The organism is Actinomycetospora straminea (assembly GCF_028737255.1).
Taxonomy (GTDB): Bacteria; Actinomycetota; Actinomycetes; order Mycobacteriales; family Pseudonocardiaceae; genus Actinomycetospora; species Actinomycetospora straminea.
In genome coordinates, this window is the sequence record NZ_JAQZAN010000003.1 from 227,677 (window position 1) to 420,017 (window position 192,341).

Genomic DNA, 192,341 nt, shown 5'->3' on the forward strand with positions numbered 1-192,341 from the left:
CGATCTCCGTGGCCGCGCCGCGCGAGCCCACGTTGTCGATCAGCCAGGCCGTCTTGAGCACGAGCAGGCGGGCCTGCTCGATGGCGATGCGGCTCTCGGCGATCTGCTCGCGGACGACGCCCTGCTCGCCGAGCGTCTTGCCGAAGGCGACGCGGTCGTTGGCGCGGCGCACCATCGCGTCCACGGCGCGCTCGGCCATGCCGATGAGGCGCATGCAGTGGTGGATGCGACCCGGGCCCAGGCGCGCCTGGGCGATGGCGAAGCCGCCGCCCTCCTCGCCGAGCAGGTTGGACGCGGGCACCCGGACCTGGTTGAGCTCGATCTCGCAGTGCCCGTGCTGGTCCTGGTAGCCGAAGACCGGCAGCGGGCGGGTGATCGTCAGGCCGGGGGCGTCGCGGGGGACGAGCACCATCGACTGCTGGCGGTGCGTCGCCGCGTCCGGGTCGGTCTTGCCCATGACGATGAAGACCTGGCAGCGCGGGTCGGCCGCGCCGGAGATCCACCACTTCTTACCGGTGATGACGTACTCGTCACCCTCGCGCCGGATCGAGGTGGTGATGTTGGTGGCGTCCGACGACGCGACGGCCGGCTCGGTCATCGCGAACGCCGAGCGAATCTCACCGGCGAGCAGGGGCTCGAGCCACTGCTGCTTCTGCTCGGTGGTGCCGAACAGGTGCAGGGTCTCCATGTTGCCGGTGTCGGGCGCCTGGCAGTTGATCGCCTCGGGCGCGATCACCGGCGACCAGCCCGACACCTCGGCGACCGGCGCGTACTCGAGGTTCGACAGCCCGGAGACGTCCGGGAGGAACAGGTTCCACAGCCCGCGCCGGCGCGCCTCGCTCTTGAGCTCCTCCATCACCGGCGGCAGGTCGTGCTCGGCGGGCGTCCCGCGCCGCTCCTCGCGCCAGGCGTCGTAGACCTTCTCGGCGGGCAGGACCGCTTCGTCGAGGAAAGCTCGCATGCGGTCGGTGTAGTCCTGGGCCGCGGCGCTGGGTGCGAAGTCCACGCCCGCACCTTCCCACCGCGTCGCCGCCCCGGCGAGCCCTGACCGCCGTGACCGATCTCCGGACCTGCGGAGCAGCTGGGGCTGTACTGGCGCAGGCTCGGGCCTAGACTGCCCGCCGTGACGCACTTCCGGATCGCCGAGGCCGCACGGCTGCTCGGGGTCAGCGACGACACGGTGCGCCGGTGGACCGACGGCGGCTCGCTGCCGGTGTCCACCGACGCCAGCGGACGCAAGGTCATCGCCGGCGCCGACCTCGCCGCCTTCGCGCGCGCCCAGGCCCACGCCACCCCCGACCCGTCCGGGGTGGGCCGCTCCGCGCGCAACCGCTTCGTCGGCCTCGTGACCTCGATCAGCAGCGACAAGGTGATGTCGCAGGTCGAGATGCAGTGCGGGCCGCACCGCGTGGTGTCGCTGATGAGCACCGAGGCCGTCGAGGAGCTCGGGCTCGAGGTCGGCTCGCTGGCGGTCTCGATCGTCAAGGCGTCGCAGATCATCGTCGAGACCCCCGGCGGCATGGCGTGAGCGGCGCCCGCAGGCTCGTCGTGACGGCCCTGGCCGCCGCGCTCGCGCTGACCGTCACCGGGTGCGGATCGTCCGATGGGGAACAACAGCCCACCCGCACGCTCACCGTCTCCGCGGCCGCGTCGCTGACCGACGTCTACGACGGGCTCAAGCCGCGGTTCGAGCAGGCCAACCCGGGCACCACCGTGGTGTTCAACTTCGGCGGCTCGGACACGCTCTCCCAGCAGGTCGTGCAGGGGGCACCCGCCGACGTGCTGGCCACCGCCAGCACCCGCACGATGCAGACCGCGCAGCAGGCCGGGCGCATCGCCGGCGAGCCGGTCACCTACGCCACCAACAGGCTCCAGATCGCCGTGCAGCCCGGCAACCCGAAGCAGGTCACCGGCCTGCCGTCCCTGGTCGGGCCGCAGGTCACCGAGTCGGTGTGCGCGCCCGCCGTCCCGTGCGGCGCCGCGACCGAGGCCGCCGAGCGCGCCGCGGGCGTCACGCTCGACCCGGTCAGCGAGGAGCAGGACGTCCGCTCGGTGCTCCAGCGCGTGCAGACCCGCAACGTCGACGCCGGCCTCGTCTACGTCACCGACGTGCGGGCCGCGGGCGGTCAGGTCCAGGGCGTCGACTTCCCGGAGGCCACGGCGCCGGGCGCGGCGCAGAACTACCTCGTCGGCGCGGTCGTCGGCGGTCAGGCCGACCTCGCGGACGCGTGGATCCGCTTCGTCACGGGCCCCCAGGGCGACGCGGCCCTGCAGCAGGCCGGGTTCACGCTCCGGTGATGCGCACCCGCCGGGGCGGCGCGACCACGCTCGCGCTGCCCTGGCCGGTGTGGGTGCCGGCGGTGGTGGGGTTCGGGCTCATCGCGGTGCCCGTGGCCGGGCTCGTGCTGCGGACGAACTGGGCCGACTTCGGCGCGCTGATCACCACCCCCGCCGCGCTCGACGCCCTGTGGCTCTCGCTGCAGACGGGGCTGGTGTCGACGGCGCTGTGCCTGCTGCTCGGGACGCCGCTCGCGCTCGTGCTGGCGCGCTCGGACCTGCCGGGGCTGGCGGTGCTGCGCTCGATCGTGCTGCTGCCGCTGGTCCTGCCGCCGGTGGTCGGCGGGCTCACGCTGCTGTTCCTGCTCGGGCGGACGGGGCCGATCGGGCAGCTGCTCGACGCGTGGTTCGGGATCACGGTGCCGTTCTCCACCGAGGCCGTCGTCCTCGCGCAGACCTTCGTCGCCATGCCCTTCCTCGTCGTCAGCCTGGAGGGCGCGCTGCGGACGGCCGGCGAGCGCTACGAGGTCGTCGCCGCGACCCTCGGCGCGCCGCCGCTGACCGCGCTGCGGCGGGTGACGCTGCCGGTCGTGCTGCCGGGGCTGGTGTCGGGGTCGGTGCTGGCGTTCGCCCGCGCGCTCGGCGAGTTCGGCGCGACGATCGCCTTCGCCGGCAACCTCCAGGGCACCACCCAGACCCTGCCGTTGCTGATCTACATCCAGTCGCAGAACGACCTCGACGGCGCGGTGGCCATGTCGCTGGTGCTCGTGGTCGTCGCCGTCCTCGTCATCGTCGCCACCCGCACCCGCGACGTCTCGGGCGTGCGGTGACCGCGCTCGAGGCCCGGGTGACGACCCGGCGCGGCGGGTTCACCCTCGACGTCGCGGTCGAGGTCGCGCCCGGCGAGGTGGTCGCGGTGCTCGGGGCGAACGGGTCGGGCAAGTCGACGCTGCTCGGGACGCTCGCGGGCCTCCACGCCCCCGAGCACGCGCGGATCACGCTCGGCGGGCGGGTGCTCACCGACACCGCGGCGCGGTTCGCGGTGCCCGCCCACCGGCGCCGGGTGGGGCTGCTCAGCCAGCAGGCGCTGCTCTTCCCGCACCTGACCGCCCGCGACAACGTCGCCTTCGGCCCCCGCTGCGCCGGCCGGGGACGACGGGCGGCGCGCGCGGCGGCAGAGGAGCGGCTCGCCGACGTCGGCCTCGGTGAGCTCGCCGAACGCCGCCCCTCGGAGCTCTCGGGCGGGCAGGCGCAGCGGGTGGCGATCGCCCGCGCGCTCGCCGTCGAGCCCGAGCTGCTGCTGCTCGACGAGCCCTTCGCCGCGCTCGACGTCGACGCCGCGCCGGCCGTGCGCTCGGTGCTGCGCCGGGTCGTGCGGCAGACGGGGCAGACGACGCTGCTGGTCACACACGACGTGGTCGACGCCGTGGTGCTCGCCGACCGCCTCGTGGTGCTGGCCGACGGCGCGGTGGTCGAGGAGGGCCCGACGGCGGAGGTGCTGGCGCGCCCGCGCTCGGCGTTCGCGGCGCGGGTCGCGGGGCTGGACCTCGTCGGGGGCGCGGCGTCGGCCGCCGGGCTGACGACGCCCGAGGGCGCCACGGTGCACGGGCGCGCCTCCGAGGAGCTCGCGGACGGCGAGCCGGCGGTCGCGGTGTTCCCGCCGAGCGCGGTCGCGGTGCACCGCAAGCACCCCGAGGGCAGCCCCCGCAACGTGCTGCCGGTGCGCCTCGCGGCCCTCGAGCCGCGCGGCGAGGTGGTGCGCCTGCGCGCGGCGGCGGCGCCGGGCGGTCCGGGGTGGGTCGAGGGCCTCGCCGCCGACGTCACCCCGGCCGCCGTCGCCGAGCTGGGCGTGGAGCCGGGCGACGAGCTGTGGTTCGCGGTCAAGGCCACCGAGGTCGCCGTGCACCCCCGCCGCCGCTAGGTGCGCTCCGCGCTCGTGAGCAGAAAGAAGTGCTCCGGCACTCTTTTCTGCTCACCTGCGCGCAGCGCACCTCACAGGTCCGGCGGGATCAGGCCGCTGCGTGAGCACACGCGACCGGGGACAGCAACCGACCAGTGACGCCGCCGTGCCCGCAGGGTGTCGGTCGACCGAGGACCGTGACGGCACGGACCGGCCGGGCGGGTCCGCCCGGCGTCGGACGGAGAGCAGCCATGCGTGTGCCACTGACGGTCAACGACTTCCTCTACCGGGCCGAAGCCGTCAACGCAGACGCCGTCGCCGTGGTCGACGAGCCCGTCCAGCCCGCTGTCCCGCTGCGGACGATGACCTACCGCGAGCTCCTCGTCCGCGTCCGCGCCTGGCAGGCCGGGTTCGACGCCCTCGGGATCGGCGAGGGGGAGCGGGTGGCCGTGGTGAGCCAGAACGCGGCCAGGCTGCTGGAGCTGATGTACGCGGTTCCCGCTGCCGGACGCATCTGTGTGCCGGTGAACTTCCGGCTCCGCGCCGAGGAGGTCGAGTACATCGTCCGGCATTCCGGCGCGTCGATGCTGTTCGTCGATCCCGAGCTCGATGAGCCGCTCAAGACGGTCCAGGCAGCGCACCGTTTCGTGCTGGGAGGGGAGACCGACGAGCACGTGATGCGGTTCGGCGCCACGCCTCGACCGTGGTCGGAGCCGTGGGAGGACGCGACCGCCACGATCAACTACACCTCGGGGACGACGGCTCGGCCCAAGGGCGTCCGGATCACGCACCGGAACCTCTGGGTCAACGCCATGAGCTTCGGGATGCACCTGCGCCTGTGGGAGGGCGACACCTACCTGCACACACTGCCCATGTTCCACGCCAACGGCTGGGGGTTGCCCTACCCGCTGGCCGGCCTCGGCGCGAAACAGGTCGTGCTGCGCAAGGTGGACGGCGCCGAGGTCCTCCGACGCGTCGACGAGCACGGCGTCACGGTGATGTGCGGGGCCCCGGCCGTGTGGAACGCGGTGCTGGACGCCGCCGCCTCGTGGGACGGGGACGTCCCGGGCCGGGGCCGCGTCCGGATCGTGTGTGCGGGCGCCCCGCCACCGACGCGGATGATCCAGCGCATCGACGAGGAGCTCGGCTGGGAGTTCATCCAGATCTACGGGCTGACCGAGACCTCACCGATCGTCACCTTCAACCGGACGCGGCCGGCCGACACCACGCTGCCCGCCGAAGAACGCGCACGCCGATCGGGACGCGCCGGGGCCCCGGCGCTCGGCGTACAGCTGACGACCTCCGACGTCGGAGAGGTGCTCGTCCGGTCGAACGTCGTCCTCGACGGTTACTGGGAGGACCCCGGAGCCACCGCCGAAGCACTGGCCGACGGGTGGTTCCACACCGGCGACGGCGGCTCGATCGACGACGAGGGGTACCTGACGATCTCGGACCGGAAGAAGGACGTGATCATCTCCGGCGGAGAGAACGTCTCGTCGATCGAGGTCGAGGACTGCATCTCCCACCTGACCGAGGTCGCCGAGGTCGCGGTGATCGGCGTGCCCGACGACACGTGGGGCGAGACGGTCAAGGCACTCGTCGTCCGGGCGCCCGGTACGGAGATCGGCGAGGAGGACGTCATCTCCCACTGCAAGCAACGTCTGGCCGGCTTCAAGGCCCCGACGACAGTGGAGTTCCGCGAGTCCATCCCTCGCACGGCGACCGGGAAGGTCCAGAAGTACAAGCTCCGCGAGCCCTACTGGGCGGGACACCGACACGGCGTGCACTAGCGCGGCACCCCTACAGGTCCGGCGGGCCCCCGAACAGCGGCTCGTCGACCGCGCGGATCTCCTGACCGGGCAGGCCCTCGGGGTGCTCGCGGCGCACCGACCCCAGCGCGGTCAGCGCCAGGTCGAGGTGGTGGCGCTTGGACGCCTCGTAGAACTCCTGCGCGCCGGCGGCGAGCTTCGGCGAGCCGTGCAGCGGCTTGTCCGAGACGCACAGCAGCGTCGCGTGCGGCACGCGGTAGCGGAAGCCGTTGGCCGCGATCGTCGCCGACTCCATGTCGACCGCGACGCTGCGGCTCAGGCGCATCGCGCGCAGCGTCGCCTGCTGGTTGAACTCCCAGTCGCGGTTGTCGGTGGTGTGCACGATGCCCAGGCGGTAGGTCATGCCGGCGCGCTGCAGCGCGTCGAGCAGGTAGGAGTTCAGGCGGTGGTTGGGCACGACGGGCACGTCGAGCGGCAGCACCTCGTCGAGGACGTGGTCGGCGCGCTGGTAGCCCGTGGCCAGCACGAAGTCGCCCTTCTGCTGGTGGTTCCGCAGCCCGCCGCAGTGCCCGATCATGATCATGGTGTCGGGGCGCAGGACGGCGACGTGGTCGGTCGCGGTCTTCGCGTTCGCCGGCCCCACGCCGATGTTCACGAGGCTGACGCCGTCGCCCGCCTCGGTGACGTGGTGGTAGGCGGGCATCTGGGCGCCCGGCCGGTCGGGGCGCACGGCGTCGGGAAAGCGCTCGAGGAACGACTGGACGTGCATCGCGTAGTTCGTGAACAGCACGTGGCGCTGGAACGCGACCGCGGGCGTGCCCGTGTAGTGGCCGATCCGGTCGATCGACAGCGCCATCCGCTCGGGGGAGAAGAGGAAGAGCTTCTTCGACCGGGTGTCGACGCGGTCCTCGTCGAGGGCGACGAAGAAGTCGGGGTCGTCGAACGGCGGCTGCACGCGCGACCGGCTCGCCGTGATCCGCGCGCCCATGGCGAGCAACGAGGCGAGCTCCCGGCACAGGTAGCGCCGGATCGCTCCGGCACGGGCGAACTCGCCGTCGAGGTGCGGGTTGTGCTGCGACCACGGTCGGACGACCTCGAGGCGCCCGTACCAGCCGTCCTCGTCGGCGGCGACGAGCACGTCGACGAGCCGGTCGGTCGCCTTCTCGACGTCGCCGGCGTCGCTGCCCTGCAGGTCGGTGCCGTCGACCTCGACCACGTCGCCCATGGTCCGCATGGTCCCAGGCCCGTCCGATCATCCGGTGACGGCGGGGCGACCGGCGTGACATCGTGGCCGCGACCACAGAGCATCCGCACAGTGGTCGCACACGTGCTCGTGCCCGGAGGTCTCCTGTGACGGCGCCCGCCCAGCCCCTCGTCCCCAGCTACACCTCGGGGATCTCGGACATCCCCCTGCTCGGGGACACCATCGGCGACAACCTCGACCGGACCGCCGGGGCGCGGCCGGACGCCGAGGCGCTGGTCGACCGGGCGCGGGGCGAGCGCTACACGTGGGCGCAGTTCGTCGCCGAGGTCGACGCGCTCGCGCTCGGGCTGCTCGAGGCCGGGGTGGCCGTGGGCGACCGCGTGGGCATCTGGGCGCCGAACTGCTCGCCGTGGACGCTGCTGCAGTACGCGACCGCGAAGATCGGCGCGATCCTCGTCAACATCAACCCGGCCTACCGGACCCACGAGCTCGCGTTCGTGCTCGACCAGGCGGGCATCTCGCTGCTGGTCGCCGCGCGCAGCTTCAAGACCTCCGACTACGTCGCGATGATCGACGAGGTCCGGCCCGAGCGGCAGGCGCTGCAGCGGGTCGTGATCATCGACTCCGACGAGTGGGACGGCCTGTTCGACCGCTCCGGCGACACGTCCCGCGTCCGCGAGGTGCAGGCGACGCTGACGCCGGACGACCCGATCAACATCCAGTACACGTCGGGCACGACGGGCTTCCCCAAGGGCGCGACGCTCTCGCACCACAACATCCTCAACAACGGCTTCTTCGTCGGGCAGCTCATCGGCTACGACGACACGGACCGCGTCTGCATCCCGGTGCCCTTCTACCACTGCTTCGGCATGGTCATGGGCAACCTCGCGTGCACCAGCTCCGGCGCGACGATGGTCATCCCCGCGCCCGGGTTCGACCCGACGCTGACCCTCGAGGCCGTCGCCGCCGAGCGGTGCACCTCGCTCTACGGCGTGCCGACGATGTTCATCGCCGAGCTGGGGCTGGAGGACTTCGAGTCCTACGACCTGACGAGCCTGCGCACCGGGATCATGGCCGGCTCGCCGTGCCCGATCGAGGTGATGAAGCAGGTCGTCGAGCGGATGGGCATGACCGAGGTCGCCATCTCCTACGGCATGACCGAGACCAGCCCGGTGTCCACGCAGACCCGTGTCGACGACTCGCTGGACCGCCGCGTGTCCACCGTCGGGCGCACGATGCCCCACCTCGAGTCGAAGATCGTCGACCCGGAGACCGGGCGCACCGTGCCGCGCGGCACCCCCGGCGAGCTGTGCACCCGGGGCTACTCGGTGATGCTCGGGTACTGGGAGCAGCCCGACAAGACCGCGGAGGTCATCGACCGCGCCCGCTGGATGCACAGCGGCGACCTCGGCGTCATGGACGACGAGGGCTACATCAACATCACCGGCCGCATCAAGGACATGGTCATCCGGGGTGGGGAGAACATCTACCCGCGCGAGATCGAGGAGTTCCTCTACACCCACCCCGACATCGTCGACGCCCAGGTCATCGGGGTCCCCGACGAGCGGTTCGGCGAGGAGATCATGGCCTGGGTGCGCCAGAAGCCGGGCACCGAGCCGCTGACCGCCGAGGCGCTGCGCGAGTTCGCGCAGGGTCGGCTGGCGCACTACAAGATCCCGCGCTACGTGCACGTCGTCGAGGAGTTCCCGATGACCGTGACCGGCAAGGTCCGCAAGGTCCAGATGCGCGAGGAGGCCCTCGAGCTGCTGGGCCTGTCCCAGAGCCCGACGGCCTGAATCCGGCACGACGGCGTCCTGACAGCGGATTCGTGGTGGCCGCGCGGGGATAAACTGGACGTCTGCGCTCCGGCACGGTCGCCGGGGCGCTTTGTCGTGGATGACGCAGGACGGGAGACGACGGTGCCGACCGGCAGGGTCAAGTGGTACGACGCCGAGAAGGGGTTCGGCTTCCTCTCGCAGGAGGGCGGGGCGGACGTCTACGTGCCCAAGGGGGCGTTGCCCCGCGAGGTGGAGACGCTGAAGTCCGGGCAGCGCGTCGAGTTCGGGATCGCCGAGGGCCGGCGGGGGCCCCAGGCGCTGCAGGTCCGGCTCGTCGACCCCGTGCCGTCGGTGGCCGAGGCCGCCCGCCGCTCGCCCGACGAGCTCCACGGCCTCATCGACGACATGATCAAGATCCTGGAGGCCCGCGTGCAGCCCGAGCTGCGCCGCGGCCGCTACCCGGACCGGCGCCACACCAAGCAGCTCGCCGAGGTCGTCCGCGCCGTGGCGCGCGAGCTCGAGGGCTGACCTCGAGAACGGGTCGCGCCGCACGCGGGAGCGCCCGCCCGTGCCGGGGCACGGACGGGCGCTCACGCCCCGGGGATCAGCTGCCCGGCACCGGCGCGGTGGTCGTCGGCGGGACGGGGCCACTGGTCGCGGTCGTCTGCGGGGCCGTGGGCACGGTCGGCGGGACCGTCACCATCGGCTGCACGAGCTCGGGCAGCAGCGGCTGGCGGGGCGTCCCGCCACCGCCGATGCTCGAGGGCCCGTTGTTGTCGACGACGGCGAGCGCGGTGCGGAGCTTCTGGAGGTCGCGGCTCCAGGCGTTCGCGTTGCTCGCGTAGATCTCGAAGTCGTAGCCCCAGTCGCCGCGGAACTGCGTCCGCATGTTGCCGCCCGGCCCGTTCTCGGCGTTGAGGGCGAACGACGGGCCGCTGGTGTCGTCGACGACGTAGGCGCCGTAGTTCTGCAGCGTCCAGGCGATCTGGCGGGCGGGCTCGGTCTGCAGGTTCAGCGAGGTGATGCTCGTGTTCGCCGGCAGCGCGAGCAGGGCGCCCATGCGCATGGCGGTGTTCTGGTTGTTGGTGGCCTGGCCGTACCAGGTGACCGCGCGCGAGTCCGACTTCACCGCCGGCCAGCGGAAGCACTCGGCCCGCGTGGGACCGCAGACGCCGAGCTCGCCGCGGGCGTACAGGTTGACCTTCAGCGCGTGCCGCGGGCCCTGCTGGCCGGGGCGCAGCTCGCCGATGCGGATCGACCCGCCCAGCGCGCTCATGCCCGACCCGCCGTGCGAGCCCTCGATGCCCGGGCCGTAGATGTCCTGGTCGGGGTAGCGGACGTAGCTGGTCGCGGGCCCGCCCGCCCGGCACCGCGCGAGCGGCTGCGGCGAGATGATCGTGCGGCCGTCGGCGGCGAGGATCGCGGCGCTCTGGTTCTTGTTGTCGCTGGGCAGGACGTAGCCCGACGGGATCGGCGCCCGCGCGAGCACGCGCGAGGAGTCGTACTGGCAGCGGTCGCCGCCCCAGCCGCCCGAGCTGAACAGGATGTCGGTCAGGGGCGCGGTCGGCGTGAGGATCAGCGGCTCGTCGTCGACCTGCGGGACGCGGGCGCCGGTGCTGCCGCCGGGCAGGGCGGGCAGGCCCGCGGGCACGTACACCGCGCCGCTGCCGATCGGCATGTTCCAGATCGACGTCGACGAGAACGGCTGGCGCAGCGGGTCGCGGCCGGCCGGCGGCGGCGGCGTCGTGGTGGTGGTGGTCGTCGGCGGGACGGTCGTCGTGGTCGTCGTCGGCGGCACCGTGGTGGTGGTCGTGGTCGTCGGCGGGACCGGGGTGGTGGTCGTGGTCGGCGTCGTGGTCGGTGTGGAGGCCGCCGGGACGGTCCAGCGCATCGCGGCCGCGGTGGTGCAGTTCGCGAGGACCGTGCGCGTGCCGTTGGTCGTCGAGTTGTTCAGCGGCGCGAGGCAGCGGACCGCCTGCCGGTTGACCACGAGCCCGTCGGTGCGGACCACCCAGTGCTGGGTGTTGTTCGCCGGGTTGCAGGCGACGAGCACGACGTAGGTGCCGGCCGCGGTGCCGTTGTTCAGCGTCCCGAGGCAGCGGCCCGCGGGCGTCTTGATGGCCTCGTCGTTCGACCACCGGCTGAACTGCTGGGCCTGGGTGGTCGTCGGGCCGCAGGCGTTGATCCGGATGGTGTTGTTCGTCGTCGTGGCGTTGTTGAGGTTCTCCAGGCACTTCCCGGAGCCGTTGCGGAACTGGCCGAGGACGGTGGCCGCCTCGGCATGCGGCGCGACGGCGACCGTCGAGAACGTGAGCGCGGCGGCGACGAGCACCCCGAGCACGGCGAACCACCGCGAGGCGCGGCGACGGACGGTGACAGCACGCGACGTGACCATGTAGAGATTCCCCCCGAGAGTCCCCGATGCAGTCGCGCACGATGTCGATCTGCGTTACCGGATACCCAGGGCCATCCGAGTGAAAGTGGACGGCGCCACTCGATCGGGCGTCACTCGACGGGCGGGGTCGCGCCCGGTCAGCGGTCGTCGACGCTGAGCACCCACGTCGCGCGCGTCGCGAACTCCAGGCCGTTGGGGCCCTGACTGATGCGCGCGCCGTACTGCTGGACCTCGGCGCTGGTCAGCTGATCCGGCGCGGCCGGCAGGACGAGCGTGAAGCTCGGGGTCGTGCCCGGCGCGAACACAGGGCTGCGGCCCTGCTGCGTCGCGCCCGCGGGGTCACGGAACGTGAACGCCAGCTGCCACGGGGTGCTCGCGACCTCCTCGGGCACGGTGACCGTCAACGGCGTGTTCGGGGGGACGCGCAGGACGGCAGTCGCCTCCGGGTCGTCACCGCACTCGGTGACCTGGACGTCGCAGAACTGGCTCGCGCCCACGGTGGCGGTGGCCCCGCCCGCGGCGAAGGTGACGTCGCCCGGCGACGAGGGCCCGGCGGTCGCGCGCACGACGAGCACGACCACCACGGCCACGACGGCGACCAGCACGACACCGCCGATCACGAGCGTGCGGCGGGGGAGCGAGCGCAGCGATCTCACAGTGACCTCACGGGACCTCACCGCCGTCTCCACGGGATCATCGACGACCCACGGCTGATCAGCACGGTCTGCACGGTACCGAGCGCCACGACGACGCCGATCACCGTGAACCCGATCCACCACGTCGGCGGCAGGAGCACGCCCAGCGCGCCACCGAACACCCACGAGAGCTGCAGGATCGTCTCGGAGCGCCCGAAGGCCGAGGCGCGGTTGGCCTCGGGCAGGTCGCGCTGGACGACGGCGTCGAGGCAGACCTTGAGCAGGGCGCTCGTGGTGGCGGCCACGAGCGCGCACACCGCGGCGCTCGCCAGCCCGGTGACCACCGCCGCGACGACCACCGCCGCCAGCGCCAGCACGAGGCACACGACGAGGAGCACGCGCGGCCGGCCGAAGCGCTGGCGGGCGCCGACGAAGTTGCCGAGGAACCCGCCCGCCCCGGCCGTGGCGCCGACGATGCCCAGCAGCACGAGCTGGTCGCCGGGCGCGCCCTCGGTCTCGTTCTTGACGACGAAGGCGGCGAACAGCATGAGGAAACCGGTGAGGCTGCGGATCGTGCCGTTGGCCCACAGCGCGGTGACGACGTCGCGGGACAGGGGGCTGCGCCGCGGCGCGCCGGACGCGTCGGGCACCGGGAGGATGCGGGTCGGCTCCTCGCCCTCGGTGACCTCGACCCACGCCGGGATGCGCAGGCACAGCCACACCGCGGCGAGGCAGATGGCGGCCGTGAGCCACGCGGCACCGGGGGAGCCGACGAGCCAGGCGACGCCGGCCGCGACCGCCCCGGCGACCCCGGACGCGATCAGCCCGAAGACGGTGAGCCGGGAGTTCGTCGTCACCAGCGTGATGCCCGGCGGGAGCACGCGCGGGGTCACCGCGGCCTTGAGCACGCCGAACGACTTGGACAGCACCATGATCCCCAGCGCCGCCGGGTAGAGCGCCCAGGTGTCCATGTACAGGGCGAGCACGACCGCCAGCGCGCCCTGGCCCGCGGTCGAGGCCGCCATCGCCGCGCGCCGACCCTGCTGCAGCCGGTCGAGCGCCGGCCCGATCACCGGCGCGACCAGCGCGAACGGTGCCACGGTGATGAGCAGGTAGAGCGCCACCCGGCCCTTGCTCTCGGCGCTCGCCGCGGAGAAGAAGAGGGTGTTGGCCAGCGCGACGGCGAGCGTCGCGTCGGAGGCGTAGTTGGCCATCCACGCGTAGGTCAGCGCCGTGAGCCCGGAGCGGTCGGCGCCGTCGGCCGACGCGGCGCGGTGGAAGGCGCGCGCGCCCCGACGGGTCAGGTGCCGGGCCCGCCACGCGGCCACGCGGGTGACGGTGATCTTGCGAGGGCCCGGTTCGTCCTCGTCGTGCGGGCGGGCGTCCTCGGCGCGGGCGTCGTGGCGGGTCTCGGCGCGCGGGTCCCAGCGGGTGGAGTGCCGGGTGTCCTGGTCACTGGTGGGCTCGGCCGGCTCCCCGTCGGGGAAGGGCCGCGTCGATCGGGCCGTCGGCGGCAGGCGCTCGGGCCGACGGCGCGGCGGCGGGCCGTACGGTCCGGTCACGGGTCCATGATGACCGACGGCCACCCCGATCGGGACACCCTCGGTGACCGGCCGCCGACCGGGAGTGGCCGGTGCCCGCCCGGCTCCGCCGTCCGGCGGTGTGGCGGGCACAATCGTGGCGTGGTCCCCGAGCTCGCCGACCCCGCGGTCCCGTCCGACAGCCGGTCCGACAGCCCGCCCGACGTCGCCGCCCACCTCCGCGGAGCGGCCGACCTCGCGCGCGCCGCCGCCGTGGAGACCGCCGACGGCGACGCCGGCCAGGTCGGCGAGGCCGTCGCGATCCGCGCCGAGGACGTGCCCGACGCCGCGACCCACTACTTCGCGGCCGCAAAGCCCGGCTACCGCGGCTGGTACTGGGCGGTCACGGTCGCGGGCCCGGAGTTCGACGTCAACGTTAGCGAGGTCGTGCTGCTGCCCGGCCCGGAGTCGGTCGTGGCGCCGACCTGGGTGCCGTGGAGCGAGCGGCTGCGCGCCGAGGACCTCGGCCCCGGCGACCTGCTGCCCGTCGAGGACGGCGACGAGCGCCTCGTCCCCGCGCACGCCGCCCTCGACCCCGAGGACGACGACGAGGGCGAGGCCGTCGAGCCCGGTCCGGGCGTCCGCGAGGTCGGCGACGAGCTGGGCATGGGCCGCCCGCGGGTGATGAGCCGCGAGGGACGTCTGGACGCGGCCGTGCGCTGGTCGGACGGCGACTTCGGGCCCGGTGCCGACATGGCCCGCGCGGCCTCGGCGCACTGCGGCACGTGCGGCTTCTACCTGCCGGTGTCCGGCTCGCTGCGGGCGGCCTTCGGGGTGTGCGGCAACGGCAACGTCCCCGCCGACGGGCACGTGGTGCACGCCGAGTACGGCTGCGGCGGCCACTCCGAGATGCAGGTCGACAGCGGCTCGATCATCGCGGTCGCGGACCTCGTCTACGACGACGGCGTCGAGATGGAGCCCGAGACCACCGGTTCGGGCGGCTGAGGACGCGACCGAGCGGGGACAGGGGAGCCGTGACCCCCGATCCCTTCGGCACCGCCGCGCTGCGGCAGGCCGTCCTCGACGCGTGGTCGGCCTCGCCGGCGCGCTTCCGCGAGGACGCCAACGCCGAGGAGGACCTGCTCCGCGGCGGGTACCGCGACCGCTGGTTCGTCGAGCTCGCCCAGAACGCCGCCGACGCCGCCGAGCGGGCGGGGATCACGACGACGCTGCGGGTCCGGGTGGTCGACGGGGTCCTGCACGTCGCCGGGGCCGGCGCGCCCCTGGACGCCGACGGCGTCGCCGCGCTCGCGTCCCTGCGCGCGTCGGCGAAGCGCGGCGAGGGCGGGGTGGGGCGGTTCGGGGTCGGGTTCGCGGCGGTGACCGCGGTCAGCGACGCCCCGCGCGTCGTCACCCGGCGCCCCGACGGAACCGTCGCCGGCGTCGCCTTCGACCGCGCCCGCACCGCCCGCGCGGTCGCCGGGACGGGGGTGCCGGCGCTGGCCGACGAGCTCGCCCGCCGCGACGGCGCGGCGCCCGCGCTGCGGCTGGCCTGGCCCCCCGACGCCGACGAGCCGGCTCCGCCCGCGGGCACCGACACCGAGGTCCGCCTCCCGCTGCTCCCGGGCCTCGACGCGGCGGACCTCCTCGCCGCCGCCGCGGCCCAGGCGCCCGACCTCCTGCTCGCCCTGCCCCCGCTGCACGCCGTGGACCTGCCCGACGGCGTCCTGGCGCGCACCGAGGACGGGGACGTCGTGCGGGTCGGCGACCGCGCCTGGCACGTGCTGCGCGTCGCCGGCACGGTCCCCGCCGACCTCCTCGCCGGGCTCGCCGTCGAGGACCGCGCACGGACGGGGTGGCGCGCGACGTGGGCGGTGCCGGCCGACGGGGTGTCTGCCGGTCCCGACGTGCTGCACGCGCCGACCCCCACCGACGAGCGCACCACGCTGCCGGCGCGCCTGCTCGCCACCGTCCCGCTCGACCCCGATCGCCGGCACGTGCGTCCCGGCCCGGTCACCGAGCACGTCCTGCGCGCCGCCGCCGCCCGCTACCCCGACCTCGTGCGCGCCCGGCCCGTCGACGAGCGCCCCGCCCTGGTGCCGCTGCCGGCGCTGCCCGCGTCGGCGGTCGACGCGACCCTGCGCGACGCCGTGCTCGAGGGGCTGCGGACGTCGGCCTGGCTCGCGTCGGCCGCGGGCGACGTGGACCCGGCCGCCGCGCAGGTCCTCGACCTCGACCCGACCGCCCCGCCCGACGCCCTCGCCGCGCTGGTCGAGCAGCTCGCCGACGTGCTGCCCGGCCTCGTCGACGCCCGGCTCGCCGCGCCCCGCCACGCCCCCGCGCTCGCCGCGGCCGGGGTCACGCGGGTCGGCCCGGCCGCGCTCGTCGACGCGCTCGCCGGGCTCGACCGGCCCCTCGCGTGGTGGCGCGCCCTGTTCGCGGGGCTGGCGGCGCTGCCCGCGCTGGTGGCGCCCGGCGCCCGCGAGGAGCTCGCCGGCCTGCCGGTGCCGCTGGCCGACGGCCGGGTCGTGCGCGGGGCCCGCGGGGTCCTGCTGGCGCACACCGACACCGGCACCGACACCGGCGGCGTCAGCGGCACCGACCTCGGCGCCCGGCTCGCCGCGGCCGCGGTCCCCGGGCTGCGGGTCGCCGCGCCGGGCCTCGACGACGACTCCGCCGACGGGCGGGCCGCCCGCGAGCTGCTGGTCGCCCTCGGCGCGCGCCCGGTCGAAGGCCCCGCGCTGCTCGCCGACCCCGCGCTGCGCGAGGCCGTCGAGCGGTCCGTCGACGACGCCGAGGCAGGCGGGGATCTCGACGCGGTCGACGCCCTCGGTGACCTGGTGCTGTCCCTCGTCGCCGCGGGGGGTGACGCCGACGCGGGACTCGGCGCGGTGGCGCTGCGCGACGCCGACGGCGGGTTCCGGCGCGCCGACGAGCTCGTCCTGCCCGACGGCGCGCTGCGCGGGCTCGTCGACCCGGACGGCCCGCTCGGGGTGCTCGACCCCGCCGTCGCCGCGGCCCACCCGCGCCACGCGCTCACCGCGGTCGGCGTGCTCGACGGCTTCGCGGTCCTGCGCGACGACGCCCCCGCGGGGCCCGACCACGACCTCGACGACGAGGAGACGTGGTGGGCCGAGGAGGTCGACCCGGCCGCCGAGCGCCTCGACGGTCCCGACGGCCTGGCGCCGGGCCCGATGGTCGCCGTGCGCGACCTCGAGCTCGTCGCCGACGACCGGTGGGACGCGGCGTGGACGGTGCTGGCGGGGGACCGGGAGGTGCGCGAGGCCCTCGGCGGCGCGCGTCCCGTGGGGGCGGCCGGCGACGACGGCCCCCGCCCCTACACCGCCTGGTGGCTCGGCCGGCACGGGCGCCTCGCCGGGCGCGCGCCGACGGCCTGGCGGCTGCCCGGTGCGAGCGCGGTGGCCGGGCTCTGGGACCCGGTGCCCGACGCCGTCGCCGCGCGCCTCGACCCGGCGTTCCTCGCCGCGGTCGGGGTGCGGACGCGGGCGCGCGTGGCGTGCGCCGACGACGCCACGGACCTGCTCGCCCGCCTCGCCGACCCCGAGCGCACCGTGCCCCCGGCGCGCGCTGCCGCCGCGCACGCCGCGCTCGCCGAGGCCGTCGCCGCCGGGCGCGTCAGCGTCGCCGACGTCGAGCCGCCCGACCGCGTGCGCACCGCCGACGGCCTGGTCCGCGACGCCGACCCCGCCCGCGACACCCCGCCCGCCGTGCTCGACCGCGCGCAGCTCGCCGGCGTGCTGCCGCCCGCCGTCCTCGTGCTGCCCGGCTCCGGCGACCCGGCGGTCCTCGCCGACCTCCTCGACCTCGCCCCGGCCTCCGAGCGGGTGCGCGTCACCGTCCGCGAGGGCGGGCGCACGGTGCCGTGGGAGGAGCTGCCCGCCGCGGTGGCCTGGACGGCCGCGCTCGGGCAGCCACTGCCCGACGGCGCGCTGGTCCTGCACGAGCGCCTGCGGGTACTGGTGGTCGACGGCGAGCGGGGCGGTGCGCCCGTCGAGTACACGCCCTCGGCGTGGGTCGACGACGACGGTGTCGTGCACGCCGACGACCCGGTCCGCGGACTGGTCGCCGCCCTGGCGCGAGCGCAGGAGGGATAGCCGCGCGTCGCCGCGTGACCTACAGCTTCTGGGCCCACTTCACGCCGCGGCGCACGGCCCGGCGCTGCAGCGCGAGGACCAGCAGCCCGATCCCGCCGAGCGCGACCCCGCACAGCGCCGCGGCGAACCACACGTCGAGGGGGCGGACGCCGGTCGCCGCCAGGACACCGAGCACCACGGCGACGACCGCCCAGACCGCCGAGCCGGTGAGGACGGCCGGCACAGGGTCGGTCAGCCGCTGCGGCAGCGGCGGCGGTTCGGCGTGCAGATCGAGGCGGCGGGCCACGGGCTCACCCTACGTCGGCGGAAACATCGTGTTGCGCCACGGAGATCATCTACATGAGATGTGTGTGAGACGGCTAGCCTGCCCGCCGTGTTGCAGCGCTTCTTCCGCCTGAGCGAGCGGGGGACCACGGTCGGCCAGGAGGTCCGCGGCGGAGTCGTCACCTTCGTGACGATGGCCTACATCGTGGTCCTCAACCCCCTGATCCTCGGGAGCATCGACCCGGCCTCGCCGTCGGCGAAGCGCGACATCCTCGGGGCGACGCTGACCGTGCCGCAGGTCGCGGCCGTGACGGCCCTGGTCGCGGGCGTCATGACGATCATCTTCGGCCTGGTCGCGAACTTCCCGTTCGCCATGGCGACGGGGCTGGGCATCAACACCCTGGTCGCGGTGACGATCGCGCCGCAGGTGAGCTGGCCCGAGGCGATGGGCCTCGTGGTCGTCAACGGCATCATCATCGTGATCCTGGGCCTCACCGGGTTCCGCACGGCGGTGTTCAACGCCATCCCCGACCCACTCAAGATCGCGATCGCGGCCGGCATCGGGGCGTTCATCGCGTTCATCGGCTTCGTCGACGCCGGCTTCGTGCGCCGCCTGCCCGACGCCGCGAACACCACGGTCCCGGTCGGCCTGGGCATCGAGGGCTCGATCGCGTCGTGGCCCACGGCCGTGTTCTGCTTCGGCCTGCTGCTCACCGGCGTGCTGGTCGCGCGCGGCGTGCGCGCCGGCATCCTCGTCGGCGTCCTCGTGACGACGGTGCTCGCGATCGTCGTCGAGGCGATCGTGCAGGTCGGGCCGTCGAACGGCACCGACCCGAAGGGCTGGAACCTCGGCTACCCGGGGCTGCCGGACTCGATCGTCTCGCTGCCCGACCTCTCGCTGGTCGGCGACGTCTCGTTCGGCGCGTTCGCGCGGCTGCCCGCGCTCGCGGTCACGCTGCTCGTCTTCACGCTCGTGCTCGCGAACTTCTTCGACGCCATGGGCACCATGACCGGTCTCGGTCGCCAGGCCGGCCTGCTCGACCAGAACGGCCAGCTGCCGCGCGTGGGGCGCGCGCTGGTCGTCGAGGGCGCCGGCGCGATCGCCGGTGGCGTGGCGTCGTCGAGCTCGAACACCGTGTTCGTCGAGTCCGCGTCGGGCATCGCCGAGGGCGCACGCACCGGCCTCGCGAACGTCGTCACCGGCCTGCTCTTCCTCGTCGCCATGTTCTTCACGCCGCTCTACGAGGTCGTGCCGGTCGAGGCGGCCGCCCCGGCGCTCGTCATCGTCGGTGCGCTGATGATCGGCGGGGTCCGCGACGTCGAGTGGTCGGACTTCTCGGTGGCGCTGCCGGTGTTCCTGACGATCGTCGTCATGCCGTTCACCTACTCGATCGCCAACGGCATCGGCGCCGGCTTCATCAGCTGGGTGCTGCTGCGCACCGCCACCGGCCGCGTCCGGGAGATCCACCCGCTGATGTGGGTCGTCGCCGTCGCGTTCGTCCTGTACTTCGCCGTCACACCGTTGCGGGTGCTGTTCGGACTGTGAGGTACTCGGGCCCGTGATCGAGCCCTACCAGGTGGTCGGCCTCGTCCCGACCATGCGCGGCATCCGCCACCGCGACGAGATCAAGGTCAACATCGAGCACCTCGAGCACCTGGCCAAGGCCGCCTCGTGGCTCTCGGCGATGGCCCTGCCCGTCCGGCTCATCACCATCCCCGAGGGCGCGCTGCAGGGCTTCAACGACGAGGTCCTCGACCACGACCACGAGTGGTTCGCCCGCGAGTGCGCGATCGACGTCCCCGGGCCCGAGACCGACGCGCTGGGGCGGCTCGCGGCGACCTACGACGCCTACGTCATGGCCACCGCGAAGGCCCGGCACCCCGAGTTCCCGGGCCGGTTCTTCAACGTCGGGTTCGCGATCTCGCCGCAGCAGGAGATCGTGCTGACCCACTACAAGGTCACGCCCCTGCAGCCGGTGGAGCACTCGGTGACTCCGCACAACGTCTGGGACCGCTGGGTCGAGCTCTACGGCGACGGGCTCGACGCGTTCTACCCCGTCGCGGACACCGAGATCGGTCGGCTCGGCATCATGATGGCGAACGAGGCGTCGTACCCGGAGAACGCCCGCGGCCTCGCGATGAACGGCTGCGAGGTCGCCTACCGCGGGCCCTACCCGCACCCGCACGCCGGCAACGGCTTCTACGAGATCCAGAACCGGGCGCGGGCCCTGGACAACAACATGTACGTGGTGGCGAACCAGGTCGGCACCTACTACCTGCACACCGACTCCGACGTCCCGATCGACACCTTCGGCTCGCCGAGCATGATCTGCGACTACCGCGGGCAGATCGTCGGCGAGGTCGGGTACACCGGCCACTCCACCTACCTCGCCGGCACGATCGACATCCCGGCACTGCGCGACTTCCGCGCCCGCGCCCAGTTCGGCAACTGGCTCAAGGACCTCACGACCGAGCAGTACCGGGCCATCTACGCCGAGCCGATCTACCCGAAGAACCTGTACCTGGGCCGCAAGCCCTACGACCACGCGGAGTACCGCCGCGAGGTCACCGAGAAGCAGGTCGAGCTGCTCCACGAGCGCGACGTGTGGCGGCGCCCCTGAGCGTCCCTGAGCATCCCTGAACGGTCCCGGGTGTGACCGAGCCCGGGCTCCGGTTGACAGGGCCCGGCGGCACCGGAACCGTCGCGGGCCATGGATCGGGCACCGCTGACGCGCCGCCGGCACGTCGACCACGGGCTGCTCGCGGCCGCGCTCTGTCGCGTCTGTCGCTGAGCCCCGTCCCGCCTGCCCGATCCCTCCGCGCTCCCGCGCGCCCACACACCCCTCTGCGAGGAGGCACACCGTCGTGTCCGTCGGTACCCCCACCAAGCCCCTGAAGTTCGCGTACTGGGTCCCCAACGTCTCGGGCGGCCTGGTCACCAGCGGCATCGAGCAGCGCACCGACTGGAACTGGGACTACAACCGCGAGACCGCGATCGCCGCGGAGAACAGCGGGTTCGAGTACGCCCTGTCCCAGGTCCGGTACATGGCGAGCTACTCGGCCGAGTACCAGCACGAGTCGACGTCGCTGTCGCTCGCGATCATGATGGCCACCGAGCGGCTCAAGGTCATGGCCGCGGTGCACCCCGGCATGTGGCACCCGGGGGTGTTCGCCAACTTCGGCGCCACCGCCGACCACCTGACCGGCGGCCGCTTCGCCACCAACGTCGTCTCCGGCTGGTTCAAGGGCGAGTTCACCGCCTTCGGCGAGCCGTGGCTCGAGCACGACGAGCGCTACCGGCGCACCGAGGAGTTCATCGCCTGCCTCAAGGGCATCTGGGAGCAGGACGACTTCACCTTCCGCGGCGACTTCTACCGCTTCCACGACTACTCGCTGAAGCCCAAGCCGCTGAACACGCCCGAGCGCCCGCACCCGGAGATCTTCCAGGGCGGCAACTCGACGGCCGCCCGGAAGATGGCCGGCCGGGTGTCGGACTGGTACTTCTCGAACGGCAAGGACTTCGACGGGGTCGTCGAGCAGCTGACCGACGTCAACGCCTCGGCGGCGGAGAACGGCCGGTCGGTGAACTTCGGGCTCAACGGCTTCATGATCGTCCGGGACACCGAGAAGGAGGCCCGGGACACCCTGCGCGAGATCGTCGACAAGGCCAACGTCGAGCAGGTCCACGGCTTCCGTGACGCCGTGCAGCAGGCCGGCGCCTCGGCGTCGGACGGCAAGGGCATGTGGGCGGAGTCGTCGTTCGAGGACCTCGTGCAGTACAACGACGGCTTCAAGACCCAGCTGATCGGCACCGCCGAGCAGGTCGCCGACCGCGTCATCGCGTACAAGAAGCTGGGCGTCGACCTCAACCTCCTGTGCTTCCTGCACGTGAAGGAGGAGATCGAGCAGTTCGGCGAGAAGGTGCTGCCGATCATCCGCGAGAAGGAGGCCGAGCTCCCCGACGCCGAGCCCGCCCCGGCGCTGGCCCAGGCCTGACCTCTCGTGCGTGATCTCCTGAGCCATGGCTCAGGAGATCACGCACGAGGATCCTCGGGGTCGGGCCCCGACGCCGCGGACCGGTGGGGCGGCGCAGGGTCCGTCACCATGACGAGCACCCGGGCGGTCGACGCCCCACCGGACTTCCTCGCGTTCCTCGACCGCGTCGGCACCGCGCTCGACGCGATGTTCGCCGGCGACCCCGAGCCCTACACCGCCCTGTGGGCCGACCGTGACGACGTGACGCTCTACGGCGCGTGGGGGCCCATCGAGCAGGGCCTCCCGGCGCTCGCCCGGACCTTCCGGTGGGTCGCCTCGCGGTTCAGCGAGGGCAGTGTCGAGCAGGAGCTCGCCGTCGTCGCGGTGTCGGGCGACCTCGCGTGCACCGTGGGCTTCGAGCGCGGCGTCGTCCGGGTCGACGGCGGCCCGCTCGCCCCGATGGTCCTACGCGTGACCCACGGGTTCCGCCGCATCGACGGGGCCTGGTCCCTGACCCACCGCCACGCCGACTTCCCGCCGCGCGACCAGCGCGTGGGCTAGCCGAGCAGGGCTACTCGAGCAGGGCTGCGATCTCGTCACGTCCGGTCACGCCGAGCTTGCGGTACACGTGCCCGAGGTGGGTCTCGACGGTCTTCGTGGTGACGAACAGCGCCTGCGCCACCTCGCGGTTCGACAGGCCGTCGGCGGCGAGGTCGGCGACGCGCCGCTCGGCGGCGGTCAGGGACTCGGCGCCGGTCACGGCCACCCGCCGCGGGCGCGCCCCGGCCGCGCGCAGCTCCTGGCCGGCGCGCTCGACGAGCGGGTCGGCGCCGCACCGGCGCGCGAGGTCCTGCCCGGCGGCGAGCTCGCCGCGCGCCGCGACCCGCTGGTTGTCGCGGCGCAGCGCCGCCCCGAGGTCGACGCGCGCGCGGGCGAGCTCCAGGCGCGCGGGCGTGGGCTCGAGCAGCGTCACGGCCTCGCGGAGCGGGGCGAGGGTGCCGCCGACCAGCCCGCGCACCCGCAGCGCGTCGCCCAGCGGCCGGGGCGCGGCGAACCGGCGCCCGGCCGCGACCGCCTCGTCGGCCGCCCGCACCGCGCCCTCGGCGTCCCCGAGCCGGTGGAGGGCGGTCGCGAGCCCCGTGCGCCAGGGCAGCAGGCCGGGGTGCTCGATCCCGCGCAGCCGCAGCCGCTCCCCGCAGCCGGCGAAGTCGTCGCGCGCCTCGGCGGCCCGGCCCTGCGCGAGCCGCAACCGGCCCCGCGCGGCGAGGAGGTACGCCAGCCCCGTGGGGGCGTCGGCGGCGGCGAGGGTGTCCGCGGCCTCGTCCACGGCCCCGCGCTCGACGAGCACCACGACCAGCCAGGCCAGCGTGTAGCGCCGGGTGTGCAGGCCGTGCTCGACGGCGAGGGCGTCGGCGAGCCGCGCGTCGGCCTCGGCCTCGACGAGGCGTCCCTGCAGGTAGCGGGTCTGGGTGCGCAGCACGCTCGCGGCGACGAAGTCGTAGGTCGACCCCCGCCGCCGCGCGCCCGCGAGCATCGCCTCGGCGCACGCCCGGACCGGGTCGAGGTGGTCGATCGCGACCAGCACCATCGTCGCCGGCAGGACGACGCCCGGGTCCGGGGCGGGCTCGCGCAGGGTGGCGTCGAGCGCCTCGCGGGCGAGGTCCACCGCCGTCGAGTCCCGGGCGGTCTGCAGGGCGTCGAGCGCGGTGAACGCCAGCAGGGCGGGCCCGCCGCGCGCCGGGAGCGGGCCGTCGCGGCGCAGCGTCCGCGTCAGCTCGGCGGCGGCCGCCCGGCGGGCGGGGTCGCGGCGGGCGAGGCCCACGGTCGCCGCGGCGATCTCCGTGGCGAGCTCGCCGTGGTCCTCGCCGGTCAGCGCCGCCGCGGCCTCGTCGAGGACCTCCAGTGCGCGCCCGAACGCGAGCGTCACCGACAGCGCGCGGGCGAGCTCCAGGGCGATCAGCCCGCGCCGGTGGGGGTCCACGGCGGTCGCGAACGCCTCCTCGAGCAGCGCCACGCCCTCGCCGAAGGACACGTGGGCGGTCGCCGCGCCCAGCTCGTGCAGCACCGCGGGGCGCTCCGCGGGTGGTGGCGGCTCGGCGACGGCGCGCCGCAGGTAGGTCCGCGCGGTCTCCGGAGCGCCCTTGCCCAGCGCCACCCGCCCGGCCGCGCGCAGCCACGCGACGACGGTCGGGTCGCCGAGCGCCTCGGTGCGCAGGAGGTGCGCCGCCACGCGTTCCGCGCCGGCCCCCTCGGCGTCCAGCGCGGCGGCCGCCCGGCGGTGGGCGCGGTGGCGGGTGGCGGGGTCGAGCCGGTCGGCAACGGCCTGCTCGATCAGCGAGTGCCCGAACGCGAGCGGCCGCCCGGGGCGCAGCAGGCGCGCGGCGGCCAGGGTGTCCGCGGCCCGGGCCACCGCGTCGGCGTCGAGCCCGGACACCGCAGCCACGTGGCGCAGCTCGGCCGCGGCCCCCAGCACGGCGACCGCGCCGGCGACCGCGACGGCGTCCTCGCCCGCCTCCCGCAGCCGGCGGTCGACGAACGTCGCGACCACCCCGGGGGCGAGCCGCGCGACCGCGCCGGGTTCCGCGAGGTCGGTGCCCGTCTCGGCGCCCGCCACGAGCAGCGCGCGGACCAGCAGCGGGTTGCCGCCGGTGGCCTCGTGGCAGGCGTCGGCGACGGCCGGGGCCGCGTGCGGGAGGGCGCCGGCCACCAGCGTCGCGACCGCGTCCCGGCTGAGCGGCCCGGGACGCAGCACCGTCGTCACCTCGGCCTCGCGCAGCGCGTCGAGCACCGCGGGCTCGACGTGGTCGACGGGCGTCTGGACGGCCAGGACGAGGGCGACGGGCAGCTCGCCGACCCGCCGCGCCAGGTAGGCGAGCGCCCGCAGCGAGGCGGCGTCGGCGAGGTGCGCGTCGTCGACGGCGAGCAGCACCGGTCCCCGCTCGGCGAGGTTGGCGACGAGCCAGTAGATCCCGTGCAGCGTGCTGGCCGCGTCGCGGGTCGCGTCGTCGCCCGGCGCCGGGGTGACGACGGGCGCGGCGAGGCGGGCCGCGCCGGCGAGGAGGCCGTCGCGCCGCGCCGGGTCGGTGAGCAGCGGCTCGAACAGGCCGCGCACGACGCCGAAGGCGAAGTCGCGCTCGAGGCGCCCGCCCCGGGCCGCGAGCACGGCGTGGCATGCCTGCCCGGCCTGCCCGGCCTGCCCGGCCTGCCCGGCCTGGCCGGTCTTCCCGAGGGCGACCGTCCGCGCCGCGTCCACCAGCCGGGTCTTGCCGATGCCCGGGGGGCCCTCGATCCACGCCAGCGCCCCGCGGCCCTCCCCGGCGGCGCGCACGACCGCGGCGAGCGCCGCCAGCTCGTGGTCGCGCTCGAGGATGGCCGTGCCCCGCGCGGCCGGTGGCGTCAGCGTCACGGCGACACCTCGTGCTCTCCCGTCCCCCTGACGGCCGACCGTAGGCGGCGAGGTCGGCGACGACTATCACGCAAAGTGACCAACTTCGCGACAGGCAAGTCGCCGCTTGCCCTTGAAGGGCAAGCAGTGACTTGCCTATGCTGGTCCGCGTGGCGGACGTGTTCCACGCCCTCGACGACGAGACCCGGCGTCTCGTCCTCGACGAGCTCGTCGCCCGGGACGGCCAGACGCTCTTCGAACTCTGCAGCATGCTGGTGACCCGGCACGGGCTCTCCTCGTCCCGCCAGGCGATCTCCCAGCACCTGGCGGTGCTCGAGGACGCGGGCCTCGTCGTCACCGAGCGACGCGGCCGCTCCAAGTTCCACTACTTCGACGGCCGGCCGCTCGCGGTGATCGCCCAGCGGTGGCCCACGACCCGGGAGGAGACCCCGTGAGGATCCGACTGACCAGCATCTTCGTCGACGACCAGCGCGCCGCGCTCGCCTTCTACACCGACGTCCTCGGCTTCACCAAGCGCCACGACATCCCCCTCGGCGACGCCACCTGGCTCACCGTCGTCGCGCCGGAGGACCCCGACGGCCCCGAGCTCCTCCTCGAGCCCGCCGGCCACCCGGCGGTCAAGCCCTACCGCGACGCCCTGGTCGAGGACGGCATCCCGCTCGTCCAGTTCGCCGTCGACGACGTCGCGGCCGAGTACGAGCGGCTGACCGCGCGCGGCGTCGTGTTCACCCAGCCGCCGACCGACATCGGCACCGCCGTCGTCGCGGTCCTCGACGACACCTGCGGCAACCTCGTCCAGATCCTGGCGATGAAGCCGGCCTGAGTCTCGGGGTCGCTCCCCGACGCCTCCGGGGCCGGCACGGGCGTCTCCTGGTCCGCATCCCGAGCGCCCGGAGGCTCCCATGTCCCGTGACCACGTCGTCCGCAGCCGGTGGCCCGCCCCCCGCGTCCCCGACGTGACGGTGCCGGAGTTCCTGCTCGCCCACGCCGACGAGCACCCGGACGCGACCGCGGTGGTCGACGGCCCGTCCGGGCGAGCGGTGACCTACGGCGAGCTGCGCCGCGACGTGCGCCGGTGCGCGGCGGGGCTGCGGGCGCGGGGGTTGCGGCCGGGGGACGTGCTGGCGATCGTGGCGCCCAACGGGCCGGAGTGGCTCGTCGCCTGCTTCGGCGCGATGGCCGCCGGGGGCGTGGTGTCGGGGATCAACCCGCTCTACACCGCCGACGAGATCGCCCCGCAGCTGCGCGACCACGGCGCCCCGGTCGTCGTGACGATCCCGCCGTTCCTGCCGCTGGTGCGCGCGGCGATCGCGGCCGCGGGCACCGACCCCGAGGTGGTCGTGTTGGGGGAGGCCGAGGGTGCGACGTCGTTCGGGGCGGTGCTGGCGGCGGGCGGGGACGACGCAGACGGCGAGGTGCCGGCCGGGCTCGTGGATCCGGCCCGCGACCTCGCCCTGCTGCCCTACTCCTCGGGCACGACGGGGCTCGCGAAGGGCGTCATGCTCACCCACCGGGCGATGGTCACCAACGTCGAGCAGATGCAGTCGGTGATGCGCCTGACCAGCGAGGACCGGTCGGTCGCCGTCGCGCCGTTCTTCCACGCGGTCGGGCTCAACGTCGTCGCCGGGGTGACGCTGCGCGCGGGCGGCACCGTCGTCACCCTCCCGCGCTTCGACCTCGAGGCCTACCTCGGCGTCATCGAGCGCCACCAGGTCACGGTCGCCGTCGTCGTCCCGCCGATCGCGCTCGCGATGGCCCGCCACCCCGCGGTCGACCGCTACGACCTGTCCTCGCTGCGGCTGCTCGGGTCCGGGGCGGCGCCGCTGTCCGCGGACCTGCAGCAGGAGTGCGCGCGGCGTGTCGGGTGCCCCGTCGGGCAGGGCTACGGCATGACCGAGGCCGTCGCCGCGATCACGCTCTTCGACGCCACCACGCCGATCGTGCCCGGGTCGGTCGGGGTGCTGCTGCCGGGCGTCGAGGCGCGGATCGTCGACCCGGTGACCGGCGACGACGTCGGTACCGAGGGCAGCGGCGAGCTGTGGGTGCGCGGACCTCAGCTGATGGAGGGCTACCTGGGCAACGCGTCGGCGACCGCGGCCACGATCGACCCCGACGGGTGGCTGCACACCGGCGACCTCGCGCGCTGCGACGCCGACGGCAACGTGTTCGTCGAGGACCGGCTCAAGGAGCTGGTCAAGGTCAAGGGCCTGCAGGTCGCCCCGGCCGAGCTGGAGGCGGTCCTGCGCACCCACCCGGCGATCGCCGACGCCGCGGTCATCCCGGTGCCCGACGAGCGCGCCGGCGAGCGGCCCAAGGCGGTGGTGGTGACGTCCGGGCCGGTCGGGGCCGAGGAGATCGTCGCGTACGTGGCCGAGCGCGTCGCGCCGCACAAGAGGATCGCGGACGTGGTGTTCGTCGACGCGATCCCCGTCTCGCCGTCGGGGAAGATCCTGCGCCGGCTGCTCGTGGCGCAGGACCGGGCGGGCGCGCTCGCCCCCGCCGCGCCGTACCGGCCGGTCGCCGCGCCGTGACCGCGACGACCACGGACGGCGACCGGACCCGGGCGCGGATCCTGCGCTACCTGGAGGCCTCCGGGACGAACCCGGACCTCGCCCACGAGATCTTCGCCAAGGACGCCGTGCTGGAGTTCCCGCAGTCCGGGGAGCGGTTCCGCGGCCGGGAGACCTTCCTCGCGTGGCGGCGGCGGTACCCGGCGGAGGTGACGTTCCGGCTGCGCCGGATCGTCGGGCAGGGCGACCTGTGGGTGGCCGAGGCCGAGGTGCGCTACGACGGGGCGGACCCGCACTTCGGCGTCAGCATCCTCGAGTTCCGCGACGGCCTCGTGGTCCGGGAGACGATCTACGGCGGGCCGCCCTGGGAGGCCCCGGACTGGCGGGCGCCCTACCGGGAGGCGCGCGACCGGTGAGGTGTCGGGCGCGCGTCACGTGGAGCCGCGTCGGAGAACGGGTACCGCTCCGGGCGGAAGGACGGACACCCCGACCAGCGCGAAGGAGCCCTGCGTGGCGGACAACACCTACAGCAAGACGGAGATCGTCGGCAGCTCGGCCGAGAGCGTCGACGAGGCGATCCGCGGGGCGATCCGCCGCGCGTCGACCACCCTGCGCCAGGTCGAGTGGTTCGAGGTCACCGAGATCCGCGGCCACGTGCAGGACGGCGAGGTCGGCCACTTCCAGGTCACGCTGAAGATCGGCTTCGCCCTCGAGGACACCAAGTCCTGAGCCCGCGTGGTGACGTCGGCGAAGTGGCGTCACGGACACTGGACGTCCGCGACGCCACTTCGCTGACACGACCCGGTGCCAGGTCGTTAGGTAAGCTCACCAGTATGGCGTGGTGTGGCGGACCCCGGTGAGCGAGGTCGACAGCCACACCGACGGGACGCGCGGCAGCGTCTTCGCCGCCCTGCGCGTGCGCAACTACCGCCTCTTCGCCTCCGGGCAGGTCGTGTCGCTCGTCGGCACGTGGATGCAGCGCGTCGCCCAGGACTGGCTCGTCCTCGAGCTCTCCGGCGGCAGCCCGGTGGCGCTCGGCGTCGCCGCGGCCCTGCAGTTCGGCCCCACCCTGCTCCTGAGCCTGTGGGGCGGCGCGATCGCCGACCGCTACGACAAGCGCCGCCTGCTCATGGGCCTGCAGGTCGCCATGGGCCTCTGCGCGCTCGTGCTCGGGCTGCTCGACGTCACCGGGCTGGTGACCCTCGCCCAGGTCTACGTCTTGTGCGTGCTGCTCGGCTGCTTCTCCGCGCTCGACGGCCCGGTGCGCCAGTCGTTCGCCGGCGAGATGGTCGGCTCCGGCGCGCTGGCCAACGCCGTCGCGCTGAACTCGATGACGTTCAACACCGCGCGCGTGCTGGGCCCGGCGGTCGGCGGCCTGCTCATCGCGGGGGTCGGCACGGGCTGGGTGTTCCTCGTCAACGCGGTCACGTTCGCCGCGGTCCTCGCCGGGCTCGCCCGCATGCGCGCGGCGGACATGTTCGCCTACGCGCGCGCCCCGCGGGAACCCGGGGCCATCCGTGCGGGGCTGCGCGAGGTCCGGCGCCACCCCGACGTCGTGCTGCTGCTCGTGCTCGTCTTCTTCGTCTCGACCCTCGGCATCAACTTCTTCGTGACGCTCGCGATCGTCGCCCGCAACGTCTTCGGGCGCGGCGCCGAGTCCTACGGCCTCCTGACCTCGGCGCTCGCCGTCGGCTGCCTGCTGGGCGCGCTCACCGCGGCGCGGCGCGTCGGGCGCCCGCGCCTGCGCACGGTCGTCGCGGCCGCGGTGGTGTTCGGCCTCTGCGAGGTCGCCGCCGGCCTCATGCCCAGCTACGCGCTGGTCGCGCTGCTGCTCGTGCCCACCGGCGCCGCGCAGCTGCTGTTCACCAGCGCGGCCAACGCGGCCGTGCAGCTCGGGGTCGACGAGTCGGTGCGCGGGCGGGTCATGGGCCTGTGGATGGTCGTGCTGCTCGGGGGCACGCCCGTCGGCGGGCCGGCGCTCGGCTGGCTGGCCGAGGAGCTCGGCGGGCGCGCGCCGCTGGTGCTCGGCGGCGCGGCGTCCGTGGTCGCCGCGGTGGTCGTCGCGGGGGTGTGGCTGGTGCTGCAGCGCCGTCGCCGGCGTCGGGACGCCCGTCAGGCCGGCGGCCACTCGTGCACGGGCACGTTGGCCTCCATGCCCTCGAGGTAGGCGCGCATCATCTCGAGGATCGCGTTGCCCCGGTCCAGCCCGCGGCGCTCGGCGTCGGCGACGGCCCGCACCTGCCACGTCGCGCCCGTGCACCGGCGCACGCAGCGCTGCTCGATCACCGACAGGTAGCGGTCGGCGGCCTCGCCGTCGACGCCCCACGCGGCCAGCCCCTCCCGGGCCAGCGGCAGCATCCGGCGCAGCACGAGCTCGTCGGCGCGCACCGTGCCGATGCCCGGCCAGTACAGGGCGGCCTCGATGCCGTGCCGCGCGCCGGCGGTGAAGTTGGCCTCGGCGGCGTCGAACGACATCAGCTGCCACGGCGGGCGGTCGGACTCGGCGAGGGCCCGGATGAGCCCGTAGAAGAACATCGCGTTGGCCACCGCGTCGACGGCCGTGGGGCCGGCGGGCAGCACGCGGTTCTCCAGGCGCAGGTGCGCGATCCCGTCGGCGACGTCGTAGACCGGCCGGTTCCAGCGCCACACCGTGCCGTTGTGCAGCCGCAGCTCCTGCAGGCTCGGCGGGCGGCCCGCGTCGAGCTCGGCGAACGGGTCCTCGTCCTCGGCCAGGGGCAGCAGCGCGCCGAAGTAGCGGACGTTCTCCTCGAACAGGTCGTACGCCGAGTGCGCCCACCGGTCGCCGAACCACACCCGCGGCCGCACACCCTGGTTGCGCAGCTCGACGGGCCGGGTGTCGACGGCCTGGGTGAACAGCGGGATGCGGGTCTCGGCCCAGAGCCGGCGCCCGAGCAGGAACGGCGAGTTGGCCGCGAGCGCGACCTGCAGCCCGGCGATCGCCTGCGCGGCGTTCCAGTAGGCGGGGAAGAGCTCCGGGGTGAGCTGGAGGTGCAGCTGCAGCGACGTGCAGGCCGCCTCGGGGGCGATCGAGTCGACGTCGAGGACCAGGTGCTCGGCGGGTGCACCGTCGTTCGGGCCGTGGCGCGGGGCCGGCGGCTCGGTGATGTCGAGGCGGAACGGCTCGCCGCGCGCGGTCAGCATCTGCCGGTTGAGCAGGGCGTAGCGCGGGTCCTCGGTGAGCTGGTCGGACGCGAGGTGCTCGGCGGCGAGGGTGGGCAGGATGCCGATGGTCACCGCGCGGGCGCCCAGGTCGCGGGCACAGTCGCCGGCGTTGGTCGTCGCGTCGAGCATGTCCTGCTCGAGGTCGCGCGCGGTCGCGCCGGGCAGCATCCGCGGCGGCAGGTTGATCTCCAGGTTCCAGCGCCCGAGCTCCGAGGTCAGGACGTCGGACGCCGACCGGTCGAGCACCGCGTGGTTGAGCATCGCCGGGCGCATGTCCTCGTCGACCAGGGCGAGCTCGATCTCCACGCCGGTGCTCGGCTCGGCGGCGGCGAAGCGGCCCTCGGTGACCATCGTCCCGAACGCCTCGAGGCAGCGGTGGATGCGATGGCGGTAGCGGGCCTGGTCCGAGGCGGTGAAGAGGGTGGCGGTGAGGTGCTGGCCCATTGCCCGCCCGGCTCCCGTCCACGATCCGAAAACGACCGTCGGGGCGCTCCCGCCGCGACCTGCCCGGCGGCCACCCCGACTACCTCACGCGAACCCCGACGAGCGGCCACGCTGACACAGCCCGCGGAGACACGCCAGCCGTCGCCACCGTCCGACGGCGGAAAGCGTCCGTTCAGCGTAGGACACCGATCGGTTCGACCGCTGGTCGCCCCACGGTGACCTCCGACCCGTTCGCGACCGGGGCGTCAGCCGCTTCGTCCGAAGTCCTCCGGCGAGATGTTGTCGAGGAACGCGCGGAAGCGGTCGACCTCGTCCTCGTCGCTGCTCGACCCCCCGCCGCCCGACGACGACTCCTCGCCCTCGTCGTCCTCGACCACCACGCCGGCGTCGTCGAGGACGCCCTCGGTGGCGTGGATCGGCACGTCCGCGTGCAGGGCGATGGCGATCGAGTCGCTGGGCCGCGCGGAGACCCGCAGGCCGCGGTCGAACACCAGGTCGGCGTAGAACGTGCCGGCGCGGACCTCGGTGATCTCGATGCGCTCGAGGCGCCGGCCCAGGGCGGAGACGACGTCGGCGATCAGCACGTGGGTCAGCGGCCGCTCGGGCAGCCGGCCCTGCTGCTCGAGGGCGATCGCCTCGGCCTCGGCCAGCCCGATCCAGATCTGCAGGCAGCGCTTGCCGTCGGTCTCCTGCAGCAGGACGACGGGGTGCCGGCTCTCGCCCGAGCCCGACGAGCCGCCCGACGGCGTCGCGTCGTCCACGGCCAGTACACCGACCACCCGCATCTCGCTCACGGCCCCAGCCTCCCACGTCCCCGGGCCCTTCCGGGGTGTTCGGTTCCGCTCGTCTCCGGCGCCCGGCGGGGCGGCGTGCTCCGGGGTGCCCCGACCGGCGGCCGCCACACACGGCTCGGCACGTCCCCGGGTCGGCGGGCGCGGAGCCGTCCGTGGCGGTCTGGAACGATACGCACGTGGCGCGTGTGGTGGAGATCGACGACGCGGCGGACCCGCGCCTCGCCGACTTCCGCGACCTCGCCCGCGCCGACCGCCGCCCCGACCGCCCGGGCGGCCGCGGCCTCGTGCTGGCCGAGGGCACCGTGGTCGTGCGGCGCCTGCTCGCCTCGCCCTACCCGCCGCGGGCCCTGCTCGGGGTCGGCCGGCGGATCGAGGACCTCGCGCCGGACCTCGCCGGGGTCGACGTCCCCGCCTACGTGACCGACGCCGACACCATGGCGCACGTGGTCGGCTTCCACCTCAACCGGGGGGTGCTCGCCAGCGCCGACCGCGCGCCGGCGCCCGACCTCGCGGGCCTCCTCGCGCGCGCCCGGCGGGTGGCCGTGCTCGAGGGCGTCAACGACCACGAGAACCTCGGCGCCCTGTTCCGCAACGCCGCGGCGCTCGGGGTGGACGCGGTGCTGGTGGGCCCGGGGTGCGCCGACCCGCTCTACCGGCGCAGCGTGCGCGTCTCGATGGGCCACGTGCTGCGCGTACCGTTCGTGCCCTGCGAGCTCGACGAGGCCGTGACGGCGCTGCGCGAGGCGGGCTTCGTCCTCGGGGCCCTGACGCCGGCGGGCGACCCCGGGGCGCTGGCCGGGCTCGCCGACCGCGAGCGGGTGGCCCTCCTGCTCGGCGCCGAGGGACCGGGGCTCTCCGCCGCGGCGCTCGCCGCCGCCGACGTCCGGGTGCGCATCCCCATGGCCGGCGACGTCGACTCGCTCAACGTGGCCACCGCCGCCGCCGTCGCCTTCCACGCCACCGCGGGCGTGCTCGTCCCGGGCGGGCGGGCGACGCCGTGAGGGTCGTGGAGGTGGCCGCCGTGCGGGGCCGGGCGCTGGTCGCCGGGGTGCCGCTCGGGGAGCCGGAGGCCGACGGCGGGCCGGGGCGGACCTGGGGGCTGCCGCCGGACCTGGTCGACGCGCTGCAGGAGTGGGCGCGGATCGCGGCGGCGGTGCCGGCCGGGATGGCCGCCGACCCCACCGCCGACACCGTGAGCCGCCGGGGCCGCCAGCTGGCGGCGCGGCTCTCGGTGGAGCTCGCCGCGCCGGTCGACTACCGGGACCCGATCACCGGCCACCGCGTCGCCCTGCGCGCCGTCACCCGCACCCCGCACCCGCCGCCGGTCCCGCCGCTGCCCCGCAACGGCCACGCCACGGGGCCGGCGCCGCACCCCGTCGTCGAGGGCGGCGAGCCGTCCGCGGTCACGGCCGCCGCCGAGCCGACGCCGTGGGGGGTGGGCCTGACCCTCGCCGTCCTCGTGGCCGGCGTGGTCCTGCTGGCGAACCTGGCGCTGGCCGCACCCCTGATCACCGGGCTCGGGCCGCTCGGGCTGCTCGTCGACGCGGCCGTGGTCGCGGGTCTCGTGCCGGCGCTCTGGCTCAACCGGCACGTGCCGACCTGGCGCTGGGCGGTGTACGGCACGTTCGCCGGCACCGGGATCGCCCTGGTCTTCCTGGCCGTCGCGGCCTTCTGAGGACCAGCCGGGTCAGCTCCGGGTCAGCGCGCGCCGGTCAGCTCCGCGGCGAGCGCGTCCCCAGCAGCACGTCCTCCCACGACGGGACGATCGGGTGCGTGCGCCGCCCGCGCCGCCCCGTCTCGACGGGCGCGTCGGGCTCGCCCGTGGTCGCGGCGGGCCGGCCGGGGCGGGGCACCGGGACCTGGTCGTCGGTGACGGCGGTGGACTCGGCGGTGGTCTCGGCGGTGGCCGCCGGAACGCTCGGGCCCGTCGGGGCCGTCGGGTGCGTCGGGGCTGTCGCCGCCGAGCCCCGGGTGGGACGCCCGCCGCGTCGGGCCGCGCCGCGCTCACCCCGGCGAGAGGCACCGCCGTGACCCGTGCCGTGGCCCGTGCCGTGGCCCGTGCCGTGGCCGGAGGCGGTGCGCCGCGCCGGCGCCGTGTCGCCCCCGACGGCGAGGGCCGGGGTCTCCTCGAGCGCCTCGTCGTGCTCCTGCGCGGCCTCGACGCGCGGGGCCTCGGACGCGGGCTCCGGCGGGGCCGCCGGCACCGGCGCGTCGACGCGGCGCGGGCCGCCGACCGGGTCGTGGCCGAGGAGCTCGCGGGCCGGGTCGTCGCGCGGGTCGACGGTGCCGCCGTGGCTGCCGGGGCGGAAGGCCCAGCGGGCGAGGTTGTCCGAGCGGCCCGTCTGCCACGCCAGCGTGACGATCCACTGCGCGTCCTCGCCCTTGCGGGCGTCCCAGCGCGCGTCGTCGAGCTCCTGGCCGCGCGCGACGAACGTGGCGGCGACGATCTCGCCGAGCGTGCGCCCGTCGGTGCGCGTGGGGTCGGACGGCAGCAGCGGGTGGGCGCGCCGGGCGATCTCGGCGACGCGGGCGCGCTCGAGCAGCACCGGGTAGGCGAACCGCTCGACGTGCGCGGTGCTCACGCCCGAGGCCGCGGCGACGTCGTCGACCGACTCGCCGGCCCGCACGCGCGCCTGGATGTCGCGGGGACGCAGCGGGCTCGAGACCTCGATCTCCATCTGCCCGAGGCGTCGCACGTCGCCCCGGGCCGCGGCCCGCAGGCGCTCGTCGCCGGAGACCGCGAACCGCTCGTGGCGGATCGGGTCCTCGAGGATCACGGTCTCGTGGTCGTCACCCAGGCCGACGACGCGCAGCTGACGCATCAGGCCTCCCCGTCGGCTCGCGGCCCGGGCCCCGTCTGTCGGGTGGGGCCTCGTGGCTCGCGGACCGACGCTAGGCGACGGATCTGCACGGACGAGGGAGGCGCGCCGCGCCCGTGTCCCGCCTGTCTGTGGACGGGAGACACGGGCGGGGCGCGTGTGACAGATGTGCTACCTCGATCGGACCAGTGCGCTGGTCACGACTGGCGCTCGACGACCCAGTCGATGCAGCGGGTCAGCGCGGTCACGTCGTCCGGCTCGACGGCGGGGAACATGCCGACGCGCAGCTGGTTGCGCCCCAGCTTGCGGTAGGGCTCGGTGTCGACGACCCCGTTGGCGCGCAGGGTCGCCGCGATCGCCGCGGCGTCGACGGACTCGTCGAAGTCCACGGTCCCGACGACCTGGCTGCGGTGCGCCGGGTCGGCGACGAACGGCGTCGCGAACGACGACTCCTCGGCCCAGCGGTAGAGGCGGTCCGAGGAGTCCTTGGTGCGCCCCGTGGCCCAGTCCAGGCCGCCGCCGGCGTTCATCCACTCGATCTGGTCGGCGAGCAGCAGCAGCGTCGCGACCGCGGGGGTGTTGTAGGTCTGGTCCTTGCGCGAGTTGTCCAGCGCCGTCGGCAGCGACAGGAACTCGGGGATCCAGCGCCCGCCGGGCCGGTCGGTGTCGATCTGCTCGACGCGCTCGAGCGCGGCCGGCGACATGATCGCGATCCAGAGCCCGCCGTCGGAGGCGAAGCACTTCTGCGGGGCGAAGTAGTAGACGTCGGACTCGCTGATCGCCACCGGGAGCCCGCCCGCGCCCGAGGTCGCGTCGACCGCGACGAGCGCGTCGCCCGCGCCGCTGGGGCGGGTCACGGGCACGGCGACGCCGGTGGAGGTCTCGTTGTGGGCCCAGCCGATGAGGTCGGCGCTCGGGTCGGCGGTGGGCGCCGGGGCGCTGCCGGGGTCGGCGGAGACGACGATCGGGTCGGCGAGGAAGGGCGCGCCCTTGGTCACCGAGGCGAACTTCGAGGAGAACTCGCCGTAGGTCAGGTGCAGGCTGCGCTCGCGGACGAGGCCGGCGGCCGCGGCGTCCCAGAACGCGGTGGTGCCGCCGACGCCGAGGACGACCTCGTAGCCGTCGGGGATCGAGAAGAGCTCGCGCAGCCCGGAGCGCACCCGCCCGACGATCGACTTCACCGGCTTCTGGCGGTGCGACGTCCCCATCACCGCGGCGCTGTCGGCGATGTGGGCGAGCTGCTCGGGGCGCACCTTCGAGGGCCCGCACCCGAAGCGCCCGTCGCTGGGCAGGAGCTCGGCGGGAATCTGCAGCGTGTCGGTCGACGTGGTCACCGCGGCATCCTCCCAGCGTCGCGGTGCTCGTGCTGTCGCCTGCACCACGTCACCCGAGTGCCAGCCTGGCGTCCACGCTGGCACCCGACGTCAGGAAAGCCCCCACGATCACCGCTCAGGCGCTGCGCGCCACCGCCTCGACCGGCCGGGCACCCGGCCCGATGTACTGCGCCGACGGCCGCACGAGCCGCCCGGTGCGCCGCTGCTCGAGCACGTGCGCCGCCCAGCCCGCGGTGCGCGCGCAGGTGAACATCGCCGGCATCATCGCCGCCGGCACGCCCGCGAGGTCGAGCACCACCGCCGCCCAGAACTCGACGTTCGTCTCGATCGCCCGGTCCGGCCGGCGCTCGCGCAGCTCGGTGAGCGCCGCGGTCTCGAGCGCGGCGGCCGCCTCGTAGCGGGGCGCGCCCAGCTCGCGGGCGGTCCGGCGCAGCACGCGGGCGCGGGGGTCCTCGGCGCGGTAGACGCGGTGGCCGAAGCCCATGAGCCGCTCGGACCGGTCGAGGATGCCGTGCACGACGCCGGCGGCGTCCCCGGTGCGCTCGACCTCGGCGATCATCGGCAGCACCCGGGCCGGCGCGCCGCCGTGCAGCGGGCCGGACATGGCCCCGACCGCGGCGGACAGCGCGGCGGCGGCGTCCGCGCCGGTCGAGGCGACGACGCGCGCGGTGAACGTCGAGGCGTTGAGTCCGTGCTCGGCGGCGGACACCCAGTAGGCGTCGAGCGCCCGCACGTGCGTCGGGTCCGCCTCGCCGTGCCAGCGGGTCAGGAAGCGCTCGACGGGGTCCTCGGTGGTCAGCGCGCTCTCGGGCACCGGCGCGGCCTCGGCGCCCCGCGCCGAGCGGGCGACCAGGGCCAGCGCGGCCGCGGCGCAGCGGGCGAGGTCGTCGCGGGCGCGCTCCGGGGTGGCGTCGAGCAGCGGCGGCAGCGACCACCGCGCCCCGAGCAGCGCGAGCCCGGCCTGCGCGTCGACCCGCACGTCGCCGGCGAAGAGCGGCTCGAGCCCGGGCTCCTCGCGCGGCAGGGGACGGCCGAGGTCGCCGTCGACGAGCAGCCCGAAGACGTCGCCGAAGCCCACGGCGCCGACCAGGTCGTCGATGTCCACCCCGCGGTAGCGCAGGGCGCCGCCGTCGCGGTCCGGCTCGGCGATCTCGGTGCGGAACGCCACCACGCCCTCGAGGCCCGGCGAGTACCCGGGCGGGGGCGGCACGGCGGGTGACGGCACAGCAGCAGCAGCGCTCACGGGGGTCCCTCCTCGCGTCGGCGACGCGGGGACCAGGGGCCCCGCTGCCCAGCAGCACCGTGCGTCGCGGCCTGCCCGGCGGGCAACGGAGCGTGCGCCGGACGGCTTGTGTCACTGCTCACGTGGTGTGCACGGCCGCGTCGCCTACGGTGCGGCGGGACGGACACGGACACCGCGAGGAGGTCGGGTGACGGCACGGAGCACGGGCCTGCCGGGGATGCGCGAGGACTACCGGGCCGCGACGCTCGACGCCGAGGACCTCGCCGCGACCTGGCACGAGCAGCTGCACGCCTGGATCGCCGCCGCGCGGGACGCGGGCCTGCCCGACGCCAACGCGATGGTCCTGGCCACCGGCGACGACGAGCACCGCGTCACCACCCGCACCGTGCTCGCCAAGGACGTCGACCCCGCCGGGGTCACGTTCTTCACCAACTACACCTCGGAGAAGAGCCACCAGCTGCGCCAGACGCGCCAGGCGTCGGCGACCTTCCCGTGGCTCGCCCTGCAGCGCCAGGCCACCGTCATCGGCACCGTCGAGCTGCTCTCGCGCGAGGAGACCGCCGAGTACTGGCGCACCCGCCCGCGCGGCTCGCAGCTCGGGGCGTGGGCGTCGCCGCAGTCGGCCGTCATCCGCGACCGGGCCGCCCTCGAGGAGCTCCTCGCCACCGTCACCGAGCGGTTCGCCGACGACGAGGAGGTGCCGCCCCCGCCGCACTGGGGCGGCTGGCGGCTCGTGCCCACCCACGTCGAGTTCTGGCAGGGCCGCGCCGACCGCCTCCACGACCGTCTGCGCTTCCGTCGCACCGACGGCGGGTGGGTGGTCGAGCGCCTCGCGCCGTGAGGGCGCACGATCCCGTGCGTGCCACGTAGCCGGGGCTTCCTCGCCGACACCACGCCGCTGCGCACCCCCGCCTTCAAGCGGCTGTGGATCGCCGCGATCGTCACGGTCGTCGGGGCGCAGCTCACCGTCGTCGCGGTCCCGACGCAGCTCTACCAGCTGACGGGGTCGTCGGCGTGGGTCGGGCTCGTCGGCCTGTTCGGCCTCGTCCCGCTCATCGTCTTCGGGCTGTGGGGCGGGGCGATCGCCGACGCCGTCGACCGCCGCGGGCTGCTGGTGTTCACCGGCACGGGCATCGCGGTGACCTCCGCGCTGCTCGGGGTCGTCTCGGTGACCGGCGTCGGCGGGCCCTGGACGATCCTGTCGCTCTACGCGGTGCAGACCGCGTTCCTCGCGATCAACCAGCCGACCCGCGCCGCGGTCCTGCCCCGGATCCTCCCGAACGACCAGCTGCCGGCGGCGAACACGCTGCTGTTCACCGTCAACCAGGTCGGCGCGATCGCGGGCCCGCTGCTCGCGGGCGTCGTCCTGACCTTCAGCTCGGTCGGCATCCTCTACTTCGTCGACACCGCCTGCCTGGCCGCGGCGATCTGGGCGGCGTTCAACCTGCCGCGCCTGCCCGTCGGGGACGGCCCGGGCGGGCTGCGCGGGGCGATCCACGCGGTGCGGCGGAGCGCCGGGTTCGCCGACGTCCTCGCCGGCTTCCGCTACATCGCGACCAGCCAGGTGCTGCTCGTGTCGTTCCTCGTCGACATCGTCGCGATGGCGGTCGGCATGCCCCGCGCGGTGTTCCCGGAGGCCGCCGAGCGCGTGTTCGGCGATCCTCCGGGCGGCGGCTTCGCCCTCGGCGCGCTGTTCGCCTCGATCGCCATCGGCGCGACGCTGGGCGGCCTGTTCTCCGGGCGGCTGCACGGCATCCGCCGGCAGGGCGTCGCCGTGACGGTGGCGATCTGCGTGTGGGGCCTCGGCGTCGCGCTGTCCGGACTGACCTCGATGCTGTGGCTCGCAGTGACGCTGCTCGCGATCGCCGGCGCCGCCGACCTCGTCAGCGCGGTGTTCCGGCAGACGATGCTGCAGGTCGTCGCCACCGACCGGATGCGCGGACGCATGCAGGGCGTCTTCACGGTCGTCGTCGCCGGCGGCCCCCGCGTCGGCGACCTCTGGCACGGCCCGGCCGCCGACGCCTGGGGCACCGGCGCCGCCACGTTCGTCGGCGGCATCGGGGTCATCGTGCTGACGGTGCTGGTCGTCGCGATCTTCCCCGTCTTCTGGCGCTACCGGGCCCCGCTGCCCGGCGACCCGCCCCCGCCCGAGGCCGTGGCCGCCTCCGACGACGTCTCCGCGGACGCCGCTTCCGACGACGCCTCGGGCGACGCGGCCTCGGCCGACCCGCCGGGCCGCGGCGGGAAGACGGCGTCGGAGGACGGGCCCGCCTGACCCGGGGCCTGCCGGTGCGGGAACCCCAGCCCGTGCTGCGGCACTTCGGGCGAGGCGGAGTCCAGCGGCACCGCGGGCGAGCGCACGAGCCCGAGCTGTGCGGTCTGGCGCGGCAGCAGCGCGTCCATCAGCCAGTCGACGGCCGTGCGGACGCGGTTCCCGGGCATGGCCATCAGGTGGTAGCCGCGGGCGACGACGTGCGCGGGCACCCCGGTCAGCTTGACGCCCAGCGGGTTGGCCGCCGCGTCGAAGCCGCCGAGGTCGACGACGAAGCCGAGGTCGCGGTGCTTGTAGGCCTTCGCGCGCCCGTGCCCGAGCGACGCGGCGACGTTGCGCCCGGCGAGCTTGCCCTGCCGCTCGGCGTGCTGGGCGGTCATCGCGGTGTACTCGCCGGGGCGGGCCTGGTCGGGCACCGCCGCGGCGTCCCCGCAGGCGAAGACGTGCGGGTGCCCGGGCACGCGCAGGTGGGTGTCGGCGACGATCCGGCCCTGGTCGACCTCGACACCGAGGTCGTCGATCAGGGGGTCGGGGCGCACCCCGACGCACCACAGCAGCGTGCGGGTCGGGATGTGCTCGCCCGAGGAGCTCAGGCGCACCCCGTCGCCGGTGGCCTCGTCGACCTGCTCCCCGGTGCGGACGTCGACCCCGCGCTCGCGCAGCACCCGCTCGGCGTTGCGCCCCAGGTGCGCGTCCAGCCCGGACAGGACCTCGCCACGGCTGACCAGCACCCAGCGCGGGACCTCCGCCAGGCCGCGGCTCTTCGCCAGCTCCTTGGTGAACAGGAACCCCTGCGCGGTGGCCTCGGTGCCCGTGTAGCCCCCACCGACCACGACGACCGTGAGGCGGGCCTCGCGCTCCTCGGGGTCCTCGCACACCGCGGCGAGCTCGACCTGGCGGATGAGGTGGTCGCGCAGGTAGAGCGCCTCGGGCACGCCGCGGAAGCCCTGCGCGTACTCGGTGATGCCCGGCACCGGGAGCACCTTGTGGACGCTGCCGGCGGCGATCACCAGCCGGTCCCACGACGTCTCGTGGTGGATGCCCTCGGGGTCGAGCCAGCCGATGGTGTGCCCGTCGAGGTCGAGCTCGTCGACCTCGCCCGGGGCGTGGCGCACGCACGACGGCAGGGCCGCGGCGAGCGCGACGGAGATCCGGCGCGGCTCGAGGATGCCGGCGGCCACCTCGGGCAGCAGCGGCAGGTAGAGGAAGTAGTTGGTCGGGCTGACGAGGACGATGTCGACCTCGTCGCCCATGCGCTTGGCGAGGGAGCGCGCCGTCTGGAAGCCGGCGAACCCGCCGCCGACGATGACGACCTTCGGGCGGCGCCCCGAGCCGTCCGGGGAGCCGTCCGGGGAGCCGCCCGGGGTGTCGTCCGTCATGACCGGCTAGGTGACCGCTCGGGTGTGGGGACGAAACCGGCGCCACGCAGAAGCAAACCGATCGTCACAACCGCTAGCGTGTTCCGCCGTGCACCCGACCGGCGAGCAGATCGACCTCGTCGCGGGGCCCACCCGCGTCGTCGTCACCGAGGTCGGCGCGGGCCTGCGGGCACTGAGCGTCGACGGTCAGGACCGCGTCGAGACCTACGACGCCGACGCGAGCCCGCCGATGGGCGCGGGCTGCGTGCTCGTGCCCTGGCCCAACCGCATCGCCGGCGCCGCGTACACCTGGGCCGGCCGCGAGTACCACCTCGAGGCCACCGAGCCCGCCCGCGGCCACGCCATCCACGGCTTCCTGCGCCGCCGGCCCTGGCGGATCGTGGCGCGCACCGACGACGCCGTGACCCTCGCCGCGGAGGTCGACGCCGGGTGGGGCTGGCCGGGGCCGCTGCACGTCGCGACCACCTACAGCGCGACGCCCACCGGCCTCGCGGTCGCGCACGCGCTGACCAACACCGGCGACGCCGCGGTCCCCGCGGGCGTCGGCACCCACCCCTACCTGCGCGTCGGTGACGTCGCCCCCGCCGACTGCACGCTCACGCTCGCGGCCGACCGGATCGTCGACACCGACGAGCGGATGATCCCGACCGCCGTGCGCCCGGTCTCCCCGGACGAGGACCTGCGCGGCGGCCGCCGCGTCGCCGACCTCGCCCTCGACACCTGCTTCGGCGCCGCCCCGGGCGAGGACGGCGTGCTGGGCGTGCTCACCGCGCCCGACGGCCGCGCCACCGCGCTGTGGGCCGGCCCCGACGTGCGCTGGGTGCAGGCGTTCACCCCCGACGACCTCGCCGGGCGCGGGAAGGCCGTCGCCGTGGAGCCGATGACCTGCCCGCCCGACGCCGCCAACTCCGGCACCGACCTGCGCGTGCTGGAGGCTGGGGAGACGTGGACCGTGCGGTGGGGGGTCGAGGCGCGATGACCGGCCGTGTCGTGGTCGGCGGCGAGGCGCTGGTCGACCTGGTCCCCACCGGCGACGAGCACCCGGACGACCCCGCCCTGCGCGCCCTGGCCCCGCGCCTCGGCGGCGGGCCGTTCAACGTCGCCGTCGGCCTGGGACGCCTCGGGGTGCCGACGACGATGCTCACGCGGCTGTCGACCGACGCCTTCGGCGAGGCCCTGGTCCGCCGGCTCGACGCCAACGACGTCGACACCTCGCTGCTGCAGCGCGGCCCCGAGCCCACGACGCTCGCCGTCGTCACCCTCGACGGCGCCGGCGCCGCGCAGTACGCCTTCCACGTCGCGGGCAGCGCCGACCGCCTCGTCGCCGACCCCGGTGAGCTCCCGGCCGACACCGCCGCGCTCGCGGTGGGGACGCTGTCGCTGGTGCTGGAGCCGGGCGCGTCGCGCTACGCCGCGCTCGCCGTGCGGGAGGCCGAGCGCGGGCGGCTGGTCAGCCTCGACCCCAACCTGCGGCCCGGGCTCGCCGACGACCCCGGCGCCGTGATCGCCCGGCTCGACGCGATCGCGGCGGTCGCGGGCCTGGTCAAGCTCTCCGACGAGGACGCCGAGCGCTGGGGCCGCACCCCGTCGGACCTGCTCGACGCCGGGGCGGGCGCGGTGGTGCTGACCCGCGGCGCCGAGGGGCTCACCGCCCACACCCGCGGCGGCGGGGTCGTGGCCGTGCCCGCGGACGCCGTGGGGCCCCTGGTCGACACCATCGGCGCCGGCGACAGCGTGCACGCGGCGCTGCTGGCCTGGCTCGCCGGGCGCGGCGCGCTCGACCGCGCGGCCGTCGCGGACCTCGACGCGGACGCCTGGTCCGACGCCCTGCGCTCCGCGGCCCGCGCCGCGGCCTGGACGGTGTCGCGTGCCGGCGCCGAGCCGCCGTGGCGCCACGAACTCGACGGCTCCCTCGACGGCTCCTGGGCCCCGGCCCGCGACGTCGGGCCGTAACACAGCCGTCACGCAGTGACGTGGCCCACGTCGTGTGGCGACGGTCCTCGTACTGCACAGCGGGCTTTCCGGGCGCTACGGTTCGCGCTCGAACCACCCCCATCGCTGCGGGAGCACGCCGCGGGGACACCCCCCTCCGGCCGGGCGGCCCGGCACCTCCGCTCGCCGAGCCGGCGCCGCCGCCCTCCCGCCGCGGACGAGCGCGAGAGGGACTGACTGCCGATGGCCAGCGAGGACTCCGAGAAGCGCACTGCCACGCTGTCGTACCCGGGCGGCGAGCACCAGATGGAGATCGTCGAGGCGACCGAGGGTGCCTCGGGCGTCGCGCTCGGGAAGATGCTCGGCGAGACGGGTCTGATCACGCTGGACCCGGGATACGTGAACACCGGCGCCTGTCGCTCGGACATCACCTACATCGACGGTGACGCGGGCATTCTGCGCTACCGCGGCTACCCCATCGAGGACCTCGCCCAGAACTCCACGTTCGTCGAGACCAGCTACCTGCTGATCTACGGCGAGCTGCCCAACAAGCAGCAGTTGGAGACCTTCACCGACCAGATCCAGCGGCACACGATGCTGCACGAGGACCTGAAGAAGTTCTTCGACGGCTTCCCGGTCGACGCGCACCCGATGCCGGTGCTGTCGTCCGCGGTCTCCGCGCTCTCGACCTTCTACCAGCGCGCCCTCGACCCGTTCGACGAGCCGAACGTCGACCTCTCGAGCGTCCGCCTGCTGGCCAAGGTCCCGACCATCGCGGCCTACGCCTACAAGAACTCGATCGGCCAGCCGTTCCTCTACCCGGACAACTCGCTGGGCCTGGTCGAGAACTTCCTGCGCCTGACCTTCGGCCTGCCCGCCGAGCCGTACGAGGTCGACCCGGACGTCGCCAAGGCGCTGGACATGCTGTTCATCCTGCACGCCGACCACGAGCAGAACTGCTCGACGTCGACGGTGCGCATGGTCGGCTCGTCGCAGGCGAACCTGTTCGCGTCGATCTCCGCGGGCATCAACGCCCTGTTCGGCCCGCTGCACGGCGGCGCCAACGCGGCGGTGCTCACGATGCTCGAGGGCATCCGCGACAACGAGGGCAACGCCGACGAGTTCGTCCGCAAGGTCAAGAACAAGGAGCCGGGCGTCCGGCTCATGGGCTTCGGCCACCGCGTCTACAAGAACTACGACCCCCGCGCGGCGATCGTCCGCGACACCGCGCGCGGGATCATCGAGAAGCTCGGCGGCGGCGACGAGATGCTCGACATCGCCATGCGCCTCGAGGAGTTCGCGCTGCACGACGACTACTTCGTCGAGCGCAAGCTCTACCCGAACGTCGACTTCTACACCGGCCTGATCTACCAGGCCATGGGCTTCCCGACCGAGATGTTCACGGTGCTCTTCGCCATCGGCCGCCTCCCGGGCTGGATCGCCCACTGGCGCGAGATGATCGACGACCCGGACACCCGCATCGGCCGCCCGCGGCAGGTCTACACGGGCCCGACCCAGCGCTCCTACGTGGGCCTCGACCAGCGCTAGGTTCCGCACTCCTGTGGCAGCCCACTCCTGTGGCAGCGAACGCGCTGTTCGCTGCCTCTAGGCGCACGAACTCCCCGTTCGCTCGCCCGGTCCGGTGCGCTCACCGCGCCGGGCGGGCGTCCGGGGAGTAGTCGCCGGACGCCGGGGTAGCCGTCCGGCATGAGCGACTCCCGGGACGATCGCGACGACACCGCGATCGTCTGGTTCCGCCGCGACCTGCGGGTCGGCGACCAGCCGGTCTTCGAGGCCGCGGCCGCCCGGGCGCGGCGGACGCTGGCCGTGTTCGTGCTCGACGAGCGCATCCTCGGTCCGGCCGGCAAGGCCCGGCGGACGTTCCTCTTCCGCAGCCTGCGCGACCTCGACGCGTCCCTCGGCGGGCGGCTGCTCGTCGTGCGCGGCGACCCGGTCGAGGCGATCCCGAAGCTCGCCGGCGCGGTGAAGGCCCGCAGCGTGCACGTCGCCGCCGACTTCGGTCCCTACGGCCGCGAGCGCGACGAGGCCGTCGAGAAGGCGCTGGGGGAGCGGGACGTCGAGCTCGTCCGCACCGGGTCGCCCTACGCCGTCGAGCCCGGGAAGATCACGAAGTCCGACGGCGAGCCCTACAAGGTCTACACGCCGTTCAGCCGCGAGTGGACCAAGCGGGAGAAGGGCGCGCCGGCCGACACCGACGCCGCGACCGTCGACTGGATGGACCCGTCGGAGAAGGACGGCGGGCCGCGGGCGGTGAGGATCCCCGACGACGAGTCCGTCGAGGCCGAGCTGCCCGAGGCCGGCGAGCGCGCGGCCCACGAGCACTGGGAGGCGTTCGTCGACGAGCACCTCGCCGACTACGACGACCTGCGCAATCGTCCCGACAAGCCCGCGACCTCGCGGATGTCGGTGTACCTGAAGTACGGCGTGATCCACCCGCGCACGCTGCTGGCCGGCGTCGGCGGCTCGGGCAAGGGCGCGACCTCGTTCCGCAACGAGCTGTGCTTCCGCGACTTCTACGCCGCGGTGCTGTGGTTCTACCCCCGCTCCGCGCGCGAGAACTTCGACCCCAAGTTCGACCGGATGCCCTACGACACCGGCCAGGAGGCCGAGGAGCGGTTCCGCGCCTGGCAGGAGGGCCGCACGGGCTTCCCGGCCATCGACGCGGCGATGCGCCAGCTGCGCGGCGAGGCGTGGATGCACAACCGCATGCGGATGGCCGTCGCGTCGTTCCTGGTCAAGGACCTGCACCTGCCGTGGTGGCGGGGGGCGCGGCACTTCCTGGACCTGCTCGTCGACGGTGACCTCCCGTCGAACCAGCACGGCTGGCAGTGGGCCGCCGGCACGGGCACCGACGCCGCCCCGTACTTCCGCGTCTTCAACCCCGTCACCCAGGGGGAGCGCTTCGACCCCCAGGGCGACTACGTCCGCCGCTGGGTGCCCGAGCTCGCCGGGATCGAGGGCAAGAAGGTCCACCAGCCCTGGACCCTCGCCGAGCCCCCGTCGGACTACCCGGCCCCGATCGTCGACCACAAGACCGAGCGCGCCGAGGCCCTGGACCGCTTCAACCGGCTGTGAGGCGGGGTCACAGCTGGTGGTCGTGCACTCATCATGGTCAACAGCCCTCCGACCCCGATGGGCGCACACTCGAGCGGGGTGCGCGGCCCCCGGAACGACCGAAGGGCACCTCCGGTCGAGCGGAGGTGCCCTTCGGTCAGGAACGGCCGGGGGTCACTGCTGGCCGATGAGCCCTTGCTGCGTCAGGAACTCGCGGGCGACCTGGTCGGCGTCGCGGCCCTGGGACGAGATCTGCCCGTTGAGGTTGAGCATCACGTCGTCGGTCAGGCGCGGCGCGATCTGGTTGAACACCTCGACGACCTGCGGGTTCCGGTCGACGACGTTCTTGCGGATGGTGTTCGACGCGTTGTATTTCGGGAAGAAGTTGCGGTCGTCGGCGAGCGACACGAGGTTCAGCGCGGGGATGCGGCCGTCGGTGGTGAACACCTCGCCGAAGAAGCAGGGGTTCGCGTTGGCCGTGGCCTGGTAGATCGCGCCGGTGTCGAGCACGGTCAGGGCCGGCGGGGAGTCGTAGGGGCGGGTGACGCCGTAGGTCTGCAGCAGGTTCGGCAGGCCGTCGTTGCGGCTCGCGAACTCGGCCTCGACGCAGGTGGTGGCGCGCGGGTCGCCGCTATTGATGAAGTTCGCCCAGTCCGACGTGGTGCGCATGTTGTTCTGGTCTGCGAAGGCGCGCGTGGTGGCGATCGCGTAGGTGTTGTTGAACGGCGTGGGGTTGGTCCACACGATCTGGTTGCGCTGCAGGTCCTGGTCGCGGGTGGCGATGTACTGCTGCTGCGAGTCGGGGATCGGCGTGGTGTTGCCGAGGTTCGCGATCCACCCGGTGCCGGTGTACGACCAGCCCATGTCGATCTCGCCGGACAGCAGCGCCTGGCGGGCCGCGGCGGAGCCGGTGATGTTGCAGCGGTCGTTGACGGTCGCGCCGACCGACTGCAGCGAGGCGACGCTCATCTTGCAGAGCAGGAGCTGCTCGTCGAACTCCTGGCCGCCGACCGTGTAGGTCTGGCCGGCGAGGTTGATGCCGCTGGCGGCGAGGCTGCCGCCCTGTGCCTGGGGCTGACCGGAGCCGGAGAGGCCGCCGCAGCCGGCGAGGACGAACGCGAGCACGGCGATGGTCGCGCCGACCATCCGCCCCGTGGACCGTGTGAGCATCGCGAGATCGTTGCACTGCCGACGGGAGATGGCGAGGGGAGAAACGGACGGACCGCCCCGCCGGCGACCTCCTCGAGAGCCGGCGCCTCCTGGCCGCACGAGGACGCCGCGTGGCCGGGCGCGTCGCGTCAGGTCCGCGCCCGCCCCAGGGCCTCGCGCAGCGACACGCGCGCGCCGGTGCGCAGCACCGAGTTCGCGTAGATCCGCCCGCCGAGGGCCAGCACGACGGCCGTGAACGCGATCGTCAGCGCGAAGGCGAGCACGACCTGCCCCGCCGGCGCGACGCCCAGCGCCATGCGCGCGGGCATGAACAGCGGGCTGAACGGCGGCAGCAGCGACAGCACGGTGATCCCGGCGCCGCGCGGGTCGGAGGTCAGCAGGTTGAAGCCGACGACGAAGCCGAGCAGCACGGTGATCGTCACCGGTGAGAGCACGCTCTGGGTGTCCTCCTGCCGCGACACCAGCGACCCGGCCGCGGCGAACACCGTCGCGTAGAGCGCGAACCCGAGCAGGTACCAGACGACGACCGAGACGAGCGTCGTCACGAGCCCGGGGCCCACGACGAGCACGCCCGCCGCGCCGGCGACGGCGAGCCCGGCGCCCCCGAGGATGACGAGCTGCAGCAGCCCGACCGCGCCGAGCCCGAGCACCTTGCCGAGCAGCAGCTGCCACGGCCGCACCGACGACAGCACGATCTCGACGACCCGGCTCGCCTTCTCCTCGACGACGCCCTGGGCGACCATCGCCCCGTAGGACTGGATGGAGAAGAACAGCAGGAACGCGCCCGCCAGCCCGAGGCCCAGCCGCGGGCCGGCCTGCGGGTCGGGCGGCTCGGCGGCCACGATCACCGGCCCGGACTCGGCCAGCGCCGCGTCGAGCGCGCCCGGGTCCACCCCGCGTCCGGTGAGGAACGCGTCGCGGACGACGACGGTGGTGGCGTCGTCCAGCACGCGTTCCAGGTCGGCCGGCGGCTCCGACTCGACGAACACGCGCGGCCGGGCGGGCTCGCCGCCGACGAGGGCGTCGAGGTCCCCGGCGCGGACCGCGGCCTCGCCCGCCGCGACGTCGGGCTGCGGGATGACGGTGAGCGTGACGCCCTCGGTCGGCGCCGCGCGCTGCAGGGGGCCGGCGAGCGCCACGGCGGGTCCGGTGACGCCCACGCGGGCCGTGTCGTCGCCGGCGGTGATCGTCGCGAGGACGGCCGCGTAGGCGCCGAGCAGCACGAGGACGGCGAGGGTCCCGAACACGAACGCGCGCCCCCGGACCCGCGAGGCGAACTCCCGGCGGGCGATGAGGCCGACCGGGCGCAGGCGCGGGTTCACGCCGCGGCGCCGGGCCGTCGGCGGAGGTCCGGGACGTGGTCGGCGACGGCATCGCGGTAGATCTCGGCGAGCGTCGGGCGGCGGCGCCGGAACTCGTGCACCGGGCCCGTGCGCCGGGCCGCGTCGAGCACCGTGCCGAGGGTGGTGTCCGAGGCATCGGCGAGCGTGAGGACCGTGCCCTCGTCCGTCACGCGGACCGCGGCCACGCCGGGCAGCACGTCGGCCCACCCGGTCGCGGCCTGCGGGGCGTCGACGACGAGCTCGGTCGCCGAGGCCGCGCGCAGCTCCGCGACCGTGCCCTCGGCGACGAGGCGCCCGGCGCGCACGATCCCGACCCGGTCGCAGAGCCGCTCGACGAGCTCGAGCTGGTGCGACGAGAAGACGACTGGCGCGCCCGCGTCGCGGCGCTCGCGCAGGACCTCGCTCATGACGTCGACGGCCATCGGGTCGAGGCCCGAGAAGGGTTCGTCGAGCACGAGGACGTCGGGGTCGGCGACGAGCGCGGCGGCGAGCTGGACGCGCTGCTGGTTGCCCAGGCTCAGGCGCTGGACGTCCTCGGCGCGGCGCTCGGCGATCCCGAGGCGAGCGGTCCAGCGGTCCGCGGCGGCGCGCGCCTCCGCGGCCGACCGCCCGCGCAGCTCGGCCAGGTAGCGCAGCTGGGTGCCGACGGCCATGCGCGGATAGAGGCCCCGCTCCTCGGGCATGTAGCCGATCCGCCGCCGGGAACCGGCGTCGAGCGGGCGGCCGTCCAGCCGCACCTCCCCGCCGTCGGCGGCGAGCACACCGAGCGCGATGCGCATCGTCGTCGTCTTGCCCGCCCCGTTCGCGCCGACGAAGCCGTAGAGCTCCCCGGGCCGCACCGTGAAGGTCATGCCGTCGAGCGCCACCGTGGACCCGAACCGCTTGGAGATCCCGTCGATCTCGAGCATCGCACCCACCTCCGAGCCGGCGGTCAGGATGTCGGAGTCCCCCGATCGCGTCCACCGGAGGACAGCCCGCCGACCGGGACCGCATCGTGACCCCGTTCGTCCCAACGAGCGCTGGCGGTCGCGAGGACCTCCGGTGGAGGCTGGACCGGGGAGAGGGGGCGGGGCGTGCGCATCGCGGTGGTGACGACGGTGACCGTGATCCTGCTCCTGGGCGCCGTGCCGCTGGCCGTGCCCGGGGTCCCGCGGCTGCACGGTGTGCCGCCGCTCGTCGCCCTCGGCGTGCTCGTCCTGGCCGGCGTCGCGCTCGTCGTGGGGCTCGCGCTCCTCGCGCTCGGGCGACGGGCGCAGCGGCGCGACGAGGCGGCCACCGCGGACCCGGCCGTGCGCCCGGCCCCGGAGCCTGCGCCGGTCCCGACGACCGCCCCGGCGGCTGCCTGGGTCACCGTCCGGACGCGCTGGTAGCGCTCAGCCCACCGGCCAGGCGTCGGTCAGCGGGGCGCCCGACACCGGGCCAGGCCAGGTCCACACCCACACCGGCCGGCGCCCGTCGGCGGTGTGCGCGACGGCGCGCTGGCGGCGGTAGTCGGGCCCCTCGTAGGCGTCGAGGGCGGGCAGGGCGGTCGGCGGGTCGGCGAGAGTCAGCACCGCGCCCCGCGCCCGTCCCGGGCCGCCGCGGACCAGCGCCGGGTAGCCGCGCCCGGTGTCGTGCACCCGGCCCGGGAGCCACGCCTCGACGGGCGCGCCGGTCACGTACGGCGCCACCAGCCGCCACGCGCGCCGGCCGGGCAGCAGCGTGCCGTAGACGAACACGCGGTCGGGCCACGAGGACGGGTCGGGGACGCCGTGCTCGACGGTGACCGCGTCCGGGACGGGCGGGGCCGGCTCGCCGACGAGGTCCCGCGCGGCGGCCTGGTCCACGTCGACGACCGGCACCGGCGCCCCGTCGACCAGCAGCGGCGCCCGGACCGGAGCCCCCGCCCAGTACGTCCACACGCCGTCGAGGCGCGCGCCGTCCTCGGTCTCGACGCGGCCGGTGCGCAGCCGCACCAGGTCGTAGCGCTCACCGCGTCCCTCGCAGCGGTCCAGGACGGCGACCTGGTCCGGCGTCGCCATCCACACCGCGTGGGTCTCGACCGCGCCCGGGGCGACCGCGAGCGTCGCGGGCCGCGCCCCGTCCCGCGCCCGCAGCCCCGCCGCCCAGACCGCGGCGAGCCCCTCGACCCGCGCCCGCAGGACCACCACCGGCCCCGCGAGGCCCAGGTGCTCGCGCAGCCACGTCAGCTTGCCCGGGCTGCGGTTGGACCCGAACGCGAGCACCGGGACCCGCGCGGCCATCGGCGCGGCCCCGCGCCCGGCGAGCCAGCGGTCGAGGTCGGCACCGTCGGCACCGTCGGCACCGTCGGCACCGTCGGCACCGTCGGCACCGTCGGTGCCGTCGGTGCCGTCCAGGACCCAGCCGGCGGCGGCGCGGTCGGACGGCGCGAGGCGGTGGCTCGCGGCGTCCAGGTGCACGAACGAGAAACCCGGCGCGACCCCGGGGTAGGGGTCGGCCGGGTACTCCTCGTCCGGGTAGGCGCTCAGGACCTCAGTAGCCCCGCTCGCGGTACTCCTCGAGGCGCGCGGCCTCGTCCCCGACCTTCGTCGTGTCGCCGTGCCCGGTGCGGACGATCGTGTCGCCGGGCAGCGAGAACACCTTGTCGGCCAGCGACTCGATGATCACGTTGAAGTCCGAGTACGACGGGCCCGTCGCGCCCGGGCCGCCGTTGAACAGCGTGTCGCCGGAGAACAGGGTGCCGATGTCGGGCGCGTAGAACACCGTCGACCCGGGGGAGTGCCCCGGTGTGTGGATCGCCCGCAGGTCGATCCCGCCGATGGTGAACGTCTCGCCGTCGTGGATCTCGCCGTCGGGCTCGCGGTCCGGGTAGGTGAGGTTCCAGACGACCCGGTCCTCCGGGTTGAGCAGGATCGGCGCGTCGAACGCCGCCGCGATCGCCGGGGCGGCGTTGACGTGGTCGTTGTGCGAGTGCGTGCACAGGATGGCCACGACGTTGCGGTCGCCGATCGCCTTCTTGATCGCGTCCGCGTCGTGCGGGGCGTCGAGGAGGACGACCTCCGACGAGTCGCCGACGATCCAGACGTTGTTGTCGACGTCGAACGAGTTGCCGTCGATCTGGAACTGGCCGGACGTCGTGAGGTGCTCGACGCCCTCGCCGACCTTCTCGGCGGTCACAGGATCACCACCGAACGCAGCACGTCGCCGTGGTGCATCTTCTCGAAGGACTGCTCGACGTCGTCCAGGGAGATCCGCTCGGTGACGAACTTGTCGAGCGGGAACCGGCCCTGCAGGGCGAGGTCGACCAGCATGGGGAAGTCGCGGCTGGGCAGGCAGTCGCCGTACCAGGACGCCCGCAGCGACCCGCCGTGGGAGAAGAACGGCTGGAAGTCGGCCTCGAGCTTCATGTCCGGCGACGGCACGCCGACGAGCACCAGGCGCCCGGCGAGGTCGCGGGCCTCGAACGCCTGCTTCCACGTGGCCGGGATGCCGACGGCGTCGACGACCACGTCGGCGCCGAAGCCGTCGGTGAGGTCGCGGATGCCCTGCACCGGGTCGGTGTTCTTGGCGTTGATGGTGTGGGTGGCGCCGAAGCCCTTGGCCCACTCCAGCTTCCGGTCCTCGGTGTCGACGGCGATGATCGTCGTCGCGCCGGCCAGCGCCGCGCCCGCGATGGCCGCGTCGCCCACGCCGCCGCAGCCGATGACGGCCACGGTCTCGCCGCGCTTGACCTCACCGGTGTTGATCGCCGCACCCGCGCCGGCCATGATCCCGCAGCCGATGAGCCCGGCCTCGGCCGGATCGATGTCGGGGTTGACCTTCGTGCACTGCCCCGAGTGCACCAGCGTCTTCTCCGCGAACGCGCCGATGCCCAGGGCCGGCTTGAGCTCCTCGCCGGTGTCCTTGAGGGTCATGGCCTGGGCGGCGTTGTGGGTGTCGAAGCACAGGTGGTGCTTGCCCTTGCGGCACGCGCGACAGACCCCGCACACGGCGCGCCAGTTGAGGATGACGTAGTCGCCGACCTCGAGGCCCGTGACGCCCTCGCCGAGCGACTCCACCACGCCCGCCGCCTCGTGACCGAGGAGGAACGGGTAGGCGTCCTCGATGTTCCCCTCGCGATAGTGCAGGTCGGTGTGGCAGACCCCGCAGGCCTGGACCTTGACCACGGCCTCACCCGGCCCCGGGTCGGGGATGACGATCGTCTCGACCGTCACCGGCTTGCCCTTCTCCCGGGACACGACGCCCCGGACCTCCTGCGGCATGTGCTGGCCTCCGTGTTCTGAGGGTGTGCTCCCGGTCACCTGTGCCCGGGCACCCACCTTGGCATGCGCACCCGACCATGGTCACCGCCGTGAGCATGATCGATCCGCGGTCGTGGTCGGTCGGACGGGGCCGCGCCCGGCTCCTCCCACCGGTCGCGGCCCCGCACCCGGGTTCGACGCAGCGACCCCGCCGTCGGTTCCCTGCTGGTTCCCGCACGTCCCCGGACACACGACGGCGCGGCGGCCACCTCGCGAGAGGTGACCGCCGCGCCGGACGTGATCGACGTACCGATACGGACACTGGGTGTCAGCGACAGCACGCCGACACCGGGATCAGACGTGGAAGATCAGCGCCGAGCCCTGGCCGCCGCCGCCGCAGAGGCTGGCCACCGCGTAGCCGCCGCCGCGGCGGCGCAGCTCGTGGGCGCAGTGCACCGCGAGGCGGTTGCCGGTGGCGCCGATGGGGTGGCCCAGGGCGATGGCGCCGCCGTCGGTGTTGACCTGGTCGGAGCTCAGGCCGAGCTCGCGGGCCGACTGGATGGCGACGGCCGCGAACGCCTCGTTGATCTCCCACAGCGAGACGTCGGAGGGGTCGATGCCCTCGCGGCGCAGCGCCTTGAACGCGGCGTTCGACGGCTGCGAGAGCAGCGAGTTGTCCGGGCCGGCGACCCAGCCGTGGTTGCGGATCTCGCAGAGCGGCTCGAGGCCCAGCTCCTGGGCCTTCTTCGCCGACATGACGACCGTGGCCGACGCGCCGTCGGAGACCTGCGAGCTGCTGCCCGCGGTGATCGCACCCTCCTTGGCGAACGCCGGCTTGAGCTTGCCGAGGCCCTCCGCGGTGGTGTCGCCGCGGACGCCCTCGTCCTCGGTGACGCTGATCGGGTCGCCCTTGCGCTGCGGTACCTGGACCGCGGTGATCTCGGCCTCGAAGCGGCCGTTCTTGGCGGCGTCGGCGGCGCGCTGGTGGGACGCGGCCGAGACCTCGTCCATCTCCTCGCGCGACAGGCCGATCGAGGAGGCGAAGCGCTCGGTCGAGGCGCCCATCGACTCGTGGTCGTAGACGTCGGTGAGGCCGTCGTGCTCGGTGGCGTCGATCAGCGACCCGGAGCCGTACTTGTAGCCCGCGCGCGCCTTCGGGAGCATGTGCGGCCCGCCGGTCATCGACTCCATGCCGCCGGCGACGACGATGTCGTACTCGCCGGCCTGGATCATCTGGTCGGCGAGGGCGACGGCGTCGAGGCCGGACAGGCAGACCTTGTTCAGCGTGAACGACGGCGTCGACATCGGGATGCCGGCGTCGGTGGACGCCTTGCGGGCCGGGTTCTGGCCGTTGCCGGCCTGGACCACCTGGCCCATGACGACGTACTCGACCTGCTCGCCGCTGATCCCGGCGGCCTCGAGCGCGGCCTTGATCGCCGCGGTACCCAGGTCGCCGGCCGTCATGCCGGCGAACGCGCCGGAGAGCTTGCCGATGGGAGTGCGCTTGCCGGAGACGATGACGGAGCCGGGCATGCGGTGGACCCTCCTGGTCGAATGGGTGGCGCGGCGGTGCGCCGGGGACGACCGACCACCCGGGCGGTCTCCGTGGGTGGTCACGGTGCGCGGTGCCCTCGTCACGTGAGGGCCGGACGTCTGAACGTACCCGCGGGCCCGGGTCGGCACCCAGGCCCGCGGGCGGAGGATCACCGCAGGTTCTGCGGGATCGTTCCAGGTCGATCGACTACGGCCGCGAGTGCTCGGCGACCGCGGCCAGGAGCGGCGGCCACTCGTGCCGCAGCGCCTGGTTGCCCATGAACAGCCCGAGGTGCCCGCCGGGCGCGGTGCGGGTGGTGACCTGGTCGGCCGGCGTGGACACGTGGTCCGCGGCGGCGAAGACCTGGATCGGCGGGGTGATGTGGTCGGTCGCGCCACCGAGGAGGAACAGCGGGCAGGAGATGCGCCGCATGTCCACGCGCTCGCCGCCGACGACGAGGTCGCCGTGGATGAGCTCGTTGCCGGCGAACAGGTGCTCGACCAGCCACAGGTAGAACGTGCCGGGCACGTCCTGCGTGTGCTTGAACCAGTCCTCGAACGCCTCGTAGCGCCCGATGGCCACCGGGTCGTCGAGGTTGCGCAGGAGGTCGACGTGCTTGGCGATCTCCGCGTCGGGCCGGATGGCGATGAAGCCGCCCAGCACGAACGAGCCCGGCATGTTGCCGCCGCCCGCCGCGACCATCGCCCGGTACGGGAGCTGGCCGAAGCGCTGGGTGAACACCCGCGACGACGCCCCGATCGGGGTCTCACCGGCGTGGAAGTCGATGGGCGCGCCGGCGAGGGTCAGCGTGTTGACCTTCTCCGGGTGGATCGCGGCGTAGATCGTCGCGAGCCACCCGCCCTGGCAGTCGCCGATGAGGTTGACCCGGCCGCCGGCGTGCTCGACGGCCCGGTCCACGACGGCGATGTAGTCCTCGATCGTCGTGCCCGAGGTCTCGCGGGTGGCCCCGACCCAGTCGAGGGTGAACGCCCTGGTCAGCCCGGCCTCGCGGATGACCATCATCTGCGACTGGCGCGGCTGGAAGTCGACGATGCACGAGTCGTGCCCGGCCTGCGGCGGCAGGACGAGGGCGGGGACGACGTCGTCGGTCGAGCCCTGCGAGAAGTCGCGCAGGCGGGCGATCGGCGTCTCGAAGACGATTTCGTGCTCGTTGTGCCACTGGGGTCGCCGGCGGGTGAGCACGTGGCGCCACCACCGCTGCGCGTCCCGGGTGTTGCGGCCGGGCGAGAGCGACTGGCGCAGCGCCCGGCGGGCCACGTAGCCCGCGCCCTTGGTCATCTCCGCGACACCGCGCACGGCGGCCGTCGCGTGGTAGCCGCGCAGGTAGGCCGCGGGATCGGGTGAGGGGGCCTCGGTCTGCACCGCCGTGGGGTCGGCGTCCAGCACGTCGCTGGTGTTCTCGAGGTCGTCGGCGAGGGCCGTCATGGCGCACCTCCTCGCGCTCACGCAGGGTGAGCGCTCGATCGCACCCGGCTCTGGGTGCTGCACGGAACGTACGGGTGCTTGGGATGTTTCGCAACGAGCGTCTACCGGACGGTAGGGCCGTCCGGGGCTTCCCCACGGGCCGATCCGCCCAGTTCGATGGGCACCGGACCGTGTGGTCCGGCCCACGCCGTGGGTACATGGACCGCCGACAGCGCTGTCCACGACGCAGGGGAGCACGCATGGGAGACATGACCGGACAGGTGGCCATCGTGACCGGCGGCGCCCGGGGCATCGGGCGCGCGATCAGTGCACGGATGGCCCGGCGCGGCATGAAGGTCGGCGTCGGCTACTCGTCGAACCCGACCTCGGCCGAGGAGCTGCAGGCCGAGTTCCCGGACCAGATCACCATCCACCAGGGCAACATCGGCGAGCGCGGCGACTGCGAGCGCGTCTTCGACGAGGTCCTGCAGGCGCACGGCCGGGTGGACGTCCTGGTCAACAACGCCGGCATCACGGCCGACAAGATGGTGGCGAAGATGGAGGTCGACGACTGGGACCGCGTGGTCCAGGTCAACCTCTCGGGCACGTTCTACATGTCGCAGCTCGCGTACCTGCACATGGCCGAGCGGGGCATGGGCCGCATCGTCAACATCAGCTCGGTCATCGGCGAGAAGGGCAACGCCGGGCAGGTCAACTACGCGGCGACGAAGTCCGGGCTCTTCGGCATGACGATGTCGATGGCCCAGGAGGGCGCGCGCAAGGGCGTCACGGTCAACTGCGTGGCGCCGGGCTACGTCGAGACCGACATGGTCGCCGCCGTGCCCGAGCAGGCCCTGGAGAAGATCGTGGCGGGGATCCCGCTCAAGCGCCTCGGTCAGCCGGACGAGATCGCCCGCGTCGTCGAGTTCCTGGCCGACCCCGAGTCGGGGTACATCACGGGCCAGGTCTACTCGGTCAACGGCGGCCTGCACATGGACGCCTGACCAGGGACGACACCAGGGGCTACACCAGGCGCGCGGTCAGCTCGTCGCAGACGTCGTCGAGCGCCGTCGCCGCGGCCCGGCAGACGCCGGGGAACGACAGGAAGCCGTGCACGGCGCGGGCGTGGTCGGTGTGCCGGACGGGCACGCCGGCCGCGTCCAGCCGCGCGGTGTAGTCGACGCCGTCGTCGTGCAGCGGGTCCACCCCGGCGGTGACCACGAGCGCCGGGGGCAGGCCGGACACGTCCGGCGCGAACAGCGGGGAGCAGAGCGGGTCGCCCGGGTCGGCGGGGCCGGCGGGGCCGCCCAGGTAGTGGCGGCGGAACACCTCCATGTCCGCGCGCGTGAGGACCGGCCCGGCCGCGAAGCGGTCCACCGACGGCCGCGAGAACGTCAGGTCGAGCACCGGGTAGAGCAGGACCTGGGCGTCGATCACCGGCCCGGCCTCGCGGGCCAGCAGGCAGACGACGGCGGCGAGGTTCCCGCCGGCGCTGTCGCCCATGACGGCGAGGCGGTCCGCCCGGGCGCCCAGCGACGCCGCCTCGCGCGCCACCCACGACACCGCCGCGTACCCGTCCTCGCGCCCCGCCGGGTAGGGGTGCTCGGGGGCCAGGCGGTAGTCGACCGACACCACGAGCGCGCCGACCCGTGCGGCGACGTGCGCGCACAGCCAGTCGGACTGGTCGAGGTTGCCCAGCGTCCCGCCGCCGCCGTGGAAGTTGACGACGACGGGCAGCGCGCGCGCCGTCTGCGGGCGGTAGAGGCGCACCGGGAGCGGGCCGACGGCGGTGTCGGCGACACGGTCGGTGACGAACACGCCCCGCGGCATCGGGCCGAAGACCCGCGAGGTGACCAGGTTGTGGGACAGGCGCCGCTCGCGGGCGCGCGTGATCTCCTCGGGGCCCATGCGGCTGACCGCGACCGCCCCCGACACGTCGGCGAACCACGTGAACACGCGCAGCCGGACGTCGATGTCCATGGCGCCCCCTCCCGCGACCCTGCTGGGCTCGCTCCCGCCCGTCGCGGCGACCACCCGGTGATCACGGCGGCGGGAGGCGGACAGACTGCCCGATCGGCCCTGCGACACGCGCCCCGAACGGCCCATCGATCGGGGGCTGTCGGTGACCGGTTCCTGGTCCACGGGGACGAGCGGGTGAGACGCGTGTCGCAGCGACGACACTCCGCGTCGCTTCGGCGGGCGGTTGCTCCGGACGTCGGAGCACGGCGGCGGACGGGCACTGACCGTGGCGCCACGTCGCGGCCCGTAGCGTCGGTCCGGTGAGCACGCCGCCGACGAGCGACCGGGGCGACCGCCCCGACGCCCGGCAGCTCGAGAACCTCCTCGTCGCGGCCGTCGTGCTCGTCCTGCTCGTCGGCGCCGCGGTCGCGGGCGTGGTGGCGGTGACCCGCCGCGGACCCGACGCCGCACCCACCTACGCGCAGCCGGCCGCCGCGCCGGCGCCCGCCGACGCCGCGACGCGGGCCACCTGGGCCGCCGACACGGCCGGTCGCAGCGGCGTGCCGGCCCGCGCGCTCGCCGCCTACGCCGGCGCCGAGGCCGCCGCGCGCGACGAGCTCGCCGACTGCGGGCTGTCGTGGGTGACCCTCGCCGGGCTCGGGCGGGTGGAGTCGAACCACGGCCGCTTCGGCGACACCGCGCTCGACGACGGCGGCCGCCCGCGCGAGGCGATCCGCGGCCCCGAGCTCGACGGCACGAACGGCAACCGCACCATCCGCGACACCGACGGCGGGCGCCTCGACGGCGACACCACCTACGACCGCGCGGTCGGCCCGCTCCAGTTCATCCCGACGACCTGGGCGCTCTACGCCGCCGACGGGGACGGCGACGGGGTGAGCGACCCCGACGACCTCGACGACGCCGCCCTGGCCGCCGCCCGCTACCTCTGCACCGACGACCGCGACCTGCGCCGCGGCGACGACTGGCGCGCCGCGGTGCTGGCCTACAACCGCTCGCAGGCCTACGTCGACCGCGTGCGGCGCGAGGCCCTCGGCGCGGCGAGCGCCACGTCCTGAGGCGCGCGGGAGGGCCCGGCGGTCGGCTCGGGCCCGGCTCAGCGGCGGGCGAGCCGCCGCTCGCCCAGCGACCCGGTGCGGTACTCGAGCCCGTAGTGCCCGAACACCCCCGGCTCGTCCTCGGCGCGCAGCTCGCCGTCGGTGTCGATCGACGGCGCCTCGCGCACGAGCTCCCGGCCGAACGCGATCTTCACGTGGGCGGGCGTCACCACGGCGCCCTTGAGCGGGGCGAAGGCGAGCCGGGTGCCCCCGAAGAGCGAAGAGATCCTCACCGTCGCGAACACCGGCTCGTCGCCCAGGGTGTCGACGTAGACCGCGTCCAGGGTCCCGATCTTCGAGCCCTCCGGGTCGACCACCGGGCGGTTGCGCCAGTCGCGGATGTTCTCGGCCGGGATCACGGGGCCGAGCCTAGGGCCCTGGTCAGGCCGCGAGGGCCCGGCGCACCGACCGCTCGACGAGGATCGGGAGGAAGGCGCTGACCCGTGCGCCGGCGAGGCGCTCCCGGGCGTCGGCGACCAGCAGGTGCACGTGCTCGGCCGGCACCCCGGCCCGCGTGTACCGGTCGACCAGGCGCGCCTCGGTGTCGCCCAGGGCGTCCGGCGCCGGGGACGTCGTCGTCGTGGTGCCGGTGCCGCTCGCGTCGACCGTGGTGGTCATGCCCCGTCTCCTCGTCCGCGCCGGTGTCCACGACTCGCTCGTGCACAACCGATCCCATCCCAGCAGGAGCGCGAGGGTCCGGGCCAGGGGAATGACTCGGTGCTCACACCCCGGCCGGCCGAGGTCACACGCCGCGCAGCGCCGGCTGCTCGGCGGTGTCCGGGCGCGTGCCGAGCAGCGTCTCGTCGGTGGTCGGCAGCTCGGCGCGGGCGATCCGCCCGCCCCGGGCCAGCGCGCGCCCGATCGGGTAGGCGAGCGCGGCCGGGGGCAGCGGGCCCTCCTCACCGCCGAGGTGCACGCGGACCTCGGCGGGCTCGGCGCTCGGGTCCTCGGGCAGGCCGAGGCGGCGCAGCGCCTGCCCGGCCACGGCCCGCGAGCTGTCGTGCAGCCCGGTGCCCGGCGGCAGCGCGGCGAGGATCTCCTCCACGACCAGCGGGTAGTGGGTGCAGCCGAGGACGACCGAGCGGCACCGCGCGGGCGTGCGCGCCGCGGCGTACGCCACCGCCTCCCGCACCGCGGCGGCGTCGGCGTGCTCGACGGCGGTGGCGAGCCCGGGGCAGGCGACGGACTCCGCCTGGCCGGGTGCGGCGAAGCGCGCGACCAGGTCGGCCTGGTAGGCGCTGCCCGTGGTGCGCTCGGTGGCCCACACCGCGAAGGGCAAGCCGGTGGCGCCCGCGGGCTTGACCGCCGGCACCGTCGCGACCACCGGCCGGTCGGGCTCGAGGGCCTCGCGCAGCGGGACCACCGCGGTCACCGAGGCGGTGTTGCACGGCACCACGATCGCGTCCGCCCCCCGCTCGACGGCGCGCCGGCCGGTGCCGACGACCCGGTCGACGATCCACGACGACGCCTTCGACCCCCACGGCATGCCCTCGGGGTCGAGGTAGAGGTCGAGCGCGAGGTCCGGGCGCAGGTGGCGCAGCCACCCGGCGGTGGGCAGCAGGCCGCACCCCGAGTCGAGGAGCGCGACGCGCTGGGGGCGCTGGGGCTGGCCGGCCATCGCCTCCGAGTCTAGGACGACGCGATCTCGGACCGTCCCTCAGACCATCGCGGCGCTGCCGACGTCCGGGTGCTCGCGGTGGAAGGCGACCATCGCACCGACGTGCTCGGCGAACGACGGGCAGCGCACGCCCACCTCGTCGAGCAGCGCCGTCGTGGCCGTCACGTCGTAGACGGTGGGGTGGGTCAGGTAGTCGAGCGTCGACGAGGGCAGCTTGAACAGCCGCCCGACGCCCGGCAGATGGTCGATCGAGAAGCGCGAGAGCGTCGTCGGCACGGGCACGACCTTGAGGCGCTTGTCGGTGTGGGCCGCGAACGCCTCGCACATCTCCAGCACCGACGGCGGGCGCGGCGCGGCCAGCGCCACCGTCCGGTTCACCGCGCCGGCGTGCGGCGCGAGCGCGGCGATGGCGTCGACGACGAAGTCGCTCGGCACGAGGTTGAACTGCACGCGCGCCGGGTCGCCGGGCAGCGGCATCACCGCGACCCGGCCCTGGCGGGCGATGAGCTGCAGGGCGTAGTACGGCCCGTCGTACTTCTGGGTCTCGCCGGTGCGGCTGTCGCCCACGACCACCGACGGCCGGTAGATCGTCACCGGCATCCCGGCGTCGCGCGCCTTCGCGACGACCCGCTCGGCCTCGTGCTTGGTGTGCTCGTAGTGGTTGGAGAAGGACTGCCCGAGCTCGAGGTCGTCCTCGGCGAAGATGCCGGGGTAGCGCCCGGAGACGTAGCAGGTGCTGACGTACTGCAGGCGCACGAGCTCGTCGGCGCCGCGGGCGAGGTCGACGACGTTCCGCGTGCCCTCGACGTTGACCGCCCACGCGAGCTCCGGCGCGACGGACAGGTCGTAGACCGCCGCGAGGTGGAAGATCTCCAGCGGCCCGCCGCGCAGCCTCGCGGTCTCCTCGTCGTCGAGACCGAGGCCCGGGCGGGTGATGTCGCCGACGACGAGGCGGGTGCGCCGCGCGATGGCGGGCTCGGCCGACTCGAGGCGCTCGAGGGTCCCGCGCGCCTGGTCGAGCCAGCGCTCCTGCACGAGCGCGACGGCCTGCGCGTCCGGGGACCGGCGCAGCGTCCGTGGCAGCAGCGCGCTGCCCAGGAAGCCGGGGAAGCCGGTGTAGAGCACGGTCGTCGCCAACGCGGGCCTCCGGGGTCCCTCGGTGTCGGGGTGCGCAGAGAGAACCACGACGGCGCTGCTCGTGCCGGGCGACCGGCACACGACCGGCTGTGAGCGCGGTCATGGGCCCCGACGTCTCGGGCCGGGAAGGTGTCGCCGTCACCGCACCCGGGGAAGACTTCGCAGAACGGCCGGATCGGCAGGGAGGGTTCAACCAGATGAGCGCGCAGCGCATCGTGGTGGTCGGCGCCGGGTTCGCCGGCTTGAAGTGCGTCCAGCGCCTCGAACGTGAGCTCAAGGACGAGCTGGCGCGGAACGAGGTGGAGATCGTGGTGGTCAACCCCCACGACTACATGCTCTACCTGCCCCTGTTGCCGCAGGTCGCGGCCGGGGTGATCACCGCCCAGTCGGTCACCGTGCCGCTGCCGCGGGCGATCAAGCGGGCGCAGCGGCTGCCGGGCCAGGTGGTCGGGCTCGACCTGGAGCGCAAGGTCGCCGTCGTCAAGAAGATCAGCGAGGACGTCGTCGACCTGCCCTACGACCGGCTCGTCATCGCCGCGGGCAGCGTCACCCGGCAGTTCGACATCAAGGGCCTCGAGGAGCACGGCCTCGGGATGAAGAACCTCGGCGAGGCCGCGTACCTGCGCGACCACGTCCTCTCCCAGCTCGAGCTGGCCAACGCCTCGACCGACCCGGAGGAGCGCGCGGCCCGCTGCGGCTTCGTCGTGGTCGGCGGCGGCTACGCCGGCACCGAGACCGCCGCGTGCCTCGAGCTGCTCACCGACGCCGCGATGAAGCGCTTCCCCCGCCTCGACCCGACGCTGGTGAAGTGGACGCTGGTCGACATCGCCCCGCGCCTCATGCCCGAGCTCGGGCAGCGCCTCGGCGAGGAGGCCCTCGACCTGCTGCGCCGCCGCGGCATCGGCATCCGACTCGAGACCGGTGTCGAGGAGGTCACCGACTCCAGCGTCACCCTCACCGACGGCAGCACGATCCCCACCAAGACCCTGGTGTGGACCGCCGGCGTCACCGCGAGCCCGCTGGTCAAGATGCTCGGCGTCGAGCTGGTCCGCGGCCGCGTCAAGTGCGGCACCGACCTGCGTCTCGAGGGCTACGAGGACGTCTTCGTGCTCGGCGACGCCGCCGCGGTGCCCGACCTCACCGCGGACCCGCCCGGCTCGGCGCTCTGCCCGCCGACCGCGCAGCACGCGACGCGGCAGGCGGTGATCGCCGCCGACAACGTCGTCGCCTCGCTGCGCGGTCAGCCGCTGCGCGAGTACAAGCACCACGACCTCGGGCTCGTCGTCGACCTCGGCGGCACCCAGGCGGTGGCGCACCCGCTGAAGCTGCGGCTCACGGGCGTCATCGCCCAGGCCGTCACCCGCGGCTACCACCTCTACGCGCTGCCGCTCCAGCGCACGCGGATGCGGGTGATCTTCAACTGGATCCTGCACCTGTTCGGCGGCGACGACTTCATCCGCATCGGCTTCCTCGCCGGCCGCAAGAGCGAGACGTCGTCGTTCGAGGAGACGCGCGACTACCTCTCCGAGGAGGAGATGGCGAAGCGGGCCACGGCGGCCTCGTGAGCAGTCCGCGGTGACGGCCGGCAGGGACGACGATGAGGACGGCGGCGGACGGGTCACCGACCTGGTCGCCCGCGACGGCACGCGCCTGCGGCGCTGGGACAACGGCGCCGCGGGCGTGCCGGTCGTGCTGTCCAACGGGCTCGGCGCCAGCCCGACGGCGTGGCCCTTCCTGCACGGCGAGGACTGCGGCTACCACGCCACCAGCTGGCACCACCGCGGGCTGGGCGGGTCGGCGCGCCCGGACGACGAGACGCACATCGGGGTCGGCGACCACGCCGAGGACCTGCTCGCGGTGATGGACGACGCGGGCATGGACCGCGCCGTCGTCGTGGGCTGGTCGGTGGGGGTGGCCGTGGCGATCGAGGCCGCCCGCCGGGCGCCCGGCCGGGTCGCGGGCCTGCTCGCCCTCGGCGGGGTCGCCACCGGCGCGTTCCGGGTGCTGCCCCGCGGCCCGCTGCCCGGCCAACTGCCCGAGGGCGTGCACCGGCGCGCCGCGCAGCTCGGCGGCTGGCTGCTGCGGGTCGTGGGCCCGCCGATCTCCGGGGTGATCGACCTGTTGCCGCGCAGCCTGGACGCCTCGCGGGACGCGTTCGACCGCGCCGGCGTCGACCCGGCGGTCCTCGACCCCACGGGTGCGGCGGCGCCGATGATCACGCTCGCCGAGGTGGCGCGGCAGTTCGCCCGCCACGACTGGACGTGGTTCTCGCGGATGGTGCTCGCGGCCGCCGAGCACGAGGCCCCCGCCGACGAGGACCTCGCGACGCTGACGATGCCCGCGACCGTCGTCGCCGGCGACTACGACACCCTCGCCCCGCCGGCGGACATGGCCGCGCTCGCCGCGGCCCTGCCCGACGCCCGGCTCGCGCGCCTGCCCGGCTCGCACTTCCTGCCGCTGCAGTTCCCCGACGCCCTGGCCGGCGAGCTGGCGGCGCTCGCCGAGCGCGCGGGCCTCGACGGGGACTAGGCCAGGAGGAGGCGCTCAGGCGCGGCGCACGATCCGCTCGGCGAGGAAGCGCAGCGCGAGCTCGTAGCCCGTCGTCCCGGCGCCGGCGATCACGGCCGTGGCGACCGGCGACACGTACGAGTGCGACCGGAACGCCTCCCGGGCGTGGACGTTCGACAGGTGCACCTCGACCACGGGCACGGGCAGCGCGGCCAGCGCGTCGCGCAGGGCCACGGACGTGTGCGTGTAGCCGCCCGGATTGATGATCACTCCGCCGTGGCCGGTCATGGCCTCGTGGACGGCGTCGATGAGCACGCCCTCGTGGTTGCTCTGCCGCGCGTCCACCTCCAGGCCGAGCTCGGCGGCGGTGCGGCGGCACCGTTCCACCAGGTCGTCGAGGGTGTCGGTGCCGTAGACCTCCGGCTCCCGGCGACCCAGGAGATCCAGGTTGGGGCCGTTGACGACCAGGACACGGCGGGCGTCGTGCTGCCACTCCATCGGGGGTTCCTAACCACGCTGTTGTCATTCGGGGGTCAAGCGGACGGGTGGGGTGACCGATGAGGGGAGCAGCGCCCACCGTGCTCACGGCGGGCGGCCTCCCCACCCGGACGGAGTCTGTATGAGGACGGTTCTGATCTGCGACGACCGGCGCAGTGTCCGCGAGGGCCTGACGCGCGTCATGTCCGCGGTGCCCGGTGTCCAGCGCATCGACTGCGTGTCCACCGCCGACGAGCTGCTGACCCGCTACGCCCGCCAGAGCGCGGACGTCGTGTTCGTGGGCACCCAGCGCGCGGTGGCCTCGGGCGCCGAGGCGACCCGTCGCCTCATGGCCGCGCACCCCCAGGCCAACGTCATGGTCTTCGGCGCCCCGGACGACGGCGGCAGCATCGCGGCCGCGATCGCCGGCGGCGCCCGCGGCTACCTGCGCTGGGACGCCTCGCGCCCCGAGCTGGTCGCCGCGCTCGCCCACTCCGCCGCCGGCGCCGAGGTCGGCGCGATGCCGATGCAGCGCGGCGCGTCGCCGGGCCAGGGCGTCAACCTCACCGAGCGCGAGATGCAGGTCCTGCGCGGGATGAGCCAGGGCAAGAGCAACGGCCAGATCGGCCGCGAGCTCTACCTGTCCGAGGACACGGTGAAGACCCACGCCCGGCGGCTGTTCCGCAAGCTCTCGGCCGCGGACCGCGCCCAGGCCGTCGCCCAGGGCTTCCGCTGCGGCCTCGTCTCCTGAGCCACACCGCGGTCCCCGTCCACGAGAGGCCCCGCCGGGTCGGAGGCGGCAGGGTCCTCGGGGGCACCGGACAGGCGGTTACTGGCTGGTATCACTCGCTGGGCGAGCGATACCAGCCAGTAACCGCCGCAGAGGGTGGCGGTCAGGGGCCGACGACGGTCCGGATGCGGTCGTCGCGCACCTCGGTGCGGGTGCGCCGGTGCGTGCCGAAGCGGTGGCGGATGCCGTCGGGGCCGGCGAGCCAGCCCTGATAGGCGTCGAGGACCACCTCGCGGCGTCCGCCCTCGTCGTCGCGGACGGTGATCGTGTAGCGGGTGTCGCGCGCGAAGCGGAAGCGCGGCGCGGCGGGGGCGGTCGGTGGCGTGCGGGTGACCATCGCCCCGGATCGTACGGGCACGGATCACCGCGCGGTTCCCTCGAACGGAGCAGCCTTCGGGAAGGTGATCGAGGTCTCGGCGGCCCTACCCTTCCCGGGCCCGGTGCGCCGACGCGGAAGCGGTGTCGACCTGTGACCGAACCTGTCCCTCATCCGGCCCCGGACTCCGTCCGCGCGGCCTGGGCCGCCGGTCGCGCGGCCCGCAACGGCTGGCTGACGATCCCCGACCCGCACCTCGTCGAAGTGGTCGCGGCGTCCGCCGCCGGGCGCGGCCTGCTCGACGCCCTCACCCTCGACCTGCAGCACGGACTGTTCGACCGCGCCCGCAGCGCCGACGCCGTCCGCGCGATCGCCGCGCACGGGCTCGCGCCGCTGGTGCGCCTGCCCGCCGTCGACGAGGCGACGGTCGGGTTCGTGCTCGACCTGGGCGTGCGGGGCGTGATCGCGCCGATGGTGGACGACGCGGCCGCCGCCCGCGAGCTCGTCGCCGCGTGCCACTACCCGCCGGCGGGGCGCCGCTCGTTCGGGCCGGTGCGCACGGCGCTGCGGCCCGGTGACGACCCGGTCGCGGCCGCCGACACCGTCCTCGCCTTCGCCATGGTCGAGACCGCGGACGCGCTCGACCGCGCCGACGAGATCGCCGCGGTGCCCGGGCTGGACGGGCTGTTCGTCGGGCCCGGCGACCTCGGCGTCGCGCTGGGGATCGGGGCGGCGCAGGACCGCGAGGAGCCGGCGATCCACGACGCGTTCCGGCGCGTGCTCGCCGCCTGCGCGGCCGCGGGGACGCGCGCCGCGGTGCACGCGACGCGGCCGGAGTACGCCGCCGCGCGGGCCGCCGACGGGTTCGCGCTGGTCACGGTGTGGTCCGACGTGCCGGCGATCCTCGGCAGCCTCGACGGGGTGCGCGCTCCGTTCGAGAGCTGAGCGGCCACAGCAGCCAGAGCAGCGGACCGGACCTGTCCGCCTCGGCGGGCACACTGTCCGCGTGCTCGAGACCTCCGCCCGCCTGCTGCGCCTGCTCTCGCTGCTCCAGGCGCGCCCGGAGTGGACCGGCCCCGAGCTCGCCGAGCGCATGGGTGTCACCACCCGCACGGTGCGCCGGGACGTCGACAAGCTGCGCGGCCTCGACTACCCGGTCGAGGTCGGCTTCGGGCCGGGTGGCGGCTACCGCCTCGGTGCCGGCGCGGCGCTGCCCCCGCTGCTGCTCGACGACGACGAGGCCGTCGCGGTCGCCGTGACGCTGCGGACCGCGGCCGGCACGGGGGTGGCGGGCACGGGGGAGACGGCGCTGGCGGCGCTGGTCAAGCTCGAGCGCATCCTGCCCGCGCGGCTGCGGCACCGGATCGCGGCCATGCCGGTGGCCACGGTGGCCCCGCGGGTCGCGCCGTCGGTGGACCCGTCGGTGCTGGCGGTCGTGGGCGGGGCGTGCCGCGACCGGCGCGTCCTGGAGATCGACTACACGGCCCGCGACGGCACGCCGACCCGCCGACGCATCGAGCCGATCCACCTCGTCGCGTGGGGTCGGCGCTGGTACCTCGTGGCGTGGGACCGCGACCGCGAGGACTGGCGCACGCTGCGCGTCGACCGGATGACCCCGCGCCTCGCCCCCGACGGCCTGCCCACCGGACCACGTTTCCCGCCGCGCGAGATCCCCGGCGGCGACCCCGCGGCGTTCGTCGCCGACCGCGTCGCCGACGTCCGGCCGTTCCGCTGCGTGGTGCGCGTGGCCGCCCCGGCGCCGGAGGTGCGCGCGACGATCTGGACCGACCAGGTGCGTGTCGAGGAGATCGGCCCGGAGGAGTGCCGGGTGTCGCTGTCGTCGGACGACGCGCGCTCGGCGGCGCTGATCCTCACCGGGCTGGACGCGGACTTCGTCGTCGAGTCCCCGGACGCGCTGGTGGACGAGCTCCGCCGGGTGGCCGACCGCTACTCCCGAGCGGTGGCTCCGGCTCAGCCGACGGCACCGCCCACCAGCCAGCCGATCCCGTAGGTCACGGCCAGCCCGAGCGCGCCCCCGACGACCACGCGGACCACCGCCCGGCGCGAGGTCGCCCCGCCGAGGCGGGCGCCGAGCCAGCCCGCGAGGCCGAGGGCGAGGAGCACGACGGCGACGGTCACCGGCACCCGCCAGGTGGGCGGCGTCGCCAGCACGGCGACCAGGGGCAGCAGTGCGCCGGTCACGAACGACACCGCCGAGGCGCCCGCGGCGCGCCAGGGGCTGGTCAGCTCGTCGGGGTCGAGGTGCAGCTCGGCCTCGAGGTGCGCGCCGAGCGCGTCGTGCTCGGTGAGCTCGACGGCGACCTGCCGCGCGGTCGACGGCGAGAGGCCCTTGTCCTCGTAGAGGGCGGCGAGCTCGGCGAGCTCCTGCTCGGGGGACTCCCGCAGCTCGCGCGTCTCCTTGGCGAGCTGGGCCCGCTCGGCGTCGCGCTGGCTCGACACCGACACGTACTCGCCGAGGGCCATCGATACCGCGCCCGCGACGAGACCCGCGATCCCGGCCGTCGCGATGGGGCCGCGTTCGATGGTCGCGCCGGCGACGCCGACGACGAGGCCGGCGGTGGAGACGATGCCGTCGTTGGCGCCGAGCACCCCGGCGCGCAGCCAGTTCAGGCGTTGGGACAGCTCGCCGCCGTGCGGTTCCGGGTGGACGGGGGCGTCGGCGGACATGTCCCCAGGCTCCCACGAAGACTGGAACGGTTCCAGAAAGCTGAGCCTCGCCTTGGTAGGCCGTGTCTCGGGCCCGACCGGTCCGCCGGATTCACGGCGATCCGTCGCGGCGAGGCGCACGATGGGGGAGCCGGGCCGTGCGCATCGGGGACGCCCGACCGGCAGGAGGAGGCGCCGTGGACACCGACGATGCCCGCACGGGGGACGACGGCCGGGACGGCCGGGACGGAGGCGACGGCCGGGAGGGTGGGCACGCCCGGGGCGGGCCGCCCGCGCCGACCGGGCCCGGTGGCCTGCGCGTCGGCGACGCCGACCGGTCGGCCGCCCTCGACGCCCTGGGCGAGCACTTCACCGCCGGGCGCCTCGACGTGGACGAGTTCGGGGACCGCTCGGGCCGCGCCGCCGGTGCCGTGCGCCGTGCGGACCTCGAGGCGCTGTTCACCGACCTGCCGGCGCCGCACCCGCCGCTGCCGCACCCGGCCGCGCCGCCGGCACCGCGTCCGGAGCCGCGTGCGCCCGCGGTGCGCCACGGGCGGACCCCGGCGCCCGGCCCGGTCGTGGGCGCGGGGATCGCGCTGATGCTGGTGATGGTCCTGCCGGTGCTCGCCCTGTCGGCCGCCGTGACGGGTTCGGTCGGTGGGCTGCTCGTGCTGCCGCTGCTCTTCGTGATCCTCGGGCACGCCGGCCACGCCCGGCGGCGGCGCTGGGACGGGCGCTGGGACGGGCGCTGGGACGGACACGGTCCGGGCGATCACTGGGGCCCGCCCGGACGGCCGTGACGACTCGTCCGCGGGGGGACTGGCGCGATCGCGCGGGATGAGGTTAGGCTTGCCTCATCGCTGCGCGGGTGTTGTGGTGGCGCCCAGCGGCAGCGGCGAGAGGTGGGCCCGGGCTCGAGGGATGAGCCCGGGCCCACCGATCTCTCCTGCATACCACGCTCGTCCGCCCGGCGCTGACGTCTCGCGCCCGACCTGCGGCGATGCGTCTCCCGATCGTCAGGTGTCGACGGCCCTCCGTACCTGCCGTGGCCTCGCTCCCGCCCGATCTGTCCGGATGGCCGGGTGAGGCGAGGCTTGGTTCACTCCGTCTCGTGCCGGACCACGACGCACCGCGCGCTCGCGACGGCCGGGTCCACCGCCTCCGGGGCGGCCGAGCCGCCCCACGCGACCGCGCGGTCGGGTGACCCGCGCCTCGCGGGGCGCGTCCGACGTGCCGCCCGCGAGCGGTCAGGGGAAGCTGGAGGGTGATGCGGACCATGGAAGAGGTCGTGCTGCTCGACGAGTCGGGCGCGGTCGCGGGGTCGGCCGCGAAGGCCGACGTCCACCACGACGCCACGCCCCTGCACCTCGCCTTCTCCTGCTACGTGTTCGACGCTCGCGGCGAGCTCGTCGTCACCCGGCGCGCCAGCAGCAAGGCCACGTTCCCCGGGGTCTGGACCAACTCCTTCTGCGGCCACCCGGCCCCGGGCGAGGCGATGGACCTCGCCGTGCGCCGGCGCGCCCGCCAGGAGCTGGGGATCGAGATCGACGGTCTGCGCCTCGTGCTGCCGGACTTCCGCTACCGCGCCGAGCAGGGCGGGGTGGCCGAGAACGAGATGTGCCCGGTCTTCGTCGCCAGCACCGCCGACGTGCCCGGCGAGCCCGACCCGGGCGAGGTCGACGAGGTCCGCACCGTCGCGTGGGCGCCGTTCCGCGACGACGTGCTCGCCGGCACCTGGCCCGGCATCTCGCCGTGGTGCGCCGACCAGGTCCGCGCCCTGGCCCCGCTCGGGCCCGACCCGGTGCACTGGGCGCCGGGCGACCCGGGCGCCCTGCCGCCGGCCGCGTTCCTGGCCGACTGAGCGATCCGCGCGGACACCGATGAGTCCGCGCCGCCGCGGGAGTTCCACCGGGTGAGGGCACGTGACCGACACCCGAGGAGGGCCCCATGTCCGACGCCGAGCACGAGATCCGCGACCTGGTGACCCGGTGGGCGCACGCCGTTCACACCGGTGACCTCGACACGGTGCTCGCCGACCACAGCGGCGACATCGTCATGTTCGACGTCCCCCCGCCCCACGACGGCGTGCGGGGGATCGCGGCGTACGCGGAGACCTGGCCGCCGTTCTTCGAGTTCCAGGCGCACGGCGGCTGCTTCGAGATCGTCGAGCTGGACGTCACCGCCGGCGACGACGTGGCCTTCGCCCACGCGCTGCTGCGCTGCGACACCGCCGAGGAGCTCGCGGCGCACCCGTCCCGGCGGCTGCGCCTGACCCTCGGCCTGCGCCGCGAGGGCGGGCGCTGGGTGGTCGCGCACGAGCACCACTCGTTCCCCGACGAGAGCGTGGTCCCGCAGGAGGACGAGGAGGCGGTGCGTGCGGTGCACCGGCGGTGGGCCGCCGACACCGCCGCCGGCGACCTCGAGGCGCTCGTGGCCCCGATCGCCGACGACGTCGTCTCCTACGAGCACGGCGGGAAGATGGCCTACGTCGGCAAGGACGAGGTGCGCGAGGTGTGCCGGGCGGGGCTGGAGTCCTCGCCCGAGCCGGTCGACTGGGCGATCCCCGACCTGCGCGTCGTCGCCAGCGGCGACCTCGCCGTGTCCTGGGGGATCGACGAGATCACCCTCGGCGGCGGTGAGACCGTCCGCTCGCGCGGCACGCGGGTCTTCCGGCGGACCGAGGACGGCTGGCGGATGGTCCACCAGCACCTCTCGTTCCCCGCCGAGTTCTCCGCCGAGTTCCCCGCCGGGTCGCCCGCGGAGGCGTGACCGGGGCTCAGGGTCGCGGGGCGCCCGGGTAGGTCCCGAACTGCCAGGTGTTGCCCTCGGGGTCGCGGATCGCCGTGTCGTGGGAGCCGTAGTCGGTGTCGTAGGGCTCGCGGACGACGTCGCCGCGCCCGTCCTCGCGCACCCGGGCGGCGAGGGCGTCGATCTCGGCGGCGTCCGGGTGCACGACGTAGGCGCTGAACGTCCCGGACGGCGTCGCGCGGTCGTCGGTGCCGGGGCGGCGCTGGCCCATCATGAGCCCGCCGCCGGCGGGCCAGGCGAGCTCGGCGTGCTGCACGACGCCGTCGTCGTCGGTGTAGGCGACGACCTCGACGAAGCCGAGGACGTCGGTGAGGAAGGCCATGAGGCCGCGGGCGTCGTCGGCGGCGAGGGTGGGCCAGACGGTGGGCGGTGGGGTCTTGCCGTCGGTGCTCATGGGCTCACCCTGGCGCGCCGGGCGTCGCGGCGTCTTGGACGTTCCCGATCTCCTCGGCGAGCCAGCGGGTGGGCGAGCAGCCGGCGAGCGCGCCGAACTCCCGGGTCAGGTGCGCCTGGTCCGCGTAGCCGCCGTCGGCGGCGATGTCGGCGAGGCCGAGGGCCTGCCCGGCGAGCGCCCGCGCGGCGAGGCGGCGGCGCGCGCGGTCGAACCGCGCCATGCGGCCCGCCACCTTCGGCGCCACCCCGAGCTCCGCGCGGAACCGCTGCCCGAGGTGCCGCTCGCTCCACCCGACCTCGTCGGCCAGCGCGCGCACCGGCACCCGCCCCCCGGAGCCGACGGTCCGCCGCCACGCGCGCCGGACCTCGGGCGCCACCGGCGTGGTCGCGCCGAGACCGGGCCCGTCACCGAGCGCCCGGCCGAGGACGTCGTCGATCGCCGCGAAGCGCCCGCCCCAGTCGTCGGCCTCCCCGACCCGCTCGTGCAGCTCGCGGGCGAGCGCGCCGAGCACCTCGTCGCCGTCCACCGTGACGCCGGCGAGCTCCGCGGCCGGCCGGCCCAGGAGCGCGCGGGCGGCGAGCGGGTCGAGCACGACGTGCACCCCGGACTGCCGGCCGTCGTGGACGATCGTCTCCGGTGTCGTGTGCAGGCCGCCGATCGCCACGTCGCGCGTCACCAGCGAGCCGTCGGGGGCCCGCATCGTCAGCGGCCTGCCGAAGGTGACGATGAACGTCAGGTACGGCGACGGCAGGCCCCGGTGGACGCCGGGAGCGGCGTGCAGGTCGTAGCCGTGGTAACCGACGTGGCCGGTCAGGGCGCCCGACGGGCGCCCGGCGCGCACGTCCGCCTGGTCGGCCACGGGTCCAGTCTGGCGTCAGCGACCGTCGTAGTCGACCGCCACGGACGGGCTGGTGGGGCGGGCCTGGCAGGTCAGGACGCGGCCCGCGGCGACCTCGTCGTCGCCGAGGGCGTGCCGGACGGCCATGTGCACGGTGCCGCTCGTCAACGACGCCGCGCACGTGCCGCACGCCCCGCCGGCACAGGAGTACGGCGCGTCGACGCCCGCGCGCACGGCGGCGTCGAGGACGGTCTCGTCCGGCCCGCAGTCGACGTCGGTGGTGGCGCCGGCGAGGGTGACGGCCACGGTCGCGGCGGTGGCGCCCTCGACGGGCCCCGCCGGCGCCGCGGCGGTGAAGAGCTCGCGGTGCACGCGGTCGGGGTCCACGCCGTTCTCGGTGAGGCCGGCGGTGAGCGCGTCGGTGAGCGCCTCGGGCCCGCACAGGAACCAGCCGTCGACGGCGTCGGGGCGGGGCACGTGCGCCAGCACACGCGCGGGGTCGAGGCGCCCGGACTCGACCGTCTCCCACCGCGCCGCGTCCTCGGGGCGGTCGTCGGGGACGGCGTCCTCCCGCGAGCGCACGTGCACGAGCCGCAGCCGGCCCTCCGCGCGCGTGACCAGCATCGACAGCTCGTCGGCGAACATCGTCGAGGCCCGGTCGCGGTTCCCGGCGAGCAGCGTCACGCGCGACGAGGGCTCGGCGTCGAGGATCCCGGCGACGATCGGGAGCACCGGCGTGATGCCGCTGCCCGCCGCGACGGCGACGATCCGGCGCCCCGGTGCGAGCCCGGCGGGCGGCTCCGGGGTGAAGCGTCCCGCGGGCGCGGCGACCTCGAGGGTCGCGCCGGCGGCCAGCTCCGCGCCGGCCCACGCGGAGAACCGGCCGCCGGGCACCAGGCGCACGCCGATCCGGAGCACGCCGGAGCCCGCCGCCGAGCACACCGAGTACGTCCGGCGGACCTCCTCGCGCCCTGTCCCGTCGGGGCGGTCCAGCCACGGCCGCACCGTGACGTGCTGGCCGGCGCGGTGCACGAAGGTCGCGGCGAGCTCGTCCGGCACGGTGAAGGTCACCGCGAGCGCGTCGACCGCGGCCCGGCGCACGTCGGCGACCCGCAGCCGGTGGAAGCCCGGGCGGACCTCGCCCGCCGGCCCGTCCATCCCGTCGGTGAGCCCCCGCCACGCGCGGTACTCGGCGGGCGTGAGCTCCGTGCCCCACGCCGTCGCGATCGGGACGTCGCGGGCGAGGTAGTCGTCGCGGGTGTTCTCCCAGGCGCGCACGTAGCGGTAGAAGGGGATCGTCGGGTGGATGTGGTGCACCAGGTGGTAGTTCTGGTACAGCATCACCGGCGTCATCAGCCACTCGCGCCCCACGCGCACCCGCGTCGCGCGGAACCGGTCGGCCCGCGCGGTGACGCCGAGGTCGTGGTGGGGCAGCCAGTCGAACCACCAGGCGAGCACCCCGATCCCCAGGCGCTGGGGCACGAGGTAGAGCAGCAGGAGCGCGAGCCCGTGCCCGGTGGCCACCAGCGTCACCGCCACGGCGACGACGACCGCCAGGTTCACGAGCGCGCCGACGACCTCGCGTCGCGGGCGCCGGGCCATCCGCGGGCCGTAGAAGCGGAAGTACCAGCCGTCGATGGCGAGCCAGCGCAGCGGGCGCTGCCAGGCGGGACCGCCCTCGACCCACGCGTCGGGGTCGACGAGGACGTCCTCGTTGGTGTGCCGGTGGTGCTCGATGTGGATGTAGCGGACGAGCGGGAACGTCGCCCACGCCGCCACGAACGGGATCGACAGGCGCCCGAGCACGTCGTTGACCCACCGCCACCGGCCCGCGGCGTGGTGGGTCGCCTCGTGCAGCACCGTGAACATCGTGAAGGTGACCAGCGCCTGCGCCGGGACGGTCGCCGCGAGCCACCACCGGCTGACCCCGCCGTCGAGGGCGGCGAGCGCGAGGGCCGCCGCGCCCACCCACAGCGCGAGCGAGATGACCCACAGGGCCAGCGTCGGCAGGGCGACGGTCGGCAGCGGGATCCCGGGGTCGGGCACCCCGCGGCGCACGGCGGCCGACTCCTCCTCGGACAGCACGCGGGCCGGTGCCTCCTCCTGGGCGTCGGCGGTCACGGTGGCTTCCCCCTGGGCGTCGGGTCGTCGGCGGCGACGCGCACCAGTCAACGTCCGGAGATGTTCTGAGTCAATACGGCGATTTTGTCTCAGAAACGGTCATACCCGTGGCGTCGCGAGCCCCCGCCCGGCCCGTGGCGCGACCCCGCGGAGCGCGAGAGGATGCCCCGCCGACACCCCGACCACAGTCCGAGCACAGTGGATGGAGCGAGACCCCCGTGATCCTCATCAACGTCAAGTGGACGGTGAAGCCGGAGTACGCCGAGCAGTTCCCGTCGCTGGTCAAGGAGTTCACCGACGCGGTGCGGCAGGAGCCGGGCAACATCTTCTTCGAGTGGTCCCGGCACCTCTCCGAGGAGAACACCTACGTGCTGGTCGAGGCGTTCCAGGACGGCGCGGGCGAGGCGCACGTCCAGTCCGAGCACTTCCGGCGCTTCGTCGAGCAGGCGCCCGACTGGGTCGCCCAGAAGCCGCGGATCATCAACGTCCAGGACGTCCCGCAGGACGGCTGGGGCGAGATGGGCGAGATCGCGCCCCGCTAGTGCTCGCGGGCGGCCGGGGGCGACCGGTCGGGGTCAGACCCCGACCGGCTCGCGCTCCGCGGCACCCGCGCGCGTCAGCAGGCGCCAGGCGCCGAGGGCCGTGACGACCAGGACGACGGCCCCGAGCACCGCGGCGCCCTGCATCCCGACGGTGAACGCGTCGCGGGCCGCGGCGACCACGGCATGGTCCGCGCTGTCCCCACCGGCGGCGACGAGCGCGCCGCCGAGCGTCTCCTGGCCCGTGCGGGCGGTGAAGACGGCGGCCGCGATGCTGCCGAGCACCGCGGTGCCCAGGGCGCCGCCGAGCTCGTAGCCGGTCTCGGAGATCGCGGACGCGGCCCCGGCGCGGTCGGCGGGGGCGGCGGCGAGGACGAGGTCGTTCGTCAGCGCCTCGGCCAGGGCCACCCCGCCGCCGAGCAGCACGAACCCGGCGACCACGGCGCCCAGCCCGCCGAGCACCCCGACCAGCAGCAGGCCCACTCCGGCGAGCCCGAGCCCGACGCCGACCAGCGCGGGACCGGCGAACCGGCGCACGAGCCGCGTGGCGACCAGCGCCCCGGCCACGCCGGCGACCGAGCCCGGCAGCATCCACAGCGCCGCCTCGAGGGGCCCGAGCCCGAGCACCAGCTGCAGGTACTGCGGCAGCAGCACGAGCAGCCCCACCAGCGCGAACACGCCGAGCAGGTTCGTCGTCACCGACACGGTGAACGGGCGCCGGGCGAACAGGCCCAGGTCGATCAGCGGGTGGGCGAGACGGCGCTGGCGGCGTACGAAGACCACCCCGGCGGCCACGCCCGCCACCGCCGCGACGACGGCGAGCGGCGTGACGCCCTCGGTCGCGACCGTCTTCACCGCGGCCACCACCGGGACCATCGCGGCCAGCGACAGCACCGCCGAGGGCAGGTCGAAGGGGCCGGGGTGCGGGTCACGGCTCTCGGGCAGCACCCGGGGGCCGAGCACGAGCAGCAGCAGGATCACCGGGACGTTGACCAGGAAGACCGAGCCCCACCAGAAGTGCTCGAGCAGGAAGCCGCCGACCACCGGCCCCGCGGCGGCCCCGCCCGAGAACGCCGCCGACCACACGGCCACGGCGGTGGCCCGGCGGCGCGGCTCCGGGAACGCGGTCTTGATCAGCGAGAACGTCGAGGGCATGAGCGTCGCGCCCCCGAGGCCGAGCAGGGCGCGGGCGGCGACGAGCGTGCCGGCGGTGGGGGCGAACGCCGCGGCCACCGACGCGACGCCGAACGCCGCGGCACCCCACAGCAGCAGGCGCCGGCGGCCGATCCGGTCCCCGAGCGTGCCCATGGTGACGAGCAGGCCCGCGAGCACGAAGGAGTAGGCGTCGACGATCCAGAGCTGCTCGGCGGCGCCGGGGTCGAGGTCCTCGGTCAGCGCGGGCAGGGCGGTGCCGAGCACGGTCATGTCGATGCTGATGAGCAGCACCGGGAGCACGAGCACGGCGAGGGCGATCCACGGCGACCGGCGGGACATCGACGTTCCTCCTGGCTCGACCGTCCAGACGGTACAGTTTTCGACGAGTCCGAAACTACACCGGCTGGACGGTCTAGTGTCAACGGCGTGCCTCGCCCGTCACAGCGCGACCGCATCCTCGACGCGTACACCGACCTCGTCGTGACCTCGGGTCCCGAGACGGTCACCCTCGACGCCGTCGCGGCCGCCGCCGGCGTGTCCAAGGGCGGGCTGCTCTACCACTTCGGGTCGAAGGAGGCCCTGCTCGACGGGCTGCTCGACCGCGCGACCGAGCTCAACGCCGCCGACCTCGCCACCGCCCGGGCCGCGCCCGAGGGCGTCGCGCGCTACTACCTGCGGACCTCGGTGACCGACCCCGCCGGCGACAGCGCCGTCTTCCGCGCCCTGGTCGCGCTGCTCAAGCTGGCGGCCACCGAGCCGCGCGCCGCCGCCGCGACCCGCCGCTGCTTCGCCGTCTGGCGCGAGGCGATGGCCGAGGAGCTCGGCGATCCCCTCACCGCCGACATCGTCGCCGTGGTCGGCGACGGCATGTACCTGCGGGCCATCGTCGGCGACACCAGCGAGGGGCTCACGGGGGACCTCGAGGAGGTGCTGCGCCGCGCCCGGCCGCGGTGACGCCGGTCGTCGTGCCGCTCGTCGGCCGTCGTGGCGGACCGCGGTGGGGGAGCGGGCCGGGCGTGCGACCGGCGGTCACCCGGGCGCGCCGTGCCGCGTGGTGGCGCGCCGGGCGTGTCGGCCGCGTGTCCGCAGCGTTTCCGCTGGTCGACGCGTCGTGACGGTGGCCGAGGACACGGTGTCGTCGGCCCGGGACGCCCGCACCCTGGAGGCGTGGAGCAGCACGAGGAGCCCGGCGGTGAGCTGTGGGACCGGTCCGGCGACCCCGCGGACCGGCCGTTCGACCCCGACGCCGAGCGCTGGGCCGGCATCGTGCGGGCCCTCGCGCTCGAGGACCCGCGGTTCGTCCGCCGCGTGACCTCGTCCGGCCCGGGCGGCGCCGCGGTCGGTGATCTCATGATCGTCATCGGGCTCGTCGCCACCGTGGTGCTCGGGGTGCTGCCCCTGGGCGTCGGCCTCCAGACCGGCATCATGGCGCTGGTCGTCGTCGGTGCGGTGGGCACGCTGCTGCTGCCGGTCGGGGCCCCGCTCGCCGTGCGCGCGTACCTGCGCCACGTGCGACCCCTGATGGTCTAGCTGGACAGCCTCAGACCGCCACCGCGTCCACGCGCCGGCGCAGGCTCGGCAGGTCCCGCACGACGATGCTGCGCCCGTCCTTCTGCAGCACGCCCTCGGCGACCAGCCGGGAGATCTCGCGGCTCGTCGTCACCCGGGTCAGCCCGACCATGAGGGCGAGCTCGTCCACCGGCGGGCGCACGCTCAGGCGCGCCGAGGTCCCGAGCGCGCCGTCGCCGTAGGCCTCGACGAGGTGTCCGAGCAGCAGCACCACGCGCTCGCGGGCGGGCAGGCCGTCGAGGAAGACGTGCAGGTGCAGGACCCGCTGCTTGCGCGCGACCCGGCGCACGACCTCGACGAGCAGCTCCGGGTCGTCGCGCGCCGCCTCGACGAGGACGTCGCGGCCGATCGCGAGCACCTCGCACGCCGTGAGCGCCGTCGCCGACACGGGGTTCACGCCGCCGTCGAAGCAGACGCCCTCGCCGAGGCTCGCGCCCGGCTCGGCCCAGGAGATCACGCGGGTGGTGCCGTCGGGGCGCAGCATGTGGATGCGCACCCGGCCGCTCACGATGACGTGGAACGACGACGACGGCTCGCCCTGGCGGTAGAGGTGGTCGCCCGCGCGGACGGGGCGGGGGACGCCCAGGGCCTCGATGCGCCGGCTCACCGCCCCGGTCTCGGCCAGGAGGAACGGCGAGACCGTCGGGCTGGGCACGACGCTGCGCGGGGCCATCGGCGTCCTCGATCCGGGCCACCGGAGGACCGGCGGGGGTGAGGGGAGATTACGCACCCGACGGGCGCCCGGAAAGGGAGGATCCGGGCGCCCATCGGTGGAGCGTGCGTCAGGCCGTGCCGCGTGGTCAGGCCGTGGCGGGCTCCGCCCGGACCTCGATGGAGGCCGCGTCGGTGTCGGGCAGGGCGAGGGTGCACAGCAGGCTGACCGCCGCCAGGCCCGCGAGCAGGATGCCGATCGCGAGGCTCGACCCGAGCGAGGCCACCAGCGCCGTCGCGATCAGCGGCACCACGCCGCCGCCGAGGACGCCGGCGAGGTTGTAGGCCATCCCGGCGCCGGTGTAGCGGTAGTGGGTCGGGAAGAGCTCGGGCAGCTGGGCGCCCTGCGGCCCGTAGGCGATGCCGACGACGCCGAGCACCACCGCCAGGCCCAGCCCGAACGACCAGACCGTCCCGATGTCGAGGATCGGGAAGGCGATGATCCCGGCGACGACGGACAGCGAGTTGCCGATGATGATCATCTTCCGGCGTCCGACACGGTCGGAGAGGATCGCGCCGAGGATCGTCGTCGCGGCGAAGACGAGGCCGCCGATGATGCCCATGGCGAGCACGGCGGTGCGCGGCAGCTGCAGGTTCTGGGTGCCGTAGCTCGTCAGGTACGTGACGCCGATGTAGAAGAACGCGAAGACGGCCATCGTCGAGCCGGCGCCGAGCAGCACGCGGCGTGGGTGGGTGGAGAGCACCTCGGCCACCGGCATGCGGGTGCTGACGTTCTTGTCGCGGGTCCGGAAGGCCGCGGTCTCGGTGATCGCGAGCCGCACGTAGAGGCCGACGGCGACGAGCAGGACGCTGGCGATGAACGGCACACGCCAACCCCAGGCCAGGAAGGCCTCGTTGCTCATGGTCAGCGCGGTGGTGAGGAACGTGGCGCTGGCCAGGGCGAACGCGAGCGACGGGCCGAGCTGGGGGAACAGTGCGTACTTGCCGCGGGTCTTGCCGGGCGAGTTCTCCGCGGTGAGCAGCGTGGCGCCGGCCCACTCCCCGCCGACCGCGAGGCCCTGCAGGATGCGCAGGATCACGAGCAGGATCGGGGCCAGGATGCCGATCGTCCCGGTCGTGGGCAGCAGGCCGATCGCCAGCGTCGACAGGCCCATGAGCAGCAGCGTCGTCACCAGCGTGCGCTTGCGGCCGAGCTTGTCGCCGAAGTGCCCGAACAGCACGGAACCGAACGGGCGGGCGACGAAGGCGACGCCGAACGTCGCCAGCGCGAGCGCCGTGCCGGCGGCGGCCCCGAGCTCGGGGAAGAAGACCTTGTTGAAGACGAGTGCGGCGGCGGTGCCGTAGATGAAGAAGTCGTAGAACTCGATCACCGTGCCGGTCATGCTCGCGATCGCGATGCGGCGCATCGGTGGTGGCGCGCTGCTGGTCACTCGGTCCTCCTGAACGTTCGTACGGGCACTGGGAGTGTCCGGTCCAGGACGGCGACGGTCTGTATCACACACTACAGACGTAAGACGCGTCGTGTGCTGGGTGAAGCACATGCGGTGCGTGGTCGCCGCGTGGCCGCGGTCCGTCCGTCGTACGCTGCGACCGGTGACCATCCTGGTGGCCGTCACGGACGACGGTCCGGGCACGGCGGCGCTCGAGGAGGCCGTGCGCGAGGGCGCGCGGCGCGACACCGGCGTCGTGGCCCTCAACCTGCGCGCCGGCCCGCTCGAGCCCCCCGACGCGCCCGGCGTCACCGTCGTCGACCGCCTGCTCGGCGTCGAGGACGGCGACGCGGTGCTCGAGCGCCTCGAGGCCGACGCCGACATCGACCTGCTGGTCATCGGCGTCCGCCGCCGCAGCCCGGTGGGCAAGGCGCTGCTGGGCGACGTCGCCCAGCGCCTGCTGCTCGAGGCCGCGGTGCCCGTGCTGGCGGTCAAGGAGTCCTAGGACGACCGTGTCGAGGGTTACTGGCTGGTATCGCTCTCCTCGCGAGCGATACCAGCCAGTAACCGTCGCGCCGCCCGGTCGACCGGCGGCGCTCCGGTGCCGCACGATCACCCCGTGCGCTCCCCGACGCTCCGCCTCACCGTCGCCGGCGCCGCCGTCATCGCCGTCGCCTACGGGATGGGCCGGTACGCGTTCGGCCTGACGCTGCCGTCGCTGCGGGCGGACCCGGCGCTCTCGACCGGCGGGCTGGACGACGCGGTCCTCGGGGTCATCGCCTCCGGCTCCTTCTTCGGCTACCTCGCGGGCCTGCTCCTGGCCCCCGTCGTCGGCCGCCGCTGGGGACCCCGGGCGCCGACGACGGTCGGGAACGCCTGCGGGCTGGTCGGTGGGGCGCTGGCGGCGGCCGCGACGTCGCCGGTGGTGCTCGCGGTGGGCGTGGTGCTCGCCGGCAGCGCCGCGGGGTGGGTGTGGGCGGCGTACTCCGACCTCGCCGCCGTGGTCGTCGACCCGCCCGCGCGCCCGCGGACGCTCGCGGTCATCAGCACCGGGACCAGCGCGGGGCTCGTCGTGTCGGCGGTCGTCGGGCTCGCGGTGCTCGGCGTGCCGGGCTGGCGTCTGGTGTGGGTGGCGATCGGCCTCGCGTCCCTGGCGGTGGGCCTGCTCAACCTGCGCTGGACACCCCGGGTGCCGCCGACGCCGCGGAGCCGGACCGGGCGGCTCGCGCTGCGCGGGCTCACGGTGCCGATCGTCTACGCCGTCGCCTTCCACGTCGGCGTCACGACCTTCCTCACCTGGGCCGCCGACATGCTGCGTCGTGCGGCCCTCGCCCCGGGCTGGGCGCCGACGATGTACGGGCTGATCGGGATGGTGGGGCTGGTCGGCCTGGGCGTCGGCGGCTGGTGCGCGCGCTTCGGCACCGTCCGCGTCGCCGCGGCCTGCCTGCTCTTCCTCGGCGCCTCGCTGGTCATCCTCGGCGCCGGGGCGGGCTCGGGGGTCGTCGCGCTGGTGGCGGCGACGTTCTACGCGCCCGGGATCATGGGCGGGGCCGCCGTGCTCGCGGTGTGGACCGCCGAGATCGCCCCCGAGCGCGCGGGCGAGGCGCTGACCGTGGTCGTCGCCGTCGGGGCGGTCGCGGCCGTCGTGGCGCCGACGATCGTGGGCCTGCTCCTCGGCGCCGTCAGCCTGGCCGCGATCCTCGTCGGGCTGGCCGTGCTCCTGGTCCTGACGGCCGCCTACCTCGTCACGGCTCGAACCGGTAGCCCCGTCCCGCCTCCGTGACGAGGTGCCGGGGCCGCGAGGGGTCGGGCTCGAGCTTGCGGCGCAGGTGGGCGAGGTAGACGCGCAGGTAGTTGCCCTCGGTGCCGTACGCCGGACCCCAGACCTCGTGCAGCAGCTGCTGCTGGGTGACGAGCATGCCGGGGTGGCGGGCCAGGTGCTCGAGCACACCCCACTCGGTGGGCGACAGGTGCACCTCGGCGCCGTCGCGCACCACCTTCTTCGCGACGAGGTCGACGGTGAAGCTCGCGGTCTCCACCACCGGCGCCCCGTCCGGCGTCACCACCGCCGCGCGCCGGACCGCGGCCCGCAGCCGCGCCAGCAGCTCGGGGACGCCGAAGGGCTTGGTGACGTAGTCGTCGGCGCCGGCGTCGAGGGCGGCGACCTTGTCGGCGGAGTCGGTACGTGCCGACAGCACGATCACCGGGACCGCGCTCCACCCCCGGAGGCCCTCGAGCACCTCGAGCCCCGGGACGCCGGGCAGCCCGAGGTCGAGGATGACGACGTCCGGGGGCGGGTGCTCGGCCACCGCGCGCAGCGCCGCCGCCCCGTCGGCGGCCAGGACGACGGTGTGGCCGTGCGCGGAGAGGTTGATCCGCAGGGTGCGGCGCAGGTGCGGGTCGTCGTCGACGACGAGGACGCGGCTCACCGGGACACCGCGGCATCGGGACGGGCCCCGCGGCGCTCCGTCTCCCAGGGCACCGGCGCGGCCGGCAGCGCCAGCACCATCGTCAGCCCGCCACCGGGGGTGTCCTCGGCGTCGAGCGTGCCGCCCATCGCCTCGGCGAAGCCGCGGGCGACGTGCAGGCCCAGCCCGACGCCGTTGGCGCGCCGCCGGTCACCGAGCTGCTGGAACGGGGTGAACAGGCCGTCGCGCTGCTTGTGCGGCACGCCGGGCCCCCTGTCGACCACGCGCAGCTCGACGCGGTCGGCGTACGCGCTCGCGCGCACCGCCACGGCGGACCCGCCACCGTGGCGCAGGGCGTTGTCGACGAGGTTCGCGACGATCCGCTCGGCGAGTCCGGCGTCGGCGAGCACGTCGGGCAGGTCCTCGGCGACCTCCACCGCCACCCGCTGGGCGTCGGCCGGCGTCACCCCGGCGAGCGCCGCGGCCACCACCTCGTCGAGCCCCACCGGCTCGGTGATCGGTGTGACCGCCCCGGTCGCGAGGCGCGACGAGTCGAGCAGGTTGTCGACGAGCCCCGTGAGGCGGTCGGCGGACTCCTCGACGGTGGCCAGCAGCTCCTGGCGGTCCGCGGTGGACATGCGCAGGGTCGGGTCGCGCAGGCTGCCCGCGGCCGCCTTGATCGCGGTGAGCGGGGTGCGCAGGTCGTGCCCCACGGCGGAGAGCAGCGCGGTGCGCAGATCGGCGGAGTCGGCGCGGCGCTGCGCGTCGGTGGCCTGGGCGGCCATCCGGCGGTTGCGCAGGGCGAGCAGCGCCTGGCCGCTCACCGCGGAGAACAGAGCACGCTCGCTGGCGGTCAGGCTCCGGCCGGTGGCGACGAGGTGCACGCCCTCGTCGATCTCGACGTCGGCGTCGGCGTCGGCGGGCTTCGCGCACGGGGTGCCGCCGGTGCAGGCCGTGACCTCCCAGCCGGTGCCCGCCGCCCGCTCGAGCAGCGCCACCGTCTCGAGGCCGAACGCCTCGCGCACGCGTTCGAGCAACTTGGGCAGCGGGTCGGAGCGGGAGAGCACGACACGGGCGAACGAGGCGAGCAGGGTCGCTTCGGTGCGCGCCGACGCGGCCTGGGCGGCGCGCCGGTCGGCCCGGTCGACGACGGCCGCGACGAGCAGCGCGACCACGACCATGGCCACGATGGCGAATGCGTTCTCGGGCTCGGCGACGGTCAGCGTGTAGAGCGGTGGGGTGAGGAAGACGTTGAGCAGCAGCCCGCCACCGATCGCGGCGACCAGTGCCGGTGCCAGCCCGCCGATCATGGCCGTCACCACCGTGGCCAGGAAGAACAGCACCACGTCGGTGGACAGGTCGACCGATTCGCGCAGGAGTACCCCGACCAGCGTCGCCAGCACCGGCAGCAGCACGGCCGCGGGCCAGCCGTAGCGGTGTCGGCGGGCGGGCAGCGAGAGGCGCGGGCGACGCCGTCGCGCCTCACCGGCCTCGGCGTGGCTCACGAGGTGGACGTCGATCGAGCCGGACTCGGCGATGGTGGCGGCGCCGATCCCGGGGTCGAGCAGCCGGGCCCACCGCGAGCGCCTCGACGTCCCCAGCACCAGCTGTGTGGCGTTGGCGGTGCGGGCGAACTCGAGCAGCGCGGCAGGAACGTCGTCGCCGACCACGGTGTGGAACGAGGCACCGACGTCCTCGGCGAGCCGGCGGAGCTGCGGCCCGTCCGCGCGCGGTTCGGTCCCGGCGAGGCCATCGCTGCGCAGGACGTGCACGCACAGCAGGTCCGCCGACCCCGCGCGGCGGGCGATGCGGGACGCACGGCGCAGGACCGTCGCGCTCTCCGGGCCACCGGTGACCGCGACGACCACCCGCTCGCGCGCCTCCCAGACCTCCGAGATGGCCTCTTGACTGCGGTAGCGCTGCAGGGCGACGTCGACCTGGTCGGCGACCCAGAGCAGCGCGAGCTCGCGCAGCGCGATGAGGTTGCCGGTGCGGAAGTAGTTGGCGAGCGAGGCGTCGATCTTCTCGGGCCGGTAGATGTTGCCGTGCGCCATGCGGCGGCGCAGCGCCTCGGGCGTGATGTCGACCAGCTCGATCTGGTCGGCGGCGCGCACCACGGCGTCCGGGATCGTCTCGCGCTGGCGCACGCCGGTGATGCGTTCGACGACGTCGCCGAGCGACTCGAGGTGCTGGATGTTGACCGTCGAGATCACGTCGATCCCGGCGGCCAGGAGCTCCTCGACGTCCTCCCACCGCTTCGCGTGCCGTGAGCCCGGCGCGCAGGAGTGCGCGAGCTCGTCGACCACGCACACCTCGGGGGCGCGGGCCAGCACGGCGTCGACGTCGAGCTCGGTGAGCTCGGCGCCGCGGTGGTGGAAGACCTTGCGCGGGAGCACCTCGAGGCCCTCGAGGAGCTCGGCGGTCCTCGCCCGCCCGTGCGTCTCGACGAGCCCGACGACCACGTCGGTGCCCCGGTCGCGGCGGCGGCGGGCCTCGTTCAGCGCGGCGTAGGTCTTGCCGACGCCCGGCGCCGCGCCGAGGTGGATGCGCAGTTCACCCCGTCCTGAGGTCACCTCCTCATCGTGCACCCGCGCGACCTACCGGATCCCCGGCGCCGCCGGGACGAGGGATGCGTTGAGCTCCGGCACGTCCACCCGGGGCTCGCCGAGGACCCCGAGGGTGCGCCCGTCGGTGGCGTCGGCGACCAGCGCCCGCACCCGGTCCTCCGGCAGCCCGGTGACCCGGGCGACGCGCGGCACCTGCTGCGCCGCGTACGCGGGGCTGATGTGCGGGTCGAGACCCGAGGCCGAGGCGGTGAGCGCGTCGGGTGGGATCGTGGCCGGGTCGACGCCGTCGCGGGCGGCGATCGCGGCGCGGCGCTCCTGCACCGCCGCGGCCAGGTCCTCCGCGCGGGGCCCGAGGTTCGTGCCGCCGGACGTGGTGGCGTCGGCCGGGCCGAGGCTGGCGACGGCGTCGTCGGGGGCCGAGGCCGAGGGCCGCGTGTGGAACCACGGGTCGGCGGCGGGTTCCGCCGGCACCGGGTCGATCCCGATGAGCGACGAGCCGCCGTTCGGTAGGACCGAGCCCTCGGCGTTGGCGTGCAGTCCCGGCAGGCGGCTCACGCCCCAGATCGCCGCCGGGTAGAGGACACCGCAGAGCACGGTGAGCACGAGCAGCACCCGAACCGAGGCGCCGAGCTGACGGCGCACCTGTGTGCCGCTGACGGCCGAGGGCGCCGACGCCTCGGTCCCGAGCTCCTGGACAGTGGTCATGATCAGCCGATCCCCGGCACGAGCCGGACGACGAGGTCGATGAGGAAGATGCCGACGAACGGGACGACGACGCCGCCGAGCCCGTAGACGAGCAGGTTGCGGCGCAGGAGCCGGTCGGACGTCGACGGCCGGAAGCGCACCCCGCGCAGGGCGAGCGGGATCAGCGCGACGATGATCAACGCGTTGAAGACGACCGCCGAGAGGATCGCCGACTGCGGGGTGGCGAGCTGCATGACGTTGAGCGCGGCGAGCTGCGGGAAGATCGCGAGGAACATCGCGGGCAGGATCGCGAAGTACTTCGCGAGGTCGTTGGCCAGCGAGAACGTGGTCAGCGCACCCCGGGTGATGAGCATCTGCTTGCCCACCTCGACGACCCCGATGAGCTTGGTGGGGTCCGAGTCGAGGTCGACCATGTTGCCGGCCTCCTTGGCCGCGGTCGTCCCCGAGTTCATGACGACGCCCACGTCGGCCTGCGCCAGCGCGGGCGCGTCGTTGGTGCCGTCGCCGGTCATGGCGACCATGCGCCCGCCGGCCTGCTCCTGGCGGATGAGCGCGAGCTTGTCCTCCGGAGTGGACTCGGCCAGGAAGTCGTCGACGCCCGACTCGGCAGCGATGGCGCGCGCCGTCACCGGGTTGTCGCCGGTGATCATCACGGTCTTGATGCCCATCGTGCGCAGCTCGGCGAACCGCTCCGCGATCCCGGGCTTGACGACGTCCGACAGCTCGACGACCCCGAGCGCCCGGCCATCGTCGGCGACCACCAGCGGCGTGCCGCCGCGCTCGGCGACCTCCGTCGAGATCGCCTCGAGGCGGGCGCGGTCGGTGTCGTCCCCGAGCCAAGCGAGGACCGCCGACGTGGCGCCCTTGCGCACCTCGCGCCCCTCGATGCTCACCCCCGACATGCGGGTGGTGGCGCTGAAGGGGACGAACTCGGCCGCGGCCTCGCGGGCATCGGCCTCGGCGGGGAGGTCGTGCTGCTCGGCGCACAGCGCGACGATCGAGCGCCCCTCCGGGGTGGTGTCCGCGAGGCTCGCGAGCCGGGCGGCCCGCGCCAGCTCGAGGGCCTCCACCCCGTCGAGGGGGTGGAGAGCCGTCGCGCGACGGTTGCCGTAGGTGATCGTCCCGGTCTTGTCGAGCAGGAGCGTCGACACGTCACCGGCGGCCTCGACCGCGCGGCCCGAGGTGGCGAGGACGTTGCGCTGCACCATCCGGTCCATGCCCGCGATGCCGATCGCGGAGAGCAGCGCGCCGATCGTCGTCGGGATCAGGCACACGAGCAGGGCGACGAGCACCACCAGCGACTGCTGCCCGCCCGAGTACGCCGCCATCGGCTGCAGCGTCACGACGGCCAGCAGGAACACGATCGTCAGCGCGGAGAGCAGGATCGTCAGGGCGATCTCGTTCGGCGTCTTCTGCCGCTGCGCGCCCTCGACCAGCGCGATCATCCGGTCGACGAACGACTCGCCCGGCTTCGCGGTGATCCGCACGACGATCCGGTCCGACAGCACCGTCGTGCCGCCGGTGACGGAGGAGAAGTCCCCGCCGGACTCCCGGACCACGGGCGCGGACTCGCCGGTGATCGCGGACTCGTCGACCGTCGCGATGCCCTCCACGATCTCGCCGTCGCCCGGGATGACCTGCCCGGCCTCGACGACGACGCGGTCCCCGACCTGTAGATCCGCGGCCGGCAGCGTCGCGCCGTCCTCCCGGTACGCGACGGTGTCGGTGCGTGTGGCGCGCAGCGCGTCGGCCTGGGCGCGTCCGCGGCCCTCGGCGACCGCCTCGGCCAGGTTCGCGAAGACCACGGTGAACCACAGCCAGATCGCGATGAGCCAGGCGAACACGCTGGGGTCGACGATCGCCGCCACGGTGACGACGATCGACCCGACCCACACCACGAACATGACCGGGTTGCGGACCTGGTGGCGCGGGTCGAGCTTGCGCAGCGCGGTGGGCAGCGACTCGAGGAGCTGCGCGGGGCGGAAGGCCCCGGCGCCGACGGCGCGACCGGTGCGGGAGGCGTGGAGCTCCTCGGCCTCGGCCGGCGGGCGCGGGGTGTGGACGGTGGGGGCGGTCATGCCAGTCCCTCCGCGAGGGGGCTCAGGGCGAGGGCCGGGAGGAAGGTGATCGCCGCGACCAGCACGATCGTGCCGGCGACGAGCACCGAGAACAGGGGCGTGCCGGTCGAGAGCGTCCCGGACGAGGGAGCGAGCCGCGGTTGGCGGGCGAGCAGCCCGGCCAGGGCGAGCACGGCGACGATCGGCAGGAAGCGGCCGAGCAGCATCGCGACCCCGAGCGTGGTCTGGAAGAACCCGCTCGTGACCGTCAGCCCGGCGAACGCCGAGCCGTTGTTGTTCGACGCGGAGGCGTAGGCGTACACGACCTCCGACAGGCCGTGCGGCCCGGAGTTGGTCATCGCGTCGGCGGTGGACGGCAGGGCGATCGCGAGCCCGGTGCCGAGGAGCACGAGCGCGGGCATCGTCAGCACCACGACCACCGCGCACGTCACCTCGCGGCGCCCGAGGCGCTTGCCGAGGTACTCCGGGGTGCGCCCGACCATGAGCCCGGCGAGGAACACCGCGACGATCGCGACGACGAGGATCGAGTAGAGCCCCGTCCCGACGCCACCCGGCGTCATCTCCGAGAACAGCATGTTCAGCATCGCCCCGCCACCGCCGAAGGCGGAGAAGCTGTCGTGCAGCGAGTTGACCGCACCCGTCGAGGTGCCCGTGGTCGAGTTGGCGAACAGCGCGGACCCGGGGATGCCGAACCGGACCTCCTTGCCCTCGAGGTTGGCCCCGGCGAAGGACGCGCTGCGCGCATCGGCGGTCCAGATCACCGCGAGCATCGCCGCCCAGAGCCCGGCCATCACCGCCAGCAGCGAGACGCCTTGGCGCATCGAGCCGACCATGCGGCCGAACGTCCGCGTCAGCGACACCGGGATCAGCAGCAACAGGAAGATCTCTAGCAGGTTCGAGATCGGGTTCGGGTTCTCGAACGGGTGCGCGGAGTTGGCGTTGAAGATGCCGCCGCCGTTGGTCCCGAGCTCCTTGATCGACTCCTGGGAGGCGGCCGGGGCGAGCGCGATCGTCGACGGCCGTCCGTCCGGGCCGACGACGTCGACGCCCGCCCGCAGGCTCATGACGACGCCCGTGGCGACGAGCGCGACGGCGGCGACCGCGGCGATGGGCAGCAGAATCCGCGTGCACCCGCGGACGATGTCGACCCACGCGTTGCCGAGCCGGTCGGTGCGGCTGCGCACGAACCCGCGGACCAGGGCGACGGCGACCGCCATGCCGACCGCCGCCGAGACGAAGTTCTGCACGGTCAGGCCGACCATCTGGACGGTGTGCCCCATGACCGTCTCGGGCACGTAGGACTGCCAGTTGGTGTTGGTGACGAACGAGATCGCGGTGTTGAACGCGATCCCCGGCTCGACAGCCCCGCGGTCGAACGACCACGGCAGCAGCGTCTGGAGGCGCTGCAGCAGGTAGAACAGGACGACCCCGGCGAACGAGAACGCGAGGACTGCGACGGCGTAGGTGCTCGCCCGCTGCTCGGAGCGGGAATCGACGCGCGCGATTCGGTAGACGAGCCGCTCCACGCCCCAGTCGCCGTCGTCGGTGTAGACGCGGGCCATCCAGTCCCCGAGCGGACGCCAGGCCGCCGCGAGGAGCACGAGCAGGACCACGACCTGCAGGAGGCCGGCCATCAGAACTTCTCCGGGCGCAGCAGGGCGATCGCGAGGTAGATCAGCAGGCCGAGGGCGATCACGGCCCCCACCACGTTCGCGATCACAACCGGTCCAGCCCGCGGACGGCGAGCAGCAGGCCCGCGAAGACCGCGATCACCACGCCCGCGAAGAGGAGGTCGAGCACCGGGTTCCCTTCGGTCGCGGCGCCGCGCCGTCGCGGCGCGCCGACCGTCGAGGTTCCGCGCGATCACGGCCCACGGGGGCCGCGTTGACGCGTCGTTGACGCCGCGGGGTCCGGTTTTCACGCCCTCGCCCCGGCGTGTGATCGGCGGCATGCTGGGGCCCGTGAGTGAGCCCACGGAGCGGTGGCTGGCGATCCTGCTGTTCGACGGCGTCGAGGAGCTCGACGCGATCGGGCCCTGGGAGGTCCTGGCCTTCTGGACGGCGAACTTCCCGGACGACGGCTACCGGGTGACGACGTTCTCGGAGACCGGCGAGCCGGTGCGGTGCGCGAAGGGGCTCACGGTCGTCCCGGACCGGGCGACGGCCGACCTGCCGGCCGTCGAGATCCTCCTGCACCCCGGGGGCCGGGGCACGCGGCCACTGATGCGGGACGCCGCGCACCTCGAGCAGGTCAAGCGGTGGCGGGCGGAGGTGCCGCTGATGACCAGCGTCTGCACCGGCTCGCTCGTGTTCGCCGCCGCGGGCCTGCTCGCCGGGCGGCCCGCGACCACGCACCACGCGTCACTCGACGTCCTCGGCGAGACCGACCCGAGCATCGAGGTCCGCCGCGACGACCGCTTCGTCGACGACGGCGACGTCGTGACCAGCTCCGGGGTCTCGGCCGGCATCGACATGGCGCTGCACCTCGTCGCGCGGCTGGTGAGCCCCGAGCGCGCCCGCCAGGTTCGGCGGGGCATCCAGTACGACCCGGAGCCGCCCGTCTGATCACCCGGTCAGGCCCCGCAGTACGTCCATCGCGTCGTCGCGCCGCTCCCAGGGCACGAACAGGTGGTCGTGGTGGAAGCCCGCGACGGCGTTGGTGCTGATCCCGGCGTCGGAGAGGGCGCGGGCGATCGCGGCGAGGAAGCCGACGGCCTCGAGCGCGGAGTGCACGCGCAGGGTGATGCCCGCGCAGGGGAACTCGCCGGCGAGCCCGTAGGTGTCGGCGTCGCCGGCGGTCACGACCGCGGAGACCCCCTCGTCCTCGCGGATCGTCGCCAGCGGGTCGAGGCCCGGGGGCAGGGCCGTCACCGTCACCCAGACGTAGCGCTCGGGGTGCAGGAGGGGCGCCATGCCCGCGAGCAGGCGGTCGAGGTCGGTGTCACCGCGCACGGAGGCCATCGTGCCCCGGACACACGAAGGACCCCGGGCGAGGCCCGGGGTCCTTCGGTGAACGGCGTCAGACCCGCTGCACCTCGACGAGGTCCGCGTAGACGATGACGTTCGAGCGGTAGTGCCGGGCCGCCTGGTCGAAGTCCCCACCGCAGGTGATGAGCCGCAGCTGGGGATTGGCGGTGTCGTTGTAGACCGCGTCGGTCGGGAACGAGTCCTTCGGGATGGTCTCCACCCGCGACACCTCGAACACGGCCCGCTGGCCGTCGGCACGGTCGACGAACACCTGGGCGCCGGCGACCACCTCGTTCAGCTTGTTGAAGATGCCGGGCTGACCGCCGCCGTTGACGTGCCCGAGGATGATGCTCGGCCCCATCTCGCCGGGCGTCGGGCTCTGGTCGAACCACGACGCCTGCATCGGCTGGGACACCGGCGGCACCGCGAGGCTGCCGTTCTCCTGCAGCCCCGTCGGCACGAGGCTCGACTCCGCCGAGATCGACGGCACCGTGACACGGGTCGGGTTCGACGCCGCCAGCGGGTCGGGCGAGGAGAACGCCGACGGGCCGGACGAGTTCGCCCCGACGATCAGGGCCAGCAGAACCAGGATCACGACCAGGCCGATCGAGATGTTGGTCATCGACGGCCCGGACTTGACGTCCTTGTCGGCCTTCTCGGTGGTGGCCATGGTCAGTTGCCCGTGTCCACGCCGCCGGACGGGACGCGCTTGACCTGCGTCGCGTACACCTCGCCGACCGGGCGGTAGTTGTACCAGTAGTGGCTCACCGAGCTGTTGAAGTAGCAGACGGTGCGGGCGTGGCCGTAGGCGTAGTAGCCGCCGTGGTCGTAGCTCGAGTCGTAGTCGTCACCCTCGTCGGTGGTGGTGAGGGTGGCTTCGCTGCGGTCGAGGTCGGCGTCGGTCTGGCCCGGGGTGCTCGAGTCCGAGTCCGCGGCGGACCGGAGGTTCAGCACGCCGCTGAGACCGCCGGACGGGATCGAGGAGACGGAGCCGCCACCGGAGGGCACCGACGAGGTGCCGGGGGAACCGCCACCGAGCGAGGGCACGGAGATGGTGCCGCCGCCGGTGTCGGCGCCCGTGCCGTCGGTGCCGTCGGTGCCGTCGGTGCCGTCGGTGCCGTCCAGGACGTCATCGAGAGGGGTGTCCGCGGCCGGGTCGGTGGCGGTGTCGAGGACGTCGTCCAGCGGGGTGTCGGCGGCCGGGTCGGTCACCGTGTCCACCGCATCGGCCACCGGGTCGGTCACGGGGTCGGTGCCCGGGTCGAGGACGGGATCGAGGACGGGGTCGATCGGGTTGGCGTCGGTGTCGGTCGCGTCGGTGCTGTCCGTCGAGCTGTCGGTGCTGTCGTCGCTGCTGCCGTCGCGGTGGGGCGGGTGGTACGTCGACACCGAGACGCAGGTGTTGCTCGAGTAGTAGTCGGTCGCGGACGCCGAGCCCACGCCGAGCGACCCGATGAGCAGGACCCCGGCCCCGAGCACCAGGAACCGGCGTCCCTTCTCCTGACTGATCATGCCTCTCTCCGTCCCCGGCCCTCGCCGGCCCGATCCCTGCACTGACCCGTCGCCCCGTCGACGTAGTCCGTGTCGGGAGTCACCCGTTCGTTGTTACTCGCTGGAAGCATCGTGACGAAAGCGTTAGCTCAGGCGTCGGACAGCGCCTTCGTTCCTGGTGCGGCATGGCGCTCCGACGACTGGTCGATGCCCTCGTCCTCCACGGCGGCGACCACGGTCGGCTCCGCCGCGATCTCCGCGGGCTCCCTGGCCTCCGGTAGGTCCGTGCGCTCGACGCCGGCCGGGGGCTGCGGCGTGAGCGGCGCCGGCGGCTCCTCGCGACGGCGGCGTCGCCGGAGCCGCGCGACCCGGTCGGGCACCCAGCGCAGGACCTGCTCGGCCCGCTCCGGCGGGAGGAAGGCGAGGTACAGGGTCACGATGGTCATGCTGAAGAAGCCGACGGCCAGGGTGAGCTCGATCGACAGGTGCAGGAGCACACCGATCGCCAGCACGTAGGGCCGTGCCACCTTGTTCCACACCAGCACGCCGACGGCGAGCTCCCCGGCGAGCGTGCCGTAGGTCGCGAGCTGGGCGAGCACCAGCGAGTCCGTGGCGAACGACGGCACCGGGAAGCGGGTGACCTCCCCGATCCGGACCGCGTACGACACCGCCGTGCCGTCGCGCCAGTGCGCGCCGCCCGCCTTCTCCCAGACGGTGGAGATGTAGATGACGCTGAGCTGGATCTGCGCCAGGCGCAGGGCCCACGGCGCGCGGCGGGGGAAGCTCCAGAGCGCGCGGTCACGGCGCCACCGGTCGACCGACACCGCGGACCCGGCCGGCATGAGCAGCACGTAGAACGAGACGATCCGCAGCAGCGCGTCGCCCGCGTTGAAGGCGAGCGGGGCCGAGCGGGTCACCGACATCATCACGACGAAGACGACGAGGGCCGCCAGCCTCGTGCGGAACCCGACGGCGAGCGCCACGGCGGCGAGCAGCCCGAGCGACCACAGCACCCAGATCGCCGGCGTGCCCAGGACGAGGCTGAACATCGTCCAGCTGCCGAACGGCAGGTCGCGGGCCGTGATGACACCGCGCTCGCCGAAGAACGGTTCGAGCACCGGGACGAGCGACAGCATCCAGAGGGTCGCCAGGACACCGAAGACGATGCGGATGACCTCGACCGGCGCCGTCGACCGCGGCGCGAACCAGAACCGGTTCCAGCCTGCGCGGGCCCGCGCCCACCGGGCGGTCATCGCCGGCTCGCCGGGGTCGTGAAGAACGGGATCTCCCGCCACTCGCCCGCGTCGGGACCCGGACCGGGGGGCAGGTTCTGCCGGGTGTGGCGGAGCAGCGTCACGCGCACCGGTTCGTGCCCGGCGGCGCGGTCCTGGTCGGCGATCCAGCCCGCGAACGCGATCCGCTCACGCTCGGCGCCGCGCTTGCGCCACATCTGCTCGGCGTACTTGCGCCAGCGGTAGTCCCAGTACTCCGCGATCCCGACGCCGCCCTCCATCGGGTAGACGCCGACGGTGCCGTCCGCCCGGTCGACGCGCGCCACGACCAGGTTGGTGGTGGTCGGCGGGCTGGGGGAGAACACGCCCCACCCCTGGTCGACCCCGGACGCGAGCAGGAACGGTCGGGTGATGTCACGCAGCTCCTCGCGGAGCTGGGACTTCGGGGCGACGCTCGCGAGCATGCCCAGGAGGACGAGCACGATGAGCACGGAGATGCCGAGCCGCTTCTGGCGGCTCAGGGTCTCCGGCGCCTCGGCCTCGTCCGGGTCACCGGACCCTGGTGGCGGGCTGTCCGTCTCCTGGGTCGTCGTCACGTCGTCCCCCGAACTCTCGATCTGGGTGCTCGCTCTCACACATCGGCGCCACGCGCTGAGCGTTACGGAGCAGGCAACTAAGCCCGTCGCGGGCGGCGCCGCACCGGCGCGTGGAGGACGTCGACGAGACCACCCAGCACGACATCTCAGCAATCGATGAGGTGTCGGGGCTACGGTGTCGGCGTGCTCGCGCGCCAGGGACACCGGCTCGTCGCCCTGCTCGTGCTGCTGGCGGGGGCGGTCGTGCTCGGGGTCCCGGCGGCCGGGGCGCACGAGTCGACGCCCACCGGCGTCACCCGCCTCGAGCTCGACCTCGGGTCCCGGGCGCTCGCGCTGACGATCATCGCTCCGCCCGAGGGCGCGGGACGCCTGCCGGTGGTGGTGCTGCCGCGTGCGGACGCCCCGCCCGGCGAGGTCACGCTCGCCGCCGTCCGTCCGGGCGCCGCTGCCGTCGACGCCGTCGCCGTGCCCGCGGCCCCGGTCGGGCAGCCGCACGAGGCCGCGCTCGCGGTCGACGGCCCCGGCGCGTGGGAGGTCCTCGTCGACGACGGGAGCACGCTCGCCCGGGTCCCGATCACCGTCGCCGCGCCCGCGGGCACGCCCGGCTGGGTGTGGGCGGTGCGGGTCGGTGCGCTGGTCGGGGTCGCCGCGCTGATCGCCGCGGTGAGCCCGGGCGTGCGCCGGCGACCCCGCCTCGCGATCGGTCTCGGGGCGGTGGCGCTGGTCGGCGTGACGGTGGCGGTGACGGCGGTGGCGACGGCCCCGAGCACCGCGATCACCGCGGCACCGACAGCCGCCGCCGTGCCCCCGATCGGCGGGCCCTCGGGCCACGCGGGCCACGCCGGCGCGGCCCCCGCCGCGGCCCCCGCCGCGACCCCCGCCGCCGTCCCCACCACCACCGGCAGCGTCGTGCTCACGGCCACCACCGCGTCGACGCCGGCCGCGGGCACCCCGGTGGACCTGCAGCTCGACCTCACCGACTCCGCCGGCGGCGCCGTCGTCGACGACCTCGCCGTCCACGACGACGCCCTCGTCCACCTCGCGGTGATCGGCCCCGACCGCCGCCTCGACCACGTCCACCCGGTCCGCGTCGCGCCCGGGCGCTACGTCGTGCGCCTGACGCCGGGCGCGGCCGGGCGCTACGGCGTGTTCGCCGAGATGGAGCGCGCGGGCGACGGCGGGCACCAGGTGGCGCGGACCGCGATCGACGTCGGCGGCCCCGCGCCCGCCGCGGCGGCGCCGTCGCCCGGACCGGGAGCACGTCAGGTCGAGGGGATGCAGGTCGACGTCACCGTGTCCGACGCCGTGGCCGGGCGCCCGACGCGGGTCGTGGCGCGGTTCGCCGAGAACGGCCGGCAGGTCACCGACCTGCAGGGATGGCTCGGGATGGCCGCGCACCTCATGCTGCTCGGGCCCGGCGTCGCCGGCGCGCCGGACCCCGGCGACCCGGCGTCGGCGTTCGGGCACGTCCACGACATGGGCCCTGCCACGACCGCCGGACCCGCCGGCACCTACGGGCCGGAGGTCGCCTTCGACCACACCTTCCCGCGCCCCGGCCGCCACCAGCTGTGGGTGCAGGTGCAGCGCGACTGGCGGATCGTCACGGTCCCGGTGACCGTCGACGTGGCGCCGGGGACGACACCGTCACCGTGACGGCGCGGCGACGTCCCGGTCGAGGCCCCAGGCGTGCGCCGCGGGGCGGAGTCCGCCTCAGGCGTACAGGGCCTCGGCGTTGCCGGCGAGGGTGAGCCGGCCGAGCTCGCCGTCGCCCATCGCCTCGGCCATGCGGGCGAGCTCGCCGGTCCGGTCGCCCCAGGGCTCGTCGCTGGCGAACAGCACGCGGTCGTGCCCGATGCCGCGGCGCTCGATCTCGGCGGCGAGCCAGCGGGGCGCGAAGCCGATGGCCCAGCTGGTGTCCGTGTAGACCTGCTTGCCGGCCGCGATCCAGTCGAAGAACCGGCCCCCGACGAGCTTGATGTGCCCGCTCATCCCGCCGCCGAGGTGCACGAGGTGCAGCTTGACGTCGTCGGCGTAGCGCTCGACGAGCTCGCCGACCTCGTCGATGTCCGACGCCGCGCCCGGCGAGGTGTGCACGTGCACGACGCGCCCGTGCTCGCGGGCTGCGTCGAAGATCGCCTCGAGCTGGGGGCGGCAGGCCTCGTCGGACGCCCGGCCGCCGAGCAGGAAGCTGATCTTGATGACGCGGACCTCGGGCTCGGCGGCGAGCCGCAGCGCGGCGGCCGTCTGCTCGGCGTCCTGCGGGCGCGGCGAGGCCCAGATGCCCGCCCGGACGCGCGGGTCCTTCTGCGCGGCCTCGAGGCAGAGCTCGTTGAGCGCGAACGAGGCGCTCGCGTCCGGCACGCCGTAGTTCGGGATGGCGACGGCCAGCTCGGTGCCCTCGGCGTCGAGGTCGGCGCGCAGGTCGTCGATCGTCGCCCGGGCGGTGACGTCGGGGTTCACCGGCGGCCCGCCGTAGAACGGGTAGGCCGGCAGGACGCCGAGGTGGCGGTGGGCGTCGTGCACGGCGCGGACGACTCGGTCGGCGAGGGCCATGCCGCGAGTCCAGCAAGCGTGTGTTGCCGGGTGGTTGCGTCCGGACTCCTGGCGTGTGACGCGGCTCGTGCTCCGGGACCACGCTGCTCGTGAGAGCGTGCCTGTCCGTGCGCACGGTGCAGGTGGTGGGGATCGGTCTGGGCGACCCGGGGCAGCTGACGCTCGACGCGGTCGAGGCGCTCGGCGGCGTGGACGTGGTGGTCCTGCTGCACAAGCCGGGACCGGCCGACGAGCTGACCGCGATCCGCGCGCGGATCGTCGAGCGCTTCGCGCCGCAGGCCCGCGTCGTCGAGCGCGACGACGCGGTGCGCGACCGCACGTCCCCGGACTACGAGGGCGCCACCGAGCGCTGGCGCGACGAGCGGGCCGCGCTCTACGAGCAGACGCTGCTCGACGAGGTGCCCGACGGCGGCTCGTGCGCGCTGCTCGTGTGGGGCGACCCGGCGATCTACGACGGCACGGTCGAGATGCTCCACCGCCTCGACGCCCGCGGCCGCGTGGCGCTCGACTGGCGGGTCGTGCCCGGGCTCGGCGCGCCGTCGGTGCTGGCCGCGGCGCACCGCACGACGCTGACCCGCACCGCCCGCGCCGCCACCATCACCCCGGCCCGCCGGGTGCTCGACGACAGCGTCGACTCGGGCGAGGCGGACCTCGTCGTCATGCTCGACGGCGCCCGCGACCACGGCCTGGCGCACCTGCCCGACGACGCCGAGGTCTACTGGGGTGCCTACGTCGGGACACCGGACGAGGTGCTGATCGCGGGCCGCGTCGGCGACGTCCGCGAGCGCATCCTGGCCGCGCGCGCCGAGCACCGGGAGCGCAAGGGCTGGCTCATGGACACCTACCTGGTGCGCCGGCGCTGATGGACCTCGAGCCGGTCTACCGCGCGTACCTGGACTGCCTGAACGAGCGCGCGTTCGACCGCCTCGGCGACTACGTGCACGACGCGCTCGCGTACAACGGCGCGGCGTTCACGCTCGACGACTACCGCGCGCTGCTGGTCGGGGACGTGGCGGCGATCCCGGACCTGCGGTTCGTGGCGGACCTGCTGGTCGTCGACGGCGAGCACGTGGCCTGCCGGCTGTGGTTCGACTGCACGCCGCGGGGCACCTTCCAGGGGCTGGCGGTCGACGGGCGCCGGGTCGCCTTCGCCGAGCACGTCTTCTACCGCTTCCGCGAGGGCCGGATCGCGCAGGTGTGGTCGGTGATCGACACCGACGCGGTGCGGGGCCAGCTCGGGCCCTGACCGAGCGCCTGCCTCAGCGCCGCAGCCCCGCCGCCGTCGACCCGCCGCGGACGCGCAGCCAGCGGACGAGGCCCTCGGCGCCGGACGCGACGGCCGCGTCGAGCGGCGTCTGGCCGAGGTGGTGATGGCAGCGGTTCAGCTGCGCGCCGTGCCGGAACAGGATCTCCACCGTGCTGAGGTGCCCGCCGCGGCAGGCGCTCCAGAACGCGAGGTCGACCTCGTCCCACCCCGGCGACGGCGAGACGTGCAGGAGCGCGACGACCGCCTCGTCGTCACCCACCGCCGCCGCGTCGACCAGGCCCGCGACGGAGCGGGCGGTCACGGCCCCCTCGACGTCCCCCACGAGGTCATTGTGGTTGCGCGCGACCGGCCGTGCTACTCGATCAACTCGTGGCCGCGCCCAGCGACCGCAGGTTCCAGCGCCCCGAGCCCCCGGTGAGCACCGCGAGGGTCAGCGGCGCGACGTCGACGCGCCACGCGGCGGCGGGGCCGGCGCCCAGGGCGTGGGCCACCGCGGCCCGCACGACGGGCGGGTCGACGACGGCGAGGCCCACGGTGCGGTCCTCGCGCGGCAGGGCGTCCATCCAGCTCCCGACGCGCGCGACGTGCGCCGCCAGCGACTCCCCGCCGGGCGGCGCCGCGTCGGGGTCGGTGAGCCAGGCCTGCAGCGCCGCCGGGTCCTCGGCGGCGAGGTCGGCGGGGGCGCGCCCGGCCCACGCGCCCGGGTCGGGGCCGGCGGGCGCCTCGCCGTCGGCCACCCGCCCCGGCAGCACCAACGTCGCGGTGCCCCGGCAGCGGGCGGACGGCGCGCACCACACCCGGGCGGGCTCCCCGAGCCGCCCGGCGAGCTCCGCGGCGGCGCGCCGTCCGCCGGTGTCGAGCGGCTCGTCGGCGGGGAAGCGGGCCTCGCGGGCGGCGGCGGTCGCGGCGTGGGCGAGCAGGTGCAGGCGCACGAGGCCCCTCTCGATCGGTCGGCCGCCGCCGACGGTGTCACGCCCTACCGGGCGGACAGCAGCGGGCCGGCGACCGCGGCGACGACGAGCCCGGGGACGCGGCCGGCGGGGATGAGCCAGCCGGCCGGGGACCACAGGAAGCACAGGGGTGACGTCGCCCCGCACGCCGCCGACACCAGGCCGGTGACGACCAGCCAGCGGGGCAGCGCGTCGGCGCCGCCGAGGACGAGCGCGGCGGTCAGGGCCGCGAAGCCGACCCCGTGCACCGGGCCCCCGGCGACGAACGCGCTCCGCGACAGCCGCAGGGCGGTGTCGTCGTCGACGTCGCGGACGGTCAGCGTGGTGGCGATGACCGCCGAGGTGGCCAGCGAGGCGGCGGCGATCGCTCCGCCGCCCACCGCGAGGGGTCGCCACCTCGGGGAACGGCGCGCGACCGTGCCGGCGAGCCGCGCGAGCGACAGCGCCGAGATCGCCTGGCCCGTGGCGCCGAGGCGGGCGGCGCGGCGACTGCCCCGGAAGTAGGTGCGGACCCGCGCGCCGGTGGCCCCGGGGCGGGGGTACGGGGCGTCGGCGAGGGCGATCGCGCCGCCGACGCCGCCGAGGAAGCTCACGCCGACGAGCGGCCCGGTCAGGTCCCTCATGAGCGCCCCCCGGTGAACGCGTCGCGGTGGGCGTCGAGCCAGTCGCCGAAGGTGCGGGCCGGGCGCCCGAGCACCTGCTCGACCGTCGGCAGGACCTCCACGCCGTCGCCGCCCTCGAGGGTGCGGGCGAGCGCGGCGTCGATGACGGCCTCGCGCATCCCGCTGCGGGCCATCCCCGCGCGGACCTGGTCGAGCGGCGGCTCGACCGCCCGCAGCGGCCGCCCGAGCAGGTCCGCGATCGCGGCGACCTCGTCGGCCGGGGTCATCGCCGCGGGTCCGGAGAGCCGGTGGACCGCGCCGTCGTGACGGCGGTCGGTGGCGGTGAGTGCGGCGGCTGCGACCGCGGCGATGTCGGCCGGGTCGATCGACGCGGCGGGGCGGTCGGCGAAGGGGACGCTGATGGCGTCGCCGCCGTCGAGCTGCCGGGCCCAGGCCAGCGCGTTCGACATGAACCGCCCCGGCCGCAGCAGGGTCCAGCGCAGGCCGCTCCCGGTCACCGCGCGCTCGACCCGCCGCCACCACGCGGCGAGGACGTCGTCGCCCTCGCCGCCGCTGAGCACCGACAGCAGCACGAGGTGCTCGACGCCGGCCCGCGCGGCGGCCTCGGCGAGCGCCGGGACGTGCGTGGGGCCGGCGTCCGGGTCGATGGCCTCGGCGGACACGAGGAATGCGCGCTCGACGCCGGCGAAGGCGGCGGCCAGCGATCGGGGGTCGTCGGCGTCCCCGCGGACCACCTCGACCCCGGCGGGGACGGCGAGGTCGTGCGGCTTGCGGGTCATGGCACGGGTGTGTCGGCCGTCGGCGGCGAGACGGGCGACCAGCTCGGCGCCGACGTGGCCGCTGGCGCCGGTGACCAGGACGGTGTCCTCCACGGCGGACTCCTTCGGGTGTCGTGGGGTCAGTGCTCGGTGCGGACGAGGACGGTGGTGACGAGGGCCGCGACCAGCAGGGCCGCGGCAGCGGCGCCGGCCGCGGTCGTGCTCCCGGCGACGAGGGCGTCGACCGACGGGCGGCTCCCGGCGGCGGTCGCACCGGCCGCGGCCACGGCGAGCGCGTTGAGCCCGGCCACGCCGAAGGAGCCGCCGAGCTGCTGGGCGGTGGAGACGACGGCGGCCGTCACGCCGGCGGCGGCGGGCCGCGCGCGGCTCGTCGCCAGGCTGATGACCGGGGTGAAGACGGCGCCGACGCCGACGCCGAGCAGCAGCTCGGCGGGCAGGACGCCGGACGCGTAGCCGCTGTGCGGGGTCAGGCGGGTCAGCAGGAGCAGGCCGGTCGCGGCGACGAGCAGGCCGGGGACCACGAGCGCCCGCGTCGGGACGCGCGCCATCACCCGGCCGGCGACCTGCGCGCCGACGAGCAGCGCCGCGGACAACGGCAGGAACGCGAGCCCCGTGCGCAGCGGCGAGAACCCGAGGACGACCTGCAGGAAGTAGGTCAGGACGAGGAACGCGCCGAGCACCCCGACCACGGAGAGCCCGAGGGTCAGGCACGAGCCGACGAGCACCCGGTCGGCCAGCACGGACAGTGGCAGCAACGGCTCCGGTGTCCGCGCCTCGTGGCGGACGAACGCGGCGAGCAGCGCGGCACCGGTGGCGAGCAGCCCGAGCGTCCACACGGCGGGCAGCGCGGCGGAGCAGCCCGCGACGAGCGCGACCAGCGCGGCGGTGACGAGCAGCGCGCCGCGCGTGTCCCACCGCCGGGGACCGCCGCCCTCGCCACGCGGGAGGAATCGCGCGCCCAGGGCGGTCACGACGACGATCGGCACGGCGAGGAACAGGCAGGCGCGCCACCCCACCGTCTCGGCCAGCAGCCCGCCGAGCACGAGCCCCACCGCGCCGCCCCCGCCCGCGACGGCGCCGAAGACCGCGAACGCCCGGCCGCGCTCGCGCGGGTCGGGGAAGCCCACCGACAGCAGCGCGAGCACGGTGGGCGCGAGCAGCGCGGCGAAGGCGCCCTGGAGGCCCCGGGCGACGGCCAGCCAGGGAAGGGCGGGCGCCAGCGCGGCGAGCGCCGAGGCGACGCCGAAGCCGGCGAGCCCGACGAGGAAGGTGCGGCGGCGACCGATGTGGTCGGCGATCCGGCCGCCGAGCAGCAGCGTCCCGCCGAGGACGGCGGTGTAGGCCGTGATCACCCAGTGGCGCTGGGCGTCGGGGAACCCCAGCTCGGCCTGCGCCGACGGCAGCGCGACGGTCACGACCGTCGCGTCGAGGGCGATCGTCAGCTGCGCCAGGGCGATCACGCCCAGGGCGATCCACCGACGGCGCGACAGTGCGCGCGTGGTGGCGGCGTCGTCGCGGACGGCGAGGGCTGCGCTCATCGGGACCTCCTCGGTTGCCGACGACGTTAGACATCTAAGAATTAGACGTCAATGCGTTGGATATCGAAGCGAGTACGCTGCGCCCATGCCCGACGCCTCCGGTCCGCCCGCCGTGCCGCCGCTCGGACTGCAGCTCGCGAGCACGGCGCGCGAGGTCAGCCGCGCCTTCGACGCCGCGCTCGCCGCCGCGGGCGGGTCGATGTCGACCTGGCTGGTGCTGCTCTCCCTGGTGACGGGCCACGCCGAGAGCCAGCGCGAGCTCGCCGCCGCGGTGGGCATCCAGGGCGCGACGCTGACCCACCACCTCAACGGGATGGAGGCGGCCGGTCTCGTCACCCGCCGCCGCGATCCGGCCAACCGGCGGGTGCACCTCGTCGAGCTCACCGACGCCGGCCGCGCCGCCTTCCTCCGGCTCCGCGACGTCGCGGTGGAGCACGACCGGCGCCTGCGGGCGGGCCTCGACCCCGACGACGAGGCCGCGGCCCGGCGGGTGCTCGACCGGCTCCGCGCGAACGTCGCCGCGGTCGAGGTCTCCTAGCTGCTCGTCCGCGTCTCGGGCACGAGGGCCACGACGACGGCGAGCAGCGCCAACCCGAGGACGGGCGCAGCGATGGTCCAGGGCGCGCGGTCGACGTAGGCGAGCGAGGCGGCGAGCACCGCGCCCCACTCCGGCGAGTCCGGCGGCGCGCCGAGCCCGAGGAAGCTCAGCGCGGCGATCCCGAGCGCGGCGTGCGGCACCCGCGCGAGCCCGTGGCGCACCACCGGTACCACGACCGCGGGCAGGACGTGGAGCCGCGCGACCCGCCCCGGCGACGCCCCGACCAGCACCGCCGCCCGCACGTACCCCGATGCGCGCGCCTCCGTCGCGAGCGTGCGGGCGTGGACTGCCAGCGGCACCCACCCGACGGCGGCGACGGCGACCGCGGCGCCGAGCAGCCCGGGCCCCGCGACCGCGGCCACGACCAGCCCGACGACGACCGGCGGCACGGCGTTGAGCACGTCCGCCACCCCTGCCCGCGCCGACCGCGCGCCGACGCCGACCGCGAGCCCGACGAGCACGCACACCGCCGTCACCGCGACCGCGGTCCCGACCGTGAGCAGCGCGCCGTGCGCCATCCGGGCCCACAGGTCGCGGCCCAGCGCGTCGGCGCCCAGCGGCACCGACCACGACGGCGGGGCGAGGCGGCGCTCAGTCACCGTGGTCGACGGGTCGCGCGGCAGGCCGGTGACGACGACGAGCGCGAGCACCCCGGCCCCGGCCCACGGCGCCCACGAGCGCGCCCGGCCCGACGTGTCGGGCACCCCGACCGCCACCTCCGCCCCCGCCCGCGCCGGCCCGAGCAGCGCCCGGTGCGCGAGCACCCCGACCCCGCCCAGCACGAGCCCGAGCAGCACGAGCACGGTCACCGCCGCCTGGGCCAGCGGCAGGTCCTGCGCGAGCACGGCGTCCAGCGCCAGCGAGCCGACCCCGGGGATGCCGAAGAGCTGCTCGACCGCCACCGCGCTCCCCAGCAGGCCCACCGTGAGCAGCGCGACCTGGGGCACCGCCGTCGCCACGGCCCGCCGGGCGACGCCGAGCGCGACCGTGGCCGGTGGGGTGCCCCACGAGCGCCAGGTGCGCACCCACGGCTCGGCGAGCGCCGACTCCGTCGCCGACGACAGCATCCGCGCCAGCAGCCCGCCCGCGGGCAGGCCGAGCGCGAGCGCCGGGAGGACGAGGTACGACGGGCCGGCGAACCCGGTGCTCGGCAGCAGCCCCCACGCCACCGCCACGACGGCGACGAGCACCGCACCGAGCACGATCTCGGGCACCGCACCCAGCACCGACGCCGCCACCGCGCTCCCGCGCCCGGCCGGGCCGCCCCGGTGCGCGGCGCGCCGGACGCCGGGGGCGAGCAGCGCCGTCGCGGTCACCGCGGCGACGACCACCGCGGCGAGCGCGAGCGTCAGCGACACCCCGAGCGCGGCGAGCACCGACGGCGTGACCGGGGCCCGCGACACCCACGAGACGCCGAGGTCGCCGGTGAGCGCCCCGCCCAGCCAGCCGACGGCGCCGGCCACGGGGTCGGCCGGCAGGTCGAGCTCGGCGCGCAGCGCATCGAGGGCGGCGGGGGAGAAGCCGCGCTCGGGGTAGCGCACGCGCAGCACCGCGGCGGCCGGGTCGTCGTCCCAGAGCCAGGGCAGCGCGGCGACGACCAGCGCGAGCACCACGACCGCGAGCACGGCGGTGAGCAGCGGCAGGAGCCGGCGCGCGGTGGTCACGCGCCCGCCCCGGCGTGTCCCGCGAGCGAGGTGGTGGCGATCCTGACCCTGGACGCCAGCGTGGACGCCACGCTGGCACCCCCGAGCACCCCGCTCACCCCTGGTGGGTCGCGGCGGTGACGAGGAACTGCTCGTTGGGGTCCTCGGCCACGCCGGTGACGCCCGCGCCGAGGCCCACCCGCGCGCGCTCGGTGACGTGCGGGACCACCGCGTCGGCGGCGAGCACCCGCGCCTCCACCTCGAGCGCGGCGCGCCGGCGGGCCTCGACGTCGCTGCTCGCGGTGGCCGCGGCGAGGATCGCGTCGGTGGCGGGGTCGCAGTACCGCGCCTGGTTGTAGCTGCCGCCGCAGGAGAAGTCGCTGGCCAGGTAGCCGACGGGGTCGCCGGTGTCGAGCTGCTGGCTGCGGCTGATGATCACCGCGTCGAACGCCCCGGTGCCCAGCTGCGCCTCGAACGCCGAGCTCTCGAGCACCGTCACGTCGACGGTGAACCCGGCGCGGCGCAGCGCATCGGCATCCGCGGCGGCGATCTCGGGGAGCTCGGCGCGGTCGGAGTACGTCGCGAGACGGAGGCGCTGGCCCGCGACCGGCGCGGGCGGGGTCACGGGGTGCGGGGGACGGGCGGCGGCCCAGGGCGTCGCGGGCCCGAACAGGCCGGCGGCCGGGTCGGCGCGGCCCTCGTAGATCGAGCCAGCGACGTCCACGGGCGCCAGCGCAGCCCGGACCGCGGCCCGCACCCCGGGGTCGGCGAACACCGGCGCGCGCTGGTCGAGGTACACCGCGACGCTGCGGGGCAACGGCACCCCGACGACCTGCTGCGGCGGCGCGATCGAGGCCACCTGGGAGGCCGGGATCGCCTCGACGACGTCCAGCTCGCCCGCGCGCAGGGCGTTGGCGCGCGCGGCGCCGTCGGCGAGGAAGCGGGCGTCGATGCCCGGCGCGCCCACGGGTCCCCGCCACGACGAGGGGTTCGCGTCGAGCGTCGCGCCGGCGGACCCGTCGACGCGGGTGAGCACGAACGGCCCCGTGCCCGCCCGCACCGGGCTGGGCCGTGCCGGGTCGGCGTAGGCGGACGGGGCGAGGATCACCAGCTCCGGCGAGGAGAGGCGCTGGGGGAGCACCGGGTCGGGCACGGGCGTGGTGACGAGGACGCCGCCGGCCCCGTCAGGGACCGCCGTCAGCGCCGGCCCGGTGTCGGCCAGGGAGGCCAGCGCCCGTGGGGTCGGCGTGGCCGCGGCCGCGCGAGTGAGGCTGCCCGCGACCGCCTCCGGGTTGAGCGGCGAGCCGTCGTGGAAGGTCACGCCGGAGCGGAGGACGAACCGCCAGCTCGTCGGCGAGACCTGCGTCCACGTCGTCGCCAGCGCCGGCGTCGGCGTGCCGCCGGTGAGGACCACCAGCGGCTCGGTGACGCCGAGGCGCGTCGCCAGCGTGGCCTCGTTGCCGTAGGGCGACAGGCCCGCCGTGGGCGGGAACGACAGCCCGACCCGCAGCCGGCCGTCCTGGCCGTCGCTCCCCGACACGCTGAAGCACCCGGTGAGCGCGAGGCCGAGCACGGCCAGGAGGACCCCGAGACGGTGGGTGGATCTCACTGGCTTCACGACGGCCTCCCGGCGGCGAGGGTGTCGGCGTGCAGGGCGGGCACGCGGCGGACGAGGACGCCCATGACGAGCGCGCTGGTCAGGGGCAGGGCGGCGGTGACGGCCCAGGGCAGGGCGGGCGGGCCGCCGGCGTCGAGCAGGGCCCCGAGCAGCGCGCTCCCGCCCAGCGCGGCGAGGCCGCCGGCGGAGGCGAGGACGCCGAAGTGCGCGCCGAGCCGCCGCTCGCCCGCGAGCCGCCCGACCGCGTCCTGCGCGACCGGCACGACCATCATCTGCCCGAGCGTCAGCGTCACCACGAACACCACCGCCGGCACCGGCCCGGGCGCCCCGACGCCGACGAGCACCGCCGTGGCCAGGAACGACAGCGCGAGCACCGCGAACCCCACGGGGAGCGCGCGCGGACCGAGCCGCCGGCGCACCACCTCGGCCAGCGGCACCTGCCCCACGACCACGATCACCGCCGACAGCACGAACAGCGCCCCGAGTAGCCCGGCGGACCCGGCGCGGGCGAGTTCCACGGGCAGCGCGAGGTAGAGCTGGTTGTAGCTCAGCAGCCACGACGAGTACGCCGCGGCGAACGCGAGGAAGGCCCGGTTGCGCAGCACCTCGCCCCACCCCGCGAGCACCGGTTCGCCGGCGTGGGCGGCGGGCTCGCGCGGCATGCCGCGGGCGAAGGCGACGAGGACGACGGCGAACACGCCCGCCGCGGCGAGCGCGGTCACCGCGAAGTCGACGGTCAGGAGCAGCGAGCCGAGCACCGGGCCGACGACCACGCCGACCTCCCCGGCGACCCCGACCATCGCGAACGCCTCGCTGCGCGTCGGGCCGTGCGTGCGCTCCAGCGCGCCGGCCCGCCGCGCCAGCTCGGCCTCCACCGCCGGCGAGAACAGCGCCGCCGCGACGCCCGTGGCCACCGTCCCCGCGACGAGCAGCACGGGCCCCTCGGCGAGCGCGAGCAGCAGGAACCCGGCGATGCGCACCACGAACCCGGTGAGCGCGACCGGCCGGGTCCCGCACCGGTCGGCCAGCGCGCCGCCGAGGAAGAACAGGCCCTGCTGGCTGAACGTCCGCAGCCCGAGCAGGAGCCCGACCAGTGCGCCGCCGAGCCCGAGGTCGCGCGTGAGGTGCAGCGCGAAGAACGGCAGGACCAGGTAGAAGCCGGTGTTGAAGGCGAGCTGGCCGAGCACGACGAGGCGCATCGGGCGGGGCAGCTCGCCGAGGCGCCCGAGGATCGACCACCGGCGCAGCAGGACGCTCACGGCACCTCCACGCCGAGCACGGCGTCGAGCAGCGCGCGGGTGGCGTCCGCGGACGGGCGGGCGAGGACGTCGTCGATCGGCCCGGTCTCGACGACCCGGCCCGCGGCCAGGACGGCGACGTCGGCGCAGAGCCGCTGGGCGATCCCGAGGTCGTGGCTCACGAGCAGCAGCCGGGTCCCCGACGCGCGGGCGAGGTGGCCGACGAGGGTGACGAGGCGTCGCCGGGTCGTGGGGTCGACGGCACTGAAGGGCTCGTCGGCGACGAGCACCGCCGGGCGGGTCGCGAGGGCGCGGGCCAGCGCGATCCGTTGCCGCTCGCCGCCGGAGAACGCGGCCGGGCGGCGGTCGGCGACGGCGGGGTCGAGGCCCACGGCGTCGAGCAGCTCGGCGACGCGCTCCCCGTGATCGCCGGGCACGCCCGCGCACTCCAGGGGCTCGCGCAGGCTCGCGCCGACCGGCAGCCGCGGGTCGAGCGAGCTGCCGGGGTCCTGGGCGACGACGCCGACGGCCCGGCGCAGCGCGCCGGGGCGGCGGGGGGTGACCACCTCGCCGCGGAACCGCACCGTGCCCGCCTCGGGGGCCTCGAGGGCGAGCAGCACCCGCAGCAGCGTCGACTTGCCCGACCCGGACGCGCCCACGACCGCGAGGTCGCGGCCGGCGGGCACCTCGAGGTCGAGCCCGTCGAGGGCGGTGCGCACGACGCGGCGCCACGGCCGGTCGCCGGGCACGGTGTAGCGGCGGGTGACGCCGGCGAGGGTGAAGCTCACGCCCGCACCTCCGGCACCGACAGGCGCGCCGCCTCGACGAGCTCGCGGGTGACCGCGTGCTCCGGCGCGGCGAGCACGCCGCGCACCGGGCCGGCCTCGACGACCCGGCCGTCGGCGAGGACGACGACCTGCTCGCAGACCGCGGCGAGCACCCCGAGGTCGTGGGTGACCAGCAGCAACGCGGTCCCCGACGCCGCGAGCGCGCGGTCGAGGTGGTCGAGCAGGGACCGGGCGACGGGGCCGTCGAGAGCCGCGGTCGGCTCGTCGGCGACGAGCAGGCGCGGACGGCAGGCGAGCGCCGCGGCGAGCACGACGCGCTGGCGCTGCCCGCCCGAGAGCTGCGACGGGCGGGCGCGGGCGAGCTCGGCGGGCAGGTCGACCGCGGCGAGCGCCTCGGCCACGCGGGTCCGGGCGGCGGCGCGGTCGAGGCCCTGGTGGCGCCGCAGCGGCATCGCGAGCTGGCGGCCCACGGACAGCAGCGGGTGCAGGGCGGTCGCGGCGTCCTGGGCGACGAGGGCGACACCGCGCCCCCGCACCCCGGCGCGCGCGGCCTCGGGCGCGCCGACGAGCTCGCGGTCGGCGATCCGCACGCTGCCGCCCGCGCACGTGCCGGGCGGCAGCAGGCCCGCGACCGCGGCGGCGGTCAGCGACTTGCCCGCGCCCGACGGCCCGACGACGCCCCACCGCTCGCCCGGCGCGACGGTGAGCGTGACCCCGTCGACGCACCTCACGCCGCCGGCGGTGACGGTGAGGTCGCGGATCGCGGCGACCTCGGCGGCGGGGGGCACGGGCCGCGACCCTAGGGCCTTCTCGCCGTGCGTGGGTGGCTACCCGGCGTGCTCTGCAACGCAGGAGTCGCAGGCGCACACGTGCATGCGTTGCCAGTCATTGGCAGCACGAGTCGTCGTTGGAAGGCCGGGTCGGAGCGCGTACAACCAGTTCAGGGCCCATAGCTCACCACATGCTGAGGCGTTGACGACATGATCCCCGGGCCCCTAGCGTCTCCGCTGTCCGCCACCGCCGGGGCGGTCGCTCGTCGTGCGCCCGAAGAGGAGATGCCCGTGACCACTGCTGGTGCCGTCGCCCGCGCCAAGGCCACCGCGGTCCCCGCGTCGGAGACCCTGCCCTGGCTGATCAGCGCCGTCCTCGTCGGGCTGGCGCTCTACTACGTCGTCGGTATCGACCAGGGCGCCGTCTCGGTGCTCGGCGACACGACGGTTCTCCACGAGCTCGTCCACGACGCCCGCCACTTCCTCGGCTTCCCCTGCCACTAGGCCGCGGTCCGGCGGAGGAGTCGCAGATGGAGGCACGGTCGTTCGTGCTCCGGGGCGTGGTCGCGGGTGCGGTGGCCGGGCTGGTCGCCTGGGTGTTCGCGCTGCTGTTCGCCGAGCCGCAGGTCGAGGCCGCGATCGCCTACGAGGAGGGTCGCGGCGAGGCCGAGGAGGCCCTGGCCACTGCGGCCGGGGCGGTCCCGGCGGGCGGCGCCGAGGAGGAGGTCGTCAGCCGCGGGGTGCAGGCCACGATCGGCCTCGGTGTCGGCATGGTCGCCATCGGGATCGCGCTGGGCCTGCTGTTCGCGGTGGTCTACACGCTGCTGCACGGCCGGGTGGCGCTGCGCCCGCGGGTGCTCGCGCTGGTCGTGGCCGGCGCCGGCTTCCTGACGATCTACGCGACGCCGTTCGTCAAGTACCCGGCGAGCCCGCCCGCGGTGGGCAGCGACGAGACGATCGGCGACCGCACCGCGCTCTACCTGGTCATGGTCATCGGCTCGCTGCTGTTCCTCGTGGCCGCGGTCGCCGTGGCCCGGCTGGTCCGCGGGCGGATCGGCACGTGGAACGCCGTGCTGGTCGGGGGTGTCGTCTACGTCGCGCTGTCGGCGGTCCTCACGACGGTGCTGCCGGGCCTGGGTGAGCTGACGATCAACGCCGTGGAGAACGGGCCGCGGGTCTCCGAGACGCCGCTGCCCCTGCGCGACGCGTCCGGGGCGATCCTCTACCCCGGCTTCGACGCCGACGTGCTCTACCACTTCCGCGTCGCGTCCTTCGCCGCGCAGGCCCTGCTCTGGGGCGTGCTCGGGTTGGCCTTCGGCGCGCTGGTCGAGCGCCGGCTCGCGAAGGGCGAGGTCGGCGAGCGCACGCCCGAGACGTCCGCCGCCTGACCTGCTCGTCGTCCTGGGCGCAGGGCGCCGTCGCTCGCACAGACGGGCGAGGGGTGCCCATCGCCCGTCGCCACCCGGCTCAGGCCACGAGCCGCCAGACCAGGGCGGTCAGCGCGCACACCGCGAACCCGAGCCCGAGGGGCAGCAGCGTGGCGACGGTCGTCCAGCGCACGCTGCGCGTCTCGTGCCAGATGGTGAGCACCGTCGTGCTGCACGGGTTGTGCAGCAACGTGAACAGCATGAGGTTCACCGCGGTCAGCAGCGTCCAGCCGCCCACGCCGACGAGCACCGAGCCGATCTGCGCGTCGTCACCCAGCTCCAGCATCACGCCCGGCGCGGCGCCGAGCGTGTTGGCGCCGAGGGTCAGGGTGAGCATGACGATCGTCGGGATGATGATCTCGTTCGCGGGCACCGCCACGAGGTAGGCGAGCAGGATGACGCCGTTGAGCCCGATCACCCAGCCGACCGGTTCCAGCGCCGTCACGAGGTGCGCGGCCACGCTCGCGTCGCCCAGGTGCACGTTGCCGATCAGCCAGATCACCGCGCCCGCGGGCGCCGCCATGAGCACCGCGCGCCGCAGCACCTTGAGCGTCCGGTCGATGATCGAGGTGTAGAGCGTGCGCAGCACCTGCGGCGGCCGGTAGGGCGGCAGCTCGAGCGAGTACACCGAGCTCTCGCCGCGCAGCACGGTGCGCGAGAGCAGCCACGACACCGCGAGCGTCACGCCGATCCCGACGATCACCACGGCGACGACGCTCCCGGCCGCGACCACCCCGGCCAGCGCCGGCGGCACCACGGCCCCGACGAAGATCGTGCCCATGAGGATCAGCGTCGGCCAGCGGCCGTTGCAGATGCTGAAGTTGTTCGTGATGATCGCGATCAGTCGCTCGCGGCGGCTGTCGATGATGCGCGTGGCCGTGACACCGGCGGCGTTGCAGCCGTAGCCCATCATCATCGTCAGCGCCTGCTTGCCGTGGGCGCCGGAGCGGGCGAAGAGCCGGTCGAGGTTGAACGCCACCCGCGGCAGGTAGCCGAAGTCCTCGAGCAGCGTGAACAGCGGGAAGAAGATCGCCATCGGCGGCAGCATCACGGCGATCACCCACGCCGTGGCCAGGTAGACGCCGTCGACGAGCAGGCCGGTCACCCACCACGGCGCCCCGACGGCGGTGAAGCCGGAGAGCAGCCAGGCGTGCCCGTTCTCGACGAGCAGCTCGTAGAGCAGGTCCGAGGGCACCGCGGCCCCGGCGATCGTGAACCAGAAGACGCCGAAGAACAGCACGCCCATGGCGACGAAGCCCCACACGCGGTGGGTCAGGACGCGGTCGAGGGCGCGGTCGACGGTGAGCTTCGCGCGCGCGTCGTCGCGATCGACGCTCGTCGCGGCGATCCGCGCGGCGTCGGTGTAGAGCGACTCGACGATGCGGTCGCCGAGGTCGTGGGTGGCGTCGTCGGACAGCCCGCGGCGCAGGCGGGCGGCCTCGTCGAGGAGATCGGTCATGCCGTCTGCTCCAGCGGGGACGCGAGCGCACCCAGCGTCCCGTCCCGCACTGCCTGCTCGATGCCCGCGTCGCCCTCGAGCAGGCGCAGCGCCACCCAGCGGCTGTTGGGCACGCCGGGGAAGCGGGCCTCGACCTGCACGGCGAGCTCGGCGACGGCCCGCTCGAGCGCGGGGTCGCGGTGCACGAGGCGCAGGGGAGCGGGCGGGTCGTCGGTGCCCGCGACCTGCGCGATCGCCGCCAGCAGGTCCGGTAGCCCCTCGCCGCGGCGCGCCGCCGTGGCGACGACGGGGACGCCGAGCTCGCGGGTGAGGTGCCGGGTGTCGACGGTGATGCCGTGGCGGCGGGCCTCGTCGACGAGGTTGAGCGCGACCACCACCCGCCCGGTGATCTGGCGGATCTGCAGCACCAACGGCAGGTTGCGCTCCAGGCGCGTCGCGTCCACCACCACGACGACGACGTCCGGGCGCCCGAAGAGCAGCACGTCGCGGGCCACGTCCTCGTCGGTGCTGGTGGACAGCAGGGAGTAGGTGCCGGGCAGGTCGACGATGCGGTAGCCCGCGCCGCCGTAGGAGAACCCGCCCTCGGCACGCGCGACGGTCTTGCCCGCCCAGTTGCCGACGTGCTGGCGCAGCCCGGTCAGCGCGTTGAACACGGTGCTCTTGCCCGTGTTCGGGTTGCCGGCCAGCGCGACGACGTGGTCGTAGCGGCCGGGATCCAGGCCCAGACGCGCGAGCCGGGACGACGCCGGGGAGAGCGCGCACGAGGCGCAGGCGTCGCCGCTGTGGTCGGGGGACGGTCCGACGCCCGGCGTCGGCAGCGGGGTCCCCACGGGTCAGCCCTCCCCGGTGCCGGCCTGCTCGACGTGCACGGTGCGCGCCTGCCCGCGCCGCAGCACGACCAGCGCGCCGCGCACCTCGTAGGCGGTCGGGTCGCCCAGCGGGCTGACCATGTCCGCGCGGATCGCGGCCCCGGGCAGCAGGCCCAGGTCCATGAGGCGACGGCGCTCGCCCCCGCGGATGTCGAGCGCGGTGACGACGGCCCGCTGGCCGCGGGGCAGTTCGTCGAGGGTCATCGCTGACCACCCCCGTCCTGCTCGGGGACCTGGTTTCGTCCGGCCCGCCACTCGAAGTTCGGCTGGCCGAACTCTACGACGCGGAGCCCCGGTGGAACACCCCTTCGACGACATCGTCGACCCACAGCGCGTCGGCGAGCTCCGGGCCGAGGTCGAGGTCGCGCTCCCCGTCGGCCGCGCCCACCCGCACCTCGAACGGCCCGCCGAAGGGCCGACGCGCGACCAGCTCGAGCCCCACGCCCAGCTCGATGGCCTGCTCGCGCAGCCACGTCAGCATCGCGGGCTCGGTGTCGTCGACGCGGACGAGGCGCCCGCGGTCGCCGGGCTCGAGGGTCGCGAAGCGGCGGGCGGTGAACTCCGCGACCGTGCCGTCCGCGGCGGGGATCGGGTCGCCGTGCGGGTCGTAGCGCGGGTGGCCGAGGCGCTCGTCCATGCGGTCGAGCAGGGTCGGCGAGACGTGGTGCTCGAGCACCTCGGCCTCGTCGTGCACCTCGTCCCAGCCGTAGCCGAGCTCGCGGACGAGGTAGGTCTCGAGCAGCCGGTGGCGGCGCAGCACGTCGAGCGCCGCGCGGGTGCCCGAGTCGGTGAGCCGCACGCCGCCGTAGGGCCGGTGCTCGACGAGGCCCTGGTCGGTGAGCTTGCGCAGCATCCCCGACACCGACGACGCGCCGACCCCCAGGCGCCTGGCCAGCGCCGTCGTCGACGCCGGGCCCTCGCCGCGCTCGTAGACGGCGTAGATGGCCTTGATGTAGTCGTCGACCGCCGCGGTGCGCGGCGCGACGGTCCCGGACATGCCGTCAGGGTAGCGCCGGGCCCTGTGCGCGGAACCGTGCACGGCCACGGCCCCGGTGGCGGGATCGACGCCACGCCGGACGCGCGCGGCTACCGTTCCGTGGCATGGGCGACGTGCTGGACCGGGCGCGGGAGATCGCCGCCGACGTGCTGCTGCCCGCCGCGGACGAGGTGGACGCCACCGCCACGATCCCCGAGGCGCACTTCCGGGCCCTGGCCGACGCCGGGCTCTTCGGCCTCGCCGCGCCCCCGGAGCACGGCGGCCCGGACGTGGCGTTCGACGACTTCCTCGGCGTCGTCGAGACCCTCGCCGGCGCCTGCCTCGCCACGACCTTCACGTGGATGCAGCACCACGGCTCGGTGCGGGCGCTCGCCGCGACCGGCAACGATGCCCTGCGCGAGCGCCACCTCGCCGCCGCGGTCGCGGGCACCACCCGCTGCGGCGTCGCCTACGCGGGCGCCATCCCGCAGCCGCCGCTGCTGTGGGCGACCCGGGTCGACGGCGGCTGGCGCCTCGACGGCACCGCCCCGCTGGTCACCGGCTGGGGCCTGGTCGACCTGCTGCAGGTCTCGGCGCGCGACGCGGCGACCGCCGACGCCGACGACGCGGAGGCCCGCATCGTCACGGTGCTCGTGCCGGCCTCGGCGCCGGCCGGCGTCACCGTGCACCCCCTCGACCTCGCCGCCGCGAACGGCAGCCGGACCGTGCGCCTGCAGGTCGACGGCTGGGCCGTCGGCGACGACGCCGTGGTCGCGACGCCAACGCGCGCGCAGTTCCTCGCGGGCCAGCACGCGAGTGCGCGCGTCAACGGCTGCCTCGCCCTCGGGGTCGCGGGCCGCTGCGCCGCGCTCGTCGAGGAGGTGCTCGTCGAGGCGGGCGAGGAGGCAGGCGGGGAGGCGGTGGCGGCGACGCTGCGGAAGGCCCTCGACGCCGCTCGCGACGACCTCGACGCCGCGCTCGCCGACCCGGACGCGATGCCCGCGGCCCGCGCCGCGGCCTCGGCCCTCGCCGTGCGCGCGGCCGCGACGCTCACCGTCGCCGTCGGCAGCCGGGCGATCGTCGGCCGGCACCCGGCCCGCCGGCTCGCCCGCGAGGCGGCGTTCACGCTCGTCGCCGCCGGGCGCCCCGGGATCCGCGCCGCGCTGCTCGACGTCCTGCCGCCCGGCCCCTGACACACGACGACCCCTCGGCCGGGGAGGTCGAGGGGTCGCCGCGCACCGCGCAGTGGACGCTTGTCGGAACGATCACCGCGCGAGACCGGGGGTCAGGCCAGGGTGAGGCCGTTCGCGTGGTCGAAGCGCTCGGCGGCGTCGTTCCAGTTGACGACGTTCCACCAGGCCTTCACGTAGTCCGGCTTGACGTTCTGGTAGTCCAGGTAGAAGGCGTGCTCCCACATGTCGAGCATGACCACCGGCACGATGCCCAGCGGCACGTTCGCCTGCTGGTCGTAGAGCTGGAAGATGCGCAGCTTCCCGGTCAGGGAGTCGACGCCGAGGATCGCCCAGCCCGAGCCCTGGATGGTCGTCGCGACCGCGGTGAAGTGCTTCTGGAACAGGTCGAACGACCCGAAGTCGCGGTCGATCGCCGAGGCCAGGTCACCGGTCGGCTTGTCGCCGCCGTCCGGGCTGAGGTTCTTCCAGAAGATCGAGTGGTTGATGTGCCCGCCGTAGTTGAAGGCGAGGTTCTTCTCCCACAGCAGGGCCGTCGTCCCGATGGTGTCCTGCTCGCGGGCCTCGGCCAGCGCGTCGATCGCGGCGTTCAGCCCGGTCACGTAGGTGTTGTGGTGCTTGTCGTGGTGGAGCTCCATGATCTTGCCCGAGATGTGGGGCTCGAGGGCGCCGTAGTCGTAGGGCAGGTCGGGGAGCGTGTATTCCGCCATCGGGATCTCCCGTCGGTGGGCTGCTGCGGGCCGTGAGGGGCCAGCCTGCTGCTGTTGCAGACAACTCGCAACTGCAAGGGTGTTGGTCGAGGAGTGCGCCCTCGGGCGCACGGTGGGACCCGCCGCGGGACGCCGGATCGTCGACGTCGCGGGGCCGGTGCACCGGTGGTGCCCGCGCGGGACACGGGTGAACCGTCGTTCGGCACCGCGTCCGCGGCGGTGCTCGGGCGGCCCGTCCTCGTGAGGAGGCCCTGGGCCGGGCGGGGCGCTCAGTCGGCGTAGAGCCGGATCTCCAGGCCGTCGGGGTCGTGGACCGCCAGGACCGACCCGCCGCCCGACCCCGTGACGATCTCGCCGCGGCGCTCACCGAGCTCGTCCATCCGCGCCCGCCGCTGCTCGACCTGCGCGCGCTCGGGGACGAGCAGCGCCACCGGGTCGAACCCCGCGAGCGCGGCGGCCCGTGTCGGGTCCTCCCGCAGGGCGATGCCCGCGTCCCCGCCGTCGGGCAGGCGCAACGCCACGCCGCGGACCACGCCGTCGTCGTCCGCGAACTCGAGCACGACCTCGAGCCCCAGGACCCGCTCGTACCAGTCGCGGCTGCGCGCCAGGTCCGACACCGGCAGCTTGACGTGGTGGAAGCCGGTGACGGTGGCGGTCATGCCCTCATGGTGGTGGTCAGGCGGCCTTCTCGGTACTCGGCAGCGCGTCCTGGATCGCGCGCAGCTCCTGCGCCACGGTGACGAGGCCGTCGCCGTTGACGCGCTTGAGCTCCTCCAGCACCTGAGCGAGCAGCGTGTTCGTGGTCTCCAGGGCCTCGCGCAGCGGGCCGGTCCCGGCGATGTCACCCAGCATGGTCGTCCTCCTCGGATCGGTACCTGAAGTACTAGGTACCGACGGTACCGGAGGTTCGGGAAGGGCACATCCCGGTCCGCACCAGCCGCTCAGCCCTGGCGGTAGGTCTCCAGGAAGCCGCCGATGCGCGTGATCGCGTCGTCGAGGGTCACGGCGTGGGGGAGCGTGAGGATGCGGAAGTGGTCGGGCGTGGGCCAGTTGAACCCCGTGCCCTGCACGACCTGGATCTTCTCCTCGCGCAGGAGGTCGAGCACGAACTGCTCGTCGTCCTTGATCGGGTAGACGTCCGGGTCGAGGCGCGGGAAGGCGTAGAGCGCCCCGCGCGGCTTCACGCAGCTCACGCCCGGGATCGCGTTGAGCTTCTCGTACGCCCGGTCGCGCTGCTCGCGCAGCCGGCCGCCCGGCGCCGTGAGGTCGCTGATGCTCTGGCGCCCGCCGAGCGCGGCCTGGATCGCGTACTGCGCCGGGGTGTTCGCGCACAGACGCATCGAGGCCAGCATCGCCAGGCCCTCGAGGTAGTCGCGCGCGTGCTGGCGCGGGCCGGTGACGACGAGCCAGCCCGAGCGGAAGCCGGCGACGCGGTGGGTCTTCGACAGCCCCGAGAAGGTCAGCACGACCAGGTCCGGCGCGAGCGAGGCGACGTCGTGGTGCACGGCGTCGTCGTAGAGGACCTGGTCGTAGATCTCGTCGGCCATCACCATGAGGCCGCGCCGGCGGGCGAGGTCGAGCAGGCCCTCGAGGACCTCCTTCGAGTACACCGCGCCGGTCGGGTTGTTCGGGTTGATGATGACCAGCGCCTTGGTGCGGTCGCTGATCTTCGCCTCGACGTCGGCGAGGTCGGGCATCCAGTCGGCCTGCTCGTCGCACACGTAGTGCACGGCGCGCCCGCCCGCCAGCGTGGCCACAGCGGTCCACAGCGGGTAGTCGGGCGCGGGCACGAGCACCTCGTCGCCGTCCTCCACCAGCGCCTGCACGGCCATGGAGATCAGCTCGGAGACGCCGTTGCCGAGGAACACGTCGTCGACGTCCACCTCCAGCCCGCGCGCCTGGTAGCGCTGCGCGACCGCCCGTCGCGCGGGCAGCACGCCGCGCGAGTCGGTGTAGCCGTGCGCCTGCGGGAGCATCCGGATCATGTCCTGGACGATCTCCTCGGGCGCCTCGAAGTCGAAGAGCGCGGGGTTGCCGGTGTTGAGCCGCAGGACGCTGTGCCCCGCCTCCTCCAGCAGGTTCGCCTGCTCGACCACCGGGCCGCGGATCTCGTAACAGACGTCGCGGAGCTTGTTCGACTGCCGGAACTCCACCTGCACTACCTCTCGCACGTCGACGGGCACCGCACCGGGCCGTGCTCACGGTCTACCAAACGAGGACGCGCGGACCGAGCACCCGGTTGTTCAACTCTTGGGTTGAATAGATGGTCCTTTGCGGATACCGTCACGTCCTGACCACGAACGACGCAGGTGAGGAGGCGGCCATGGCCGTGGTGCTGGTGGCGACGATGTCGCTCGACGGGTTCATCGCCCGTCCCGACGACTCGGTGGGCCCGATCTTCGACTGGTTCTCGGCCGGCGACACCGACGTGCACGCCGGCGACGAGCAGCGTCCCTTCCGCACGGGGAAGGAGAGCGCGGACTGGCTGCGCGAGCAGTGGGGCCGCATCCGCGCGGGCGTCATCGGGCGCCACCTCTTCGACCACACCAACGGCTGGGAGGGGCGACCGCCCGCCGGCGAGCACGTCGTCGTGCTCACGCACACCGTCCCGACCGACTGGGCCCACTACGGCACCGCGCCCTTCACCTTCGTCACCGAGGGCATCGAGGCCGCCGTGGTCACCGCGAAGGAGCTGGCCGGCGACGCCGACGTCTCGGTGACCGCGGGTGACGTCGGGGGGCAGGCGCTGGCCGCCGGGCTGGTCGACGAGGTGGAGATCGACCTGGCGCCCGTCGTGCTGGGGCGGGGCAAGCGGTTCTTCGGCGAGGACGCCCCGGAGACGGTGCTCGAGGACCCGTACCTGGTCGTGCCCGGCCGCCGCGTCACGCACTTCCGCTACCGCGTCCGGCGCTGAACCCAGCGCTGAACGCCGGCGCGAGGCGCGCCCAGTCGTCCGGGTCGTGCGTGACCCAGACGTCCGCGCCGTGTGTCGCCGCGAGCCCGATCAGCCGGTGCAGCGACGCCAGGGCCTGCTCGCGGTCGGTGTCCGCGGCCATCGGCGCCGGGCGCTTGAGAGCCTCGTGGAGGTGGGCCGTGTCGCCCGAGAGCAGCAGGGGACCCGACGGGAGCCGGACGAGCACGCTGGTGTTGCCCGGCGTGTGGCCCGGCATCGCGACCACGACCACCGCGCCGTCCCCGAAGAGGTCGTGGTCGCCCTCGACGAAGGTCCAGTCGGCGTCGCGGACGGGGGCGAGGTCGGCGGTGCGGGCGAGGTCGGCGACGGCCGGGTCGCTGCCGTCGACGGCACCCCGGTCGCCCGCGCCGAGCAGGAACCGCGCGTGCGGGACGTGGCGCAGGCCTCCGGTGTGGTCGAAGTGCACGTGGGTGATCACGACGTGGGTGACGTCGCCGGGCGACACGCCCGCGCGCGACAGTTGGCGGTCGAGCCGCTGGTCCGGGGTCATGCGGACCTCGGCGCCCAGCTCGGCGCCGTACGTCGCGACCGGGTCGTCCGCGGCCTCCGGCGCGAGCCCGCCGTCGACGAGCACGAGGCCGTCGTCGTGCTCCACGAGGAACGTCGGCACCACCAGCTCGACGGGCCCGGGCGCCGCGCCGTCGAGCATGTCGGCACGGTCGAGCGTCAGCCGCGCGCCGTCGAGGGCGACGAGCCGCCGCGCGCATCCCCGTGTCACGCGCCGTGGATGCCCGCGTCGGGCACCGGGGCATCGCCGAGCGGGTAGCCGACATCCATGAGCGACCGACTCGAGTTCTTCTTCGACCCGATCTGCCCGTTCTGCTGGGTGACGTCGCGGTGGGTCGTGGAGGTCGCGCGGCAGCGCCCGCTGGAGGTGACGTGGCGCCCGGTGTCGCTGGCGATCCTCAACGAGGAGATCAGCTACGAGGAGCGGAAGAAGGCCTCGCCCGACTACCCCGACAGCCACGTCCGCGGCCTGGAGATGCTGCGCGTGGTCCACGCCGCGCGGGAGGCGCACGGGCCCGAGGTGGTGGGCGACCTCTACACCGCGCTCGGCGGGCTGGTGTGGGACGAGGACCCGCCCGAGGGCGACGACTTCCACGCCGTCATGCACGAGATGGCCCGCCGGCGCGACCTGCGCCCCGCCCTCGAGCAGGTCGGCCTGCCCACCGACCTCGCCGACGCCGCCGACGACACCGCCCGCGACGACGACCTGCGCGCCGAGACCGAGGAGGCCGCGCGGCGCTGCGGGGGCGGGGTGGGCACGCCGATCCTGTCGTTCAGCCCGCCCGACGGGCCCGCGCTGTTCGGGCCGGTCATCGACGCCCCGCCGCGGGGGGACGACGCCCTGCGCCTGTGGGACGCGGTGGCGACGCTGGCACAGTGGCGGGGCTTCGCCGAGCTCAAGCGCACCCTGCGCTCGTTCCCGGACACGCCGATGTCGTCCAAGCTCGCCCGCACCGAGACGACGGTCCGCTGACGCGCCGGGTCGTCGGCGCCCTCCTCGTGCGCGACGGGCGGGTCCTGCTGTGCCGCCGTCGCGCCGACCGGGCCTGGTACCCGGGGGCCTGGGACGTGCCCGGCGGGCACGTCGAGCCCGGCGAGTCCGCCCGCGACGCCCTGGCGCGCGAGTGCGTCGAGGAGCTGGGGATCACCGTGCGCGAGGCCGTCGCCCGGCCGCCGGTCGCGGTCGACGCGGGCACCGAGCTGACGGTGTTCCTCGTGCGCGCCTGGGACGGCGAGCCGGCCAACCGCGCGCCCGGGGAGCACGACGAGCTCGGGTGGTGCGACGCCGACGACGCCCGCGCGCTCCCGCTCGTCGACCCCCGCCTGCTGGCCCTGGTCGTCGAGGTGCTGGCGGCGTGATCGTGCGCAGACAGCGGTGGCGCGACCGGTGACGACACCGGTCGTCGTGAACGCGCGTCAGGACCGGTAGCAGTAGGAGTCCGAGGACGCGTCGCCGCCCTGCAGCCGCACCTGGTGCACCCGCCGGCCGCGGAACTCGTCGCCGTGCGGGAAGAAGGCCGGGTCGGGCGCCATGCCGCCCTCCGCGTCCACGTCCACGTCCACGTCCAGCTTGGCCATCCACGCACCGACGCCGTCGGGGTAGAACTGGTCGTCCCACGCGCCGTAGAGCGAGTTGGTCACGTACACGCGTCGTCCGTCCCGGCTGACCTCCACCATCTGCGGCCCGCCCGCCAGCGGCAGGTCGGGCGCCGCCGGGTGCGGCCGCCGGCCGACGATGCCTCCCAGGCGCACCGACCCGACCTCCCGGGGGTGCGCCGGGTCGGACACGTCGTACTGCTTGAGCTCACCGGTGCCCCAGCACGAGACGTAGAGGAAGCGGTCGTCGACCGAGAGGTCGATGTCCGACACCAGCGGCGGGACCGCCCCGAAGGGGGCAAGGGCCGGCGGGAGCAGGTCCGCGTCGGCGGCTTCGGCGGGGATGGCGATGACCTTCTCGAGCTCGAAGGGTGCCTCCGGCGCCGGCCGGTGCCACCGCCACACCGACGCCGAGAGGTCCGCGGTGGAGACGACGACCCCGACGAACCCCCAGGTCGCCTCCGGATCGTGCGACGGGCGGACCTCGAGGACCATCTGGTGCTCGGCGCCGAGGTCGATGCTCTGCTGGTGCACGCCCTTGGCCAGGTCCCAGAAGTGCAGGGTGTGCCCGTAGCGGTTGCCGAGCAGGAGCTCGGGGACGAGGCCGTCCTCGATCATCGAGGGGCTGCCCCACTCGCTCGTGATCAGCACGTTCTGGTTGAGGTGCCACCAGGCGTCGTAGGCGAAGTGCTGCGGACCGCGGTCGGCCTCCCACGCGCGGAGCACGTCGAAGGTCGTGTGGTCGAGCAGCGCGATGCCGCCGGGGGCGTCCGGGTCGTCCAGGGGTCCACCGAGGCAGGTCAGGAAGACACCGTCCGGGCCGCAGTGCAGCGTGTGGGGACGCGAGTAGCCCGCCTTCTCCGACAGCTCGGCGCTGCTGATCGTCTTGATCAGCCGGGGCGAGCGCGGGTCGGGCTGCGTGTCGAGCACGTGGATGTCGGACGACCGCAGGCCGGGGACGAGCAGGTACCGCCGGGCCAGGCCCTCGGTGTCGTGACCCTCGTGCACCAGGGCGCTGCTGCAGGCGTTCCAGCCGAAGTGGTGCAGCTCGGCGCCCGGGGTGAGGTCGGTCCACCCGACGACCCGCCCGTACTGCTCGGACCGCGGGTCCACGTCGACCACGGTCATGGCGTCGGGCTGCTGGCCCGACCGGTCGAAGGCCACGACGTACGCGAGCTCCTCCCTCGGCGCGGCCGCCGCGTCGGCGGGCGAGCGGTAGAAGGTCGGGTCCATGGTCGAGGTCATCGGGTCTCCCGCGAACGTCGAGGGGAGCGGCGGCTGGGTGCACCCAGGGTCACACCACCTCCGACGGGCGGGACAGGCGTCGTCCGTCGGCCCCGCACGGGCCCGATCGGGCGCGCGGCGCCCAAGGTCCCGGCCCCTCGTCCGCGCTCCGGCAGCGACGGGTCACGGCGAGTGGTTCAGGGACGCCGGGCGCGCACGATCCAGGTGGCGGAGTCGTAGCGCACGCCGAGCTCGTCGTGGTGCGCGGCGAGGTCGGCGCGCAGGGCGGCGATCGCGTCCTCGCGGGCCGCGGGGGAGAGGTCGGCGAGCAGGCCCGCCTGCTGGCCGGTGACGTAGCCGACCGCGTCGTCGGGGTCGTCGCCGAACGTCATCGGCGCCCGGTGCCCCGTCAGCTCGACGTCGACGAGGCCGGCGCCCTCGAGCAGCGCGCGCACGCCGTCGGGGTCGCCGAGCGAGAGCGGGCTCGGCCCGTGCGGGGGCGGGAACGCGACGTCGCGCCCGGCCGCGAGGATCGTCAGGAAGGACCGGATCCACTCCTGGTGCTCGAGGCCCTGCCAGGTCAGCAGCACCATGCGCCCGCCGGAACGCAGCGCGCGGGCGAGGTTGGCGAAGGCGGCGGGCTTGTCGGCGAAGAACATCGTGCCGTGCCGGCTGACGACGACGTCGGTGCCGCCGGGCGGGAACGGGTGCACCTGGGCGTCGCCGGTCTCGAAGACCGTGTTGGTGAGCCCGGCCGCCGCCGCCCGCCGGGCGGCGATGGCGAGCAGGCGGGTGGACAGGTCGATGCCCGTGACGATCGCGGGCGCCGCGCGGGGGGCGAGGTCGACGGTCGTCTGGCCGGCCCCGCAGCCGACGTCGAGCACCGACTCGCCCCCCACCACGGCCGCCGCCTCCAGGAACGGCCCGCGGTGCCCGGCGACCGCGGCGTCGAAGCGGTCGGCGTGCTCGGCCCAGAACGCCCCGGTGTCGCCGTCCCAGGCGTCGCGCATGGCCGCGTTGCCCGCGGCGACCTCGCTCACGGCAGCCCCCTCACGGCAGCCCCGTCACCGCAGCTCGGCCGGCAGCCCGAACCGCGCGTGGTGCTCGGCGCCGATGAACGAGGTCACCGCGGCGATCCGGTCGCCGCGCAGGGTGAGGACGTCGATCGACCACGGGCGGTGCGGCTCGTCCGCGGGCGCCGCGGGCGGACGGAGGTACGACGCCACCGCGACCTGCCCGTTCGCCGTGACCTCGAGGTGGCGCCACGACCCGCAGCCGCCGAGCGGGACGGCGCGCGCGAAGGCCGCCACCGGCCCGAGGCCCGCGTACCAGTGCGCCATCGGCGGCATCGACCACGTGACGTCCTCGGTGAGCAGCGCGACGAGCGCCTCGGCGTCGCCCCGCTGCAGCGCGGAGGAGTAGCCGGTGACGACGTCGCGCAGCCGGGCGTCGTCGACCTCGCGCAGCGTGCGCTGCTGGGTGGGGTCCGGGACCTTCTCGGCGACCAGCTTCCGGGCCCGCTGCAGCGCCGAGTTGACCGACGCCGTCGAGGTGTCCATCGTCGCGGCGATCTCCGCGGCCGAGAACCCGAGCACCTCGAACAGCACCAGCGCCGCCCGCTGGTTGCCCGGCAGGTGCTGCAGGGCGGCGACGAACGCGAGCTCCACCGCCTCGCGCTCCTCGGCCCGCGCGCCCGGCTCGTCGGGGTACGGGCCGAGCCACGCGACCTCGGTGACCGGCACGTCGCCCGTCACGGGCCGGTCGCTCGCGGGACCGAGGTCCATCGGCAGCGCCCGACGGCCGCGCGCGTCGACGAGGTCGAGGCACACGCGCGTGGCGACGGTGTGGAGCCACGTGCGCAGCGAGCTGCGCCCCTGGAAGCCGCCGAGCCCCCGCCACGCCTTGACCAGCGCGTCCTGCAGCGCGTCGTCGGCGTCGTGGGCGGACCCGAGGATGCGGTAGCAGTGCGCGTGCAGCTCGCGGCGCAGCGGCGCGACCAGCCGGCCGAAGGCGGCGTCGTCCCCGTCCCGGGCCAGCGCGAGATCGCCGTCGACGTCCCGGACCGTCGTCTCGCCCACGCCCTAGGAGTCTGCCGCAGCCGGCCCCTCGGGGTCCCGTCCCCGCTCGAAGTCCTCGGAGGCCTCGTCGAGGAAGAGCGAGATCGCGGCGGGCATCGACTCGCGGAACGTCGCGAGCAGCGCCTGCGCGGCCACCGGTTGCAGCGCGCCGACGACGTCGCGGACCTGCTGGGTACGGTCGGCGGGCAGCCCCTCGCCGACGTACTCGGCCCACACCGTGCGCCGGAACAGGTCGACGAACCGCGCCGTCACCGCGCCGACGTGGGTCGTCAGCTCCTCGCGCATGACGATGAGGTCGGCGGCGGGCATCCCGAGGCGCACCGCCTCGGCCCCGGCGCGGACCAGCCCGGGGTTGGGGATGCGGGCGCGCCCGCCGTCGAGCTCGACGATCAGCCCGGCGTCGACGAGCGCCCGCCAGGTCTCGTCCCCGACCTCGACACCGAGCCAGCCGGGCAGCTCCGCGGCCGCCATCTCCAGCGCGGGCTCTGGGGCCCAGGGCGCGAGCATGTGCAGGTACTGGGAGAGCGCCTCCTCGGCGGACTGCCGGGGGGTCGCCGTCACGAGGCGCTCGATCGCCGACAGCGAGAAGCCCTGCTCCTGGAGCTGGGTGATGAGCTCGAGGCGGGCGAGGTGCTCCGGGCCGTAGTAGCCGGTGCGACCCCGGAGGCGCGGGGACGGGAGCAGGCCGCGGGCGGCGTGGGCGCGGACGTTGCGCACCGTCATCCCCGCTCGTCGTGCGAGCACGTCGACGGTCATGTCCTGCGTCGACCGTCCCTCGTCCCCGGTGTCCACCGCCCCCCACGCTACTGATCGTCCTTCGTGACACCTCGAGGCGACATATGACACGTGATCGTGTTTCATGACGCGGGCCACGGGTCATCCCAGGGCAACGCACCAGTAACTGTGACGGCTGGTTCCTGGTACCAACGGTACCGTGTAGCGTGGTGGAGGTGAGCGACGTGACCGAAGGCCAGACTCCCGGCCGACTCCCCAGCGGTGTGCGCCGTCTGCGCAAGGTGGCCTCCCGCTTCACCACCCCGCTGCTCCCCGACGACTACCTGTCCCTGATCAACCCCTTGTGGTCGGCCCGCGAGCTGCGCGGGAAGGTCGTCAAGGTGGTGCCCGAGACCGAGGACGCGGTCACCCTCGTCATCAAGCCCGGCTGGGGGTGGTCGTTCGACCACCAGGCGGGCCAGTACGTGGGCATCGCGGTCCAGGTCGAGGGGCGCTTCCACTGGCGGTCCTACTCCCTGACGTCGCCGCCGAAGAAGGACCAGGGCCACCTCTCGGTCACGGTCAAGGCGATGCCGGAGGGCTTCCTCTCGAAGCACCTGGTGGAGGGCCTCGAGCCCGGCACGATCGTGCGCCTGGCCCCGCCGAAGGGCGAGTTCGTCCTCCCCGACCCGCCGCCGAAGAAGATCCTGTTCCTCACCGGCGGCAGCGGCGTCACGCCGATCATCGCGATGCTGCGCACCCTCGACCGCCGCGGCACGATGCCCGACGTCCTCGTCGCGCACTCGGCGCCGGACGAGGACAGCCTGATCTTCGCCGACGAGCTCGACCGGCTGGCCGAGAAGCACGAGAACCTGCGGCTGCACAAGCAGTACACGCGCACGGAGGGCCACCTCGACCTGGAGAACCTCGCCGACCTCTGCCCCGACTGGCAGGAGCGCCAGGCCTGGGTGTGCGGCCCGAACGCGCTGCTCGACGAGGCCGAGCGCGTGTGGTCCGAGGCCGGGCTCGACGAGCAGCTGCACCTCGAGCGCTTCTCGGTCGACCTCGCCGGCGGCGAGGCCGAGGGCGGCACGGTGACCTTCAGCCAGTCCGGGAAGGACATCGAGATCGACGGCGCCACGACGCTGCTCGAGGCCGGCGAGCAGGCCGGCCTCCAGCTCCCGTTCGGCTGCCGCATGGGCATCTGCCACACCTGCGTCGTCCCGCTGCGCCAGGGCGTCGTCCGCGACCTGCGCGACGGCACCGAGCACCGGGCCGACGGGTCCGGCGGCGCCGACTGGGACGCGGTGAAGATCCAGACCTGCGTCGGTGCCGCCGCCGGCGACGTCGTCCTCGATGTCTAGTAGCGACGTCTAGTCCCGACGCCCGGTCCCCGTCCCCCGCAGTCAACGCCAGCACGGTCACCAGTCCCCGCCGGAGAGGAACCGAGACATGGCCATCGCCGACGTCAAGGAGTTCGCCCACCTCACTGAGGCGGACGTGGAGGCACTCGGACGCGAGTTCGACCAGATCCGCGCCGACTTCGAGGAGAAGCTCGGCGAGGAGGACGCCACCTACATCCGGCGTCTCATCACCATCCAGCGGCGTCTCAACGTCGCCTCCCGGGCGATGCTGTTCGGCAGCCACCGCCGCGAGCTGTGGTGGGCCGGCGCGCTGACGCTGGCCGTGGCCAAGATCCTCGAGAACATGGAGATCGGCCACAACGTCATGCACGGCCAGTGGGACTGGATGAACGATCCGGAGGTCCACTCGTCGACGTGGGAGTGGGACAACGTCTGCCCCGCGGACCAGTGGAAGCACTCCCACAACTACCTGCACCACACGTACACGAACGTGATCGGCAAGGACAAGGACGTCGGGTACGAGATCCTCCGCGTCCGGTCCGACCAGCCGTGGCACCCGTACTACCTGACCCAGCCCGTCGTGAACGCGATGCTGATGCTGGCGTTCGAGTACGGCGTCTCGCTCCACGACCTCGACATCGACGGGCTCGTCCGCTGGCAGATCGAGGACCCGGAGGAGTTCAAGAAGAAGTTCAAGGGGATCCTGGTCAAGCAGGCCCGCCAGATCGGCAAGGACTACATCCTCTTCCCGGCCCTGACCGGCAAGAACTTCCGCCCGACGGCGACGGCGAACCTGACGGCGAACCTCATCCGCAACGTCTGGTCCTACGCGATCATCTTCTGCGGACACTTCCCCGACGGCGCCGAGGTGTTCACCGAGGAGGAGCTCGAGTCCGAGACGCAGGGCGAGTGGTACCTGCGCCAGCTGCTCGCCTCGGCGAACTTCACCGGCAACCGGCTGATGCACGTCATGTCCGGCAGCCTCGGCTACCAGATCGAGCACCACCTGTACCCGGACCTGCCGTCCAACCGGTACCCGGCGATCCAGGAGCGCGTCCGCGCGCTGTGCGAGAAGTACGACCTGCCCTACACCACGGGCTCGTTCCCGAAGCAGTTCTGGCAGGCCACGCGCTCGATCTGGCGGCTGTCGCTGCCCGCCAGGAAGATGCGCGAGGCCTCGGAGAAGCGCCAGTCGCTCGGGCTCCCGCGCTACCGCGGCGCCGTGCCGTCGACCGGTGACCAGACGCCGCAGGCCGGCCAGACCCCACCGGCCCCGGCCAACACCCCGGGGCACCCGAACCCCACCGGATCGACCTCGGCCTGAGGCTCCCCGGCGAGTCGGCGGAGCGTCACCGGTGCGGTGGCGCTCCGCCGACGTCCGTCCGCTCCAGGACCCTCTAGGAACCCAGCGCCAGGACGTTGCAGACGTCGCCGCGCGGGCCCGTGCCGGTGAGGCCGCGCTGGGAGCGGATGCGCTCGGCGAGGTACTCGGCGTCGCGCCCGACGCCGGAGAAGCGGCCCGAGCCCCAGGTCCACAGCCACGGCAGGCCGAGGAAGTACAGGCCCGGCGAGCTGGTCACGCCGCGGGTGTGGGCCGGCGCGCCGCGCCCGGTGAACACCGGCACGTCGACCCAGCGGAAGTCCTGGCGGAAGCCGATGCACCACACCACCGACGTGATGCCCGTGTCGGCCAGGCGCAGCTCGGTCGTCTCGGCCCGCGGGCGCCACACGGGCGTGTAGCGCTCCTCGACGGGGGCGTCGACCTGCTGCTCGGCGATGTACTTGTCGATCGTGTCCTTGATCGACTCCGAGACCTCGTCGGCGTGGTCGAGGCGCCTCGTGAGGTCGGCGTCGAAGTGCAGCACGCCGTCGCGGTGGTCGGTGAGCAGGCCGTAGAGGCGCATGCCGTCGCGGGCGTGGGCGCGCAGGTCGATGTCGCGGCCGCCGTCGCGCCCGGTGACGTAGTGGTTGGCCTGGGCCCGGACCGCCTCGCGCCGCGGGTGCTCGGTGACGGGCATGTCGTAGTAGCCCATCTCGGCGAGCCAGTCGGTGACGTCGCGGCCGCGGTAGAACCGCGCCACCCGCGGCGCGTCGCCGACGACGAGGTGGACCTGCCGGCCCTCGAGGTGCAGGTCCTCCGCGATCTGCGCGCCGGACTGCCCGCTGCCGACGACGAGGACCTCACCGGGAGGCAGCTGCGCGCCGCTCTTGTAGTGGTGCGACTGGACCTGCGTGATCCCGGCCGGGAGCGGCTCGGACAGCGGTGGGGTGATCGGCGTGTGGTAGCCGCCGGTGGCGACGACGACCTGATCGGCGGTGAGGTCGCCGGCGCTCGTCGTCAGGTGGTAGGTGCCGCGCGGGTCGCGGGAGACGCGGGTGACCTCCACGCCCTCGACGATCGGCGGGTCGACGAACGCCCGGTACGCCTCGAGGTAGTCGACGATCTGGTCGCGGACCATGAAGCCGTGCGGGTCGTCGCCCGCGTACGGGAAGTCGGGTAGCTGGCACTGCCAGTTGGGCGTGACCAGGCAGAACGTGTCCCAGCGGTAGGTCTTCCAGGAGTGCGCCACCTCGGCCCGCTCGAGCACGACGTGGTCGATGCCCCGACGGCCCAGGCACCGGCTCATCGACAGCCCGGCCTGCCCGCCCCCCACGACGACGACCGGCCAGTGCCCGCCCGACAGTTCCATGATCGCTCCCCGCGTCGCTCGGATTCCTCCTCACGATCAGCGGGGTCGATTGCCGGGTGATTGCCTCCGGACTGCGCGCTCGTTGCCGCGTGTAACGGGTCAGGACGAGACCGGGACCGGCGCCCGCTTGAGCTCCGGGATCACCTCGCGGGCGAAGATCTCCGTGTTGCGGCGGACCATGTCGGCCGGCATGGCGCCGATCGTCAGCATCGCCATGAGCTGGCCGAACCCGAGCTCGTCGCGCAGCTCGCCGAGGCGGTTGCGGACCTGCTCGGGCCCGCCGACCACGACGTACCCGTGCTCGAGCAGCTCCTCGTAGGACAGTTCCGGGTAGGCCTTCAGATTGGCCTTGAGCAGGCCCTTCATGGCCGCCGGGCTCATGTACCCGGGCGGGAAGACGATCTCGAGGCCCTGCCGGAGCCCCCGGTGGAAGAGCCACTCGACGTACTGGCGGGCCTCGCGGTGGGCCGACGCGTCGTCCTCGCCGACGAACACCGGCAGCGCCATCCCGATCTTCTCGGGCTCCGGGACGTAGCCCAGGTCCGCGGCGGCGGCGCGGTAGCCGTCGAACCACGTCTTCACGACCTTCGTCGGGGCGTACACCGAGACGTAGGTGTAGTGGTTTGCGGCGACCCAGCGCATCGTCTCCGGGCTGCCGGCGCCGGGGACGGCGATCGGCGGATGCGGCTGCTGCAGCGGGCGCGGCCAGATGTTGACGTAGCGGTACTCGTAGTGCTCGCCGTACCAGCTGAACGGACCCGGCTCGGTCCACGCCTTCTTGATCAGGTCGTGGGCCTCGTTGAACCGCGTCCGCGAGTCGGCGGGGTTGATGCTGTGGCCGAAGTGCTCCCAGCCGATCCCGCGCACGAAGCCCGAGAGCAGCCGGCCCTTCGTCAGGTGGTCGAGCATCGCGATCTCCTCGGCCACCCGCAGCGGGTTGCCGCGCAGGGGGATCGCGTTGCCCAGCACCATGATCGTCGCCCGGCTGGTCCGGCGGGCCAGCGCCGCGGCCATGATGTTGGGCGAGGGCATCGTCCCGTAGGCCGACTGGTGGTGCTCGTTGACGACGATGCCGTCGAAGCCCACCGCCTCCGCGTACTCGAGCTCGTCGAGGTAGCGGTGGTAGAGGTCGACGCCGATCGCCGGATCGAAATGGGCGTTCGAGAAGGTCAGCGACGGCGAGGGGTACTTCTCGACGTCGTCGAAGTCGTCGGGCAGGTACGGGTACGGCATCAGGTGGAAGAAGTTGACCTTCACTTCTCGGCTCCCAGGTGCTCGACGATCGCGGCGGTGACCTCGGCGGGCCTCTCTCCGTGGAGGGCGTGTCCGCAGTCCTCGACGACCCGGAGCTCGGCGTCCGGGATGCGGGCGGCGTAGCGCTCGGCGTGCGCGCGGGGGACCAGGCGGTCCTCGCCCGCGGCGAGCACGAGGGTCGGCGCGCTGATCCGGTGCAGGCGGCGCTCGAGCTTCGGGTCGTTGAGGAACGGGTGCCAGCCGAAGCGGGCCAGGGCGCCGAGGTCGCGGTAGGTGGCGAGGATCTGGTCGGTGGTCGGTGCGGCCGACAGCGCGGCGGTCACCAGGGCCTCGTCGTGGAACAGCGCGCGCATCAGCTGCGGCGGGTTCATGAGGAACAGGTCCGCCACCGGCGCCTCCGGGATCCGCAGCCCGACCGCCGCCCCGAGCACGAGCCGGCGCACGCGCTCGGGGGAGTGCACCGCGAGCTCGGCGGCCACCCAGCCGCCGAACGACAGGCCCACGACGTCCACCTGCGCGAGGCCGAGACCGTCGAGCAGGTCGAGGTAGTGGTAGACGAGGTCGTCGACGGTGTGGATCTCGGGCAGGTCGTCGGAGAGGCCGAACCCGGGGTGGTCGGGGGCGACGAGGTCGCCGGTGGCGACGAGCCCGAGCTGCAGCGGGCCCCACTCGTTCGCGCCGCCGGCGGAGTGCAGGAGGAGCACCGGGTGGCCCTGCCCGGCGCGGCGGTAGGCGATCTCGCCGCTGCCGGCCTTCCTGCGCTGGACCGCCGGCGTGGCCGGCTCGGCGTCGGTGACGGTCATGGACCCTCCTGGTCAGGAAGCGCCGGTTCGGGTCAGGATGTGACTGCGGACACTACGAAGAGCGCCGCGCTCCGCACGATCCGTTGACCGCCGACGTCGGCCGGTTCCTGCAGCGGATCCCGTCCTCGGGGGGACACGAGATGTCACTCGCCTTCACCGAGGACCTGGTGCGCCCGGACCTCGGCGACGCGGACACGGTCGACATCCGCACGCCGCACCCGTCCCTGGCCCGCTCGCGGACGATCGAGTTCCTCGGCTGCGGGCACGCGATGACGGTCGACGGCGACGCCGACGACTTCGACGCCGCGGTGTCCTGGCGGCGGGTCGGCGAGGTCGGTGTGCTGCGCTCGCGCTACCGCGCGCCCGTCACCGTCACCTGCACGCCCCCGATCCCTTGGGTGACGATCAGCTTCGTCCCGCGCGGCGCGGTGTCGTTCGCGGCCGCGGGGCGGACCACCACCGGCGACCGCCGTCGCGGCGTCGTCCTCGACTACGCCGAGCGCGTGGACATGCGCTGGGGCCCGGGCACCGAGCAGTTCATGGTCGCGGTCGCGCGCGACCGGCTCGAGCGGGGGCTGCGCACGCTCGTCGAGGACGCCCCCGACGCGCCGCTGGTGTTCGAGCCGGGACTCGAGGTCGACGGCGCGGGGCACGCCGTGGTCGGCGCGGTGGCGAGCCTGCGGGCCCTGCTCGCGCACTCGTCCGGGCCGCCGCCGGCGGTCCTGACCGGCGAGGTCGAGCACGCCGTCGTGACGGCGCTGCTGCTCGGGACGCGGCACAACCACCGGGAACGGATCTTCCGCCGGTCACCGCCCGCGCCGCCGCGGGTGCTGCGCCGGGTGCTCGAGCTGGTCGAGTCCGCCCACGACCGGGCGCTCACCGTCGCCGACCTGGCCGCGCACGCCGGCACCAGCGAGCGGGCGCTGCACGCGGCCTTCCGCCGCGAGCTCGGCACCACCCCCATGGCCTACCTGCGGGGGCGTCGCCTCGACGCCGCCCGCGAGGACCTGCTCGCCGCCGAGCCGGGCGACGGGGTCGCGGCGATCGCAATGCGGCACGGGTTCGCGCACCTCGGGCGGTTCGCGGCGGCGTACCGGGCGCGGTTCTCCGAGGCGCCGTCGACGACGTTGCGGCGGTGAGCCGGCGGCTCAGAGGTCGACGAGGACGATCCCGACGGTCACCACCGCGGCCGCGACCACGCGGCTGCGGCCGAAGCGCTCGCCGAGGAACACCGTGCCGATCACGGCGCCGATGACGATGCTCGTCTCGCGGAGCGCGGCGACGGCGGCGGTGGCCCCGCTGGTCTGGGCGACGAGCACCAGCCCGTAGGCGGCGAGCGAGACCAGGCCGCCGCCGAGGCCGGCGAGGAGGACTCTCCGGTCCAGTGTGCGGAGCCGTCGTCCCCGACGGGCCAGGGCGATCACCGGCATCACCGGCCCCTGGAGCAGGAACATCCACGCCGCGTAGACCGGGACGGGCGTGGTGGCGACGGCGGTGGCGTCGACGGCCGTGGCGTCGACGACCGTGTAGGCGGCGATGCTCAGTCCCGTCGCCAGCGCGGCGCCGAGGGCCGGGAGCGAGGCGCGGGAGAGGCGGCCGCCGTCGAGGGCGAGGCTGAGCAGCCCCAGCGAGATCACGCCGATCCCGACCAGCTGGAGGGCGGGCACGTGCTCGCCGCGGGCGAGCTCGACCAGCGCGACGACCCACGGCGCGGTCCCGCGGGCGACGGGATACACCTGGCTGAAGTCGCCGAGCTGGTAGCTCCACCACAGCAGCAGCACGTAGACGACGTGGATGCCCGCCGAGGCCAGGATCGCCGGCCAGGCTCCGGCCGGCGGCGGGCCCAGCGCCAGCGCGGCGCCGCCGCCGACCACGACGTAGGTCGCGCCGATGAGCGCGAACCCGACGAGGCGGTCGGGGACGCCGTGGGCGACGGCGTTCCACGTCGCGTGCAGGACCGCGGCGAGCAGGGTGAGGATCGTGATCGCGGGTGTCACCGAGGAGGCTCCCTGGTGTCGCTGCCCGACCGGAGGCGGGCACGTCGAACAGGAGCCCTCGGGGCTTCTCTCCCGTCAGGTGTCGACCGGCCCGGACCGTGGGTCGGGGGCGGTCGTGGCGCCGCTCGGTCCAGACCCCGGCCGTCCCTGGTTGTGGGCTGGGCGGCGGGAGGCGGGCGGAACCCTAGGCGCAACCACGTGCTGGGACGGGACCCTAACCCGGCATCGCCCCGGGCGAGGGGTCGAGCGGGGCGTCCGCGGGGCCCTCGTGCCCGCTGAGGAGCGGGGAGCCGGGTGGTCGGAGGGCCTCCTGGTCACGAGCCGGGTCGCCCCGGCGGACGAGTCGCCACGCGAGCCGTCGGATGGTCGCGAAGCGGCCCGCGGTGTCGGGGTGACCCCGTATCATCGAACACGTGTTCGACAGCGGATGGGCGGCGGTGGCCGAGGAGCCACGTCCCTCTGCTGCGCCGTGCTGGTCGCGGTGGGCGCCGGGCCCCGAGCTCGCGTCGGCCCTGGAGGGCTCCGAGCCCGTCGACCTCGCCGACGACGAGGGCTACGACGCCGCGGAGCGACTCGCCGGCTGGGAGGCGATCGTCAACTGGGCGACCGGCCGCCTCCATCGCGAGACCGCCCACTACCTGCAGGCGCGCGTGGCCCGGGCGCGCGGCGCCGGGCGGGGCGAGCTGGCGTCCGAGGCCGTGGCGATGGAGGTCGCCACCCTCGCCCGCATCTCACCGCGCTCGGGCGAGATCCGCATCCACCAGGCCGGCGCCCTCGTCGAGCAGCTGCCGTGCACGCTCGCGGCGCTCGAGGACGGGCGCATCTCCCTCGGGCACGCGCGGGCGGTGCTCGACCAGGTCGAGCTCTGCGATCCCGGCACCGCCCGGGCGGTGGACGCCGAGCTGTGGGCGCGCCCGGCCCGCGACCGCACGCCGGCGCAGCTGCGCGACGTGGTCCGCCGGATCGTGGCCCGGCTCGATCCCGAGATGGTCCGCCGCCGCCCCGAGCAGGCCCGGAAGACGCGGGAGCTGCGCTACTGGTCGGAGGACCACGGGGCCACCGGCGTGATCCAGCTGCGCCTGCCCGGCGACGAGGCGCGCGGCGTCTACTCGATCATCGACACCCTGGCCCGCGCCGCCGGCGACGCCCCGGACGGCGAGCAGCGCACCCTGGCGCAGAAGCGCGCCGACACCGCCCGCGACCTGGTGCTCGACGGCGCCACGGCTGGTGGCGGCGACTGCTGCTGCGGTGACGCCGCGGGCGTCGGCGTGACGGGCGAGGGTGCCGCGGGTGACCGCCGCGACGCCGACGCCGAGGACGCGTCGAGCGCCGAGGACGCGTCGAGCACCGAGGACGCGTCGAGCACCGAGGACGCGTCGAGCACCGAGGACGCTGAGGACACCGAGGACGACCCCGCCGCGGACGTGTCCGGGGAGCGCGGGGCGCCGCGACCCGACGCCGAGGACGCGCGCGACCCGGCGCGCGGGGTCCGGGCCGGGCGGCGGTCGCCGATCCGGGCCGAGGTGCGGGTGACCATCGGGTGGGACGTGCTGGCCGGGTTCTCCGACCGTCCGGGTGAGCTCGAGGGCCACGGCCCGATCCCGGCCGCCATGGCCCGACGTCTCGCGTCCGACCCCGGCGCCTGGTGGCGGCGGCTGCTGACCGACCCGGTCACCGGCACCGCGGCCCACCTCGACGCCCGCCGCTACCGACCACCCGCGTCGATGCAGGACTTCGTGCGGGCCCGCGACATGACGTGTGCGGCGCCCGGGTGCCGGGTGCCGGCGGCGCGCTGCGACCTCGACCACGTGGTGCGCTACGAGCACGACAAACCGGGTGGTGGTGCCGGGCGCACCCGTGGCGACACCCTCAAGCCCGCGTGCCGTCGACATCACCGGATCAAGACGCACGGAGGGTGGTCGGCGACGCTCGGCCCCGACCCGGACGGCGGCAGCGCGCCGGTGATCACCTGGACGTCCCCGTCGGGCCATCGGTGGTGGGTGCGCTCGCCGGCGCTCGACCCGCCGTTGGACCGGCCGCAGTGGGGCGACGGCGTCCCTGACGACCCGCGTCATGATCAGGACGAGGACAGGGGCGGGGCAGCCGGCGGCGAGGTCGACGGCTGGCCGTCGCTGGTCGACTCGTGGCGACGGCGGGAGGCGGTGCGTCCGGCGGACCACGGTCGGCGGGCGGGCTGACACACCGGCCTCGGACCGCCGTCACCTCCCGCAGACCGGGAGCCCCTGCTGCGCCGGGCCCGCGACCACAGCAGGCTGGGAGCGTGCGGACGGACGTGGTCGTCGTGGGCGCCGGGCCGGCGGGGCTGGTCCTCGCGTGGCTGCTGCAGCGGGCGGGGGTGGAGACGACCGTCGTGGAGGCCCAGCCGCACGACCAGCTCGGCAAGCTCCCCAAGGCCGGCATCGTCGAGTACCGGACCGTGCAGCTGCTGACCGCCGAGGGCCTGGGCGGCGCGGTCCTCGACTTCGCGGCCGAGAACCACCGCTGCGAGTTCCGCACCGCCGACGAGTCGGTGCTCGTCGACTACGGCGCGCTCACCGGCGGGCGGCCCCACTACGTGTTCCCGCAGCACGAGCTCGTCGCCCGAGTCGCCACGTCGTTCCTCGACGAGGGCGGCCGGGTGCTGTTCGAGCACCGCGTCACCGGCGTCGAGCAGGACGCCGACGGCGCGCGGGTGACCACGACCGGGCCGGACGGGCCGCAGGAGCTCCACGCCGAGGTGGTCGTGGGCTGCGACGGGGCGGGCAGCGCGGTGGCCCGGTCGCTGGCCGGGCACGTCACCTCGCACGAGCGTCGCCACCCCCAGCGCTTCCTCGTCATCAGCGCCGCGATGCCCCCGCTGGTCGACCACACGATCTACGCGGCCCATCCGCGCGGCTACGCCGCCCACATGCGCCGGCTGCCCGAGGTCACGCGCCTCTACCTCGAGGTCCCCGGCGACCAGGGCCCCGCCGACTGGCCGCACGACCGCATCCGCGACGAGGTCGGCCGGCGGCTCGGCGCCGACCTCGGTGGCGTCGAGCTCCCGGAGGTCGACGTCCTCGACCTCCGGGTCCGGGTGACGACGCCCATGCAGCACGGCCGGGTCTTCCTGGTCGGCGACGCGGCGCACCTCATCACACCCGCCGGCGGCAAGGGCATGAACCTCGCGATCTTCGACGCCGTGGAGCTCGCCCACGGGCTGGTCGAGCGGTTCGGCCCGCAGGGCGACCCCGCCCGCAGCGAGCGCTACAGCGCGACCCGCCTGCCCGCGATCTGGCGCACCGAGGCGTTCTCCGACTGGTTCCTGCGGATCATGACGGCCCCGCCCGGCGCGGGCGACGAGCGCGACGGCTTCGGCCTCGGGCTGCGCGAGGGCTGGGTGTCGTCGCTGCAGCGTGACCCGCTGCTGCGCCGGTGGTTCGCCCACTCCTACGCGGGCGTCGACCCGCAGGACGCGTAGCTCAGGCAGCTGGGCCGGCCACCCGCGCCCGCCGGTGTGCCGCCATGCGCGCGGGGGCGTCGGCGGCGCCGTGCCCCGCGTAGCCGCCGACGCGCTGGACGGCCTCGACGAACACCCGCCCGCCGAGCACCTCGGTCACGACGTGCCGGTACTCGCCGTGCTCGTCGCGGTCGACCAGGACGCGGTGGGCGCGCAGCTCGGCGGCCGTCTCCTCGTCGACCCACCCCCGGGCGACGAGGTCGTCGTAGTGGTTCGGCCCGACGTCGACCAGCCGCACGCCGGCGGCTGTCGCCGCCCGCGCGACGGCGAGGACGTCGTCGACGGCCAGCGCGAGCGACTGCGGCGCGGGGACCCCGGGCGCCCAGCCCCCGCGGCGGACCACCGACGACGACAGCACGATGCGCAGCGCGTCCGCGCCCGTCCCCGCGGCGAGCAGCCGGCTGCGGACCAGCCCGAACGGCGCGGCGACCTCCCACTCGCCGACGGGCTCCAGGCCGAGGCAGGCGCGGTGGAAGAGCGAGGTCTCGCCGACGTCGTCCCACGGCGGCGTCAGCGCGACGTGGTCGATGCCGGCGACGTGGCCCGGACGGCGCGGGACCCCGGTCGGCACGAAGTCGCCGGGCCAGAAGTCGGCGCGGCCGGGCTCGGGGCGCTGCGGGCAGCAGAGCAGCAGTGACCCGTCCGGCGCGCCGACGGCACGCAGGTCGGCCTCGTCCGCGGCGTGTGGCAGGTCCCGGCGCGGGGCGAGCAGCGCCTCGGCCCGGCGCGCCAGGGCCTCCGGGTCGTCGGTGCGCACCGCGAGGCCCGCGATCGACGTGGTGGGCACCGGCTCCTCGCTGACGACCACCCGCGCCTCGCCCGCCTCCCACAGCGTCACCGGCTTCGTGCGGTGCCGACCGGTGGCGTCGAGACCCAGCGCGTGCAGGACGGTGCCGATCTCGTCGGCGGTGTCGGGGTCGACGGCGAGCTCGACGAACGCGGGGCCGTGCACCGGCGGGCGCGGCGGCAGGGTGCCGGCGACGCCGACCGTCTCCTCGAGGGCGAGCAGCGAGCGCCGCGCGTCGCGGGCGGCGCGCCACGGGTCGGCCTGGCGCACGACGTCGTTGAACACCTCCAGCGACCACGGCCCGGCGTACCCCGCGGCGGCGACCGCGCCGGTGAACCCCGCGAGGTCGAAGGCGCCCTGACCGGGGAAGAGCCGGTGGTGGCGGCTCCACGGGAGCACGTCCATGGCGAGCTCGGGGGCGTCCGCGAGCTGCACGAAGAAGATCTTCTCGCCGGGGACGTCGCGGATCGGCGCGGGGTCGGAGCCGCGCGAGAGGATGTGGAAGCTGTCGAGGCACACGCCCAGCGCCGGGTGGTCGGCGGCTTCGACGATGCGCCACGACCGGTCCCAGGTGTCGACGTGCCGGCCCCACGCCAGCGCCTCGTAGGCCAGGCGCAGGCCCCGGTCGGCCGCCCGCGACGCGGCGACGTGCAGCTGCTCGGCGGCGAGGTCGTCGTCGTCCACCGCGTGCGGGTGCACCGACGAGCACACGAGCGCGGTGGTGACACCGAGCTGCTCCATCACCGCGAACTTGCGGTCGAGGCGGCGCAGGGCGTCGGCGAAGTCGTCCGGCGGGAGCGCCTCGAGGTCCCGGACCGGCTGGAACAGCTCGATCGCGAGCCCCAGGTCGGCGCACCGCGCGGCGATCTCCGCCGGCCGCTCCGGCGAGGCCAGCATGTCCGGCTCGAAGATCTCCACGCCGTCGAAGCCCGCCGCGGCGGCCGCGGCCAGCTTGTCCTCGAGCAGCCCGGAGAGGCAGACGGTGGCGAGGGCGTGACGGGGCACGATCGCTCCTTCCGACGGCAGGGTCACGACGACGGCAGGGTCAGGACGACGGGGGCGGTCAGGGAGACGCGGCGACCAGCTCGGTGAAGTGGCCGAGCATCCGGTCCGCGTCGGGCTCCACGCCGGTGAAGAGCCGGAACGCGTCGATGGCCTGGAACACGGCCATGCCGCCGCCGTCGAGCACCCGCAGCCCGCGGGCCCGGGCCGTGCGCACGAGCTCGGTCTCCAGCGGCCGGTACACGACGTCGGCGACCCACAGCCGCGGGTCCAGCAGCTCGGCGGGCACGGGGGAGCCGGGGTGGCCGGCCATCCCGGTCGGTGTCGCGTGGACCAGGCCGTCGGCGTCGGCGAGCGCCGCGGCCAGGGCCGACGCGGGCACGGCCGAGGCCGCCGGCACCGCCCGCGCGAGCGCCGCCGCGCGGGACGGGTCCGCGTCCACCACGGTCAGCCGGCCGGCCCCGAGGCGCACCAGCGCGTGCGCGACGGCCGCGCCCGCGCCGCCGGCCCCGAGCACCACGACGTGCCCGAGCGCGGCGTCCGGCAGCCCGCGGCGCAGGGACGTCGCGAACCCCGACCAGTCGGTGTTGTCTCCGGCGGCGATGCCGTCGGGGCCGAGCACGATGGTGTTCACCGCGCCCAGGGCCTCGGCGTCGGGGGACAGGGTGTCGAGGTGCGGCAGCACGGTCTGCTTGACGGGGTGGGTGAGGTTGAGGCCCCGGAAGCCGGCGAGCCGGGCCGCGTCGAGCACGCGGCCGACGTCGCCGGCACCCAGCCCGAGCACGTCGAGGTCGAGGCGCTGGTAGAGGTAGCGCATCCCCTGCGCGTCGCCCTCGCGCTCGTGCAGTGCCGGGGTCAGCGACGGCCCGATCCCGGAGCCGACGAGGCCCACGAGCACCCGCGAGGTGCCGACCAGCGTGCCGTTGGGCGACCTCACCACGAGCCGGCCGACGCCGCCGCGGCCGGCGCGTCGTGGAACGTCTCGAGCTCGGCGGTCGGGACGTGCGCGGTCTCGCGGGTGGTCGCGGCGGCCGCGGCGGCGAGGACGCAGAGCACCGCGCCCAGGACGGCGACCGGCACCCAGCCGTTCGGGCCGTCGCCGGCCATCGCGGCGGCGATCGTCGGCACGAACCCGCCGATGGCGAACCCGATCTGCGTGCCCAGCGCGACGCCGGTCAGGCGCACGCGCGTCGGGAACATCTCGCCGTAGAGCGCGGGCCACACCCCGTTGGCGGCGCTGTAGACGACGCCGGAGAGCAGGATGCCGGTGAGGAAGACGAGCAGGTAGGCGCCAGACGAGATCGCCCACAGGTACAGGGCGAAGGCGACCGCGCTGCCCAGCGCGCCGCCGATGAACACCGGCCGGCGCCCGATCCGGTCGGCCAGCCGCGCCCACAGCGGGATCGCGGCGAGCGCCACGACGTTGGCGAGGATGCCGACCCAGAGCATCGCGGTGCGCGAGAGGTCACGGTCGCCGGTGGCGAACGACAGGGCCCAGACGCTGACGAGCGTGCTCACCGACGACACGAGCGCGGCCAGCACGACGCGCAGCACCGCTGCCCAGTGCTTGCGCAGCAGGACGACCAGCGGGGCGCCGTCCTGCTCGGTGTCCGTCTCGGCGAAGACCGGCGTCTCGCCCAGGGTGCGCCGGATGACCAGGCCCGCGACGACCACGACCACGCTCAGCCAGAACGGCACCCGCCAGCCCCAGCTCAGCAACTGCTCCTGCGGCAGGGCGGCGAACGGCAGGAACACCGCGGACGCGAGCACCAGGCCGGCCTGCGTGCCGCCGAGGGTGAAGCTCGTGAAGAAGGCGCGTCGCCCGTCCGGGGCGTGCTCGAGCGTCATCGAGCTGGCGCCGGCCTGCTCGCCGCCCGCGGAGAAGCCCTGCGCGAGGCGCGCCACGACGAGCAGGATCGGTGCGACCACGCCGGCCGTCGCGTAGCTCGGCAGGCAGCCGATCGCGAACGTCGACACCCCCATGAGCAGGATCGTCGCCACGAGGACGCGCTTGCGCCCCACGCGGTCGCCGATGTGCCCGAGCACGATCGCGCCGAGCGGGCGGGCGACGTAGCCGACGCCGAACGTCGCGAGGGCCAGCAGCGTCCCGGCGGCCGGGCTCGACGACGGGAAGAACACGTCGTCGAAGACCAGTGCGGCGGCCGTGCCGTAGATGAAGAAGTCGTAGTACTCCAGCGCGCTGCCGATCCAGGCGGCCAGCGCGGCCCGGCGCGGCTGGGCCTGTGGCGGTGCGGCGTCAGGAGTGGGTGCGGAGGGGTGCGTCATGGGCGGGCTCCCGGCTCGTGCGGCGGTGCACGACACCCGCGGCGGACCGCGAATGTACCGTTTGGTTACGTACCGGATGGTGAGTTGGATGACACCGCCGTGTCAAGGGAGGGTCAGGTCCGGGCCGGCCCGGACCGGCGTCAGTCCCGGCCGACGTGCGCCGTCAGGTACTCGACGACGAGGTCGCCCAGCATCCGGCGGTAGTGGTCGCGCCGGGCGGGGTCGAGCATGTCCCGGCCCAGCACGGCGTGGAACGTGTGCCGGTTGGCCGTGCGGAACACGCAGAACGCGCTGATCACCATGTGCACGTCGACGGCGTCGACGTCGTCGCGGAAGAGCCCCGACGCCCGCCCGCGCGCGAGCACGCGGTCGAGCACCTCCACGGCCGGCTCGGCGAGGCCGGGCAGCACCGACGAGGTGCGCAGGTGCTCGGCGTGGTGGATGTTCTCGATGCTCACGAGGCGGATGAAGTCCGGGTGGGCCTCGTGGTGGTCGAAGGTCAGGTCGGTCAGCGCGCGGACCGCGGCGGTGGGGTGCAGGTGCTCGACGTCCACGTCCTGCTCGAGCGCGCGGATGCCGCGGTACGCCTGCTCGAGGACCGCGAGGTAGAGGCCCTGCTTGCTGCCGAAGTAGTAGTAGAGCATCCGCTTGGTGGTACGGGTCTTCGCGGCGATCTCGTCGACGCGCGCACCGGCGAGGCCGCGGGTCGCGAACTCCTCGGTGGCGACGGCGAGGATCTCGGCGCGGGTGCGCACCGCGTCCCGCTGCTTCTCGCCGGTGGTCTGCCGACCTGCGCCCACGCGAGGAAGTCAATCACGGGTCGCGGCCGTCACGAATGAACCAGATGGTGAACGACCCCCCCCGACGATGCCGGGGTGGTCGTCGCCCGCCGTCAGCCGCCGTGCGTCGCCCCCGAGTGGTACTCGGTGTACTGGTACGGGTTGTCGAGGATCGTGGTCTCCGGGATGTCCGGGTTCATCCCCTGACGCCAGGCGTCCTCGCCGAGCTCGCCGCGCAGGTGGTCGACGGTCTGCTCCACCGCGCGCCGGGCCGCGGCCAGGTCGATCCCGACGAGGCGGTGGTCGCGCTTCACGACCCGCCCGTCGACGAGCACCGCCTCGACGTCGCCGCGCTGGGCCTGGAACGCGACGTGGCCGTGCGGGTGGAGCAGCGGGAACATCACCGGCGAGTGCTCGTTGCGGATCAGCACCAGGTCGGCCTTCTTGCCCACCTCGACGCTGCCCAGGTCGTCCTCGCGGCCCAGGGCGCGCGCCCCGCCGCGGGTGGCCATGTCGACGACGTGCTCGGCGCGCAGGGCGGCGTGGGTGACGGTCTCGCCCTTGGCGTGGGCCTCGAGGTGCTCGCGGGAGCGGTCCGCGCCCAGCGTGGTGCGCATGGCCGTGAACAGGTCGCCGCTCCACCACACCGAGGTGTCCATCGACAGCGAGACCGGGATGTCGTGGCTGCGCAGCACCCAGGTGGGCGGGTAGCCCTGCCCGGCGCTCTGCTCGCTCTCGGTGGACACCGACACCGAGCCGCCGGTGGCCGCGATCCGCTGGTAGGAGTCGGCGGACAGCGTCGCGGCGTGCACGTAGACGGTGTCCGGGCGGGCGAAGCCGTGCTCGTGCATGAGGCGGATACCGTCGTCGTTGGTCGCGCCCCACACGCCGGCGTGGGTGGTGACGGGCAGGCCCAGGTCGCGGGCGACCTCGAACGCGGGCTTCTCCGGGAACGACGGGTCGCCGGTGACGTCGAAGGCGAGCTGGAAGCCCTCGACGTCGCCGCGGCGGCGGTCGAGGAAGTCGCGCAGCTCCGGGGTCGCGGTCCAGTTCTGGGGCGCGTCCTGGATGTTGCCGTAGGCGAGCACGAAGCGGCCCGGGACGGCGGCGAGCGCGTCGACCGCGGCATCGGCGTGCTCGGTGCTCTGCAGGCCGTGCGACCAGTCGACGCAGGTGGTGACGCCGGCGTCGACGGCCTCGATGGCGGCGAGCAGGTTGCCCGCGTGCACGTCCTGCGGGCGGAAGCGCCGGCCCCAGTCGAGGTAGTACCAGACGAAGTACTGGGTGAGCGTCCAGTCGGCGCCGTAGCCGCGCATCGCCGTCTGCCACATGTGCCGGTGCGTGTCGACCATGCCCGGCATGACGATCCCGCCGCGCGCGTCGATCTCCTCGGTGCCCGCCGGGACCTCGAGGTCGACGCCGATCGCGGCGACGCGGTCGTCGACGACGAGTACGTCGTGGCCCTCGAGCACGGTGTGCACGGCGTCGACGGTGAGCACCGTGCCGCCCCGCAGGACGACGGGACGCCGCTCGGCGGCGGGCTGGCTCATGGAGCGCTCCTCGATGGGCACGTCGCGGACAGGCGTCCGTCAGACGGTCGGATGACGTGGGTCACCTTCGTCCGATGATGGTCGAGTTGTCAACGACCCCGCCGGCAGGAGGCCCGGCGAGCCGGTCGTGGTCGTGCTGTCCGTCCAGCGGTCACAGCGGCTACAGTGCCGCGAGCCAGGTCGTGGAGGGGAGGCACCGTGCCGCGAGACGGAGCGGGGCCCGACTTCATCGAGGCCCTCGCGCGCGGGCTGGACGTCATCACCGCCTTCGGTGCCGAGCGCCCGGTGATGACGCTGGCCGAGGTCGCGGCGGCGACGGGGCTCGCGCGGCCGACGGCGCGGCGCATCCTGCTCACGCTCGCCGAGCTCGGCCACGTCCGCGCGGTCGAACGCGGGTACGTGCTCACCCCGCGCGTGCTCGACCTCGGCGTGGCCTACGTCGACGCCCTGGGCCTGTGGGAGGTCGCGCGCCCGCACCTCGAGCGCCTGGTCGAGCGCACCGGCGAGTCGTGCTCGATCGCGCAGCTCGACGGCTCGGACATCGTCTACGTCGCGCGCGTCGCCGTCCCGAAGATCGTCGCGCTGAGCGTGCAGATCGGGACGCGCTTCCCGGCCCTGCCGACGTCGCTGGGCAAGGTCCAGCTCGCCGCCCTCCCGCCCGACGAGCTCGAGCGCGTCCTCGCCGAGCCCACCCGCTCGGGTCTCACCCCGCGCTGGCGGCCCGACCCCGCCGAGCGCGACGCGGTGCTGCGCGAGGTCCGCGCCCGCGGCTGGGCGCTGACCGACGAGCAGCTGGCGCCGGGCATCCGCTCGGTGGCCGCACCCCTGCGCGACGGCGAGGGCCGCGTCGTCGCCGGCGTCAACGTCAACTGCCACGCCGCCGAGACGTCGGTGACGCACCTCCTCGAGCACCACCTGCCGCTGCTGCTCCAGGCGGCCGGCGACATCTCCGCCGACTTCGCCCGCCGCGCGGCACTCCCGCGGCGGACGCTGCCGGCGTCCTGAGCGGGTCGCTCAGGACTCCTCCTCGTCGGGGGCCACCGGCGTCTCGATCGGCTCGAGCTTCGAGAAGATCTCTTCGCGGCGGTGCTCGAACTGCTCGGGCAGCTGGAAGCGCTGCCCGAGCTCGTGCGGGGACTCGTCGCAGGTCCAGCCGCCCTCGGCGTGGGTCACGGCCAGCTCGAACAGCGCCCCGCCCGGGGTGCGCACGTAGACCGACTTGAAGTACTTGCGGTCCTTGAGCTCGGAGATGTCGGTGTAGCCGTTGCCCTCGATCTCGAACTTGAGGTCGTCCTGGTTCTCCAGGGTCTCGAGGTTCCACGCGACGTGGTGGAAGGTGCCGGCGCCGTAGCGCCAGGTGCCCTGGTCGTCGGTGTTGTCGGCGATCAGCTCGACGTGGTTGCCGTGGCTGTCCTGCCCGACCTGGTACGCCGCGCGGTCGCCGTCCTCGACGAGCTTGCCCTGCGAGTGGAAGACCTCCTCGGAGAACTCGACCATGCGCTCGGGGGTGGCCACGTGGATCCCGGTGCCGTGGATGCCGTGGATCGCGTACTCCGGCGGCACGCCCTGCCCCGGGTGGCCGACGCGCGGGTCGCCGTCGGCGGGGACCAGGGCGTACTCGATGCCGCAGGGGTGGCGGAACTCGAGGCGGCGCCGGTCGAAGACCTCGGTGTTCGTGACCTCGACCCCGCGGGAGGTCAGCCGCCGCTCCCAGAAGTCCAGCGAGTCGGCCGGCGCGGCGAGCAGCACCTCGCGCGCCTGGTTGGTGCCGCGGCGCCCGACCAGCCCGGCCTGGCGCCACGGGAACGTCGTGAGCACCGCCGACGGGTCGCCGGCCGCGTTCGAGTAGTACAGGTGGTAGATCGGCAGCGAGCCGTCGAAGAGCACGGTGCGCTTGATGAAGCGCATGCCCAGCGTGTCGACGTGGAAGTCGACGTCCTCCTGGGCGCCGGCCACCGAGAGCGTCGTGTGGTGGGAACCGCGGATGTGGGACACGGGACCTCCTCGGGAACGGGCGGAGCTCGGTCGGCGACGCCGGGTGTGGCCCGCGTCTCGCGCCTGCCCCACACTGCCCGGACCGGGGCGCCCTCCGCGACCCGAGGCCGGGTCGGTGCCGACCGACCCGCCCGACCGACGTGCCCGACCGACGTCGCCGACCGGGCCGGGCCGGCGGCGCGGTGGCCTACCGTCGGACCATGCGGGACGGGATCGCGTGACGGCGCGGGTCGGGGCTCTGCAGGCCCCCGGGGTGGAGCTCCACGGGGCGCCGCCGGGATCCGGCGCCCTCGCCGTGGTCCTGCTGCACGGCCGCGACCAGGACCCCGCGTGGATGCGCGAGCACGTGGTCGACCGCCTCGCGGAGCGACTGCCCGACGGGGCCGTCACGTGGGTCCTCCCCGCCGCACCCGAACGTGCGTGGTACTCCGGGCGCGTCCACGACCCGCTCGAGGAGACCCGTGCTGAGCGCGACCGCGCCGCCGCCGTGGTGGACGGGCTCGCCGACGCCCTCGCCGCGCACGGCCACGACGCCCGGTCGACGGTGCTCGCGGGCTTCTCCCAGGGCGCCTGCCTCGTGGCCGACCACCTCCTGCGCCGTCCCCGCCGGTGGGCCGGCGCGGTGGTCTGGACGGGCGCGGCCTTCGGCCCGGTGGGCACCGACCGGTGGTCCGCGCCCGACCCCGCCCCCGACCCCGGCCCGCTCGCCGGCCTGCCGGTGCTGCTCACCAACGGCGACGCCGACGCGTGGATCCCGCTGACGGCCACCGAGGAGCTCGCCGGGCTGCTCCGCGACCGCGGGGCCGAGGTCGAGCTGCGGGTGCAGCCGGGCCGTGACCACGAGGTCGCCGACGACGAGGTGGACGCGGCGGCGGCGCTGCTGCGGCGGCTCGCGGGGGGCGCCGGCTGAGGTGCTCGCCCCGCCGGGGTTGACGATCTCGGCCGTCGCGAGCAGGCTCCCGGGGCGTACACGGACAGGTGTCCGTACAGCGGACGGAGGGGTAGGACGCATGGCGCAGGAGGACGACCCGGCCGCGGCGACGGGCGGGGGCCCGCTCGCCGGGCTCCTCGTGGCCGACTTCTCGCGCGTGCTCGCCGGGCCCTACGCCACGATGTTGCTGGCGGACCTGGGCGCGACGGTGATCAAGGTCGAGTCCCCGCAGGGCGACGAGACCCGCACCTGGATGCCGCCGACCCGCGGCGAGACGTCGACCTACTACCTCGGCATCAACCGGGGCAAGCGTTCCATCGCTCTCGACCTGCGCCAGGACGACGACGTCGCGCTCGCCAAGGAGCTCGCCCGCCGCGCCGACGTCCTCATCGAGAACCTGCGCCCCGGCGGCATGGCCAAGTACGGGCTGGACTACGCCTCGGTGTCCGCCGACAACCCGACGCTGATCTACGCGTCGATCTCCGGCTTCGGGTCGACCGGGGGCGCGCACGTCCCCGGCTACGACCTCATGGTGCAGGCGGTCTCGGGGCTGATGAGCCTCACCGGCTCGCCCGACGGCCCGCCGTTCCGCGCCGGCATCTCGATCTTCGACGTGATGGCGGGCAAGGACGCCCTCATCGGCATCCTCGCCGCCCTGCGCCACCGCGACGCCACGGGTCGCGGCCAGCACGTCGAGCTCTCCCTGCTCGCGTCGGCGATGTCCGGGATGGTCAACCAGAGCTCGGCCTACGCCGCGGGCGGCGTCGTCCCGACGCGCATGGGCAACGCCCACCCCAGCGTCGTGCCCTACGAGCCGCTGCCCACCGCCGACAACGACCTCATCGTCGCCGCGGCCAACGACGGCCAGTTCCGCAAGCTCTGCGGCGTCCTCGGGATGCCCGAGCTCGCCGACGACCCGCGCTTCCGGCGCAACGCCGACCGCACCGAGAACCGCGACGAGCTGCGCCCGATCCTCGTCGAGGCGCTGTCGGGCAAGGGCGCCGACGAGTGGTTCGACCTCCTCGTCGAGGCCGGCGTGCCCGCCGGCCCGATCAACAGCGTCGCCGGGGGGTTCGCGATCGCCGAGCGCTTCGGGCTCGACCCGATCGTCGAGGTCGGCGCGGGCGAGCGGGCGGTGCCGACCACCCGCAACCCGATCCGCTTCTCCGAGACCCCGGCGACCTACGAGCTGCCGCCGCCCGAGCTCGACGAGCACGGCGCGGAGCTGCGGAAGTGGCTGACCTCCGAAGGCTCGGATGTCTGAGGCCCGCGAGTACCCCACCGCGCTGGGCGCCTCGTCGAAGGACGCCATCACGCTGCTCGGCCACGACCTGGCGAACGACGTCATGGGCGAGGTCGGGTTCGGCGAGCTCGCGTTCTGGCTCGCCACCCAGCGACGCCCGACGCCCGGCGAGACCCGGGTGTTCGAGGCCGTCCTCGCCGCGCTGGCCGACCACGGCTACACGCCGACCGCGATCATCACCCGGCTGACCCACCTGTCCGCGCCCGACTCGGTGCAGGGCGCGCTCGCCGCGGGCCTGCTCGCCGGCGGCTCGCGCTTCCTCGGCGTCACCGAGGACTGCGGGCGGTTCCTGCACGACGTGCTCGCGGCGCAGGAGTCGCTGCCCACCGACGACGCCGGGTGGGACGACCTCGCCCGCGCGACGGTCCAGCGCCGGCGCGAGGCGAAGAAGTTCGTCCCCGGTCTCGGCCACCACGTCCACAAGGACGGCGACCCCCGCACGCCGCGGCTCATGGCGATCGCCGAGGAGGAGGGGATCACCGGCCCGCACCTCGCGCTCTTCGCGGCGATCGGGCGGGTGCACCCGGAGATCCTCGGCCGGACGCTGCCGCTCAACGGCGCCGGCGTCTGCGGGGCGGCCCTCGCCGACCTCGGCCTGCCCCTCGAGCTGCTGCGCGCGTTCGCCCTGCTCGCGCGCACCGCGGGGCTCATCGGCCAGCTCGCCGAGGAGCTGCGCCACCCCGTCGGCAACGACATCTTCCTGTCGGTGGACCTGCACAACCGGCCCGTCGATCCTGATCCCTACCTCCCGCCCAGCCTCTGAGAGCCACCCAGGAGGGTCGCGATGGCGCACCCGGCCACCCCCACCACGCCGATGACCGTCACCGAGGACACGATCACCGACCTCGCCGCGGCGCGGTGGTCGACGGCGCACGACCCGCGCACCGCGGAGCTGATGAGCGCGCTGGTCCGCCACCTCCACGCGTTCGCCCGCGAGACGCGCCTGTCCGAGGGCGAGTGGATGGCGGCGATGCGCTGGCTGACCGAGGTCGGGCAGATCAGCGACGAGAAGCGCGAGGAGTTCATCCTCGCGTCGGACGTCCTCGGCCTGTCGATGCTCGTGGTGCAGCAGAACCACCGCTTCGACGAGGGCGCGACGCCCGCGACCGTGCTCGGCCCGTTCTTCATCGAGGACTCGCCGCAGCTCGGGTACGGCGCGGACATGTCCGACGGCATCCCGGGGACGCCGCTGTTCGTGCACGGCACGGTCCGCGCGCTCGACGGGTCGCCCGTGCCGGGCGCGGTGCTCGACGTCTGGCAGGCCGACGCCGAGGGGGCCTACGAGTCCCAGCTCGAGGTCGACGAGGCCCGGCTGCGCGCGAAGTACACCGCCCGCGAGGACGGCACCTACTGCGTGCGCACCATCGCCCCGCTCGGCTACGCGATCCCGATGGACGGGCCCGTCGGGCACCTCATCGCGCAGACCGACATCAGCCACTTCCGGCCCGCGCACGTGCACTTCCTGCTCGACGTGCCGGGCTACGCCACGCTGATCACCCACCTGTTCCAGGAGGGTGCGCCCTACCTCGACAGCGACGTCGTGTTCGGCGTCAAGCGCGAGCTGGTCGTCACCTTCACCGACCGGGAGCCGGGCCCGACGCCCGACGGCGGCCACAGCGACGTCCCGTGGTGCGAGGCCGTCTACGACTTCGTGCTCCAGCCCGCCTGACCGCCCCGATCCGAGGAGCCGCCGTGCCGTCCCTGCCCCTGCTGCCCACCTCCCTGGTCGGCAGCTACGCCCAGCCCGACTGGCTCATCGACCGCGGCAAGCTCGCCGGCCGGTTCCCGCCGCGGGTGCGCGCGAAGGAGCTCTGGCGGGTGGCGCCGGAGTTCCTCGCGCAGGCGCAGGACGACGCCACGCTGCTGGCGGTCAAGGCGCAGGAGGACGCCGGGCTCGACATCCTCACCGACGGCGAGATCCGGCGGGAGAGCTACTCGAACCACTTCGCCACCGCGCTCGACGGCGTCGACGTCGACAACCCGGGCAGCGCGCTCGACCGCAGCGGGCACCCCAACCCCGTCCCGCGCATCACCGGGCCGATCACGCGGCCGGCCCCGGTGGAGGTCGACGACCTGCGCTTCCTGCGCGCGGCCACCGACCGCACGATCAAGATGACCGTGCCGGGGCCGTTCACGATGTCGCAGCAGGCCCAGGACGACCACTACGGCGACCCGGGCGCGGCGGCCATGGCGTACGCGGCGGTCGTCAACGCCGAGGTGCGCGACCTCTTCGCGGCCGGCGCCGACGTCGTGCAGATCGACGAGCCCTACATGCAGGCCCGGCCCGACGCCGCCCGCGCCTACGGGCTCGAGGCGCTGAACGCGGCCCTCGACGGGGTGCAGGGCACCACGGCGGTGCACATCTGCTTCGGCTACGCGGCGATCATCCACGAGCGCCCCGAGGGCTACTCGTTCCTGCCCGAGCTCGCCGGGAGCCCCGTCGACCAGATCTCCATCGAGACCGCGCAGTCGGGTCTCGACCTCGGGATCCTCCGCGACCTCACCGACAAGACGATCATCCTCGGCGTCCTCGACCTGTCCGACGAGACGATCGAGGGCGCGGACGTCGTCGCCGACCGGGCGCGCCGGGCGTTCGACCTGCTGCCGCCCGAGCAGCTCGTGCTCGCGCCGGACTGCGGGCTGAAGTACCTGCCGCGCCCGGTGGCCGAGGGCAAGATGCGCGCCCTGGCCGCCGGTGCGGCCCGGCTGCGCGCGGAGCTGGGCGGGTAGCGGGTCGTCCTCCCGGACGCCGGTGATCGAACGGTCGGCCCAGTGGGTACCAGGGGGCTCCAGACGGACGAAGGCCGTTCGAGGAGGAGTCCATGGCCGATCCCGGCGAGTCCACCACGGCGACCCGTGCGGGCCAGCGGGTCGCGGGCGCCGTCAAGCAGGCGGCGGGCGCGATCACCGACAACCAGGACCTGCGCGCCGAGGGCGAACTGCAGCAGGAGAAGGCGGACGCGGCGAAGGAGGCCGAGCGCGCCGACGAGTTCGCCGAGCAGAAGCGCGAGGAGGCCGAGGCGCGGGCCAAGGAGGAGGAGCTGCAGGTCGAGCGCGAGCGCCTCGCGACCGAGGACGCCGCGGCGGCCCGCGAGGAGCGCGCCGAGCAGGACCGCGCCGCCGAGCAGCGCCGGGCCGCGCAGGAGACGGCGACCCGCCAGCAGGCCACGGAGCAGGTCGCGCGGTCGCGCGAGCAGGAGCTGCGCCGCGACGAGGTGGACGCGGTGCGCGAGCGCGCCGCCGCCGAGGAGCGCGCGCAGGACGAGGAGGTCCGGGCGGAGCAGGCGCGCCGGGACGCCGAGGTGATCGAGGACGTGGAGGAGAGCCGATGAGCAACCCGGTGGCCGCGGTGCCGCGCACCCTCGTCTCGGTCGGGTTCGGCGTGGCACGCGTGCCCGTCGACCTGCTCGCCCAGGTGACGGGCAACGCGGACAACAAGGAGTGGGGCCCGACGCTGGCCTTCGACAGCGTCGAGGCGACCGTGCGCGGGATCCTCGGCTCGGTGCTCGGCGACCCCGAGATGAGCGCGCAGGGCCGGGTGGAGGAGGCGCGGGTCCGGCGGCGCGGCGAGGCCGCGGAGCGCGAGCAGGCCGCGGACGCCCGGCGCGAGGTCGCCGACGACCGGCTCGAGGAGCGCCGACGGCAGGACCAGCAGCAGCGCGAGCAGGTCCGTGAGCAGGCGAAGGACCAGAAGAAGCGCCTCGAGGAGGAGCGCCGCCAGAAGGCGGAGAAGGCCGAGCAGCGCGAGCAGCAGCGCAAGGAGCAGGCCGAGCGCGACCGCGCGACGGCGCACGAGCAGATCGACGACCACGCCCACGAGGCGCGGCGGACGCGCGTGCAGGAGGAGTCCGAGGCCGTCGCCGCCGAGCGCGAGGCGGCCGAGAAGAAGGCCGAGGCCCTCGAGCTGGCCGAGGCCGCCGACGAGGCACGCCGCCGGCGCTGAGCACGCGCACGGACCGGGAGGGGCTGTTCCCTCCCGGTCCGCGTCAGGCGGCCGCCGCGCCGCGGCTGCCGTCGTCCGAGGTCAGCACGCTGCCGGCCGCGATGACGAGCGCGATCGGCCAGTCCAGCAGCCCGGCGGCGGTGAGGCCGACGATCCCGCCGACGTAGACGACCTGGCCCCGCGAGAGCCTGATCGTGCCGAGCCACGGCAGGGGCACCGACAACGCCGGGCCGGGTGCGGCGACGTCGTCGCGCGGCGCGGGCGGGCGCGCGGCCGGCGGCGCGGTGGTGGGCTCGACGGTCGCGGCGTGCGTGGCGGTCATCCGACAGCGTGCCCGAACCGCGCCGTGCGTACGCCGGGTGCGCGGGCTGCGCGGGCTGCGCGTGCGGTGTCCTGGGCGGGTAGCCGGTGACGTGCCCGACCGTGACGCCCTCCTGGCCCGCTACCGCGAGCTCGTCGACCGCGAGCTCCCCGCCGCGGCGGCGCGCGAGCACTGGGTGATCCGCCACGACCACTGCTTCGGCCGCGTCCTGCTCGACGACGCCGTCGGCGGGTGCTGGTACGACGCCCTCGACCGCCGCCGCGGCGCCGCGTACCGCCAGCTCGACGACGAGCGCCTCGCCCACGCCGTCGCGCAGGGGGAGCGGATGCTCGCCGAGGGCGACCCGCTCGTCCGCGACCTGGACGCCCGGTCGCTGGCCTGGCGGGGCAAGGCGCCGAAGGCCTCGCCGTCGTCGACCGCGTGACGTGGACCGCGCCGCCGTCGCGGGGGATGCTGCCCGGATGGTGGCGCCGACCGGGACCGCGCGGGAGTCCCTCACCGTGCTCTGCCGCGCCCTGCGCGAGGAGGTCGACGAGCTCGCCGACTGCCTGACCGCCCGCATCCTCGAGCGCGAGGACGTCTACGGCGCGCTCGGGGTGCCGGTGCGCGACGACCTGCGCGCCACGTGCCGGGCGAGCCTCGACCGGCTGCTCACCCAGCTCGCCGGCGACCTGGCGCCCGACGTCGACGCCGCGGCCCTCACCGTCGACACCGGCCGGCGGCGCGCGCGCCAGGGGGTGCCGCTCGAGGTGGTGCTGCGCGCCTACCGGCAGTGCGGGCGGCTGGTGTGGGAGCGCATGCGCGCCGTGTCCCGCGCCCGGTTCGGGGGCGAGCACGACGCGGCGCTGCTCGTCGTCGCCGACGACGTGTGGCGCATCCTCGACGCGAGCTCCGACCGGCTCGTCGACGCGTACCGGCGCGAGGAGACGCGGCTGCGCGGCCTGGAGCTGGGCCGGCGCTGGGCGGTGATCGAGGGGCTGCTCGCCGGGCGCGGCCACGAGCCCGCCCGGGCCCGCGACGCCGCCCGCCTGTTCGGCGTCGACGAGGACGCCGCGGTGCTCTGCGTGGTCGCGCCGGTCGGCGACGCCGACGGCGACCCGCTGCCCGGGGCGTCGGAGGCGCTCGCCGGGTGCGCGACGTCGGTGTGGCACGTACGCTCGGCGGAGGTCGTGGGCGTCGTCATCCCGCAGGACGAGGACGCCGGGACGACCGTCGTCGACGCCCTGCGCCCCCGCGCGCTCGGCCCGGTGGGGGTGTCGCCGCCGGTCGCGGGCCTCGCGCGGCTCGACGTCGCGTACCGGTGGGCGCGCCTGGCCGCGCGCACGCTGCCGGCGGGGGCCGGGGCCGTCGCGGACCTCGACGACCGGCTGCCGGAGGCGCTGCTCGCCGAGGCTCCGGATCTCGTGCCGCGCCTGCGCCGCGCCGCGCTCGGCGACCTGCTCGACCTCCCGCCCGCCGAGCGCGCCGTGCTGCTCGCGACCCTGCGCGCGGTGCTCGACGCCGACGGCTCGCCGTCCCACGCCGCCGGGGCGCTCTACTGCCACCGCAACACCGTGATGTACCGGCTCGCGCGCCTCGAGTCGCTCACCGGCCGCCGCCTCGCCGACGCCCGCGACCGCCTGCTCCTCGGCCTCGCGCTCGCCGCCCCGGACGACGACGCGTGACGACCGGCCGGTCTCCCGGCATCCGGGACGGGGGTGCCCGGCACCGGCGTCGTGGTGCTCGGATGGGTCCGTGACCGACACGGTGGTGGAGCTCGACGTCGACCCGTTCGCCCTCGACGTCCTCGCCGACCCTGTGCCCGCCGACACCGCGATCCGGGAGGCCGCGCCGCTGGTGCGGCTGTCCGCGCACGGGGTGTGGGCGACGGGCCGGCACGCCGAGGTCGCCGCGGTCTTCCGCGACTGGGAGACCTGGACCTCGACCGGCGGCACGGGGCTCGCCGACATCCGGCGCGGCGAAGGCTGGCGCCCGCCGAGCGTGCTGCTCGACGCCGACCCGCCCGCGCACACCGCCGCGCGGCGGGTGATGAACCGGGTGCTCGCGCCGCGCGCGCTCGCCGACCTGGAGGCGCGGTTCGCGGTCGTCGCGGAGGAGGTCGTCGACGACGCGGTGGCGGCCGGCGAGGTCGACGCCGCCGTCGCGCTGGGCGAGCGCTTCCCCATGACGGTGCTGCCCGACGCGGTCGGCATGGCCCCCGAGGGCCGCGAGCACCTCCTGCCCTACGCCGCGCTGAACTTCGAGTCGATGGGGCCGCACAACGCCCTGCGCGCCGAGGCGGAGCGCCGGGCGGGCGGGGCGCGCGAGTACGTCGCCTGGCAGGTCCGCCGCGAGGCCCTGACCGACGACGGGATCGGCGCGGCGATCTACGCCTTCGCCGACACCGGCGACATCACCGCCGACGACGCCGCGCTGCTCGTGCGGTCGTTCCTCTCGGCCGGGATCGACACGACGATCCTCGCGCTCGGCTCGGTGGTGCACGAGCTCGCGCGGCGGCCCGAGCAGTGGGCAGCGGTGCACGCCGACCCGACGCTCGCGCGCGCCGCGTTCGAGGAGGGCCTGCGCTTCCACACCCCGAGCCCCGTGATCGGGCGGACGGCGACGCGCGAGGTCGTCGTCGGCGGTGACGGCGGGACCCTCGTCCGCCCCGACGAGAAGCTGCTGATGATGCTCGGTGCGGCCAACCGCGACCCCCGGCGCTGGGACGCCCCGGACGCCTACGACCTGCACCGGCGCACCGCCGGGCACACCGCGTTCGGCGCCGGGGTGCACAACTGCGTGGGCCAGGTGATCGCCCGCATGGAGGCCGAGGCGCTGCTCGGGGCGCTGGCCCGCCGCGTCGCGCGCCTCGAGCCGGCGGGGGAGTCGCGGCCGCGGCTGTCGAACTGGCTGCGGGGGTTCGCGAGCGTGCCGGTCCGACTCGTGGCGAGCTGACAGAAGCGATGGGAGCCGACGGGAGCTGACACGGAGCCCACACTCGTCTTCCGGCATCCGGAAACCTCTGTTGGGCACGGTCCGTGACCCGCCGCACACTCCTGCGATCCGTGTCGCCGATGCCGACGGAGAGCCATGACGGTCACCCACGACCGCGGCCGGTCCACCCGCCCCGCGCGGGACCCCGAGCGGGTGTCGACGGGACCCGTCGTGGCCCGGGCGCTGCGTCTGCTCGAGGCCTTCTCGGACGACCGCCCGACGCTGACCCTCAGCGAGATCTCGCGCCGCTCCGGGGTGCCGCTGTCCACCGCCCACCGGCTCGTCACCGAGCTCGAGGTGTGGGGCGCGGTCGAGCGCGACCCCGGCGGGCGCTACCAGGTCGGCCTGCGGCTCTGGGAGGTCGGCGCGCTCGCACCGCGCGGCCCGGGGCTGCGCGAGCGGGCGCTGCCCTACCTCGAGGACCTGTGCGCGGTCACCCGCGAGAACGTCCAGCTCGCCGTGCGCGAGGACGACGAGATCGTCTTCGTCGAGCGCCTCGCCGGCTCGCGGGCCGTCGGCGTGCTCACCCGCGTCGGCGGCCGCTGGGCGATGACCGCCACCGGCGTCGGGCTGGTGCTCCTCGCGCACGCGCCGACCGACGTCGTCGAGCGGGTCCTCGAGGGCCCGTTCACCCGCCACACGCCCTACACGCTCGCCGACCCCGTCCGGCTCCGCGAGATGCTCGCGGCCATCCGGACCTGCGGTTACGCGGTCAGCGAGCGCCAGATCACCGACGACGCCACCTCGGTCGCCGCGCCCGTCCGTGACGCGACGGGCGAGGTGGTCGCCGCGCTGTCGGTCGTCGCGCACCACGACAACCCGCCGGTCTCGGTGCTCGCCCCGCTCGTGCGCACCAGTGCCGCCGGCGTCTCGCACGCCCTGGCCGCCGGCCGCGCCACGCGCCGGCCCGCGCCGCCGGCCCCCTGACCCCCGCGATCGAGCCCCTCCCGGAGGACCACCATGGCCGAGGACCCGGCCGCCACTCCGTCAGCCCCCACCGCCCGCTCGGGTCGCGAGGTCCGCAAGGTCGCCCTCGCGAGCCTCGTCGGCACGTCGATCGAGTGGTACGACTTCTACATCTACGGCCTCGCGGCCGTGACGGTGTTCGCGCCGCAGTTCTTCCCGAAGGTCTCCTCGCTGACCGGCACGCTCGCCGCGTTCGCGACGTTCGCCGTCGGGTTCATCGCCCGGCCCATCGGCGGCATCGTCTTCGGGCACCTCGGTGACCGCATCGGGCGCAAGGCCACGCTCGTCACGACGCTGGTGACGATGGGTGTCGCGACGACCCTGATCGGCCTGCTCCCGACGTACGCCGCGATCGGTGCGCTCGCCCCGGTCCTGCTCGTCGTGCTGCGCCTCGTGCAGGGCTTCGCGGTCGGCGGCGAGTGGGGTGGTGCGGTGCTGATCTCGGTGGAGCACGCGCCGGAGTCCAAGCGCGCGTTCTACGGCAGCTTCCCGCAGCTCGGCGTACCGATCGGGCTCATCGCCTCGAACGCGATCTTCCTCGTGCTCGCGGCGTCGATGCCCGCCGAGGCGTTCACGTCGTGGGGCTGGCGCGTGCCGTTCCTGCTCAGCGCGGTGCTCGTGCTGGTCGGGCTCTGGGTGCGGCTGCGGATCGAGGAGAGCTCGGAGTTCGTCGCGGTGAAGCGCACCGGGTCGATGGCGCTGCCGCTCGCCTCCGTGCTGCGCCACCACTTCCCGCAGGTCCTGTGCGGCATCGCGATGTTCACCGGCATCACGGGCATCGGCTACATGGCCGCGACCTACACCATCCAGTACGGCACCAGCAGCCTCGGCCTGCCCCGCGCGGCGCTGATCGCGATCGTGCTCGTCGTCGCCGTGCTCGAGGTGCCGCTCATCCTGTGGGTGTCCGCGGGCGCCGACCGGTGGGGCCTGTCCCGCACGATCGTCGCCGGCAGCCTCGCCACGGCCGTCGTCGCCGCCCTCTTCCTGCCGCTGCTCGCGAGCGGGTCGCTGCTGCTCATCGCCGTGGCCGTCGCCGGCGCGCGGTGGGCGTCGGCACCCATGTGGGGACCGTCCGCCGCGCTCGCCGCCGAGTGCTACCCGACCGAGATCCGCTACAGCGGCGCGTCGGTCGGCTACCAGCTCGGTTCGATCGTCGGCGGCGCGCTCGCGCCGATCTTCACGACGCTGCTGCTCGCCTCGTCGCTCGGGATGGCGGGCGCCTCGGCGTACCTGGTCCTCATCACGCTGATCTCCGGCCTCGGCGCGCTGGCCGCCGACCGGATCGTGCGCCGCGCCGGCACTCGCACGCCGGAGCGCACGCCCGCCTGACGCCGACCTCGACGCCGACCTCGGTGATCAGCAGGCCGAAACGCACCCCGGGACCGACCCGCGAGGTGCCTTTCGGCCTGCTGATCACCACCGCTACCACCGTCGCCGGTCGCCGACCCTGGTCGCGCCAAATCCCATAGGATATGGTCCGACGTCGTGACCGGTTCCGAGGCGGCGCTGCTCGGCGACGCGCCGGCGCTGCCCGAGCAGGTGGCGCTGCAGCTGCGCGAGCGGATCCTCTCGGGGGTCCTGCGCCCGGGCACCTTCCTGCGCCCCGACCGCCTCGCCGTGGAGCTCGGGGTCAGCCCCACCCCGGTCCGGGAGGCGCTGCAGGCGCTGCGCGCCGACGACATGGTGCGGGCGCTGCCGCGGCGCGGGTTCGTCGTGGCGCCGCTGGACCGCGCCGACGTCGTCGACCTCTTCGCCGTCCAGGCCCAGCTCACCGGCGAGCTCGCGGCCCGCGCGGCCGGGTCGCTCGACGCCGCGGGGCTGGCGGCGCTGCAGGCCCGGGCCGCCGAGGTCGACGCGCTCATCGCGACCGGCGACCCGGGCGACCTCGCCGTCGCCGAGGGCCGCTTCCACGCCGCGCTCAACCGCGCGGGCGGGGCGCGCAAGCTCGCGTGGCTCGTGGGGCGCGCCGCCCACTACCTGCCGCCCCGCTTCTACACCGGCCGCGCGGCCTGGCGCACCGCCACCGTCGCGGCCCACCGCACCCTGCTCGACGCCCTCGCGTCGGGCGACGCCGGGACCGCACGGGCGGCGATGGAGGGCCACGTCCTCGACGGGCGCGACCTCCTGCTCGCCCACCTCGAGGCCGTCGGCCTCTGGGACGACCACGCACGTTGAGGAGGCCGACGATGCCCGTCACGCTCACCGAGGAGCAGCAGGACCTCGCGAACGCCATCGGCGAGTTCGCCCGCCGCGAGGTGCCCGACAAGGCGCGCCGCGACGAGCTGACCGCCGAAGGCCCGCACTCGATGGAGATCTACCGCAAGATGGCCGACCAGGGCTGGCTCGGCATCGCGCTGCCCGAGGAGTACGGCGGCTCCGGCGGGTCGATGACCGACCTGCTCGTCTTCCTCGAGGAGACCTCCTACCACCAGATCCCCATCGGCGGCTTCGGCACGACGATCATCACCGCGGCCGCGCTCGAGCGCAGCGGCTCCGAGGAGCAGAAGCGGCAGCTGCTCGGCGACGTGATCAACGGCGAGCTGCTCGCCATCTCGATGTCCGAGCCCGGCGCGGGCTCCGACGTGGGCGGCCTGACCTGCAAGGCCGAGAAGTCCGAGAACGGCTGGGTGGTCAACGGCCAGAAGACGTGGTGCTCCAACGCCCACATCTCGCAACACATCCTGCTCGTCGCCCGCACCTCCACCGAGGGCGGCAAGCACGAGGGCCTGACGATGTTCATGGTCCCCACCGACGCCGAGGGCCTCGCGATCCACGGCATCGAGACGATGGGCGGCAAGGAGGTCAACGACCTCTACTTCACCGACTGCCACCTGCCCGCCGACGCCGTCGTCGGCACCGAGGGGCAGGGCTGGCGCCAGCTCATGGCCGGGCTCAACCTCGAGCGCATGATCCTCGCCGGGCTCATGCTCGGCCTCGCCCGCCGCGCGTTCGACGACACCCTGGCCTACGTCAAGGAGCGCCGGCAGTTCGGCCGGCCGATCGGCACCTTCCAGGCGCTGCGCCACCGGATCGCCGACAACGCCACCGACCTCGCGGCGCTCAAGCTGCTCGTGCACGACACCGCCCGCACCATCGACGAGAACCCCGGCGCGCTGTTCCCGCGCGAGGCGTCGATGGCCAAGCTCAAGGCCACCGAGCTCGCCAAGCACCTCTCGCTCGAGGGCATGCAGATGCTCGGCGGCTACGGCTACGCCACCGAGTACGGCATGGAGCGCCTGCTGCGCCAGAGCGTCGTCTCGACCGTCTACGGCGGCACGAGCGAGATCCAGCGCGACATCATCGGCAAGACGCTGGGGCTGTGATCCCTGGTCCGAGCCGCGTGCCGCGCTGTGCGGCGGACCTCGTGCTCGGGCCCGTCGTGCTCTCGGCGACCGCCAACGTGGTCATGGAGCTGTCGTGGCCGGGGGTCGGTCACGGGGTCGCCGAGAGCCGGGTCGACTCCGGCAACGTCCTGCTCCACCCGCTGCACCGCTTCCGGACGACCACCGCCTACCTCGCCGTCGCGCTGCTCGGGACCGACGAGGAGCGCGCGGACTACCGCCGGGCGGTGGGGCGGTCGCACGCCCACGTGCACGCGACCGCGGCGAGCCCCGTCGACTACGACGCGTTCGACCCGGAGCTCCAGCGCTGGGTGGCGCTCTGCCTCTACCGCGCGTTCGAGGACACCTGGGGCCTGCTCGCGGGTGCGCCCGGGATGCGGCTGCCGGACGCGGTGTACCGGGAGTGCGCGACCCTCGGGACGACGCTGCAGATGCGCCCGGAGCAGTGGCCGGCCGACCGGGACGCGTTCGACGACGCGTGGGACGACGGGCTGCGCCACGTGCGGATCGACGACCCGGTGCGGGAGCACCTCCACCGGCTGCTGCGCGGCGACTTCCTGCCCACGCCGGTGCGCCGGGCGACCGAGCCGTCGCGGACCTTCGTGACCACCGGTTTCCTGCACGAGCCGTTCCGCTCGCTGCTCGGCCTGGCGTGGTCGCCCGCCGACCAGCGGCGGTTCGAGACGTGGCTGCGGCGCCTCGGGGCGGTCGTGCACCGGCTCCCGGCGCCGCTGCGCCGAGCGCCGTACTCGACGACGCTCACCGACCTGCGGGTGCGCCGGGCCCTCGGTCGACCGCTGGCGTGATCAGCCGGCCAGCTCGCGGCGCAGCGTGTCCTTGAGGATCTTCCCGGTCGCGGTGCGCGGCAACGGCTCGCCGCGCCAGATCACCGTGCCCGGCACGGCGAACCCGGGCAGCACGGCGCCCAGCGCGGCCTGCAGCGCCGCGGTGTCGGGCGCGGCCCCGGGCGCGGCGACGAGCACGGCGGCCACGTCCTCACCCAGGCGCGGATGCGGGACGCCGACCACGGCGGCCTCGAGGACGCCCGGCTGCGCGAGCAGCGCCGCCTCGACCTCCCCGCAGAACACGTTCTCCCCGCCGCGCACGACGACGTCCTTGGCGCGGTCGACCACGTGGACCCAGCCGTCGCGGACCAGGCCCAGGTCGCCGCTGTGCAGCCACCCGTCGCGCAGCACCGCCGCGGTGGCCTCGGGGTCGCGCCAGTAGCCGCGCATGATCTGCGGGCCGCGGAAGCAGAGCTCGCCGACGGTGCCCTCGCCCACCTCGTCGCCCGTCGCCGGGTCGACGATCCGCAGCTCGGTGCCGGGCACCGGGCGCCCGACGCTGTCGGGGTGCGCGGCGTAGTCGGCGCCGGTGTTGGCGCACACCGCGGACGTCGTCTCGGTCGCGCCGTAGCCGTTGGCCGCCGACGCGCGCCCGGCCAGCTCGGTGGCCACGCGCCGCACGAGCGAGGGCGGGATGGGCGCACCGCCCATCGCGATGCGGGTCAGCGACGCGGTCTCCTCGGGGTGCTCGACGGCCAGCTCGACGACGTCGCGGAGCACGGCGGGCACGCCCGACGCGTTCGTGAGCTGCTCGGTCGCGATGAGGCGCAGGGCCTCGTCGGGGTCCCAGTGGTGCATCAGCGCGAGCGTGGCGCCGGAGAGCACGGCGCCGTAGAGCCCGTTGAGCCCGGCGATGTGGAACATCGGGTAGGCCAGCAGCGTCCCGGGCCGGGCGGGCGGTGGCACCGGCTCGCCGCGCCGCAGCGCGGCCTGCTGGTTGGCGCGGCCCAGGCACGCGACGTTGAGCGCGTTCGTGACGTGGTTGCGGTGGGTGCCGACGACGCCCTTCGGCGCCCCCGTGGTGCCCGAGGTGTAGATGATCGTGGCCGTGTCGTCCGGGGTGACGTCGACCGCGGGCAGCGGGCCGTCGGACGGGCGCACGACGTCGTCCCACGCCAGCACCCCGGGCGGCGGCGGGCCCGCACCGCGCACGCGCACGACGGGCGGGAGGTCGGCGCGGGCGGTGAGCGCGGTGAGCGCGTCGACGCGTTCCGGGTCGGCGATGACCACCCGGGCCTGCGCGTGCGCGATCGCGCCGGCGAGCTGGTCGCCGGTCCACCACGCGTTGAGCGGCACGACGACCAGGCCCGCCACCAGCGCCGCCCAGAACGCCACCGGCCACTCGGGCACGTTGCGCATCGCCACGGCCACCCGGTCGCCGGGTGCCAGCCCCTGCTCGTCGACCAGCCACCGCGCGAGCCCGGCGACGAGGCGGCGGTGCTCGGCCCAGCTCGTGCGCTCGTGGCCGTAGACCGTCGCGACCCGGTCGTCCGGCGCGGGCGAGGTCAGGTACAGCTCGCGCAGGGTGTGCGGGCCCCGCTCGTGGACCCGCATCGCGACGCCGTCGACCGTCGCCGGCACCATCGCGAACTCCCCGCCCGGGGCGGTGAGCTCCGCGAGGACCGGGCCCAGGCCCACGTGGTCGGCGTGGTCGGCGTGGTCGGCACGGCCGGCGAGGTCGGCCACTAGGCGGCGGCCTTCCAGCCCAGCGCCGGTCCGAGCTTGGTCGCCATGTCGGTGAGGATCTGGACGTAGTCCTCGTGCTCGAAGGTGAACGGCAGCGCGAACACAACTTCGCGGACCTCGCGGAAAGCGGCGTCGGCGTAGAGCTTCTCGGCGACCTCGTCCGAGGTGCCGAGCACGTCGGGCGCGGCGAGCAGCCCCGGCCCGGGCGGGCCCGCCGGCGCGGCGGTGCGGGGCGTGCGCTTCGCGACGTAGGCCTCGTACTTGGCGCGCTGCTCCGGGGTGGCCGAGTCGGTGGGGATGACGACGAGCCCCTGGGACACGCGGGCGGCCTCGCCGTCGGGGTGGTGCGCCCTGAACAGCGCGATCTGGCGCTGCTGGATCGCGGCGAAGTCCCAGCGGCCGTCGGTCTCGAGGTCGCTCGGCTCCGGCTTGATGATGTTGCTCGTCAGCAGGTTGAGGCCCTGCTCGGCGGCCCAGCGCGTCGAGCGCCCGCTGCCCGCGCCGTACCAGATGCGGTCGCCGAGGCCGGGCGAGTGCGGCTCGACGCGGGCGGAGAACTCCTCGAACCCCGCGGTGCCGGAGAACGTGCTCACCGGCTCGCCGCGCACCATCCGCAGGAAGCGGGCGACCCGCGCGTAGGTGAAGTCCTCGCGGTCGGCGGTGTCGGGGTAGAGCGCGTCCTTGACGTCGTCCCAGTGGATCGGGGGGCCCACCGAGAAACCGGGCTCGAGGCGGCCGCCCGAGAGGATGTCGACCGTCGCGAGGTCCTCGGCCATGCGCAGCGGGTTCTCCCAGCCGAGCGGCGTCACCGCCGTGCCCATCGCGATGCGCGACGTGCGCTGCGTCAGCGCCGCCATGATCGCGATGGGGGAGGAGATCCCGGTCTGGAAGTGCCGGTGGCGCAGGTAGACGCTGTCGAAGCCGAGCTGCTCGCCGAGCTCGGCGACCTGCAGCGTCGACTCCATGCCCGGGCCGGGATCGTCGCCGTCGAAGGTCCCGAGCGTCAGGAAGCCGAGCTTGTCGAGCGGGACGTCGGGAGTGGGCACGGGATCGATCCTCTCGGTGGTGCCGGTGACCGGGCAACGACACCCGGCGCGGGGCCATTCCCGTCGCGGCGCCCGTGATGCCCGCCCGGCATCGCCGGCGGGTCCCGTGTCCGTCGTCCCGCGGGGAGCATCGCCGCATGGAGCTGCGGGACGGCGACGTCGCGATCGTGACGGGCGCGGCGAGCGGGATCGGGCGGGCGCTCGCCACCGCCCTCGGCCGCCGGGGCGTGCGCGTCGTGCTCACCGACCGGGACGCCGTCGCGCTGGCGGCCGCCCGCGACGCGCTGGGCGCCCCGGCGAGCGCCGTACCGCTCGACGTGACCGACCCGGACGCCGTCGCGCGGGTCGTCGCCGAGACCGAGGACCGCTACGGGCGGGTGGACCTCGTCGCCGCCAACGCGGGCGTGCCCGGGCACCCGGCCCGGCTGTGGGAGACACCGCTGGCCGACTGGCGGTGGGTCGTCGACGTGAACCTGTGGGGCGTGGTGCACCTGCTGCACGCCGCGGTGCCGGGCCTGGTCGCCCGCGACCGCGGCCACGTCCTGGTCACCGGGTCGATCGCGTCGTGGTCCGCCGGGGCGGCGATGGCGCCCTACGCCGCGACCAAGCACGCGCTGCTCGGGCTGGCGGAGTCGCTGCACCGCGACCTCGCCGGGTCGGGCAGCGCGGTCGGGGTGACGGTGCTGTGCCCCGGCGCGGTCGCGACCGCCTTCAACGAGCGGAACCACTGGCCCGAGCGTCTCGGGCCGCGCCCGCCCGGGCGGAGCGACGCGGTCGCCGCGGCGACGGTCGACATGCTCACCCGCGGCATCATCGAGGGCGTCGACCCGGCCGTCGCCGCGGAGGCGGCCCTCGCGGCGGTCGCGGAGGGGCGGTTCGTCGCGTCGAGCGACCCGGCGTGGATCGCGCACGCCGCCCGCACCCGCGTCGAGGTCGCCGAGGGCGCGGCCCCGCCGTGGCGCCGCCACGTCCCCTAGTCCGGCGCCGGCTCCGGGCACAGGGCGAGGAAGTTCGCCACGACGGGGTCGTCCTCGTCGCGCCACGCCACGCCGACCGTCAGGCGCGCGGACGGCTCCGCGAGCGGGCGGTAGGCGACGTCGGGGTGGGCGACGCGCAGCGCCGACCGCGGCACCAGCGCCACCCCCAGCCCGCAGGCGACGAGCCCGACCGCGACGTGCGTGCGGTCGACCTCGTGGGCCACCCGCGGGCTGAAGCCGTGCGCGGCGCACAGGGCCAGGTAGGAGTCGTGCAGCTCGGGCTCGCGGTCGCGGCCGATGAGGACGAGGTCCTGGTCGGCGAGGTCGGCGACGTGCAGCGGTCCGTCGCCGTCCGCGAGCGCGCTGCCGGCGGGCACGGCCACGGCCAGGCCTTCGCTGCGCACCGGCCGCACCCGCAGGTCCGGCTCCGGCGGCAGCGGGAGGCGCACGAACGCCACCTGCACGCGGCCACCCAGCACGCCGTGCACCGCCTCGCGGTTGTGCATCTCCTCCAGCACCAGGCGCACGTCCGGGTAGCGCTCGCGGAAGGGGCGCAGCAGGCCGGGGAGCAGCTCGTAGAGCACCGGCGCGATGAAGCCGAGGCGCAGGGTGCCCGTCACGCCCCGGCCCGCGGCCTGCGCGCGCCCGACCGCGGCGTCGGCCTGGGCGAGCACGCGGCGGGCGTCGTCGAGCAGCGCCCGCCCCGCCGTCGTCAGGGCCACGCCGTGGCGGTCGCGCTCGAGGAGCACGACGTCGAGCTCGCGCTCGAGGGCCGCGATCTGCTTGCTCAGCGCCGGCTGGACGACGAACAGGCGCGCGGCCGCGCGCCCGAAGTGGAGCTCCTCGGCGACCACCACGAACGACCGCAGGTGACGCAGCTCCACGGCGCACCTCCCACGGCGTGACCCCGGTCATGCCGGCGTGGAATCACCGGCTCCTGGTTCGCCATTTCCCCACGCCGGTGGCCCCGCCGCATCGTGGACCGGCCCCCACCGGCGAACGAGAGGCGGCCCATGGCGACCCCGACGGTCCCGACCGCACCGAGCGGCGTCCCCGACGAGCTGGCGGCGCTGCTCGCCGACGACGACGCCCTCGCCGCGGCCGTGGACGCCGCCGAGATGCCCGCGCTGCTGCCCGCGCTGGCCCACCTGACCGGCGAGCTCGACCTCGTCGACGACGCCCTGCGGCCCCCGCTGCGCCTCCTGCCCGACCGGGTCGAGCCCCAGGGCGGTATGGCGCCCGAGGTCGTCGCCGCGGCCCGGGAGCGCGCGCTGGCCGCGCTGCGCCGGTTCCGCGACAGCGGGATGGTGGCCGCGCCCGAGCCCGCCACCGCGACCCTGCGGCGGCTGATGCGCTTCGTCGCGGGCGACGTCGGCGACGAGTACCTGCCGCTGATGGCCCACGAGCTCGGCCTGCCCGACGACGTCGGCGCGCCGGGCTGGACGGTGGACGAGGTCGCGCCGGGGCGCACCCTCGACGTCGTCGTCGTCGGCGCGGGCATGTCCGGGCTCGTCACCGCCCACCGTCTCACCCAGGCCGGTGTCGGCGTCACCGTGCTCGAGCGCAACGACGACGTCGGCGGCGTGTGGCTCGAGAACGGCTACCCGGGCGCGCGCCTCGACACGGCCAACTTCGCCTACAGCTACTCGTTCGCCCAGCGACCCGACTGGCCCCACCAGTTCTCGGCCCGCGACGACATCCACGACTACTTCCGGTCGGTCGCCGACGCGTTCGACCTGCGCCGCCTCGTGCGGTTCGGTCACGAGGTCGTCGCGGCGGAGTACGACGACGCGACGGCGCGCTGGACCGTGACCGCCCGCGACCGGGACGGGACGGAGGTCGTCCTCGACGCCGACGCGGTCATCAGCGCGACCGGCCAGCTCAACCGGCCGAAGCTGCCCGACGTCCCGGGCCGCGACAGCTTCGCCGGCCCCGCGTTCCACACCGCCCGCTGGCGCCACGACGTCGACCTCACCGGCCGCCGGGTCGCGGTGATCGGCACAGGCGCGAGCGCGTACCAGGTGGTGCCCTCGATCGTCGACCGCGTCGCCTCGCTGACGGTCTTCCAGCGCACGCCGCCGTGGATGGCCCCCACACCGACCTACCACGCACCGATCCCCGAGCCCGCCCGCGCGCTGGCCCGCGCCCTGCCGCACTACCCGCGGTGGCTGCGGTTCCTGCAGTTCTGGACCTCGGTGGACGGGCGCCGGCCGTTCATGGAGGTGGACCCGGACTGGGACCACCCGGTCTCGGTCTCGGCGCGCAACGAGGCGCTGCGCCGGGCGCTGGTGGCCAACCTCGAGGCCCGCTTCGGCGACCGGCCCGACCTGCTCGCCAAGGTCGTCCCCGACTACCCGCCCGGCGCCAAGCGCATGATGCGCGACAACGGCGTGTGGGCCGCGGCGCTGCACCGCGAGCACGTCGCGCTGGTCACCGACGCGATCACCGAGGTCACCCCGACCGGCGTCCGGACCGCCGACGGCGCCGAGCACCAGGTTGACGTCGTCGTCTACGCGACCGGGTTCCACGCGGAGGAGTTCCTCGCGCCGATCACCGTCCGCGGCCGCGAGGGGCGGGACCTGCACGCCCAGTGGGGCGGCGACGCCCGGGCCCACCTCGGGGTGCACGTGCCGGGCTTCCCCAACCTCTTCTGCGTCTACGGGCCCAACACCGGCCTGGTGATCAACGGCAGCATCCTGCTGTTCTCCGAGATCGCGGTGCACCACGTCCTCGGCCTGCTGCGCGAGCTCCTCGAGCGCGACGCCGCCGCCGTCGAGGTCCGGCCCGAGGCCCACGACGCGTACAACGCCCGCGTCGACGCCGGCAGCGCCCGCATGGCCTGGGGCGTCGCGACGGTCAACAGCTGGTACCGCAACGCCGCCGGCCGCGTGTCCCAGGTGTGGCCGTTCCCGCTCCTCGACTACTGGCGGATGGTCCGCGAGCCCGACCTCGCCGAGTACGCCTTCCACCCGCGCCGTTCTGCTGAGCAGAACGCGCGGGCCTGACGCGTCGCACCCTGCGCGCCCGCTCCTACCGTCCCCTCCACCTCGCCGACAGCCCGCCCACCACCAGGGAGTCCCCGTGGCCACAGTCCCGCCCCGCAGCGACGCGGGCGGCCCCACGCCCGCCCCCACGCCCGCCCATGCCCGGCGCGTCGCCCGCGCGACCTTCGTCGGGACCGCGATCGAGTGGTACGACTTCAACATCTACGGCGCGGCCGCCGCGCTGATCTTCGCCCCGCAGTTCTTCCCGAACTTCTCGCCCGCGGCGGGCCTCCTCGCCGCCTTCGGCACGTTCGCGGTGGGCTTCATCGCGCGGCCCGTCGGGGGCATCGTCTTCGGGCACTTCGGGGACCGCTTCGGGCGCAAGCACACGCTGGTGGCGTCGCTGCTGCTCATGGGGATCGGCACCTTCCTCATCGCGCTGCTGCCGACCTACTCCGCGATCGGGATCGCCGCGCCGATCCTGCTGGTGACCCTGCGGTTCGTGCAGGGGCTCGGTGTCGGCGGCGAGTGGGGCGGCGCGGTGCTCATGGCCATGGAGCACGCGCCGAAGCAGAAGAAGGGCTGGTTCTCCTCCTTCCCGCAGATGGGCCTGCCGGCGGGCAACCTCGCCGCCCTCGCGGTGTTCCTCATCGTCAGCACGAGCATGGAGCGCAGCGCCTTCCTCGCCTGGGGCTGGCGCATCCCGTTCCTGCTCAGCGCCGCGCTCGTCCTGGTCGCCCTCGTGATCCGGCTGCGCCTGTCCGAGTCCCCGGAGTTCGCCGGGCGGCGGACGGCACGGTCGACGAAGCTGCCCGTGCTCGAGACGCTGCGCACCCACCCGGGCGCGGTGCTGCTGGGGATGGGCATCACCCTCGCCCCGTCGTCGTTCGGCTACCTGAACTCGGTGTACCTGCTGTCCTACGGCACCACCACGGTCGGCATCGCGCAGCAGACGATGCTGCTCTCCATCATGGGCGGCTGCGTGCTCTACCTCGCCGTCACGATCCTCACCGGCTTCGTCAGCGACCGGGTCGGGCCGGCCCGGATCTTCGTCGGGGCCTCGGCGCTCGGCGTCGCGATCCCCTTCGCGGTGTTCGCGCTGATCGACACCGGCGCGACGCCCGCGGTGGTGGCGGGCCTCTGCCTGCTGGGGCTGGTGCTCGGCATGCTCGCCGCGGTGCAGGCCGTGATCGTCTCCGGGGCCTTCCCCACCGCGATCCGCTACACCGGGGCCTCCATGGCCTACCAGTTCGGCGCGGTCTTCGGCGGCGGGCTGCTCCCGCTGGTCGCGGCCGCGATCCTGGGCGCCACCGGCAGCTCGATGGCCGTCGCCGCCTACATCGGCGTGCTGTCGGCGATCTCGGGCATCGCGGTGTGGCGTCTCGCGGCCGGCACGCGCCACGACCTCGACGACGCGGGCGCCGCCGAGCCGGCCCCGGTCGCGGGCGGCGCGGTCCGGTCCTGACCCGGCTCAGGTGAGCTCGGCGCCGATGGCCCGGGCGGTGGCGTGGAGCTCGTCGAGCGCCACCGCCAGGCCGTCGTCGTCGAGCCGCTGGGTGGGGGCCGACACCGCGACCGCGCCCACCGCCCGGGGCCCGGCCCGGACCACGACGGCCACCGCGGACAGGCCCGGCTCGCTCTCCTCGCGGTTGAGCGCGTACCCCTGCTCGCGGATGCGCCGCAGCTCCTCGTGCAGCTCGGCGACGTCGACGATCGTCGCCGGGGTGATGCGGCGCAGGGACGCGCCGAACAGCGCGTCGACCTCGCGGGACGGGAGCTCGGCGAGCAGGGCCTTCCCGCCGGAGACGATGTGCGCGGGGAGCACGGCGCCGGTGCGCACGCGCGTCCCGAGGGGCCGCTCGCCGGCGACGCCGTCGAGGAACCGGCACGACGCCCCCTCGAGCACCATGACGTTGACGGTCTCGCGCAGCCGCGCGGACAGGGCACGGACGTGCTCGCCCGCCGCGGCCCGCAGGTCGACCTCGCCGATCGCGCCCATCCCGAGCAGCTCCGGTCCGCCGCGGTAGCTCCGGTCCTGCGGGTCCCGGACGACGAAGCCGCGGTGGGCCAGCGTGGCGAGCAGCCGGTGCGCGGTGGACCGGGCCACGCCGAGCTCCTCGGCGACGTCGACCACGCGCACCCGCCGCCGCTCCCGGAGCATCACGAGGATCTGCAGCGCCTTGTCCACCGACTCGATGGCGTACGTCGGGAGGGCCTCGCCGCCCTCGGCGTTCTGCTCCACAGAACACATCCCAGCATCCGTCCCGACAGGCGGACACCGCACCTAGCGTCCCGGAGCGTCCGGGCCGGGCCGAGAGAGAGGACCACCACCTGATGTCGCTCGCCGCGTCCGCCGACCGTCCGGTCACCGTCGTGGGGGCGGGCCCCGTCGGGCTCGTCACCGCCTGGTCGCTCGCCGACGCCGGCGTGCCCGTGCGCGTCCTGGAGGCCGATCCCGTCAACCGCACGGACTGGCGGGCCTCGACCTTCCACGCGGCGACGATGGAGCTGCTCGCCGGCATCGACGGCGGCGTGGTCACCGACGAGATGCTCGACCGCGGCCTGCGGGTCCCGCGCTACCAGTACCGCGACCGTGCCACCGGGCTGGTCGCGGAGTTCGACCTCGGGCTGCTGGCCGACGAGACGCGCTTCCCGTTCCGCCTGCAGCTCAACCAGCAGCGCCTCGTGGAGATCCTGCTGCACCGGCTCGGCGAGCTGGGGGTGGAGTTGCGCTTCGCGTCGCGGGTGAGCGGGCTCGTGCAGGACGACACCGGCGCGGTCCTCAGCACCGACGACGGCGCCACCCATCCCGCCGCGCTCGTGGTGGGCACCGACGGGGCCGGCTCCGCGGTGCGCAAGCTGCTCGGCCGGAGCTTCGAGGGCATGACCTACCCGCAGCGCTTCCTCATCATCTCGGTCACCGAGGACCTGCGCGCCGAGGCGATCGCGGACCTCGCCGAGGTGAGCTACATCGCCGACCCCGACGAGTTCGTCTTCGTGCTGCGCACCCCTGAGTCGTGGCGGGTGCTGTTCCCGATCCCGCCGGAGGAGGACGCGGCGGCCGCGCTCGACCCGGCCGCCATGCAGCGGCGCCTGCGCGGCTTCGCGGACATCGGCCGCGACTACGGCATCGTCGACCGGCAGATCTACGCCGTGCACCAGCGGGTCGCCGACCGCTTCCACGACGGGCGGGTCGTCCTCGCCGGGGACGCGGCGCACATCAACTCGCCGATGGGCGGCATGGGCCTCAACGCGGGGATCCACGACGCCGTCGACCTCGGCCGGCGCCTGGTGCGCGCGTCCACCCCCGGCGGGGACCTCGCGGGCGAGCTCGCCGCGTACGACACCGTGCGCCGCGGGGTGGCCCGGGACTACGTGCGCGCCGACACCCACCGCAACACGCAGATGATGGCCGAGCGCGACCCGGCGGTGCGCGCCGAGAACCAGGCCGCGCTGCGGGCGACCGCCGCCGACCCCGACACCGCCCGCGCGTGGCTGCGCCGGGCGTCGCTGCTCACCGCCGTGGCCGAGCAGGGCATCGGGCGCCCGCTCGACGCCGCGGCGTCCTGACCGACCCCTCCCGGGAGACCCCGATGACCAGCACGCTGGACGAGACCGCCGCCCTCGAGCGCTTCTACGGCGACGTCGCCGCGGCCGGGCTGCAGCCGCTGTGGACCCAGACCCGCGACCTCATGACGCCGACGCCGCGCGGGGGCACGAGGGCCCACCGCTGGCCGTGGGCGACCCTGGCGGCGCTCGCGCACCGGTCGGGCGACCTCATCCCCATCGAGCGCGGGGGCGAGCGCCGGGTCCTCGCGCTGGCGAACCCGGGGCTCGACGGGCTGCCGTTCGCGACGTCGACACTGTGGGCCGCCGTGCAGTTCCTCGGCCCGCGCGAGACCGCGCCGGCGCACCGCCACTCGCCGGGCGCGGTGCGCTTCGTGCTGCAGGGCGAGGGCGTGTGGACCGCGGTCGACGGCGACCCGTGCCCGATGAGCCCGGGCGACCTCGTGCTCACGCCGGGCGGCACCTGGCACGAGCACCACAACCCGGGCGACGGCACCATGATCTGGTTCGACGGCCTGGACCTGCCGATGGTGGCCGCGCTCGACGCGGTCTTCTTCGAGACCCGCGACGACGAGGCCCCGAACACCGCGGCGCCCGAGCGCTCGCCGGGCGAGGCCCTGCACGGGCACCCCGGGCTGCGGCCCGACGGCGTCCCCGCCCCGCCCGGGCGTTCGCCGCTGTCGGTCTACCGGCGCGCCCACACCGACGCGGCGCTGGCCGACCTCGCCGCGCTGCGGCCCGACGCGCCGTCGGTCGGGGTCACGTTCACCGACCCGACGACCGGGCGGGACGTGCTGCCGACCATGCGGTGCCGGATGGAGCGGCTGCGGCCCGGCGCGCGCACCGCGACCACCCGCACGGTCGGCTCGTCGGTGCGCGTCGTGTTCTCCGGGCGGGGCACGACGACCGTCGACGGGCAGACGTTCGCGTGGGGTCCCGGGGACATGATCACGGTGCCGTCGTGGGCGGCCGTCGACCACCGCGCCGACGAGCCCGCCGACGTCTTCGTGCTCTCCGACGCCCCGGTCATCGAGGCCCTGCGCCTGGACCGCCACGCCGTCGTCGACCCCCAGGACTGAGGAGCCGGAGTTGCGTCTCGTCTCGTTCACCACCGCCCACGGCGACCCCGTCGAGCGGGTCGGCCTGGTCGACGGCGACCCGGCCGACCCCGACGCCGCGTCCGTCACCGACCTCACGGACCTGGTCCGCGCGGGCACCGACGCGGCCGGCCTGTCGCCGATGCGCGCGCTCGCCGGGTCGTGGGACGCCCTGCGCGGGTCCCTGACCCCGGACGCCGGACCGGCGACGGCGCTGCGCGACGTGGCGCTCCGGCCCGTCGTGCCGGACCCGGGCACGGTGCTGGCCGCGCCCGTCAACTACCACGACCACATGGTCGAGATGAGCCAGACCAGCCACGTCGGCGCGCTCGGGGTGTTCCTCAAGGCCCCGGCCTCGGTGCTGGCGCACGGCGGCACCGTCGCGCTGCCCTACACCGACCGGCGCTTCGACCAGGAGGGCGAGCTCGCCGTCGTCATCGGCCGCGAGGCCCGGCACGTGTCCGAGGCCGACGCGCTCGACCACGTCCTCGGCTACACCGGGTGCCTCGACATCACCATGCGCGGCGGCGAGGACCGTTCGCTGCGCAAGTCGTTCGCGACCTTCACGCCGCTGGGCCCGTGGCTCGTCACCGCGGACGAGGTCGACCCGACCGACGTCGACCTCGTGTGCGCGGTCGACGGGCACGTCCGGCAGCGCGCCTCCACCCGCGACCTGATCTGGAGCGTCGCGGCCCTCGTGAGCTACGCGTCGTCGGTCTACCCCCTGCGGCCCGGTGACGTCCTCACCACCGGCACCCCGGCCGGCGTCGGGGAGATCACCGCCGGCCAGGAGGTCGTGCTGTCGCTCTCCGGCCTGCCGGACCTGCGGGTCGGGGTCGCCGCGGACCACGCCGTCGCCTGCCCCACCAGCGGAGCCGGCAAGGGCCCGGTGCCGCCGCCCACCCCGGAGCCCGTGGCGGCCGGCAGGTAGGACGCGGCGCCCTCCGCGTCAGAGGGCGGCGGCCGCCGCGGACGCCACGGCCTGGTCCTGCTCCCCGGTGCCGCCGCTGACGCCGACGGCACCGACCACGGCGTCGCCGGACATCAGCGGCACACCCCCGGCGAAGATCATCACTCGGCCGTGGTTGGAGTCCTGGATGCCGTAGAACTGCCCGCCGGGCTGGGCGTTCTCGGCGAGGCCCTGGGTGGAGACGTCGAACGCCCGCGCGCTGAAGGCCTTGTTGATGGCCACGTCGACGCTGCCGATCCAGGCACCGTCCTGCCGGATGTGGGCCACGAGGTTGCCGCCGGCGTCGACGACGGCGATGTTCATCGGTTGCCCCTGGTTCGCCGCCTCCTCCTCGCCGGCGGCGATGACGCGGCGGGCGTCCTCCAGGGTCACGGTGTCCATGCTGCGCATGACGGGTCCTCTCCGGACGACTGCGTCGGAGCACGCCGGACGGGTCGACGTCCTGCCCATCGTGGCCGCGACGCCCGGCGCCGTCGATCCCCGCCGCGTCACCGGCCTCACTCGGGACCGTGTCGTCCGAGGGGCCCCGGCACGGCGTTCGTTCACTACTGTCGACCGCGGGTGACACCGGCCGGGACGGAGTGATGATCGTGGCGACCACGCGCGGGTTCCTCGGGCGTCGGCGGGAGCGCGACCCGCGACTGCCGCCGGGCCAGTACGACGTCGGGGCCGGGTGGCCGGTGCTCACGGCCGAGGCGACGCCGCGGGTGGACGCCGACACGTGGACGGTGACCGTCGACGGCCTGGTCGACACGCCCACGACGTGGACGCTGCGCGAGCTGCGGCTGCTGACGCCGTCGGTGTACGCGGGGGACATCCACTGCGTCACCACGTGGTCCAAGCTCGACACCAACTTCTCCGGCATCTCCTTCGACACCCTGCTCGACGCGGTGGGCGTGCAGGACGAGGCGAAGTTCGTCGTCGAGCGCTCGACCACCGGCTACACCACCAACCTGCCCCTCGACGACGTGCGCGGCGGCAAGGCGTGGGTCGTGTGGGAGCACGAGGGCCGGCCGCTGCCGCGCGAGCACGGCGGGCCGGTGCGGATGATCGTGCCGCACCTCTACTTCTGGAAGTCCGCGAAGTGGATCGAGAGGATCACCCTGCTCGACCACGACGAGCCCGGCTTCTGGGAGGTGAACGGCTATCACGAGCGAGGCGACCCCTGGCGTGAGCAGCGCTTCGACGGGGACTGACGAGGACTTCGGGGTCCCCGACGACCGCCCGGGCGGCCCGAACGACCGGCGGGCCGCGGCGAAGTGGCGCGACGCGCGGGTCGTCGAGGTCGCGCACCCGGCGGTCGACGCCGTCGTGCTGCGCCTCGCCGTGCCCGAGCGCGTGCAGCACCACCCCGGCCAGCACTACGTCGTGCGGCTGCGGGCACCCGACGGGTACACCGCGCAGCGCTCCTACTCGGTGGCCTCGTCGCCCGCCGACGACCTGGTGGAGCTCTTCGTCGAGCGCATCGACGACGGCGAGGTGTCGACCTACCTCGCCGACGTCGTCGAGCCCGGCGACGACCTCGAGGTCCGCGGGCCGATCGGGCGCTGGTTCGTCTGGAGCGGGTACACGCGGGCCGTCGCGATCGGCGGCGGCAGCGGCGTCGCCCCGCTGGTCGGGATGCTCCGGCACGCGCACGACGTCGACCGGACCGACCGGCTGCGCCTGGCGGTCAGCGCGACGACCCGCGACCGTCTGCCCTACGCCGGCGAGCTCGAGGCCGCCGGCGCGCACATCGCGCTCACCCGCGCGCCGGGCGACCCGCACGCCGGGCGCCTCGACGCGGCCGCGATCGCCGCACTCGTCGACCCCGGGGCGACGGTGTACCTGTGCGGCTCGGCGCGCTTCACCGGAGCGATGGAGACGCTGCTCGTCGACGTCGGCCAGCCGGCCGGGACGATCCGCGTGGAGCGGTTCGGCCCGACCGGCTGACACCCGACTAGTGGAGCTTGCGCTGCCAGTCCTTCGGCACGCGGCCGGCCGGCCCGGGGACACCCTGGTCCTCGGGGTGGTTCTGGGCGCCGGCGAGCACCGGGCCGTGGCCGACGGAGCCGTCGCGGTCGTCGAAGAACCAGTCCTCGCCGGGCTCGAAGCTCGTGAGGATCGGGTGGCCCTGCTCGCGGGCGTGCCGCGTCGCGTGTTGCATCGGCGACGAGTCGCAGCACCCGATGTGGCCGCAGGCCGCGCAGCGGCGCAGGTGGAACCACCAGCCGCCGTTCTGCTCGCACTCCAGGCACCCCGTCCCCGAGGGCTCGGCGTGCGGGTCGATCTCCTGCTGGGTCGTCACTGTTCCTCTCCCGCCATCTCCGGCTCCGGAAGGCCGAGCTCCTGCCGCGTCTGCGGCGGGACGTCGGCGAGGTACTCCTGGTGGGACCCCAGCCACCGCTGCGCGTAGGGACACAGCGGGACGAGGGCGACACCCTCGGACCGCGCGGCCTCGAACACCGCCCGCACCAGGCGCCCGGCGAGCCCCCGGCCGCCGTAGGCCTCGTCGACCTCGGTGTGGACGAGGACGATCCGGTCCCCGCGCCGCCGGACGTCGACGTGCCCGGCCTCGGCGCCGTCCACGTGCAGCACGAAGGCCCGGCGGTCCGGGTCCTCCGCCACCACGACGCCGTCGCCGACGTCACCCGTGTCGTCCATCGCTCTCCTCGTGCGCGTCCGTTCCCCGACCTCCGCCCATCCTGCTCCGCCCATCCTGCTCCTCGGGCGCCACCGGCATCGGTGAGCTGCGGCACCGGGATCACGACTCGGGCGATGCCTCCGCGGGGTCGTCGCGGACCAGCGGCGTGATCCGCACCCGCGCCACCCGCAGCCCGTCGACGGCGGTGACGGCGAACCGGTGGTCGAGGGCCTCGACGACGTCGCCGACCGCGGGCGTGCGCCCCAGTTCCTGCAGCACGAAGCCGCCGAGGGTGTCGAAGGAGCCGTCGGGCAGCTCGATCCCGGTCTGGTCGGCGACGTCGGTGCGGTGGAGCAGGCCGTCGGCCTCGTAGGTGCCGTCGTCGAGGGGGCGCGCGGGCACGGCCTTCGGGTCGTACTCGTCGCGGATCTCGCCGACGATCTCCTCGACGAGGTCCTCGACGGTGACGATCCCGTCGGTGCCGCCGTACTCGTCGATGACGACCGCGAGGTGCCCGCCGCCGCGGCGCATCAGCGACAGCGTGTCGAGCACCGGCTTGCTGCCGGGCAGGACGGTGACGGTGCGGACGATGTCGCGCAGCTGCGGCGAGGTACCGCCGGCGGTGACGTGGGCGGTGAGCAGGTCGCGCACGTGGACGAAGCCCAGGACGTCGTCGACCGACTCGCCGGTCACCGGGTAGCGCGAGTGCGGCCGGTCGGAGACCTGCACGACGGCCTCCGCGGCCGTGAGCTCGGCGTCGAGGAAGTCGACCTCGGTGCGCGGCACCATGACCTCGCTGATGACGCGGTCGGTGGCCTCGAAGGCGTCGGTGAGCAGGCGGCGCTCGTCGTCGGTGAGCGTGCTGGTGGTGCGCACCATGTCGCGCAGCTCGTCCTCGCTGACCTCGTCCTCGGTCTGCTTCGGGTCGACGCCCAGCACGCGCACGACGGCGTTCGTCGACACCGAGAGCAGCCAGATCAGCGGGCGGGTGAGCGAGGCGAGGCGGTCGAGCACCGGGGCCGTCGTCAGCGACACGGCCTCCGGCTTCTGGAGCGCCAGCCGCTTGGGGACGAGCTCACCCGCGACCAGCGACAGGTACGAGACGAACGCGGTGACGATGACGAGCGCGACGGTCGCCGCGAGCGCGACGGGCAGCCCGATGCCCTCCAGGCCGGGCTCGAGGCGCCCGGCGAGCGTGGCGCCGCCGTAGGACGAGGCGAAGAACCCGGTGAAGGTCACGCCGATCTGCACCGCCGACAGGAAGCGGTTGGAGTCGCCCCGCAGGCGGGCCACCGCCCGGCCGCGGGCCCCGCTCTCCGCCAGCGCCGACACCTGCCCGGAGCGCAGCGACACCAGCGCGATCTCGGCGGCGGCGAAGAAGCCCCCGATCAGGACGAACAGCAGTACCAGCCCGATCTCGAGCGCGACGTCCACACCCGGATCCTCCCAGTCCGGACGTAGCGGGCCGGTCGGGCGGCCCGATCAGGGCGTGCGGCCGGTGCCCGCGACCACCCGGTCCCACAGCGGCGCGTCGTCGCCCGTGGGCACCCGCGGGCCCCAGAGCTCGGGCAGCGGCGCCCGCGGCACGAACACCGCGACGTGGTCGGCGGTCGCGCGCAGGACGTCGGCGGGCAGGTCGGGCACGGGCCGGTCGAGGGCGCGGGCGAGGTCCCAGGCGTGCACGACGAGCTCGGTGAGCCCGATGCGTCCCCACGTCGCGCGGGGGAGCACGGGGCCGGGTGCGCCGGCCGTGCCCTCCCCGGCCGCGGGGGACCGCCACGCGCCGGCCATCCGCGCGAGCCCGGTCGCGAGGGTGTCGCGCCGCCCGCCGTCCCAGGGCACGTCGCCGGGGCCGGGGGCGGGGTCGTCGGTGCCGCGGGCGAGCGCGGTGAAGCCGGCGGCGACGACGTCGAGGTGGTCGAGCAGGTCGGCGACCGTCCAGCCGGTGCACGGGGTGGGCGCGGCGAGGTCGTCGTCGGTGACGGTGGTGACGAGCCCGCCGAGCGCGCGGGCGGCGGGGGTCAGGTCCAGCGGCGGGGTGGGCACGGTGGTGGACACGGTGGTGGACACGGTGGTGGGACGGGCCGCGGGGCCGCGAGTCATCGCTCGCGGTCAGACCGTGAGCGCGGTCTCGAGCTCGGCGCGGGTGAGCCGGGGCGTCGCGGCGCCGCCCCGTGCCAGCGCGGCGCGGGTGGCGGCCACGACCTCGGGGTCGGTGTAGAGCTTCTCCGCGTCCCCGACCATGCCCATGATCCGGGCGACGGCGCGGAACGCGATCGGGTCGACCAGCGACGCGCGCCGGAGATCGGCGAACGTGACCCGCTCGCCCTCCGCGGCGGGCGGGGGCGGGACGGGGTCGCCCAGCACGGTGTGGCGCAGCAGCGCGAGGCGGGCGGCGTCCGTGGCGGCCTGGTCGGCGTACCAGGGACGGACGTGCTCCAGCACGGCGCGGTCCAGGGCGAGCGCCGCGCCCTCCGGGTCGTCGGGGTGCTCGGCGAGGACCTCCGCCAGGTCGCCGATCGTGCGCAGCGCGACGCCGATGCCGCGCCCGAACGTCGGGTTGGTGGTGCACACCGAGTCGCCGACCGCGAGCAGGCCGGTCGCGACGGGGCGCCCGTCGACCACGAGGCGGCGGAAGGTGTTGTGCAGCCCGCCCATCACCGCCACGTCGGAGATCGGCTCGAGGACGTCGAGCCAGGCGGCGTAGTACGGCACCGTGCGCAGGACCCGCTCGAACACCTCCGGGGCGTGCGCGGTGCGGAAGCGCCGGTCCGCGGCGAGCGGGGCGAGCGCGATCTGGGCGGTCCGGCCGTCGCCCGCCCAGAGGCCGACGAGGAACTCGTCGAGGCCGGTGACCACGCGTGCCGTGTCCGGCCCGGGCAGGTCGGCGCCGTCGCGGATGCGGTACTGGCGGCTGATGTACGCGAGCCCGCACGGTGCCGACTCGACGCAGGTCCGGCGCGCGCCGACGCCGTCGAGCCAGCGGTCGATCGCGGTGCGGCGGCCGGCGGCGTCGACGACGAGGTCGGCCGGGACGTCGCCGCCGTCGGTGGTCACCCCGCGCACGCGGGGCGGGTCTCCGGGTCCGGCGGCGTCGGCCAGCAGGCCCGTCACGGTGACGCCGTGCCGCACGACGACGCCCGGCTCGGCGGCCGCGACGCATCCGAGGACCCAGTCGAACGTCGCCCGGCGGCTCATCACGGGCAGGAGCTCGTCGTCGCCGTCGAAGGGGGAGCGGTCGGTGAGGGTGGCCGGCATCTGGGAGGTGAGCGGGGCGTCGCGGGCGCCCGCCGCCCGGAACGCGGCGAGCACGTCGGGCAGGAGGCGCTCGAGCAGCGCCCGGGTGCCGGGCAGGAAGACGTGCGGCTGGACGACCTGCGGGGCGGTGGGTCGCAGCGCGTGGGCGGCGGCGGTCTCGACGTCGGGCGCGGGCGCCAGGTCGTCGCGCTCCAGGACCGTGACCCGGTGCCCGTCGCGCGCCAGCACCAGCGCCGCGGCCAGCCCGGCCGCGCTCCCCCCGACCACGACGACGTCCACGGTGCACCACCTCGCGAGGAGATGCTCCGCCCGTCGGGGCGCGCTTGACCAGCGGGAACTCGCCGCGTGCCCGGTCGGGCACACAGCGGGACGAACCGGTGCGGGCGGCATCGAGTCGCTGGCGGTGGGTAACCTGGGTCACAGCGGTCCGGCGACCGCCGGGTCGCAGCGACTGACGACGACGGTGACGACGAGGTCATCGGAGGTGCTCGGATGTCCGACGAGAAGCGCGAACCGACCGCCCCGCGGGAGCGGCACGACGCCGACGAGCCCGTGCGCAAGGGCAACGTCCACGGGTTCATCGAGGCGGCCCGCATGTGGGCTCGCCAGAAGGGCCTGGCGGTGCCGGCGAACGGCCCGCTCCCGCCCGAGGTGGTCGCGCAGTACCGGCGACACCAGACCTGGGAGTGAGTCAGCCGTCCCGCAGGACGGCGCGCTCGTCGGCCGTGAACACCACGCGGCCGGCGAGCACGTCGTCCAGCGTCACGCCCGACGCGGCCGGGGTGTCCCAGCGCAGCGTCGTGTCCGCGAGCTGGAGCAATGTGCCGAGCCCCGAGCGCGGGCGGACGAACGCCTCGCGCCAGTGGGGCGCCGACAGGTCGACGTCGACCACCTCGTAGCCGCACGCGGTCAGCCGGGCCACGGCGACCTCGACGTCGGCGAAGACCAGCGTGATGTGGTGGACGCCGGGTCCCCGCTTCTCCAGGAACCGGGCGACCGGCGCGTCGTCGCGCAGCGGTGAGATCAGCTCGATCTTCATCCCGCCGGGCAGCACGACCTGCACGATGCGGATGCCCTGCTGGTCGTTGTCGCCGCCGAACAGGAACCGCCCGCCGAGCGCGTCGACGAACAGCGCGACGCCCTCGCGCGGGTCGCGCACGGCGACGGCGACGTGGTCGGTGTAGAGGAGGCCGGCGTCGGCGGGGACGGCGGCCTGCTGGACGGCGGCCTCGTCGTGGGCGTTCACGAGCGCACCCCGGCGGCCGCGGCCACGCGTTCGATGGTCTGCACGGGTCCCTCCGGGTCGCCGGGCGCGGCGCCCGGGGTGAGCGCGATCGGCAGGTCGACGCCGGCCGCGCGGAGCTCGGCGACCCGCCGCGCGACGTCGTCGCCGGTGCCGAGCGCGCACATCGCGTCGACGGCGTGGTCGTCGACCGCGCGCAGGGCGGCCCTCCGGTCGCCGGCGGACCACGCGTCCGCGGCGCCGTCGAGACCGGCGAGGCTGCCGCGGAACGAGGGCCGGTGCGTCGGCACCATGGCGTACTGCAGGACGAAGCGGCGCAGGCGCTCGCGGGCCTCGTCGCCGCGGTCGCCGGCGTAGGCCCAGAACGACGCCGCGATCCCGACCTCGTCGGGGTCCCGCCCGGCCTCGCGGGCGCCCTCGCGGACCAGCGCGATCTTCGGGCCGTACTCGTCGGGCGGGGTCCAGGTCAGGAACGCGACGTCGGCGACCGCGCCGGCGAGGCGCAGCATCCGCGGGTTCATCGCGGCGAGCACGATCGGGACGTCGACCGGGGCCATCGCCGCCCGGAAGCCGTGGGAGCGGACGTGGGCGCCGTCGAGGTCGGTGCGCTCCCCGCGGAAGACGCTGCGCAGCGCCGCGACGTACTCCGCGATCCGCGCGCGCGGGGCGTCGAACCCAAGGCCGTGCCACTGCTCGACGATGATCGGGCTCGACGCGCCCAGGCCCGCCAGCACCCGGCCCGGGGCGAGCGAGGCGAGGGTCGCGAACCCCATCGCCGTGAGCACCGCCGTGCGGGGGTAGACGCCGACGATGCCGCTGCCGAGCCGGATGCGGTCGGTCGACGCCGCGATCATCCCGAGCATCGCGAACACCTCGGGGCCCGCCACCTCGCCGACCAGGACGTCGGAGTAGCCGCAGCGCTCGGCGAGCCGCGCGAGCTCGAGGTACTGCCCGGCGGACAGGCCCTCGTCGACGGGCAGGGTGACGCCGAGGCCGCGCAGGACGGTCATGCGCGGACCTGGCGGGCGACGCCGGCCGTGTCGTACCAGGTGGAGAGGGCCTCGATCGTCGTGCCGTCCTCGCCGAGGTCGAAGACGTCGACGGCGTCGAACTCGACGGGGGCGTCCGCCGCGGTGCGCCCGGTGAAGTGGATCTCGACGAGCACGGTCCGGTCGGCGACGACGACGCGCGTGACCTGGTCGTGGTGCACCGGCAGCGCGGCCAGGACCTGCGGGAAGTGCGCGGCGATCTCGTCGCGTCCCCGCCGCGTCGGGGCCCCGACGGTCCGCAGCTCGGCGCCCTCGGCGAACACCGCGCGGATCGTGTCCCAGTCCTCGGCGTTGACCGCGGCGAAGTACCGCTCGACGGCGGGCGGGGTCGCGCTCACTCCGTCAGCCGCTTCCGCAGCTCGGACATCGCGCCGAACGACCAGCGGGCCAGCGACGGGTCGCCGAACGCGGTGATGTTCCACATGACGAGGTGGCGCAGCCCCTGGTCGACGTACTCCTCGACCTGCTCGGCGACCTCGTCGGGCGTGCCGCAGAACGCGTAGTGCCGCACCACGGCGGGCGGGATCGCGTCGATGATGCGCAGCGACTCGGCGCGGTCGATGGCGGTCGGGATGAAGTCGTGGAAGCCGCTCCCGTCCGGGTACGGGCCCTCCACCCCGAGGTCGCGGAACACCTGCGCGGGCAGCAGCACGCACAGCGCGCGCACCAGCGGGGCCTCGGTGAGCCGCTGCACCGTCTCGGCGTCGGGGCCCATGAGGACGTAGCCGAGCATGCCGGGGGTGATGGCGTCGGGATCCCGTCGCTCGTCCTCGGCGGACCGCCGGATCGTCTGCAGTGCGGCGCCGTACTCGGCCGGCCCGAGCTTCGTGGGCAGCCAGCCGTCGGCCTTGCGGCCGGTCAGGCGCAGCATCCGGGGGCCGTGCGCGGCGGTCCAGATCTCGGGCGGCGTCGCGCCGAACGGCCGCAGCCCCAGGACGGCCTTGTCGAGGCGGTGGAAGCGGCCCTCGAAGTCGACGGGGCCGTCGGCGTCCATGAGCAGCCGCATGACGTCGATGCCCTCGTCGAGCCGGGCGACGGGCCGGTCGAACGGCATGCCGTACGGGGTGGCGTTGAGCTGCTCGCCGCTGCCCAGCCCGATGATGGCGCGCCCCTGCGTGACGTGGTCGAGCGTCAGCGCGGTCTGGGCGGCCATGGCCGGGTGGCGGCGGATGAGGTCGGTGACGCAGACGCCGACGCGGATGCGCTCGGTCGCGGCGCCGACGACGCCCATCATCACCGCGGGGTCGAAGTAGACGTGCGGGTTGGGCTGGTGCTCGGCGAGCGGGGTGAGGTCCGGCGTCCACATCGAGTCGGGGTGCCAGCCCATGAGGTGGTCGGGCCACCACACGGCGTCGAAGCCCTCGGCCTCGCTGCGCTGCGCGAACTTCACCGCCGCGGCGGCCGGCGGCATGATCTGGCCGGGGACGCCGAGCTCGAGCCTCCCCGCCATCAGTAGCGCCACCCGTCGCCGAAGGTCGCGAGGCGCCGGCCGAGGTACTCCTCGACCACCGTCACCGCGGCCCGCGCGGCGCGGTCGGTACCGATGCCGCGGCTGCGGAACGTCTCGCCGGCGAACCACAGGCCCTCCGGGAGCGGTGGCTTCCAGTGCGGCCGGTACATCCCGACCAGACCCGGCTTCTGGATGACCCCGAAGCTCGGTTCGAAGACGAGGTGCCGGCGCCGCCAGACGGTCGTCGCGAAGCCGGGCCACATCTCCGCGACGTCGGCCTCGAACTGCTCGGTCTGCCGGCGCAGCCAGGCCCGGTCGCGGCCCTTCTCGCCGGGGAAGATGCCGCCCATGACGTGCAGCTGCGTGCCCTCGGGCGAGCACGTCGGGTCCATGGCGGTCTGGTTGAACATGAAGCCGGAGAGCTCGGTGTTCGGCGTGCGCAGCCAGGTCGACAGCTCGCGCGGGTCGATCTGGTGCACGGGCTCCTCGGTGGCGAGGTAGAGCCCGATCCACGCGATCCGGAACTTGTCCTGGGCGAGGAACTTGATCTGCTCGGCGTACCAGTCCGGCAGGTCCGACTCGTCGACGACGTCGAGCACGTGCCACACCGGCAGGGTGCAGATGACGTGGTCGGCCTCGAGGATCTCCTCCTCGAAGAACTCGTTGGGCAGCACCCGGGGCTGGCGCGCGATCGCCACGCCCTTCGTCACGCCGTCCTCGATGACGACGCGCTCGACCGGGGTGCCGAGCCGCAGGTCGCCGCCGGCCGCGGTGAACGCGTCGGCGAGGTCGGCCCACATGCCGTCCCAGCCCTGCCCGGGCCAGCACGAGTAGGCCGCGGTGCCGCGCTCGGCGAAGTGCATCTTGCGGACGAAGAGGTTGTCGCTCGCGGAGTGGTCCCACCAGTGATCGGTCATGCACTCGAGCACGGTGATGAACTCGAAGAGGTCGACGACGCCCTGGTCGTCGGTGTGCTGGTGCAGCCACTGGCGCAGCGGCCGGTCGTCCCACCGGTCGAGCTCGTCCCACTCGGTGTTCAGCAGCGCCGTGATGACCTTCTTCAGCTCGCCCTTGCTGCCCGAGTAGCGGTCGCGGATGGAGCCCCAGCGGCCCTTCTCGTGGTCCCACACGGGCATCTCGGCGGAGACCTCGCCGTGCTGGAGCGTCTTGCCGACGTGCTCGAAGACCTTCGTCAGCCCCGAGCCCGGGTCCTCGATGAGGTGGCCGCCGACGTTGACGGTGAACCCCTCGTCGGGCACGGCCATGCCCCGCCCGCCGAGGTGGGGCGAGCGTTCCAGCAGGCAGACGCTCTTGCCCTCGACGGCGAGCAACGACGCCGCGGTCAGCCCCGCCGCGCCGGCCCCGATGACCACCACGTCGTACTTCGGCACGCGGCCTCCTCGCCCGAGCGTCTACCAAACGACCGTTCGACAGCGTGGCAAGGTGCCGGGTGGCGGGTCAAGCGGCACGGCATGATGCCCTCGTGGCGACCCCCAAGTTCGGCTGGCTCTCCCCGGTGATCGGCAACCGGTGGAGCGACCACCGCCCCATCGCGGCCGACCAGGACACCGCGATCCTCCCGACGGCGCTGCCGCACTTCGACTCGCTGTGGATCGCCGACCACTTCTACGGCTTCGACCAGAAGACCGACCCGTTCCTCGAGGCGTGGACGACGCTGACGTGGCTCGCGGCGCGCCACGAGGGCGTGGAGCTCTGCCACCACGTGCTCGGCGTCGGCTACCGGTACCCGCCGCTGCTGGCGAAGATGGCCGCGACGCTGCAGTACCTGTCCGGCGGTCGCTTCGTGCTGGGCATCGGCGCCGGCTGGCGTGATCACGAGTACGCGGCCTACGGCTACGACTTCCCGCGCCCGTCGGTGCGCTTCGCCCAGCTCGAGGAGGCCGTCACGATCTGCCGGCTGATGTGGACCGAGCCCGACCCGTCGTTCGAGGGCCGGTACTTCCGCATCGACGGCGCCGCCGCCCCGCCGCTGACCGAACCGCCGCCGCCCGTCTGCATCGGCGCCGCGGGCGAGAAGGTCGGGCTGCCGCTGGTCGGCCGGCTCGCCGACCGGTGGAACGGGCCGTTCAAGGGCGAGGCGGAGGACTTCGTCCGGCGCCGCGACATCGTGCGCCGCGCGGCCGAGGACGCCGGCCGGGACCCCGACGCGATCGAGGTCTCGGTGACGCTGGAGCGCGCCCTGCCCGAGAGCGACGCGGAGTCGGAGCGGCTGGTCGACGAGCTCGCGGCCAAGGCCGAGGTGGGCGTGGAGCACTTCGTCATGGACTTCGGCAACCCGGCCTCGACCGAGCCGGTGCTGCGCTTCGCCGAGCAGGTGATCGCGCCGCTGCGGGGGTGAGCGCCGGGGCGACTGGGTGAGGCCCCGAGTTGGTGATCAGCAGGCCGAAAAGCACGCCGCGGACGCTGCGGAGGTGCGTTTCCGCCTGCTGATCACGGGAGAGGGAACCGTGGGGCCCCGGCGTCACTCCAACCCCGTGTGGACCTCGAGCAACCCTTCCGCGGTTCCCGGGCGATCGCGGCGGGCCTGACGACGCGGCGACGCCTGCGGGGACCGGGCTACCTCGCGCTCGGACGCGACACGTACGTGGCCGCCGGTGCGGTCGTCGACGACCGGGTGCGGGCCGTGGGCGCGGCGCTCGAGGTGCCCGGCGCGGTCGTCGCCGGCTGGTCGGCGGTGCTCCTGCACGGGGTGGACGCCGCGCCACGGAGCGGCGCGCCGGTCGAGCTCGTCGTCGGCCCGCGGCACGTCCGGCGCGTCCGTCCGGGGAGGGTCCTGCGGCAGGACGTGCTCGCCGAGGACGAGGTGTGGGACGTCGACGGGGTCCGGGTGACGTCGCCGAGGCGGACCGCGCTGGACCTCGCGTCGCGCGCGGAGCACCTCGACGGCGTCATCGCGGTGGACGCGCTGGCGCACGCGTTCCGCTTTGACCCCGACGAGCTGCTCGACCACCCGGTGCTGCGCGACAACCCGCGAGGCCGGCGGCGGTTGGTGGCCGTGGTGGCGGACGCCGACGCCCGCGCGGAGTCGCCGCCGGAGACGCGCCTGCGCCTGCTCCTGCGCGGGGCGCCGGGCATCGCCGAGCCGACCCCGCAGCTCGTCGTGGTCGACGACCGGGGCCGGGACGTCGGGCGCGTCGACCTCGGCTGGCGTCGGCTGCGGACCGCCCTCGAGTACCAGGGCGACCACCACCGCACGGACAGGGCGCAGTGGCGACGCGACGCCGTGCGCACGACCGAGCTCGCCGCCGCGGGCTGGCTCGTCCTCCCCGTCACCGCCCACGACCTGTTCGTCGACCCGCAGGGCCTCCTCCGCCGGCTGCGGATGGCGCTCGCGCAGCGGGCCCGCGAGCTCGGCCTCTCCCCGTGATCACCAGGCGGAAAGGCACGCGCGAGCAGCCCCGGGGGGTGCCTCTCGGCCTGGTGATCACCGGTTGGGCCAACGCGAGCGCCCTTGACCCGACGGGGTGTGATGCTAGTCTCCGCCTTGCGAGTACCAAACGATCGGTAGGTACCGCGCCAGCGACGTCTGCCCAGGTCGGGGGACCCATGACGGCTCCGCTTGAACGGCTCGAACCGCCGGACATCCTCTCGCCGGAGTTCGCCCGCGACCCGTACGCGGCCTACCGCCTGCTCCGCGACGAGTTCCCGCTGGTGTGGCACGACGCCATGCAGACGTACGTGATCAGCCGGTACGAGGACGTGCAGCGGGCGTTCAAGGACCCGGTGTTCACGAGCGAGAACTACGCCTGGCAGCTCGAGCCGGTGCACGGGCGCACGATCCTCCAGATGGAGGGCCGCGAGCACTCCACGCACCGCGCGCTGGTGGCGCCGGCGTTCCGCGGGAAGGCGCTGACCGAGCACTTCGGCCCGACGATCCGGCGCAACTCCCGCGAGCTGGTCGACGCGTTCCGGGCCGACGGCCGGGTCGACCTCGTCGACGCGTACGCGACGCGGTTCCCGATCAACGTCATCGTCGACATGCTCGGCCTGCCGCGCACCGACCACGACCGCTTCCACGCCTGGTACACGTCGATCATGGGGTTCCTCGGGAACCTCGCGGGCGACGAGGCCGTGGCGGCCGACGGCCTGCGCACCAAGGACGAGTTCGAGCAGTACATGATCCCGCGGATCCGGGAGCGCCGCGAGCACCCCGGGGACGACCTGCTCTCCACCCTGTGCGCGGCCGAGATCGACGGCGAGTCGATGACCGACCAGGAGATCAAGGCGTTCTGCAGCCTGCTCCTCACCGCCGGCGGCGAGACCACCGACAAGGCGATCACGAGCCTGATGGCGAACCTCGTCGCGCACCCCGAGCAGCTCGCGGCCGTCCGGGACGACCGCAGCCTCATCCCCGCCGCGTTCGCGGAGACGCTCCGCTGGTCGCCGCCCGTGCACATGATCATGCGCCAGCCCGCCGAGGACGTGGAGCTCTCGGGCGGGGTGGTCGAGGCCGGGCGCACGGTCACCTGCCTCATCGGCGCCGCCAACCGCGACGAGCGCCGCTTCGACCGGCCCGAGGTCTTCGACGTCCTGCGCGCCGACCTCGATCACTCGCGCGCCTTCTCCGCCGCCGCCGACCACCTCGCCTTCTGCCTCGGCCGCCACTTCTGCGTCGGTGCGCTGCTCTCGCTCTTCGAGATCGAGGTCGGCGTGGGCGACCTGCTCGACGCCATGCACGACATCCGCTTCGCGGGCGGCGAGCCCCCGCCCGAGACCGGCGTGTTCACGCGCGCCCCCGCCCGCCTGCTCCTCGAGTTCACCCCCAGCTGAAGGAGGCCCCGTGCCCGTCCGCCCCCACATCGAGAACCTCCTCGGCAAGGCCTCCTGGGGCTACGACGAGGCCGACCCCGACCTCATCGCGTCCTGTTTCACGGAGGACGCGCGCATGAGCCTGCGCATCGGCCGTGACGGCGACCTGATCGGGCCGTTCGAGGGGCGCGCGGACATCCGCAAGCTGCACGCCGACTCGATGGCCGCGCAGACCGACCAGCGCCGCCACAACCTCTCCAACCTGTGGTTCGAGAAGGAGAGCGACGACGAGGCGGTCGCGGTCACGAACCTGACGCTGCTCTCGATCGAGGGCGGGAACATCAGGGTGCTCTCCAGCGGCTGGTACCGCGACCAGCTCGTCCACCGCGACGGCACCTGGCTCATCGCCGACCGCTACGTCTACCTCGACCTGCCGTACTGATGGTCAACGTCGGTCGCATCCCCGAGAAGTGGGCGGCGCTGACCCCGCGCGGAGACGCCGTCGTCGACACCACCACCGGCCGTCGGACGAGCTGGGCCGAGCTCGACGAGCGCGTGCGCCGCCTCGCCAACGGTCTGCGCGGCTCGCGGCCCGACGGGCTCGCCCTGCAGCGCGGCGACCGCGTGGCCGTGCTCGCCAAGAACTCCACCGAGTTCCAGGAGATCTACTTCGCGGCCGGGCGCGCCGGGCTCGTCGTGCAGCCGCTGAACTGGCGGCTGGGCACCGCCGAGCTCGCCCGCATCGTCGCCGACGGCGGCCCGCGCGCGGTGGTCGTCGCGGGGGAGTGGGCGGCGGTCGGGCGCGAGCTCGCCGGGCTGGTCGACGTCGAGCACTGGCTGTCCTACGGCGAGGACGGCGACGGCAGCTACGAGGACCTGCTCGCCGCGTCGTCGGACGCCGAGCCGGCCGACACGAGCACCGTCGGCGACGACGACCCGTTCTTCATCCTCTACACGGGCGGGACGACGGGGGCGTCGAAGGGCGCGCTGCACACCCACCGCAGCGCGTCGTTCGGGATGCTCAACCAAACCGTCGCCGAGCGCATCGTGCCGACCGACGTCTACATGCTGACCGGGCAGATGTACCACATCCCGGTCGTGCTCTCGATGAACTACCTGCGCCACGGCTGCCCGCTGGTGCTCATGAACTTCGAGGCGAAGCGGTCGCTGGAGATCATCGAGGCGGAGCGCGTCTCGGCGTTCCTCGGCATCACCACGATGCTCAACTGGATGATGGCCGTGCCCGGCTTCGACTCCTACGACATCGCGAGCCTGCGCAACATCCAGTACGGCGGCGGGCCGATGCCCTCGGCCGTCGTGAAGAACGCGCTGCAGGCCTTCCCGTGCACGCTCATCCAGGGCTACGGGCAGACCGAGGGCACGACGATGTGCTTCCTCTCGCAGGAGGACCACCACGCCGCGGTCAACGGCGTGCACCCGGAGCGGCTGCAGTCGTGCGGGCGCGAGGGGTTCGTGACGACGGTGCGGGTGGTCGACGTCGACGGGCGGCCGGTGCCGACCGACGGCAGCACGGTCGGCCAGATCGTCGTGCGCTCCGAGGCCAACATGGCCGGCTACTGGAACCGGCCCGACCTCACCGCCGACACCCTGCGCGACGGCTGGATGTGGACCGGCGACCTGGCCACCTGGGACGCCGACCGCTACGTGTTCATCGTCGACCGCGCCAAGGACATGATCATCTCGGGCGGCGAGAACATCTACTCGGTCCAGGTCGAGGAAGCCGTCAACCACCACCCGTCGGTGCTGGAGTGCGCGGTCATCGGCGTGCCCGACGAGGAGTGGGGCGAGAGCGTCAAGGCGTTCGTCGTGCCCAAGCCGGACACGACCGCGACCGAGGCGGAGATCGTCGAGACCGCCCGGGCGCACCTCGCGTCGTACCAGAAGCCGCGCTCGGTGGAGTTCGTCGACGCGTTGCCCAAGGCGCCCACCGGCAAGATCCTCAAGCGTGACCTGCGCGCCCCGTACTGGGGCGAGCAGGGGCGCTCCGTGTAGATCAGGAGCACACCGTGACCGGACGCATGGAGGGCAAGGTCGTCCTCGTCACCGGGGCCGCGCGCGGGCAGGGTCGCGCGCACGCGGTCCGGCTCGCGCAGGAGGGCGCGGACGTCGTCGCCGTCGACCTGTGCGACGGCATCGACACCGTGGTCGGCAAGTACCCGCCCGCCACGCGCGAGGACCTCGACCAGACCGTCGCGGAGGTGGAGGGGCTCGACCGGCGGGTGGTCGCGCGGGTCGCCGACGTCCGCGACCAGGCCGCGCTCGACGCCGCGGTCGCCGACGGGGTCGCCGAGCTGGGGCGCCTCGACGGCGTCGTCGCCAACGCCGGCATCGCGAGCTACGGGCGCGCGTGGGAGCTCGACGAGACCACGTGGCAGGACATGATCGACGTCAACCTCACCGGCGTCTGGCACACCGCGAAGGCGGCGATCCCGCAGCTCATCGAGGGGGGTCGCGGCGGCGCGATGGTGTTCACCAGCTCGATCGGCGGGTTCAAGGGCATCCAGCAGGTCGGGCACTACGTCTCGGCCAAGCACGGGATCGTCGGGCTGATGCGCAACCTCGCCAACGAGCTGGCGCCGTACAGCGTCCGCGTCAACACGGTGCACCCCACGAACGTCGACACGCACATGATCCAGAACCCGGGGACGTGGGGCATGTTCGCGCCCGGCGACCCGGAGCCCACGCAGGAGAAGGCGATCCCGGGGTTCACCTCGCTCAACGCGCTGGAGATCCCGTGGATCGAGTCGGTGGACGTCGCGAACGCCGTGCTGTTCCTGCTCTCCGACGAGGCCCGCTACATCACCGGCGCGACGTTGCCCGTCGACGCCGGTGCGGCCGTCAAGTGACCCCGCCGCCCGACGACGCAGGGAGACGACCATGAAGACCCGCGGAGCCCTGCTCTGGGAGCCCGGCACGCGCTCGGGCTGGAGCGTCGAGGAGATCGAGCTCGACCCGCCGAAGGAGCACGAGGCGCTGATCAAGCTGGCCGCCTCGGGCGTCTGCCACTCCGACGACCACCTCGACACCGGCGACATCCCGCTGCCGTGGGCGCCGGTGCTCGGCGGGCACGAGGGCGCCGGCGTGGTCGAGGAGGTCGGGCCGGGCGTCACGGCCGTCAAGCCCGGCGACCACGTCGTCCTGTCGTTCCTGCCCTCGTGCGGGCGCTGCCGGATGTGCGTCAAGGGGAAGTCGAACATGTGCGAGCTCGGCGCCGGGGTGCTCGCCGGCGTCGCGCCCGACGGCACCCACCGCGTGCACGCGCGCGGGCAGGGCGTCGGGTGCATGAGCTACCTCGGGACGTTCGCGCCCTACGTCGTCGCGCCGCTCGACGCCGTGATCCCGATCCCCGAGGACATGCCGCTGGACAAGGCCGCGCTCATCGGCTGCGGCGTCCCGACCGGCTGGGGCTCCTCGGTGTACGCCGCGGAGATCGAGCTCGGCGACACCGTCGTGGTCGTCGGGACCGGCGGCGTCGGGATGAACGCGGTCCAGGGCGCGCGGCACAAGGGCGCCCGGAACGTCGTCGCCGTCGACCCGGCGCCGTTCAAGCGCGAGAAGGCCGTCGAGTTCGGCGCCACGCACGTGGCGAAGGACTACGAGGAGGCCGGGCAGATCGTCGAGTCCCTGACGAACGGCCAGGGCGCCGACCGGGTGATCATCACGGTCGGCGTCGTCACCGGCGACCTCATGAACCCGGCCCAGGAGATGACCCGGCGCGGCGGGACGATGGTGCTCACCGGCGCCGCCCCCGTGCTGCAGCGCGACGTCCCGTTCGACCTGTTCACGTTCGCCATGTCCGGCAAGCGCCTGCAGGGCTCCCTCTACGGCACGACGACCAGCCGCACCGACGTGCCGCTGCTCGCCGACCTCTACCTGCGCGGCGAGCTCAAGCTCGACGAGCTGATCACGCGCACGTACTCCTGGACGACATCAACCAGGCCTTCCGGGACATGCACGACGGCAAGAACGTGCGTGGCGTGATCATCTACGACTGAGGGGCGACGCATGCCGACCGCGGACGACCGTGCCGAGATCATCCAGGCCACCCACCTCTACGCCCGGGGCCTGGACCGCTTCGACCCCAAGGAGGCCCTCTCCGCCTACACCGACGACGCCGTGTGGGACGCGACGGGCGTCGGCCTCGAGCGCTACGAGGGCCGCGACCAGGTGCTCGCCTTCTTCGAGCGCGACGCCGGATCGATGTCCGAGCAGTTCCACCTCATGACCAACCACGTCGTCGCGTTCGACGACGACGACCACGCGCACGGCACGAACTACGTGCTCGCCGAGGGGCGGACCACGGGCGGGGCGTCGATCAGGGCGGCGGCGTTCAACGTCGACACCTACCGGCGCACCGCCGACGGCTGGAAGATCGCGAGCCGCGTCATCACGCCGCTGACGATCCCGCAGATGGAGGGGTTCGAGGCATGAGCCCCCGGGTGCTGCGCACCCTGCCCGGGCTGCTCGACGACGCGGTCGCCCGGTCACCGACGCGCGAGGTCGTCTTCCCCACCGAGCGGGCCACCTGGCCGGCGTTGCGGCAGGCGGCCCGGGCGTGGGCGGCCGGGCTGCACGCCCGCGGGGTGGGGCGCGGCGACCGGGTGTTGCTCGTGCTGCCCGGCGGGCTCGACGCGGTCGTCGGCGTGGTGGGCGCGGCGATGCTCGGGGCGATCCCGACGCCGGTGAACCCCCGCGGCACCGCGGCCGAGGTCGCGTGGCTGCGCGGCGACGCCGAGCCAGCGGTGGTGGTGGCCTCGCCCGAGCTGCTCGCGCTGGCCGGGGACGGCGCCGTCACCCCGGCCCAGGTCGCCGGGGAACCCGGGGACGCGCCGCCCGTGGAGGCCGCCCCCGAGGACCCGATGATCCTGCTCTACACGTCGGGGACGACGTCGCGCCCGCGCGGCTGCGTGCACACCCACGGGGCCTACACGGCGCTGGGCGAGAACCTCGTCGAGCGGCTGCGCCTCACCCCCGACGACCGGTTCTGGACCCCGCTGCCCCTGCACCACTGCGGCGGGATCGACCTGCTCATGGGCTCGCTGGCCGCGGGCTGCACGCTCGTGCACGTCGGGGCGTTCGTGCCCGACGTCGCGTGGCGCCAGCTCGTCGACGAGCGCGCGACTGTCGCGTTCCCGGCGTTCGACACGATCTGGCTGCCGGTGCTCGACCACCCCGACTTCGACCCGGCCGCGGTCCCCGACCTGCGCACCGTCATCAACGTCGGGCCCGCCGAGCGGATGGCGGCGATGCAGGCGCGGCTGCCGACGGCGACGCAGATCTCCTGCCTGGGCGGGACGGAGTCGGCGGGGTTCTGCTGCGTCGGCGCGGTCGACGACCCGCCCGAGGCGCGGGCGGGCACCAGCGGGGTGCCGCTGCGCGACATGGAGGCGACCGTGCGCGACCCGGAGACCGGGCGCGAGTGCGGTCCCGGCGAGGTCGGGGAGTTCCTGCACCGCGGGGTCTCGCGCATGGCGTACTACCACGGCGACCCGGCGACGACGGCCGAGCGGATCGACGCCGAGGGCTGGTTCCACACCGGGGACCTCGTGCGCCGCGACGCCGCCGGCCGGTTCACGTTCGTCAGCCGGCTCAAGGACATGCTCAAGGTCGGCGGGGAGAACGTCGCGGCCGCCGAGGTCGAGGGGCGGCTCGCCGAGCACCCGGCGGTGGGCGTCGTCGCGGTGGTCGGCGCGCCCGACGCCCGGCTCGGCGAGGTGGCGGCGGCGTACGTGGAGCTGGCGCCGGCGTACCGCGACGCCGACCGCGAGGCGCTGGCGCGCGAGCTCGTCGCGCACTGCCTCGCGACCCTCGCGACGTACAAGGCGCCGCGCTACGTCGAGGTCGTCGACGGCTGGCCGATGTCGGGCACGAAGATCCAGAAGGGAGTGCTGCGCGAGCGGATCGCGGCCGACCTCGCCGCCCGCGGGATCACCGAGGCGCCACGGCTGTCGCGGCACCACCTGACGGCCGGGTGACGGATCGGGCACCTACCGAACGTATGGTGGTCGGCGGCGCGCCGGGGCGTCGACGCGAGGTCACGGCCGCTGGGACACCGGGAGCAGAGCATGGCACAGGACCGTCGTCCGGCCGGGCGCAGCGAGCGCCGCGTGCCGGGCGAGCGCAAACCGCGCGAGGAGCGCTGGGCGCAGCTGCTCGAGGTCGCCACCCAGGTGTTCTACGAGAAGGGCTACGAGGGCGCGTCCCTGCAGGACATCGCCGACCGCCTCGGCATGCTCAAGGGCAGCCTCTACTACTACATCCAGTCCAAGGAGGACCTGCTCTTCGAGGTCATCAGCGAGGTGCACCGCGAGGGCTACGCCGTCGTGCGCACGGCGGCGGCCACCGGCGGCGACCCGCTGGAGCGCCTCGAGCGCACCATCCGCGCCCACGTCGAGCACGCCTGCCGCAACCTCGTGCCGACCGCGGTCTTCCTCCACGAGCTCGAGTCGCTCCCGGCCGCGCGCCGCGACGCGATCCTCGGCGCCGGGCACGCCTACCAGGGCGTGTTCCGCGACCTCGTCGCCGAGGCGCAGCGCGACGGCCTCGCCCGCCCGGACGTCGACCCCCGCGTGGCCGGGCTGTCGATCCTCGGGTCGACGAACTGGGTCTACCGCTGGTTCCGCCCCGACGGCCCCTCGACGCCCGAGGAGATCGGGGTGCAGCTCGCGGCGATGGCGGTGCACGGCGTCGCGACCGCCGACGCCCTCGCGGCGCGGGTCGCGGCGGTCGGGGCCTAGGTGGTCGCAGCGAACGCGCTGTTCGCTGCTTCTAGGTGTACTCGGCCGTCACGTTGGTGACAGGCGGCTGGTGGGTGGTCGGTTGGCGCAG

189 protein-coding genes and 1 pseudogene (1 of these 190 running past the window's edge) are annotated in these 192,341 nt (G+C 74.9%); 94 read left to right on the plus strand and 96 right to left on the minus strand.

Annotated features, from left to right (window positions below):
- Positions 1–1,006, minus strand: the 5' portion of a protein-coding gene (locus PH190_RS06460) for an acyl-CoA dehydrogenase family protein (protein WP_274230659.1). It extends 200 nt beyond the left edge of the window; 1,006 of the gene's 1,206 nt are visible here — the first part of the coding sequence; it begins with the start codon at positions 1,004–1,006; the stop codon falls past the left edge of the window.
- Between the two features lie 117 nt (positions 1,007–1,123).
- Here PH190_RS06460 and PH190_RS06465 point away from each other — a divergent pair, with 117 nt between their 5' ends.
- The 5 genes from PH190_RS06465 (at position 1,124) to PH190_RS06485 (ending at position 5,967) form a co-directional block, all read left to right on the plus strand.
- Positions 1,124–1,528, plus strand: coding sequence for a TOBE domain-containing protein (locus PH190_RS06465; RefSeq protein ID WP_274230660.1), 405 nt, complete (start codon positions 1,124–1,126; stop codon positions 1,526–1,528).
- A gap of 20 nt (positions 1,529–1,548) precedes the next feature.
- Positions 1,549–2,298, plus strand: coding sequence for a molybdate ABC transporter substrate-binding protein (modA, locus tag PH190_RS06470; protein ID WP_274230661.1), 750 nt, complete (start codon positions 1,549–1,551; stop codon positions 2,296–2,298).
- Positions 2,298–3,107 (plus strand): ABC transporter permease, encoded by an 810-nt coding sequence (locus tag PH190_RS06475; protein WP_274230662.1) that lies wholly within the window; start codon positions 2,298–2,300, stop codon positions 3,105–3,107. Before modA ends, PH190_RS06475 begins: the two co-directional genes overlap by 1 nt.
- The gene (locus PH190_RS06480) at positions 3,104–4,198 is read left to right on the plus strand and encodes a sulfate/molybdate ABC transporter ATP-binding protein (protein WP_274230663.1); all 1,095 of its coding nucleotides are present in this window, start codon (positions 3,104–3,106) and stop codon (positions 4,196–4,198) included. The genes PH190_RS06475 and PH190_RS06480 overlap by 4 nt, the downstream gene beginning before the upstream one ends.
- 230 nt (positions 4,199–4,428) lie before the next feature.
- The gene (locus PH190_RS06485) at positions 4,429–5,967 is read left to right on the plus strand and encodes an AMP-binding protein (protein ID WP_274230664.1); all 1,539 of its coding nucleotides are present in this window, start codon (positions 4,429–4,431) and stop codon (positions 5,965–5,967) included.
- A gap of 10 nt (positions 5,968–5,977) precedes the next feature.
- Here the strand turns inward: PH190_RS06485 and PH190_RS06490 are convergent, their stop codons facing one another.
- The gene (locus PH190_RS06490) at positions 5,978–7,171 is read right to left on the minus strand and encodes a phosphorylase family protein (protein ID WP_274230665.1); all 1,194 of its coding nucleotides are present in this window, start codon (positions 7,169–7,171) and stop codon (positions 5,978–5,980) included.
- A 125-nt stretch (positions 7,172–7,296) separates the two neighbouring features.
- Here PH190_RS06490 and PH190_RS06495 point away from each other — a divergent pair, with 125 nt between their 5' ends.
- Positions 7,297–8,946 carry an AMP-binding protein gene (locus PH190_RS06495; protein WP_274230666.1) on the plus strand — a complete coding sequence of 550 codons (1,650 nt, stop codon included), beginning with the start codon at positions 7,297–7,299 and terminating at the stop codon, positions 8,944–8,946.
- Between the two features lie 123 nt (positions 8,947–9,069).
- Complete coding sequence (locus PH190_RS06500) at positions 9,070–9,456, plus strand: cold-shock protein (RefSeq protein ID WP_274230667.1); 387 nt, start codon at positions 9,070–9,072, stop codon at positions 9,454–9,456.
- Between the two features lie 76 nt (positions 9,457–9,532).
- Here PH190_RS06500 and PH190_RS06505 read toward each other — a convergent pair whose 3' ends face one another.
- From PH190_RS06505 to PH190_RS06515, 3 genes are all read right to left on the minus strand, one after another.
- A complete protein-coding gene (locus tag PH190_RS06505; RefSeq protein ID WP_274230668.1) occupies positions 9,533–11,323 on the minus strand; it encodes an RICIN domain-containing protein in 1,791 nt (596 codons plus the stop codon).
- A 137-nt stretch (positions 11,324–11,460) separates the two neighbouring features.
- The gene (locus tag PH190_RS06510; RefSeq protein ID WP_274230669.1) at positions 11,461–11,979 is read right to left on the minus strand and encodes a DUF2771 family protein; all 519 of its coding nucleotides are present in this window, start codon (positions 11,977–11,979) and stop codon (positions 11,461–11,463) included.
- A 17-nt stretch (positions 11,980–11,996) separates the two neighbouring features.
- A complete protein-coding gene (locus PH190_RS06515) occupies positions 11,997–13,520 on the minus strand; it encodes an MFS transporter (RefSeq protein WP_274230670.1) in 1,524 nt (507 codons plus the stop codon).
- A gap of 120 nt (positions 13,521–13,640) precedes the next feature.
- On the opposite strand from PH190_RS06515, the gene PH190_RS06520 reads away from it, so the two are divergent.
- Positions 13,641–14,483, plus strand: coding sequence for a DUF3027 domain-containing protein (locus PH190_RS06520; protein ID WP_274230671.1), 843 nt, complete (start codon positions 13,641–13,643; stop codon positions 14,481–14,483).
- 29 nt (positions 14,484–14,512) lie between these two features.
- The gene (locus tag PH190_RS06525; RefSeq protein WP_274230672.1) at positions 14,513–17,593 is read left to right on the plus strand and encodes a sacsin N-terminal ATP-binding-like domain-containing protein; all 3,081 of its coding nucleotides are present in this window, start codon (positions 14,513–14,515) and stop codon (positions 17,591–17,593) included.
- Between the two features lie 19 nt (positions 17,594–17,612).
- Here the strand turns inward: PH190_RS06525 and PH190_RS06530 are convergent, their stop codons facing one another.
- Positions 17,613–17,879 (minus strand): DUF2530 domain-containing protein, encoded by a 267-nt coding sequence (locus PH190_RS06530; RefSeq protein WP_274230673.1) that lies wholly within the window; start codon positions 17,877–17,879, stop codon positions 17,613–17,615.
- Positions 17,880–17,957: 78 nt separating this feature from the next.
- Here PH190_RS06530 and PH190_RS06535 point away from each other — a divergent pair, with 78 nt between their 5' ends.
- From PH190_RS06535 to PH190_RS06550, 4 genes are all read left to right on the plus strand, one after another.
- Complete coding sequence (locus PH190_RS06535; RefSeq protein ID WP_274230851.1) at positions 17,958–19,403, plus strand: NCS2 family permease; 1,446 nt, start codon at positions 17,958–17,960, stop codon at positions 19,401–19,403.
- Positions 19,404–19,416: 13 nt separating this feature from the next.
- Complete coding sequence (locus PH190_RS06540; protein ID WP_274230674.1) at positions 19,417–20,478, plus strand: nitrilase-related carbon-nitrogen hydrolase; 1,062 nt, start codon at positions 19,417–19,419, stop codon at positions 20,476–20,478.
- Positions 20,479–20,722: 244 nt separating this feature from the next.
- Positions 20,723–21,853: a dimethylsulfone monooxygenase SfnG gene (gene sfnG / locus PH190_RS06545; RefSeq protein WP_274230675.1), complete on the plus strand. Its 1,131-nt coding sequence runs from the start codon at positions 20,723–20,725 to the stop codon at positions 21,851–21,853.
- 108 nt (positions 21,854–21,961) lie between these two features.
- Complete coding sequence (locus tag PH190_RS06550; RefSeq protein WP_274230676.1) at positions 21,962–22,393, plus strand: YybH family protein; 432 nt, start codon at positions 21,962–21,964, stop codon at positions 22,391–22,393.
- 10 nt (positions 22,394–22,403) lie between these two features.
- Here PH190_RS06550 and PH190_RS06555 read toward each other — a convergent pair whose 3' ends face one another.
- A complete protein-coding gene (locus PH190_RS06555; protein ID WP_274230677.1) occupies positions 22,404–25,238 on the minus strand; it encodes an AAA family ATPase in 2,835 nt (944 codons plus the stop codon).
- Between the two features lie 137 nt (positions 25,239–25,375).
- Between PH190_RS06555 and PH190_RS06560 the strand changes: the two genes are divergently transcribed.
- The 6 genes from PH190_RS06560 to PH190_RS06585 all read left to right on the plus strand — a co-directional run bounded on the left by PH190_RS06560 (position 25,376) and on the right by PH190_RS06585 (position 29,915).
- Entirely contained in the window at positions 25,376–25,672 is a 297-nt protein-coding gene (locus tag PH190_RS06560; protein ID WP_274230678.1) for an ArsR/SmtB family transcription factor, read from the plus strand.
- Entirely contained in the window at positions 25,669–26,061 is a 393-nt protein-coding gene (locus PH190_RS06565) for a VOC family protein (protein WP_274230679.1), read from the plus strand. The genes PH190_RS06560 and PH190_RS06565 overlap by 4 nt, the downstream gene beginning before the upstream one ends.
- Before the next feature lie 79 nt (positions 26,062–26,140).
- Entirely contained in the window at positions 26,141–27,769 is a 1,629-nt protein-coding gene (locus PH190_RS06570) for an AMP-binding protein (protein WP_274230680.1), read from the plus strand.
- Positions 27,766–28,164: a nuclear transport factor 2 family protein gene (locus PH190_RS06575; protein ID WP_274230681.1), complete on the plus strand. Its 399-nt coding sequence runs from the start codon at positions 27,766–27,768 to the stop codon at positions 28,162–28,164. The genes PH190_RS06570 and PH190_RS06575 overlap by 4 nt, the downstream gene beginning before the upstream one ends.
- 94 nt (positions 28,165–28,258) lie before the next feature.
- On the plus strand, positions 28,259–28,477 hold the full coding sequence (locus PH190_RS06580) for a dodecin (protein WP_274203315.1): 219 nt from the start codon (positions 28,259–28,261) through the stop codon (positions 28,475–28,477).
- A gap of 127 nt (positions 28,478–28,604) precedes the next feature.
- Positions 28,605–29,915 carry an MFS transporter gene (locus tag PH190_RS06585; protein ID WP_337993798.1) on the plus strand — a complete coding sequence of 437 codons (1,311 nt, stop codon included), beginning with the start codon at positions 28,605–28,607 and terminating at the stop codon, positions 29,913–29,915.
- On the opposite strand, the gene PH190_RS06590 is transcribed toward PH190_RS06585, so the two are convergent.
- The gene (locus tag PH190_RS06590; RefSeq protein WP_274230682.1) at positions 29,861–31,375 is read right to left on the minus strand and encodes a glutamate-cysteine ligase family protein; all 1,515 of its coding nucleotides are present in this window, start codon (positions 31,373–31,375) and stop codon (positions 29,861–29,863) included. The genes PH190_RS06585 and PH190_RS06590 overlap by 55 nt on opposite strands.
- A 245-nt stretch (positions 31,376–31,620) precedes the next feature.
- A complete protein-coding gene (locus PH190_RS06595) occupies positions 31,621–32,169 on the minus strand; it encodes a bifunctional nuclease family protein (protein ID WP_274230683.1) in 549 nt (182 codons plus the stop codon).
- A 176-nt stretch (positions 32,170–32,345) separates the two neighbouring features.
- Here PH190_RS06595 and PH190_RS06600 point away from each other — a divergent pair, with 176 nt between their 5' ends.
- Both PH190_RS06600 and PH190_RS06605 read left to right on the plus strand, forming a co-directional pair.
- Positions 32,346–33,170: a TrmH family RNA methyltransferase gene (locus PH190_RS06600; RefSeq protein ID WP_274230684.1), complete on the plus strand. Its 825-nt coding sequence runs from the start codon at positions 32,346–32,348 to the stop codon at positions 33,168–33,170.
- Complete coding sequence (locus tag PH190_RS06605; protein ID WP_274230685.1) at positions 33,167–33,844, plus strand: DUF2537 domain-containing protein; 678 nt, start codon at positions 33,167–33,169, stop codon at positions 33,842–33,844. The genes PH190_RS06600 and PH190_RS06605 overlap by 4 nt, the downstream gene beginning before the upstream one ends.
- A gap of 37 nt (positions 33,845–33,881) precedes the next feature.
- On the opposite strand, the gene sepH is transcribed toward PH190_RS06605, so the two are convergent.
- From sepH to PH190_RS06620, 3 genes are all read right to left on the minus strand, one after another.
- On the minus strand, positions 33,882–34,991 hold the full coding sequence (gene sepH, locus PH190_RS06610; protein ID WP_274230686.1) for a septation protein SepH: 1,110 nt from the start codon (positions 34,989–34,991) through the stop codon (positions 33,882–33,884).
- A gap of 194 nt (positions 34,992–35,185) precedes the next feature.
- A complete protein-coding gene (gene serC / locus PH190_RS06615) occupies positions 35,186–36,322 on the minus strand; it encodes a phosphoserine transaminase (RefSeq protein ID WP_274230687.1) in 1,137 nt (378 codons plus the stop codon).
- Between the two features lie 115 nt (positions 36,323–36,437).
- A complete protein-coding gene (locus tag PH190_RS06620) occupies positions 36,438–37,565 on the minus strand; it encodes a citrate synthase 2 (protein WP_274230688.1) in 1,128 nt (375 codons plus the stop codon).
- Positions 37,566–37,782: 217 nt separating this feature from the next.
- Between PH190_RS06620 and pdxH the strand changes: the two genes are divergently transcribed.
- Both pdxH and PH190_RS06630 read left to right on the plus strand, forming a co-directional pair.
- Complete coding sequence (gene pdxH / locus PH190_RS06625) at positions 37,783–38,406, plus strand: pyridoxamine 5'-phosphate oxidase (protein WP_274230852.1); 624 nt, start codon at positions 37,783–37,785, stop codon at positions 38,404–38,406.
- A gap of 18 nt (positions 38,407–38,424) precedes the next feature.
- A pseudogene (locus tag PH190_RS06630) lies at positions 38,425–39,591 on the plus strand (MFS transporter); the annotation flags it as partial.
- Between the two features lie 86 nt (positions 39,592–39,677).
- On the opposite strand, the gene PH190_RS06635 reads toward PH190_RS06630, so the two are convergent.
- A complete protein-coding gene (locus PH190_RS06635; RefSeq protein WP_274230689.1) occupies positions 39,678–41,216 on the minus strand; it encodes an NAD(P)/FAD-dependent oxidoreductase in 1,539 nt (512 codons plus the stop codon).
- A gap of 88 nt (positions 41,217–41,304) precedes the next feature.
- Here PH190_RS06635 and PH190_RS06640 point away from each other — a divergent pair, with 88 nt between their 5' ends.
- The 4 genes from PH190_RS06640 (at position 41,305) to PH190_RS06655 (ending at position 46,244) form a co-directional block, all read left to right on the plus strand.
- Positions 41,305–42,195 (plus strand): aldose 1-epimerase family protein, encoded by an 891-nt coding sequence (locus PH190_RS06640; protein ID WP_274230690.1) that lies wholly within the window; start codon positions 41,305–41,307, stop codon positions 42,193–42,195.
- Positions 42,192–43,169: a carbohydrate kinase family protein gene (locus PH190_RS06645; protein WP_274230691.1), complete on the plus strand. Its 978-nt coding sequence runs from the start codon at positions 42,192–42,194 to the stop codon at positions 43,167–43,169. Before PH190_RS06640 ends, PH190_RS06645 begins: the two co-directional genes overlap by 4 nt.
- A 222-nt stretch (positions 43,170–43,391) precedes the next feature.
- Complete coding sequence (locus PH190_RS06650) at positions 43,392–44,696, plus strand: citrate synthase (RefSeq protein WP_274230692.1); 1,305 nt, start codon at positions 43,392–43,394, stop codon at positions 44,694–44,696.
- 159 nt (positions 44,697–44,855) lie between these two features.
- Positions 44,856–46,244 (plus strand): cryptochrome/photolyase family protein, encoded by a 1,389-nt coding sequence (locus PH190_RS06655; RefSeq protein WP_274230693.1) that lies wholly within the window; start codon positions 44,856–44,858, stop codon positions 46,242–46,244.
- Positions 46,245–46,397: 153 nt separating this feature from the next.
- Here PH190_RS06655 and PH190_RS06660 read toward each other — a convergent pair whose 3' ends face one another.
- The 3 genes from PH190_RS06660 to PH190_RS06670 all read right to left on the minus strand — a co-directional run bounded on the left by PH190_RS06660 (position 46,398) and on the right by PH190_RS06670 (position 49,644).
- Positions 46,398–47,393 carry a glycine betaine ABC transporter substrate-binding protein gene (locus PH190_RS06660; protein ID WP_274230694.1) on the minus strand — a complete coding sequence of 332 codons (996 nt, stop codon included), beginning with the start codon at positions 47,391–47,393 and terminating at the stop codon, positions 46,398–46,400.
- 128 nt (positions 47,394–47,521) lie between these two features.
- Positions 47,522–48,715: an ABC transporter permease gene (locus tag PH190_RS06665; protein ID WP_274230695.1), complete on the minus strand. Its 1,194-nt coding sequence runs from the start codon at positions 48,713–48,715 to the stop codon at positions 47,522–47,524.
- Entirely contained in the window at positions 48,712–49,644 is a 933-nt protein-coding gene (locus PH190_RS06670) for an ABC transporter ATP-binding protein (protein ID WP_274230696.1), read from the minus strand. Before PH190_RS06670 ends, PH190_RS06665 begins: the two co-directional genes overlap by 4 nt.
- 165 nt (positions 49,645–49,809) lie before the next feature.
- On the opposite strand from PH190_RS06670, the gene PH190_RS06675 reads away from it, so the two are divergent.
- Positions 49,810–50,106: a hypothetical protein gene (locus tag PH190_RS06675; RefSeq protein WP_274230697.1), complete on the plus strand. Its 297-nt coding sequence runs from the start codon at positions 49,810–49,812 to the stop codon at positions 50,104–50,106.
- 3 nt (positions 50,107–50,109) lie between these two features.
- Here PH190_RS06675 and PH190_RS06680 read toward each other — a convergent pair whose 3' ends face one another.
- The 5 genes from PH190_RS06680 to PH190_RS06700 all read right to left on the minus strand — a co-directional run bounded on the left by PH190_RS06680 (position 50,110) and on the right by PH190_RS06700 (position 55,918).
- Positions 50,110–51,156 carry a gamma-glutamylcyclotransferase family protein gene (locus PH190_RS06680; protein ID WP_274230698.1) on the minus strand — a complete coding sequence of 349 codons (1,047 nt, stop codon included), beginning with the start codon at positions 51,154–51,156 and terminating at the stop codon, positions 50,110–50,112.
- Positions 51,157–51,229: 73 nt separating this feature from the next.
- On the minus strand, positions 51,230–51,874 hold the full coding sequence (locus PH190_RS06685; RefSeq protein WP_274230699.1) for an MBL fold metallo-hydrolase: 645 nt from the start codon (positions 51,872–51,874) through the stop codon (positions 51,230–51,232).
- The gene (locus PH190_RS06690; RefSeq protein WP_274230700.1) at positions 51,871–52,959 is read right to left on the minus strand and encodes an S-(hydroxymethyl)mycothiol dehydrogenase; all 1,089 of its coding nucleotides are present in this window, start codon (positions 52,957–52,959) and stop codon (positions 51,871–51,873) included. Before PH190_RS06690 ends, PH190_RS06685 begins: the two co-directional genes overlap by 4 nt.
- 333 nt (positions 52,960–53,292) lie before the next feature.
- Entirely contained in the window at positions 53,293–54,471 is a 1,179-nt protein-coding gene (locus PH190_RS06695; protein WP_274230701.1) for an acetyl-CoA C-acetyltransferase, read from the minus strand.
- A 208-nt stretch (positions 54,472–54,679) separates the two neighbouring features.
- Positions 54,680–55,918, minus strand: coding sequence for an alpha/beta fold hydrolase (locus tag PH190_RS06700; RefSeq protein ID WP_274230702.1), 1,239 nt, complete (start codon positions 55,916–55,918; stop codon positions 54,680–54,682).
- A 239-nt stretch (positions 55,919–56,157) separates the two neighbouring features.
- Between PH190_RS06700 and PH190_RS06705 the strand changes: the two genes are divergently transcribed.
- Positions 56,158–56,901, plus strand: coding sequence for a 3-oxoacyl-ACP reductase family protein (locus tag PH190_RS06705; protein ID WP_274230703.1), 744 nt, complete (start codon positions 56,158–56,160; stop codon positions 56,899–56,901).
- A gap of 19 nt (positions 56,902–56,920) precedes the next feature.
- On the opposite strand, the gene PH190_RS06710 is transcribed toward PH190_RS06705, so the two are convergent.
- On the minus strand, positions 56,921–57,877 hold the full coding sequence (locus PH190_RS06710; RefSeq protein ID WP_274230704.1) for an alpha/beta hydrolase: 957 nt from the start codon (positions 57,875–57,877) through the stop codon (positions 56,921–56,923).
- A 299-nt stretch (positions 57,878–58,176) separates the two neighbouring features.
- On the opposite strand from PH190_RS06710, the gene PH190_RS06715 reads away from it, so the two are divergent.
- A complete protein-coding gene (locus PH190_RS06715) occupies positions 58,177–58,932 on the plus strand; it encodes a lytic murein transglycosylase (RefSeq protein ID WP_274230705.1) in 756 nt (251 codons plus the stop codon).
- A 38-nt stretch (positions 58,933–58,970) separates the two neighbouring features.
- Here PH190_RS06715 and PH190_RS06720 read toward each other — a convergent pair whose 3' ends face one another.
- The 4 genes from PH190_RS06720 to PH190_RS06735 all read right to left on the minus strand — a co-directional run bounded on the left by PH190_RS06720 (position 58,971) and on the right by PH190_RS06735 (position 61,726).
- Complete coding sequence (locus PH190_RS06720) at positions 58,971–59,330, minus strand: PRC-barrel domain-containing protein (RefSeq protein ID WP_274230706.1); 360 nt, start codon at positions 59,328–59,330, stop codon at positions 58,971–58,973.
- A 22-nt stretch (positions 59,331–59,352) separates the two neighbouring features.
- Positions 59,353–59,589: a three-helix bundle dimerization domain-containing protein gene (locus tag PH190_RS06725; RefSeq protein ID WP_274230707.1), complete on the minus strand. Its 237-nt coding sequence runs from the start codon at positions 59,587–59,589 to the stop codon at positions 59,353–59,355.
- A gap of 124 nt (positions 59,590–59,713) precedes the next feature.
- Positions 59,714–60,589: a glutamate racemase gene (locus PH190_RS06730; RefSeq protein ID WP_274230708.1), complete on the minus strand. Its 876-nt coding sequence runs from the start codon at positions 60,587–60,589 to the stop codon at positions 59,714–59,716.
- Between the two features lie 39 nt (positions 60,590–60,628).
- Positions 60,629–61,726, minus strand: coding sequence for an SDR family oxidoreductase (locus tag PH190_RS06735; RefSeq protein WP_274230709.1), 1,098 nt, complete (start codon positions 61,724–61,726; stop codon positions 60,629–60,631).
- Positions 61,727–61,923: 197 nt separating this feature from the next.
- Here PH190_RS06735 and PH190_RS06740 point away from each other — a divergent pair, with 197 nt between their 5' ends.
- Positions 61,924–63,291: an NAD(P)/FAD-dependent oxidoreductase gene (locus tag PH190_RS06740; protein ID WP_274230710.1), complete on the plus strand. Its 1,368-nt coding sequence runs from the start codon at positions 61,924–61,926 to the stop codon at positions 63,289–63,291.
- Between the two features lie 10 nt (positions 63,292–63,301).
- A complete protein-coding gene (locus PH190_RS06745) occupies positions 63,302–64,255 on the plus strand; it encodes an alpha/beta fold hydrolase (protein ID WP_274230711.1) in 954 nt (317 codons plus the stop codon).
- A gap of 15 nt (positions 64,256–64,270) precedes the next feature.
- Here the strand turns inward: PH190_RS06745 and aroQ are convergent, their stop codons facing one another.
- Entirely contained in the window at positions 64,271–64,732 is a 462-nt protein-coding gene (gene aroQ, locus PH190_RS06750) for a type II 3-dehydroquinate dehydratase (protein ID WP_274230712.1), read from the minus strand.
- A gap of 121 nt (positions 64,733–64,853) precedes the next feature.
- Between aroQ and PH190_RS06755 the strand changes: the two genes are divergently transcribed.
- On the plus strand, positions 64,854–65,462 hold the full coding sequence (locus PH190_RS06755) for a response regulator transcription factor (RefSeq protein ID WP_274230713.1): 609 nt from the start codon (positions 64,854–64,856) through the stop codon (positions 65,460–65,462).
- A 142-nt stretch (positions 65,463–65,604) separates the two neighbouring features.
- Here PH190_RS06755 and PH190_RS06760 read toward each other — a convergent pair whose 3' ends face one another.
- Positions 65,605–65,838, minus strand: coding sequence for a hypothetical protein (locus tag PH190_RS06760; RefSeq protein WP_274230714.1), 234 nt, complete (start codon positions 65,836–65,838; stop codon positions 65,605–65,607).
- A gap of 132 nt (positions 65,839–65,970) precedes the next feature.
- Here PH190_RS06760 and PH190_RS06765 point away from each other — a divergent pair, with 132 nt between their 5' ends.
- Together PH190_RS06765 and PH190_RS06770 are read left to right on the plus strand one after the other, a co-directional pair.
- Positions 65,971–66,762, plus strand: coding sequence for an HpcH/HpaI aldolase family protein (locus PH190_RS06765; RefSeq protein WP_274230715.1), 792 nt, complete (start codon positions 65,971–65,973; stop codon positions 66,760–66,762).
- 61 nt (positions 66,763–66,823) lie between these two features.
- Positions 66,824–67,828, plus strand: a complete 1,005-nt coding sequence (locus PH190_RS06770) for a helix-turn-helix transcriptional regulator (RefSeq protein WP_274230716.1) — start codon at positions 66,824–66,826, stop codon at positions 67,826–67,828.
- Here the strand turns inward: PH190_RS06770 and PH190_RS06775 are convergent.
- Positions 67,789–68,505: a VIT1/CCC1 transporter family protein gene (locus PH190_RS06775; protein ID WP_274230717.1), complete on the minus strand. Its 717-nt coding sequence runs from the start codon at positions 68,503–68,505 to the stop codon at positions 67,789–67,791. The genes PH190_RS06770 and PH190_RS06775 overlap by 40 nt on opposite strands.
- Positions 68,506–68,681: 176 nt before the next feature.
- Here PH190_RS06775 and PH190_RS06780 point away from each other — a divergent pair, with 176 nt between their 5' ends.
- The 3 genes from PH190_RS06780 to PH190_RS06790 all read left to right on the plus strand — a co-directional run bounded on the left by PH190_RS06780 (position 68,682) and on the right by PH190_RS06790 (position 71,253).
- Positions 68,682–69,284, plus strand: coding sequence for a DUF1707 SHOCT-like domain-containing protein (locus tag PH190_RS06780; RefSeq protein ID WP_274230718.1), 603 nt, complete (start codon positions 68,682–68,684; stop codon positions 69,282–69,284).
- Positions 69,285–69,760: 476 nt separating this feature from the next.
- Positions 69,761–70,345, plus strand: a complete 585-nt coding sequence (gene idi, locus PH190_RS06785) for an isopentenyl-diphosphate Delta-isomerase (RefSeq protein ID WP_274230853.1) — start codon at positions 69,761–69,763, stop codon at positions 70,343–70,345.
- A gap of 86 nt (positions 70,346–70,431) precedes the next feature.
- A complete protein-coding gene (locus tag PH190_RS06790; RefSeq protein ID WP_274230719.1) occupies positions 70,432–71,253 on the plus strand; it encodes a YybH family protein in 822 nt (273 codons plus the stop codon).
- 7 nt (positions 71,254–71,260) lie between these two features.
- Here PH190_RS06790 and PH190_RS06795 read toward each other — a convergent pair whose 3' ends face one another.
- The 3 genes from PH190_RS06795 to PH190_RS06805 are packed head-to-tail and all read right to left on the minus strand — an operon-like array spanning position 71,261 to position 74,645.
- Positions 71,261–71,686, minus strand: a complete 426-nt coding sequence (locus PH190_RS06795; protein WP_274230720.1) for a VOC family protein — start codon at positions 71,684–71,686, stop codon at positions 71,261–71,263.
- Between the two features lie 4 nt (positions 71,687–71,690).
- Entirely contained in the window at positions 71,691–72,545 is an 855-nt protein-coding gene (locus PH190_RS06800) for an AraC family transcriptional regulator (protein WP_274230721.1), read from the minus strand.
- Positions 72,546–72,560: 15 nt separating this feature from the next.
- Complete coding sequence (locus tag PH190_RS06805) at positions 72,561–74,645, minus strand: fatty acid desaturase (RefSeq protein WP_337993799.1); 2,085 nt, start codon at positions 74,643–74,645, stop codon at positions 72,561–72,563.
- Between the two features lie 218 nt (positions 74,646–74,863).
- On the opposite strand from PH190_RS06805, the gene PH190_RS06810 reads away from it, so the two are divergent.
- The gene (locus tag PH190_RS06810) at positions 74,864–75,187 is read left to right on the plus strand and encodes a putative quinol monooxygenase (RefSeq protein ID WP_274230722.1); all 324 of its coding nucleotides are present in this window, start codon (positions 74,864–74,866) and stop codon (positions 75,185–75,187) included.
- Positions 75,188–75,220: 33 nt separating this feature from the next.
- On the opposite strand, the gene PH190_RS06815 is transcribed toward PH190_RS06810, so the two are convergent.
- On the minus strand, positions 75,221–76,678 hold the full coding sequence (locus tag PH190_RS06815; protein ID WP_274230723.1) for an MFS transporter: 1,458 nt from the start codon (positions 76,676–76,678) through the stop codon (positions 75,221–75,223).
- An 87-nt stretch (positions 76,679–76,765) separates the two neighbouring features.
- On the opposite strand from PH190_RS06815, the gene PH190_RS06820 reads away from it, so the two are divergent.
- Positions 76,766–77,293, plus strand: a complete 528-nt coding sequence (locus PH190_RS06820; protein WP_274230724.1) for a TetR/AcrR family transcriptional regulator — start codon at positions 76,766–76,768, stop codon at positions 77,291–77,293.
- 213 nt (positions 77,294–77,506) lie between these two features.
- Positions 77,507–77,869 carry a DUF3040 domain-containing protein gene (locus PH190_RS06825; RefSeq protein ID WP_274230725.1) on the plus strand — a complete coding sequence of 121 codons (363 nt, stop codon included), beginning with the start codon at positions 77,507–77,509 and terminating at the stop codon, positions 77,867–77,869.
- Between the two features lie 10 nt (positions 77,870–77,879).
- Here PH190_RS06825 and PH190_RS06830 read toward each other — a convergent pair whose 3' ends face one another.
- The gene (locus PH190_RS06830; protein ID WP_274230726.1) at positions 77,880–78,581 is read right to left on the minus strand and encodes a Crp/Fnr family transcriptional regulator; all 702 of its coding nucleotides are present in this window, start codon (positions 78,579–78,581) and stop codon (positions 77,880–77,882) included.
- Positions 78,582–78,708: 127 nt separating this feature from the next.
- Positions 78,709–80,010 (minus strand): MFS transporter, encoded by a 1,302-nt coding sequence (locus PH190_RS06835; RefSeq protein WP_274230727.1) that lies wholly within the window; start codon positions 80,008–80,010, stop codon positions 78,709–78,711.
- A 163-nt stretch (positions 80,011–80,173) separates the two neighbouring features.
- Between PH190_RS06835 and PH190_RS06840 the strand changes: the two genes are divergently transcribed.
- Both PH190_RS06840 and PH190_RS06845 read left to right on the plus strand, forming a co-directional pair.
- Positions 80,174–80,515: a universal stress protein gene (locus PH190_RS06840; protein WP_274230728.1), complete on the plus strand. Its 342-nt coding sequence runs from the start codon at positions 80,174–80,176 to the stop codon at positions 80,513–80,515.
- A gap of 114 nt (positions 80,516–80,629) precedes the next feature.
- Positions 80,630–81,793 (plus strand): MFS transporter, encoded by a 1,164-nt coding sequence (locus PH190_RS06845; protein ID WP_274230729.1) that lies wholly within the window; start codon positions 80,630–80,632, stop codon positions 81,791–81,793.
- Here PH190_RS06845 and PH190_RS06850 read toward each other — a convergent pair.
- Genes PH190_RS06850 through kdpF form a run of 6 tightly spaced genes read right to left on the minus strand, consistent with a single transcriptional unit; the run spans position 81,756 to position 89,719 of the window.
- On the minus strand, positions 81,756–82,439 hold the full coding sequence (locus PH190_RS06850; protein WP_274230730.1) for a response regulator: 684 nt from the start codon (positions 82,437–82,439) through the stop codon (positions 81,756–81,758). The two genes, PH190_RS06845 and PH190_RS06850, sit on opposite strands and share 38 nt — an antisense overlap.
- On the minus strand, positions 82,436–84,991 hold the full coding sequence (locus tag PH190_RS06855; RefSeq protein ID WP_274230731.1) for a DUF4118 domain-containing protein: 2,556 nt from the start codon (positions 84,989–84,991) through the stop codon (positions 82,436–82,438). Before PH190_RS06855 ends, PH190_RS06850 begins: the two co-directional genes overlap by 4 nt.
- Before the next feature lie 24 nt (positions 84,992–85,015).
- Positions 85,016–85,690, minus strand: coding sequence for a potassium-transporting ATPase subunit C (locus PH190_RS06860; RefSeq protein WP_274230732.1), 675 nt, complete (start codon positions 85,688–85,690; stop codon positions 85,016–85,018).
- Between the two features lie 2 nt (positions 85,691–85,692).
- Positions 85,693–87,768, minus strand: a complete 2,076-nt coding sequence (kdpB, locus tag PH190_RS06865) for a potassium-transporting ATPase subunit KdpB (RefSeq protein ID WP_274230733.1) — start codon at positions 87,766–87,768, stop codon at positions 85,693–85,695.
- The gene (gene kdpA, locus PH190_RS06870; RefSeq protein ID WP_274230734.1) at positions 87,765–89,402 is read right to left on the minus strand and encodes a potassium-transporting ATPase subunit KdpA; all 1,638 of its coding nucleotides are present in this window, start codon (positions 89,400–89,402) and stop codon (positions 87,765–87,767) included. The genes kdpB and kdpA overlap by 4 nt, the downstream gene beginning before the upstream one ends.
- The gene (gene kdpF, locus PH190_RS30735; RefSeq protein ID WP_420791592.1) at positions 89,402–89,719 is read right to left on the minus strand and encodes a K(+)-transporting ATPase subunit F; all 318 of its coding nucleotides are present in this window, start codon (positions 89,717–89,719) and stop codon (positions 89,402–89,404) included. The genes kdpA and kdpF overlap by 1 nt, the downstream gene beginning before the upstream one ends.
- Positions 89,720–89,729: 10 nt before the next feature.
- On the opposite strand from kdpF, the gene PH190_RS06880 reads away from it, so the two are divergent.
- Positions 89,730–90,332, plus strand: coding sequence for a DJ-1/PfpI family protein (locus PH190_RS06880; protein ID WP_274230735.1), 603 nt, complete (start codon positions 89,730–89,732; stop codon positions 90,330–90,332).
- Here the strand turns inward: PH190_RS06880 and PH190_RS06885 are convergent, their stop codons facing one another.
- The 5 genes from PH190_RS06885 to PH190_RS06905 all read right to left on the minus strand — a co-directional run bounded on the left by PH190_RS06885 (position 90,333) and on the right by PH190_RS06905 (position 94,053).
- Entirely contained in the window at positions 90,333–90,719 is a 387-nt protein-coding gene (locus PH190_RS06885; protein ID WP_274230736.1) for an ACT domain-containing protein, read from the minus strand.
- 67 nt (positions 90,720–90,786) lie between these two features.
- Positions 90,787–91,404, minus strand: coding sequence for a class F sortase (locus PH190_RS06890; protein WP_274230737.1), 618 nt, complete (start codon positions 91,402–91,404; stop codon positions 90,787–90,789).
- A 2-nt stretch (positions 91,405–91,406) separates the two neighbouring features.
- Positions 91,407–92,246 (minus strand): hypothetical protein, encoded by an 840-nt coding sequence (locus PH190_RS06895; protein WP_274230738.1) that lies wholly within the window; start codon positions 92,244–92,246, stop codon positions 91,407–91,409.
- Positions 92,247–92,374: 128 nt separating this feature from the next.
- Positions 92,375–93,478 carry an HTTM domain-containing protein gene (locus PH190_RS06900; RefSeq protein ID WP_274230739.1) on the minus strand — a complete coding sequence of 368 codons (1,104 nt, stop codon included), beginning with the start codon at positions 93,476–93,478 and terminating at the stop codon, positions 92,375–92,377.
- Positions 93,475–94,053, minus strand: a complete 579-nt coding sequence (locus PH190_RS06905; RefSeq protein WP_274230740.1) for a hypothetical protein — start codon at positions 94,051–94,053, stop codon at positions 93,475–93,477. Before PH190_RS06905 ends, PH190_RS06900 begins: the two co-directional genes overlap by 4 nt.
- Positions 94,054–94,236: 183 nt before the next feature.
- On the opposite strand from PH190_RS06905, the gene PH190_RS06910 reads away from it, so the two are divergent.
- Positions 94,237–95,706: a hypothetical protein gene (locus PH190_RS06910; RefSeq protein ID WP_274230741.1), complete on the plus strand. Its 1,470-nt coding sequence runs from the start codon at positions 94,237–94,239 to the stop codon at positions 95,704–95,706.
- 57 nt (positions 95,707–95,763) lie between these two features.
- On the opposite strand, the gene PH190_RS06915 is transcribed toward PH190_RS06910, so the two are convergent.
- Complete coding sequence (locus PH190_RS06915) at positions 95,764–96,606, minus strand: amidohydrolase family protein (protein WP_274230742.1); 843 nt, start codon at positions 96,604–96,606, stop codon at positions 95,764–95,766.
- Between the two features lie 107 nt (positions 96,607–96,713).
- Here PH190_RS06915 and cobF point away from each other — a divergent pair, with 107 nt between their 5' ends.
- A complete protein-coding gene (cobF, locus tag PH190_RS06920) occupies positions 96,714–97,469 on the plus strand; it encodes a precorrin-6A synthase (deacetylating) (protein WP_274230743.1) in 756 nt (251 codons plus the stop codon).
- Positions 97,469–97,852: an ester cyclase gene (locus tag PH190_RS06925; protein ID WP_274230744.1), complete on the plus strand. Its 384-nt coding sequence runs from the start codon at positions 97,469–97,471 to the stop codon at positions 97,850–97,852. Before cobF ends, PH190_RS06925 begins: the two co-directional genes overlap by 1 nt.
- A 13-nt stretch (positions 97,853–97,865) precedes the next feature.
- Here PH190_RS06925 and PH190_RS06930 read toward each other — a convergent pair whose 3' ends face one another.
- From PH190_RS06930 to PH190_RS06950, 5 genes are read right to left on the minus strand one after another with little or no spacing between them, the layout of a single operon-like run.
- On the minus strand, positions 97,866–98,195 hold the full coding sequence (locus PH190_RS06930) for an ankyrin repeat domain-containing protein (RefSeq protein WP_274230745.1): 330 nt from the start codon (positions 98,193–98,195) through the stop codon (positions 97,866–97,868).
- Between the two features lie 40 nt (positions 98,196–98,235).
- On the minus strand, positions 98,236–98,805 hold the full coding sequence (locus PH190_RS06935; RefSeq protein WP_274230746.1) for a histidine phosphatase family protein: 570 nt from the start codon (positions 98,803–98,805) through the stop codon (positions 98,236–98,238).
- 44 nt (positions 98,806–98,849) lie between these two features.
- Positions 98,850–99,446: a hypothetical protein gene (locus PH190_RS06940; protein ID WP_274230747.1), complete on the minus strand. Its 597-nt coding sequence runs from the start codon at positions 99,444–99,446 to the stop codon at positions 98,850–98,852.
- Positions 99,443–100,318, minus strand: coding sequence for an NAD(P)H-binding protein (locus PH190_RS06945; protein WP_274230748.1), 876 nt, complete (start codon positions 100,316–100,318; stop codon positions 99,443–99,445). The genes PH190_RS06940 and PH190_RS06945 overlap by 4 nt, the downstream gene beginning before the upstream one ends.
- Before the next feature lie 26 nt (positions 100,319–100,344).
- Positions 100,345–101,763: an MFS transporter gene (locus tag PH190_RS06950; protein ID WP_274230749.1), complete on the minus strand. Its 1,419-nt coding sequence runs from the start codon at positions 101,761–101,763 to the stop codon at positions 100,345–100,347.
- An 85-nt stretch (positions 101,764–101,848) separates the two neighbouring features.
- Between PH190_RS06950 and PH190_RS06955 the strand changes: the two genes are divergently transcribed.
- Positions 101,849–102,301: a MarR family winged helix-turn-helix transcriptional regulator gene (locus PH190_RS06955; RefSeq protein WP_274230750.1), complete on the plus strand. Its 453-nt coding sequence runs from the start codon at positions 101,849–101,851 to the stop codon at positions 102,299–102,301.
- On the opposite strand, the gene PH190_RS06960 is transcribed toward PH190_RS06955, so the two are convergent.
- From PH190_RS06960 to PH190_RS06980, 5 genes are all read right to left on the minus strand, one after another.
- Positions 102,298–104,025 (minus strand): ABC transporter permease subunit, encoded by a 1,728-nt coding sequence (locus PH190_RS06960; protein WP_274230751.1) that lies wholly within the window; start codon positions 104,023–104,025, stop codon positions 102,298–102,300. The two genes, PH190_RS06955 and PH190_RS06960, sit on opposite strands and share 4 nt — an antisense overlap.
- A gap of 94 nt (positions 104,026–104,119) precedes the next feature.
- Complete coding sequence (locus PH190_RS06965) at positions 104,120–105,622, minus strand: ABC transporter substrate-binding protein (protein ID WP_274230752.1); 1,503 nt, start codon at positions 105,620–105,622, stop codon at positions 104,120–104,122.
- Positions 105,619–106,881, minus strand: a complete 1,263-nt coding sequence (locus PH190_RS06970; protein WP_274230753.1) for an MFS transporter — start codon at positions 106,879–106,881, stop codon at positions 105,619–105,621. Before PH190_RS06970 ends, PH190_RS06965 begins: the two co-directional genes overlap by 4 nt.
- Positions 106,878–107,648: an ABC transporter ATP-binding protein gene (locus tag PH190_RS06975; protein ID WP_274230754.1), complete on the minus strand. Its 771-nt coding sequence runs from the start codon at positions 107,646–107,648 to the stop codon at positions 106,878–106,880. The genes PH190_RS06970 and PH190_RS06975 overlap by 4 nt, the downstream gene beginning before the upstream one ends.
- Entirely contained in the window at positions 107,645–108,436 is a 792-nt protein-coding gene (locus PH190_RS06980; protein WP_274230755.1) for an ATP-binding cassette domain-containing protein, read from the minus strand. The genes PH190_RS06975 and PH190_RS06980 overlap by 4 nt, the downstream gene beginning before the upstream one ends.
- A 267-nt stretch (positions 108,437–108,703) precedes the next feature.
- On the opposite strand from PH190_RS06980, the gene PH190_RS06985 reads away from it, so the two are divergent.
- Complete coding sequence (locus tag PH190_RS06985; protein WP_274230756.1) at positions 108,704–108,922, plus strand: CbtB domain-containing protein; 219 nt, start codon at positions 108,704–108,706, stop codon at positions 108,920–108,922.
- 26 nt (positions 108,923–108,948) lie between these two features.
- Entirely contained in the window at positions 108,949–109,806 is an 858-nt protein-coding gene (locus PH190_RS06990) for a CbtA family protein (RefSeq protein WP_274230757.1), read from the plus strand.
- Between the two features lie 79 nt (positions 109,807–109,885).
- On the opposite strand, the gene PH190_RS06995 is transcribed toward PH190_RS06990, so the two are convergent.
- The 4 genes from PH190_RS06995 to PH190_RS07010 all read right to left on the minus strand — a co-directional run bounded on the left by PH190_RS06995 (position 109,886) and on the right by PH190_RS07010 (position 113,170).
- Positions 109,886–111,304: a nucleoside recognition domain-containing protein gene (locus tag PH190_RS06995; RefSeq protein ID WP_274230758.1), complete on the minus strand. Its 1,419-nt coding sequence runs from the start codon at positions 111,302–111,304 to the stop codon at positions 109,886–109,888.
- A complete protein-coding gene (locus tag PH190_RS07000) occupies positions 111,301–112,134 on the minus strand; it encodes a FeoB small GTPase domain-containing protein (protein WP_274230759.1) in 834 nt (277 codons plus the stop codon). The genes PH190_RS06995 and PH190_RS07000 overlap by 4 nt, the downstream gene beginning before the upstream one ends.
- Before the next feature lie 3 nt (positions 112,135–112,137).
- On the minus strand, positions 112,138–112,377 hold the full coding sequence (locus PH190_RS07005) for a FeoA family protein (protein WP_274230760.1): 240 nt from the start codon (positions 112,375–112,377) through the stop codon (positions 112,138–112,140).
- A gap of 73 nt (positions 112,378–112,450) precedes the next feature.
- Entirely contained in the window at positions 112,451–113,170 is a 720-nt protein-coding gene (locus tag PH190_RS07010; protein WP_274230761.1) for a metal-dependent transcriptional regulator, read from the minus strand.
- A 104-nt stretch (positions 113,171–113,274) separates the two neighbouring features.
- On the opposite strand from PH190_RS07010, the gene PH190_RS07015 reads away from it, so the two are divergent.
- A complete protein-coding gene (locus PH190_RS07015) occupies positions 113,275–114,342 on the plus strand; it encodes an acyl-CoA dehydrogenase family protein (RefSeq protein ID WP_274230762.1) in 1,068 nt (355 codons plus the stop codon).
- Between the two features lie 92 nt (positions 114,343–114,434).
- On the opposite strand, the gene PH190_RS07020 is transcribed toward PH190_RS07015, so the two are convergent.
- The 4 genes from PH190_RS07020 to PH190_RS07035 form a co-directional block, all read right to left on the minus strand.
- Positions 114,435–115,049, minus strand: a complete 615-nt coding sequence (locus PH190_RS07020; RefSeq protein ID WP_274230763.1) for a superoxide dismutase — start codon at positions 115,047–115,049, stop codon at positions 114,435–114,437.
- A gap of 269 nt (positions 115,050–115,318) precedes the next feature.
- Positions 115,319–115,708: a VOC family protein gene (locus PH190_RS07025; protein WP_274230764.1), complete on the minus strand. Its 390-nt coding sequence runs from the start codon at positions 115,706–115,708 to the stop codon at positions 115,319–115,321.
- A gap of 16 nt (positions 115,709–115,724) precedes the next feature.
- Complete coding sequence (locus tag PH190_RS07030) at positions 115,725–115,901, minus strand: hypothetical protein (RefSeq protein WP_274230765.1); 177 nt, start codon at positions 115,899–115,901, stop codon at positions 115,725–115,727.
- An 89-nt stretch (positions 115,902–115,990) separates the two neighbouring features.
- Positions 115,991–117,202: a pyridoxal phosphate-dependent aminotransferase gene (locus tag PH190_RS07035; protein WP_274230766.1), complete on the minus strand. Its 1,212-nt coding sequence runs from the start codon at positions 117,200–117,202 to the stop codon at positions 115,991–115,993.
- 170 nt (positions 117,203–117,372) lie between these two features.
- On the opposite strand from PH190_RS07035, the gene PH190_RS07040 reads away from it, so the two are divergent.
- Positions 117,373–117,963, plus strand: a complete 591-nt coding sequence (locus tag PH190_RS07040; protein ID WP_274230767.1) for a dihydrofolate reductase family protein — start codon at positions 117,373–117,375, stop codon at positions 117,961–117,963.
- Here PH190_RS07040 and PH190_RS07045 read toward each other — a convergent pair.
- Entirely contained in the window at positions 117,932–118,741 is an 810-nt protein-coding gene (locus PH190_RS07045; protein ID WP_274230768.1) for an N-acyl homoserine lactonase family protein, read from the minus strand. The genes PH190_RS07040 and PH190_RS07045 overlap by 32 nt on opposite strands.
- Before the next feature lie 57 nt (positions 118,742–118,798).
- Here PH190_RS07045 and PH190_RS07050 point away from each other — a divergent pair, with 57 nt between their 5' ends.
- Both PH190_RS07050 and PH190_RS07055 read left to right on the plus strand, forming a co-directional pair.
- On the plus strand, positions 118,799–119,503 hold the full coding sequence (locus tag PH190_RS07050; protein WP_274230769.1) for a mycothiol-dependent nitroreductase Rv2466c family protein: 705 nt from the start codon (positions 118,799–118,801) through the stop codon (positions 119,501–119,503).
- On the plus strand, positions 119,500–119,889 hold the full coding sequence (locus PH190_RS07055) for an NUDIX domain-containing protein (RefSeq protein WP_274230856.1): 390 nt from the start codon (positions 119,500–119,502) through the stop codon (positions 119,887–119,889). Before PH190_RS07050 ends, PH190_RS07055 begins: the two co-directional genes overlap by 4 nt.
- A gap of 57 nt (positions 119,890–119,946) precedes the next feature.
- On the opposite strand, the gene PH190_RS07060 is transcribed toward PH190_RS07055, so the two are convergent.
- The 4 genes from PH190_RS07060 to PH190_RS07075 form a co-directional block, all read right to left on the minus strand.
- Positions 119,947–121,371: a selenium-binding protein SBP56-related protein gene (locus PH190_RS07060; protein ID WP_274230770.1), complete on the minus strand. Its 1,425-nt coding sequence runs from the start codon at positions 121,369–121,371 to the stop codon at positions 119,947–119,949.
- A 176-nt stretch (positions 121,372–121,547) separates the two neighbouring features.
- Positions 121,548–122,390, minus strand: a complete 843-nt coding sequence (locus PH190_RS07065; protein ID WP_274230771.1) for a class I SAM-dependent methyltransferase — start codon at positions 122,388–122,390, stop codon at positions 121,548–121,550.
- A gap of 24 nt (positions 122,391–122,414) precedes the next feature.
- Positions 122,415–123,428, minus strand: coding sequence for a sigma-70 family RNA polymerase sigma factor (locus PH190_RS07070; protein WP_274230772.1), 1,014 nt, complete (start codon positions 123,426–123,428; stop codon positions 122,415–122,417).
- 3 nt (positions 123,429–123,431) lie between these two features.
- The gene (locus tag PH190_RS07075; protein WP_274230773.1) at positions 123,432–124,220 is read right to left on the minus strand and encodes a MerR family transcriptional regulator; all 789 of its coding nucleotides are present in this window, start codon (positions 124,218–124,220) and stop codon (positions 123,432–123,434) included.
- Positions 124,221–124,378: 158 nt separating this feature from the next.
- Here PH190_RS07075 and PH190_RS07080 point away from each other — a divergent pair, with 158 nt between their 5' ends.
- Positions 124,379–125,506 carry a ferredoxin reductase gene (locus PH190_RS07080; RefSeq protein WP_274230774.1) on the plus strand — a complete coding sequence of 376 codons (1,128 nt, stop codon included), beginning with the start codon at positions 124,379–124,381 and terminating at the stop codon, positions 125,504–125,506.
- Between the two features lie 88 nt (positions 125,507–125,594).
- The gene (locus tag PH190_RS07085; RefSeq protein ID WP_274230775.1) at positions 125,595–126,830 is read left to right on the plus strand and encodes a fatty acid desaturase family protein; all 1,236 of its coding nucleotides are present in this window, start codon (positions 125,595–125,597) and stop codon (positions 126,828–126,830) included.
- A gap of 73 nt (positions 126,831–126,903) precedes the next feature.
- Here the strand turns inward: PH190_RS07085 and PH190_RS07090 are convergent, their stop codons facing one another.
- The 3 genes from PH190_RS07090 to PH190_RS07100 form a co-directional block, all read right to left on the minus strand.
- Positions 126,904–128,196 carry an MSMEG_0569 family flavin-dependent oxidoreductase gene (locus PH190_RS07090; RefSeq protein WP_274230776.1) on the minus strand — a complete coding sequence of 431 codons (1,293 nt, stop codon included), beginning with the start codon at positions 128,194–128,196 and terminating at the stop codon, positions 126,904–126,906.
- A 99-nt stretch (positions 128,197–128,295) separates the two neighbouring features.
- A complete protein-coding gene (locus tag PH190_RS07095; RefSeq protein ID WP_274230777.1) occupies positions 128,296–129,453 on the minus strand; it encodes an LLM class flavin-dependent oxidoreductase in 1,158 nt (385 codons plus the stop codon).
- The gene (locus PH190_RS07100; protein ID WP_274230778.1) at positions 129,450–130,253 is read right to left on the minus strand and encodes an alpha/beta fold hydrolase; all 804 of its coding nucleotides are present in this window, start codon (positions 130,251–130,253) and stop codon (positions 129,450–129,452) included. Before PH190_RS07100 ends, PH190_RS07095 begins: the two co-directional genes overlap by 4 nt.
- Before the next feature lie 140 nt (positions 130,254–130,393).
- Here PH190_RS07100 and PH190_RS07105 point away from each other — a divergent pair, with 140 nt between their 5' ends.
- A complete protein-coding gene (locus PH190_RS07105; protein WP_274230779.1) occupies positions 130,394–131,392 on the plus strand; it encodes a helix-turn-helix transcriptional regulator in 999 nt (332 codons plus the stop codon).
- Positions 131,393–131,401: 9 nt separating this feature from the next.
- On the opposite strand, the gene PH190_RS07110 is transcribed toward PH190_RS07105, so the two are convergent.
- Positions 131,402–132,250, minus strand: a complete 849-nt coding sequence (locus PH190_RS07110) for a DMT family transporter (RefSeq protein WP_274230780.1) — start codon at positions 132,248–132,250, stop codon at positions 131,402–131,404.
- A 413-nt stretch (positions 132,251–132,663) separates the two neighbouring features.
- Between PH190_RS07110 and PH190_RS07115 the strand changes: the two genes are divergently transcribed.
- On the plus strand, positions 132,664–134,448 hold the full coding sequence (locus PH190_RS07115) for an HNH endonuclease signature motif containing protein (protein ID WP_274230781.1): 1,785 nt from the start codon (positions 132,664–132,666) through the stop codon (positions 134,446–134,448).
- Between the two features lie 83 nt (positions 134,449–134,531).
- Positions 134,532–135,710, plus strand: a complete 1,179-nt coding sequence (locus PH190_RS07120; protein WP_274230782.1) for an FAD-dependent monooxygenase — start codon at positions 134,532–134,534, stop codon at positions 135,708–135,710.
- A 1-nt stretch (position 135,711) separates the two neighbouring features.
- Here the strand turns inward: PH190_RS07120 and PH190_RS07125 are convergent, their stop codons facing one another.
- From PH190_RS07125 to PH190_RS07145, 5 genes are all read right to left on the minus strand, one after another.
- Positions 135,712–137,541, minus strand: a complete 1,830-nt coding sequence (locus tag PH190_RS07125; RefSeq protein ID WP_274230783.1) for a sugar phosphate isomerase/epimerase and 4-hydroxyphenylpyruvate domain-containing protein — start codon at positions 137,539–137,541, stop codon at positions 135,712–135,714.
- 58 nt (positions 137,542–137,599) lie between these two features.
- A complete protein-coding gene (locus PH190_RS07130) occupies positions 137,600–138,475 on the minus strand; it encodes a shikimate dehydrogenase (RefSeq protein ID WP_274230784.1) in 876 nt (291 codons plus the stop codon).
- Positions 138,472–139,824 (minus strand): MFS transporter, encoded by a 1,353-nt coding sequence (locus PH190_RS07135; protein WP_274230785.1) that lies wholly within the window; start codon positions 139,822–139,824, stop codon positions 138,472–138,474. The genes PH190_RS07130 and PH190_RS07135 overlap by 4 nt, the downstream gene beginning before the upstream one ends.
- Positions 139,825–139,964: 140 nt before the next feature.
- Entirely contained in the window at positions 139,965–140,624 is a 660-nt protein-coding gene (locus PH190_RS07140; protein WP_274230786.1) for a TetR/AcrR family transcriptional regulator, read from the minus strand.
- A gap of 92 nt (positions 140,625–140,716) precedes the next feature.
- Positions 140,717–142,153, minus strand: coding sequence for an amidohydrolase family protein (locus PH190_RS07145; protein WP_274230787.1), 1,437 nt, complete (start codon positions 142,151–142,153; stop codon positions 140,717–140,719).
- A 198-nt stretch (positions 142,154–142,351) separates the two neighbouring features.
- Here PH190_RS07145 and PH190_RS07150 point away from each other — a divergent pair, with 198 nt between their 5' ends.
- Positions 142,352–143,158, plus strand: a complete 807-nt coding sequence (locus PH190_RS07150) for an IclR family transcriptional regulator domain-containing protein (RefSeq protein ID WP_274230788.1) — start codon at positions 142,352–142,354, stop codon at positions 143,156–143,158.
- 9 nt (positions 143,159–143,167) lie between these two features.
- Here PH190_RS07150 and PH190_RS07155 read toward each other — a convergent pair whose 3' ends face one another.
- Positions 143,168–144,148 carry a VOC family protein gene (locus PH190_RS07155; protein ID WP_274230789.1) on the minus strand — a complete coding sequence of 327 codons (981 nt, stop codon included), beginning with the start codon at positions 144,146–144,148 and terminating at the stop codon, positions 143,168–143,170.
- Between the two features lie 217 nt (positions 144,149–144,365).
- On the opposite strand from PH190_RS07155, the gene PH190_RS07160 reads away from it, so the two are divergent.
- The 7 genes from PH190_RS07160 to PH190_RS07190 all read left to right on the plus strand — a co-directional run bounded on the left by PH190_RS07160 (position 144,366) and on the right by PH190_RS07190 (position 150,325).
- A complete protein-coding gene (locus PH190_RS07160; protein ID WP_274230790.1) occupies positions 144,366–145,058 on the plus strand; it encodes an alpha/beta hydrolase in 693 nt (230 codons plus the stop codon).
- A 100-nt stretch (positions 145,059–145,158) separates the two neighbouring features.
- Entirely contained in the window at positions 145,159–146,343 is a 1,185-nt protein-coding gene (locus tag PH190_RS07165; RefSeq protein ID WP_274230791.1) for a CaiB/BaiF CoA transferase family protein, read from the plus strand.
- On the plus strand, positions 146,336–147,145 hold the full coding sequence (locus PH190_RS07170; protein WP_274230792.1) for a citryl-CoA lyase: 810 nt from the start codon (positions 146,336–146,338) through the stop codon (positions 147,143–147,145). Before PH190_RS07165 ends, PH190_RS07170 begins: the two co-directional genes overlap by 8 nt.
- A gap of 21 nt (positions 147,146–147,166) precedes the next feature.
- Positions 147,167–148,051 carry a dioxygenase family protein gene (locus PH190_RS07175; protein ID WP_274230793.1) on the plus strand — a complete coding sequence of 295 codons (885 nt, stop codon included), beginning with the start codon at positions 147,167–147,169 and terminating at the stop codon, positions 148,049–148,051.
- Positions 148,052–148,074: 23 nt separating this feature from the next.
- On the plus strand, positions 148,075–149,112 hold the full coding sequence (locus tag PH190_RS07180; protein ID WP_274230794.1) for a 5-methyltetrahydropteroyltriglutamate--homocysteine methyltransferase: 1,038 nt from the start codon (positions 148,075–148,077) through the stop codon (positions 149,110–149,112).
- Positions 149,113–149,204: 92 nt separating this feature from the next.
- Positions 149,205–149,714, plus strand: coding sequence for a hypothetical protein (locus PH190_RS07185; RefSeq protein WP_274230795.1), 510 nt, complete (start codon positions 149,205–149,207; stop codon positions 149,712–149,714).
- Entirely contained in the window at positions 149,711–150,325 is a 615-nt protein-coding gene (locus PH190_RS07190; protein WP_274230796.1) for a hypothetical protein, read from the plus strand. The genes PH190_RS07185 and PH190_RS07190 overlap by 4 nt, the downstream gene beginning before the upstream one ends.
- Before the next feature lie 43 nt (positions 150,326–150,368).
- On the opposite strand, the gene PH190_RS07195 is transcribed toward PH190_RS07190, so the two are convergent.
- Entirely contained in the window at positions 150,369–150,647 is a 279-nt protein-coding gene (locus PH190_RS07195; protein ID WP_274230797.1) for a hypothetical protein, read from the minus strand.
- Between the two features lie 91 nt (positions 150,648–150,738).
- Between PH190_RS07195 and PH190_RS07200 the strand changes: the two genes are divergently transcribed.
- The 8 genes from PH190_RS07200 to PH190_RS07235 all read left to right on the plus strand — a co-directional run bounded on the left by PH190_RS07200 (position 150,739) and on the right by PH190_RS07235 (position 158,733).
- A complete protein-coding gene (locus PH190_RS07200; protein ID WP_274230798.1) occupies positions 150,739–151,071 on the plus strand; it encodes a hypothetical protein in 333 nt (110 codons plus the stop codon).
- Positions 151,072–151,108: 37 nt separating this feature from the next.
- On the plus strand, positions 151,109–152,311 hold the full coding sequence (locus PH190_RS07205; protein WP_274230799.1) for a PucR family transcriptional regulator: 1,203 nt from the start codon (positions 151,109–151,111) through the stop codon (positions 152,309–152,311).
- 70 nt (positions 152,312–152,381) lie between these two features.
- Entirely contained in the window at positions 152,382–153,581 is a 1,200-nt protein-coding gene (locus PH190_RS07210) for a cytochrome P450 (RefSeq protein WP_274230800.1), read from the plus strand.
- A 135-nt stretch (positions 153,582–153,716) separates the two neighbouring features.
- Entirely contained in the window at positions 153,717–154,547 is an 831-nt protein-coding gene (locus tag PH190_RS07215) for an IclR family transcriptional regulator (RefSeq protein ID WP_274230801.1), read from the plus strand.
- 33 nt (positions 154,548–154,580) lie between these two features.
- The gene (locus PH190_RS07220) at positions 154,581–155,915 is read left to right on the plus strand and encodes an MFS transporter (RefSeq protein WP_274230802.1); all 1,335 of its coding nucleotides are present in this window, start codon (positions 154,581–154,583) and stop codon (positions 155,913–155,915) included.
- A gap of 156 nt (positions 155,916–156,071) precedes the next feature.
- On the plus strand, positions 156,072–156,761 hold the full coding sequence (locus PH190_RS07225) for a GntR family transcriptional regulator (protein ID WP_274230803.1): 690 nt from the start codon (positions 156,072–156,074) through the stop codon (positions 156,759–156,761).
- Between the two features lie 11 nt (positions 156,762–156,772).
- The gene (locus PH190_RS07230) at positions 156,773–157,909 is read left to right on the plus strand and encodes an acyl-CoA dehydrogenase family protein (protein WP_274230804.1); all 1,137 of its coding nucleotides are present in this window, start codon (positions 156,773–156,775) and stop codon (positions 157,907–157,909) included.
- The gene (locus PH190_RS07235; RefSeq protein WP_274230805.1) at positions 157,906–158,733 is read left to right on the plus strand and encodes an oxygenase MpaB family protein; all 828 of its coding nucleotides are present in this window, start codon (positions 157,906–157,908) and stop codon (positions 158,731–158,733) included. Before PH190_RS07230 ends, PH190_RS07235 begins: the two co-directional genes overlap by 4 nt.
- On the opposite strand, the gene PH190_RS07240 is transcribed toward PH190_RS07235, so the two are convergent.
- Positions 158,734–160,458, minus strand: coding sequence for a class I adenylate-forming enzyme family protein (locus PH190_RS07240; protein WP_274230806.1), 1,725 nt, complete (start codon positions 160,456–160,458; stop codon positions 158,734–158,736). It abuts the gene before it with no gap.
- The gene (locus PH190_RS07245; protein WP_274230807.1) at positions 160,458–161,504 is read right to left on the minus strand and encodes an LLM class flavin-dependent oxidoreductase; all 1,047 of its coding nucleotides are present in this window, start codon (positions 161,502–161,504) and stop codon (positions 160,458–160,460) included. The genes PH190_RS07240 and PH190_RS07245 overlap by 1 nt, the downstream gene beginning before the upstream one ends.
- 137 nt (positions 161,505–161,641) lie before the next feature.
- Here PH190_RS07245 and PH190_RS07250 point away from each other — a divergent pair, with 137 nt between their 5' ends.
- On the plus strand, positions 161,642–162,481 hold the full coding sequence (locus tag PH190_RS07250) for an SDR family NAD(P)-dependent oxidoreductase (RefSeq protein ID WP_274230808.1): 840 nt from the start codon (positions 161,642–161,644) through the stop codon (positions 162,479–162,481).
- Here PH190_RS07250 and PH190_RS07255 read toward each other — a convergent pair.
- Entirely contained in the window at positions 162,478–163,365 is an 888-nt protein-coding gene (locus PH190_RS07255; protein WP_274230809.1) for a LysR family transcriptional regulator, read from the minus strand. The two genes, PH190_RS07250 and PH190_RS07255, sit on opposite strands and share 4 nt — an antisense overlap.
- A gap of 129 nt (positions 163,366–163,494) precedes the next feature.
- Between PH190_RS07255 and PH190_RS07260 the strand changes: the two genes are divergently transcribed.
- On the plus strand, positions 163,495–165,486 hold the full coding sequence (locus tag PH190_RS07260) for a flavin-containing monooxygenase (protein WP_274230810.1): 1,992 nt from the start codon (positions 163,495–163,497) through the stop codon (positions 165,484–165,486).
- A gap of 76 nt (positions 165,487–165,562) precedes the next feature.
- A complete protein-coding gene (locus PH190_RS07265; protein ID WP_274230811.1) occupies positions 165,563–166,930 on the plus strand; it encodes an MFS transporter in 1,368 nt (455 codons plus the stop codon).
- A 6-nt stretch (positions 166,931–166,936) separates the two neighbouring features.
- Here PH190_RS07265 and PH190_RS07270 read toward each other — a convergent pair whose 3' ends face one another.
- Positions 166,937–167,716, minus strand: a complete 780-nt coding sequence (locus PH190_RS07270) for an IclR family transcriptional regulator (protein WP_274230812.1) — start codon at positions 167,714–167,716, stop codon at positions 166,937–166,939.
- Between the two features lie 83 nt (positions 167,717–167,799).
- Between PH190_RS07270 and PH190_RS07275 the strand changes: the two genes are divergently transcribed.
- The 3 genes from PH190_RS07275 to PH190_RS07285 are packed head-to-tail and all read left to right on the plus strand — an operon-like array spanning position 167,800 to position 171,060.
- Positions 167,800–169,035 carry an FAD-dependent oxidoreductase gene (locus PH190_RS07275; protein ID WP_274230813.1) on the plus strand — a complete coding sequence of 412 codons (1,236 nt, stop codon included), beginning with the start codon at positions 167,800–167,802 and terminating at the stop codon, positions 169,033–169,035.
- 23 nt (positions 169,036–169,058) lie between these two features.
- On the plus strand, positions 169,059–170,111 hold the full coding sequence (locus tag PH190_RS07280) for a cupin domain-containing protein (RefSeq protein WP_274230814.1): 1,053 nt from the start codon (positions 169,059–169,061) through the stop codon (positions 170,109–170,111).
- A 10-nt stretch (positions 170,112–170,121) separates the two neighbouring features.
- Positions 170,122–171,060, plus strand: coding sequence for a fumarylacetoacetate hydrolase family protein (locus PH190_RS07285; RefSeq protein ID WP_274230815.1), 939 nt, complete (start codon positions 170,122–170,124; stop codon positions 171,058–171,060).
- 18 nt (positions 171,061–171,078) lie between these two features.
- Here the strand turns inward: PH190_RS07285 and PH190_RS07290 are convergent, their stop codons facing one another.
- Entirely contained in the window at positions 171,079–171,489 is a 411-nt protein-coding gene (locus tag PH190_RS07290) for a GlcG/HbpS family heme-binding protein (RefSeq protein ID WP_274230816.1), read from the minus strand.
- A 194-nt stretch (positions 171,490–171,683) separates the two neighbouring features.
- Here PH190_RS07290 and PH190_RS07295 point away from each other — a divergent pair, with 194 nt between their 5' ends.
- Both PH190_RS07295 and PH190_RS07300 read left to right on the plus strand, forming a co-directional pair.
- The gene (locus PH190_RS07295) at positions 171,684–172,295 is read left to right on the plus strand and encodes a sulfite oxidase-like oxidoreductase (RefSeq protein ID WP_420791594.1); all 612 of its coding nucleotides are present in this window, start codon (positions 171,684–171,686) and stop codon (positions 172,293–172,295) included.
- Positions 172,270–173,031, plus strand: coding sequence for an FAD-binding oxidoreductase (locus PH190_RS07300; RefSeq protein WP_274230817.1), 762 nt, complete (start codon positions 172,270–172,272; stop codon positions 173,029–173,031). The genes PH190_RS07295 and PH190_RS07300 overlap by 26 nt, the downstream gene beginning before the upstream one ends.
- A gap of 7 nt (positions 173,032–173,038) precedes the next feature.
- On the opposite strand, the gene PH190_RS07305 is transcribed toward PH190_RS07300, so the two are convergent.
- The 5 genes from PH190_RS07305 to PH190_RS07325 all read right to left on the minus strand — a co-directional run bounded on the left by PH190_RS07305 (position 173,039) and on the right by PH190_RS07325 (position 177,259).
- Positions 173,039–173,386, minus strand: a complete 348-nt coding sequence (locus PH190_RS07305) for a UBP-type zinc finger domain-containing protein (RefSeq protein WP_274230818.1) — start codon at positions 173,384–173,386, stop codon at positions 173,039–173,041.
- Positions 173,383–173,742 carry a GNAT family N-acetyltransferase gene (locus tag PH190_RS07310; RefSeq protein WP_274230819.1) on the minus strand — a complete coding sequence of 120 codons (360 nt, stop codon included), beginning with the start codon at positions 173,740–173,742 and terminating at the stop codon, positions 173,383–173,385. The genes PH190_RS07305 and PH190_RS07310 overlap by 4 nt, the downstream gene beginning before the upstream one ends.
- Before the next feature lie 100 nt (positions 173,743–173,842).
- Positions 173,843–175,156, minus strand: a complete 1,314-nt coding sequence (locus PH190_RS07315; protein WP_274230820.1) for a hemolysin family protein — start codon at positions 175,154–175,156, stop codon at positions 173,843–173,845.
- A gap of 48 nt (positions 175,157–175,204) precedes the next feature.
- Positions 175,205–175,780 (minus strand): TIGR03086 family metal-binding protein, encoded by a 576-nt coding sequence (locus PH190_RS07320; RefSeq protein WP_274230821.1) that lies wholly within the window; start codon positions 175,778–175,780, stop codon positions 175,205–175,207.
- A gap of 54 nt (positions 175,781–175,834) precedes the next feature.
- Positions 175,835–177,259, minus strand: a complete 1,425-nt coding sequence (locus PH190_RS07325; RefSeq protein ID WP_274230822.1) for an NAD(P)/FAD-dependent oxidoreductase — start codon at positions 177,257–177,259, stop codon at positions 175,835–175,837.
- Positions 177,260–177,472: 213 nt separating this feature from the next.
- Here PH190_RS07325 and PH190_RS07330 point away from each other — a divergent pair, with 213 nt between their 5' ends.
- Positions 177,473–177,670 carry a hypothetical protein gene (locus PH190_RS07330; RefSeq protein ID WP_274230823.1) on the plus strand — a complete coding sequence of 66 codons (198 nt, stop codon included), beginning with the start codon at positions 177,473–177,475 and terminating at the stop codon, positions 177,668–177,670.
- 1 nt (position 177,671) lies between these two features.
- Here PH190_RS07330 and PH190_RS07335 read toward each other — a convergent pair whose 3' ends face one another.
- Genes PH190_RS07335 through PH190_RS07355 form a run of 5 tightly spaced genes read right to left on the minus strand, consistent with a single transcriptional unit; the run spans position 177,672 to position 182,113 of the window.
- Positions 177,672–178,226: a VOC family protein gene (locus PH190_RS07335; protein ID WP_274230824.1), complete on the minus strand. Its 555-nt coding sequence runs from the start codon at positions 178,224–178,226 to the stop codon at positions 177,672–177,674.
- Positions 178,223–179,233 (minus strand): LLM class flavin-dependent oxidoreductase, encoded by a 1,011-nt coding sequence (locus tag PH190_RS07340; protein ID WP_274230825.1) that lies wholly within the window; start codon positions 179,231–179,233, stop codon positions 178,223–178,225. The genes PH190_RS07335 and PH190_RS07340 overlap by 4 nt, the downstream gene beginning before the upstream one ends.
- A complete protein-coding gene (locus PH190_RS07345; RefSeq protein ID WP_274230826.1) occupies positions 179,230–179,610 on the minus strand; it encodes a nuclear transport factor 2 family protein in 381 nt (126 codons plus the stop codon). Before PH190_RS07345 ends, PH190_RS07340 begins: the two co-directional genes overlap by 4 nt.
- On the minus strand, positions 179,607–180,722 hold the full coding sequence (locus PH190_RS07350) for an LLM class flavin-dependent oxidoreductase (protein ID WP_274230827.1): 1,116 nt from the start codon (positions 180,720–180,722) through the stop codon (positions 179,607–179,609). The genes PH190_RS07345 and PH190_RS07350 overlap by 4 nt, the downstream gene beginning before the upstream one ends.
- Complete coding sequence (locus PH190_RS07355; RefSeq protein WP_274230828.1) at positions 180,722–182,113, minus strand: phytoene desaturase family protein; 1,392 nt, start codon at positions 182,111–182,113, stop codon at positions 180,722–180,724. Before PH190_RS07355 ends, PH190_RS07350 begins: the two co-directional genes overlap by 1 nt.
- 92 nt (positions 182,114–182,205) lie before the next feature.
- Between PH190_RS07355 and PH190_RS07360 the strand changes: the two genes are divergently transcribed.
- The 10 genes from PH190_RS07360 (at position 182,206) to PH190_RS07405 (ending at position 192,250) form a co-directional block, all read left to right on the plus strand.
- The gene (locus PH190_RS07360; RefSeq protein ID WP_274230829.1) at positions 182,206–183,081 is read left to right on the plus strand and encodes an LLM class flavin-dependent oxidoreductase; all 876 of its coding nucleotides are present in this window, start codon (positions 182,206–182,208) and stop codon (positions 183,079–183,081) included.
- A 138-nt stretch (positions 183,082–183,219) separates the two neighbouring features.
- Entirely contained in the window at positions 183,220–184,110 is an 891-nt protein-coding gene (locus tag PH190_RS07365; protein WP_274230830.1) for a type IV toxin-antitoxin system AbiEi family antitoxin, read from the plus strand.
- 179 nt (positions 184,111–184,289) lie between these two features.
- On the plus strand, positions 184,290–185,513 hold the full coding sequence (locus PH190_RS07370) for a cytochrome P450 (protein WP_274230831.1): 1,224 nt from the start codon (positions 184,290–184,292) through the stop codon (positions 185,511–185,513).
- Positions 185,514–185,523: 10 nt separating this feature from the next.
- Positions 185,524–185,934, plus strand: coding sequence for a nuclear transport factor 2 family protein (locus PH190_RS07375; protein WP_274230832.1), 411 nt, complete (start codon positions 185,524–185,526; stop codon positions 185,932–185,934).
- Positions 185,934–187,505: an AMP-binding protein gene (locus PH190_RS07380; protein ID WP_274230833.1), complete on the plus strand. Its 1,572-nt coding sequence runs from the start codon at positions 185,934–185,936 to the stop codon at positions 187,503–187,505. Before PH190_RS07375 ends, PH190_RS07380 begins: the two co-directional genes overlap by 1 nt.
- A 14-nt stretch (positions 187,506–187,519) precedes the next feature.
- Positions 187,520–188,359: a mycofactocin-coupled SDR family oxidoreductase gene (locus PH190_RS07385; RefSeq protein WP_274230834.1), complete on the plus strand. Its 840-nt coding sequence runs from the start codon at positions 187,520–187,522 to the stop codon at positions 188,357–188,359.
- 31 nt (positions 188,360–188,390) lie between these two features.
- Positions 188,391–189,494 carry an NDMA-dependent alcohol dehydrogenase gene (locus PH190_RS07390; protein WP_337993800.1) on the plus strand — a complete coding sequence of 368 codons (1,104 nt, stop codon included), beginning with the start codon at positions 188,391–188,393 and terminating at the stop codon, positions 189,492–189,494.
- Positions 189,495–189,518: 24 nt separating this feature from the next.
- Positions 189,519–189,944, plus strand: coding sequence for a nuclear transport factor 2 family protein (locus PH190_RS07395; RefSeq protein WP_274230835.1), 426 nt, complete (start codon positions 189,519–189,521; stop codon positions 189,942–189,944).
- Complete coding sequence (locus PH190_RS07400; RefSeq protein ID WP_274230836.1) at positions 189,941–191,488, plus strand: class I adenylate-forming enzyme family protein; 1,548 nt, start codon at positions 189,941–189,943, stop codon at positions 191,486–191,488. The genes PH190_RS07395 and PH190_RS07400 overlap by 4 nt, the downstream gene beginning before the upstream one ends.
- Before the next feature lie 90 nt (positions 191,489–191,578).
- Positions 191,579–192,250, plus strand: coding sequence for a TetR/AcrR family transcriptional regulator (locus PH190_RS07405; RefSeq protein WP_274230837.1), 672 nt, complete (start codon positions 191,579–191,581; stop codon positions 192,248–192,250).
- The last annotated feature ends 91 nt before the right edge of the window (positions 192,251–192,341 follow it).

What these genes read in the sequence shown, in the direction of transcription:
- PH190_RS06475 (WP_274230662.1), top strand. Translation starts at nt 2,298, where the DNA reads ATGCGCACCCGCCGGGGCGGCGCGACCACGCTCGCGCTGCCCTGGCCG.
- PH190_RS06485 (WP_274230664.1), top strand. Translation starts at nt 4,429, where the DNA reads ATGCGTGTGCCACTGACGGTCAACGACTTCCTCTACCGGGCCGAAGCC.
- PH190_RS06490 (WP_274230665.1), bottom strand. Translation starts at nt 7,171, where the DNA reads ATGGGCGACGTGGTCGAGGTCGACGGCACCGACCTGCAGGGCAGCGAC.
- PH190_RS06505 (WP_274230668.1), bottom strand. Translation starts at nt 11,323, where the DNA reads ATGGTCACGTCGCGTGCTGTCACCGTCCGTCGCCGCGCCTCGCGGTGG.
- PH190_RS06550 (WP_274230676.1), top strand. Translation starts at nt 21,962, where the DNA reads ATGACGAGCACCCGGGCGGTCGACGCCCCACCGGACTTCCTCGCGTTC.
- PH190_RS06560 (WP_274230678.1), top strand. Translation starts at nt 25,376, where the DNA reads ATGCTGGTCCGCGTGGCGGACGTGTTCCACGCCCTCGACGACGAGACC.
- PH190_RS06570 (WP_274230680.1), top strand. Translation starts at nt 26,141, where the DNA reads ATGTCCCGTGACCACGTCGTCCGCAGCCGGTGGCCCGCCCCCCGCGTC.
- PH190_RS06590 (WP_274230682.1), bottom strand. Translation starts at nt 31,375, where the DNA reads ATGGGCCAGCACCTCACCGCCACCCTCTTCACCGCCTCGGACCAGGCC.
- sepH (WP_274230686.1), bottom strand. Translation starts at nt 34,991, where the DNA reads ATGCGTCAGCTGCGCGTCGTCGGCCTGGGTGACGACCACGAGACCGTG.
- pdxH (WP_274230852.1), top strand. Translation starts at nt 37,783, where the DNA reads ATGCGCGAGGACTACCGGGCCGCGACGCTCGACGCCGAGGACCTCGCC.
- PH190_RS06635 (WP_274230689.1), bottom strand. Translation starts at nt 41,216, where the DNA reads ATGACGGACGACACCCCGGGCGGCTCCCCGGACGGCTCCCCGGACGGC.
- PH190_RS06645 (WP_274230691.1), top strand. Translation starts at nt 42,192, where the DNA reads ATGACCGGCCGTGTCGTGGTCGGCGGCGAGGCGCTGGTCGACCTGGTC.
- PH190_RS06650 (WP_274230692.1), top strand. Translation starts at nt 43,392, where the DNA reads ATGGCCAGCGAGGACTCCGAGAAGCGCACTGCCACGCTGTCGTACCCG.
- PH190_RS06655 (WP_274230693.1), top strand. Translation starts at nt 44,856, where the DNA reads ATGAGCGACTCCCGGGACGATCGCGACGACACCGCGATCGTCTGGTTC.
- PH190_RS06660 (WP_274230694.1), bottom strand. Translation starts at nt 47,393, where the DNA reads ATGCTCACACGGTCCACGGGGCGGATGGTCGGCGCGACCATCGCCGTG.
- PH190_RS06670 (WP_274230696.1), bottom strand. Translation starts at nt 49,644, where the DNA reads ATGCTCGAGATCGACGGGATCTCCAAGCGGTTCGGGTCCACGGTGGCG.
- PH190_RS06690 (WP_274230700.1), bottom strand. Translation starts at nt 52,959, where the DNA reads ATGCCGCAGGAGGTCCGGGGCGTCGTGTCCCGGGAGAAGGGCAAGCCG.
- PH190_RS06695 (WP_274230701.1), bottom strand. Translation starts at nt 54,471, where the DNA reads ATGCCCGGCTCCGTCATCGTCTCCGGCAAGCGCACTCCCATCGGCAAG.
- PH190_RS06700 (WP_274230702.1), bottom strand. Translation starts at nt 55,918, where the DNA reads ATGACGGCCCTCGCCGACGACCTCGAGAACACCAGCGACGTGCTGGAC.
- PH190_RS06705 (WP_274230703.1), top strand. Translation starts at nt 56,158, where the DNA reads ATGGGAGACATGACCGGACAGGTGGCCATCGTGACCGGCGGCGCCCGG.
- PH190_RS06710 (WP_274230704.1), bottom strand. Translation starts at nt 57,877, where the DNA reads ATGGACATCGACGTCCGGCTGCGCGTGTTCACGTGGTTCGCCGACGTG.
- PH190_RS06725 (WP_274230707.1), bottom strand. Translation starts at nt 59,589, where the DNA reads ATGACCACCACGGTCGACGCGAGCGGCACCGGCACCACGACGACGACG.
- PH190_RS06730 (WP_274230708.1), bottom strand. Translation starts at nt 60,589, where the DNA reads ATGGCCGGCCAGCCCCAGCGCCCCCAGCGCGTCGCGCTCCTCGACTCG.
- PH190_RS06740 (WP_274230710.1), top strand. Translation starts at nt 61,924, where the DNA reads ATGAGCGCGCAGCGCATCGTGGTGGTCGGCGCCGGGTTCGCCGGCTTG.
- aroQ (WP_274230712.1), bottom strand. Translation starts at nt 64,732, where the DNA reads ATGGAGTGGCAGCACGACGCCCGCCGTGTCCTGGTCGTCAACGGCCCC.
- PH190_RS06755 (WP_274230713.1), top strand. Translation starts at nt 64,854, where the DNA reads ATGAGGACGGTTCTGATCTGCGACGACCGGCGCAGTGTCCGCGAGGGC.
- PH190_RS06760 (WP_274230714.1), bottom strand. Translation starts at nt 65,838, where the DNA reads ATGGTCACCCGCACGCCACCGACCGCCCCCGCCGCGCCGCGCTTCCGC.
- PH190_RS06775 (WP_274230717.1), bottom strand. Translation starts at nt 68,505, where the DNA reads ATGTCCGCCGACGCCCCCGTCCACCCGGAACCGCACGGCGGCGAGCTG.
- idi (WP_274230853.1), top strand. Translation starts at nt 69,761, where the DNA reads ATGGAAGAGGTCGTGCTGCTCGACGAGTCGGGCGCGGTCGCGGGGTCG.
- PH190_RS06790 (WP_274230719.1), top strand. Translation starts at nt 70,432, where the DNA reads ATGTCCGACGCCGAGCACGAGATCCGCGACCTGGTGACCCGGTGGGCG.
- PH190_RS06795 (WP_274230720.1), bottom strand. Translation starts at nt 71,686, where the DNA reads ATGAGCACCGACGGCAAGACCCCACCGCCCACCGTCTGGCCCACCCTC.
- PH190_RS06815 (WP_274230723.1), bottom strand. Translation starts at nt 76,678, where the DNA reads ATGTCCCGCCGGTCGCCGTGGATCGCCCTCGCCGTGCTCGTGCTCCCG.
- PH190_RS06830 (WP_274230726.1), bottom strand. Translation starts at nt 78,581, where the DNA reads ATGGCCCCGCGCAGCGTCGTGCCCAGCCCGACGGTCTCGCCGTTCCTC.
- PH190_RS06860 (WP_274230732.1), bottom strand. Translation starts at nt 85,690, where the DNA reads ATGACCACTGTCCAGGAGCTCGGGACCGAGGCGTCGGCGCCCTCGGCC.
- kdpB (WP_274230733.1), bottom strand. Translation starts at nt 87,768, where the DNA reads ATGACCGCCCCCACCGTCCACACCCCGCGCCCGCCGGCCGAGGCCGAG.
- kdpA (WP_274230734.1), bottom strand. Translation starts at nt 89,402, where the DNA reads ATGGCCGGCCTCCTGCAGGTCGTGGTCCTGCTCGTGCTCCTCGCGGCG.
- kdpF (WP_420791592.1), bottom strand. Translation starts at nt 89,719, where the DNA reads ATGCCGCCGATCACACGCCGGGGCGAGGGCGTGAAAACCGGACCCCGC.
- PH190_RS06890 (WP_274230737.1), bottom strand. Translation starts at nt 91,404, where the DNA reads ATGGCCACCACCGAGAAGGCCGACAAGGACGTCAAGTCCGGGCCGTCG.
- PH190_RS06895 (WP_274230738.1), bottom strand. Translation starts at nt 92,246, where the DNA reads ATGATCAGTCAGGAGAAGGGACGCCGGTTCCTGGTGCTCGGGGCCGGG.
- PH190_RS06900 (WP_274230739.1), bottom strand. Translation starts at nt 93,478, where the DNA reads ATGACCGCCCGGTGGGCGCGGGCCCGCGCAGGCTGGAACCGGTTCTGG.
- PH190_RS06915 (WP_274230742.1), bottom strand. Translation starts at nt 96,606, where the DNA reads ATGGCCCTCGCCGACCGAGTCGTCCGCGCCGTGCACGACGCCCACCGC.
- PH190_RS06925 (WP_274230744.1), top strand. Translation starts at nt 97,469, where the DNA reads ATGGACCTCGAGCCGGTCTACCGCGCGTACCTGGACTGCCTGAACGAG.
- PH190_RS06940 (WP_274230747.1), bottom strand. Translation starts at nt 99,446, where the DNA reads ATGAGGGACCTGACCGGGCCGCTCGTCGGCGTGAGCTTCCTCGGCGGC.
- PH190_RS06950 (WP_274230749.1), bottom strand. Translation starts at nt 101,763, where the DNA reads ATGAGCGCAGCCCTCGCCGTCCGCGACGACGCCGCCACCACGCGCGCA.
- PH190_RS06955 (WP_274230750.1), top strand. Translation starts at nt 101,849, where the DNA reads ATGCCCGACGCCTCCGGTCCGCCCGCCGTGCCGCCGCTCGGACTGCAG.
- PH190_RS06985 (WP_274230756.1), top strand. Translation starts at nt 108,704, where the DNA reads ATGCCCGTGACCACTGCTGGTGCCGTCGCCCGCGCCAAGGCCACCGCG.
- PH190_RS06990 (WP_274230757.1), top strand. Translation starts at nt 108,949, where the DNA reads ATGGAGGCACGGTCGTTCGTGCTCCGGGGCGTGGTCGCGGGTGCGGTG.
- PH190_RS06995 (WP_274230758.1), bottom strand. Translation starts at nt 111,304, where the DNA reads ATGACCGATCTCCTCGACGAGGCCGCCCGCCTGCGCCGCGGGCTGTCC.
- PH190_RS07005 (WP_274230760.1), bottom strand. Translation starts at nt 112,377, where the DNA reads ATGACCCTCGACGAACTGCCCCGCGGCCAGCGGGCCGTCGTCACCGCG.
- PH190_RS07010 (WP_274230761.1), bottom strand. Translation starts at nt 113,170, where the DNA reads ATGTCCGGGACCGTCGCGCCGCGCACCGCGGCGGTCGACGACTACATC.
- PH190_RS07015 (WP_274230762.1), top strand. Translation starts at nt 113,275, where the DNA reads ATGGGCGACGTGCTGGACCGGGCGCGGGAGATCGCCGCCGACGTGCTG.
- PH190_RS07020 (WP_274230763.1), bottom strand. Translation starts at nt 115,049, where the DNA reads ATGGCGGAATACACGCTCCCCGACCTGCCCTACGACTACGGCGCCCTC.
- PH190_RS07025 (WP_274230764.1), bottom strand. Translation starts at nt 115,708, where the DNA reads ATGACCGCCACCGTCACCGGCTTCCACCACGTCAAGCTGCCGGTGTCG.
- PH190_RS07030 (WP_274230765.1), bottom strand. Translation starts at nt 115,901, where the DNA reads ATGCTGGGTGACATCGCCGGGACCGGCCCGCTGCGCGAGGCCCTGGAG.
- PH190_RS07040 (WP_274230767.1), top strand. Translation starts at nt 117,373, where the DNA reads ATGGCCGTGGTGCTGGTGGCGACGATGTCGCTCGACGGGTTCATCGCC.
- PH190_RS07050 (WP_274230769.1), top strand. Translation starts at nt 118,799, where the DNA reads ATGAGCGACCGACTCGAGTTCTTCTTCGACCCGATCTGCCCGTTCTGC.
- PH190_RS07060 (WP_274230770.1), bottom strand. Translation starts at nt 121,371, where the DNA reads ATGACCTCGACCATGGACCCGACCTTCTACCGCTCGCCCGCCGACGCG.
- PH190_RS07085 (WP_274230775.1), top strand. Translation starts at nt 125,595, where the DNA reads ATGGCCATCGCCGACGTCAAGGAGTTCGCCCACCTCACTGAGGCGGAC.
- PH190_RS07090 (WP_274230776.1), bottom strand. Translation starts at nt 128,196, where the DNA reads ATGGAACTGTCGGGCGGGCACTGGCCGGTCGTCGTCGTGGGGGGCGGG.
- PH190_RS07100 (WP_274230778.1), bottom strand. Translation starts at nt 130,253, where the DNA reads ATGACCGTCACCGACGCCGAGCCGGCCACGCCGGCGGTCCAGCGCAGG.
- PH190_RS07105 (WP_274230779.1), top strand. Translation starts at nt 130,394, where the DNA reads ATGTCACTCGCCTTCACCGAGGACCTGGTGCGCCCGGACCTCGGCGAC.
- PH190_RS07135 (WP_274230785.1), bottom strand. Translation starts at nt 139,824, where the DNA reads ATGACGCACCCCTCCGCACCCACTCCTGACGCCGCACCGCCACAGGCC.
- PH190_RS07145 (WP_274230787.1), bottom strand. Translation starts at nt 142,153, where the DNA reads ATGAGCCAGCCCGCCGCCGAGCGGCGTCCCGTCGTCCTGCGGGGCGGC.
- PH190_RS07165 (WP_274230791.1), top strand. Translation starts at nt 145,159, where the DNA reads ATGGCGCAGGAGGACGACCCGGCCGCGGCGACGGGCGGGGGCCCGCTC.
- PH190_RS07170 (WP_274230792.1), top strand. Translation starts at nt 146,336, where the DNA reads ATGTCTGAGGCCCGCGAGTACCCCACCGCGCTGGGCGCCTCGTCGAAG.
- PH190_RS07175 (WP_274230793.1), top strand. Translation starts at nt 147,167, where the DNA reads ATGGCGCACCCGGCCACCCCCACCACGCCGATGACCGTCACCGAGGAC.
- PH190_RS07185 (WP_274230795.1), top strand. Translation starts at nt 149,205, where the DNA reads ATGGCCGATCCCGGCGAGTCCACCACGGCGACCCGTGCGGGCCAGCGG.
- PH190_RS07190 (WP_274230796.1), top strand. Translation starts at nt 149,711, where the DNA reads ATGAGCAACCCGGTGGCCGCGGTGCCGCGCACCCTCGTCTCGGTCGGG.
- PH190_RS07195 (WP_274230797.1), bottom strand. Translation starts at nt 150,647, where the DNA reads ATGACCGCCACGCACGCCGCGACCGTCGAGCCCACCACCGCGCCGCCG.
- PH190_RS07205 (WP_274230799.1), top strand. Translation starts at nt 151,109, where the DNA reads ATGGTGGCGCCGACCGGGACCGCGCGGGAGTCCCTCACCGTGCTCTGC.
- PH190_RS07215 (WP_274230801.1), top strand. Translation starts at nt 153,717, where the DNA reads ATGACGGTCACCCACGACCGCGGCCGGTCCACCCGCCCCGCGCGGGAC.
- PH190_RS07220 (WP_274230802.1), top strand. Translation starts at nt 154,581, where the DNA reads ATGGCCGAGGACCCGGCCGCCACTCCGTCAGCCCCCACCGCCCGCTCG.
- PH190_RS07230 (WP_274230804.1), top strand. Translation starts at nt 156,773, where the DNA reads ATGCCCGTCACGCTCACCGAGGAGCAGCAGGACCTCGCGAACGCCATC.
- PH190_RS07250 (WP_274230808.1), top strand. Translation starts at nt 161,642, where the DNA reads ATGGAGCTGCGGGACGGCGACGTCGCGATCGTGACGGGCGCGGCGAGC.
- PH190_RS07260 (WP_274230810.1), top strand. Translation starts at nt 163,495, where the DNA reads ATGGCGACCCCGACGGTCCCGACCGCACCGAGCGGCGTCCCCGACGAG.
- PH190_RS07270 (WP_274230812.1), bottom strand. Translation starts at nt 167,716, where the DNA reads ATGTGTTCTGTGGAGCAGAACGCCGAGGGCGGCGAGGCCCTCCCGACG.
- PH190_RS07275 (WP_274230813.1), top strand. Translation starts at nt 167,800, where the DNA reads ATGTCGCTCGCCGCGTCCGCCGACCGTCCGGTCACCGTCGTGGGGGCG.
- PH190_RS07280 (WP_274230814.1), top strand. Translation starts at nt 169,059, where the DNA reads ATGACCAGCACGCTGGACGAGACCGCCGCCCTCGAGCGCTTCTACGGC.
- PH190_RS07290 (WP_274230816.1), bottom strand. Translation starts at nt 171,489, where the DNA reads ATGCGCAGCATGGACACCGTGACCCTGGAGGACGCCCGCCGCGTCATC.
- PH190_RS07295 (WP_420791594.1), top strand. Translation starts at nt 171,684, where the DNA reads ATGATCGTGGCGACCACGCGCGGGTTCCTCGGGCGTCGGCGGGAGCGC.
- PH190_RS07310 (WP_274230819.1), bottom strand. Translation starts at nt 173,742, where the DNA reads ATGGACGACACGGGTGACGTCGGCGACGGCGTCGTGGTGGCGGAGGAC.
- PH190_RS07330 (WP_274230823.1), top strand. Translation starts at nt 177,473, where the DNA reads ATGTCCGACGAGAAGCGCGAACCGACCGCCCCGCGGGAGCGGCACGAC.
- PH190_RS07340 (WP_274230825.1), bottom strand. Translation starts at nt 179,233, where the DNA reads ATGACCGTCCTGCGCGGCCTCGGCGTCACCCTGCCCGTCGACGAGGGC.
- PH190_RS07350 (WP_274230827.1), bottom strand. Translation starts at nt 180,722, where the DNA reads ATGGCGGGGAGGCTCGAGCTCGGCGTCCCCGGCCAGATCATGCCGCCG.
- PH190_RS07370 (WP_274230831.1), top strand. Translation starts at nt 184,290, where the DNA reads ATGACGGCTCCGCTTGAACGGCTCGAACCGCCGGACATCCTCTCGCCG.
- PH190_RS07380 (WP_274230833.1), top strand. Translation starts at nt 185,934, where the DNA reads ATGGTCAACGTCGGTCGCATCCCCGAGAAGTGGGCGGCGCTGACCCCG.
- PH190_RS07390 (WP_337993800.1), top strand. Translation starts at nt 188,391, where the DNA reads ATGAAGACCCGCGGAGCCCTGCTCTGGGAGCCCGGCACGCGCTCGGGC.
- PH190_RS07395 (WP_274230835.1), top strand. Translation starts at nt 189,519, where the DNA reads ATGCCGACCGCGGACGACCGTGCCGAGATCATCCAGGCCACCCACCTC.
- PH190_RS07400 (WP_274230836.1), top strand. Translation starts at nt 189,941, where the DNA reads ATGAGCCCCCGGGTGCTGCGCACCCTGCCCGGGCTGCTCGACGACGCG.
- PH190_RS07405 (WP_274230837.1), top strand. Translation starts at nt 191,579, where the DNA reads ATGGCACAGGACCGTCGTCCGGCCGGGCGCAGCGAGCGCCGCGTGCCG.